We start from the raw sequence: 228,189 nt of genomic DNA, 5'->3' as shown, positions 1-228,189 counted from the left end.
CTCGATGTGCTACCTGCCGCTCACCTACGACCACCGCCTCGTCGACGGTGCCGACGCCGGCCGCTTCTTGACCACGATCAAGCAGCGTCTGGAGCAGGGAGCGTTCGAGGCCGACCTCGGCCTCTGATCGTCACCGGACTTCGAGCCGAACGTAGTTTCGCAGGGGCACCATTTCCAGCAGGGATGGTGCCCCTGCGCTGTGAAGGAGGCTGTTGCACATGCGAGTGGTCATCGCCGGTTCCTCCGGGCTGATTGGCACCGCTCTCGTCTCGTCTCTCCGCGGCGACGGTCACGACGTCGTTCGCCTCGTCCGCCGGTCGTCCGCGGGCCCCGACGAGTCACGCTGGGATCCGCAGAAGGACCGGATCGACACGGGGATCCTCGCGGACGCCGATGCAGTCGTGAATCTCTGCGGCGTCGGGGTCGGCGACAAACGCTGGACCGGAGCGTACAAGCAACTGATCCGGGACAGCCGCATCGCGGCCACCGACGTCCTCGCCGAGGGTGTCGCCGAGGCCGGGGTGCCCGTGTTCGTGAATGCGAGCGCAGTCGGCTACTACGGCGACACCGGCGACCGGGTCGTCGACGAGACCTCGCCCTCCGGGACGGGTTTCCTCGCGGACACCTGCCGCGACTGGGAGGCCGCGACGGCCCCCGCCGACACCTCGAAGGTCCGGACGGTTCTCCTGCGGAGCGGCATCGTCCTCTCCCCCCACGGCGGCCTGCTCGGCAGGCTGAAGACGCTGTACTCGTTCGGGCTCGGCGGCAGGCTCGGCAACGGACGCCAGTACCTGTCGTGGATCTCGTTGGAGGACGAGGTCGACGCGATCAAGTTCGTCCTCACTCGCGACGACGTCGCCGGTCCCGTGAACGTCACCGGCCCGGCGCCCGTCACCAACGCCCAGTTCAACGGCGCGGTCGCGCGGACGCTGCACCGCCCCGCGCCGTGGATCGTTCCCGGGTTCGCGCTCAGCGCGCTGGTCGGAGAGTTCGCGCAGGAAGGCATTCTGGCCGGACAGCGCGCGATACCCACGGTGCTCGAGAATGCGGGATTCCGGTTCCGGCACAACACCATCGGGGAAGCGCTCGACACCGCCCTCGTGCGGTGAACCCAGGGCGTGGCGGTGCGGCCGCCGCCCGGGCGTAACCTCTAGCGCATGAGCAGCGCGACACAATCCGCCCGTTTCAGCCCCTCCCCGATTTCCGTCGAACACCTCGGCACGATCGGGTACGTCGACGCCTGGGATCGACAGCGCGAGCTGGCGGCCGAACGCGCCGAGAACGTGGGTACCGACACGCTGCTCCTGCTCGAACACCCGGCCGTCTACACCGCGGGGCGCCGGACCGAACCCGAGGACCGTCCGACCGACGGCACTCCCGTCATCGACGTCGACCGCGGCGGGAAGATCACCTGGCACGGTCCGGGACAGCTGGTGGGCTACCCGATCGTCAAGCTGGCCGAACCGGTCGACGTCGTGCGGTACGTGCGCCGGCTCGAGCAGGCGCTGATCACCGTGTGCACCGACCTCGGCATCGACTGCGGCCGCGTCGACGGCCGCTCCGGTGTGTGGCTGCCTGCGTCCCTCGACAACGGGCAGTGGCTGCCCGAGCGCAAGGTGGCGGCCATCGGGGTGCGGGTCCAGCGGGGTGTCGCACTGCACGGCTTCTCGCTCAACTGCAATTCCGTTCTCACGGGGTTCGACGCGATCATCCCGTGCGGTATCCGCGACGCCGGGGTCACGTCGCTGTCGCGGGAACTGGGCCGCGACGTCACGGTCGAGGAGGTCACGCCCGCCGTCACGGCCGCCGTCGTCGCCGCGCTCGACGGCGAACTTCCGGTAACCGAACACGACATCGAGCGGGTCACGTTCGACTCCGCCGCCGCCGAGACGACGTCCTCCGCGCCCACCTTCACTACTGTTCAGTACGGTTGACCCCCGCTCCCCGGCCCGCCGGGTGCGACGGGCCGGGCGTACCATCGTCTCCGTGACTGTGGCCCCAGAAGGACGCAAATTGCTCCGCCTCGAGATCCGAAATGCGGAGACTCCGATCGAACGCAAACCGAACTGGATCAAGACGAGAGCGAAGATGGGCCCGGAATACTCCGAGCTCAAAAGCCTCGTCAAACGCGAGGGTTTGCACACCGTCTGCGAAGAAGCCGGCTGCCCCAACATCTACGAATGCTGGGAAGACCGCGAGGCAACCTTCCTCATCGGCGGGCAGCAATGCACCCGTCGCTGCGACTTCTGCCAGATCGACACCGGCAAACCCGACGACCTCGACCGCGACGAACCCCGCCGCGTCGCCGAATCCGTCCAGGCGATGGGACTGCGCTACTCCACCATCACCGGCGTCGCCCGCGACGACCTCCCCGACGGCGGCGCCTGGCTCTACGCCGAAACCGTCCGCCTGATCCACCAGCTCAACCCCGGCACCGGCGTCGAACTGCTCATCCCCGATTTCAACGCCAAACCCGACCAGCTCGCCGAGGTGTTCTCCACCCGCCCCGAGGTGCTCGCCCACAACGTCGAAACCGTCCCCCGCATCTTCAAGCGGATCCGGCCCGCGTTCCGCTACCAGCGCAGCCTCGACGTGATCACCGCCGCCCGCGAGGACGACCTCGTCACCAAGTCCAACCTCATCCTCGGCATGGGCGAAACCCCCGACGAGGTCACCCAGGCGTTGCACGACCTGCACGACGCCGGCTGCGACATCATCACCATCACCCAGTACCTGCGCCCCTCCCCCCGCCACCACCCCGTCGAACGGTGGGTCAAGCCCGAGGAGTTCGTCGCGCACTCCAAGACGGCCGAGGAGATCGGGTTCGCCGGCGTCATGGCCGGACCCCTCGTCCGCTCCTCCTACCGCGCCGGTCGCCTCTACGCGCAGGCGATGGCCCACCACGGCCGCGAATTGCCTGCAGGACAGGCACATCTCACCGAAAGCGGAGATGCGTCGCAGGAAGCAAGTTCCCTCATGGCGCGGCTCGCGCGCTGACCTCCACGCGTGCGCGGTGGTCGACACCGGACGGGTCATCACCGCGCACGGCCAGGGACGTATCCTGAAGAGCATGGCGAACGGCAGTAAATCCGGTAAAGCGGGCAAACCCAGTAAAGAAGCAAAGGCAGCCGCCAAGGCAGCCCGCAGGCAGGCGTCGAAGGAACGCAGAACTCAGCTCTGGCAGGCGTTCCAGATGCAGCGCAAGGAAGACAAGCTGCTGTTGCCGCTCATGCTCGGCACGCTCATCGGACTCGCGGTGGTGTTCTTCCTCGTCGGTCTGATCTGGGGCCTCCAGTGGTTCCTCCTTCCGATCGGCCTCCTCCTCGGCGTGCTCGGAGCGTTCATCATCTTCGGCCGGCGCGTCCAGAAGACGGTGTACGGCAAGGCCGAGGGCCAGGCAGGCGCGGCCGCCTGGGCGCTCGACAACATGCAGGGCTCCTGGCGGGTGACCAGCGCGATCGCGGGCACCACGCAGCTCGACGCCGTTCACCGCGTGATCGGACGACCCGGCGTCATCCTCGTCGCCGAGGGATCGCCGCAACGCGTGAAGTCGCTCCTGGCCCAGGAGAAGAAGAAGACGGCGCGCCTCGTCGGCGACACCCCGATCTACGACATCGTCATCGGCAACGACGAGGGCCAGGTCCCGCTGTCCCAGCTGCAGAAGCATCTGAACAAGCTGCCGAAGAACATCGACACCAAGCGGATGGACGCCATCGAGTCGCGGCTCGCCGCGCTCAGCAGCCGCGGTGGCGGCGCCGCCCTGCCCAAGGGTCCGATGCCCGGCGGCGCGAAGATGCGTGGCGTGCAGCGCACCATCCGTCGTCGCTAGAAGCCTGTCGCCCCACTACTCCGCCCGATGTCGAACCGACATCGGGCGGAAGACGTTCTGCGGGGTCAGCGCGTGCGGATCAGGGCGGTGCCGGTGGCCCGGTCCTGCATGCCGCGACCGTCGATGTCCGTGATGGTCCCGGGCACGACGAACACGAGCAGCGCCTGACGCACCAGAGCCCGGACGAAGCCGACCCGGGCGGGCCCGTCCACCCGCGCCACCTGCATGCCCAGGAACAGCTGCCCCGGCGTGAAGGAGAACAGCGACACCGTGGCGACACCGACGACGAACCAGACGAGCAGAGTGAAGGTCGAGAACGGACCCTCGAAGAAGTTGTCGCCGATGATCAGTGCCGCGACACCCGCCGACGACACCCAGTCGATCATCAGAGCGGCGAGGCGGCGTCCTGTGCTCGCGAGTGAACCGGGACCTTCCGCCTGCAAGCCGAGGCGCTCGCCCCGGAAGGACTGCGTCGTCTCGTCCGCGCCGTTCGGCAGTGCAGCCGAGGGTCCGGAAAGCCAAGAACCGGTGATACGTGCCATGCTGTCCAGGATAGGCGTCGCCTCTCCGAGGACCTCACACCGGAGCTTTGGGCTGTGTGCGCAGTCACAGCCGGTGCAAAAGCCCAGGAAGATTCGACGCGTAACACGGGCGAAACAAAGGGTTGACCAGCGGGCAACACCAAGTCCTTACCGTCTGGCTCGACGAATTCGCCAATATCCACTTGGCTGAAGCGACTTAAGGAGCACAAGCGTGGCGTTCACCACGGCCGAAGAGGTCATCAAGTTCATCAAGGACGAGAACGTCGAATATGTCGACATCCGGTTCAGCGACCTGCCGGGCGTGCAGCAGCACTTCTCGATCCCGGCGTCCGCGTTCAACCAGGACGTCTTCGAGGACGGCCTCGCGTTCGACGGTTCGTCCGTCCGCGGCTTCCAGTCGATCCACGAGTCGGACATGATGCTCCTCCCCGACGTCGCCACCGCCCAGATCGACCCGTTCCGCGCGGCCAAGACGCTGAACATCAACTTCTTCGTGCACGACCCGTTCACGCGTGAGTCCTACAGCCGCGACCCGCGTAACGTCGCGCGCAAGGCCGAGGAATACCTGAAGTCGACCGGCATCGCCGACACCGCCTTCTTCGGCGCCGAGGCCGAGTTCTACATCTTCGACTCGGTCCGCTACGACTCCGGCATCAACGGCGCGTTCTACGAGCTCGACTCCATCTCGGGTTCCTGGAACACCGGCAACGACGTGAACGCCGACGGCAGCCCCAACCTGGGCTACAAGGTCCGCCCCAAGGGTGGATACTTCCCCGTCGCTCCGTACGACCACTACGTCGACCTGCGCGACGAGATCTCCACCAACCTGCAGAACGCGGGCTTCGAGCTCGAGCGCGGCCACCACGAGGTCGGCACCGGCGGCCAGCAGGAGATCAACTACAAGTTCAACACGCTGCTCGCGGCCGCAGACGACCTGCAGCTGTTCAAGTACATCGTGAAGAACACCGCCTGGCAGCACGGCAAGTCGGCCACCTTCATGCCGAAGCCGCTGTTCGGCGACAACGGCTCGGGCATGCACGTCCACCAGTCGCTGTGGAAGGACGGCAAGCCGCTGTTCCACGACGAGGCCGGCTACGCAGGCCTGTCCGACATGGCGCGTCACTACATCGGCGGCATCCTGCACCACGCACCGTCGCTGCTGGCGTTCACCAACCCGACGATCAACTCGTACCACCGTCTGGTGCCGGGCTACGAAGCCCCCATCAACCTCGTGTACAGCCAGCGCAACCGCTCGGCGGCCGTGCGTATCCCGATCACCGGCAACAACCCGAAGGCCAAGCGCCTCGAGTTCCGCGCCCCCGACTCCTCGGGTAACCCCTACCTGAACTTCGCGGCGCAGATGATGGCCGGCCTGGACGGCATCAAGAACAAGATCGAGCCGCAGGCTCCCGTCGACAAGGACCTCTACGAGCTCCCGCCGGAGGAGGCCCGCAACATCCCGCAGGCACCCACCAGCCTGTCGGCCGTCATCGATCGCCTCGAGGCCGATCACGACTACCTCACCGAGGGTGGCGTGTTCACGTCCGACCTGATCGAGACGTGGATCTCGCTCAAGCGTGAGCAGGAAATCGCTCCGGTCAACCTGCGTCCGCACCCCTACGAGTTCCAGCTGTACTACGACGTGTAAGTCGTCCGCAGCCGCTGACCTGCGTCGGGGCGTTCGGTAGAGCGCCCCGGTCCGCAGTCGGCACGCAGTAGCGTCAGTCGAGCCCATCCGCGTCGCGATCACCACACCGATCGCGACGCGGGTGGGCTCTTCCGCGTCCGGCCACCGAGGGCGGCCACGGTCGTCGGACCGAACCCTCTATGTGTCGCCCTGCCGGCGCACCATCTCGGTGATCCACGCGGGCGCGAACGGAGACGTGCAGCCCGGGGACGTCGGGTAGTCCTTCAGCACCTCCAGGCGCTCACCGATATCGAGTGCGCGGGTGCGGTGCTCGGCGTGCTCGATTCCGATCTGGGCCAGGCAGTGGTTCATCGCCCACTGCAGGCGATCCGGGGCATCTTTCATTTCCGCCTCGATGACGTCGAGCAGTCCCGCGAGGTCGAGGCCCTGCGGCTTCTTCGCCACGCGGTCGGTGGTCAGCGCCCAGCCGGCACTCGCGACCACGGGATCCGGATCGGCGAACCAGGCCAGGCGCAGCTCCTCGGAGTGCGGGTTCTTCTTCACCACGTAGTTCACGAGCCAGTCGTGCACCTTGGGTGCGCGCGCCTCGCGCACCATGGCGTCCAACTCGTCACGCTCGAATGCCTTCGGGCGGCAGATCAGGATCGCCAGCAGTCGCGCCGCGGTGTCGCCCGTCTCCCAGAGCCGGCGCGCGAGTTCCTGCTGCGTCTTCAGCCGCTTCGCGAGCGCGCGCAGCTTGCCGAGGTTCACACCGTGATCGTCACCGTGCTTCTCGTTCACCTCGCGTGCCCTCGGGTCCTCGAGCTCGGCCAGCTCGGCCATCACCTCGGCCACCGTCGTCTCGGTCAGCGCCGTCTCGGCCACCTGAGCCTCCTGTTCGTCACATGGGAGATTCAGCCTACGACGGAAGCCGGACGCCGTCGTTTCGTCTGTCCCTCCCCTGCCGCGCGGTCCGGAACCGGCCCGAGCGCCGCGGGTCGCGTCGTATGATCCAGGGAACCGACCGCACGGACCGTTGCGGAACGTGCGGTCGAAGCCTGTCGGGATACTTGCTCCGTTCTCCAGCCCCTCGGGTCGAGAAGCAGGTGGTGCGGGATGTCAGTGCCCACGACGCCGTCCGGCGTGCCGGTTCCGCGCCGTGTGGTGGTCATTCTGCTGCTGGTGATTCCGCTCAGCCAGATCCCGCTCGACATCTACACCCCGGCGTTGCCGCAGATGGTGCTCGATCTGGACGCGTCCGCGGCCGTGGTGCAGAACACGGTGACGGCCTACATGCTGGGGATGAGTCTGGCGTTCATTCCGGTCGGCCTGATCGCGGATGCGGTGGGGCGCAAACGAACTCTGCTGACCTGCCTGGCGATCCTCGTCGTCACCAGCGTGGGATGCGCACTCGTGCAGAACATCACACTCCTGCTCGGTCTGAGGTTCGTGCAGGGTATCGGCGGGTGCGCGTGCCTCGTCCTCGCCTACGCGATCGCCGCCGACTGCTATCGCGGTGCGCGGCTCACGTCCGTCTCCGGTCTCCTCGGGGCCGCGTGGGGGCTGGCGCCCGTTCTCGCACCCGCCGTCGGTGGGGTACTCGTGCAGTTCATCTCGTGGCGTCTGGTGTTCGGGCTGATCGCGCTTCTCGCGGCGCTCGCCGTTCCCCTCGTCGTCGCGGGACTGCCGGAGACGCTTCCGCCGGAGCTGCGGGCACCGGTCGACGTGGGCGCCGCGGCGCGGGTGCTGGGTGCGGCCCTGCGTCACCGCATCTTCGTGGGGTTCGTGCTCGTGTTCGGGCTGATGGCGTCCGCTCAGATGGTGTTCGGTGTCGTCGCGCCCTTCCTCTACCAGCAGATTCTGGGGTTCTCCCCTGCCGCCTACGGTGCGGTGGCGCTGGTCGTGGGCGGCGCCAACCTCCTCGGCGAACTCGCCTGCAGCGCGCTGGCTGTTCGGGTCGGCACACGCCGGCTCGCGTTCGGCGCGTGGTGGGTGTTCGTGTCGGGCGCACTCGTGCTCACCGTCACGGCCGGGCTGTCCGTCGTCACCGCACCGGCCATCACGATCGGCGCCTGCCTCGCGCTCGCGGGATGCGGGGTGCTCTGCCCGCAGATGTACGGGCTGGCCCTCGGACTGTTCACCCGCAACCTCGGACTGATCGGCGGCGTCGTCACGGCGGCCTGCTATCTCGTCGTCAGTGCGGCGATGGCCGTCGCCGGAGTGTTGCCGGAGAACAGCCAGGCACCGTTGGGCTGGCTGTACCTGACCCTGGGCGCGGGAGCCGGGGTCCTGCTGCTGCTCACCACGTCGACCCGTCGGTCCCAGGGTTCCTCCGCCACCGCGCCCGCATCACGACCAGAACGGAGGTGACCTCACGTGCCGCACTCACACCCGCGCAGCCCTGCCGCGTCCCCGGTGTCGGTGATCTTCCAACGCCGGATCGACGATGCGAGTTACGCCGACTACGCACGGTGGCAGAAGCGCGCGGCGGAAGCCCTCGCGACGGTTCCGGGTTTCATCGATCAGGACATCGTGCCGCCGTCGCCGCCCGTGCAGGACGACTGGGTGGACGTGCTGCGGTTCGCCACCATCGAGGACGCCCGCGCATGGCTGGACAGCGACCTCCGGACGGAACTCGTGGCGGAGATCAAGCACGCCTTCATCGGCAACGAGGACGTCCACCTGCTCACCGGCGAGCAGACCCGGGAGCAGTCGGCGACGTCGGTGGTCATCTCCTGTCACGTCGATCCCGAGGACGAGTCGGCGTTCATGGACTGGCAGCGCAAGATCTCCGCCGCCGAGGCAGGGTTCCGGGGTTTCCGTGGGCACAAGGTCGAGAGGCCGGTGCAGGGGATCACCGAGGACTGGACGATCGTGCTGAGCTTCGACACGGAGGACAATCTCGCGTCGTGGATGGATTCACCCGAGCGGGCCGCCCTCCTGAGGGAAGGCGAGAAGTTCAACAAGAATCTCCGAATCCGCAAAGCGAGCTACGGTTTCGACTTCTGGTTCCGCGGCGCGGGCGGCGACGAGCCGCCCTCGGTGCCCGTCGCCCGAAGCAATCTACTGGCGCTGCTGGTGCTGTATCCGCTGGTGGTGATCTGGGGCCATTTCGTCAGTGCACCGTTCATCGAGGCGCACGGGGTTCCGATCGCCGTGGCCCTGTTTCTCGCGAACCTGGTCACCACCCAGATCCTCGGCTGGTGGGCGGTTCCGGCGGCGTTCAAGGTGTTCGGGTGGTGGATGGACCCGGCGATCTCCCCCCGCCGGCGGAATCTCGGTTACGCCGTGATGATCGCGCTGTTCGGGATTTCGATCGCCGTGTGCACCCTGCTGTTCATGATCCCGACCACGTAACAGACTTTCCGATTCACCTGCGCGATGTTCGGGTACATAGCACTGTGAAGGACCGAGGTCTGTTTTCACATCTGGAGAAAGGTGTTCACGGTTGGACATGCAGCAACTGTGGGACTTCGTCTCCGCCCGCAAGCAGCAACTGGTCACCGACTCGTTCCTGCACGTCAGCGCCGTCGTGCAGTCGGTGGTGATCGCCACGATCGTCGCGGTGGCGATCGGTATCCTCGTGTACCGCAGTCCGGCGGGCTCCTCGATCGCCACCGCACTCGCGAGCACGATCCTCACCATCCCGTCGTTCGCTCTGCTCGGCCTGCTGATCCCGATCCTCGGCCTCGGTGTCGCCCCCACCGTCACCGCTCTCGTGCTGTACGCGCTGCTGCCGATCATCCGGAACACCATCCTCGGACTCGCCTCCGTCGACCCCGCGGTCACCGACGCCGCCCGGGGCGTCGGAATGAGCCGCACGACGGTGCTGAGCAGGATCGAACTCCCGTTGGCCTGGCCGTCGATCCTGACGGGCATGCGGGTGAGCACGCAGATGCTGATGGGCATCCTCGCGATCGCCGCCTACGCCAAGGGTCCCGGGCTCGGCAACCTCATCTTCTCGGGACTGTCCCGCGTCGGCAGCCCGACCGCGATACCGCAGGCCCTCACGGGGACCGTTCTCATCGTGATCCTCGCCCTCGTACTCGACGGCGTCCTCGCCGTCATCGGCCGACTCACCACCTCCAGGGGGATCCGTGACTGACCTCGATACACCGCACACCAACGGAGGCACCGTCTCGGGAGTGGACATCGTCCTCGAGGACGTCGTCAAGAGCTACCCGGGCCAGGAGAAGGCGGCCGTCGACAACGTGTCGATGCGCATCCCCGCCGGGGAGATCGTGGTTCTCGTCGGCCCGTCCGGCTGCGGCAAGACCACCACCATGCGCATGATCAACCGGCTCATCGAACCGACGTCGGGGAAGATCACGATCGGCGGGAAGGACGCCCTGTCCATCGACCCGGACAAGTTGCGGCGCGGCATCGGCTACTCGATTCAGCAGGCCGGACTGTTCCCGCATCTCACGATCGCCAAGAACGTCGGTACGGTCCCCGGTCTGATCGGCTGGGACAAGAAGAAGATCGCCGACCGCACCGACGAGATGCTCGACCTCGTCGGACTCGAACCCGACCTCTACCGCGAGCGCTACCCCCGGCAGTTGTCGGGCGGTCAGCAGCAGCGGGTCGGGGTGGCGCGGGCGCTGGCCGCCGATCCCCCGGTGCTGCTCATGGACGAGCCGTTCGGCGCGGTCGACCCGATCACGCGCGGACTGCTGCAGGACGAGTTGATGCGACTGCAGTCCGATCTCGGCAAGACGATCGTCTTCGTGACGCACGATTTCAACGAGGCGGTCAAGCTGGGTGATCGGATCGCGGTGCTGGGCAACCAGTCTCACATCATGCAGTACGACACTCCGGATGCGATCCTCGCCCATCCCGCCAACGACATGGTGGCCGGGTTCATCGGCGCGGATGCGTCGCTGAAGCAGCTGACGCTCACCCGGGTGGCGGAGGTCGAACTCCTCGACTGCCCCACCGCGTACGAGGACGGCTCGGTGGACGATCTGCGGGCGGCAATCGCACCCCGCAAGATCAAGTGGGGCGTCCTCCTGGACGCGCGGGACCGACCGACCCACTGGGTGTCGTTGCGGCATCTGGCCAACGCCACCTCGCTGCGTGGCATCGGCGACCCGATCGAAGAGGTGGTGTCCACCCAGTCGACGCTGCAGGACGCCCTCGAAGCGCTCCTGGCGGAGAGCAGTGCGTCGACGATCGTCACCGGCCGGCGGGGCGAATACCGCGGCCTGATCACCATCGACACACTGGTGACGCACCTGTCCGCGATGCGTGAGGAACACGCGCACGACGACGAGGACAGCGAGCCGAAGCAGAATGGGGCGAGTGAGGGCGGGACACCGTCATGACGGCTGCCGTCGCCACGAAGCCCACCGCACCTGCCGCCCGGCGGTCGGAGCGGGCCCGGTTGCTGGTCCAGCCGGTCATCGTCGTGATCCTGGTGGTGGGTGTGCTCGCCTGGGCCTTCAACCGCGAACTCACCGCCACGCAGAAGGGCAGTCTCAACGCCGCCAACATCGCGACCCTGACGTGGCAGCACGTGCTGATCACGGTCGCGGTGGTCGCGATCGTCGTCGTCATCGCGGTTCCGCTGGGGATCCTGCTGACGCGGCCCGGGTTCACCAAGCTGGCACCGATCTTCCTCGGCATCGCCAACATCGGACAGGCCGCGCCGGCGATCGGACTGCTGGTGCTGCTGTTCCTCGCGACGGGGACCACCGGATTCTGGATCGGCGTGCTCCCCATCGCGTTCTACTCGCTCCTGCCCGTTCTCCGGAACACGATCCTGGGTCTGCAGGAGGTCAATCCCGCCGTCATCGACGCCGGGCGCGGACAGGGCATGACCGCCGGTCTCGTCCTGCGCAAGGTCGAGTTCCCGCTCGCCGTCCCGTACATCCTCGCGGGACTGCGCACGTCGCTCGTGCTCGCCGTGGGCACCGCGACACTCAGTTTCCTCGTCAGCGCCGGCGGTCTGGGGATCCTCATCGACACCGGATACAAGTTGCGCGACAACGTGACCCTGGTGGTGGGGGCCGTGCTCGCGGTCGCGCTGGCGCTGCTCGTCGACTGGTGCGGTGCCCTGGCCGAGGAGTTCCTCGGCCCGAAGGGGCTGCGCTGATGAACCACCTCCGGAAGGCGATCGCCGCGACGGCCGTGACACTGTGCGGGATCCTCGCAGCGTCCTGCGGCCTCGAATCCGGTGGCGCCCTGCCGCTGTCGGTGGAACCGGGCAGCATCCAGCCGGTACCCGAACTCGAGGACGTCAAGATCACCGTCGGTTCCAAGGATTTCACCGAGCAGGTCACCCTCGGGTACATCATCGAGTTCGCGCTCAGTGCCGCAGGCGCCGACGTGCGTGACCTCACCAACATCCAGGGGTCCAACAGCACGCGGGACGCCCAGCTGGACGGGCAGATCGACGTCACCTACGAGTACACCGGGACCGGGTGGATCAACTACCTCGGCAACGAGATCCCGATCCCCGACCCGACCGCGCAGTTCGAGGCGGTCCGCGACGAGGACCTCGACAGCAACGGGATGGTGTGGGTGGATCCTGCCCCGATGAACAACACGTATGCACTCGCGATGAGCAGGCAGACCGCCGAGGAAACCGGGATCACCACCCTGTCGGAGTATGCGGATCTGGTCAACCGCGACCCCGCCGCGGCCACGACCTGCGTCGAAACCGAATTCAACGTCCGGCAGGACGGGTTCCCGGGTATGGCCGCGAAGTACGGCTTCGACCCCGCCCGCGCGAACCGCCAGATCCTGCAGACCGGCATCATCTATCAGGCCACCGCGGACGGCACGCAATGCAAGTTCGGCGAGGTGTTCACGACGGACGGCCGCATCATCGCGCTCGATCTGGTGCTGCTGGACGACGATCGCCAGTTCTTCCCGAAGTACAACCCGGCGATCACGATGCGCAAGGATTTCGCCGAGGCGCACCCGCAGGTGGCGGAGGTGATGGCCCCGATCTCCGCGGCGCTGACCAACGAGGAGATCACCGAACTGAACCGGCGGGTCGACGTCGAGGGCGAGGAACCGGCGGACGTGGCCCGGGACTGGCTGGTGGAGAAGGGCTTCGTCACGCTGCCGTGACGGTCAGCTGCCGAGGGCGATCTTCGCGATCAGGCCTCGATGATCCGAACCCCTCAGGATCACCGATTCCACGGACTCCGCCTGCGCTCCGCTCGTGACGATGTGATCGATCGCGATCATCGGCGGGAACGGCTGCCGGTCGGCGGGATACGTGTTCTGGATTCCGGCACCCACCTGGTCGGCGGCATCGCGGTAGCGTCCGGTCACGAGGTTGCGGTACTTCACGTGGTCACGGGTGGAGTTGAAGTCGCCGCTGACGATCACGGGTCCCGAATCGGCTGGGACGGCGTCGAGAATGACTTTGATGCGGTCCATCTCGCGCGACCACAGCGACGGATCCGACGGCCACGGCGGAACCGGGTGGAACGCATACAGAGCCGTGCTCGCACCGTCCGGGAGTTCCACCCGGGCCGACAGCGCGGACAGGACGAATTCCGAGTGGTGGACCTTGTCGGTCAGCGGGTACCGGCTCCAGATCCCGGTTCCCTCGCCGCCACTGCCGGGCATGAGGAACGAGAACGGCAGCGTCGATTCGATTCCCGCGGCCACCAACCGGTCGACGGCCTCCGGTGTGAGTTCGTTGGTGGTGAGCACGTCGACGTCGTTGTCCCGGATCTGCCGGACGAGGGAGTCGGCGTCCGCGTTGCCGAGCCAGATGTTGGCCTGCATCACCGTCAGTTCCGGCCCGGACGCCGTCGCCGAACTGTTCGCCACGTACAGCGGGCCCTGCGACAGGGTGGCCACCGCGGCCACGGCCAGCGCGACCCCGAAACCGATCCAGTGCCGGGTGATTCCCAGCAACAGCACCCCGACCGCGGCGGCCGCCATCAGGTACGGCGCCGCGGACGCCAGCACGAGCAGGCGCTGGTTCTGGACGTCGAGGAACCTCAGCACGACGCCGAAGACGCCGACGAGCACCGCGAGCCACCCGAGGGCCGTCAGTGCCCGCACCCACCAGGTGGCGATCACTCCCCGAAGACTCTCTCCACCACAGCCTTGGCCCGCCGGGTCACCCGCAGGTAGTTGTCGAGGAACTCGCCGGCATCGCCGCCACCCCAACCGGCGATCTGCGCGACCGCGGACAGCACCCGGCCCGAACCGGGCAGCTGATCGGTGGCCTTGCCGCGGACGAGCACGAGGCAGTTGCGTGCCTTCGTCGCCGTGATCCACGCGTCACGCAGCAGTTCGACGTCGGACTCGCTGAGCAACTCGGCCGCGCCGATCGCGTCGAGTGTCTCGAGAGTCGACGTGTTGTGCAGCGACTCGATCTCGTGGGCGTGCCGGAGCTGGATCAGCTGCACGGTCCATTCGATGTCGGCGAGGCCGCCGCGCCCGAGCTTGGTGTGCGTCGCCGGGTCGGCGCCGCGCGGCAGCCGCTCCGAGTCGACGCGCGCCTTGATGCGCCGGATCTCGCGGACCGCCTGCTCCGACACCCCGCCCTCCGGATAGCGGGTCTTGTCGATCATGTGCAGGAAGCGCAGGCCCAGATCGGCGTCGCCCGCGACGTGATGCGCGCGCAGCAGTGCCTGGATCTCCCACGCCTGCGCCCACTGCGCGTAGTACGCCTCGTAGGACGCCAGTGTGCGCACCATCGGGCCGCTGCGACCCTCCGGCCGCAGGCCCGTGTCGACCTCGAGCGGCGGATCGGTGCTGGGCGCGCCGAGCAGGGCCCGCACCTTGTCGCCGATGCTGTTGGCCCACTTGACGGCGACCGTCTCGTCGATCCCCTCGCGCGGCTCGCACACGAAGAGCACATCCGCGTCGGAGCCGTAGCCGAGCTCACCGCCGCCGAGGCGGCCCATGCCGATCACCGTGAAGGTCGCGGGGGCGGGTGTGCCGAGTTCCTTCTCGCTCGCCTTGGTCACGGCCGCCAGGGCGGCATTGAGCACGGCCGCCCATACGGACGACAGTGCCTTGCACACGCCCGGCACGTCGAGCATGCCGAGGATGTCCGCGGAGGCGATACGGGCCAGCTCGTACCGGCGCAGAGAGCGCGCCGCCGCGATCGCGCGGGCAGGGTCGTCGTGGCGTGCCGAGGCCGTCAGGATGCCGCGGGCGACGTCCTCCGGCTTCGACTCCAGCAGTCGCGGCCCGGCAGGCGAATCCGCGAACAGGCGCACCACGTCGGGCGCCTTGATCAGCAGGTCGGGGACGTAGGCCGAGGATCCGAGTACCGTCATCAGCCGCTCGGCGACCGACGCCTCGTCACGCAGCAGCCGGAGGAACCAGGTCTGATCGGTCATCGCGTCCGACAGCCGCCGGTACGCGAGCAGGCCCGCATCGGGATCCGGTGTGTCGGCGAGCGATTCGAGGAGTGTCGGCAGCAGCAGCGCCTGAATGCGGCCCTTGCGGGACGCGCCGCTGGTGAGTGCGGTGAGGTGCCCGAGCGCGTTCTCCGGGGCGGTGTAGCCCAGCGCCGCCAACTGGCGGATGGCCGCGTCCGGGCTCAGCCGCAGCGCCTCCTTGTCGATGCGCGCCACCGATTCGAGCAGCGGCCGGTAGAACAGCTTGGCGTGCAGGCGCCGCACGCGGTGCGAGTTGCGCTTGATCTCCGCGTTGAGAACGCCGAGTGCGTCCTTGCTGCCGTCGGGCCGCATGTGCGCCGCGCGAGCCAGCCAGCGCAGCGCTTCCTCGTCGTCGGCGGGCGGGAGGGTGTGCGTGCGCCGCAGCTTCTGCAACTGCAGCCGGTGCTCGAGCAACCGCAGGAACTCGTAGGACGCAGCGAGATTCGCGGCGTCGTCGCGGCCCACGTAGCCGCGGGCGGCGAGAGCGGTCAGCGCGTCGATGGTGCTCTGGACGTGCAGCGCCTCGTCCGCACGCCCGTGCACGAGCTGCAGGAGCTGGACGGCGAACTCGACGTCGCGCAGACTGCCGCGGCCCAGTTTCAGTTCACGTTCGCGGAGTTCCGGCGGAACCATCTCCTCCACCCGGCGGCGCATCGCCTGCACCTCGGGAACGAAGTCCTCGCGCTCCGACGCGGTCCACACCATCGGGCTGAGGGCGTCGACGTACTGCTGTCCGAGCGCGGCGTCGCCGATCATCGGGCGGGCCTTGAGCAGCGCCTGGAACTCCCAGGTCTTGGCCCAGCGCTTATAGTACGCGACGTGGGACTCGAGGGTGCGGACGAGTTCCCCGCGCTTACCCTCCGGCCGCAGCGCGGCGTCCACGTCGAAGAAGGCCGAGGACCCGATGCGCATCATCTCGCCGGCGATCCGGCTGGCGATCGCGTCGGCGGGTTCGGCGACGAAGACCACGTCCACGTCGCTGACGTAGTTGAGTTCGCGGGCACCGCACTTGCCCATGGCGATGACGGCCAGGCGCACAGGGCACGGCGCGTCCGGGCACACGGCTGCGACGGCCACCGCGAGGGCAGCGTTGAGCGCGGCGTCCGCCAGGTCGGACAGCTGATGCCCGACCGTCTGGTACGGAAGTACCGGTTCGTTCTCGACAGTCGCCGCGAGATCGACGGCGGCGAGCAGCATCAGCTCGTCGCGGTACGCCTTGCGCAGCGCCGCGATGGCATCGGGTCCGGTGACCTTCGCCCGGTAGAGGTTGGCGTCCGGGTGGGCGCCCTCCTCGGGTTCGGCGCCGACCGCTGCCATCATCGTGGCGGTCGCCTCGTCCTTCGACGGGAGGCGGACGTCGCCGGCGAGGATCTTCCACGACGAGGGATCCGCGACCAGGTGGTCGCCGAACGCGCTGGACGCGCCGAACAGACCGAACAGCCGGCCGCGCAGACCCTTGTCGGTGCGGAGCGCCGCATCGAGTTCGGCCCAGCCCTCGCCGAGACCTTCCTTCAGACGCACCAGGGTGCGGAGGGCGAGATCGGCGTTCGCGGCCCGCGACAACGACCAGAGCAGTTCGATGCTGTCTTCACCGACCCAGCCCAGATCGCGGAGTTCGGACGGAGCGGTCGGCTCGACGAGACCCAGACGACCCGGACCGGGAACGGCAGAACGCGCTGCCGGAGGCTTCACCATGCTCTTGCTCACAACCCCAGATACGTCTTGAGTTCGAACGGCGTCACGTGGCTCCGGTACTCCTCCCACTCGCGACGCTTGTTGCGCAGGAAGAAGTCGAACACGTGCTCGCCGAGGGCTTCGGCCACCAACTCCGACTTCTCCATCTCGCGCAGCGCGCCGTCGAGGTTGCCGGGCAGTTCCCGGTAGCCCATGGCGCGGCGCTCGGCCGACGTCAACGCCCACACGTCGTCCTCCGCCTCCGGCGGAAGTTCGTAGCCCTTCTCGATTCCGCGCAGACCCGCGGCGAGGAGCACCGCGAACGTCAGGTACGGGTTGCAGGCCGAATCGGGGCTGCGGATCTCGACGCGACGCGACGACGCCTTGTTCGGCGTGTACATCGGAACGCGGACCAGCGCCGACCGGTTGGACGGACCCCAGGACGCGGCGGTCGGGGCCTCGCCACCGTGGATCAGCCGCTTGTAGGAGTTCACCCACTGGTTGGTGACGGCGCTGATCTCGTTGGCGTGCTCGAGGATGCCGGCAATGAACGCCTTACCGGTCTCCGACAGCTGCATCGGATCGTCCGGGTTGTGGAAGGCGTTGGTGTCGCCCTCGAACAGGCTCATGTGGGTGTGCATCGCCGAGCCCGCCTGATCGCTGAACGGCTTCGGCATGAACGTGGCGCGCACACCCTCGGCGATCGCGACCTCCTTGACGACGTAGCGGAACGTCATCACGTTGTCGGCCATCGAGAGGGCGTCCGCGTACCGCAGGTCGATCTCCTGCTGGCCGGGAGCCGCCTCGTGGTGGCTGAACTCGACGGAGATGCCCATCGACTCGAGTGCGTCGATGGCGTGCCTGCGGAAGTTGGGCGCGGAATCGTGGACGGCCTGGTCGAAGTAGCCGCCGGAGTCGGCGGGCTTCGGCGGCGTGCCGTCGATCGGCCCGTTCTCCAGGAGGAAGAACTCGATCTCGGGGTGCACGTAGCAGCTGAAGCCCAGATCGCTCGCCTTGTTCAGCTGACGACGCAGCACGTGCCGCGAATCCGCCCAGGAGGGGGAACCGTCGGGCATGGCGATGTCGCAGAACATGCGGGCGGAGTGCTGATGCCCCTTGCTCGAACTCCACGGCAGCACCTGGAACGTGGAGGCGTCCGGCTTCGCGACCGTGTCCGCCTCGGACACCCGGGAGAAGCCCTCGATCGCGGATCCGTCGAAGCCGATGCCCTCCTCGAAGGCACCTTCCAGTTCCGCGGGGGCGATCGCCACCGATTTCAGGTATCCGAGAACGTCCGTGAACCACAATCGGACGAACCGAATGTCGCGCTCTTCGAGGGTGCGAAGCACGAATTCCTTTTGGCGATCCATGTCCGCGAGAGTAAGCAAAGTTCGTTAAATCTGTGTTACTTCGTTGATTCGACCCTGCCGGATTCCGCATCGTGCCAGCGTGCGGGCACCTCGGCCGATCCCGTCACAGGCGTGCGTCAGCACGTCAGGTCCGCGGGCGGCGCGGCGAGGTCGACCAGATAGTCCGTGACGGCGTCGTCGACGCACGCCTCGCCGTCGAGAACGACGGTGTGCTGAGTGCCCCGGTACGTGACGAGCGAACCGTTCATCTGCTTCGCCAGATCCACACCCGCCTGGTACGGCGTCGCCGGGTCCTCGGTCGTCGACACGACGACGACCGGCGGGATCCCGGGCGCCGACACCGTGTGCGGCGAGCCCGTGTTCGGCGCGGGCCAGAACGCGCAGACGTCCAGCGGCGCACTGCCGGTGCCGCGTCCGTCGTCGAGGAACGGCGCCGCCTGGCGGTACCGCACGTCCGCCTCCCCGACGACCGCGCGGTCGGTGACGGGCGGGTCGTCCATGCAGCGGATGGAATTGAAGGCGTCGTTGAGATTGGAGTACGTGCCGTCGTCGGCGCGCCCCTCGTACAGATCGGCCAGCATCAGCAGCGAATCGCCCGTCCCCGTCTGCAGGCTCTCCAGGCCCCCGCGGAGCGGACCCCACAGATTCGGCGAGTACAGGGCCTGCTGGACACCGGTGATCGCATCGGTGTAGCTGAGCCCGCGCGGGTCGGTGGTCGCGGCAGGCTTGTCGATCAGCGGGTCGACGAGCGCCCGGAACCTCGCGTTCGCCTGCGCCGGGTCGGTGCCGAGCGGGCAGTCCGGCTGCTGCATGCATTCCGCGGCGAACGCATCGAACGCCGACTGGAATCCGGCCGCCTGCAGGATCACTTCCTCCGTCGGGTCCTGCTCGGGGTCGAGGGCACCGTCGAGGACCATCGCGCGCACGTTGCCCGGGAAGGTCTCCGCGTACGTCGAGCCGAGCCTGGTGCCGTACGAGTAGCCGAGGTAGTTGAGCTTCTCGTCACCGAGCACCGCCCGGATGACGTCCATGTCGCGCACCACGTCGTACGTTCCGACGTGCGCGAGGACGTCGGAACCGGTCCGCTCCGCGCACTTGTCCGCGTACTCGCGGTTCTCGGCCTCCGTCTGCGCGATGCCGGCGGGACTCATGTCGACGTCGTCGTCCTTGCGCCGGGAGTCCACCTCCGGCGGGGTCAGACAGGTCACCTGCGGCGTGGACGCGCCGACGCCGCGCGGATCGAAACCGATGACGTCGAACCGCTCCGCGATCTCGGTGCCGTCGGCGACGGACGCCAGCCCGATACCCGACGCCCCCGGCCCACCGGGGTTCACGAGCAGCGATCCGACCTTGTCGCCGGTCGCCTTCGACCGTGAGACAGCGATCTGTGCGGTGGCGCCCCCGGGGTTCGCGTAGTCGTTCGGCACGGTCACCATCGCGCACTCGAGAGTGTCGCCGAGCGGAGACCCGTCCGTGCTGTACCCCTCGCACGAACCCCACTGCACCTGCTGCGTGTAGAACTCCTCGAGCCCTGCGGGGATCGGTCCGGCCGGAGCCGCCTCGGCCGCCGACGGTTCGGCGACGGCCTCACCGGCGTCCCGTCCGCCTCCCGCACAGCCTGCGACGACAAGGACGACGGCGATGCACCCCGCGAACGCGGCAGGTACCCGAGCACTCTTCGACATAGGACGATCGTGCCAGGGGTTCCGCTCCGGCAGGCCTTCCCGCAGGTCAGAGGACAGGCGGCCGGTGTGACCTATTGCACCCGCGCGAGCCCTTCGCTCCCCCGCGGGCCGGTGGCACACTGTAGGCGTCATCACCCGCACCCGGGGACCCGTCAAGGGCCTCGAGGCCAGAAAGGGACAACGATGTCCGATAGCAAGTCGTCCGCGAGCACGTCAGAAGATCGGCTCTACGGATCAGCACCATCGCACGACGTTCCCAAGCGCAAGACCCGAACCCACCACCTGCAGGCCATGAAGGCCGAGGGTGAACGCTGGGCGATGCTCACCGCCTACGACTACTCCAGCGCCCGCATCTTCGAGGAAGCCGGGATTCCCGTTCTCCTCGTCGGCGACTCGGCCGCCAACGTCGTCTACGGATACGAGACCACCGTCCCGGTCACGATCGACGAACTCCTCCCCCTCGTTCGCGGCGTCGTCCGCGGTGCGCCGCACGCTCTCGTGGTGGCGGATCTCCCGTTCGGCAGCTACGAAAGCTCCCCGGAGCAGGCCCTCGCGTCCGCGACCCGGTTCATGAAGGAGGGGCTGGCGCACGCGGTCAAGCTCGAAGGCGGCGAGCGCGTCGCACCGCAGATCGCGGCGATCACCGCGGCAGGCATCCCCGTCATGGCGCACGTCGGGTTCACCCCGCAGAGCGTGAACTCGCTCGGCGGTTTCCGCGTGCAGGGCCGTGGCGACGCCGCCGAGCAGTTGGTCGCCGACGCGATCGCCGTGCAGGAGGCAGGCGCGTTCTCCGTCGTCATGGAGATGGTGCCCGCCGAGATCGCAGGCCAGGTCACCCGCAAGCTCACCATCCCCACCGTGGGCATCGGGGCGGGCGTCGAATGCGATGCCCAGGTCCTCGTGTGGCAGGACATGGCCGGCTACACCAGCGGCAAGACGGCGAAGTTCGTCAAGCGCTTCGGTAACGTCGGTGACGAGTTGCGTCACGCGGCCGCCGCATACGCGACCGAGGTACGCGCCGGAACGTTCCCGGCGGAAGAGCACAGCTTCTAGGTCGTCCTCGACTCACCGGGCCGGCACACATTCGAGGGGATGTTCATGGGACAGCGACACGTGCGGGGCACCGGGCGTCGCCGCCTGGCCGCGATGGCGGCCGGGACGGTGGCGGCCGCGGCGGTCGTCACGGGATGTGCCGGACCGGGCCCCGCCCCCGCGCCCGGCACCACCGCGCCGCCGGCACCGGCGACCACCGCGGTTCCCGGCACCGCCCTGGTGCCGGGTGGCGTCACCGAGGCGCAGGCCGCCCAGCTGTGCACCGACCTCGAAGGTCAGTTGCAGAGTTGGCGCACCTACACCCCGACCATCGGCAAGACCGGGTTGAACGGCCTGGTCGGCACGTGGATCGCGAGAAACAACCTCAACGCGCTCGACTTCCTGCAGGACCGGGGCCGGATCGACGTCATCACGACGGCGGCCTGCCCCGGCATCCGGCAGGAAGCGGTGACCGCGCTGGTGATCCCCGATCTGGCGTCCGGCCTGATCGGGTTCTGAGGCCGACGTGACCCAGCTGCGCACCCTGTACCCGCCGCTCGAGCCGTACCAGTTCGGGCATCTCGACGTCGGCGACGGACAGCAGATGTACTGGGAGCAGAGCGGTAACCCCGACGGGAAGCCGGTCGTGTTCCTCCACGGCGGGCCCGGGGGCGGCACCGATCCCGCGCAACGACAGTTCTTCGACCCGCAGGTGTACCGGATCGTGCTGCTCGACCAGCGCGGATGCGGACGTTCCACACCCCACGTCGCCGACGGGGCCGATCTGTCGGTCAACACCACCGACCGTCTCCTCGGCGACGTGGAGTTGCTGCGCACCCATCTCGGCATCGACCGGTGGCAGGTCTTCGGCGGGTCGTGGGGCTCCACACTGGCACTCGCGTACGCCCAGAAGCATCCCGGCCGGGTCACCGAGCTGGTGCTGCGCGGCATCTTCCTGCTGCGCCGCAGCGAGATCGACTGGTACTACAACGGCGGTGCCGGACACCTGTTCCCCGAGCTGTGGGAGGAGTTCCTGGCGCCGGTGCCGGAGTCGGAGCGCGGTGGCGACCTCGTCGAGGCCTACCACCGGCTCCTGCAGTCCGACGATCCCGACGTCGCGACGCGGGCCGCGGTCGCGTGGTCCACGTGGGAGGGCGCGACGAGTTCGCTGCTCCCCAAACCGGAACGGGTGGTGGAGACGTCCCAGCCGAGATTCGCGCTGGCCTTCGCGCGGATCGAGAACCATTACTTCCACAACCGCGGGTTCCTGGACGAGGGCCGGCTTCTCCGCGACGCCGCCGCGCTGGACGGCATTCCGGGCGTGATCGTGCAGGGTCGCTACGACGTGGTGTGCCCGGCGACCAGCGCGTGGGCGCTCCACCGGGCCTGGCCGGGTTCCCGGCTCGAGATCGTCGACGACGCGGGACACTCCGCGATGGAGCCGGGCATCGTCCATCACCTCGTCGAGGCAACGGACCGGTTCCGCGACTGACGCGCTATGCGGGGTAACCGAACTCGACGGTCCGCTTCGAGACGTCGGCGGAGACGAGCCTGACCTTCACCTGTTCGCCCTCGGCGGGGTCGCCCACGCATTTCGCCATCACGGACACCGACGGGACGAACACGTCCGCGGTGCGCTTGCCGTTTCGTGACCGCAGCACGGTCGCGTCGAACGTCTCCCCCACCCGGTCGGCGAGGACGGTTGCTTCGGTGAGGTCGATGCAGGCACGGTCGATCTTGCTCGCGAGGGAATCGGAGCCGACCATGATCTCGGGCATCGAGCCCAGGGCGTCCCGCACCCAGGACGGCACCGGCGTTCCGGCGGTGACGGCGAGGCACACCTCCGTGGAGTACCGGTCCGAGAGCCGGCGCAGCGGCGCGGTCACGTGGGCGTACGGGGCGCCGATGGCGGCATGCGCGGTCAGTTCGGGCAGGGCGCCGTCGAACGCCGCGTAGTCGGCTCCCCGCAGCAGCGACGGCGCCTCGGTCATCAGCACCAGCGTCGACGCCGAGTTCGGGTCGAGCCGCGCCAGGAGTTCACCGACCCCGACGTTCTCCGGCCAGTCGATCCCCAGCGCCGACGCCGTGCGTCGCAGCGCCTCGACCGCGTCCGGTCCGGCGGGCGGCAAGGTGCGGAGCAGCCCGACCTTCGCGTCGAGCATCATGGCCGCAGCGCACATTCCGGTGAGGAGCGAAACCTCGGCGTTCCAGTCGTCGGCCTCGGTGCGGGGCGCGAGGTCGACGCGCCAGCCGTCGCCGTCCGGCACCACTTCCTGCTCGGGGAGCCGGAGTTCGATCGCTCCGCGCGCCACCGCCGCCGCCGTGCGGAGCCGGCCGAACTCCGGCAGCGACGCGATGGACGGATGCAGTCGTCCCACCTCCGAATCGGCTTGCACACCGGCGTAGTCCAGCCGTGCCACGGAACGCACCGTCGCACGGGACACCGTGCAGGACATGGGTGTGGCCGACTCGTCGAGTTCGATCCGCCACACCACCGCCGGACGGTCCTCGTCGGGGAGGAGACTCGCGGATCCCTCCGAAAGCTCTTTCGGGTGCAGCGGCACCTTGCCGTCGGGGAGGTAGAACGTCTGCCCGCGTTTGCGGGTTTCCACGTCGAGCACTCCACCGGGCTCCACGACGGCGCCGACGTCCGCGATCGCGTAGTGCAGGACGAATCCGTCGTGTGTCCGCTCGAGGTGCAGCGCCTGATCGAGATCCAGGGAATCGGGCGGGTCGATGGTGACGAACGCCAGATCGGTGCGGTTCTCCCGCTCGGACGCGTACCGGTCGGATGCCGCCCGCGCCTGCGCGACCGCCGCGGGCGGATACCCCTCCGGCAGGTGGAATTCGGTGCGCACGGTGCCGAAATCGATTCCGCGCGCAACGAAACGACTCATCGGCACCTCACGCACACCCTCTCCGCAACGCTAGTTGTTCCACTCCTCATCTGCCCGGTCCGCCGCCTTGTTCCGCTCCGCGGCGATCTGCAGCGCCTTCTCGGCGGACGCGCGGTCGGGGTACGGCCCCATCCGGGACATCGACGATGCCGCCTTCCCCTGCGTGACCGTGCCGTCATCGACGTTGTAGTACCAGAGATGATCTTCGTCAGTCATTCCCTCAGTGTGGCACCGGTGGGACGTGTGGGGTTGTGGATCACGCTCAGACTGTTACCCTCGGAGACCTGTCCGGTGATACGGTCCCCGGCGCCGGTCAGTGCGGTGCCGATGGCTCGCCTTCCCGGCGCAGTGCCCGAACAGAGAATGGAGCGAGCATGTCAACGATCATTTTTGATCAGCTACTTCCCTACCTCGGTGCCGAAGGCGCCACCTACTGGGCCCAACTGCTGATGGTCGATCCCGTCTGACGGCTATCGATCAGTCGATACCTCGAAGCCCCCGCCGGACGTGTCCGGCGGGGGCTTTGCTGTGAAGGGGCAGGCACGCCCGCGACACATTCGTGACGTTTGTCCGAACGCTTCGCCCTGCCCCCGGGACTGGACGTCTCTAGGCTGACCTGATGGCAGTGAATCCAGCGATCGAGGGTCGTGTCTACCCACCGACCGAGCCCTACCTCGTCGGCCGCGAGAAGATCAGGGAATTCGCCCGTGCCGTCTTCGCCACCAACCCGACGTCGTTCGACGTCGACAGCGCCCGCGCCGCCGGTCACGCCGATCTCGTTGCCCCGCCCACGTTTCCCGTCATCGTGCAGGAACGTGCACTGGCGCAGCTCGTCGCGGATCCGACGTCGGGAATCGAGCCCGTCAACCTCGTGCACAGCACCGAACACGCCACGTCCGTCCGCCCGGTCGTCGCGGGCGACGAACTCTCCGCCGTGCTCACCGTCACGAACGTGACGCCACGCGGTCCGCACACACTGCTCGTCGCCGACATCGAGATCCTCGACGCCACAGGCGATCACGTGAGCACGATGACGTCGACACTGTTCGTCAGGGGGGACGAGGAATGACCGCCCCGCAACGAATCCTGCTCGGCGACACCGTCGCAAAGGCTCGATACCACGTGACCCGCGAATCCCTGGTCCGCTATGCCGGGGCGTCCGGTGACTTCAACTCCATCCACTACCGGGACGACGTCGCGGATGCCGTGGGCCTGCCCGGCGTGCTCGCGCACGGCATGCTGACGCTGGGACTGGCGACACAGTGCGTCGTCGACTGGCTCGGCGACCCGGCACGGGTCACCGGATACCGCGCCCGCTTCACCAAGCCGGTGATCGTCGCCCCGGACGAGGGCGCGGTCGTCGAGGTCGTCGCGAAAGCCGCGCACGTCGACGAGGCCGAGGGCACCGCGAGGATCGACCTGACGGTGACGTTCGACGGGCACACGGTGCTCGGCAAGTCCCAGGTCTGGATTTCACTGCGCTGAGCGCACCCGACATACTGGGCCGGTGATCGGTGTCGTGGTGACCGCGTTCGCGGTGCTCGGGCTCCTGACCGTCATTCCCGGCCCGGACATGGCGGTGGTGACCCGCGCCGGCCTGTGCGGTGGACGCGGCGCCGCGCTGCGGGCGACGTTCGGTGTGGTCGCCGGGTTGATGGTGTGGGGCGCGCTGACCGTCGTCGGGCTCGGCGCGGTGCTCGCCGCCTCGGCGGAGGCGTACACCGTCGTGAAGGTCGTCGGCGGGCTGTACCTGGTGTATCTGGGGCTCTCCACCCTGTGGCGCAGCCGGTCGCGGAAACGCGCCGCCGCGGCCGCACCTGCGCCCGTTCCATCGCCGGGATCGAGTTGGCGGGCCGGGTTCCTGACGAATCTCCTGAACCCCAAGATCGCGGTGTTCTACACCGGCCTGCTCCCCCAGCTCGTTCCGCCCGGGTGGCCGACCGCCCCGACCCTGGCGTTGCTCGTGCTCGTCCACGGGCTTCTCGGGATCGTCTGGCTCGGCGCGTACAGCCTCCTGCTGACCCGGGCGCGCACCACGCTGGAGAAACCGTCGGTGCGACGGGTCCTGGATCGGATCACCGGAACGGTCCTCTTCGGATTCGGCGCCGTCGTCGTCGCCGAGGCGCGGTAGGGCCGAGGTCAGTCCAGGGAGTCGCGGGAACCTGCCGAGCTGCCGCCGAGCAGAATCGTGCTGATCAGATTCGGGTCGTCGGTCATCGGGACGTGCCCGATGCCGGGCAGGACCAGTATCCGCGCCTGCGGGAAGAATCGGCGCACGCGTCGCGCCTGATACACCGGCAGAATCAGGTCCCGCCGCCCCCACGCCACCGTGACCGGAACCGTCGCGTCGACGACCGGCGGGAGGTCGAACGAGGCCGTCATCCCCTTGTCGACCAGGGCATTCGTGGTGAGCGAATGCGCGTCGATCACGGCGTCCTCGTACGGCACCCGGCTGGGCCGCGCAAAGAAGGCGGCAAGCGAGGGATAGCGGACGGCCTTGTATCGCAGCGCCTTCGGAGCGTTCGGCCCCAGCGCCCGGGCGATTCCACGCAGGACCCGGAACGTGTAGATGGTGCGGGCCTGATCGGCGTGGTTGACGAAGAAGCCGGCGGGCGACAGCGCCGTGGCCGAGGCGACCTCGCCCCGCGCCGCGAGAGCGAGGGACAGCCAGCCTCCGAGCGAGTTACCGGCGACGTGCGGCCGTTCGCCGGGCGGCGTCACCGAGCGGACGAACCCGCTCAGTTCGTCGAGGAGTTGATCCATCATGTCCGGGCCGTCTTCGAGTGCCGCCGATTCTCCGTGTCCCGGAAGGTCGACGGTGACCACCCGGCGATAGGGCGTCAACTGATCCAGCAGGGCGTTCCAGGCCTGCCGGCGATGCACCACCCCGTGCACGAGTATCAGAGTGGGGCCGGATCCGGCGATGTCGTGGGGCAAGTCCATGGACAGATGTTACCGCTATCACGAGTTACATTTACTGCTGCCGATAGAGGGGCCCCGTCGCCCACGGACGTGGGCGACGGGCCCCGGCATCGACCCCGATTCGGGTCAGTCGGGCCGTTGCGGGAAAGATGCTAACCGGTCTGTTTGTTACTCGCCAGTCAGGGTCGAGACCTCGCCGACCGGCGCGCAGGTGAGGCGGACGAGTTGGCGTGTAAGCCGGATCCTGTCCCCGAGCGCCGAAGCGCCGGGTGGCGACCATCCATCTGGGCACACCGTCGCCGGGTACCTCGAGCGGTTCACCCGCAGGCTCGGGCGAGCAGCCCTCGAACACCTGCGCAGCCGCACCGGAATCCCGGAGGATCCGGTGCGGCCTTCAACCTTGCTCCGGGCGGGGTTTACCTAGCCACCCCGGTCACCCGGGGTGCTGGTGCGCTCTTACCGCACCGTTTCACCCTGACCGACGCCTCACCCCGGAGGATGTGGCGCCGGCGGTCTGTTTTCTGTGGCACTGTCCCGCGAGTCACCTCGGGTTGCCGTTAACAACCGCCCTGCTCTGTGGAGTCCGGACTTTCCTCGACTCGGGGCCTGTGCACTGATGTGCTGGTTCCCTGTGCCGCGGTCGCCCGGCCAACTCGTCCGCCCGATCAGCCTACAGTTCGCGCGAACGTGTCATGCCGCCGCACTATGGTCTGATCATGACCCGATACGCCGCCCTCCTGCGCGGTATCAATGTGGGCGGCATCAACATCAAGATGGCCGACCTCCGCAACACCTTCGTCGACCTGGGATTCGAGAACGTGAAGACCGTTCTCGCGTCGGGCAACGTGCTCTTCGATTCCGACCGCGACGACGTCCCCGCACTGAAGAGTGAGATCGAAGCCGGGCTGCGTGCCGAATTCCACTACGAAGCCTGGGTTTTCGTCCTCGACCTCGACACGGTACGGAAGATCGTCGACGACTACCCGTTCGACCCCGAGCGAGAAGGCTGGCACCCGTACGTGCTGGTGACGCCCGAACCCGAGGTCCTGGACACACTTCTGAGCATCGGGGACGAGCTGGATCCGGACGTCGAACGGGTACAGGCCGGCGACGGCGTCCTGTACTGGGAAGTCGAACGGGGCATGACGCTGAAGAGCAGGTTCGGCAAGAGCACCGGCGCTCCCAAGCTCAAGGCGTTCACCACGACCCGGAATCTGCGCACGCTCCACAAGCTCCTGAAGTGACCCCTCGGTGACAGTTCTGGCGGTGGCGCTCGTCGCCGGAGTCCTCGTCTTCGCGGTCGTGCGTCCACGCAAGCTGCCCGAGATCGTCGCGGCCGCACCGGCCGCCGTCGTCGTCCTGGCCACCGGTCTGGTGACGCCGACGGCGGCCTGGGACGAAGTGTCCGAGATGGCCCCGACCGTCGGGTTCCTGGCGGCGATCCTCGTCCTTGCGCACCTCGCGGACGCCATGGGGGTGTTCACCTGGATCGCGGGCCGGTTGCGGCGCGGGGCGCGGGGGGATCCGAAGAGGCTGCTGACTCTCGTGTTCGGAGCTGCGGCGCTGACCACCGCGGTGCTGAGTCTCGATGCCACGGTGGTCCTGCTGACACCGGCGGTGATCGCCACGGCCCGCTCGCTGCGGATGGATCCGCGCCCCCATTCGTATGCCACCGCGCACCTGTCGAACACCGCGTCGACCCTGCTGCCCGTCTCCAATCTCACGAACCTCATCGCGTTCTCGGCGACCGGGTTGACCTTCCTGCATTTCACCGCCGTGATGGCGCTGCCGTGGGCAGTGGCGATCGTCGTCGAACTGGTCCTGTTCCGCGTGTTCTTCCGGCGTCACCTCGTCCGGCCCGAAGCCGAGCCGGAGCCGAAACACGATCCGCCGGCGCCTGCGGCCGCGCTGTCGATCATCGCGGCCACACTCCTGGGGTTCGCGGTGTCCGGCTTCGTCGGGGTCGCCCCGGCGTGGGTGGCCGCGGCGGGGGCGATCGTGCTGGGCGTCGTCGCCCTGCGCGACGGCCGGACCAGCATGGGCCGGATCGTGTACTCGATCGACGTGTGGTTCTGCGGGTTCGTCCTGATCCTCGGCGTCGTCGTGGCCGGGGTCGCGAACGGTCCGATCGGCGAATGGATCGGGACGCGGCTGCCCACCGACACGTCGTTCACGGCACTACTCACGATGGCCGTCGTCGCCGCGGTCGCCGCGAACCTGGTGAACAACCTCCCCGCCACGCTGCTCCTGCTGGCAGCGCTCGGACCGCACGCTCCGACCGGACTCGTGCTGGCGATGCTGCTCGGTGTGAACCTCGGCCCCAACCTCACGTACGTGGGGTCGCTGGCGATCATGCTGTGGCGGCGCGTGGCCGCGCGCGCCGGATCTCCCGCAGATCTCCGGACGTTCACGATTCTCGCGCTGGTGACCACGCCATTGACTCTGCTCGCCGCGGTCGGTGCCCTCTGGGCCTGTGAGTACTTGTTAACCGCCCGCGGTTAACAAGTACTCACAGGTGGGAGGTGTCGTTGACCAGGCGAACCGACGAGCCGCCGTCGGGATAGAACTCGGCGATGCTCAGCGACGCCAGATCCAGATGCAGCCGGTACAGCAGGGAGGGTCCCGCGTCGAGCGCCAACTGCAACAGGGTCTTGATGGGGGTCACGTGGGTGACCACCAGGATCGTGGAGCCGGCGTAGGAAGCAGTGAGGTCGTCGCGGACCTTGAGGATGCGCTCCCGCACCTCGTCGAAGCTCTCCCCCGCAGGCGGGCACACCGACGTGTCCGACAACCACTTGCGGTGCAGTTCGGGGTCGCGGTCGGCAGCCTCCCGGAACGTGAGGCCCTCCCACTCGCCGAAGTCGGTTTCGGTGAGGCCCTCGTGCACGGTGACCGGGAGCCCGAGGACCTTCGCCGCCGCCGTCGCGGTCTGCTGCGCGCGCCCCAACGGGGACGACACCACGGCCGCGATTCCGCTGTTGCCCGCGAAGCGGGCGGCCGCGCCGTTCGCCTGGGCCTGCCCGATCTCGGTGAGGGCGGGATTCCCTCGACCCGAGTACCGCCGGTCGACGGACAGCGCGGTCTGCCCGTGCCGGAGCAGCAGCATCCGGGTCGGGGCGCCCGTCGTGTCCATCCAGCCCGGCGCCGCGGGGGTGGTCTTCTCCGACTGGACGGCAGCCGGTTCCGGTTCGGCGTCGGAAATGCCGGCGGCGCCGTCCATGGCCTCGTTGGCGAGGCGGTCGGCGTGCGCGTTCTCCGCCCGCGGAATCCACGTGTAGGACACGCGATCGAACTGCCGGGCCAGTGTGGACGCCTGACGCTGCAGCGGAATCATGTCCGGGTGCTTCACCTTCCAGCGCCCGGACATCTGCTCGACCACCAGTTTGGAGTCCATCCGCACCTCCACCTCGGACGCGCCGAGTTCGGCGGCGGCGTCGAGACCGGCGATCAGGCCCCGGTACTCGGCGACGTTGTTCGTGGCGATCCCGAGGCTCTCCTTACGCTCCGCGAGTACGGTGCCGTGGTCGGCGTCGAACACCACGGCGCCGTAGCCGGCGGGTCCGGGATTGCCGCGCGAACCACCGTCGGCCTCGACGACGACCCGACCGGCACTCACAGACCCGACTCCTTGGTGCGCACCAGGATCGCGCCGCATTCGGAGCAGCGCGCGACGACGTCGGGTGCGCTCGCGGTGATGCGGGCGATCTCGCCGCGGTCGAGTTCGATGCGGCACGCTCCGCAGCGCCGCGCCTGCAGCAGTGCCGCACCGACACCGTTCTGGCTGCGCTGCTTCTCGTAGACGGCGATGAGATCGGCGGGGAACTGGTCGGCCAGCGCCGTGCGGTCGCGGATGCAGCGCTGCTCGGCGGCGTCCAGATCCGCGACGGCGTCGTCCCGGCGGCGGGCGGCGTCGATGAGGTCATCCTCGATCTGCGACAGCTGCGCGCCGGCGTGGTCGTGGTCGGATTGCGACGCTTCGCGCCGTTCCATCACCTCGAGCAATTCGTCCTCGAGCAGTCCCTGACGGCGGACGAGGCTGCCGAGTTCGTGTTCGAGTTCGGTGAGCTGCTTCGATCCGACCGTTCCGCTCTGGAGCAGCGTGCGGTCGCGGTCCTCGCGCTGACGGACGGCGTCGACCTCACCTTCGAGCTTGCGGATGTCGCGGTCGAGATCGTCGAGGACGATTTCGACGGCCACGGCCGCGTCCTTACGGGTGACGCGCTCCGCCTCGAGCCGCTCGACTTCCTGACGCTCGGGAAGCGCGGTGCGTCGGTGGGCGATCCTCGACAGCTCCGCATCGACGCCGGCGAGGTCGAGAAGCTTGGACTGCACCTGTGGTTCGACGTTCACGCGTGGTAACTCCTGCTGTCTTCTGTGAAGGGTTCTTGTGTGCAGATTGCTGGGTGTCAACCGTACCCCGGCGGATCACGGGTTTCGGCCGGACGGCGCTACGACGGCGACGCGCTGACCGACCACGGATCGGTCCGTACGGCCGACACCCGCACCTGCCATTCCGGCGTCCGGCCGAAAGCGGTGTCGAGGACGCCCTTGGCCTGGTCACACCACGGCTGCTCGCTCGCCCAGTGCGCGACGTCGATGAGGGCCGGGCCTCCGGCGCGCAGGTGCTCGTCCGCCGGGTGGTGTCGCAGATCGGCGGTGACGTAGGCGTCCACGCCGAGCCGTGCGACGGCGTCCAGGTAGGAGTCGCCCGAGCCGCCGCACACCGCGACGGTGCGGATCGTGGCGTCGGGGTCGCCCGCCGCGCGCACGCCCCACGTCGTGGCGGGGAGCGCGTCCGCCACCCGGCCGGTGAAGTCGCGCAGCGACAGCGGCTCGGAGAGCTCCCCGACCCGCCCGAGGCCGCGGGGTCCGGGGAACGTCGCCATCTCGAAGACGTCGAACGCGACCTCCTCGTACGGGTGGGCGGCGCGCATCGCGGCGAGCACCTTCTGCCGGATGCCGCGCGGGGCGATCACCTCCACCCGGCTCTCCTCGACACGTTCGAGCGCACCGACCGCACCGAGGGTGGGGTTCGCGCCGTCGGTCGGGAGGAACTGGCCCTGCCCGGTGACGGACCAGCTGCAGTCGCGGTAGTTGCCGATGTGACCGGCGCCCGCGTCGAACAGGGCGCGACGCACCGCGTCTGCGTCGCCTGCCGGGACCAGGACGACCCACTTGTCGAGGTTCTCGGTGGGCTGCGGGTCGATCGGCCCGGTGACGGTGAGTCCGAGCGCCGCTGCCAGGGCGTCGGACACGCCGGGGTCCGCGGAGTCGGCGTTGGTGTGTGCGGTGAACAGGGCGCATCCGGCCTTGATCAGCTTGTGGACGAGCGCACCCTTCGGTGTGTGAGCGCCGACGGTGTCGACGCCCCGCAGCAGCAGCGGGTGGTGGACGAGCAGAAGGTCGGCGCCGGCGTCGATCGCCTCGTCGACCACCGCGGCGGTCGGATCGACCGCGATCGTCACCGTCGCCACCGTGTCGTCGGGGTCGCCGCATACGAGGCCGACGGAGTCCCACGATTCGGCGAGGGCGGGCGGGTACGCCGCGTCCAGGGTCGCGATCACGTCGGCGAGACGCACCGGGTTCACAGGATCTCCTTCATCGTCTCGATCAGGACGTCGGCCTGCTCTCGGGGGCGCACCGCGACCCGGAGGAAGTCGGGACCGAGTCCGGGGAACGTGTCGCACCGCCGCACGGCGATGCCGCGCTCGCGTAGTTGCTTCCGCACGAGTTCGCCGTCCGGCAGTCGGAGCAGCAGGAACGGTGCGGCGGCGGGCTGGTGCACCGCGACGCCGATCGCGTTCAGCCGCCGGATCATGTCGGCCCGCCACGCGCCCAGCACGACGGCGTGCTCGCGGGCGGCGGCGACGGCGTCCGGTTCGCTGCATGCGGCGATCGCCTCCACCTGCAGGCTTCCCAGTGGCCAGTGCGCCCGCCCCACCTGCAGGCGTTCGAGAACCTCCGGGGAGCCGAGGGCGTACCCGCAGCGCAGTCCGGCCAGAGCCCACGTCTTGGTGAGGCTGCGCAGCACCAGCACGTCGGGCAGCGAACGACCGGCGAGCGACTCGGCCTCGCCCGGCACCGCGTCGGCGAACGCCTCGTCGACCACGACGATCCGCCCGGGCCGGCGCAGCCGCAGGATCTCCTCCGCCGAGTGCAGTACCGAGGTGGGATTGGTCGGGTTGCCGATCACCACCAGGTCGGCGGATCCGGGGACCGCAGCGGCGTCCAGAACGTACGGATCGTCGAGCAGCACCTGCGTGACGGGCACGTTCGCCTCCCGCAGCGCCCACTCCGGTTCCGTGAACGACGGATGGATCAGCGCCGCCTCCCGGACCCCGAGCCGCGGGAGCAGGGAGAAGCCCTCGGCCCCACCCGAGAGCAGCAGCACCTCGTCGGGCGAGCGGCCGTGCCGGGAGGCCACGGCGCTCCGGGCGGCGCGATCGGCAGCGACGGTGGGATAGGAGCCCAGGCGCGGCAACGCGTCCGCAAGCCGCAGTCGCAGCCATTCGGGGGGCCCGTCGCCCTGCACGTTCACTGCGAAATCGAGGAGACCGGGGCCCGCATCCACGTCTCCGTGGTGACGCAGGCTCTCCCGGCTACCGGCACGAATGTCCACAGCTGTCGAGCCTAAGGGACAATGGTCCGGTGACATCTCTCTCCACCTCCCCGTCCTCCGCCCCTTCTGCTCTGTCGGCTCCGATCGTGCTGTTCGATCTCGACGGCACCCTCACCGACTCCGCGCCCGGCATTCACGCCGGGTTCCGTCATGCGCTCGCGACGATCGGTCAGCCGGAACCGACCGACGAGATGATCGACGCCGTCATCGGCCCGCCGATGATCGACACGTTCCGGTCGATGGGGCTGGACGAAGACGTCGTGCAGCGAGCGATCGCCGCCTACTTCGAGCGCTACGACAACGTGGGGTGGGCGGAGAACGCCGTCTTCGACGGCATCGAGAAGGTGCTGATCGACGCCCGCGACCGCGGCAGGAGGCTCGCCGTCGCCACGTCGAAGTCCGAACGGTTCGCGATCCGCATCCTCGAGCACTTCGAACTGGCCCACTACTTCGAGTTCATCGGCGGCGCCAGCGACGACGGCAGTCGCCGCGCCAAGTCGGACGTGATCGCCCACTCCCTCCGGAACCTGGGAGTCACCGCCACCGAGGGCGCCACCCCCGACGTCCTGATGGTCGGCGACCGTGACCACGACGTCCTCGGTGCCGCGCACTGGGGCATCCCTGCGGTGTTCGTCGAGTGGGGTTACGGTTTCCCGGCCGAGGCCGAGCGCGCGCACACGACGGCGCAGACCGTCGCCCACCTCGGGAAGATGCTCGATGACGCGGCCTGACACCCCGTTGCACGTGACGTTCGTGTGCACCGGCAACATCTGCCGCTCCCCCATGGCCGAGAAGATCTTCGCCGAACACCTCCGCCGGGAAGCCCTCGACGACCGGGTGATGGTGAGCAGCGCCGGGACCCACGGCTGGCACGTCGGCCGCGAGGCCGACATCCGCACCAACGAGACCCTGAAGCTGAACGGGTACCCGACGGGCCACACGGCAGCGGAGGTCGGGCCGTTTCATCTCGGCGCCGATCTGGTGGTCGCTCTCGCGGCCAACCACGACCGTGAGCTTGCCCACATGGGCGTGCCCGACGAACGCCGACGGCTGCTGCGCAGCTTCGACCCGGATGCGGACACGTCGTCCGTCCCCGACCCCTTCTACGGCGACCTCGAGGACTTCGAGCGGGTCCGCCTGCAGATCGAGGCCGCGGTGCCCGGGCTGCTCGACTGGGTGCGCAGCCGGTAACCCACGATCAGGGTCCCCACCTGCGAGCGGCTACCGTGGAGGCGTGCGAAGGCTGAGATTTCTGTTGCGACCCGGCTGGTTGGTGTTGGCCTTGGTGGTCGCCGGATTCGCATTCATGTGTTTCTACGTGCTCGCTCCGTGGCAGCTCGGCAAGAACACGTCGACGGAGCACCGGAACCAGCTGATCGCCGACTCGGTCGACGCCGATCCCGTCCCGCTGGAGACGCTGCTGTCCGGCGTGGCGCCGAATCCGGACGACGAGTGGCGCCGCGTCACCGCGACGGGCTCCTACGTCCAGAACAGTGATCTGCTGGTCCGGTTGCGGTCCATCGAATCGCAGCCCGCGTACGAGGTCCTGACGCCGCTGCAACTGGCCGACGGTCGCACGATTCTGGTCAACCGCGGCTACGTCCGACCGGTCCAGGGAACCGAGCCGCCGCCGGTGGATCCGCCACCGGCCGGGCAGGTGACGCTCGACGGTCGCGTGCGCAAGTCCGAGGGCACCATCGCAGGCAAGGAGCCGATCGACGAGAACGGGCTCCGCCAGGTGTACTACATCGACGCGGGTCAGATCGGCGGTTTCATCGGCACCGATCTCGTCGACGCGTACGTGCAACTCGAACCCGATCAGCCCGGCGGGCTCGGGACCATCCCGCTCCCCCAACTCGACGCGGGCCCGTACCTGTCGTACGGCTTGCAGTGGCTGGCGTTCGGCATCATGGCCCCGCTCGGCCTGGCCTACTTCATCCGCGCGGAGTGGCGGGAACGCCGCAAGGAGAAGTCCGCGAAGACCTCCGACGACTCCGCTCCGGTGGCGCGGAAGAAGCCGTTCACCCGAAGCAAGCCGGTGGAATCAGCGCCGCGGACGGCGGCGGAAGCGAAGTTGGCCGACCGCTACGGCAAGGGCCGCTGACACCAGCGCCGCACCGACCTGCACCGCCGCGGACAGCCGCACCGCACGGTCGAGGTCGACCGGCCGGGGCGACGGCCCGGAGCCGAGGACGGGTCGCATCTCGACGCCGTGCGCGTACTCGGTGCGCCCGCCCAGCGAGATCCCGAGTGCGCCCGCCGCGCTGGCCTCCGCGACGCCGGCGTTGGGGCTGGGGTGCTGGGACGCGTCGCGCCGCCACGCCTCCCACGCCTCGTTCGGCGACCCACCCACCGTCGGTGCGGCCGCGGCGGACAGCGCACCCGTCAGGCGGGCGGGCAGCAGGTTGAGGACGTCGTCCCACCGCGCCGCTGCCCAGCCGAAGTTGCGGTACTTCGGCGAGCGGTAGCCGACCATCGCGTCCAGGGTGTTGGACGCCCGGTAGACGAACAGTCCGGGGATTCCGGCCACCGCGCCCCACACGAATGCCCCGACCGCCGAGTCGGACGTGTTCTCGGCCACCGACTCCAGCGTCGCCCGGGTGAGTCCGTCGACGCCGAGCACGCTGGGGTCGCGACCGCACAGCGACGGCAGCAGGGCGCGGGCGGCGGCGAGATCGTCCGCCTCCAGGTGTGCGGCCATGGTCGATCCGGTCCGTCCCAGCGACGTTCCGCCGAGCACGGCCCACGTCGCGGCGGCCGTTCCGGCCGCCTCGCCTGCCCATCCCCCGCGCCGCGCCACCCGCGTCGCGGCGACCCCCAGCCCTGCCGCTCCGCCGACGAGGACGGCCACGTGCAGGATCCCGGCCGACCGGGAGTCGCGGTACGTCGCCTTCTCCAATGCCATTGCCGTGCGGCCGAATCCGGCCACGGGATGCCACCGGACGGGATCGGCGAACACACGGTCGGCGGCGAAGCCGAGCAGCAGGCCGGCAGCACGCGCTGTCGCGGGACGGGAGGTTCGATGCACGCCGATATTTGTATCAACTAACGTTGCAGGCGATGTAAAGGAGCGTCCCATGAGTGCCGCGATCGACGAGTACCTGGCAGGCAAGGACCCGGACGCCACCGAGCGCCTACTGCAGTTCCGTGACCTCGTCCTCGCGTGCGGCGAGGTGGACGAGCGGGTCCACCGGACCGAGATCGCGTGGGCTCGTACCCGCGTCTTCGCTGCCGCGTTCATCTATTCGTCGCGGCTCGAGATCGCCCTCGACCTGCGCCGGCGCGTCCATCACCCGCAGCTACGCGAGGCGTTTCCCACCACGAAGACGGTGATCACGCACCGCTTGACGATCACCTCCGACGATCAGCTCGACGACACCCTCGCCGCGCTCCTCGCCGAGGCCTACGACACCGTGGGTCCGGGCACTCGCGCACGCTAGCTGGGGGCGCAATTGCGCACCGATTCGCCGGAAACCCGCGCAAGAGCGGGGTGCGTCTCACCACTCCGCCGGTAGCTGCGATCGACGCACCCGTCCCGGTCGGAATGTCGGATTCCTGAAACTCTGCTGAGTATCTCGCCAAGCGCCCTTTCCTGCGCCTACCATGGTAAATGCCGCCTCGTTCCCCCCATTCAGGGGCGGCGCACGGCCCCGCCCTGCTCACATCTTCGGTGCTGACTCAACACACCCACGTGGCCCGGCGGGGTTCTGCGCGTCCGCTGGAAATTCGTGTGAGGCATTGGTTTCGCCGACTGCGCCTGGGACGATCGAGAGGTGTGCAGCGACCTGACGAAGCTCGGCGACGACGAACTGCTCGCCCGGCTGGACGAGCACCGAGCCCTGCTCGGCGAGTCGATCGCGAACGACTACGGCTGCGAAACGGTCCGCGGAGTCACCAGCCGGATCACAGAATTCGAGGCCGAACTCGATCGCCGCGGCTCCGCGACCACGCGAGACGCGACCTGACGGGCTACGTGCGGGACCTGCGGCTCGTGGCGGGAGCGGACCAGAGCCCGCTCACTTCCCCGCCTTCCTCGTAGCGGTCGATCTTCACGATGCCCGCCCCGGGTTCGGTGGGCCGGTGCGTCTCGTTGACGGCCTGGAAGTCTGATTCGAAGGTCTTGTCGCTCGACGTGCCGTTGCGCAGCGTCACCTTGTACCTGGGCATGTCAGGAATATGCCACTGCAGGCGAAGCTCTGGGCGCTGAACAGGTTAACTCCACGAAACCGGTCACCGCACCGCAGCTGAACTGAAATGACACACATCTGTGTCATTTCAGTCAGAACTGCTATCTTCGGTGTTGTGCCGTCCGACACACAGCTGATCTTCGCCGACCACGTCGGCCGCTTCTACGCACGCCGGTACGGATTCCCGCCGATGGCGGGTCGGTTGCTGGGGTATCTGTTCGTCTGCGATCCGCCGCAACAGACGATCGACGAACTGGGCGAGGCGTTGCTGGCGAGCCGGAGCGCCATCACCGGAGCGGTCAAACTGCTCGAGGGCTATCGGATGGCGCGGCGGACCCGTGTCGCCGGTGAGCGGGTGGACCGGGTGAGCCTGGACCCGGCCAGTCAGCAACCGCAGAACTTCGATTCCGCCCTCCACCGGGAGCATGCGGCGCTGTTCCGGGAGGGACTGGCGTTGCTGGCCGACGCTTCACCCGAACGCCGCGCCCCGCTCGAGGAGATGGTCGCGCTTGCCGACTTCCTCAGCGAGCGACTTCCGGCTCTTCTGGACGAGTGGCACACGCATCGTGACGAACTCCGAGATCGGCACACGAGGAAACTCGATCGAGAAGAGGATGTACATCATGACTGAATCCGAACTGTCCGCCCTGCGCGAGCGTGCCGGCAACGGTGATTCGACGGCGCTCGACATTCTCATCGAGCTCGCCGGCGAGCGGGGTGACATGGACGAACTCCGGCGCCTCGCCGACAACGGCAGCTCCGACGCGGCCGACCAGCTCATCGAACTGGCCACCGAACTCGGCGACATGAACGAGCTCCGGCGCCTCGCCGACAACGGCAACATCACCGCCGCCGAGCAGCTCATGGAACTCACCGAGGAGTGAGGCGGGTGCGCGGCAGCCGAACGCGGGCAGCCGGTGAACACCGGCATCGAGAAAGCCCCGACCTGCGCGGAAACGCGGGTCGGGGCTTTGCCTGACGGTGGGCGCGGAGGGTTTCGAACCCCCGACCGCTGGTGTGTAAAACCAGAGCTCTACCACTGAGCTACACGCCCGAACATCCGGCGAGAACCTCGCCGGATGCGCATCAGGACTCTAGCGTGGCGAGCGCTTTCTCCCAAGCTCCCTGGTCACGGGCCTCTCCGGGCCCGTTCATCTCGGCGAACCGGATGACGCCTTCCTTGTCGATGACGAAGGTGCCGCGGTTCGCGAAGCCCAGCTTCTCGTTGAAGACGCCGTATTGCTGCGCGACCGCACCGTGCGGCCAGAAGTCGGCGAGCAGCGGGAAGGTGTATCCCTGCTCGGCAGACCAGATCTTGTGTGTCGGCGACGCACCGACGGAGAGCGCGAGAATCGCAGTCTCGTCGTTCTCGAACTTCGGCAGTTCGTCGCGAACCTTGCAGAGTTCACCCTGGCACGTTCCGGTGAACGCGAGGGGGTAGAACACGAGCAGGACGTTCTTCTTTCCGCGGTAATCGGAAAGCGTCACTTCCTGATTGTTCTGGTCCTTGAGGGTGAAATCGGGGGCGGTGGTGCCCACCTCGAGCGGCATGACGTGATCCTTCGGTGAGTGAACGAAAAGGTGAGGCTGTTCAGCGCTTGTTCGCGGGACGCGACTTCGGCTGAACCAGACGGCTTCCCGACCAGTCCCCGAGGTTTGCCGCCGACGTCTGGGTGAGACCCGCTGTAGGTGCGGACTCGGCGATCTCGCTGGGCTCCACGTGACCGGGCTGACCGGTCTTGGGGGTGAGGACCCACACGAATCCCTCGTCGGCCAGAGGGCCGATGGCATCCATGAGGGCGTCGACGAGGTCTCCGTCTTCGTCGCGCCACCACAGCAGCACGACGTCGATCACCTCGTCGGAATCCTCGTCCAGTAGTTCTCCACCGATGGTGTCCTCGACCGCGGCACGCAGGTCGTCGTCGGTGTCCTCGTCCCAGCCCAGTTCCTGTACCGCCATGTCGGCAGTGATCCCGAGTTTCTGAGCGTAGTTTTGGGCGTCCGCCGCGGCGACCACGGTGGGGTCCTCCTTTTGTTGACGGTGCTCGGATACCCGAACACCTGCCGGATGAAGATCAATTAGGTGAAAGCGAACATGCTCGAACGCTTTCGCGCAAGCCGACCGCGCGAATTTTTCTCAGAAAGTAGTGATGCGTGGTCATCGACCGAGCCTACGGTGCGGGAGTCACGATGTGGGGCAGGCTGCCCGAATCGAGTCGCTGAGCTCGTCTCCACGGCTGGCGAGCGTGTTCAGAATGTCTCCGCGCTGCCCGCCGTCGACGGCGGCCGCGAGTTCCCGATAGTTGTTTGCGTAATCGGTCAGCAGTCCGGTCAGCTCGGCGGGAAGAGTGGGGGTGGCGGCATTCGCCCCGTCGGCCGCCGCCCGGAGTGCCGCCGCCGCGGCGCTCGCCTTCGCGCCGGTATCCGCGGCATCGGCGTTGGCGGCGTCGATGAAGGCGTTGTAGGTGTCGATGGTGTCGCCGGCACGGTTCACGAACATCGTGCACTGCTCCACGAGCGCGTCCCGCTCGGCCGCGGCCTTCTGAGAGGACGACGCGGCGACCGATGAGGACGTCGCCTCCGCGGCGTACTCGGCGGCCTGGGAATCGTTCTGCTGCGCTGTCCCCTCGATCGCGCCGCCGCATCCGGCGATGACCGCCACACCGACGATCGCCGCGACGGCAGCACTCGCCGGCCCCCAGCGGCGCGTCGACGTGCGCATTCGTCTCCCCCATGTTTTCGACGACATCGATAAGTTCAACATTCGGCCCCGGATCTGCGCAAACGCTACCGGAGAGTAACCCGAACACAGTGTGCCGACTGCGCCGCGATGGTGAAAGATGAGGGTCGCGCCATATTCATAAAGGAGATGGGTCGGGCCTAACAAGGCCGCGATCGCATGGAGAGGACGCCACACCGCGCGTCCCACCACAATGAGGAGCAACGTTGTCAGACCTGATCCAGGGACCCGCGTCTCAACCGGATTCCGCCACACCCGGCGCCGGAGCGGCCCAACCTTCCAACCCCAGTGCGACCCCGGGTTCCGACGGCCGCGTTCGCGTCATCCGTGAGGGTGTTGCGTCTTATCTGCCGGATATCGACCCGGACGAGACCACGGAGTGGTTGGAATCGTTCGATGGACTGTTGGACCGGTCCGGACCGACCCGTGCCCGGTATCTGATGTTGCGGATGCTCGAGCGGGCCGGGGAGAAGCACGTCGCCTTGCCGGCGTTGACGTCGACCGATTATGTGAACACCATCCCGACGGAGAACGAGCCGTGGTTCCCCGGCGACGAGGAGACCGAGCGCCGGTACCGGGCGTTCATCCGGTGGAACGCGGCGGTGATGGTGACCCGTGCGCAACGGCCGGGGGTCGGGGTCGGTGGCCACATCTCGACGTATGCGTCGTCGGCCGCGCTGTACGAGGTGGGGTTCAACCACTTCTTCCGCGGCAAGGACCATCCCGGTGGTGGGGATCAGATCTTCATCCAGGGCCACGCGTCGCCGGGCATCTATGCCCGCGCCTTTTTGGAGGGGCGGATCCCGGCGGAGCGGATGGACGGGTTCCGGCAGGAGCACTCGCACGCCGATCAGGGCGGTGGGTTGCCGTCGTACCCGCACCCCCGGCTGCTGCCGGATTTCTGGGAGTTCCCGACCGTGTCGATGGGGTTGGGCCCGATGAACGCGATCTACCAGGCCCGGTTCAACCATTACCTGCACGACCGCGGCATCAAGGACACCGCCGATCAGCATGTGTGGGCGTTCCTCGGGGACGGGGAGATGGACGAACCGGAATCGCGGGGTCTGGCGCATGTGGCGGCCACCGAAGGTCTGGACAATTTGACGTTCGTGGTGAACTGCAACCTGCAGCGCCTCGACGGCCCGGTCCGCGGCAACGGCAAGATCATCCAGGAGCTGGAGTCGTTCTTCCGCGGCGCCGGCTGGAACGTGATCAAGGTGGTCTGGGGCCGCGAGTGGGACGCGTTGTTGCACGCGGACCGGGACGGTGCCCTGGTCAACCTGATGAACGTCACCCCGGACGGTGACTACCAAACGTATAAGGCCAACGACGGCGGGTACGTGCGCGAGCACTTCTTCGGGAGGGATCCGCGGACGAAGGAACTGGTCGCGAACCTGTCCGATCAGGACATCTGGAACCTCAAGCGCGGCGGGCACGACTACCGCAAGATCTACGCCGCGTACGCGGCGGCGATGGCGCACAAGGGGCAGCCGACGGTGATCCTGGCGCACACCATCAAGGGCTACACCCTGGGCAAGCACTTCGAGGGCCGCAACGCCACCCACCAGATGAAGAAACTGACCCTGGATGATCTGAAGAATTTCCGGGACCTGCAGCGCATCCCGATCTCCGACGAAGAGTTGGAGAAGGACCCGAAGATGCCGCCGTACTACCACCCCGGCACGGACGCCCCGGAAATCCAGTACATGCTCGACCGGCGGAAGGCGTTGGGTGGGTTCCTGCCGCAGCGCCGCACCAGCCCGGCGCCGTTGCCGCAGCCGGCGGACTCGACCTACGACGTGGTCCGCAAGGGCTCCGGTAAGCAGCAGGTCGCGACCACCATGGCGTTGGTGCGGATCATGAAGGAGTTGTTGCGGGACAAGGAGATCGGCAAGCGGATCGTGCCGATCATCCCGGACGAGGCCCGCACCTTCGGGATGGACTCCTGGTTCCCGTCGCTGAAGATCTACAACCGCAACGGGCAGCTGTACACCGCGGTCGACGCCGATCTGATGCTGGCCTACAAGGAGTCGGAGATCGGGCAGATCCTGCACGAGGGCATCAACGAGGCCGGCTCGACCGCCTCGTTCACCGCGGTCGGCACCTCCTATGCCACCCACGGTGAGCCGATGATCCCGCTGTACATCTTCTACTCGATGTTCGGGTTCCAACGCACCGGCGACGGCCTGTGGGCGGCGGCGGATCAGATGGCCCGCGGCTTCGTCCTCGGCGCCACCGCCGGCCGCACCACACTGACCGGCGAGGGACTCCAGCACGCCGACGGGCACTCGCTGCTGCTGGCGTCGACGAACCCGGCCGCCGTCGCCTACGACCCGGCGTTCTCCTACGAGATCGCGCACATCGTCAAGGACGGGCTGCGCCGGATGTACGGCGGCACCGAGGGGGTCGACGGGTTCGGCGGCGAGGACATCTTCTACTACATCACCCTCTACAACGAGCCCTACACCCAGCCCGCCGAGCCCGCCGACCTGAACGTCGAGGGCCTGCTCAAGGGCATGTACCTGTTCAAGAAGTCCGAGGCATCCGGCCCGAAGGCGCAGATCCTGGTCTCCGGTGTCACCATGCCCGAGGGCCTGCGCGCCCAGCAGCTGCTGGCCGACGACTGGGGTGTGGCGGCGGACGTGTGGTCGGTCACCTCCTGGGGTGAGCTGCGCCGCGAGGGCATCGAACGGGAGCAGCAGGCGCTGCGCGACCCCGGCACCGACGCCCCGCTGCCGTACGTCACGCAGGCGTTGTCCGATGCCGCCGGCCCGTTCGTGGCGGCCTCGGACTGGATGCGCGCCGTCGCCGACCAGATCCGTCAGTGGGTCCCCGGCTCGTACACCACCCTCGGCACCGACGGGTTCGGGTTCTCCGACACCCGCCCCGCCGCCCGCCGGTACTTCAACGTCGACGCCGAATCCATCGTCGTCGCCGTGCTGTCCGCCCTCGCCGGCGAAGGCACCCTCGACCGCTCCAAGGCCGTCGAGGCCGCCAACCGGTACCGCATCGACGACGTCCGCGCCGCGGCCGTCTCGTACACGGATACCGGCAGCGCGTAACGCCGACATCCTCACCCACCGCCGCCCGTGTGTCCGTCGGACAACACGGGCGGCGGTGGGCGTAGGTTCTTGACTATGGTCGAGCAGAGTCCGTTGGTCTCCCGCAGACGACAAACCCGGGATCCGTTGCCCGACGCACTGTTGCGTCGCGTCAAACAGTTCTCCGGTCGCCTCTCGACCGAGGCCGTCACGACGATGCAGGATCAACTGCCGTTCTTCGACGACCTCGACGCCGCTCAACGCTCCAACGTGCAGTTGCTGGTTCAGACGGCGGTCGTCAACTTCCTCGAGTGGCTCAAGAATCCGGACAGCGACATCCGGTTCAGCCTGGACGCGTTCCAGGTGATTCCGCAGGATCTCGCGCGCAGGCTCACCCTCAGCCAGACGGTGGACATGGTCCGCGTGGCGATGGAGTTCTTCGAGCAGTGGCTCCCGGCGCTCGCCCGCAACGACCAGCAGCTGATCGCCCTCACCGAGGCCGTCCTCCGCTACGGTCGCGAACTGGGTTTCGCGGCCGCCTCGGTGTATGCGAGTGCCGCGGAGTCCCGCGGTGCGTGGGACACCCGGCTCGAGGCACTGGTCGTCGACGCCGTGGTCCGTGGTGACACGGGCTCGGACATGTTGTCGCGGGCGGCGACTCTCAACTGGGACGCCACCGCCCCCGCCACCGTCATCGTCGGCACTCCCCCCGAGGACGAGCGGGTCTCCGTCGTCGGCACGGTGCACACCATCGCGCAGAAGCACGGCCGCGCCGCCCTCGCCGTCGTGCAGGGTTCGCGGCTCGTGATGGTCGTCAGCGGGGAGCTCCAGGAGGGGTCGGGGCACTCGAGTTTCATGACCGACCTGCTCGGCAAGTTCTCGGACGAGCCGGTGATCATCGGGCCGACCACGCCGACGCTGGGCGCGGCTCATTTCAGTGCCGTCGAGGCGCTCGCCGCGATGCAGGCGGTCGCAGGCTGGCGGGGCGCCCCTCGGCCCGTCCATGCCGCCGAGTTGCTACCCGAGCGCGCACTGCTCGGGGACAACGCCGCCGTCACCGCTCTGAACGACCATCTGGTCGCGCCGCTGGCGGCCGCCGGAGGTGTTCTCACCGACACCTTGGACGCATATCTCGACTGTGGAGGTGCGGTTGAGACTTGTGCCCGGCAGCTGTTTGTTCATCCAAATACTGTGCGGTATCGACTCAAGAGAATCGCGGAAGTCACCGGTCGCGATCCGACGAATCCGCGGGATGCGTATGTACTCAGAGTGGCTGCCACGGTGGGTCGATTGACACATTCCCATAACGAACCCATATCACGTTTAACACCAGTCACACCCTTCCCATTCGGAGAAGCAGGGCTGTAACGAACGTCTGTCCAGATTCGATGCGAGGACCCCACGTGCAATTTTGTGGGAACCCAACAAATCCGCCGACGAAGGTTCATCCGCAACGACATCTCGCAGCACGCCGTTGACGGTGTTCTCTTGAAGAGTGATTTCGTTGCTCGCCCCGGGTCAGGGCTCTCAGACTCCCGGCATGCTCATCCCTTGGTTGGAGCTGCCGGGTTCTCATGACCGTGTCGCACTGTGGTCGAAGGCTGCCGGCCTCGACCTCGTCCGCCTCGGTACCACCGCGACAGCGGAGGAGATCACCGACACGTCGGTGACTCAGCCCCTCGTCGTGGCCGCCGCACTCCTCGCCTTCGAGGAACTCGACGCGCGTGGCCTGGTTCCCGCAGACACCATCGCGGCCGGACACTCGGTCGGTGAACTCGCCGCAGCCGCGGTCGCCGGAGTCCTCTCCGCCGACGACGCCGTCGCACTCGCCGCCGTCCGCGGCGCGGAGATGGCGAAGGCCTGCGCACTCGAACCGACCGGCATGTCCGCGGTCCTCGGGGGCGACGAGACCGAGGTGCTCGCCCGCCTCGACGAACTGGGCCTCGAACCGGCCAACCGCAATGCGGCGGGCCAGATCGTCGCTGCAGGTCTGCTGTCGGCGCTCGAGGAACTCGCCGCCAACCCGCCGGAGAAGGCGCGGGTTCGCGCTCTTCCCGTCGCAGGCGCGTTCCACACCCGGTTCATGGCTCCCGCGCAGGAGGCCGTCACCGAGGCTGCGTCCAAGATCACACCGGGGGAACCCACCCGCACTCTGCTCTCCAACGCCGACGGTGCACCGGTCGCATCCGGAGCCGACGCACTGACTAAACTGGCCGCGCAGGTAACCCGACCTGTGCGTTGGGACCTGTGTACCGCAAGCCTGCGGACCGCTCAGGTCTCCGCGATCGCGGAACTTCCACCAGCCGGAACCCTCGTCGGTATCGCCAAGCGTGAAATGCGCGGCACTCCGACTCTGGCACTCAAGACCCCGGGGGATATCTCCGCACTAGCCGAACTGACAGAACTCGGCTAGTTTGCTGCGCGCACCTCGGTGCGTGCAGGGCCCGCAGGCGCGGCCGATGGGGACGTGCCTGCACAACTCCAGATACATCTACACCGAATCAGAAGGGAGCCACTCAGTGGCCGCCACCCAGGAAGACATCATCGCCGGACTCGCGGAGATCATCGAGGAGGTCACCGGTATTGAGCCGTCCGAGGTGACCATCGAAAAGTCTTTCGTCGACGACCTCGACATCGACTCCCTCTCCATGGTTGAGATCGCCGTCCAGACCGAGGACAAGTACGGCGTGAAGATCCCCGACGAGGATCTCGCCGGACTGCGCACCGTCGGTGACGCCGTGTCCTACATCCAGAAGCTCGAAGCAGAAGGTGGCGCCGACGCGGAGGCCGTGAAGGCGAAGCTCGAAGCTGCCAAGAACGACGAGGAGTGAGCTCAGCCGTGACTTCCGCCTCGACCAACGGGAAGCAGTTCCCCAACATCGTCGTCACCAGCCTCGCGGCCACGACGTCGATCGCTGGTGACGTGGATGCCACGTGGAAAGGCCTGTTGGCCGGCGAGAGCGGCATCGACACCATCCGGGAAGCCTTCGTCACGGAGAACGACCTTCCGGTGACGATCGGCGGCAAGCTCAAGGTGTCGCCCGACGAGTCGCTGTCCCGGGTCGAGATCCGCCGGATGAGCTTCGTCGAGCGGTTGGCGCTCGTCCTGGGCCGTCAGGTCTGGGAGAACGCCGGCAGCCCGGAGGTCGACAAGGATCGCCTCGGCGTCGTGATCGGCACCGGACTGGGCGGCGGCGAAGCTCTGATCGACGCCGTCGAGAAGATGAAGGCCGGCGGGTACCGCAAGGTGTCGCCGTTCGCCGTCCAGATGGTGATGCCCAACGGTCCGTCGGCCACCGTCGGACTCGAGCTCGGGGCCCGCGCCGGAGTGATCACTCCCGTGTCGGCCTGCTCCTCGGGTTCCGAGGCCATCGCCCATGCGTACCGCATGCTGGTGATGGGCGACGCGGACATCATCGTCGCCGGTGGTGTGGAGGGTTACCTCGACGCCGTGCCGATCGCGAGCTTCGCGATGATGCGCGCGCTGAGCACCCGCAACGACGATCCGAAGGCGGCTTCGCGGCCGTTCGACAAGGATCGTGACGGCTTCGTGTTCGGTGAGGCCGGAGCGATGATGGTCCTCGAAACCGAGGAGCACGCCAAGGCTCGCGGTGCCACCATCCACGCCCGTCTGCTGGGCGCGGGAATCACCTCCGACGGGTTCCACATCGTCGCTCCCGATCCTTCGGGTTCGGGCGCTGCGCGGGCCATGACGAGGGCGATCGAGACTGCTGGATTGACGAAGACGGACATCCAGCACATCAACGCGCACGCCACGGCCACTCCGATCGGTGACACGGCGGAGGCGAACGCCATCAAGGCTGCCGTCGGCAACCATGCCGCGGTGTACGCACCGAAGTCCGCGTTGGGGCACTCGATCGGCGCCGTCGGTGCGCTCGAGGCGGTGCTCACGGTCCTGAGTCTGCGGGACGGAGTCATTCCGCCCACGCTGAATCTCGAGAATCAGGATCCAGAGATCGACCTGGATGTCGTCAAGGGCGAAGCCCGTTACGGCGAGATCGATTTCGCGATCAACAACTCGTTTGGTTTCGGTGGGCACAACGTCGCGCTCGCCTTCGGCCGGGCCTGACAGCCGGTCCTGCTAGATCGCGGGTGGAGACCCCTTCTCTGAAGGGGTCTCCACCCATCGACAGCCCACCCGGGCCCGCCACAAGGAGGACGCGATGACAATCTTGGCACCCGCGACTAAGTCCGATGCGTCGATCGATCCGCGCGATCCCCTTGCGCGCCTGGAGAAGCTGTTCGACGCCGGGACCGTCGTCCCTCTGCATCCGCGTGACAAGTCCGGTGTGCTGGCCGCGTCCGGCAACATCGACGGTGTCCGCACCATCGCCTACTGCTCCGATGCCACCGTCATGGGCGGCGCCATGGGTGTCGAAGGCTGCAAGCACATCGTGACGGCGATCGACACCGCCCTCGAGGAGGACGCCCCGATCGTGGGTCTCTGGCACTCGGGTGGCGCGCGTCTCGCCGAGGGCGTCGAGGCCCTGCACGCCGTCGGACTGGTCTTCGAGGCCATGGTCCGCGCGTCCGGCCGCGTCCCACAGATTTCCGTCGTCCTCGGCTTCGCGGCCGGCGGTGCGGCGTACGGTCCCGCGCTGACCGACATCGTCATCATGGCGCCGGAGGCCCGCGTCTTCGTCACCGGCCCGGACGTGGTCCGCAGTGTCACCGGTGAGCAGGTCGACATGGTGTCACTCGGCGGTCCCGACACGCACACGAAGAAGTCGGGGGTCGCGCACATCGCCGCCCACGACGAGGGCGACGCCCTGCACCGGGCACGCCGCCTCGTGTCGATGTTCTGTGAGCAGGGCGATTTCGATCAGGCCGCGGCCGCGCACGGCGACACCGATCTCCGCGCACTCATGCCCGAGTCCGCGAAGCGCGCCTACGACGTCCGTCCGATCGTTCACGAACTTCTCGACAACGTCGAGGGCGAGTCGAGTTTCGAGGAACTGCAGGGCAATTACGCCCGCAGCATCGTCACCGGTCTCGGACGCCTCGGTGGCCGCACCGTCGGTGTCATCGCCAACAACCCGCTCCGCCTGGGTGGCTGCCTCAACTCGGAGAGCGCCGAGAAGTCGGCACGTTTCGTCCGGCTGTGCAACGCATTCGGCATCCCGCTCGTGGTGATCGTGGACGTTCCCGGCTACCTCCCCGGTGTGAGCATGGAATGGGAAGGCGTCGTGCGCCGCGGCGCCAAGCTGCTCCACGCGTTCGCCGAAGCCACCGTTCCCCGCGTGACGGTCGTGACCCGCAAGATCTACGGCGGGGCGTACATCGCCATGAACTCCCGCGCGCTCGGCGCCACCGCCGTCTACGCGTGGCCCGATGCGGAGGTCGCTGTCATGGGCGCCAAGGCCGCCGTCGGCATTCTGCACAAGCGCGCCTTGGCCGCAGCGCCGGAAGAAGAGCGTGAGGCCCTGCACGAGCGTCTGGCCGTCGAGCACGAAAGCATCGCCGGTGGCGTCGACCGTGCTGTCGCGATCGGTGTCGTGGACGAGGAGATCGACCCGGCCAAGACGCGCAGCGTCATCACCGCCGCCCTCGCTGCGGCTCCCTCCACCCGCGGCGACCACAAGAACATCCCGCTGTGATCTGAGCTCTGTTCGAGAGAAGGCCCCCGCCGTTGTGGCGGGGGCCTTTTCGCGTCCGTGAGGCGGGTGTCAGCCGACGTCCCGGCGCAGCCAGGTGACCTCGGCGCCTTCTCCGCCGCTGCGGAACGGCTCGAGCGCCTCGTCCCAGGCGGTTCCGAGTGCATAGTCCAGTTCGGCGGCGATGTCGCCCCCCGCTTGCATCAGTGCCCGCAGGCGCATCTCCCCGACGACGACATCGCCGTTCGCGCTGGTGGACCCGTGCCACAGGCCCATCCCGGGCACGTGGCTGTACCGTTCGCCGTCCACGCCCTCACTGGCGTCCTCGGTCACCTCGAAGCGCAGCATCGGCCAGGCGCGAAGCGCGTTGACCAGCCGCGAGGCGGTGCCGACAGGCCCCACCCAGCTGGTGGTCGCGCGCAGAACGCCGTTGGAGGCCGGCTGCGAGGTCCATTTCAGGTTGGCTCGGCAGTCGAGGGTCGCGGTCAACGCCCACTCGATATGGGGGCACAACGCGGCGGGCGACGAGTGGATGTAGACCACACCAGCCGTCGCGTCCGCGAACTGATTCAATGCGCGCACTCGAGCCTCCTGCTTCGACGAGGGACGTCTTCCCCAACGGCCTCAGTCGGTGTGTGCAGCACGCTCGGTTGACCAGTGTGCCTTGTGATGCCTGTGTTGCGCCAGTGATTCGAGCAATCGGTGTGTCATCGTCTACTGCGTTCCGAGAGGATACCGTCGCTCAGCTCGGTCCACAGGGGCTTGGCCCAGTCACCGAAATCCCGGTCCGTCAACGCCACGCAGGCCAGTCCGGCGGCCGGATCGACCCACAGGAAGGTACCGGCCTGCCCGAAGTGGCCGAACGTCTGCGGCGAGTTGCTCGTGCCCGTCCAGTGCGGGCTCTTGCCCGAACGGATCTCGAACCCCAGCCCCCAGTCGTTGGGCCGCTGTGAGCCGTATCCGGGCAGAATTCCGTCCAGCCCGGGAAACTGCACGGACGTGGCGTCCGTGAGCGTCTGGGGCGAAATGAGGGCCGGGCGGAACAGCTCTGCTGCGAACCGGCCGAGATCACCGGCCGACGCCTGCGCTCCGTGGCCGGCAGGCCCGACGAGCGCGGACGCGCCCATCGACAGTGGAGCGAAGACGGATTCCGCGACATAGTCGGCGAAGTCGATCGACGTCTCGGCGGTGAGGAAGTCGGCGAGCACCTCGTAGCCGGCGCTGGAGTAGATTCGCTTGCGCTCCGGCGCCGTCTGCACACGGTTCGCGTCGAATGCGAGACCCGACGCGTGCGCCAGCAGATGACGCACGGTCGAGCCCTCCGGGCCTGCGGGCTGGTCGAGTTCGACGGCCCACTCCTCGGTGGCCACCAGTACCGCGTACGCGCAGAGCAGTTTGGTCACCGAGGCCAGGGGGAAGACGCGCCGCTGGTCGCCGTACTCGCCGATCACCCCTTCGTCGCGCGACAGGACCACCGCCGCAGCGTTGTCCACGGGCCATCGGGCAATCTGATCGAGACTCTGCACCCGGTCAGCCTACGAGAGCGGCCCGCGGTCAGCTGCGGCGAGCCGTCACCAGTCGGCTTCGGTGTACCGGATGACGCCGCGAATGTTCTTGCCGTCGAGCATGTCCTGATACCCGTCGTTGACGCCTTCGAGGGTGTAGGTGCGGGTGATCATGTCGTCGAGGTTCAGCTGCCCCGACTTGTACATGGCCAGCAGGTTCGGGATCTCGACCCGGGCGTTTCCGCCGCCGAAGATGGTGCCCTTCAGGTCCTTCTGCAGCATCGAGAAGAGGAACAGGTTCAGCTTGACGTCCATGTCGGTCATCGCGCCCATGGCCGTGACGACGCACGTGCCGAACTTGCTGGTGAGCAACAGGGCTTCCTCGACGTATTCGCCGTGCATCTCCCCGACCGTGATGATCGTCTTCTGCGCCATCAATCCGTTGGTGAGCGCGATGATCGGCTCGATTGCGGCCGCGGCACTCTCGAACGCGTGGGTGGCACCGAACTTCAGCGCCTGTTCCCGCTTCCACGGCACCGGGTCGATGGCGAAGATCTGACGCGCTCCGGACGCCACCGCGCCCTGCAGTGCACTCATGCCGACGCCGCCGACACCCATGATGACGACGGATTCGCCCGGCTTCACCTCCGCCATCCGCGTCGCCGAACCCCACCCGGTGGGTACGCCGCAGCCGACGAGGGCGGCGACGTCGAAGGGAATGTCCTTGTCGATCTTCACGACCGAAGTCTCGTGCACGACCATGTAGGGCGAGAACGTCCCGAGGAGACACATCGGGATGACGTTCTCCCCGCGCGCGTGGATGCGGAAGGTGCCGTCGCTGATCGCCAGTCCGCTCAGGAGTCCCATTCCGAGGTCACAGAGATTCTGGTGTCCCGCCGAGCACGCCGGACAGCGTCCGCACGCGGGCACGAACGAGAGCACCACGTGGTCGCCGACTTCGAGATCCTTCACCTCCGGCCCCAGCTTGGTGATGACGCCGGACCCTTCGTGACCGCCCATCACCGGGAAGGACGCCATCGGCATCGAACCGGTGACGATGTGGTGGTCGGAGTGGCACATTCCGGCGGCTTCCATGCGAATCTGCACCTCGCCCGCAACCGGATCGCCGATCTCGATCTCCTCGACCGACCACGGCTCGTTCAGGCCCCACAGGATCGCACCCTTGGTCTTCATGTGACTCCCAACCCTTCATTCATGTCTGCGCATCTGCTGATGTGACGATAGACACAAACGGGCCGAATTGGAACACGTTCTACCGAATCGGGTCCGGGAATCCGAAACTGTTACCCCGACACGTCGTGGAGGTGGTGGATCGGATCGTGGACGAAGTACCTGGCCAGCGACTCCACCGTGAACGATGCGCCGTCGCTCCGCCGCCCGGTCCGCACCCGCAGTTCCGGCGCGACGGCCTCGAAGTCGTCCGCCACCGACGCGCCCGCCGCACGCAGTTCGGCGTCCACGACGGCCGGATCCTGCTCGTTGTAGCGCTCGGCGACCGCGGTCTCGTCCTGATCCCAGTTCGGGAACAGTGGATCCGTCTCATCGAGGATGAGCCGGAGCCGGACGTCGAAGATCCGGAACACGTCGCGAACGTGTGCGGCGTACTCGAGCGCCGACCACGTCTGCTCGTCCGGCCGGACCGTCACGTCGGGGCGGGTGAGGACCGGCGACCATGCCTCCGCGTTCTCCCGGACCAGACCCGGGATGTCCTCGTACCGGGTTGCCGCCGAGTCGAACCCGCAGTCGGGGCATGCCCGGTCCAGGACCCAGGTCCAGTTCTTCGTGTCGGGAGTGATCGCCATGGCGGTCATCGTAGAACGGCCACAGATCCCGCCGTGCGGATGCCGCCCACCGGTACGGTCGCGAGCATGCACGCCACCTTCCTCGGTGTTTCCACGATCCTGTTGTCCGACGGCGAGACGTCGCTGATGACGGACGGGTTCTTCTCCAGACCGCCGCTCCTGCGATCGATGCTCCGGCCGCTGCGCCCCGACGGTGCCGCCGTCGACCGGGCCCTCACGCGAACTCGCACCGACCGCCTGGCCGCCGTCCTCGTCGCGCACTCGCACTACGACCACGCGATGGACTCCCCGACGGTGGCGGAACGCACCGGCGCGGAACTCGTCGGTTCACCGTCGACGCGTCACATCGCCGAGGGTTACGGGTTCGCGATGGACCGGTTCCGGACGATCCAGGTGCGAAGTCCCCTGAGATACGGTGCATTCGAGGTGACGGCGCTGCCCGCCGAGCACAGCCCCCGGGCGAAGTTCCCGGGCACGATCGACCACGCGGTGCACCCGCCGGCATCGATCGGCGAATACGCGCAGGGCGACTGCTTCTCGTTCCACTTCGCGCACCCCGACGGCCGCGTCCTCGTCCACGCCAGTGCGAACTTCGTGCCCGGCGCACTCGACGGATACGACGCCGACACCGTCTATCTCGGCATCGGCACCCTCGGCAAGGAGTCCGACCGATTCCGCCGCGACTACTGGGACGCACTCGTGACCCGGACCGGCGCACGCCGCGTGATCCCGATCCATTGGGACAATTTCTGGAAGCCCCTGGACCGGCCGCTGACGCCGCTTCCCCGCTTCGCCGACAACGTCCGGCGGTCCGTGCGGTTCCTCACCGAGAGGGGCCTGGCCGCGGGGGTCGACGTGCAACTCCCCGTCGCCTGGGAACGCGTCGATCCGCTGGCTTAGTCCGGGCTCCGCTCGCTCAGAGCTTGTAGCCGATCGTCCGGAGCAACGCCTTGCGGTCGTCGACGTCGGCATCGGTCTCGACACCGGCGGGTGAGCGCCCGTCGATCACGCCGGCAATGCCGCGGCCGAGTTCCGTCTCGGCGACGATGATCTCGACAGGGTTGGCGGTCGCGCAGAAGATGCCGCACACCTCCGGCACCTGCTTCAGCGTGTTCAGGACGTTCACCGGGTAGCCGTCCTCCACGAACACGAAGAACGAGTGTCCCGCGCCGACCGCGACGGCGTTGCGGGTGGCCAACTCGACGAGACGGTCGTCGTTTCCGGAACAGCGCACGAGGCGAGGCCCCGACGCTTCGCAGAACGCGACACCGAACCGGAGGTGGGGGCTCACTCCCACCAGGGCCTCATGCACGTCCTCGACGGTCTTGATGAAGTGGGACTGTCCGATGATCACGTTCATGTCGTCGGGCTTGTCGATCGCCACGATCTGCAGCTCCACGATGGCCTCCTCGGGTGCCTTTCAGTCTGCCCCGCCCCGGCACGGAGAACAACGACGCGGCCCCACGCGCCCTCGACCACCCTATCGACGTGGGCCTACGACCCACTTCCCCGAGACCGAGCGGGACACCTGCCGTGAAAGAGACCACTGCGCGAGAGACGCCCGACGCGGCGCACGTCACAGCAGCCCGGACCAGTACGGCCAGAAGCGGTAGACGATCAGCCCGAGCAGTGCGAGCACCCAGACCGTGACGGGCACCAGGTGGTCGACGGTCGCCGCGGCGGCGGCCCGCTGCACCGGTGACGTCGGGCGGGCGGTGCGAAGGTTGCGGACCGTGACGTACCAGAAGAGCGGCACCGTCACCGCCCACACCACCATGCAGTACGGGCACAGGGCGCCGATGACGTAGAGGCTCTGAGCGATGAGCCAGTGCACGAACACCACCGCGGCGGCAAGACCGGCCTGCAGGGCCAGCCAGAACCACCGTGCGACGCGGGCGCCGGCCAGCAGCGCGGCGCCGGCCGCCGCGACGACGGCGAAGCCGGCGATGCCGAGCAGCGAGTTCGGGAATCCGAACACCGCGGCCTGCTCGGTGGCCATCACCGAACCGCAGTTGAGCACCGGATTGATGCTGCAGGTCGGGACGTAGCTGGAATCGGCGGCGAGCGCGAACTTCTCGACGGTGAGCACGAACGAGGCGAACAGGCCGATCAGGCCGCCGACCAGCAACAGCCACGGCAGTACCCGCTCGAGACTGCGGACGCCGGGTGCGGCCGGCCCGGACGTCTCGACGGCGTCAGGCGAGCGCGGCGTCGAGGGCATCCGTCAGATCCTGGTAGCCGGCCGGCTCGAGCCGAACGCCGTCGACGAAGAACGTGGGCGTGCCCTGCACACCCAACGCGTGCCCGTCGGCGACATCGGCGTTGATCCGGTCGAGTGTGGCGGGAGCGGTGTAGGCGGCGTCGAACGCGGCCATGTCGAGGCCGAGGTCGACGGCGAAACCGCGAAACACCTCGTCCTTCGGGGCGCGCTGCTCACCCCACTCCGCCTGGGTCTCGTACATCCGCTGATACATCTGCTCGAACCTGCCCTGTTGCGCCGCGGCCTCGACCGCCCTCGCGGCCCGTTCGGCGTTGAAATGGGAGGGCAACGGGAAGTACCGGACGACGAAACCGACCCGGTCTCCGTACTCACGGCGCAACTGCTCGATCGCCGGATACACCGCCCGGCAGGCCTCGCACTCGAAGTCGAGGAATTCCACGAATGTCACCCGGCCATCGGGAGCGGAGGCCAGCCGATGGCTGTCCGGACGCGCCGCCACCGCCGCGGCCTCGGCTCCGCCGGCGGTCGGCCGACTGTCGGCGTCGGAGCGGTTGGACAGCACCACCGCCGAAAGTCCGAGCACGAACACCACGATCAGGGCCAGTGAGAACGTGACGTTGCGGGTCATCGGGCACTCCACCCCGGGCACAGACCGGAAGCGGACGAAAGCGGCGAAGCGGACATGCGCGCCATACTAACGAGCGCTGAGATCGCCGGCCCGAGAGGGTTTCCTTCCATATCAACGATCGTTAGTATATTGATATGACTGAGGAACGCGTCGATACCTGCGACCTGCTGTGCCTGGACCTTCCGCACGCCGAGCAGATCCGTGCCACGTTGCCGCCGCTGCGGCAGGTCGAGCCGGCCGCCGCCGCCGCCCGGGCACTGAGCGATCCCACCCGGCTGACGATCGCCACCGCCCTGTACTCCGGCGGTGAACTCTGCGTCTGCGACATGGCGTGGGTGGTCGGGCAGGCACAGAACCTGGTCTCGCACCATCTGCGGCAACTCAAGATCGCCGACCTCGTCTCGTCCCGGCGGCACGGCCGGTTGGTGATGTACGCGCTGACCGACCGCGGTCACGGCTTGGTGCGCGCGGTACTCGGCGACGAACTCGCTTCGGCGACCACCGGACCAGAGAACAGTAACGACATTGCGGACGTCAGCCGTGGCTGACGCATGCTGCGGGCCTGCACCCGCGAGGCCGAACTCCGCCGGCGCGACGACATCCGATGACGGTCCGGAACGGCTGTGGCAGGTCCGCGAGCTGCAGTACGCGGCCATCGCCGCGGTCCTCCTCGGCGCCGGATGGCTCATCGGCACAGCCGGATCCGAGCGTGTGGCGACACTGCTCGCACTGCTCGCCGCCGTGGTCGCCGCGGTATCCTTCGTTCCCGGGGCGGTGCGGAATCTTCGGCACGGCCGGGTCGGGGTCGGCACCCTGATGACGATCGCCGCCATCGGCGCGGTCGCACTCGGACAGATCCCCGAAGCCGCGATGCTCGGCGTCCTGTTCTCCATCGCCGAAGGCCTCGAGCACTACGCAGTGACCCGCACCCGCCGCGGACTGCGCGCCCTGCTGTCCCTCGTGCCGCCGACCGCGTCGGTCCTGCGCGAGGGCACCGAGATCATCCTCGCCCCGGACGAACTGTCCATCGGCGACATCATGGTGCTGCGGCCCGGCGAGCGGGCAGCCACCGACGGGGTGATCCGGTCCGGACGAACCAGCCTGGACCTGTCCGCGATCACCGGCGAATCCGTCCCCGTCGAGGCCGGCCCCGGTGACGAGGTGCATGCCGGGGCGATCAACGGCGGCGGTGCCGTCGAGGTACGGGTCACCGCACTCGCCGCCGACAGCTCGCTGGCACGGATCGTGCACATCGTCGAAGAGGCCCAGGAACGCAAGGGTGCCGGACAACGGCTCGCCGACCGGGTCGCCCGCCCTCTGGTCCCGGCGATCATATTCCTCGCCGCTCTGGTCGCCGGCCTCGGGTCCCTGCTCGGCGATGCGATGCTGTGGATCGAGCGGGCCCTGGTCGTGCTCGTCGCCGCCTCCCCCTGTGCCCTGGCGATCGCCGTACCGCTGACCGTTGTCGCCGCGATCGGCGCCTCCAGCCGACACGGCGCCCTCGTCAAGGGCGGAGCCGCACTCGAGGAACTCGGGCGCATCCGAGTCGTCGCGCTCGACAAGACCGGCACCCTGACCCGCAACACCCCGCAGGTCATCGCGGTGATCACCCGAAACGGGGTATCCGAGCGCGACGCCCTCACCGCGGCCGCGGCGCTCGAAGCCCGCAGCGAACACCCCCTGGCGCGGGCCGTCCTCACCGCAGCAGGTGACGTCACCGCCGCCGAGGACGTTACCGCCGTGCCCGGTCACGGGCTGCACGGCACCGTCGACGGAATCCCGCTTCGGCTCGGCAAACCCGGATGGATCGACCCCGGTGATCTCGCCGACGACGTCGCCCACCTCCAGGGCGAAGGCGCCACCGTGGTGCTCGTCGAGCGAGACACCACCGTCGTCGCGGCCATCGCGGTCCGCGACGAACTGCGCCCCGAGGCACCCGAGGCCGTCCATCGACTCCGGCGGATGGGCATCGACGTGGCCATGCTGACCGGCGACAACCGCCACACCGCCGAGACACTCGCCGCCCAGGCCGGAATCTCCACCGTGCACGCCGAACTGCTCCCCGAAGACAAAGCAGCTCTGCTCCCCGCACTCGCCGGAGGCCGGAGAATCGCCATGGTCGGCGACGGCGTCAACGATGCCCCCGCACTCGCCACCGCCGACATCGGAATCGCGATGGGCGCCATGGGAACCGACGTCGCCATCGAAACCGCCGACGTCGCGCTCATGGGAGAGAACCTGCGCCATTTGCCCCAGGTCCTCGCGCACGCCCGCCGCGCCCGCCGCATCATGCTCCAGAACATCGGGCTGTCGCTGGCCATCATCGGTGTGCTCGTCCCGTTGGCCGCGACCGGTGTCCTCGGCCTGGCGACCGTGGTGTTCATCCACGAATTCGCCGAGGTCCTGGTCATCGTCAACGCCATCCGCGCCGCCGAGGCCGCCGCGCTACCCGGACTCACCGCAACCGGAGCGCGTCACGTGGACGTATGGATCCGTACACCACCGTTGGCGAAAGGGATCCGGAGTTGATCCGCCCGATTCTCTGACGGGTCTTGCGAACTGTCGACGAGCAGTGGCAGACACCGACTCGGCGGCGTCGGCACCGGCAGCCGATATCGGTGGGGCGGGCGGGGCTCGAACCCGCGACCAATGGATTATGAGTCCACGGCTCTAACCGACTGAGCTACCGCCCCATCGCCGCACTACTCGCGATCGCGGCGTGCCGATGTTACCGTGCGCCCGCCGTGGGCGCGTAGCCGGGACGAAGCCCGCCCTGACAGGACTTTTCGGGGTCGGCGGACCGGGGTTGTCGCATCCGCAGCCGATGCCGGGACGGACGGTGCCGATCCTCGCGTTCATCGTGGCCGGTCTACTCGTCCTCGCCGTCGCGGCGTTTGTCGTCGCTCGCGTGTGTGCGCGGTTCGACTGGCGCGACCGGCGCCGGCGCGTCGGCGACGAGTTCGTACCGTCGCCCGTACGTTTCGACGAGGGCCTCGATCGCGGCGACCACCGGCACCGACACCAGGGCGCCGACCGGGCCGAACAGCGAGGCGCCCACGATCACCGATCCGAACGCGACCGCGGGGTGGATCGAGACCGTCGCCGACGTGATGCGCGGGTGCAGCACGTAGTTCTCGATCTGCTGGTAGACGGTTCCGAACACGATCACCCACACACCGTCCATCGGCTGGGACGCGGCCGCGATGATCGCGGGGAGAGCGATCGCGAGGTAGGTGCCCAGGGTGGGGACGAACTGGGAGACGACGCCGGTCCACAGTGCCAGCGGAAGCCAGTAGGGCACGCCGATCGCCACGAGGATGATGCCGGTGGCGACCGAACTCACCGCAGCGAGGATCAGCCGCGACACCACGTATCCGCCGGCCTTCTCGACCGAGATCTCCCAGACCACCGAGATGACCCGCTGCTGCCGCGCCGGAAACCAGCTCGAGATCGTGCGGCGAAGGGCCGGCCCCTGCGCGGACATGTAGAACACGAACAGCAGCAGCGTCAGCATCTGGAACACGACGCCGAGCAGCGAGGACAACACACCCAGAACTCCCGGCGCGAATCGCTCGGCGAGGTCCCGGATGGTTTCGGGCGTGAGGTGGATCAGATCCTCACCGGTCGCGAAGTCGGTGTCGAACACACGATTGGACCAGTCGGTGACCGAGGACAACGCACCCGGCAGGGCCTTGAGGAGCTGAGCGAGTTGCTGGGCGAGCAGTGTCCCGAACAACGCCAGGAATCCGATGGCGAAGACGAACAGTGCGAACAGCACCAGTCCGGTAGCGGCGCCGCGCCGCAAACCCCGGCGCTCGAGCCAGTCGACGACCGGTTCGATGGTGATACTGAACAACCACGCGAGGAACAGCAACCCCAGAAAGCTCCGCAGGTTGACGAACAGCCAACCCGACAGCTGGTAGGCGGCGACGGCCAGCAGAACGTAGAGGATAGAGGGCAGCAGCCACCGCGGGGCGTCGCTCGTGCCGAAGCGCCCGATCGACCCTGTCCGCTCGGTTTCGCCGCCGTCCTCGCTCATCGCACACCCCGCGGTCGATTGCTGCCGATACAGCGGGAATGTACTCGCCCGGCAGGCGCACCGATCCGAATTGGCCGGGCACAGCAGAAAACCCCGCCCGGACGAACCGGACGGGGTTTCGATGCTCCCCCGGCTGGACTCGAACCAGCAACCGTCCGATTAACAGTCGGAAGCTCTGCCAATTGAGCTACAGGGGATTATTCTGCTGTGCTTCGCCGTTCCCGGCGATGCGAGAGAAACTGTAGCGCATAGCCCCACCCCAGTACCAAATCGCCTGCCTGTCGACGCATCAGGCAGGATGGGTGCAGGTCGTTGTGCGTCGGGAGGAAGCGGGAATGATGCGGTTGTTGATCGGTATCGCTGCGGGGTACGTGCTGGGTACGCGAGCAGGACGTGCGCGCTACGAACAGATCAGCCGGGCCACCAAGGCCGTGGCCACCAGCCCGGCCACGAAGAAGGTGCTGCAGATGTCGCGTCAGAAGCTGTCCGACTCCCTGAACACTCAGCCGAAGCTCGAACCCATGAAGCCGCTCGACGAGGACACGACCATCCTGGTTCCCCAGGATCAGCTCAAGAAGAAGAAGTAGCAGGCAGTAGCCGGTTCAGCCGGCCATCCCGTCCCGGTTGGTGTCGCCGATCGCCTGATCGAGCAGGCTGCGGCGGTACTGCTCCAGGGCGACGAGGTCGCCGAGCAGTGAATGGAACTCGTCCGACGCCGTCGCCGGTGAGATGCGCTGCAGCTTGGACTTCAGTTCCGCCACCTGCTCCCCCACCCACACCTCCTGCAAGCGTGCGATCACGCCGGAAATGTATCGCGGCACGGTGTCCTCTTCGGCGGGCAACGGCTCGACGGCGAGTTCCGACACGAGCGACGCCGCGGTGACGTCGTCGACACCGCGGCTGACCGCGTCGACCCACTCGCCGCCGCCGAGTCCTGCGCTGGTGCCGCCGGACGCGATCATCGACTCACGGATCACGACATAGGTGGGATGCGTGAAAGTCTCCACCGGCAGCGAGTCGAACACGGTGCCCGCGATCGCCGGGTACTGCAACGCACCCTTCAGTGCCTCGCGCTGTGCCCACAACGTCGGATCGTTCGGCCGCGGACGGGTGAGCCCGACCGGCAACTGCGGTGTGTCCTGGTCCTCGTCCCGGGCCGCCTTCTTCTTCAGCGGCGCAGGGAGCGACCCGCGGGTGGACGCCCGCTTGCGCGCCTCGTCCCGCACCCGTTGCCGGACCGCGGCGATGTCGTCCCAGCCCACCCAGCCGGACAATTGGACGGCGTAGCTGTCACGCAACGTCGCTTCCTTGATCTGGGCGACCACCGGCACGGTGCGCCGGAGCGCCTCGACCCGGCCCTCGGCGGTCTCGAGGTCGTGCTCGGTGAGAATCGACTTGACCACGAACTCGAACATCGGTGTGCGACGCGCCACCAGGTCGCGGACGGCGGCGTCACCGGACTTCTGCCGCAACTCGCACGGGTCCATGCCCTCGGGTGCCACGGCGACGAAGGTCTGCCCGGCCATCTTCTGGTCACCCTCGAACGCCTTCATCGCGGCGGCCTGGCCTGCGGCGTCCCCGTCGAACGTGTAGATGATCTCGCCGCGAAAGTAGCTGTCGTCCATCAGCAGTCGCCGCAGCATCGCGAGGTGGTCCTCACCGAAGGCGGTGCCGCAGGCGGCGACGGCGGTCTTGACCCCGGCCAGGTGCATCGCCATGACGTCGGTGTATCCCTCGACCACCACGGCCTGATGCCCCTTGGCGATGTCGCGCTTGGCGAGGTCGAGCCCGAACAGCACCTGAGACTTCTTGTACAGCATGGTTTCCGGCGTGTTGACGTACTTGCCGGGCATGGTGTCGTCGTCGAACAACTTGCGGGCACCGAACCCGATGACATCGCCGGACAGGTTCCGGATGGGCCAGAGCAGGCGCCGGTGGAAGCGGTCGATGTGACCGCGCCGCCCGGCTTTCGACAGGCCCGCGGCCTCGAGTTCCTTGACGTCGAAACCCTTGCCCAGCAGGTGCTTCGTGAGGATGTCCCAGCCGTCGGGTGCATACCCGCACCCGAACTGCTGCGCGGCCTGCGCGTCGAAGTTCCGTTCCGTCAGGTAGTCGCGGGCGGCCTGCGCGTCGGGTTCCTGCAGGCGCGCCGAGTAGAACTCCTGAGCGGCCGCGTTCGCCGCGACCAGCCTCGAGCGGGTGCCGCGGTCGCGTTGCACCGAGGTGCCGCCGCCCTCGTACGAGATGGTGTAGTTCAACCGGTCGGCGAGCTGCTCGACGGCCTCGACGAAACTGATGTGGTCGATCTTCTGGAGGAAGGAGTAGACGTCGCCGCCCTCGCCGCACCCGAAGCAGTGGTAGTGCCCGTGGTTGGGGCGAACGTGGAACGACGGCGACTTCTCGTCGTGGAACGGGCACAGCCCCTTCATGGAGTCGCCGCCCGCACGCTTGAGGGAGACGTACTCCCCCACGATGTCCTCGATCCGTGTGCGCTCGCGAATGGCCGCAACGTCACGATCAGGGATTCTGCCAGCCACGAACGACAGTCTAGGCGCTCCGCCGGAGCCCGAACTCCCCCCTCCAGGTCAGCAGTTCGACGGGGCGGGAATCCCGGCGAATCGGTCGCCGAGATAGCCGAATGCGGGGCCGGCACCGAGCATGGTGGCGGTGCCGTGGTCGGCGCCCGGGATCACGTCGAACTGCACTCGCGCACCCTGTGAGCAGTACCGGGCGACGGTGTTCTGCACCGGCCCGATCGCGACGAGGGGGTCCGCGCTGCCGTGCCAGACGAACATCGGCGTCCTCGGGACTCCCGGATACAGTTCGACGCTGTTCTCGTCCATCACCGCGCGGCCGGACGGGTCGGCGAGAATGCCGGGACCGTTGGTCAGGTCGGGCAGCGACTTCCCCGCACCGGCACCGAGGATCGAATCGGTGCACATGTTGCTCATCTGCGCCCGCAGGGCGAGTCCGTCGCCGTTGAGGCCGTCCCCGAGCGGTGAACGCGTCGGGTATTCACGCTCGAGCCCGATGGCGGCCGCGAACCCCAGCCCGAACGCCTGCGTGCGGGTGCCGCCCAGACGGTCGGCCAGTTCACCGATGTTGACCGGGGTGCCGCCCTGGGCGGCGCCCACGATGTTCAGTTCCGGGGCGTAGGTGGGTGCGAGCGCCGCAGCCCAGTTGGTCGCCATGGCGCCACCCGAGTAGCCCGCCAGCCCGATCGGACTGCCCCCGAGACCGGCCTCCGGGAGCCGCTGCGCGGCGCGGATGCCGTCGAGGACGAGCCTGCCGCCGAGTTTCGCGGCCCCGTACGCGCTGGTCGGTCCGAGGTGGTCGGGCACGGCGACGGCCCAGCCCCGCGCGAGCAGGGCGTTGAGGGCGGGCCCCTCCTGGATTCCGCCGTTGAACAGCTGATGCGACGGCGCGCACTCCAGCCCGAGCGCGTTGACGAACGGCTGATAGGACACGAGCGGCCGGTTCGCGGGAGCGCCGCGGGGTACCAGCACCGTGGTGACCGCGGCGATGGGCGCTCCGGCGGAGTTGGTCGACTTGTACTTCACCTGCCAGGCGTCGGCGGTGGGGAAACCCGTGGCGGCGACCGGTCGGCTCGCCAGCACGTCGCCGTCGGCGCGTGCCCCGACGTCGGCGGGCGCACCGTAGAACGGGTCGGGGTCCGCGAACGGGTACGCGGGCGCGGCCTGCGCCGCGGGTGGGGCAAGCAGGGCGGCACCGACCGCCACCGCCAGCGCTGCGGACGTCGAACCGATGATCTTGCGCACTGCAGACTTCATCCGGTCTCCCTGACCATTGGGGGGCGAGCTGTCTGTAGACCTATTCGTAGCACCGCGCCGGGCGGACGGGTCCGACTTCCGACTTTGTCAGCCCCAGCTCGCCTGGGCTCCCAGACTGGACTTGTCGACGCGTTCGAGCCTGCTCTCGGTGTAGGAGGCAATCTGGTCGACGACGACCCGGACCCGTGCGGGGTCGTCGGCCGCGGCGTTCCAGGCGGGAACCAGGATGGGGTCGAGACCGGCGGGTGCGGTCGCGAGCAGCCATTCGGCGACGCGGTGGACGCGGTCACGCTGGCGTGCCTGCCGCGCCCGGTGGCCGGCATCCGACATCACGTAGTTCAGGGCGAACGTCTTGAGCAGTGCCACCTCCGCCGCGACCACCGGCGGGACCACCAGGTCGGCGTCGTACCGGGCGACCGGCTTGTCGCCGTGGACGTCGCGGGTCCCGATGATCGCGGCGGTCGCGAACCGGCCGACGAGTTCGCTGGTGAGGTTCTTCAGGGCGACCGAACTGGTGAGCGTGCCGTCGTAGCTGCCCACCTCGACGACGACGGGCAGAAGACTCAACCGCGTCGCGGCCTCGACGAGTTCCTCGACGTCGAGTCCCGGGAACTCCGACGCACCGAACTCGGCGAGTGCCCGCTGATCCACCGGGTCGGCCAGCGAACGCAGATCGATGCGTCCGTCGATCACGCCGTCCTCGACGTCGTGCACGGAGTAGGCGACGTCGTCGGCCCAATCCATGACCTGCGCCTCGAGGCACTGGTGGCCGTCGGGGGCGCCCTCCCGGATCCACGCGAGCACGTCGGCGTCGTCGTCGTAGGCCCCGAACTTCGCGCCGGGGCGGGGCCGGGTCCACGGGTATTTGATCGCCGCGTCCAGCGACGCGCGGGTCAGGTTGAGCCCGGCACTGCTTCCGTCGGGGTAGAGCACCTTCGGTTCGAGGCTCGTGAGGATGCGCAGATTCTGGGCGTTGCCCTCGAACCCGCCGCAGCTTTCCGCGACCTCGTCGAGGGCCTTCTCCCCGTTGTGACCGTACGGCGGGTGACCGATGTCGTGTGCGAGGCCGGCGAGGTCGACCAGATCGGGATCGCAGCCGAGACCGTCGGCGATCCCGCGGCCGATCTGCGCCACCTCGATCGAGTGCGTCAACCGCGTCCGCGGAGTGTCACCGTCCCGGGGGCCCACCACCTGCGTCTTGTCCGCGAGTCTGCGGAGGGCAGCCGAGTGCTGGACGCGGGCGCGGTCGCGGGAGAAGACGGAGCGGTGTTGCGCGGCGGCGATCTGGCTGCCCGGGATCCCCGCCCGTTTCGGTGCCTCGCGGACCCGGCGGGCGACGTCGTGCGCGGAGTACACGTCGCCGAGTGGTGTCGTGTGTGCTGTCATCGAATGTCTACTGTCCCGCCGTGTAGGGGAAGTCGGCCGAGAAGTGGGTGAGCTGGTACCAGATCAACGCCCCTGTCTCCCGGGCGATTCCGTGCAACTGGGATTCGCGGGTGAACACGGCGGGCCCCTGCCGGGTGGGAGCCGTCCAGGCGTCGAGTCCGGCGTCGCGTGCCATCGTCCGGGTCCGCAGCGAATGCCAGGGGTCGCTGACGAGAACCGCCGAATCGATGCCCTGCTCCCCCATCGCCTCACTCACCGCCTCGATGCTGAGCAGGGTGTCGGAGCCCTCCTCGACCGCGGTGATGCTGTCGGCGGGGACGCCGCGCGAGATCAGGTAGTTCTTGCCGGACGCGGCCTCGGTGTACTCGTCGCCCTCCTGCTTGCCGCCGACCGTGATGACCTCGGGGGCCACCCCACGCTCGTACAGCTTGTACGCCTGCTCGAGCCGGGCCTCGAACACCGACGACGGGGTTCCCGAGTACTGGGCGGCGCCGAGCACGACGATCGCGTCGGCGGCGGACGTGTCGTCGATCCGCGCGACCTGCCACACCCTGACCGCGGTGCCGAGCACCAGCGCGGCGGCGAGGAGGACCACGCCGGCGATGATCCGGCGGGTCCACCGGGCCAGCGTGCCGGCGAACCCCAGGCGCGCGGGACGGCGCGGGAGGTCGTGGCGTTCACGGCTCGGTGCAGAATTCACTCCCTGATTCTGCCAGCTGTCGCCGAACTGTCCCGATGACGACTCGCCACACCCGATAGATTTGCTGCCATGCCACTCGCACCGCGCCTCGAGCAGACGCCGTCGTCCCGCCCCCGACTTCCCCGCGCTCGGCGGTTCGCCGCCCTCGGCGCCGTCTCCGCGCTCCTGACTCTCGTGGCGATCCTGTTCTCTCCTGCGATCGCCTCGGCGGACGCACCGTTCCGTCTTCCCGGTCAGATCACGGACACCGTCGGCGTGCTCGACGCCGACCAGCAGAGCGACGTCCAGGCCGCGATCGACCAGCTGTACGACGAGCACAAGGTGCGGTTGTGGGTGGTGTACGTGCCCGACTTCAACGGGCTCGGCGCCGGTCCGTGGGCGGATCAGACGGCGCAGGCCTCCTCGCTCGGCGACCGCGACGCCCTGCTCGCGGTCGCGACGGTCGACCGCGAGTACGCCCTCATCGCGCCGGACGGGCTGTCGGAGATCACCAGCGACGAGGCCGAGTCGATCCGGGTGGATGCGGTGGAACCCGCTCTGCGCGAGGAGGACTGGGCCGGGGGCGCGATCGCCGCGGCGGGCGGGCTGGGCGACGCGATGACTCCGGGCGAGGGAATGTCGGTGCGCACTCTGCTGATCGGCGGCGGTGTGGTCGTCGTGGGTGCGGGCGGGGTCGTGCTGTATTCGCGGAAGAAGAAGCACGACCGCACCCGGGCCGGGGTCGAGGCGGCGCGCAGCATCAGCCCCGAGGACACGACCGCGCTGACGGCACTCCCGCTGCCGACCCTGGACGAGCGCGCCAAGGAGGTGCTCGTCGAGACCGACGACGCGCTGCGCACGAGCCAGGAGGAACTCGAACTGGCCCGCGGCGAATTCGGCGAGCAGGCCACGGCGTCGTTCACGGCGGCGTTCGACAAGGCGAAGTCGACACTCGCGGCCGCGTTCACCGTCCGTCAGCGACTCGACGACGCGATTCCCGAGACCCCGCAACAGCAGCGGGAGATGCTCATCGACGTCATCACCTCGTGCGGGCGCGCCGACCGCGAACTCAACGAGAGGGTGCAGGAGTTCGACGGGCTCCGGGACCTGCTGATCAACGCCCCCGACCGACTCGACGCGCTCACCCGGGACATGGTCGCGCTGACCGTGCGCATCCCCGATTCCACGCAGACTCTCGCCACCCTGCAGACCGAATTTCCCGCCGCCGCACTCGCTTCCGTCGCCCACAACGTGACGATGGCGGAGGAGCGGCTCGCGTTCGCGGAACGGGCCGTGGCCGACGGCCGGGACGCGATCACGCTGCCGCCCGGAAAGCAGGGGCCGGCCGTGTCGGCGATCCGCGGAGCCGAGGGCGCCCTCGAACAGGCCCGGACGCTGCTCGACGCCGTCGACCACGCCGCGGAGGACATCCGGCACGCCATCGCCACGCTGCCGGCCGCGATCACCGACGTGGAGGCCGGGATCGCGGCCGCGGCCCAGTTCACCGAGCAGGGCGGGGACCGGCTCGCGTCGGCCCGCGCCGCGGCCGAGACAGCGCTGGCGGCGGCCCGGACCGCCGCGGACACCGACCCGCTCGGCAGCTTCACTCAGATCGTCAAGGCAGACGCGGAACTCGACGCCGTCCTCGCCGAGGCGCAGGAATCCCGGCAGCAGGCCGAGCGTGCACAGCAGCGTCTCGAGCAGGACCTCACAGCCGCCCAGTCGCAGGTCACGGCGGCGTCGGACTTCATCGGCACCCGGCGCGGCGCGGTGGGAGCGGACGCCCGGACCCGCCTCACCGAGGCGCAGCGGCACCTGGCGGGCGCACAGCAACTGCGCCCCACCGACCCCTCGCGCGCGCTTCAGCACGCTCAGGCCGCGGCCGGGCTGGCAGCCGACGCACTGCGCCTGGCGCAGAACGACGTGAGCCGCTGGGAGTCCCGCCAGCGCCCCGGGCCCGGAAGCGGTGGCGGTGGCGGGAATGCCACCGGAGCGATCCTCGGCGGCATCCTGATCGACAGCATCCTGCGCGGCGGGTTCAGCGGCGGCGGCAACTGGGGAAGCCGGGGCTCCGGCGGCGGCCGCAGCAGCGGTCCGCGGTCCTTCGGCGGGCCGAGCAGCTCCGGCCGGATCAGTGGGGGCGGCCGATTCTGACGGCTTCCCGAGTCTCGGTCGTACTCGCCTGCGTCGCGGCCACCGCCGGCGGCGTCCTGTCGAGCTGTGCAGGCGACGACCGGACCGCGGACGCACCGGCGAGCCCCCTGTCGGCGGAGGCCTACCGCAGCCGGGAGGACGACGCGGCGGGCGGCCGGATTCACGTGCGGATAGCGAACACCGGCGACGCACCCGTCGCCGTGACGTCCGTGGCGTTGGACAGTCCCGGCTTCGAGGCTGCGCCCGCGACCCGACGCGAGGTCGAACTCGGCCCCGGCAACCGGATCGACGTCGAGGCCGAATACGGCGTGGTCCGCTGCGACACGCCCCCGGAGCCGGCGTACGCCCTGATCGGTGTCGCCGATCCGAGCGTGTCACCCGTGCGGGTGCCACTCGCCGCCCCGTACGACGTCCTCGGCCGGATTCACGACGGCGACTGCGCCGCACAGGATCTGGCGCGGGCCGTACCGGTGACACTGATTCCGGCGGCGGCTCCGCCCGAGCCGACCGCGCCCCTCCCCGCACAGCTCGTCGTGAGCCGGGGAACGGCGTCGGGTGACGTCCGGGTGGACGAGATCGGCGGCAGCGTCCTGTACGCGCTGAACGGCGCGCTGCCCGCCACCATGCGGGCGGACGAGGACCGGCTGAGCGTCGACATCACGATCGATGCGGCGCGCTGCGATCCCCACGCCCTCGCGGAAGCGAAGAAGCCCTTCGTCTTTCCGCTGTGGATCGCCGTCGGCTCCTCGGCACCGGAATACTCGCGCATCCCGGTGTCCGAGGAGAACCGGCGAATCCTGACGAACTATCTGACCGTCACCTGCGGCGCGCGCAGGTGACGGTGGATCAGGAACCGATGAGGCGCTGCGCCAGGTAGCCCTCGACCTGGTCGAGCGCGACCCGCTCCTGAGCCATGGAGTCACGCTCACGGACGGTCACAGCATGGTCCTCGAGCGTGTCGAAATCCACGGTGATGCAGAACGGGGTGCCGATCTCGTCCTGACGGCGGTAGCGGCGGCCGATCGCGCCGGCGTCGTCGAACTCGACGTTCCAGTGCTGACGCAGCGTCGCCGCGAGATCCTTCGCCTTCGGCGTCAGGTCCGCGTTACGCGACAGCGGCAGGACCGCGGCCTTCACCGGGGCGAGACGACGGTCCAGACGCAGCACGGTCCGCTTGTCGACGCCGCCCTTCGCGTTCGGCGCCTCGTCCTCGGTGTACGCGTCGACGAGGAACGCCATCAGCGAACGCGTGAGACCGGCCGCCGGCTCGATGACGTACGGCGTGTACCGCTCACCGGTGGCCTGGTCGTAGTAGTTGAGGTCGGTGCCCGAGTGCTTCGAGTGGGTCGACAGGTCGAAGTCGGTGCGGTTGGCCACACCCTCGAGCTCGCCCCACTCGCTGCCCTGGAAGTGGAAGCGGTACTCGATGTCGACGGTGCGCTTGGAGTAGTGCGACAGCTTGTCCTGTGCGTGCTCGTACAGGCGCAGGTTGTCCTTGTTGATGCCGAGCCCGGTGTACCAGTCCATGCGGTAGTCGATCCAGTATTGGTGCCACTCCTCGTCCTCGCCGGGCTTGACGAAGAATTCCATCTCCATCTGCTCGAACTCGCGGGTGCGGAAGATGAAGTTTCCGGGCGTGATCTCGTTGCGGAAGCTCTTGCCGATCTGGCCGATGCCGAACGGCGGCTTCTTGCGCGACGTGGTGAGGACATTCGCGAAGTTCACGAAGATGCCCTGCGCGGTCTCCGGGCGAAGGTAATGCATGCCCTCTTCGCTCTCGACCGGGCCGAGGTACGTCTTGAGCATCATGTTGAAGTCGCGGGGCTCGGTCCACTGACCGACCGTGCCGCAGTCGGGGCAGCCGACGACGTCCATCGGGACGTCGTCCGGGTTGTCGAGGCCCTTCTTCTCCGCGTACGCCTCCTGCAGGTGGTCCTGCCGGTGGCGCTTGTGACAGTTGAGGCACTCGACCAGCGGGTCGTTGAACACGCCGACGTGACCGGACGCCACCCACACCTCGCGCGGCAGGATGACCGAGGAGTCGAGGCCGACGACGTCCTCGCGGCTGGTGACCATGTTGCGCCACCACTGCTTCTTGATGTTCTCCTTGAGCTCGACGCCCAAGGGGCCGTAATCCCAGGCCGACTTCGTGCCTCCGTAGATCTCACCGCACGGGTAGACCAGGCCACGACGCTTGGCGAGATTGACGACGGTTTCGACTTTGGACTTCGGTGCCACTCGGGTGCTCTCCATCTGGGTAATAGATGCATGGTTCACGTGCGCTTTTCGGAGCCCAGCCTATCTGCCCGATCGCAGTCGGTTCACCCACCCGGTTGACATGCGTATTCGTGCATATCAAAATGGAATCGATTTGCAATAAGGTGAGGGTGATCCTCCCGGGGCCGACGGCCTCGCGGCCACGGTCCCGTCCATTGTCCGGCACACCGAAGGAGATCACTGGTGAGCGTCATCGATCCCGGGGATCTGCATCCGTTCGAGGCGGCGGCGCCCGCTCCCGTGCCGTCGAAGGAGACCCTTGCGGCGGCCGGCGACATCCTGCGCGCCCTCGCAGCCCCCGTCCGGATCGCGATCGTCCTCCAACTCCGCGAATCGGAACGGTGCGTGCACGAACTCGTCGGCGCACTCGGAGTGACGCAGCCACTGATCAGCCAGCATCTTCGCGTACTCAAGGCTGCGGGTGTCGTGCGCGGCGAACGCACCGGACGTGAGGTCCTCTACCGCCTGGTGGACGACCACCTCGCCCACATCGTCGTGGACGCCGTCGCGCACGCCGAGGAAGGATAGAAGCCTTGACCCAGAACACCGGCCAGCGCAAGCCCGTCGTCGTGGGAGTACGCGCGACCAAGCAGCGCAGCGCCATCTCCGCGCTCCTCGACGACATCGAGGAGTTCCGGTCGGCGCAGGAACTGCACGACGAACTCCGCAAGCGCGGCGAAGGCATCGGGCTGACCACCGTCTACCGCACCCTGCAGACGCTCGCCGACGCCGGAACGGTCGACGTCCTGCGCACCGACACCGGCGAATCCGTGTACCGGCGCTGCTCGTCCGGACATCACCATCACCTCGTCTGCCGTGCCTGCGGCTACACCGTCGAGGTCGAGGGGCCCACTGTCGAGCAGTGGTCGCAGTCGATCGCCGACGCCCACGCCTTCTCCGACGTCAGCCACACCATCGAGATCTTCGGCCTCTGCAAGGACTGCACCGCGACGCAGTGAGCGTCAGGGGATCAGGCCCTGCCGGGCGGTGTCCGCGCCGCTCAGCACGAGAAGCAGCATCGTGGTCAATGCCTCGTCCGCGAGCCCGGCGGCGGGGAACGTGTAGCGCAGGATGACGTCCGCGAGCCGGCCGTGACCGAACACCGCGATCGAACCGAACTGCAGTGCGCTGTTCCGTTCCGCGACCTTCTTGTGCAGCGACGCGCTGACCGGACGATCCCAGGCCAGCACGCACGTCATCGACAGCACATCGAGACCCTCGGTGAGAGTCATCGCACTGATCGAGCACAGCGCCCCGGCATACTCGAAGCTCAGCGAGCCGTCGTCCGCCCGGGCGACGGTGGCGAAGTGCTCGAGCGCGTCCGCCGCCCGCCCGAGCAGCGCGGGCGCCCCGTCGACGGTCATTTCACCCCACCGAACCGACGGTCACGCGACGCGTACTCGACACACGCCGCCCACAGGTCCCTGCGGTCGAAATCGGGAAACAGCTTCTCCTGGTACACCATCTCGGCGTAGGCCGACTGCCAGATCAGGAAGTTGGACGTGCGCTGCTCGCCGGACGGCCGGAGGAACAGGTCGACGTCCGGCATGTCCGGCTCGTCGAGGTACCGGGCCACGGTCGCCTCGGTGATCTTCTCCGGGTCGAGCTGTCCCGCCGCGACCCGCCTGCCGATCTCCTTCGCCGCGTCCGCGATCTCCGCGCGCCCGCCGTAGTTGACGCACATGGTCAGGTTCATGACAGTGTTGTGCTTCGTGAGCTCCTCGGCGATTTCGAGTTCCTTGATGACGCTGCGCCACAGCTTGGGCCGGCGTCCCGCCCACCGCACGCGCACCCCCATCTCGTGCATCTCGTCGCGGCGACGCCGGATCACGTCGCGGTTGAACCCCATCAGGAAGCGGACCTCCTCGGGGCTGCGCTTCCAGTTCTCGGTGGAGAACGCGTACGCCGACAACCATTCGACGCCCATCTCGATGCACCCGCAGACGGCGTCCATCAACACGGCTTCGCCGCGTTCGTGGCCCGCGGTCCGGGGCAGCCCCCGCTCCTGCGCCCAACGGCCGTTGCCGTCCATCACCAGCGCGATGTGCCGGGGCACGAGTTCGGGTTGCAGGCCCGGCGGGCGGGCGCCCGAGGGGTGCGGGTCCGGCGGCCGGATCTGGCGCTCGGCCCCGGAACTATGCGGGGCTCGAGGTTCGCGTCGTCGAATCACGGTCCCCATCCTGCCTGACCGAATCCTCAACCCCTACCGCCGCATGCGGCCGTGCGCGTTCGATCAGCGGGAGGGTGCGGAGTTGCCGTTCGAGGTGCCACTGCAGATGCGCCGCGACGAGACCACTGGCCTGCCCCCGCAACGACTCGGGCACCTGCTCCGTGCTCGCCCAGTCGCCGCGGATCAGCGCATCCATCAGGTCGAGGACACCCGGCGACGGGGTGGCGGCGCCCGGCGGCCGGCAATGGACGCACACCGCTCCCCCGGCGGCCACGTGGAATGCCCGGTGCGGTCCGGGTGCGCTGCACCGCGCGCAGTCGTCGAGGGCGGGGGCCCACCCCGCAAAACCCATGGCCCGCAACAGGAAGGCGTCGAGGATCAGCTCGCAGGGGCGGTGGTGCTCGGCGACGGCCCGCAGCGCTCCCACCGTCAGGCGATGCAGTTGCGGCGCCGGGGCCCGTTCCTCACCGGCGAGACGTTCGGCGGTCTCGAGGATCGCGCACGCCGTGGTGTACCGGGAGTAGTCGTCGACGATGTCGGTCGCGAACGCGTCGACCGTCTGGACCTGGGTGACGATGTCGAGGTTGCGGCCCGGGTAGAGCTGCACGTCGATGTGCGCGAACGGCTCGAGCCGGGCACCGAACTTGGACTTCGTGCGGCGCACCCCCTTGGCGACCGCGCGCACCAGACCGTGCTGCCGGGTGAGGAGTGTGACGATACGGTCGGCCTCGCCCAGCTTGTGCTGGCGCAGGACCACCGCATTGTCTCGATACAACCTCACCGGTCCAGTCTCCCACGTCGAGGCGACCGCATTCCGCAGGCCGAGCCGCGCGCGACGGTCAGGGCTCGGTGCGCCCGTCGCGCACGGCGTCGACGACGTCGCGGACTCCGTCGATGACGAGTTGCGGCTGCTCGATGTTGATGTTGTGGCCACTGTTCGTGTTCGTGACATGCGTGGCACCCGGGACGAGTTGCGCCAGATCCGCCTGCGCCTTCGGCTGCACGGCGTCGAGGGCCGGGCCGTAGCCGGGATCGATGTCGGCGGGGAGGCTTCCGTTCGCAATGCCCTCCGCGATCTGTGGCGCCACCGAGCGGTCGGCGGAGAGGACGACGAGCGGCTGGGGCCGGATCGGTTCGGCGGCGCGGATCTCGTCGAAGCTGCGGACGAAGTCGACACGCTCGAGGTCCGGGTACTCGTCGAGACTGTCCTGCTGCGGGGTGTTGAGCCGCAGGAACTCCTCGAACTGCTCCGGGGGCAGTAGGGTCTGCAACTCCTCCGACTGCGCGTCGATCAGCACCATGCCCGCCACCTCGTCGGGATGGGTGCCGGCGAAGAGTCTCGCGATCTGACCGCCGTAGGAGTGGGCGGCCAGCACGTAGGGGCCGGGGCCGGCCTCGCCCGTGGCGCCCAGCAGCGACTGGAGGTCGGCGACCGCGTCCGTGGTGGTGATCGGCTGCGGAACCGGGTCGCTGCGGCTCAATGCGTCCCCGCCCAACACGACCCCCGGCCGGTCGTACGAGCAGACTCGGGTGAACTCGCCGACTCCGTCGAAGGCCGAGGTGGCGGCCGGGTCGGCCGTCGTCGTCCACTGATCGGCACCGAACCGGAGACCGGACACGAACACGACGGTCGGTGTGCCTGTGCCCGCACACTCGAGATAGATGTTCCGGCCCCCGCCGATGTCGACGGTGCCGGCGAAATTCTCGCTCGTGTTGCCGTCGTCGCTCGCTCCGCACGCGGCAACGAGCACCACGACCCCCAGAGTGGGGAGCCATCCCGACAACCGCGGCCACATCGGCACGACGCACCTCGAAACCCGTCCGGAAACGCAGATCGCTTCCGGGTGATCCGTACCCCGCTCTCCCCGGATCAAACCCCGGACGCCGCCCGGCGTCAGCTGAAACGCTGCTCGAGGTGCACCGTCACCTCCACTCCGGCACCGTCCTTACCGATCAGCGTGCACAATGCGATCTTCAGGGGAAGCCAGTGCGGACCTTCACCCGAGGGCATCAGGGTGGCATTGAACGGGTGGCCGTCGATCGTTCCGCCGACCTTCACCGGCCGCCTCGTTCCGAGAAGTTCGGCGGAGTCCGGCACGGTCACGTACGTCGCGAACGCCCCCTCCTTCTGGATCGGCGCCGTGAAGGTGTGCGCGAGTGGTTGCGGGGTCTTCGGTGCGGGCATGCGTGGCTCCTCCGGTCGAGTGTGAGGCTGCGGTCGAAGGTAGGACTCCCGGAGCAGGCCGGAATCATCGGTCGTGAGCCAGCGGGCCTTCCGACCGCCCGAACGCCGCGAAGGGTAGCCTAACTCGAACGGTCCTCGACGAACGGAACACTCCAGTGGCAGCGCACGCCCCCTCGCCGGAGCACACGATCACCGACCTCGACGAACTCGAGCAGGTCCTGGGCGTTCCCCACCCCTCCATCGTCACCAAGCACACCGATCACACGATGCCGCTCATCCGGCGCTTCATCTCCGAGGCGCGGTTCTTCGTCCTCGCCACCGCCGACGCGAACGGTCACTGCGACTGCTCGCCGCGCGGAGACATCACGCCGAAGACGATGTTCCTCGACGACCGGACGCTGGTGATCCCGGACCGGCCGGGCAATCGGCGGGCGGATTCGTACCGCAACATCCTCGAGAATCCGCACGTGGGCATCCTGTTCGTCGTACCCGGGATCGACGAGGTGGTGCGCGTCAACGGAACTGCCACCTTGACCGTCGATCCCGAACTGCTGCAGTCGATGTCGATCAACGGCAAACCCGCCAACCTCGGTGTGGTGGTCCGGATCGACGAGGTCTACACCCACTGCGCCCGGGCCATCCTCCGGTCACGCATGTGGGACGCGGAGTCCTGGCCGGATCCGGACGAGATCCCGTCGCTGCGGGAAATGCACGCCGAGCAGCACGAGTTGGACCACGACCCGGACGCGCCTCGCCGGCAGGAGTACTACCGCACCCTGCTCTACTGAGCGGGCGCCGGGTCAGCTCACCGCAGCCGTTCGGACACCAGAGGCACGACGGTGTCGAGTGCGTACCGCAACGACAGCACCGAGTTCGTGGAGTACGCCTTGGCGACACTCTGATCGTCGAACACGAGGGACCGTCCGTCGCGCACTGCCGGGATCGCCTGGAACAGCGGCCGGTTCGTGACGTCGGCGGCCGGCCTGCCGACCGGGAAGACGACCACCATGTCGGCGTCCATCACTCCGAGATTCTCCTCCGACACCGGGACGGAGAACTTCACCGCGGGCTGCGCGTCCACCGCCGGATTGCTGACGAAGCCGAGTTTCTTCATGAACTGGAGGCGCTCGGTGTCGGCGGTGTAGGCGCCCCATCCCGCCCCCGAGAACGCGCCGACGGTGATCGTCTTCCCCGCGAACTCGGGATGGGCCGCGGCCGCTTCCGCGAATCGCCGGTCGATGTCGGCGAGCAGAGCTTCCCCCTGCTCCGGCACGCCGAATGCGGTCGCGACCATCGACACCTGATCCTCGATCGGAGTCTTGTAGTTGTCGGCGCCCTCCGGCAGCGCAATCGTCGGAGCTATCTGCGACAGGTGGTCGTAGCGTTCCTTGTCGCCGGCGCTCTTCGTGTCGAGGATGACGTCCGGTTCGAGCGCCGCGATCTGCTCGTACGACGGTTCGAGGGTTCCGATGATCGCAGGCGCGGTGGTGTACATCCCGTCCGCCCACGGCCCGACGCCGTCGCCGCCGAACGCGACCCAGTCGCTCGCCCCGACGGGTTCGACACCGAGCGCCAGCGCGGTTTCGGCGTCGCCCCAGCCGAGGGCGACCACGCGCTCGGGCTTGGACTCGACGGTGACGTCACCGAATTTCGTGGCGACGACTGCCGGGAACGCGGCATCGCCTGAGCCTGCCGACGCCTCGCGCTCGCCCTCGCCGCCGCTCCCGCAGCCGGCCAACACCAGGGCCAGCAGTGACACTGAGACGAGACTCCTCATTCGCATAAGGCAAGGCTAACCAATGCCCGATGCGGTGCGGCTTCCGGCCCCACTGCTCGCGACCTCACACCTGGAACCGGTACCCCATCCCGGCCTCGGTGATGAGGTGTCGCGGATGGGACGGGTCGTCCTCGAGCTTGCGCCGCAGCTGCGCCAGATACACCCGCAGGTAGTGGGTCTCGGTGGCGTAGGCCGGGCCCCACACCTCCCGCAGCAGTTCCTTCTGCCCCACCAGCTTGCCCTTGTTCCGCACGAGCATCTCGAGCATCCCCCATTCGGTCGGCGTCAGGTGCACCTCGGCCCCCGCCCGCCGCACCGTCTTCGCCGCCAGATCGACCGTGAACGAATCCGTCTCCACCACAGGTTCACTCGTGTCGACAGCCGTCGTCGCCCGGCGGGCGGCCGCACGCACCCGGGCAAGGAACTCGTCCATCCCGAACGGTTTGGTGACGTAGTCGTCGGCGCCGGCGTCGAGGGCTTCCACCTTGTCCGCGGAGTCCGTCCGCGCCGACAGCACGATCACCGGTGCGGGGCACCACCCGCGGAGGCCGGCGAGCACCTCGGTGCCGTCCATGTCGGGTAGCCCGAGGTCGAGCACGATCACGTCCGGCGGTCGCTCGGCCGCGGCGCGTAGAGCGGCGGCCCCGGACGCGGCCGTCACCACGTCGTATCCACGCACACTCAGATTGATCCGCAGGGCGCGGAGAATCTGCGGTTCGTCGTCGACCACGAGAACTCTCGTCATGGATGCTCCCCTCCCGCCCCGGCCAGTTCCACCACCATCGTCAGACCACCGCCGGGGGTGTCGGTGGCGCTGATGGTCCCGCCCATCGCGTCGACGAATCCGCGGACGACGGAGAGCCCGAGCCCAACTCCGGTGGTCGTGTCGCGGTCCCCCAGCCGCTGGAACGGTGCGAACATCTCGTCTGCTCGCCCACGCGGAATTCCCGGCCCCGTGTCGGCGACGGTGACGACGGCGCGGTCTCCCACCGCCGCGGCAGCGACCCGGATCACGGAGTCCTCACCGTAACGGAGTGCGTTGTCGATCAGATTCGCGAGCACCCGCTCGAGCAGGCCCGAATCCGCCATCGCCGTGACAGTTCCGACGTCGACCTCCACCCTTTCCCGGGCCCGGGTCCCGGTCCGGCCGCCGATTCCCAGACCCACCAGCGCCCGGTGCACCACCTCGTCGAGGTACACCGGTCGCAGCGTCGGGGTCACCACTCCCGCCGCGAGCCGGGACGAATCGAGCAGGTTGCCGACGAGGGAGGTCAGGACGTCGGCCGATTCCTCGATGGTCGCGAGCAATTCGGCGGTGTCTTCCGGGGAGAAGTCGACGTCGTCGCTGCGCAGACTCGACGCGGCGGCCTTGACGGCGGCCAGCGGGGTCCGGAGGTCGTGGCTGACGGCGGACAGCAGCGACCGCCGCAACCGGTCGGCCTCGGCCAGTGCCTGCGCCTGCCCCGCCTCCTGCGCGAGCTCGGCCTGGCGGATCATGCCCACCGCCTGGTTGGCGACGGCGAGCAGCACCCGACGGTCCCGGGCGTGCAGTTCGCTGCCGCGCAGGGCGAGCGCGTATTCCCCTTCCCCCACCTCGCAGACGGTGTCGGCGTCGTCCACGCTCACCGGCGGGTGCGGCCCGACGGACCCCACCGGGCCGCGGTCCCGGTGCAGCACACTGACCGAATCCTGGCCGTACGTCTCGCGCACCTTCTCGAGCAGGGTGTCGAGGTCGGCTCCGCGCAGCACCGATCCGGCGAACAGTGCCAGCAACTCGGCTTCCTGCGACGCCCGGCGGGCCTCCCGGGCACGCTTCGCGGCGGCGTCGACCAGGACCGCGACCGCGACGGCCACCACGAGCAGCACGACGGTGGTGATGAAGTTGTCCGGCTCGGCGATGGTGAAGCTCCGCACCGGCGGCGTGAAGAAGTAGTTGAGGAACAGACCCGAGATCAGCGCGGAGAACGCCGCGGGGGCGACACCCCCGAGCAGCGAGACGAGCAGCACCACGATGAAGAACAGGGCCCCCTCGCCGACCAATCCGAGCCAACGGTCGACGGCGCTCATCACCACGGTGGCGATCGACGGTACGAGGACCGCGGCGATCCAGGCGATCGCCGTGCGCGAACGGGACCCCACCGGCGACAACCGCCTCAGGCGGTGGGATTCGCCGTGCGTCACCATGTGCACGTCGATCGACCCGGACTGGTGCAGCACGCTCGCACCGATGCCCTCGTCGAAGATCCGCGCCCACCGTGAGCGTCTCGACGTGCCCAGCACCAGTTGCGTGGCGTTCGCGGTCCGGGCGAAGTCGAGCAGCGTCGTCGGGACGTCGTCGCCGACGACGCTGTGCAAGCTCGCCCCGATGCTCGCGGCGAGCGTGCGCACCTTGCCCATTTCCGGAGCCGAGACACCCGCGAGGCCGTCGCCGCGCACCACGTGAACGACGATCAGCTCGGCGCTGGATCTCGACGCGATCCGGCCGGCGCGACGGACCAGCGTCTCAGATTCCGGCCCGCCCGTCACCGCGACCACCACCCGTTCCCGGGCCTCCCAGGTGTCGGTGATCTTGTTCTCCGCACGATATTTCGCCAGGGCGGCATCCACCTGGTCGGCCACCCACAGCAGGGCGAGTTCGCGCAGTGCGGTGAGGTTCCCCTTCCGGAAATAGTTGCTCAGCGCCGCGTCGACTTTGTCCGCGGCGTAGATGTTGCCGTGGGACAGCCTGCGGCGCAGAGCCTCCGGCGTGATGTCGACCAGTTCGACCTGGGTGGCGGCGCGCACCACCTCGTCGGGAACCGTTTCCTGCTGCACCACGCCGGTGATCCGCTGGACCACGTCGTTGAGGCTTTCGAGGTGCTGGACATTCAGCGTCGAGAGGACGTCGATCCCCGCGGCGAGGAGTATCTCCACGTCCTGCCAGCGTTTCTCGTGGACGCTGCCCGGCGTGTTCGTGTGCGCGAGTTCGTCGACGAGGACCAATGCAGGCCTGCGGGCGAGCACCGCATCGACGTCGAGTTCCCGGCCGAGCGTGCCCCGGTAGGCGATCAGCTTGGGCGGAATCAGTTCGAGGTCGCCGAGCTGCGCCGCGGTGCGGTCGCGGCCGTGGGTCTCCACCACGGCCGCGACCACGTCGCACCCCCGCTCCCGGCGGCGGTGCGCCTCACCGAGCATCGCGAACGTCTTGCCGACGCCCGGTGCGGCACCGAGGTAGATGCGCAATTCACCGCGTCGGTGTTCGACGTCCCGGCGCTCGACGTCCGGTTTGGGACCACTCACCTCGCCATCATCCACCAGCGGCCGGGGCGGTGCACTCAGGTGCGGTCAGGCCGAGGGCCAGGTTCAGTTCGAGGACGTTCACCCGGTCCTCACCGAGGAAACCGAGTTGCCTTCCCTCGGTGTTCTCGTCGACCAGTTGCCGGACCCGGGTCTCGCTGAGGCCGTTCTCCGCCGCCACCCTCGGCACCTGCAACGCCGCATACGCGGGGCTGATGTGCGGGTCGATGCCCGAGCCGGATCCGGTGACCGCGTCGGCCGGAACGTCCCCGGCGTCCACCCCTTCCCGGGTGGCGATCGCCGCCCGCCGGTCGGCGATGAACGTCGCCAGGATCTCGCTGCTCGGCCCCTGGTTGGTGGGCAGGGCGGTGGCGGGGTCGCCCGGCGCGAACGGATCCTGTTCGGCCACCGACCCGGTGACGCGGTTGTGGAAGAACGGATCCGGCTCCCCCGCCGGCACCTGCGGGTCGACACCGACCCACCGGCTCCCGACGACGCACCCGGTGGTGTCGCGCACCGGAGACCCCTCGGCCGCTCCGGAGCCGATCCTGCTCACCCCCCACACGGCGGCGGGATAGAGCACACCGAGGATTGCTGTGAGTGCGAGCAGGACGAGTAGTCCGGCCCAGGTCTGCCGCAACAGACCGATGAGAAATCGCATGCGGGATCACCCAATTCCGGGAACGAGACGAACGACGAGGTCGATGAGCCAGATACCGGCGAACGGCGTGATCACGCCGCCGAGGCCGTAGATCAGGAGGTTGCGGCCCAGCAGCGTGGACGCCGACGACGGACGGTAGCGAACACCTTTCAGCGACAACGGGATCAGCGCGACGATCACGACGGCGTTGAAGATCACCGCCGACAGGATGGCCGATTCCGGGGTGGCCAGCCGCATGATGTTCAGCGTGTCCAGCTGCGGGTAGATGCCGCTGAACAGGGCGGGGAGAATCGCGAAGTACTTGGCCAGGTCGTTGGCGAGCGAGAACGTGGTGAGCGCACCGCGCGTGATGAGCAGCTGCTTGCCGATCTCCACCACCTCGATGAGCTTGGTGGGGTCCGAATCGAGATCCACCATGTTCCCGGCTTCCTTCGCCGCCGACGTGCCGGTGTTCATCGCCACCCCGACATCCGCCTGGGCCAGCGCCGGGGCGTCGTTGGTGCCGTCCCCGGTCATCGCGACGAGCCGGCCGCCCTCCTGTTCCTTCCGGATCAGCGCGAGCTTGTCCTCGGGTGTCGCCTCGGCCATGAAATCGTCGACTCCGGCCTCGGCCGCGATGGCCTTCGCCGTCAACGGGTTGTCGCCGGTGATCATCACCGTGCGAATCCCCATGGCCCGCAGTTCCGCGAATCTCTCGGCGATGCCCGGCTTCACCACGTCCGACAGCGCGATCACGCCGAGCACCGTCGCTGCGTCTCCGTTGACGGCGGCGACCACCAACGGCGTTCCCCCGGCCTGCGCGATCTGGTTCACACTGTCGGTGACGGCGGACGCCGCGTGCCCGCCGAGCGCCTGCACCCAGGTCAGCACGGCGTCGCTCGCGCCCTTGCGGATCCGGGCGCCGTCGATGTCGAGTCCGCTCATCCGGGTCTGCGCCGTGAACGGCACGAACTCCGCCGCTCGCTCCGCCTCGGACGGTGCCGGGTCCAACCCGAAGTCCCGGGCGCACAGGTCCACGATGCTGCGCCCCTCGGGGGTGCCGTCGGCGAGACTGGACAACCGTGCGGCCGTGGCCAACTCGATCGCGGAAACCCCCGGTGCGGGATGCACGGCCGTGGCCTGCCGGTTGCCGAACGTGATGGTGCCGGTCTTGTCCATCAGCAGTGTGTCGATGTCGCCCGCGGCCTCCACCGCCCGCCCCGACATCGCCAGGACGTTCCGCTGCACCAGCCGATCCATCCCGGCGATGCCGATGGCCGACAGCAGCGCCCCGATCGTGGTGGGGATCAGGCACACCAGCAGCGCGATCAGCTTGATCGGATCCTGCTCCTGGCCCGCATACAGACCCATCGGACCGATCGCGACGACAGCCAGCAGGAAGATGATCGTCAGCGACGCCAACAGGATGTTCAGCGCGATTTCGTTCGGCGTCTTCTGCCGCGCCGCCCCCTCCACGAGGGCGATCATCCGGTCCACGAACGACTGTCCGGGGGCCGCGGTGATACGCACGACGATCCGGTCGGACAGCACGGTCGTGCCACCGGTGACGGCGCACCGGTCGCCGCCGGATTCGCGGACGACGGGCGCCGACTCGCCGGTGATGGCCGATTCGTCCACGGTCGCAATGCCGTCGACGACGTCGCCGTCGCCGGGTATCACCTCCCCCGCCTCGACGACGACCCGGTCACCGACGGTCAGGTCGGTACCCGCCACCGACTCCACCCGGCCACTCGCCGTGATCCGGTGGGCGACCGTGTCCTGCTTCACCTTCCGCAGGCTCGCCGCCTGGGCCTTGCCCCGCCCCTCCGCGACCGACTCGGCCAGATTCGCGAACAGCACGGTGAACCACAGCCAGGCGACGACAGCCCAGGAGAACACCGACGGGTCGGTGACGGCCATGACGGTGGTGACGACGGAGCCGACGAACACCACGAACATCACCGGGTTGCGGGCGAGGTGCCGGGGGTCGAGTTTGCGCACGGCGCCCGGTAGCGCCGTCACCAGCTGGGCGGGGCTGAAGATTCCCGCCTTCACGGGCGCCGGGTCGTGGCCGGCCTCGGGCGCCGTGGCCGCCTCGTTCTCCGGACGACTGGTCACGTTCACACTCACTGCAGAGCCTCCGCGATCGGTCCCAGCGCGAGGGCCGGGAAGAATGTCAACGCCGCGACGAGCACGACGGTGCCGGTGAGGAGCCCGGTGAACATCGGGCCCGCCGTCGGCAGGGTTCCGGCGCCTGCGGCCGTCTTCTTCTGCGACGCCAGGGATCCGGCGAGCGCGAGGACGAAGATGATCGGCAGGAACCGGCCGAACAGCATGCACAGGCCGAGAGCGGTCTGGAACCAGTCGCTCGTCACCGTCAGCCCGCCGAACGCACTGCCGTTGTTGTTCGAGGCCGACGCGAACGCGTACAGCACTTCCGAGAATCCGTGGATGGATCCGGGACTTCCGGGGTCGCCGCTGTTGCCCTGGTAACCGGTGGTCGAGGACAGGATCACGGTGATTCCGGTCCCGATCAGGACGAGTGCCGGCATCACCAGCACGGACAGGGCGGCGAGCGTGATCTCCCGCTGCCGCAGCTTCTTGCCGAGGTATTCGGGTGTGCGGCCGACGAGGAGTCCGCCGACGAAGACGGCGATCAGGGCGAGGACGAGAATTCCGTAGAGCCCGGTGCCGACACCGCCGGGTGCGATCTCCCCGAGCAGCATGTTGAGCAGGACGGCTCCGCCGCCGAGGGGCGAGAGGCTGTCGTGCGCCGAATTCACCGCGCCCGTGGATGTTCCGGTGGTGCTCACGGCGAACAGTGCCGTACCAGGGATTCCGAAACGAACCTCCTTGCCCTCCATCATCGCGCCCGCGGCGGTGGCGGCGACACCGCGCCGACCGGACTCCGCGGCGAGCGTGACCGCGAGGAGCGATCCCCACAGGATGCCCATCACGGCGAGCAGGGTCAGACCCTGGCGGTGCCCGGACACCATGCTCGCTCGGTCGTGAGGGTCGCCGACCATGGTGCCGAACGTGCGGGTGAGGGCGACCGGGATCAGCAGGATCGCGAGGATCTCGACGATGTTGCTGACCGGTGTCGGGTTCTCGAACGGGTGCGCCGAATTGGCGGCGAGGATCCCGCCGCCGTTGGTGCCGAGTTCCTTGATCGCTTCCTGCGAGGCGACGGGCGCCAGTGCGTTGGTGACGGAGTTGCCGTCCAGACCGGTGGACGCGAAACCCGGATGGAAGGACTGGATCACGCCCTGGCTCAGCAGGATCAGTGCGATGACGAAGGAGAACGGCAGCAGAATCCGCAGGCTGCCCCGGGTGAGGTCCACCCAGAAGTTGCCGATCTCACCGCCGCGCGACACCCGGACGAACCCCCGGATCAGCGCCACTGCGACGGCCATGCCCACCGCGGCGGACACGAAGTTCTGCACGGCGAGCCCGACCGGCTGGGTCAGGTTGCTCATCGTGGTCTCGGGCGCGTACGACTGCCAGTTGGTGTTCGTCACGAACGACACGGCCGTGTTGAACGCCACCGCGGGACTGACCCCGGAGAGGTCCCCGGACAGCGGCAGCACTCCCTGGATGCGCTGCAGGGCGTAGAGGAAGAACACACTCGCCGCGGAGAATCCCAGCACGCTGCCCGCGTAGCCGTACCAGGTCTGCTCGGTGTGGGGGTTGATGCGGCACAGGCGGTACAGGACGGATTCGACCCGCAGGTGACGGCGTGATTCGTACACGCGCGCCATGTAGTCGCCCACCGGCACGTACGCGACCGCGAGCACCGCGAGGACGAAGACGACCTGCAGTCCGGCCGCCAGGGCAGGCGTCATCAGAACCGCTCCGGGTCGATGAGCGCGATCAGGAGGTACACGACGAGTGCGGCGGCGATCGCGACGAGCGCGACCGCGAGTATTCCGGCGCCCGTCATTTCACGCGTCCGGACTGCAGGGCACGGAGAACGAGCGCGCAACAGGCGAATCCGCCGAGCACGAGCGCGACGTAGGCCACATCGGCCATGTGAGGATCCCTCTTCGTACTGATCCTGCGGTTCAGCGCAGGCATGACACCCCACGGTTGCGGGGTGTCATGCCAGCATCACGCCGGATCTCGGCGGAAGAGGCGGCGCTGACGAAGCGCTTACGGGACTCCCACGGCTCTTGACGCTTTCCTTACGCGGTCCGGGTCAGCCGGGACACGGACGCGGGCACCGGTGTGCCGCTCGCCACCCACGGCGCCGGGACGGGCGCACCGGCGACCGACCGCACCGGGACCACCCCGGCCCAGGCGCTGCTGGTTTCGGTGGGTTCGCCCGGCGGTGCGTCCCGCACCTTGACGGTCCACTGGCCCGGCGTGATCGGGAGGGCGAGGGCCAGTGTCGCGGCGAGTTCCTTGCGCCGGTGCCCCCGGACCTCCGTGCTGCGGCCGGGGATCAGCACGTCCGACAGCGCGTTCAGGGCGTCGGCGGATTCGTCTTCGCCGAGGGTGACGAGGTTGCCCCGCACCACTGCCGAACGGTAGTTGGCGGACGAGTCGAACAGGGTGTCCGCGACGACGATTCCGTCGAGCATCGCGACGCACAGCACCGCAGGCGCGCCGGCCGCCACCTGTCGCAGTGCACCGGCCCCGGTGGAGCCGTGCAGCAGGATCCTGTCGCCGTCGCGGGCGTAGAGCATCGGCACGGCCCACGGCAGGCCGTCGACGACGGTTGCGAGGGTGCCCATCGGCGCGGCGTCGAGGACGGCGTCGAGTTGCGCTCGTTCGGTGCGGGCACGGTCCGGGTATCTCATGATCTTGTCCACGACACCATCCTCACCCCCATGTGGATCAGATTCCAGATCCACAATCACCGTTATCGGCAGACCAGTATTGTCGGGACCATGCCCCGGATCAGCCCCGAACTACACCTGACGTTGCGGCTCCCCGAGACCGACGCGCCACTTCGGCACCGCATCGCGGAGTCGATCCTCGACGAGATCCGCGTGGGGCGCCTCCGGCCCGGCGACCCACTGCCCTCCACGCGGGCGCTGGCCGAACACCTGACGGTCGCGCGGGCGTCGGTGGTCGACGCCTACGACGAACTCTGCTCGTCCGGATACGCGAACGCCCGCGCCGGGTCCGGCACGCGGATCGCACCGGGCGCCGACGTGGCGGCCCGAGCACACGTCGCCTCGCACACGACCACCCGATCCTCGGAGCGGGCCTCCTCCGCCGCCCCCGAGAAGCCCGCGGCGGTGTGGGATCTCACTCCGGGTCATCCCGATCCCGCCCTGATCTCCACCGTGGACTGGCGCCGGGCGTGGCGGTCGGCCGCCGCCGCTGCCGTGACGTCGGACGTCCCGGGTCCCGACGCGCACCCGGAGTTGCGACGGTCCCTCGCGGAGCATCTCCGCCGCACCCGGGGGATCGCGGCGCGCCCCGACGAACTGGTGATCGTCCCCGGAGTGGGCGCCGCGCTCCGCACCCTCGTCGCAGCAGCAGGACTCGGCGGCCGGGACGTGGTGTTCGAGGAACCCGGCTACAGCCGGGCCCGAACCGTCCTCGACGGTTCGGGCGTGCGCACCCGCTGCGTGACCGTGGACGGCGACGGCCTCGACCCCGCGCTGCTGCGTGCGACCGACGCCGCGGCCTACTGCACGCCCGCCCATCAGTATCCGATGGGAGCCCGGATGCCGGTGGGCCGCAGGGCCGGGCTCGTGGCCGACGCCGCGGCCGCCGGGACGGTGATCATCGAGGACGACTACGACGGCGAGTTCCGCTACGACGTGTCGGCGCTGCCCGCCCTGCGCAGCATCGACCGCGGGCCGGAATGCGTGGCGTACGTGGGTACCGCGTCGAAGATCCTCACTCCCTCGATTCGGGTGGCGTGGGTGATCGCGCCTCCGGCGCTCCGGCCCCGACTCGTCCGGGCCCTCGACGCGAGCGGTGAAGCGTGTTGCGCGATCACCGCCCTCGCGCTGGCGCATTTCATCGACTCGGGTGCGCTGTCCCGGCACCTCGCCCGCGCCTCCCGCACCTACTCGGCCCGCCGGGCGGCCTTCGTCGCCGCACTGCAGCAGCAACTGTCCGCGGTCGACACGGACGGTGTCGGGCTGGCCGGCATCGAGGCCGGCCTCCACGTGGTCCTGACGCTGCCCGGTTCCGTCGACGACGTCGCCGTGTCCGCCGAGCTGCGGGACCACGGTGTGACGGTTCCGAGCCTCGCCGATTACCGCACCACGCCGGGCGGACCGAGGGGGCTGGTCTGCGGGTACGCCCGGCTCCCCGAGTCGCAGGCTCGCGGGGCGGCCGAGGCGATCGGGAGGGTGGTCCGGCGACATCTCGGCTGATACTGTTCGTTCGAACGAACAGCACCGGGGAGGGGCACCATGAGCGCGGGACAATTGGACGATCGACGGCAGCGCGACAACGACGGGGATCGGTCCCCGGGACTCGTCGAGCAGGCGCAGGCGCTGGCCTCCGGCGCCACCACCTCGGTCGCGGCCACCCGCGCCGCCCTCGACCGCATCGACGCGAGCCAGCCGACGCTCAACGCGTTCAAGGTGATCCGCCGGACAAAGGCACTGGCCGAAGCCGCCGAGGCAGACCGCCGGATCGCCGCCGGTGAGCGCCTGCCGCTGCTCGGGGTCCCGATCGCCGTGAAAGACGACGTCGACGTGGCCGGCGAGCCGACCGCGTTCGGGTGCCCGGGCGACTTCCCGCCCGCGGTGCGCGACTCCGAGCTGGTGCGCCGGCTGCGGGCCGCCGGCGCCGTCGTCGTGGGCAAGACCAACAGCCCCGAGCTCGGACAGTGGCCGCTCACCGGCGGACCCGCGTTCGGATACACCCGCAATCCCTGGAACGGTGACCACACCCCCGGAGGGTCGTCCGGCGGCGCCGCGGCGGCCGTGTCCGCCGGTGTGGTGTCCGCGGCGATCGGTTCGGACGGCGCCGGGTCCATCCGCATCCCCGCCGCCTGGACCAACCTCGTCGGGATCAAGCCTCAACGCGGCCGAATCTCCACCTGGCCTGCAGCCGAGGCGTTCTACGGCCTCACCGTCAACGGCCCGCTGGCCCGCACGGTCGCCGACGCGGCCCTGCTCCTCGACGTCGCATCCGGACCGCACGAGGGCGACCTGCACACACCCGCACCGGTCACAGTCAGCGACGCCGTCGGCCGCGACCCCGGACCGCTGCGCATCGCACTGTCCCTGCGCATCCCGTTCACCGCGACCCCCACGACGCTGCATCCCGAGGTCCGCCGGGGCGTCGCACGGATCGCCGAGGCGCTGCGCAAGCTCGGGCATCGCGTCGTGGTGGACGACCCCGACTACGGAATCATGTTCGGGCTCGGCTTCCTCCCGCGGTCGATGGTCGGTATCGACGACTGGATGCGGAAGGTCCCGGACCCGTCACTCGTCGACCCCCGCACGAAGGGCAACGCCCGGACCGGCCGACTGTTGCGCGGGACACCGCTACGTGCCGCTCGCGCCGCCGAGCCGAGGATGCAGCGACGGGTCGGCGCGATCTTCGACAAGTGTGACCTCGTCCTCGCCCCGACCACCGCGACTCCCCCACCGAGGGTCGACGGGATCGACGGCATCAGCTCGTGGGCCACCGACAAGGTGATCACCGCGGTCTGCCCGTACGCGTGGCCGTGGAACGTGCTGGGCTGGCCCAGCGTGAACGTGCCGGCCGGGTTCACGTCCGGTAACCTGCCGACCGGAGCCCAGCTGATGGGACACGACGGTGCCGAGCCACTGCTGGTGTCGGTCGCGGCCCAGCTCGAGTCGGTGCTGCGGTGGGATCTGGAACGTCCCGAGAAATGGTGGTGACCGATGGCTTCGACGGACGTTCGTGACCGCATCCTCGCGGCGGCGCTGCACATCGTCGGCACGGAAGGCATTCCCGGCGTGACCAATCGGCGGATCGCCGCGCAGGCCGGCGTGTCGCTCGGCTCCATCACATACCACTTCCCCACGCAGACCGACCTGTTGCGTGCCGCGCTGTCCGGGTTCGTGACGGAGGAGACGCAGCGCCTGTCGGAGCTGGCGGAGGGGTACCGGGACAAGGGGCTGAGCCTCGAGGACGCCGCGGCGCTCACCGGGAAGGTCGCGAAGGATCTGGCGTTCTCCGCCGAGCGGATCGCCCCGTTCGAGCTGTACATCCAGGCGGGACGCGACCACGAGCTGCGTCAGGCCGCCGCCGAATGTTTCGCCGCGTACGACGATTTGACGGTGACGATCCTCACCGCCCTCGGTGTCCCGGACGCGGCGGCCGTCGCCCCGACCATCGTCGCGACCATCGCCGGCCTGCAGCTCAGGAGGCTCGCGACCGGAAGCGACGGCGATCACGACTTCGCGACGTCGGTGCTCCTTCTCCTCAGGGCCGCCGGCCCCGTGCGTGGTTGACGAGTCTCAGGACTCGTCAACCACGCACGGGCGGCGCAGCCGCCTAGAACCCCAGGCGACCCAGCTGCTTCGGGTCGCGCTGCCAGTCCTTGGCCACCTTGACGTGCAGTTCGAGGAAGATCTTGGTGCCGAGCAACTTCTCGATCTGCAGCCGGGCCTTGGTCCCCACCTCGCGGAGGCGGGCGCCGCCCTTGCCGATCACGATGCCCTTCTGGGAGGGGCGTTCGACGTAGAGCAGGGCGTGGACGTCGAGCAGTTCACCCTGCTTCTCGGTGCGTCCCTCGCGGGGGATGATCTCCTCGATGACCACGGCCAGGGAGTGCGGCAGTTCGTCGCCGAGCCCCTCGAGTGCGGCCTCGCGAATGAGTTCGGCCATCAGCGTCTCTTCGGGTTCGTCGGTGAGCTCGCCGTCCGGGTAGAACGCCGGGCCCTCCTCCATCTTCGACGCGAGGACGTCGACGAGCACCTCCACCTGCTCACCGGAGGCGGCGGACACCGGCACGACATCCGTCTCCGGGCCGAGGAGCTTGGACACGGCCAGCAACTGCTGCCCGACCATGTCCTTGCTGACCTTGTCGATCTTCGTGACGATGCCGACGAGCGTGGTCTTCGGCGCGATCTGGCGGACCTGCTGTACGATCCACCGGTCGCCGGGGCCGATCTTCTCGTCCGCCGGGATGCACAGGCAGATCACGTCGACCTCGGAGTAGGTGTCGCGCACGAGGTCGTTGAGGCGTTGGCCGAGGAGCGTCCGGGGGCGGTGCAGACCCGGGGTGTCGACGAGGATCAGCTGCGCGTGGTCGCGGTGCACGATTCCGCGGATGGTGTGGCGGGTGGTCTGCGGACGCGAGGACGTGATCGCGATCTTGCTGCCCACCAGGGCATTGGTCAGCGTGGACTTGCCCGTGTTGGGCCGTCCGACGAAACAGACGAATCCGGAACGGAATTCGGTTTTACTCATGTTGCTCCTCGATCACGGATCCATCGGTTCGCGCGAAGACGACGGCCGCCTGCGCACTGACTTCGTGTAGGGCGGCGATGCCCGGGTCGTCCGGATTGCCGCCGATCACGACTGCGGCCTCGAAACCCTCGGCGCCACTCGACACCGCCGCCGCGACGGCCGCCTGCAGCGCGGTCAGCGACAGCGCCGTCAGCGCGACCGCCCCCGCCGAGTAGGTGCGGCCGTCGAGATCGCGGACGGCGGCGCCCTGGCCACTTCCGGTGCGGCCGAACGCTCCTCGCGCGAGCACGACCAGCTTGGCGTCTTCCTCGCCCAATTCAGTCATCGTGATCCTCCCGGTCGCCGTCGCCGTCCTCGTCCTCGTCGATCGGGGCGCGTTGCACGAAGACCGTGCTGATCCGCACCCGCCCGCGTACGTCGGGTGAGCCCTCGCCGCGGAGGACGAGACCGTGCGAGACGACCTCCGATCCCGGGAGCGGGACCCTGCCGAGTTCGTAACCGATGAGCCCGCCGACCGTTTCGACCTCGTCGTTCTCCACCTCGATGCCGAACAGTTCGCCGAGATCCTCGATGGGCAGTCGCGCGGAGACCCGGTACATGCCGTCGCCGAGATCCTCGACGGGCGGTGTCTCGTCCTGGTCGTATTCGTCGGCGATCTCTCCGACGATCTCCTCGATGACGTCCTCGATGGTGACGAGGCCGGCGATTCCGCCGTATTCGTCCACCAGGACGGCCATGTGGTTGCGATCGCGCTGCATCTCGGCGAGCAGGCTGTCGAGAGGCTTGGAATCGGGCACGAACACGGCGGGCCGCATCACGTCGCCGACGCGGACGCTGCGTCCGCCGTCGCGCGAGTGGTAGGTCTCCTGCACGAGATCCTTGAGGTACACCACCCCGAGCACGTCGTCGACGTTCTCCCCGATCACGGGGATCCGCGAATGTCCGCTGCGGACAGCCAGCGACGTCGCCTGCCCGGCACTCTTGTCGTTCTCGATCCACACCATCTCGGTGCGCGGCACCATCACCTCGCGGGCGGACGTGTCGCCGAGTTCGAACACCGACTGGATCATCCGGCGTTCCTCGTCGGCCACCACGCCGCGTTCCTGCGCCATGTCGACGAGTTCACGCAGTTCGATCTCGGAGGCGAAGGGGCCGTTGCGAAATCCCTTACCCGGGGTGATGGCGTTACCGATCAGGATCAGGAGGCGACTGATCGGGCCGAGCAGGGTTCCGATGACCTGCAGGGGAAACGACGTGATCAACGCGATCGAATAGGCGTGCTGGCGACCGAGCGTCCGGGGGCCGACCCCGATCACCACGTAGTCGACGAGCACCATGATGATCGCGGTGAACGTGAGCGCCCACACGGGCTCGAGGAGATCGGACAGGCCACCGACGAGCACCACCGTCGCCGTGATCTCGCACAGGATGCGCAGCAGCACCATGAGATTCACGTAGCGGGGACGATCCGACAGGATGCGGAGCACACGGGTGGCGCCGGGACGATCCTCCTTCGCCATCTCCTCGACGCGCGCGGACGAGATCGTGTTGAGTGCGGAATCGACGGCGGCGAAGACACCACCGAGCGGGACGAGGACGATCGCGAGAACGATCAGCGCGATGGCGCTACTCACAGAAGACCCTTCACGTGGCGGTTACTGATCCGGTGAGTCGAAGAAGCCGGCCTTGCCGAGCAGCTTCTGATCCCGGGCAGCGAGTGCGGCGTCGCGTTCGGCCCTGCGCAGATCCTCGTACCAATCCTCGAGCAACTGGTTCTGCAGTCCGAACATCTCCTTCTCCTCCTCCGGTTCGGCGTGGTCGTAGCCGAGGAGGTGGAGCACACCGTGCACGGTGAGCAGAGCGAGTTCGTGTGCGAGCGGGTGACCGGCCTTCTCGGCCTGGTCCGCGGCGAAGGACGGGCACAGCACGATGTCACCGAGCATCGACGGTCCGGGCTCGGGCGAGTCCGGGCGACCGCCGGGCTCGAGCTCGTCCATCGGGAACGACATCACGTCGGTGGGACCGGGCAGGTCCATCCACCGCATGTGGAGGTCGGCCATGGTGGCCGAGTCCACGAGGACCATCGACAACTCGGCCGCGGGGTGCACGTCCATCCTCGCGATCACGAAGCGGGCGACGCTGATCAGCTCCTCTTCGGAGACGTCCATGCCCGATTCGTTCGAGACTTCGATGCTCATGTGTGTCGCTTCCTCCTGGTTCCGGCGACACTCACCCTACCGTCGTGGAGAACGCGAGTGCGCCGCTCTACGCTGTGCGCGGTTCCCGAGCTCGACCTTGCCGTCCCGGTCCGCCTCGAAACGCTCGTACGCGTCGACGATGTCGGACACCAGCCGGTGCCGGACCACGTCGCTGCTGTTGAGTTCGGCGAAGTAGATGTCGTCGATGTCACCGAGGATCTCGGTGGCCGCGCGGAGTCCGGACCGGGCACCGCCCGGCAGGTCCACCTGCGTGACGTCGCCGGTGACGACGACCTTGGAGCCGAAGCCCAGCCGGGTGAGGAACATCTTCATCTGCTCGGCGGTGGTGTTCTGCGCCTCGTCGAGGATGATGAACGCGTCGTTGAGCGTGCGGCCACGCATGTATGCCAGTGGCGCCACCTCGATGACACCCGACTGCATCAACTTCGGGATGGCCTCGGGGTCCATCATGTCGTGGAGTGCGTCGTGCAGCGGGCGCAGGTACGGATCGATCTTCTCGTGCAGCGTGCCGGGCAGAAATCCGAGCCGCTCCCCCGCCTCGACCGCGGGCCGGGTGAGGATGATCCGCGACACCTGCTTGGTCTGCAGGGCCTGCACCGCCTTCGCCATGGCGAGGTAGGTCTTGCCGGTACCGGCGGGCCCGATGCCGAACACGATGGTGTTGGCGTCGATCGCGTCGACGTACCGCTTCTGGTTCAGCGTCTTCGGCCGGATCGTCTTGCCGCGCCGCGACAGGATGTCGAGGGTCAGGACCTCGGCGGGCGATTCGCTCAGCCCCTGCGTGAGCATGCCGACCGTGCGACGCACCGCGTCGGGGGTCAGTGGTTGCCCGCGACCGACGATGGAGCCCAGTTCCGCGATGACCCGCTCGGCGAGGGCGACGTCGCCGGGCCGTCCCGTCAGCGTGACGGCGTTGCCGCGTACATGGATGTCTGCGTCCAGGACCCGTTCGAGAGCGCGCAGATTCTCATCGGAGGAACCGAGGAGAGGCGGGACCGTTTCGGGTGGGAGATCGATACTCGAACGCACGGTGCGTTCCGCCGGACGCGTGGCGCCGAACGTCTCGCCGTTCTGGTCTTGTTCGCTCACGTGAGGAATATGGCCTTCTTCCCGGTTCCTGGTCGGTCACGACGGTCGTCGTGATGAGGGAAGTCTATCGCTCGCAGGTCACAGCGCCCACCCGATTACGCGACGCCGTCACGACTTCGGGACATCCGGATGCTCGCGCAACCAGTGCCGCGCCTCGTCCACGACGCGGGCCCCGTCGGCCGGTGTCAGCCCGAGCACCGCGAGGTACGCGACCGCGAACGACTCCCCCGAATCCTGCACTTCGCCGGAATTCGCCTGGTCCAGCAGGGTCATCGTCATCGATTCCGCGAGCGCCACGAGCACCGTCGGCGACAGGTACGACGAGAACACCCCGGACCGCTGCCCGTGGTCGACGACCCGCACGTCCCGGTCGCGCACCACCCCGAGGAGGTCGTGGATGCGCTGCTCGCCGAGTTCGCGGCGGGCGAACGACAACAGCATGCGGAACCGGTCGCCGATCGGCCACGTCCGCAGCGCCATCACCGCGACCGCGAGGTCGGGGCGGTCCGGTTGCTGCGCCTCGTCTCCCATCGCGGCCACCAGGGCGGCGGAGGCCTCGTCCGCGATGCCCTCGACGAGCGCTTCCCGGCTGGGGAAATGCGCGTAGACGGTGCGGCGCACGACCCCGGCGCTGCGGGCGACGTCGTCCATGCTCGCGTCCGGGTCCGCGATGAAGGCGGTGACTGCCGCGTCGAGGATCCGCGCACGGTTGGCGCGTGCGTGACTTCGGCGGGTCTTCCCGGGATCTCCGGGCGACTTCGTCGGGACCGACACGGGCGGAACTCCCTCGCTGGTTGGTGTGACCTACGCCAATCTTACTTGCACACTCGTGTGCAAGTAGATAACTTACACATCAGTGTGCAACTAACTGCCCAGGTCCGATCGAGCACTACCCGAGGAGCGTCGCCATGACCACCGTGATGAACACACCGGTCTCCCGGATGGACGGGCCGTACCCCCGGCGCTGGGCCGCGCTCGGCGTGCTGTGCCTGAGCCTGCTGATCGTCGTGATGGCGAACACCGCCCTGATCGTCGCGGCCCCCGACATGACCCGCGACCTCGCCCTGAGCAGCTCCGACCTGCAGTGGGTGATCGACGGATACACCGTCCCCTACGCCGCGCTGATGCTGCTGTTCGGCGTGATCGGCGACAAGTACAGCCGGCGCGGGGCGCTGCTCGCGGGACTGCTCGTGTTCGGCGGCGGCGCCGTCGTCGGCAGCCTCGCCGACACCACCACGGCCGTCGTCACCGCGCGCATGATCATGGGCGTCGGAGCGGCAATCATCATGCCCGCCACACTCTCTCTCCTCGTGGCGACGTTCCCGCGTGCGGAACGGGCCCGGGCCATCGCCGCATGGGCGGCGACGTCCGGTCTCGCCATCGCCCTCGGCCCGCTGCTCGCCGGCTGGCTGCTGGAGGGCCACTCGTGGAGTGCCACCTTCCTCATCAACGTGCCGATCGCCGCCGTCGCGGCGGTCGCGGCGCTGATGCTCGTCCCGCCGTCCAAGGCCGACGCACGCGGTCCGATCGACTGGCTGGGCGGGCTGCTGTCGGTGGTGACCATCGGATCGCTCGTGTACGCGATCATCGACGGATTCCACTTCGGCTGGGGCGCAGGCGCTGTCGGCGCGGCCGTCACCGCGGCCGTGGGTCTCGGACTGTTCGTCGCGTGGGAGCTCCGTCATTCGCAGCCGCTGCTCGACGTCCGCAGGCTGGGCGGGCGCGAGGTGGGCGGTTCCACCCTGGCCGTGCTGCTGCTATTCCTCGCAGCGTTCGGGTCGATCTACTACGTGTCGCAGGAATTCCAGTTCGTCCTGGGGCTGAGCCCCCTCGCCACGGGCGTCCACCTGCTGCCGCTCGCCGCTGCGGTGTCGGTCGGGTCGGTGCTCAGCGGGCGCGTCCACCCGAGGCTCGGCACCCGGGTCACCGTCGTCGCCGGCATGGTGATCGCGGCCGCGGGTGTGCTGCTGATGACGACCGTCGACGGTGGTTCGGGGTACCTCGATTTCCTCGTCCCGCTGGTCCTGCTCGGTATCGGAATCGGTCTGAGCGTGTCCCCCGCCACGGACGCCATCATGGGCAACTTCCCCGAGAGCGACCTCGGCGCCGCAGGCGGTCTCAACGACACCGCGATCGAACTGGGCGGATCGCTCGGGATCGCGATTCTCGGCTCGGTCCTCGCGTCGGCGTACAAGGACGACATCGCCGGCTTCCTCGGCACGCTGCCCGTCGGTCAGCTGTCCGGCGAGCAGGCCGCGCAGGCCGCGCAGGCCGTGGCCGTCGCGGGAGACTCGGTCGGCGGGGCGTCGGTGGTGGCAGGGGAACTGAGCGCCGACCCGCTGTTCGCGTCACAGTCCCAGGCACTGCTGGACGCCGCGGGCACGGCGTTCGGGCATGCCATCGCCCAGGCCAGCCTGGCCGGAGGAGTCGCACTGGGAGTCGGGGCCGTGATCGTGGCCCTCGTTCTTCCGGGCCGCCAGACGACATCCGAAACCGAGGGCCGCAGTTCAGAACTCGCCGGCGTCGGACAGTAGGGCGTCCCGCGAGATCTTCCAGCAGTCGGTCTCGGGATTCAGGAACGCGTAGTGGTCTTCGCCCTCGACGACATGCAGCGCGACCGGGTCCCCGGCCGCCCGCGCGGCCTCGCTGTACCGCACACTCACCTTCGCCGGAACCTGCGCGTCCTCCGTGCCGTGCACGCACACCACCGGCACCCCGGTGGGGATGCGGTGCAGTGGGGACGCGGCGCGGTACCGATCCGGGTCTTCGTCGAAGGGGACGCCGAGCAGATCCTCGATGTAGCCGATCCGCCGGCCACGCTCCCCCGCGGACGCGAGATCCAGGGCGCCCGCCTGGGACACGACCCGCTCCGGCCGGACCGTCGTCCGCTTCTCCCCGGCGAGCCACACTGCGAGCTGTCCACCGGCCGAGTGGCCGGCGACCCGGACCTTCGACAGGTCGAACGGGACGGGCGACTGCTCGGCGACCGGCCCGGCGATCGCGTCGAGCGCGGCGAGAACGTCGGCGGACATCTCGTCCCACCCGCCGCCCGCACCGAGCCTGCGGTATTCGATGTTCCAGACGGCGACCCCGTGGCGGGCCAGGTCGACCGCGAAGCTCGTGCCCAGGTTCAGGTGATACTTACCGCTCCAGAAGCCGCCGTGGACGACCATCACCACCGGGACCTCGGCGGCCACGGGCTCCTCGGGCGGGTAGAAGTGCCCGAACTGCTGCGGTTCGGGTCCGTAGGCGATGCGAATGCGGTCCACGGACAGTCAGGCTAGCGGGGCCGCGCCCCAGCGGTCCGTGAGGACTCCGATGGCGCCCAGAGCGACGGCGGCGGCGGTCGAGGTCCGCAGAACGTGCGGGCCGAGCAGCACCGGGACGGCGCCGGCGTCCGTCAGCGCGGCGATCTCCTCCTCGGAGATACCGCCCTCCGGACCGACGACGAGCACGATCTCGGCCGCCGAACGCAGCGGCAGCTCGGCGAGGCCCTGGGTGGCCGCCTCGTGCAGCACGGCGACGACGCCGCCCCGGCCGACCACCTCACGGACGAGGGCGAGCATTCCCGCGGTGCGGTGCAGTTCCGACACGTCGGGGACGATCGCCCGCCGGGACTGCTTGGCGGCGGCGAGCGCCGCGCTACGCCAGCGAGCGACACCCTTCGCGACCTTGGGGCCCTCCCACCGCGCCACGCATCGCGACGACTGCCACGGCACGATCGCGTCGACGCCGGCCTCGGTGGCCAGCTCGACCGCCAGCTCGGACCGCTCCGCCTTCGGGAGCGCTTGCACCACAGTCACACTCGGGGACGGTGCCGACACCTGACTACGCTCGTGAACGGTGAGTTCGAGCCGGTCCTTCCCGGCCGCCGTCACCTCGGTGTCGGCGAGACCACCCTGGCCGTCGGCCAGCACGATCCTCTCCCCGACACCGATCCGGCGCACCGTCGCGGCATGCCTGCCCTCCGGACCGTCCAGGACCGCGGTGCTCCCCACCTCGGGCAGCGGGTCGAGGAAGAAGACCGTCGCCGCCACGGTCAGCGACCGCTGAACGCTTCACGCAGGCGTGAGAACAATCCGCCGCTGTGCTGCGACTGGGTGGAGACGACCTCGGCGACGTCGCGGTCGCGGAGGTCCTTGAGTTCGCGGAGAAGCTTCGTCTCCTTGTGGTCGAGACGCGACGGAACCACGACCTCGAGGTGCGCGTGCACGTCGCCGCGGATGCCGGAACGCAGCTTCGGCATGCCGTGCCCGCGCAGGACCGTCACCGATCCCGGCTGGGTTCCCGGCTCGATGGTGATCTCCTTGGGCCCGTCGATGATCGTGTCGATCGTCACGGTGGTGCCGAGGGCGGCGTCGATCATCGGAACCCGGATCGTGCAGTGCAGGTCTTCGCCGTCGCGCACGAACACCTCGTGTGCCTGCTCGACCACCTCGACGTACAGGTCACCTGCCGGTCCGCCACCGGGGCCGACCTCGCCCTGCGCGGCGAGCCGGATCCGCATTCCGCCTGCGACGCCCGCGGGCACCTTGACCGTGATGTCGCGGCGGGCGCGCACCCGGCCGTCGCCGCCACACTTGTGGCAGGGGTCGGGGATCGTCTCGCCGGCGCCGCGGCAGGTGGGGCACGGCCGTGACGTCATGACCTGGCCGAGGAACGAACGCTGCACCGACTGGACCTCGCCCGCACCGCCACAGGTCTCACAGCGCACCGGCTTGGAATCGCCGTTGGTGCCCGCACCGGTGCAGCTGTCGCACAGAATCGCCGTCTCGACGGTGACCTGCTTGCTCACGCCGGTCGCGCATTCCGCCAACGTCAGCCTGGTGCGCAGGAGGGAATCGGCGCCCGGCTGGACGCGGCCGCGCGGCCCGCGGCCTGCACCGCCTCCGCCGCCGAAGAACGCTTCGAACACGTCGCCGAGGCCGCCACCGAAACCACCGCCGAAGCCGGCACCGCCTCCGCCGCCACCCGAGGAGAGGGGGTCGCCGCCGAGGTCGACGATGCGACGCTTCTCCGGATCCGACAGCACCTCGTAGGCCGTCGAGATGTCCCGGAACCGGGCCTGCGCCGCCTCGTCGGGGTTCACGTCGGGATGCAGTTCCCTCGCAAGCTTGCGGTACGCGCGCTTGAGCTCCTGATCGGTCGCCTTCTGATCGACGCCGAGCGTTGCGTAGTAATCCCGTGCCACGTTGAGTCTCTCGTCCTTCTCTACTTCGTTATCTCGCTACCGGTACGTGTGCTCGCCCACGGCGGCGCTGTCGCCGGGGCCGGCCGTCACCGCTCGGCGAGCACCTGGCCGATGTATCTCGCAACGGCTGCCACCGACGCGATTGTTCCCGGATAGTCCATTCGGGTGGGTCCGAGCACGCCCATTCCGCCGAGCACGGTGCCTGCCGCACCGTAGCCGGTCGAGATGACGGAGGTGCCGCGCATCTGCTCCACCTGGGTTTCCTCGCCGATCCGCACCGTCACGGTGCCCGCGTCCTGCGTGGCGGCGAGCAGCTTGAGCACCACTACCTGCTCCTCGAGCGCCTCGAGGACCGCACGCAGCGAACCGGGGAATCCGCTGATTCCCGAGAAGTCGGCGGCGTTGCGGGTCAGGTTCGCGGTGCCGCCGAGAACCAGCCGCTCCTCGGGATGCTCGACGAGCGTTTCCACCAGCACGGTGGCCGATCGGATCACGGCATCGCGCAGATCCTCCGGGGCCTCGTCGGCGAGTTCCGAGACGGCGATGGACGCCGCCGCCAGCCGCTTACCGTCGAGCGCGCCCCCGAGCAGTCCGCGCAGCCGCGCCAGGTCCTGGTCGTCGAGCACGTCGCCGAGTTCGACGATGCGCTGATCCACTCGGCCCGAATCGGTGATGAGCACGAGCAGCAGACGGGCCGGTGTCAGCGCGACCACCTCGAGGTGCCGGACCGACGACGCCGAGAGTGTGGGATATTGCACAACCGCGACCTGGCGTGTGAGTTGCGCGAGCAGGCGCACACCGCGCCGGAGAACGTCGTCGAGGTCGACCCCGGACTCGAGGAAATCGAGGATCGCGCGCCGCTCCGCCGTCGACAGCGGCTTCACGTCGGCGATGCGGTCGACGAATTGCCGGTAGCCCTTGTCCGTGGGAACGCGGCCGGAACTCGTGTGCGGCTGGGCGATGTAGCCCTCGCTCTCGAGGAACGCCATGTCGTTGCGGACCGTCGCACTGGAAACACCCAGGTTGTGCCGCTCGACCAGCGCCTTCGATCCCACCGGCTCCTGGGTCGAGACGTAGTCGGCGACGATGGCGCGGAGAACCTCGAACCGTCTGTCGTCCGTACTCGACATCGCCGTCCACCTCCAGTTCTCGATCATCACGAGCAGCGGCGTCACCGAACCTTCGTTCGGATCGGCCGCCACATCCCCTGAGCTACGTGCAGTTGCACGTGCATCTCGGCTCGGTCCAGTCTAATCGTCGCGCCGCCGATACCGGTTCAGGCCTTACTGTGGTGACCGGAGACGGGCAGAGGAAACGACCACGGGCGGATGACGAGGCGATGATTTTCAAAGGTGTCATGGACGGCAAGCCGTACCCGGACCACGGGTTGTCGCTGCGCGACTGGTCCAAGATCCCACCCCGGCAGGTGCGGCTCGACGAGATCGTCACCACGACCAAGGTTCTCGAGCTCGACCGGCTGCTGTCGGAGGACTCGACGTTCTACGGCGACCTGTTCCCGCACGCGGTCCAGTGGCACGGGGTGCTCTACCTCGAAGACGGCCTGCACCGGGCCGTGCGCTCGGCTCTGCGGAACCGCGTCGTGCTGCACGCCCGCGTCTTCGACTACGACGAGATGCCCGGCATCGTCACGGCCTGACCGCTAGCGCAGCACCGTCCGGACCACGGCGTCGGCGAGGAGCCGCCCACGGTCGGTCAGCACCAGGTGCTCGCCCTCGCGCACCAGCAGTCCGTCGGCCACCACCGTCTCGGCCGCGCGCTGCTCCGCGGCATCCAGTTCCGCCACCGGAAGTCCCGTCCGCAGCCGCGCAGTGAGCATCACCCGCTCGACGTGGACGTCCTCCGTGGTCAGCTGCTCGCTTCCACCGACAGGCAGGCTTCCGGCCGCCAGCTGGTCCGCGTAGCGCGCCGGATGCTTGACGTTCCACCAGCGCACACCGCCGACGTGGCTGTGCGCGCCCGGCCCGGCGCCCCACCAGTCCCCGCCGTCCCAGTACCCCAGGTTGTGCCGGCAGCGTGATTCCCCCGTCGCGGCGTCAGCCGATGCCCAGTTGGAGACCTCGTACCAGGTCAGGCCCGCGTCGGCGAGCCGAGCGTCGATGCGCTCGTATCGCGACGCCAGGACGTCGTCGTCGGGCGCGGGCAGTTCGCCGCGGCGCACCTTCCTCGCCAGCGCGGTGCCGTCCTCGACGATCAGCGCGTAGGCGGACACGTGGTCCACCCCGGCGGACAGCACCGCGTCCAGCGAGAGGTCGAGGTCGGCGTCGCGCTCCCCCGGAGTTCCGTAGATGAGGTCGAGATTGACGTGCTCGAACCCGGCGGCCCGCGCCTCCTGCGCCGCCGCCACGGCACGTCCCGGTGTGTGGGTGCGGTCGAGCACCTTCAGGACGTGCTGCGCCGCCGACTGCATGCCCAGCGAGATTCTCGTGAATCCACCCGCACGCAACTGCTCGAAGAACTCCGGCGACGTGGACTCGGGGTTCGATTCGGTGGTCACTTCGGCGCCCTTCGCGAGCCCGAAACTCGAGCGGACCGCACTGAGGACGTCCGACAGTCCGTCGCCTCCGAGGAGTGACGGCGTGCCGCCGCCGACGAAGACGGTGTCGACGTCCGGGGCGCCCGTCATCTGCGCGGCGAGGTCGAGTTCGCGGCGCAACCCCTCCATCCACGACTGCGGCGACGCCGACGTCCCCAGCTCACCTGCCGTGTACGTGTTGAAATCGCAGTATCCGCAGCGTGTGGCGCAGAAAGGCACGTGCACGTAGATCCCGAACGGGCGGGTCCCCACACCTGCCAGCGCACTCCCGGGCAGCGCGAATGCCGCCGCCTCGTCGCGACCGACCGTGGTGGTGCTCGTTCCGTTCACCCTTCCAGTGTCCATGGTCGGCGGCCTTCGCTCCCCACCCGACCGTCGCGGGCCCCTCCTCGTGATATTTCCCGCAAAAATGGTGGAAATCGGTGCCCGGCTCTGCGTGAGCGATCTGACGTGGCACAATGGTCGGCATGACCGGACCCGGAGTGCGACTTGTGGCGCGTCGTCACGTCGATCTCAAGCGTGTCTGCAGCTGTTGTTGTCTGCCCTGTATCGCGCAGTAATTCAGCCTGTCAGCCCGTTCATCATTCTTCTCGACTTCCGGCCGGATTCGAATGCCCCGAGCGAGGACCAGCCCTCCTCCTCGGCCTCAGCCGGTGCATCTTGAGATTCAGGAGTGCTCCATGACGTCGACCACCGACGCCTCCCCCGCTGCCGTCGACGCAGCACCCGCGCGTACGCGCACGGCGAAGCCGGCCCGGCGACGTGCCGAAGGCCAGTGGGCCCTCGGTTACCGCGAGCCCCTCAATGCCAACGAGCAGGCCAAGAAGGACGACAACCCGCTCAACGTCCGGGCCCGCATCGAGAACATCTACTCGAAGCAGGGTTTCGACAGCATCGACAAGGGCGACCTGCGTGGCCGTATGCGCTGGTGGGGTCTCTACACCCAGCGCGAGCAGGGTTACGACGGCACGTTCACCGGTGACGAGAACATCGACCTGCTCGAGGCCAAGTACTTCATGATGCGGGTCCGCTGCGACGCCGGCGCCCTGAACGTCGAGCAGCTCCGCACCATCGCCGGGATCTCCACCGAGTTCGCGCGCGACACCGCCGACCTCTCCGACCGCGAGAACGTCCAGTACCACTGGATCGAGGTCGAGAACGTCCCGGAGATCTGGAAGCGCCTCGAAGGTGTCGGCCTCAAGACCACCGAGGCGTGCGGTGACTGCCCCCGCGTCGTCCTGGGTTCACCGCTGGCAGGCGAGTCGCTGACCGAGGTCCTCGACCCGACTCCCGCGATCGACGAGATCGTCCGCCGCTACATCGGCAAGCCCGAGTACTCGAACCTGCCGCGCAAGTTCAAGACCGCGATCTCCGGTCAGCAGGACGTGGTGCACGAGATCAACGATGTCGCGTTCATCGGGGTCAACCACCCCGAACACGGTCCCGGCCTCGACCTGTGGGTCGGCGGCGGACTGTCCACCAACCCGATGATGGCGCAGCGGGTCGGTGTCTGGGTGCCGCTCGACGAGGTTCCCGACGTGTGGGAGGCCGTCGTGTCGATCTTCCGCGACTACGGCTACCGCCGGCTGCGGAACAAGGCCCGCCTGAAGTTCCTGATCAAGGACTGGGGCATCGAGAGGTTCCGCGAGGTCCTCGAAACCGAGTACCTGAAGCGCAAGCTCATCGACGGCCCCGCGCCGGAGAAGCCCACCCGCCCGATCGACCACGTCGGTGTGCAGAAGACCCGCAACGGTCTCAATGCCGTCGGCGTCGCCCCCATCGCCGGCCGCGTGTCGGGCACGATCCTGGCCAAGGTCGCGGACGCCGCGGAGCGCGCCGGAAGCGACAAGATCCGCTTCACGCCGTACCAGAAGCTGATCATTCTCGACGTCGCCGACGACAAGCTCGAACAGCTGATCGCCGACCTGGACGAGGTGGGCCTGCCCGCGCGTCCGTCGCACTGGCGCAAGAACCTGATGGCGTGCTCGGGCATCGAGTTCTGCAAGCTGTCGTTCGCGGAGACGCGGAAGCGCTCGCAGGTTCTCGTCCCCGAACTCGAGCAGCGGCTCGCCGACATCAACGCGCAGCTCGACGTGCCGATCACGATCAACATCAACGGCTGCCCGAACTCCTGCGCCCGCTCGCAGATCGCCGACATCGGGTTCAAGGGGATGCTCGTCGACGACGGCGAGGGCAACCAGGTGGAGGGCTTCCAGGTCCACCTCGGTGGCAGCCTCGGATTCGATTCGGCCTTCGGCCGGAAGCTCCGCCAGCACAAGGTCACCAGCCTCGAACTCGGTGACTACATCGATCGCGTCGTCCGCCACTTCGTGAAGCACCGCAACGAGGGTGAACGCTTCGCGGAATGGGTCGTCCGCGCAGACGAAGGAGACTTGCGTTGAATCTCGCCACAGCCACCCAGGACGACCTTCGCCTCCTTGCCGCGCAGGGCGCGGCAAGCCTCGAGGGTGCCTCCGCGCACGAACTGCTGCGGTGGACGGAAGAGACATTCGGAAGCGACTACATCGTCGCCTCGAACATGCAGGACGGCGTTCTGGTGCACCTCGCCGCCCAGGTCCATCCCGGCGTGGACGTGCTGTTCCTCGACACCGGTTACCACTTCGCGGAAACCATCGGCACCCGCGACGCCGTCGAGCAGGTGTACGGCGTCAACATGATCAACGCGCGGGCCGAGGCGAGCGTCGCCGAGCAGGACGCGGCGGAGGGCAAGGATCTGTTCGCCCGTGAACCCAACCGGTGCTGCGCACTGCGGAAGGTCGCCCCGCTGAAGAAGACCCTGTCCGGCTACAAGGCGTGGGTCACCGGTATCCGGCGAGTCGAGGCGCCCACCCGCGCCAATGCCCCCCTGATCTCGTTCGACGACGCGTTCGGCCTGGTGAAGATCAATCCGATCGCCGCGTGGTCCGACGAAGACATGCAGTCCTACATCGACGAGCACTCGATTCTGGTGAATCCGCTCGTCGACGAGGGCTATCCGTCCATCGGGTGCGCTCCGTGCACCAGCAAGCCAGCCCCCGGCAGCGATCCGCGCAGCGGCCGCTGGGCCGGTCAGGCCAAGACAGAATGCGGGTTGCACGCCTCATGACCATCGACATCTCCACTTCCCTCGCCGAATCCGCCCTCCGGCCGCAGTTGGACGGGGCGCAGTTCGACACGCTCGACGCGCTCGAGTCGGAAGCCATCCACATCTTCCGCGAGGTCGCGGGCGAGTTCGAACGCCCGGTGATCCTGTTCTCCGGCGGCAAGGACTCCACGGTGCTGCTGCACCTGGCGATCAAGGCGTTCTGGCCCGCACCGCTGCCGTTCGCGCTGCTGCACGTCGACACCGGACACAACCTGCAGGAAGTCCTCGACTTCCGCGATCACGTCGTGTCCAAGTACAACCTGCGCCTGCACGTGGCGAAGGTCGAGGACTACCTGGCCGACGGCCGGCTCACCGAGCGCCCCGACGGGATCCGCAACCCCCTCCAGACCGTTCCGCTGCTCGACGCCATCGCCGAGAACCGTTTCGACGCCGTCTTCGGTGGCGCTCGACGCGACGAGGAGCGGGCCCGGGCCAAGGAGCGCATCTTCTCGCTGCGCAACAGTTTCGGCCAGTGGGACCCGAAGAAGCAGCGCCCCGAACTGTGGAACCTGTACAACGGCAAGCACTCCCCCGGTGAGCAGGTCCGCGTCTTCCCGCTCAGCAACTTCACCGAACTCGACATCTGGCGGTACATCGCCCGTGACAACGTCGAACTGGCCAGCATCTACTACGCGCACCAGCGCGAGGTGTACCAGCGCGACGGCATGTGGATGACGCCCGGCGTGTGGGGCGGACCGTCCGAGGGTGAGGACCTGCAGACGCTGTCGGTGCGGTACCGCACCGTCGGCGACGGGTCCACCACGGGCGCAGTTCTTTCCGAGGCCGGCGACAACGAGGCGATTCTCGCCGAGGTCGCAGCGTCCCGGCTGACCGAGCGCGGCGCAACCCGCGGCGACGACCGAGTTTCCGAAGCGGCCATGGAAGACCGCAAGCGAGAGGGCTATTTCTGATCATGAGCGACCTCCACGTGCGTAGCCCGCGAAGCACGCAGTTGCTTCGGCTTGCCACCGCCGGCAGTGTGGACGACGGCAAGTCGACCCTCGTCGGCCGTCTGTTGTACGACACGAAATCGGTTCTCGCCGACCAGATCGACGCCGTCACCCGGGCATCGGTCGACAAGGGGCTGTCCACCCCCGACCTGTCCCTGCTGGTCGACGGCCTGCGCGCGGAACGTGAACAGGGCATCACGATCGACGTGGCGTACCGGTACTTCGCGACCCCCCGCCGCTCCTTCGTCCTCGCCGACACTCCCGGGCACGTGCAGTACACCCGGAACACGGTGTCGGGCGCGTCCACCGCGCAGATGGTGATCCTGCTGGTCGATGCCCGCAAGGGTGTCATTTCCCAGACGCGCAAGCACGCCGCCGTTCTCGCGCTGCTCGGCGTCCCCAAGCTGGTGCTGGCCGTCAACAAGATCGACCTCGTCGAGGATCCGGCGACCGTGTTCGCGAACATTTCGGCGGAGTTCAACTCGCTGACCAGTTCGCTCGGCTGGGCGTCCGAGGACGTCGTCGAGATCCCGGTGTCGGCCCTGCACGGCGACAACGTCGCGGTGCGTTCGGAGAACACCCCGTACTACGACGGCCCCACGCTCATCGAGCACCTCGAGTCGGTGCCCGTCGACGCCGAACCCCACCGGGTCGGTCTCCGCTTCCCCGTCCAGTACGTGATCCGTCCGCGAACGGCGGAGTTCCCGGACTACCGCGGGTACGCCGGACAGGTCGCCGCGGGTGAGGTGACCCCGGGCGACGAGGTCGTGATCCTGCCGTCGGGTGTCCGCACCACGGTCACCCGCATCGACACCGCGGACGGCGAACTCGACAGCGCCCACGCCGGCCGCAGCGTCACTCTCGTGCTGGCCGATGACGTCGACGTCTCCCGCGGCGACGTCATCGCCTCCCCCGCCGACGCCCCGGAGCCGCTCGGCGAGTTCGACGCGACGGTCTGCTGGCTGGCCGAGAAGCCGCTGCGTCCCGGCGCGCGCCTGCTGCTCAAGCACGGCACCCGCACCACGCAGGCCATCGTCGGCACGCTCGTCGAGCGCTTCAACGAGCAGGAGCTCACCTCGGAGCCCAGCCCGGAGTCGTTGGAACTCAACGAGATCGGCAAGATCTCGGTGCGTGTCGCCGAGCCGATCGTCGCGGACGACTACACCGTGAACCGCCACACCGGCAGCTTCCTGCTGATCGATCCGGCCGGCGGCAACACGCTCGCGGCCGGCCTCGTCGGAGATGCCATCGCAGCGGTGGAGCTCGGCGAGCGCGTCTAGTGCGATGACCCCGCTGATCGCTGTCGCCCACGGCAGTCGCGACCCCCGCAGTGCGCGGGTGGTGGCGGCTGCCGTGTCGGCGCTCCGGGCGAAGCAACCGGACCTCGACGTCCGCCTGTGTTTCCTCGACCTCAACGCACCGTCCGTGGACCAGGTGATCGACGCGGTCGCCGCCGAGGGGCATTCCTCCGCCGTCGTGGTTCCGATGCTGCTGGGCAGCGCGTTCCACGCACGCGTCGACCTTCCGGCACTCCTCGACGCCGCCCGCCTCCGCCACCCCCACCTGCACGTCCGGCAGGCCGACGTACTCGGTCACGATGCGCGGCTGGTCGAGGCCGTCCGTGACCGTATCGGCGAGGCCGGCGGTTCCGCCGGCGAGTCCGGTCTCGGGGTCGTCCTCGCCGCGGTCGGCTCCTCCGACCCGGCCGCGAACGACCGCACCCGCGAGCTGGCCGGATCGGTCGTCGCGGGCACCCGTTGGTCGGGAGCGGTGACGTGTTTCGCGACGTCGGCGGAACCGACGGTGCAGCAGGCGATCTCGACGCTGCGGCAGGCTGGGGCCGAGCGCATCGTGATCGCACCGTGGTTCCTGGCTCCGGGACTGCTCACGGACCGGTTGAGCCGTGCGGCGGAATCGTGCGGACCCGGCCTCACCTACGCGGCCACCATCGGACCGCACCCCCGGCTGCTCGACGTCATGCTCGACCGGTACTCGCAGACCCACAGCGAGCTGCAGCGGTACCGGGCACTGTCGGCCTGAGCGCGTCGATCACCGCACGCCCGGCGTCCGGGTTCCCGACCGCTATCCGGGCGTCACCGTTGGGGTAGGTGCGCGCGTGGATGCCGGCGCGGGCCAATGCGTCACCGACCGCCTCTCCGGGGATGTACAGGAAGTTGGCGTGACTGCGCGGGACCGGAATTCCCGCCGCCCTCACCGAGCGCCACAGTTCGTCACGTTCGGCGACGATGGCGGCCACCCGGGCACGCAACTGGCCCTCGGCGGCGTACGACGCCGTGACCGCGGGAACGGCGGCGCCGCCCATCCCGAACGGCAGTTGCAGCGTTCGAATCGTCCGCGCCAGAGCCGCATTCGCGAAGCCGAATCCGATACGCAACCCGGCCAGACCGTACGCCTTGGAGAACGTTCGCAGGAACACGACGTTCGGATGTTCGGCGATGATGCGATGCACGTCCAGGGCCAGTCGGCGGTCGACGAACTCCACGTAGGCCTCGTCGAGGACGACGACCACCCGTTTCGGCACACGCCGGAGGAACTCCGCCAGCTCGGCGGTGCCGACGAGGGTTCCGGTGGGATTGTGCGGGCGGCAGACGACGACGAGCCGGGTGCGGTCGTCGATCGCGGCCGCCATCGCGGCCAGATCCTGCCCGCCGTCCGGGAGAATCGGGATCGGCACCGCGTCGAGTGCCGCGATGCGCGCCATGATCGGGTACCCGTCGAACGTCGGGGCGGTGAACACGATCCGCTGCCCCGGCCCGGCGACGGAGCGCATGATCTGCAGTGCGACGCCGGTCGCACCGGCGCCCACCACCACCTGATCGGCGTCGAGCCCTTCGTGATCCGCGATGACCTCGATCAGCCGGTCGGGCAGGAACTCCGGATACCGATGTGCCCGGCGCATCACACCGTCGAGCGCGTCGAGCACGGAGGGCAACGGGGCGAACGGGTTCTCGCTCAGCGCGAGATCGAATCTCACACCGGGTCCCGCGAGGGTCGGGGTGGTCATCTCACACCCCCGCCGGGGCGGCGCCCCATCGGATCGCCCCGGCCCCGGCGAAGTCGCCGGCATGGGCGAACGCGGACATCATCACCAGCGAGCCGTTGGGGATGCGGCCTGCCCGGTTCTCGATGTCGAGGGTGACGGGGATCGCGGCGCCGAACAGGTTCCCGCATTCGTCGAACGTGTCGGGGTGTCGTTCCGCCGGGAGCTCGAGTGCGTCCCGCCAGTTGCGGAGAAACAGCCGGTTGGGCTGGTTGGTGACCAGGGTGTCGATCTCGTCGGTGGTGATGCCGATCTGCTTGCACACCGCGAGTGCCACCTCGGGGACGAGCCGGTTCCCGCGGGCGAAGACCTTCGCGATCCTCGATTCGGTGAACCCGATGTGCAGTTGGCCGGTTCCCGCCTCCCAGTACTTGCGAGGCGGATCGACGGCGGCCGTCATGTCCCCGGCGAACTCGGGGTAGGTCCGGCATTCGAGCCCGAGCACCGGCGCGGCCTCCGACTTCACGAGCAGGCACGCGCCCGCGCCGTCACCGGGCACCGCCGACTGTGCCAGCGCGCGCACGTTCGATTGCGTGAAGATCTGGCCCGCACTGTTCTGCACCGACACGATCAGGGCGGTCGACGCGTCACCGGTCTGCATGATCTGACGTGCCAGTTTGATCATGTACACGAACGACGCGCAGCCGCCGTTGTGCAGGTCCACCACCCAGTCCGGGGTGATTCCCATCCGGCGCGCGAGTTCCCCGCCGGTGCCCAGGATGGGGACGTCGGGCAGCTGGGTGTGGGTGATGAGAATGTCCACGTTGGACACGAGTTCGGCGCCGTTCCGCTCGACCAGTGGGGCGATCGCACGTTCCGCCATGTCGACGGCGTTCTCGTCGCTCGCGATGTGGTGGCGGAATTTCGGCGCCCGGAACATGATGTTCTCGGCGAGCCGATCGGACGCGGCGAATTGGGCGAAATAGTCTGCTCCCACACGGTTCTCGGGCAGGTAGCCGGCAATGTCGATCAGGCTGACGGTGTCCATGTCTCACTCACTCATCCAGGTCGGGGTCACGGGCAGGTCGTTCGCCCACCGGTATTCGCAGATCGCCTTGAGATTGCTCATCTCGAGTTGGTGTCCGGCGGCGAACATGTCCCAGAAGTCGCCCACCCACGGAACCCGGTCCGCGGGAGCGGTCTCGGGGTAGGGATTGTCGTCGTAGAACGGATGGTGGCAATTGGTCCACAGCACGACCGATCCGTCGACGTCCAGGACCGTACGCGCGTCCACCACGCGCATCAGATACACCATCCACAGGTGTTTGCCCTGGTCCCAGGCACAGTGATAATCGACGGTCATCGCGGCCGGGTGTGCCACGGTGCGCGTGTAGATCTCGGTCGTGTCGCCCAGGCGGTCGTACGCGAGCCACAGCCCGGGTTCACCGGCCGGGGTGAATCCCCGGAGGCTGTACGTCCATTCCTCGAGGCTGCGCGTGTCGGAGAGGTACCGGAACACCTCGTCCGGCGGGCAGTCGATGTATTCGTTGACAGTGCAGTACTTTCCGAACACCTGGTCGTGCGGATACACGGACCTCAGCATGTCCATGATGATCGGTGTCGTCGCCTGACGGTCGGAGGTCTCGATGCGGACGAGGCCGGGCAGGTCGGCGGGAAGGTCGGGCAGCGGGGCGATCTCTCGAGCGGTCATCGGCGGGCTCCTTCTCGGGATTCGGATCTCTCGGTCGGGCGTCGTGCGGGCAGGAACGGCAGGAACGGCGGCAACTCGTCGGCGTCGCAGGCGACTTCGATGACAGCGGGCCCCGCCGAGTCGGCCGTGGCCCGGAGCGAGTCGGCCAGGCCGGCGTGCGTGTCGACCGTGTGGGACGGCAAGCCGGGAAACAGTGCGCCGACTCCCGCCGCGATGTGTGCGGGACGAAACCGGCTGTAGGTGTAGGTGCCCTCGAAGTACACCTGCTCGCGGGTCAGGCACATCGCGTGGGCGTTGTTGTTGAACACGACGAACGTGACCGGCACGTCGTACTCGACCGCCGTGTGGATCTCGAGCCCGTGCGCGTAGAACGCACCGTCGCCGGCGATCACGAACGTGCGGCGGCCGCGCGAGAAGGCGGAACCGATCGCGGCGCCGAACGTGTAGCCCATCCCGCCCATGCCGAGCGCCACCACGAACCGGCCTCCGGCGGTAACCGGAAGGTGATGCACCACAGCGGCACCCGTGTTTCCTGCGTCCGCGAACACATCGGCGCCCGCGGGCATCACCGCGGCGAGCGCCTTCACCGCGTCCGTGTAGCGCAGACCCGACGTGCCGGACGGCGGCACGTCGATCGGGGTCGGATCACACTGCGCGACGGGCGGACGCGTCGCCGCCGGTCCGATCTCGGCGACGAGCCCACACAGTGTCGCCCGCAGATCCCGCGTCGACACGTGATGGGTCTGCAGATACGGCGTCGCCGAACCGACGCTGTACACCAGCGTCTTCTCGAGCACCGCATCGAGACCTCCCCGTGCCATCACCGGCAGTCGCGTGCCGACGAGCAGGCAGACGTCGGAATCCTGCAGTGCGTCCACGACATCCGGATTCCCCATCGCGCCGGTGACCCCGAGTCGCCCGGGCGCCGCAGGATCGAGCACGTCCCTCGCGTCGGGCGTGACGGCCACCCGGGCACCGAGCACGTGGGCGAGTTCCGCGAGTTCCGTTCGCGCGCCGGCTCGCGCGACCTCGTCGCCGGCGATGACAGTGATGCGGCCGTAGTCGTCGCGCAGCGCTTCGGCGAGCCGCGTGAGGTCCGTCGTGGTGGTGCGGGGTGTGGTCGTGACCGATCGGCGCGGTTCCGGGAACTCGCCGATCGCCTGCTGAACGTCCTTCGGCAGCAGGAGAACCGCCGGTCCGCCGCGGCGCGCGGCGGCGAGCGCCTCGGCGAGCTGGCGTTCGAGGTCGAGCGGCGAGTCGACGCGCGCGCAGTACACGGATACCTCACCGAACAACCGGGACGCATCGATCGACCCCGCCAGTCCACTCGTGTCCTGGAATGCGCCCATCCCTTCCAGCGTCGTCGGCGGTTGCCCGACCAATGCCAGGATCGGCACACGGGACGCGAATGCCTCACCGAGACCGGCGATCACATTGAGCGCACCCCCGCCCGACGTCGCGGCGACCACACCGATCCGGTTCGACGTCCTGGCATACCCGTCGGCCATCGTCGTCGCCGAGAACTCGTGTTTGGCGACGACGCCCTCGACGTCGCGGGAGCGGTGCAGCGCGTCGTACAGATCCTCGATGTTCGCGCCTCCCACACCGAAGACGTGCTCGATACCCTCTGCGGCCAGCGCCGCGACGATGTAGTCGGCGACGCGCATGTTCCGACCGGTTTTCCGTGGCTCGTGATCCGTGAGATTCATCGGCAGACCCCCGTGTCGTGGATCGGACGGGGCGACCTGCGGTCACCCACTGGATATACACACGAACCACGGACCGGTCGGGTTCACCGGTGGCAGAACATTTTTCCGGAAACGTTCGTGACGAACGAAACACGGCGGTGAAGCGTGCAGCGGGTACGAAAACCGACCCGACTCCCTGGCGGCCCGCTCACAACGCCGTGGTCAGCAGTACCTGGTGGTCGTCGTCGGATCGGACGTCGATGCTCGCGATCGCGTCGACGGGCAGGCTGGTGGTGGCTGTGGGCCGCACCGTCCTGCCTGCCTCACCGGTCCAGGTGGCCAGTGTGGTCACGACTCCGGAACGATCGGTGACGGTCAGCGCGTACCCCTCGGTGTCGGCGCCGTAGCGACCGTCGCCGGGCCACGTGTCCTCGTAGGAGCACTCGACGAAGATGACCGTGCCCCAGGACGTCGACGCGATGGACGCGCTCGCCGTGATCGTCGTCGGGACCACGGGTGTGAACACCGCCTCGGTGGTGTTCGCGGGATTCGGGACGGGCATGGCCGTGACCGGGGCGGACGGGGTCCGGTCCTGCGTGACCAGCACCCCGACGGGGACGGCGACGGCGACCACGGCGGCCGCCGCGGCGAGGGCCGTTGCCGCTCGCCGGTAGCGTCTGCGCCGCTGCACCGTGCCGACCAACTGGGTCAGCACACGCGGTGCGGGCGTCTCCTCGTCCTCGGACGCATCGGTCCCGGACAGCGTGCCGAACGCCTCTTCCGGCGTGATCAGGGCCAGCAACCCGGGCATGCCCGCCAATTCGGACACGGCCTGCGAGCACCGCGCGCAATGGGCGAGGTGGGCCTCGTACTCGCGCCGATCGCTCGGGGACATCGCACCGAGCACGTAAGCGGCGTCCCAGCGGACGTAGGGATCCTCGTGCGACTCGAAGTCGTCGAACGTCATCGGGTCACCCCCATTTCCTGCAGAGCCAATCGAAGGGCCCGCAATCCGTAATGCATGCGGGATTTCACCGTTCCCTCCGGTATTCCGAGTTCGTCGGCGATCTGGTGGGTGGACATTCCCCGGTAGTAACCGAGAACGAGGACCGCACGATGGTCGGGGCTGAGCCGGGCCAGCGCATCACCCATCATCCAGGCGTCGAGTGCGCCGTCCGAGCTGTCCGGTGCGGCGCGCTCGGGTGTGGAGCTCATCCCGACCTCACGCTGGGAGCGTGCGCTGCGGTGCTCGTCGAACACGAGGTTCCGGGCGACCGTGAACAGCCACGCCCGCGCCGACGACTCCGACTGGTCGAGCACGTTCGGATGCTTCCAGGCTCGCAGCAGTACCTCCTGCACGATGTCCTCGGCGCGGGCGCGGTCGCCGGTCAGCCGCAGGGCATACCGCCACACTGCGGGGGCATGCTCTTCGTACAGGGCGTGCATCAGCTCGGTCTGGGCATCCGCCATCGGTCACCACCTCCCAGCAGTACACACGGTTCACCCGCGCCTCCGGTTCACCGTGCCACCGAAACACGGGAAAACCCCAGGTGAACCGGGTCGCAACGGCCGAAAACCCTTGGCCCGTACTTTAGGAGGTGTTCAGGGCCACGGCGGCGTGGACGAGCGCCTGGAACGCCTTCTCGTCGATCGTGTCGCCCTCGTGGAGATCGATGGCACGCCGGGTGTTGCCTTCGAGACCGGAGTTGAAGAGGCCGGACGGGTCGTCCAGCGACGCACCCTTGGCGAACGTCACCTTCACCGCATTCTTGTACGTCTCACCGGTGCAGATCATTCCGGCGTGCGACCATACCGGCACCCCTCTCCACTTCCACTCCTCGACGACGTCGGGGTCGGCCTTCGTGACGAGGGCGCGGATCCGGGCGAGCGTGTCGCCCCGCCAGTCACCCAGCTCCTCGATGCGCGCATCTATCAACTGCGAGGGAGTGTCGCCTCCGCCTCCCTCTTCCGAGCCGCTCGTCCGCTTCTTCATGGTGGCCTGCTCCTTCTGGCTGTCGTCGCTCGCGGGTCACTCGAGTATCCCGCGGGCCACGTCGATCGCATCGAGAACGCGGCGGGATCGGCTGCCGACCGATTTACCTCTGGCGCGTCGCTGCCGACCTGGACCAAACTGGAATGGAGGTGAGGAGCACCCCCATGAGCACAGCACGGATTCGACGCGGCATCGTGGCAGGCATCGACGGATCGGACGGCGCGCTGGAGGCGGCGGCGTGGGCTGCATCCGCCGCGAGGCGCTTCGAGGAGCCGCTGCGCCTCGTCCACGTGGTACCCAAGCATCCGAATTCCGCGGACGGTCATCCCGAGGGCGATGAGTTCCTCGACGCCGCCGAGCGCATCGTCCTGGACGGGCAGCAGGACCTGGAGGTGGAGCGCAGTACCCACCCCGGTCCGCCCGCCCACGCGTTGGTGGAACTGTCCAAGACAGCCCGGATGCTGGTTCTCGGGCCCGCGGCCACGAGCGAGATGAAATCGGTGGTTGCCGGTTCCGATGTCGTGCGCGTGTCGAATCGAGCCGAATGCCCGGTCGTCGTCTGGCGCGGCATCCAGGGCCACGAGGTCAGCGAAACCCGCCCCGTCGTGGTCGGTGTGGACGGCAGCGAACTGAGCGACATGGCGGTGGCCCACGCGTTCGAGTTCGCGGCGTTCTTCGGCGCTCCCCTCGTCGCGGTGCACACGTGGGCCGAGCACTCCACCCTCGGTGCGTGGTACTCGGAGGAACGACGCTTCACCGATTGGTCCGATCTGGTCCAGCACGAGGAGGCCTGGCTCGCCGAGAGCCTCGCCGGGTGGCACGAGAAGTACCCCGATGTCGAGGTCACGCGCTGCCTCGAGCGTGGTGGGCCGATGAAGGTGCTGCTCGAATACTCGTTCGGCGCGCAGCTGATCGCCGTCGGCAGCCACGGGCGAAATCCGTTCACCGCGTCGATCGTGGGCTCGACGAGCCAGAGCCTCATCCACCACGCCCGGTGCCCGGTGCTCATCTGCCGAAAAGGCTGAACACGGCAGCGTCCGTTTCACTCTTTCGATCAGCCTGATTCATATTCACCCGTCGCGGCGCCATTCCCCGGGCGAGGAGTGAACCGAGTTCGCTCGCCAGAAAACTGTCTCTACCTGCCGAATTACGAGCATCACGTCGCCGATATCGACGACTCACACGAAGCAGAAAATGCCAAGTGTTTCAATCACGATAATTGGATTTCGTCCCGATTTCGGCACCGAATTTCGCGTTTATAGTTTCCGGCATGTCGGAGCCACGCTCATATCTCGTCTGTGCGTCACAGCGCAGCGGCAGCACCCTGCTCGTCGAATCCCTTCGCGCCACGACCGTGGCCGGCAACCCCGAGGAGTTCTTCCAGTACCTGCCGTCCACCAGTCGTTCGCCGCAGCCGCGGCAGTGGTTCGAGGGCGTCACCGACGAGGCGGTGCTCTCACTGCTCGCCCCGCTCGAACCGGGGACCGCCGACACCCGCAGCGCGGAGCAGTGGCGCGATCAACTGCTCAGCCTCGGTCGCACCCCCAACGGGGTGTGGGGCGGAAAACTGATGTGGAACCAGGTGCCGCTCGTCCTCGACCGCGCCGCCGGACTTGCGGACCGGTCCGGCAACGACCTGCGGTCCGCCCTCGACGACCTCCTGGGCCGCGACCTCGCCTTCATCCACGTCTACCGGCGTGACGTCGTCGCGCAGGCGGTGTCGATGTGGCGGGCGGTGCAAACTCAGGTGTGGCGCGACGACGCCACCCCGCCCGCCCCGCACGACGGCGCCGAGTACCACGCGGGCGGCATCGCACACCTCGTCCGCATTCTGCGCGATCAAGATGAGCAGTGGCGCAACTGGTTCGAGGTCGAGGGACTCGACCACATCGACATCGGTTTCGACGATCTCGTGGCGGCGCCGCAGGCGACGGCGGCGAAGGTGCTCGTCGAACTCGGCCTCGACGCCGATCTCGCTCCCCCGCCCCCGCTGAAGCGGCAGAGCGACGGCCGCTCCAAGGAGTGGGTCGAGCGGTATCGGTCCGAAGCCGCCGTGAACGGACTCCCGCTGTGACCGCCGTCGGCGCCGCGGCGCCGCGTGACATCACCGTCGGCGCCGCACGGGTGGACGAACTCCGCGCGCTGGAGGCGGAGGCCGTGCACATCATCCGCGAGGTGGTCGCGGAACTCGAGCGACCGGTGCTGTTGTTCTCGGCGGGCAAGGACTCCATCGTGTTGCTGCGACTGGCGGAGAAGGCGTTCCGGCCGTCCCCGTTGCCGTTTCCCGTCCTGCACGTCGATACCGGCCACAATTTCCCCGAGGTGATCGAGTTCCGTGATCGGCGGCTCGCCGAGGACGGTCACCGGCTGATCGTCGCGTCGGTGCAGGAGTCGATCGACAAGGGTCGCGTCGCCGAATCGGGCGGTCCGGGCACGTCCCGCAACCGGTTGCAGACCCGCACCCTGCTCGACGCCCTGGAGGAGCATCGCTTCGACGCCGCGTTCGGCGGTGCGCGCCGAGACGAGGAACGGGCCCGCGCGAAGGAGCGGGTGCTCAGCTTCCGCGACGAGTTCGGGCAGTGGGATCCGCGTGCGCAGCGGCCCGAGCCGTGGTCGCTGTACAACGGGCGGATCCGCCGTGGTGAGCAGGTTCGCGTGTTCCCGCTGAGTAATTGGACCGAACTCGACATCTGGCGCTACATCGAACTCGAGAATCTGGCGCTGCCGTCGATCTACTTCGCCCACGAGCGGCAGGTGTTCGAGCGCGACGGCATCCTGCTGGGGTTGTCCGAGTACACGCTGCCCACCGAAGACGAACTGGTGCAACGGCTCCGGGTGCGGTACCGCACGGTCGGGGACCTGACCATCACCGGTGCCGTGCGTTCCGACGCCGACGACGTCGCCGGCGTGATCGAGGAGATCGCCGCGGCCACGGTCTCCGAGCGCGGCGAGACCCGGGCCGACGACCGAACTTCCGTTGCCGCGATGGAAGACCGCAAGCGCGAGGGGTACTTCTGATGACCACCACCAGCCGGCCCCGTCAGTTGCTGCGGCTCGCCACCGCGGGCAGCGTCGACGACGGCAAGAGCACCCTGATCGGACGGCTCCTCCACGACACCGGCAGCCTGCCCACCGACCATCTCGAGGCGGTGACGAACACCGACGGCGAGGCGGACCTCGCCGCCCTGTCCGACGGGCTGCGCGCCGAACGCGAACAGGGCATCACGATCGATGTGGCGTACCGGTTCTTCTCCACCGCCACCCGCAGTTTCGTGCTCGCGGACACGCCGGGGCACGAACGGTACACCCGCAACATGTTCACCGGTGCGTCGAACGCCCACGTGGCCGTGCTGCTCGTGGACGCCCGCGCCGGGGTGCTCCGGCAGACCCGCCGCCACGCGCGGATCGCCGACCTTCTCGGCGTGCCGCACCTGGTCGCCGTGGTCAACAAGATCGATCTCGTCGACTTCGACGAGACCCGGTTCAAGGAAGTCGAATCCGAACTCGGGCTGCTCGCGCAGCGCCTCGGCGGCCGCGACCTCACGGTGATCCCGGTGTCCGCCACCCGCGGCGACAACGTCGTCACGCGGTCGGATTCGACACCCTGGTACGACGGGCCCACGATCCTCGAGTATCTCGAGGAGGTGGAACTCGCCGCGCCGTCCGCCGTCGCGTCCGAACTGCGACTGCCGATCCAGTGGGTGGCGCGTCCCACGGACGACCGGCGACGCCGCTACACCGGCCGGCTGTCCGCCGGCACCCTGTCCGTCGGCGACGAGGTGGTGGTCCTGCCTGCGGGTTCCCGCAGCACGGTCACCACCCTCGACACCCTCGATCCGAACCGGTCCGTCGCAGTGGCCCCGCTGTCGGTGTCGTTCGAACTCGCGGACGACCTCGACGTCGCCCGCGGCGACCTCGTCGTGAGCGCCGCCGCCGCGACCGCACCCGCCCCGGCCCGCGAGATCGACGCGACCGTGTGCTGGCTGAGCGAGACACCGCTGCGGGCAGGCGACCGGGTGGCGCTCAAGCACACCAGCCGCACCGTGCGCGCGACGGTTCAGGAATTGCACACCCGGCTCGACCCGGAAACCCTCGAAGAACACGACTCCCCCAGCGAACTCGCCCTCAACGACATCGGCCGGATCACGCTCCGGACGAGCACGGTGGTGCTCCCCGACCCGTACGCCACCAATCGCGATGCCGGCGCGTTCATCCTCATCGACGAGCAGAGCAACGACACCGTCGGTGCCGGCACCGTCAGCGAAGCCCGGGAAGTCGTGCCCGGCGAGCAGACCCGGCACGACATCAAGTGGCACCCGTCGTCGCTGGAACGGGATCGGCGCTGGTCCGCGACCGGGCAGCGCGGCGCCACCATCTGGCTCACCGGGCTGCCGGCGTCCGGCAAGTCGACGGTGGCGGTCGCGCTCGAACGGACCCTCGTCGACGCCGGACGGACCGCCTACCTGCTGGACGGCGACAACGTGCGGCACGGCATCTCGGACGACCTCGGATTCTCCCCCGGCGACCGAGCCGAGAACATCCGCCGCGTCGGGCACCTCACCCGGTTGTTCGCGGACGCCGGGGTGGTCGCCATCGCGTCGATGGTGTCGCCGCTGCGCTCGGACCGCGCGATCGCGCGGGCGCTCAACGAGGCCGCGGGACTGCCGTTTCTCGAGATCCACGTGAGCACGCCGGTCGACGAGTGCGAACGGCGGGACCCCAAGGGGCTCTACGCCAGGGCGCGGGCAGGCGAACTCCGCGGCCTCACCGGGATCGACGCGCCGTACGAGGCCCCCGAGAACCCGGATCTCGCGTTCGACACCACCGGCGCCGATCTCGACGACCTCGTCGCGCGGATTCTCGCCGAACTCGCCCGGCACGAGACGCTACTGGCCTAACCTGCGACGAGCCGGCGGAGTGCGTCGTGGAGCGCGACCCGGTCGTCGAACACACGCCGGCGCGGTCCGTACGCCTGAACCCGGTCGTGCCCACGGCCCGCGACCACCACGACGTCGCCCGGTGCGGCGAGGGTGACGGCGGCGACGATCGCCTCGGCGCGGTCGGGAAGGACGAGCACTTCGGCGTCGCCACCACTGCGTGCTCCCCGCGCCACGTCCTCGCGCAGGCTGTGCGCGTCGTCGGAGTACGGACTCTCGTCGGTGACGATGACCGTGTCGGCGAAACGGGCTGCGGTCGCGCCGAGCGGGACCCGCTTACCGGGGTCGCGCTCACCGGTCGCCCCGACGACGGCGATGACCCGGCCTCGTGTCAGCGAGCGGAGGTACGGAAACAGGCGTCGCTGTCCGGCCGTGTTGTGCATGTAGTCGACGAATGCGAGGAACGGCTGGCCCGCGTGCACCGCCTCCAGGCGTCCGGGCACGGTGTCGAGGTTCTCGATCCCGGCGACCGCCGCGTCGAGGTCCACGCCGCGAGCCGCGAGGGCGGCGAGCGCCGCGAGTGCGTTGTCCACCTGATGCACTCCGAGTAGCCGGAGCCGCACCGGTGTCCGTGCCCCGGCGCCGTGGAGCGTGAACGACGTGCCGCCCTCGTCCGCGTGCACGGCGGACGCGTGGACGTCGGCCGCCGTGCACCTCGACGAGAACGTCACACGGGGCACGGTGACCGTGGCGGCGAGGCGGCGTCCGAACTCGTCGTCGATGCCGATGGCTGCCGCGGCGCAGTGCCCCGGTTCGAACAATCTGGCCTTCGCCGCGAAATACGCGTCCATGTCGGGGTGAAAGTCCAGATGGTCGCGGGCGAGGTTGGTGAACACCCCCACCCGGAAGGACGTTCCGTCGATGCGGTGCAGAGCGAGGCCGTGGCTCGACACCTCCATCGCGACGGCGCCGGTCCGGTGCTCGGCGAACGCGGCGAGTGTCTGCTGGAGTTCGCACGCCTCGGGAGTCGTCCGGGTCGCGGTGCGTGACCCGTTCGGTCCCCGGACGGTGATCCCCGTCATCATGCCGGTGGCGACACCTGCGGCACGCAGTCCCGCGTCCAGCAGATACGCGGTGCTGGTCTTCCCGTTCGTCCCGGTCACGCCGTAGACGTCGAGCGACTCGGACGGATTGCCGTAGACCCACGCCGCCAGCGGACCGAGGAGAAGCCGCGGATCGTCGACGACGATCGTCGGCAGGACGTCCGACTCGCGGTCGCTGAGCATCGCGACAGCGCCACGCGACGCGGCCTCGACCGCGAACTCGATCCCGTGTCGGTGCCGGCCCGGCAACGCCGCGTACACGTCGCCGGCCCGGACGAGACGAGAGTCCTGGCTGATCCCCGTCACCGCTGCCTCGCCGGACCCGGACAGAGTCGCCGAGCGGCCGAGGCGGTGCACCATCTCGCGCAGCAGCTTCGGCGGGGTGCACCGCGGGCAGTCGACGCTCACGCTTCCAGTGCACCACTGCCGCGCAGGTCGCGAGGACGGAACCGTCATCATCCGCCGGCAACCCGGCGGCTACGTCGCGACGCCGCCCCTCGGCTCGTCCAGGATTCCGCGTTCCGAACTGTAGGCCGAACGCACGTCCGGCACCCGGCCGAGAGTGGCCAGATATTCCTCCATGGCCTTCCGGGCGTACGCGGTTCCCTCCTCCTCGCTCGGGATCGAGTCGCCGGTCGCCCGTCGCCACGTCGCGAGTTGCAGCGCCAACTCGGCCTGTGTCCCGGCGAAGTCCTCGGTGTCGGCCAGGTTGTCTCGCTCGTCGGGATCGGCGGCCAGGTCGTAGAGCTCCCGACTCGGACGCGGCCGGAGATGCTCGGTGCCCAATGCAGCACCGGAGAGGCTGTTCTCGATGTCGAGGGGCAGATCGAGCTTGGGCCGAGGTGCGTAGTTCTCGATGTAGCTGAACTGCTTGGTGCGCACCGCGCGAATGGGATCGAAACTGTCGTGGAAGGTCTTCTCCGTGAACAGGACGTCGCGCGCCGTCGACTCGGACCGGCCCAGCAGTTGCCCGGCGTGGGAGACACCCTCCACGGCCGCGGGGACAGGGACGCCGAGTAGATCGAGAAGGGTGGGAACCAGATCCACCCCGCTGAACAGGTCGTCGTAGACGCGGGGCGCCGCCCGCAGCCTCCGCGGTGGGCGGACGATCGCCGCAATTCCCGTGCCCGGCGCATACAGTGTCGACTTCGCACCGGGGAACGCCTCGCCGTGATCGGTGAGGAACACGACCCACGTGCTGTCGTCGAGCCCCTCGTCGTCCAGCGTCTGCAGCAACCGGCCGACGGCCGCATCGGCCACCTCGATCGACCCGTGGAATCCGGCGAGATCCTCGCGGACCTGCGGCCGGTCGGGCAGGTACGACGGAACGTCGAAACCCTCCCGGTCGGCGGGCGCATACCTGTCGACCGGGTACGGGCGGTGGGTCTCGAAGAACCCCGCGGTCAGCAGGAACGGCTGCGGAGGGAACCGCGCCAGCCACCGCGACGCACGGTCGGTGACGTATTCGCAGTACGAGTTCGTCACGTCGTACTCGTGGAAGCCGAGCCGCTTGGGATACGCGGTCTCGTGCTGCATCCCGAACAGAGCCGTGTACCAGCCCGCCTCCGCCAACAGGGACGGCAGCGTGCGGACGTCGTCGTGGTACTGCCAGCCGTGGTGTGCGAGGCCGATCAGTCCGTTGCTGTGCGGGTACCGGCCCGAGAACAGGGCGCCACGCGAGGGCGAGCACAGCGGCGCCGCCGCATGCGCGTCGGTCAGCAGCACACCCTCCGCGGCGAGCCGGTCCAGGTTCGGACTCCGCACCCCGGACGCGCCGTAACACCCGAGGTGACGGCCCAGATCGTGCCAGTGCACGATCAGAACGTTGTCACGGACGGGATTCACCGGGGTCGCCACAGTCGCCTCCTACATCGGCGGGGAGTTACAGGGAGACCGGAACTTCGGCCTCCGGGAGTTCGGGAGCCCGCGTGGCCCGCGCGTACACGGTCTCGCCTTCCTGCAGGCCGAGTGCTGCGCTGTCGCCGCGGGTCACCTGCGCGGAGAAGGGTTCACCGGTCGCCTCGTTCCGCAGATCCACCCGCACCTCGAACCCCAGGTGCACCACGCGCTCGACGGTGGCCCGCGTGACGCCGAGCGACTCGGCCGTGCCGGCCTCCTGGGCGAGGGCCAGGTCGGGGTCGCGGCCGAGACGGATGTCGTGCGGTCGGACCAGCTGACCGTTGAGCTTGGCCACCGACCCGAGGAACGACATCACGAAGTCGTTGTGGGGACGGTCGTAGAGGTCCTCCGGTTCGCCGATCTGCTCGATCCGGCCCTTGTTGAGGACGGCGATCCGGTCGGCGACGTCGAGGGCCTCCTCCTGGTCGTGGGTGACCAGCACGGTGGTCACGTGCACCTCGTCGTGCAACCGGCGCAGCCAGGTGCGCAGGTCCGTGCGGACCTTCGCGTCGAGCGCGCCGAACGGCTCGTCGAGGAGAAGCACCTTCGGGTCCACGGCCAGGGCCCGCGCGAGCGCCATCCGCTGACGCTGACCGCCGGACAGCTGCGCCGGATACCGGTGCTGGAAGCCGTCGAGGCCGACGATCTCGAGAAGCTCGTTGACCTTCTTGTCGATCTCCGGCTTGGGCCGCTTCCGGATCTTCAGACCGAAGGCGACGTTGTCGCGCACCGTCATGTGCTTGAACGCCGCGTAGTGCTGGAACACGAAGCCGATGTCCCGCTTCTGCGGGGAGATGTCGGTGACGTCGTTCCCGCCGATCACGACGGTGCCGGAGTCGAGGGACTCCAGACCGGCGATGGATCGGAGCAGCGTCGACTTGCCCGAACCACTGGGCCCGAGGAGCGCGGTCAGCGAACCCGAGGGGATGTGGATGGAGACGTCGTCGAGAGCAGCAAAGGACCCGTAGTTCTTCCGGGCGCCGGTCACGGTAATCATGTGGTGCTCCTCTTGCGGTCGAGCAGAGTCATCAGAAGCAGGGTGATCAGCGCAATGCCCATCAGCAGGGTGGCTGCGGAGTACGCCCCGAACGTGTTGTGGTCGTCGATGTAGCGCGAGTGAACGAGCAGGGTCAGGGTCTGGGATACACCGGGGAAGCCCGACGACACCATGATCACCGCTCCGAACTCGCCCAGCGAACGGGCGACGGTCAGGACCACACCGTAGGTGAGGCCCCAGCGGATGGCGGGCAGTGTGATCAGCCAGAACGTTTGCCAGCGGCTCGCACCGAGCGTCGCGGCGGCCTGTTCCTGCTCCTCGCCGATCTCGTGCAGGACGGGCTCGACCTCCCGCACGACGAACGGCAACGTCACGAAGAGGGTGGCGATGACCATGCCGGGAAGCCCGAAGATCACCTTGAACCCCAGCGATTCGAGCCCGCCGAACCAGCCGTTGGCACCCCACAGCAGGATCAGCGACACGCCGACCACGATGGGCGAGACGGCGAACGGAAGGTCGACCACCGCCTGCACCAGACCGCGGCCGGGGAAGCGGCCCCGGACGAGCGCGAGGGCCGTGACGATCCCGAATACCACGTTCACGGGGACGACGATCGCCACGATCAGCAGGGACAGGTTGAGCGCGGAGATCGCGGCCGGTGTGCTGATCGACTGGACGAAGGCGCCGATCCCGTTCTCGAACGTGCGGAACAGGATGATGACGATCGGCACCACCAGCAGGCCGAACAGATAGAGCAGCGCGACCGCGCGCAGGGTGATCCGGGTGGACCCAGAGAGCTTCATTCCGCCTGCTCCTCACGACGCTGCCCCCGGCTGGCGAAGACCCGGAGGGCGAACAACGTCACGAACGCGATGGCCAGGAGAGCCACCGACACGGCCGCCGCTGCGGCCGGCCTGTCGATTTCGATCTGCTGTTGAATGTACTGGGAAGCGACCTGGGTCTCTCGGGGAATGTTTCCGCCGATCAGGACGACGGATCCGTACTCACCGATCGCGCGGGCGAACGCGAGCCCCGCGCCGCTGATGATGGCCGGGGTCAGCGTCGGCAGCACGACTCTCCGGAAGATCGTCACGTTGTCCGCGCCGAGTGAAGCCGCGGCCTCCTCGACTTCCCTGTCCACCTCGATGAGCACCGGCTGCACCGAGCGGACGACGAACGGCAGCGTCACGAATGCCAGTGCCACGATCAGACCGGGCTGCGTCGCGTTGAGGTGGACGCCGATCGGACTCTCCGGGCCGTACAGTGACAGCAGCACGATGCTGGCCACGATGGTCGGCAACGCGAACGGCAGGTCGATCAGCGCGTTGACGGCCCGCTTGCCGGGAAATTCGTCACGCACCAGAACCCACGCGATGAGCGTGCCCATGATCACGTTGATCACGGCCACCACGACCGACACCACGACGGTGACGCGCAGGGACGCCACCGCCACGGGCGAGGTGATCGCGTCCACGAAGCCGCCGATTCCGTCGCCGAACGAGGCGACGGTGAGCGCGGCGAGTGGCAGGACCACGATGATGCTCAGCCAGAGCGTCGCGATGCCGATGCCGAGCGGTCCCACCGCACCGGTGACCCGGGCGATCTTCTTGCGCGTGGGCGGAACGGGCGGAGACGGCACCGTGGTGCCGCGTCCGCCCGTCGCCGTCGTCGTGTCGCTCATGTCGGTCTTACCTGGTTGCGTTGTCGTAGATCACCGCGATGGACCCGGTGTCCTTGGCGAACACCTCGGAGTCGACCTTGGACCAGCCGCCGAGATCGGCGATGGTCCACAGCTTGGCCGGCTCCGGGAACTTGTCCGAGAACTCCGCGGCCACCGCGGGATCGACCGGGCGGAATCCGGCCTCACCCCACAGCTTCTGGCCCTCGGTGGTGTACAGGAAGTCCTTGAACGCGTTGGCCTTCTCCAGGTTCTTGCTGTTCGACAGCACCGCGACCGGGTTCTCGATCTTGAACGTGGTCGGCGGGGTCACGTGCTCGACGGGGTCACCGTTACCCTCGATGAACAGCGCCTCGTTCTCGTAGCTGAGCAGCACGTCGCCGGTGCCCTGCAGGAACGCCTCCGACGCCTCGCGTCCCGACTTCGGCTGAATCTTCACGTGGTCGTTCACCAGCGACGTGATGTAGGCGAGACCGGCGGCCGGGTCCTGGCCGCCGTTGCTCTTCGCCGCGTACGGTGCGAGCAGGTTCCACTTCGCGGATCCGGAGCTGAACGGGTTCGGGGTCACGACCTCGACGTCGGGGCGCAACAGGTCGTCCCAGTCGCGGATGTTCTTCGGGTTGCCCTCGCGCACGACGATGGTGACCACCGAACCGAACGGAATCCCGTCGTAGGCGTCCTGGTTCCAGCTCTTGTCCACCAGACCGGCGTCGACGAGGCGGGTGATGTCGGGTTCGACGGAGAAGTTGACGAAGTCTGCCTCGGCGCCGTCCTTGACCTTGCGGGACTGGTCACCGGAGGCACCGTAGGACGGCTGGAAGGCCACGCCCTTGCCCTCGTCGGTGGCGTTGAACGCGGGGATCAGCTTGTCGAATCCCGGCTTCGGCACGGCGTACGCGTACAGGTTGATGGTGCCTGCGCTGCCGTCGGCACCGGCCGAGTCGGCGCCGGCGGTGTCGCTGGCGCCGCCGCTGCACGCGGTCAGCGCCACAGCTCCGAGCGTCACGAGGGCCGTGAGAAGACTACGAGAACGGCGTTTCATGGGAGAAACCTTCCTGGGGATCTGTCACAGAGGGGTGGTGCGAACAACGTGGGAGGTGGTGCGTGGGGAGGAACGCAGGGATCGCCCGAGCGGGAAATCAGGAATGCGAACGAAAATCAGCAGCGCGAGACCGGTCGAGCGGTGCGTGGTGTCACCCGCGCGCGGTTCTGTGTGCGAGGAGAAATCAACAACAGTCGATGTCGGCGACTGCGAGCATGCCGACAGCGATCAACGCCAATTCATGGCGGACCTGGTGTACAGCGGCTTCAGACACGCCGTGGACTGTAGCAGAGGCTGAACCAACGGCCCACATCGAACGGGATCTACCGGGTGACCAGCCAGGCGACGACGACGAGGACGAGCAGCGCGAGCAGCGCGAGTGTGACGCGTGAGCGCGGCATCAGGGTTCCTCCACCTTCGAGACGTCCCGCCTGAGCAGGACGAAGACTGCGGCCAGGCCACGATCGAGCAGCCACGCCAGTCCTCGGCACACCGGCACCATCACCAGCAGCACGAGGGCGACCTGCGGAACGAACGGGAGCCCGGCGATCCACAGCTCGAAGCCGTCCCACCAACTCGCCATCCGGTCCACCGTGCCACCCTATCGTTCGCCGGCCCGTGGCCGGCGCACAGGTGGACGCCGCGGCGGCGACGGCCGATGATGATCAGATGGTGTCTCTCGATGCGCACTCGGACGACCAGCCCCGCTCCGCCGCGCATCGCCACCGTCGCGCGTTTCCGCCGATCGACGATTACGCATTCCTGTCGGACTGCGAGACCACCTGCCTGATCGCCCGGAACGGGGCGGTCGAGTGGATGTGCATCCCCCGGCCCGACTCCCCCAGCGTCTTCGGCGCCATCCTCGACCGCAGCGCGGGCCACTTCCGGATCGCACCGTACGGGCAGAACGTGCCCGCCGCCCGCCGCTACCTCCCGGGAGGACTGATCGTCGAAACGACGTGGCAGACCGAGACGGGGTGGCTCATCGTCCGCGACGCACTCGTGCTCGGCCCGTGGCACAACGTGGAGCAGCGGTCCCGCTCCCATCGCCGCACCCCCACTGACTGGGATGCCGAACACGTCCTGCTGCGGACCGTCAAATGCGTGAACGGCACCGTGGATCTCGAGATGAGCTGCGAGCCCGCGTTCGACTACCACCGCGGCGACGCGGTGTGGGAGTACACGGGCAAGGTGTACGAGGAAGCCACCGCCACCTGCAAGTCGAGTGGTGCGGGCGACCACCCCACACTCCGGCTGACCAGCAACATGAAGCTCGGGCTGGAAGGGCGCGAGGCCCGGGCCCGGACCCGGATGGTCGAGGACGACAACGTGTTCGTCGCACTGTCCTGGACGCACATGCCTGCGCCGCAGACCTACGACGAGGCTGCCGAGAAGATGTGGCAGACGGCGAAGTTCTGGCGGGAATGGATCACGACCGGCCGCTTCCCCGACCACAAGTGGCGTGGCTACCTGCAGCGCAGCGCCCTGGCGCTGAAGGGGTTGGCGTACGCCCCCACCGGCGCGCTGCTCGCCGCGTCGACCACGTCGCTTCCGGAAACCCCCGGGGGTGAACGAAATTGGGACTACCGCTACGCATGGGTGCGCGATTCGACGTTCGCCCTGTGGGGGCTGTACAGCCTCGGACTCGACCGGGAGGCCGACGATTTCTTCGCGTTCCTCTACGACGTGTCCAGTGCCGACGACGGCAAGTACCGGCCGCTGCAGGTGATGTACGGCGTCGGCGGCGAGCGGACCCTCGTCGAGGAGGAGCTGCCGCACCTGTCCGGCCACGACGGCGCGCGTCCGGTGCGGATCGGAAACGGTGCGTACGACCAGGACCAGCACGACATCTGGGGAACGATCCTCGATTCCGTGTACCTGCACGTGCGATCGCGCGAGCGGGTGCCGGAGACGCTGTGGCCGATGCTCAAACGTCAGGTCGAGGAGGCGATCGAGCACTGGCAGCTCCCCGACCGCGGCATCTGGGAGGTGCGCGGCGAGCCGCAGCACTTCACGTCGTCGAAGATCATGTGCTGGGTCGCCCTCGACCGGGGCGCGAAACTCGCCGAGCAGCAGGGCGAGGCGAGTTACGCGGACAGGTGGGCCGACCTCGCCGACGAGATCAAGGCCGACATTCTCGAGCACGGCGTCGACGCACGCGGAGTCCTCACCCAGCGGTACGGCAGCGACGAGCTCGACGCCTCACTCCTCCTCGCTCCGCTCTTGCGGTTCCTGCCCTCGGACGACCCGCGCATCCGCGCCACCGTGCTCGCCATCGCGGACGAGCTGACCGAGGGCGGGCTGGTACTGCGTTACCGGGTGGAGACCACGGACGACGGGCTCACGGGCAAGGAGGGCACGTTCACGATCTGTTCGTTCTGGCTCGTGTCGGCGCTCGTGGAGATCGGCGAACTCGACCGCGCGAAGCGCCTGTGCGAGCGGCTCCTCGGGTTCGCGAGCCCCCTCGAGCTGTACGCGGAGGAGATCGATCCCGAGTCGGGGCGGCACCTGGGCAACTTCCCGCAGGCGTTCACGCATCTGGCGTTGATCAACGCGGTCGTTCACGTCATCCGCGCCGAGGAGGCCGCGGCGAGCGGCTTCCACCCTGCCCACTACACGGCGTGATCAGGCGCCGACCGCCTCCAGTTGCGGCGTGATCCGGCCCAGCGAGTACTGCAGGGACAGGCTCGACGGGGTGTTGAACCCGACCACCGTGGCGTAGTCCTCGACGGCGAGACCACCCGGCTGCACGGACGGCAGCTGGGCGAATCCGGGCAACCGCATCAGATCGTCGCGGGTGCCGCCGTTGGGCAGCATCACCACGAGGTCGGCGTTCAGGGCGTCCACCCGCTCCGGGCTCAGGGTGAGGCGGCCGCCGGTGGCCCCCGCTTCTTCCACCAGCGTCGGCGGCAATGTCAGCCCCAGCCTCCGGAACACCGCGCTCGCGCCGTCGTCGGGATCCGCGACGACGACGAGTTGTCCGGTGGCGAAGACGAACTGGGACAGCACCGCCGTCTTGCCGGACAGTGCGGGGAGCCGGTCGGCCAGGCCGTCGACGGTCCCGTTGGTGTTCGCGATGATCTCGGCCGCGCGGTCCTCCTCACCGAGGATCCGGCCGAGGACCTCGACCTGCGACTCCCACGGGTCGACCTGCACGTCGCCCAGCGCGGCGACCGTCGGCGCGATCTTGCTGATCCGGTCGAAGTCCTCCTGGTCGGCGACGGCGAACGAGCCGAGAATCAGATCGGGCGCGAAGCCGGCGATCTGCTCTTCCGGCAGCGACGCACCCACCTGCGTCATGCTCGCGCGGTCGAGTTCCACGGCCGAGTCGTCGACCTCCGACTCCCAGGGGTACAGGCCGCGCTCGTCGCCCATCGCGCCCGCGGACAGATACGCGACGGGTTGGACACCGAACTCGAGGAGGGCGTCGACCCACTGGCTGCTGGTGGCGACGGGTTACTCCGCGAAACGGTGCAGCAACCGCTCCGCGTCGGCCGCGATCCGCCGCACCACGGCACCCGCAGGCCGCTCCGACGTGACGAGGCCCGCCGCCTCCCCGGCGTACACGACACCGAGGTCGGGGTTCGCGGGGTCGTAGGCGGTGGCGAGTTCGGCGTCGGGGGCTCCCGCGCCGTGCCAGCGCGACGTGAACTCGTTGCTCAGGGCCCGTCCACCCCAGCGGGCCGGCCACGGCTGGCTGCGCGCCTGGTCGAACACCGACGTGTACACGGTGTCGGCGCTGCCCGCCGCGATCAGCTTGTCACGGGCGTACTCCGGTCCGATGGTCTCGGGGCTGGCCAGCAGCGCGGTCCCGATCATCGCGCCCTCCGCGCCGGCGGCGAGCACGGCGGCGAGACCGCGACCGGTCGCGATGCCGCCCGCGGCGAGCACGGGCAGCGCGGTGGCCTCCAGAATCTCCTGCAGCAGCGGCAACGTCCCGATCCGCCCGGTGTGGCCGCCCGCCTCACCGCCCTGGGCGATGACGAAGTCGACTCCCGCCGCCTCCACGACCCGCAGATCGTCGATCGTGTTGACCTGCGACACCACCAGCGCCCCGGTGGCGTGGACCCGCTCCACGTACGGGGCGGGATCACCGAACGACAGCGACACGACCCGCGGGTTCTCCGCCAGCGCGGCGTCGAGCAGCGCGTCGTCGTCGTCGAGCGCCCAGGTCATCAACCCGATCCCGAATGCGTCGCCGCCGATGCTCCGCGCGACCGCCGTCTCCTTCGCCACCCACTCCGGGGTGGCGTAGCGCGCGGCGCCGAGCAGGCCGAGCCCACCCGCCTTCGACACCTCCCCGACGAGGGTCCCGCCTGCCCGTCCGCCCATCGGGGCGCCGAAGATCGGCACCTCGATTCCCAGTGTCCGGGTGAGCCAGGTTTCGAGGGCCACGTGCCGCACCTACCTTCTTTCGATCAGACGTCGACGGAGGAGAACAACCGAGCGGTCGCGGTGCCTACTTCTTCGGCTTGTCCCCCACCGATTCGGACGACAACGCCGCCACGAAGGCCTCTTGCGGAACCTCGACCCGGCCGATGGTCTTCATCCGCTTCTTGCCTTCCTTCTGCTTCTCGAGCAGCTTGCGTTTACGGCTGATGTCACCGCCGTAGCACTTGGCGAGCACGTCCTTGCGGATCGCGCGGATGTTCTCACGCGAGATGATCTTCGAGCCGATCGCCGCCTGGATCGGCACCTCGAACTGCTGACGGGGGATCAGCTCACGCAGCTTCGATGTCATCCGGCCGCCGTACGCGCCTGCCGCGGAGCGGTGCACGATCGACGAGAACGCGTCGACCGCCTCACCCTGCAGCAGGATGTCCACCTTCACCAGGTCGGCCTGCTGCTCGCCGGACTCCTCGTAGTCGAGGCTGGCGTAGCCCTTGGTCCGCGACTTCAGGGCGTCGAAGAAGTCGAACATGATCTCGCCCATGGGCATCTCGTAGCGCAGTTCGACGCGGGTCTCGGACAGGTAGTCCATGCCGCCGAGTTCACCGCGCCGGTTCTGGCAGAGCTCCATGATCGCGCCGATGAACTCGCTCGGCGCGATGACGGTGCACTTCACCATCGGCTCGTAGACCTCGCGGATCTTGCCCTCCGGCCAGTACGACGGGTTGGTGACGACGTGCTCGGAACCGTCCTCCATCACCACCCGGTACACCACGTTCGGCGACGTCGAGATCAGTTCGAGTCCGAACTCGCGCTCGAGGCGGTCGCGGGTGATCTCCATGTGCAGGAGTCCGAGGAATCCGCAGCGGAACCCGAACCCGAGCGCCACCGACGTCTCCGGCTCGTAGGCCAGGGCGGCGTCGTTGAGACGCAACTTGTCGAGGGCGTCGCGCAGCACGGGGTAGTCCGAACCGTCGAGCGGGTAGAGGCCGGAGTAGACCATCGGCTTGGGGTCGCGGTATCCGACGAGGGGTTCCGTCGCACCGCCGCGCGCGGCGGTGACCGTGTCGCCGACTCGCGACTGCCGGACGTCCTTCACACCGGTGATGAGGTACCCCACCTCGCCGACGCCGAGTCCGATGCTCGCCTTCGGCTCGGGCGAGATGATGCCGACCTCGATCAGGTCGTGGGTGGTGCCCGTCGACATCATGGTGATCTTCTCGCGCGGCGAGATCCGGCCGTCGACGACGCGCACGTAGGTGACGACTCCGCGGTAGGCGTCGTACACGGAGTCGAAGATCATCGCACGGGCCGGACCGTCCGGGTCGCCGACAGGAGCGGGGATCTGCCGCACGACCTCGTCGAGCAGTTCCTTCACCCCCATGCCCGTCTTGCCGGACACGCGCAGCACGTCACCCGGTTCGCATCCGGTGATGTGCGCGATCTCCTCGGCGTACCGGTCGGGGTCGGCGGCGGGCAGGTCGATCTTGTTGAGCACCGGGATGATGGTGAGGTCCTTCTCCATCGCCAGGTACAGGTTGGCGAGAGTCTGGGCCTCGATGCCCTGGGCGGCATCCACCAGCAGGACCGCACCCTCGCAGGCCTCGAGTGCGCGGGAGACCTCGTACGTGAAGTCGACGTGCCCGGGGGTGTCGATGAGGTGGATGACGAACTCCTCGTCGCCGACCTTCCACGGGAGCCGGACGTTCTGCGCCTTGATCGTGATGCCGCGCTCGCGCTCGATGTCCATGCGGTCGAGGTACTGGGCACGCATCTGCCGCTCCTCGACCACACCGGTGAGCTGAAGCATGCGGTCGGCCAGCGTCGACTTGCCGTGATCGATGTGCGCGATGATGCAGAAATTCCGGATCCGGGCAGGATCCGTGAACGTCTTGTCGGCGAAGCTGCTGATGGGGGACCCCTTACCTGGACCGGCACCGGCCCGGTTCCGGGCCACTGTCACCTGTCAGGATATCCAAGTCACCGCGTTGCGGCTGCTGCGGCATACACGCACTAAGCTCGGCGGCCATGGCGAGCACGTGGAGCAGCATCGGGAAGACGTTGGGCCGACTTGCACGGGACAAGGGCCCGCAGCTTCTCCGGCAGCTGCAGAAGTCCGGCGCGCTGGACCGCGCGGCCGGTGTCCTGACCGGGTCGACGGCCGCCGCGCCGAAGCCGGCCCCGGGTCGTCCGGTCACCGCGAACTCCGCCCCGACAGCCCATCGGGCACGGAGGGTCGAGTACTCCCCCGACCTGGACGGTCGCGCGGATCCCGGTGAAATCGTCTGGACGTGGGTGGCGTACGAGGAGGATCCGAGCCAGGGCAAGGATCGGCCCGTGCTCGTCGTCGGACGCGACGGCGACACCCTGCTGGGTTTGATGCTGTCCTCGCAGAGCAAGCACGACGGCGACCGGGACTGGATCGCGGTCGGCTCGGGGGCGTGGGATGCGGAGGGCCGTCCCAGCTGGATCCGCCTGGACCGGGTGCTGGACGTGCCGGAGGCGGGGATCCGCCGCGAGGGCGCTGTCATGGCCCGGGACAAGTTCGAGATCGTGGCGCGGCGTCTGCGGGCGGACTTCAGCTGGCAGTGAGGGGTCACCCGCCCAGATCTTCGGCGATGATCTCGGCGATCGCGGTCATCGCGAGCGCGTTGGGATGAGCCGGTTCGGCGGGTGACTGCGGCAGGAGGCCCTCGAACCACCGTTGCCCCGCCGGCGCGCAGGCGTCGTGTCCACCGTCCACGGCGGCCTGCGCGATGTCGACGTAGTGCACGCCGTACCTGGCCGCGGCCTCGACGTAGATCTCGTTGAACCGTGCGAAGTATCGCTCGAGCCAGACCGCGTCGGGGTCGGACACGGGCATGTTCGGCCAGCAGCCGTGTCGTCCGACGGAACCGCCGTGCCCGATCAGGTAGACCTCGGCATGCGGTGCCTTCGCGACGATCGCGGCGACCACGGCGTCGACCTGGGGCGCCATCGTCGCGATCCCCTCGACCGTGAGTTGCTCCGCCCGCGGGTTGTCGCGGCAACCGGCATCCGCGCCGGGCACAAGGGCGCCGCAGCGCACCGACACGGGCAGATGATTGGAACCGCCCCCGCCGATGCTGAGCGTCACGACGTCGGTGTCCGGGCGGAGCGCGTCGATCTGCGGCGGAGCGAAATGCGTCCCCACGAACTGCGGGGTGCTGATCACGTGGGCGGGTGTCGCGGCGGAGCAGGTGACGTCGGTGACGGTAGCCGCGCCGATCAGGTGCGCCAGCTTCGCCGGGTAGTTCAGGTCCGGTGAGCGCAGGCACAGGTCGCGGTGCTCGGAGAATTCGATGAGCGGCCCGGCCGCGCGGGAGTCACCGAGAGCCACGTATGTCGGTCCCGGCCGCGGTGCGTCCTCGGCGGTCGCGGTCGCGGGAGCCGCCCCGGTGAGCGCGAGAACGACGCACGCGAGACATGCGGCTCGCAGGCCCCCGCTCGTCGGTGCTCAGCTCTGCAGTCGGTCGTACCGGCCGAACAGCGACCGGTAGACCAGCGCACCGACCGCGCCACCGATCAATGGGAACACGATGAACAACCACAGCTGGGCGAGCGCACCGTTCTGGTAGGGCGCGACGGCGAGGCTGCGGGCCGGGTTGACGGAGGTGTTGTCGATCGGGATCGCCACGAGGTGGATCACGGCGAGCGTGAAACCGATGGAGACGCCGGCGAGGGGGACGTCGGAGATCTGGTCGGTGGATGCGAGGACCACGAACACGAGCAGCGCGGTGAGCAGGACTTCGATGATCATCGCCGCACCGATGCCGTAGCCGTTCTCGATGACCCCGCCGAGCGGTCCCTTGATGGCGGACGGACTGTGGGCGCCCCAGCCGTTGGCGCCGAGACCGTCGTCCGCCCGGTTGTACGAGGGCAGGCTCTGCGCGATCGCGTAGATCACCACTCCGGCGACGAGTCCGCCGATGACCTGGGCGACGACGTACAACCCCGCCTTCACGACGGACAACCGGCCGAGAGCGAGGTGTCCGACCGTGACGGCCGGATTGACGTGGCAGCCCGAGATGGGGCCGATGGCGTAGACGAGGAAGAGCAGGGTCAGTCCGAATGCCAGTGCCACACCGAGGTTCCCGACCTTGGCTCCGGCGAATACCGCCGTACCCACCGCCGCGAAGACCAGTACGAACGTACCGACCGCCTCTGCTACGTATTTCTTGAGATCCGAGATCGGTTCGACTTCTACGTATTCCTGTGCGGTTGGAGACATGAACCCACCTTCGTCGAAATGGATCGTTAGTCCTGCTTTCCACAGATAGATCTGGCTGGCACTTTACGCCAGGCGTGTGATCTCCACGACGACTTCGAGATCTGTCGCCCGGCCCCCGGAGAAGATGCCCTTGAGCGGCGGAACGTCCGCGTAGTCCCGTCCGATACCCACCGACACGTGCTGTTCGTTCACCGCGACGGCATTGGTGGGGTCGTAACCCCACCACGCTCCGGTCCACGCCTCGACCCACGCGTGACTCTCCCCCGCCACCGTGTCGTCCACCGCCGCATCGGGTTTCGGATGCAGATAGCCGGACACGTAGCGACTCGGAATTCCCATGCTGCGCAGAAGGACCAGTGTCAGGTGCGCGTAGTCCTGGCATACGCCCTGCCGTTCGGCCCAGGCGTCGACCGCGGACGTGTGGACGCCCGTCGTCCCCGGAACGTAATCCATCTCCCGATGCACCCAGTCCGCCGCCGCGACAACGGCTTCGTCGGGGGTGCGGCCCTTGCGGAGATCGCGGGCGATGGTGTCGAGCTTGCGGCTGCGCGGCACGAACGTGGTGTTGCTCAGCTGTTCGTTGAACCGGTCGGTGAGCGGAGGGCTGGCCAGCTCGTCCCAGTCCACCTTCTCCTCCGGCTCCCAGAACGGTTCGGTCTCGACCACGGACAGCCCGGTGACCTCGAGTTCCTTGTGCGGCGCATGGAGATCGAATGCGGTGACGGCGGTGCCCCAGTAGTCGGTGTAGCGGTACGACCGCGTCGCCGGCGTCGTCTCCACGCGGTTCAGGATCACCGTCTGCCTGCTGTCACCGCGCGGGGTCAGTCGCGCCTCGTTGTACGAGGACGTGACCGGTGCGTCGTAGGCATACCCGGTGGTGTGCACGACTCTCATACGCCAGCTCACAGCTCTCCCTCCACGACGGCTTCGCCGCCGACAGCCCGTGCATCGGTCCACGCCACCCACGGCGCGGCGTGAAAATACTGCAGCGCGATGGCTTCTCCGAGCTCGCGGCAGGTTTCCTGCAACCCCGCGAGCCGATCCTGGAGATCCTCGAGGAGCACGCCGGGCGGCAGGAACTCGAGTTCGCTCCGGGCCCTGCCGAGGAGACGCTGCGCCTCGGCCCTGTGTCCGACGCGGCTGTCGGGCTGGTGATCGAGCTCGGCGAGGCACAACTCCGCCTGCCGGATGGCGTGGAACACCGACCGCGGAAACAGCCGGTCCAGCAGGATGAACTCGACCACCCGGTTGGCGTCCAGCGCGCCGCGGTACGTGCGCAGGTAGGTGTCGTGGGCTCCCGCGGAGCGCAGCACCGTCACCCACGCCGGCGAGGACGGGCGGTCGCCCGCACGGGACAACAGCATCCGCGCGAGCATGTCGACGCGTTCGATCGAGCGGCCGAGCAGCAGGAAGCGGTATCCGTCGTCGCGGCTCATCGTCGAATCGGCCAGACCCGCGAACATCGCCGCGCGTTCCTCCACGTACCGGAAGAACTCGTGCGGCCCGAGACGCTTGGACGCCCGCTCGCGTTCGGCGAGACCGTTGTACGTGGTGTTGAGGCACTCCCACATCTCGCTGGACGTGACCTCCCTGGCACCCCGCGCGTTCTCGCGGGCGCTGGCGAGGGAGTCGATGATCGAGCCCACCTGGTTGCGGCTGAACGCCACCAGTTCGGTCACGGACCGGACGTCGAGCTGCGTGTCGGGCGCTTCGATGCCGAGCACCCGCAGCAGCAACCGGGACGTGCGGTCGGGGTCCACCGAGGCGTCGTCGAGCAGTTGGTGCACGGCGACGTCGAGAATGCGGGCCATGTCGTCGGCCCGTTCGACGTACCGACCGATCCAGTACAGCGATTCCGCGTTCCTCGCCAGCATCAGCGATCACCTCCCTGGCCCTGTTGTTGCTGCTGTTGCTGTTGTTGCTGCAGTTGAGTGGTGCTGAGTTCGGGTCCCTGCTCGGCCTCGGCGGACTGCGCCGGCTCGGCCACGAGCTCCTCACCCGCGAGTTCCCGCTCCTCGTCGGAGCTCCTGCTCGCGAGCACCCACGTGTCCTTGCTGCCGCCGCCCTGGCTGGAGTTCACGACGAGCGACCCCTCGGGCAGGGCCACCCGGGTGAGCCCACCCGGCAGCACCCACACGTCGTCACCGTCGTTGACCGCGAAGGGCCGCAGATCGACGTGCCGGGGAACCAGTTCGTCCCCGACCTTGGTCGGCACCGTGGACAGCTGGACGACGGGCTGCGCGATCCACCCGCGCGGGTCCGCCTTGATCTTCCGGGCGATCGTGTTCAGTTCCTTGGGTGATGCGTCGGGACCGAAGACGATGCCGTAGCCGCCGGAACCCTCCACCGGTTTGATCACCAGTTCGTCGACCCGGTCCAGGACCTCCTCGCACTCCTCGTCGAGCCAGCACCGGAACGTGTCGACGTTCGCGAGCAACGGCTTCTCGCCGAGGTAGTAGTCGATGATCTGCGGGACGTAGGTGTAGACGAGTTTGTCGTCACCGACCCCGTTCCCGACAGCACTCGAGATGACGACGTTGCCCGCCCGTGCCGCGTTCAGGACGCCGGCCACCCCGAGCACGGAGTCCGGGCGGAAGTGCATGGGGTCGAGGTAGTCGTCGTCGATGCGGCGGTAGATGACGTCGACCTGCCGTTCACCCTCGGTCGTGCGCATGTAGACCATGTTGTCGCGGCAGAACAGGTCGCGGCCCTCGACCAGTTCGACACCCATCTGGCGCGCGAGCAGCGAATGCTCGAAGTACGCGGAATTGGCGACACCGGGTGTCAGCACCACGACGGTCGGGTCGGCCTCGTTGAGGGCCGCCGAAGCGCGCAACGCGCGAAGGAGATGGGAGGCGTAGTCGCCGACGGACCGCACGCGGTGCGACATGAACAGGTCGGGGAACACCCGCGCCATCGTGCGGCGGTTCTCCATGACGTAGGACACCCCCGACGGCGAACGCAGGTTGTCCTCGAGCACGCGGAACACCCCGTTCTCGTCGCGGACGAGGTCGATTCCTGCGACGTGGATCCGCACCCCGTTCGGCGGAACGATTCCCGAGGCCTCACGTTGGAAGTGCTCGCACGAGGTGACCAACCGCTTCGGCAGCACGTGGTCACGCAGGATGCGCTGTTCCCCGTAGACGTCGTCGAGGAACATCTCGAGCGCCTGGACGCGCTGCTTGATGCCCTTCTCGAGACGCGTCCACTCGGCAGCGGCGATGACCCGAGGAACGAGATCGAGCGGGAAGGGACGTTCCTGACCGGACAGCGAGAACGTCACGCCCTGGTCGATGAACGCCCTGCCGAGGGCCTCGGATCGGGCGGCGAGGTCGGCTCGGTCCGCGGGCTCGAGCGCCTTGAAGACGCCCTTGTACGGCGGGCGGACGGTGCCGTCGCGGTCGAACATCTCGTCGAACGCCAGCCCGTAGCGCCCGATGTCGGTGTACCCGTCGAACACGTGGGCGGGTTCGACGGGCTTGCGCGGCCGGGCGGTCACCCGCGTCCGCGGCTGGGTTCCCGATGCCTTCGCACCCGCCTGCGTGCTTCCCCCCGATTTTCGGACGGGGGCTTTCGAGGTTGCCGACGATTTCGTTACTGTTGACGACTTCGATGCTGGGGGCGTCATCCCAGACATGCTGCTACATGCACACCCGTTCAGCAGCGCAGCCGCAGGATTTGTCGGCGCGTCCGGGTGCCGGTTTGAGATCGGACACCGATCACTGGTAATCTCGCCTGTCGGTGCATATGTGTGCGCCCAGAGCTTTCTCGACCGTAACCAGCTTAAGACGACAGGATTTTACGCGTGGCCAACATCAAGTCCCAGGTGAAGCGGATCCGTACCAACGAGGCGGCCCGACTCCGTAACCAGTCGGTGAAGTCCTCGCTGCGCACGGCGATCCGCTCGTTCCGCGAGGCTGCGGCGGCCGGTGACAAGGACAAGGCCAACGAGCTCCTCGTCGCCACCAGCCGCAAGCTCGACAAGGCAGCCAGCAAGGGCGTCATTCACGCCAACCAGGCTGCCAACAAGAAGTCTGCTCTCGCGCAGGCTATCAACAAGATCTGACGGTTCTTCCGTCGTAGGCTCTCCAACAGCCGCTCGATCCCCGGATCGAGCGGCTGTTGTCGTGTCCCCGTCAGATCTGGCGTAGCCGGGAGACGCGTCCCACGGCACTTTCGACGGCGTAGTCCGCGTCGGCCGCCGCACCTTTGACGTCGGCGTTCAGGGACGCCACGATGCGCAGCGCCTCCCCCACCGACGTGGGTGTCCAACCCTTCGCCAGGGCCTGCGCCTTCTTGATCTTCCACGGCGGCATGCCCAGTTCCGACGCCATCCGGAACGGGTCTCCCCGCCCGGCCGGTGCCACTCTGGCGATCGAGTGCACCGCGTCGGCCAGCGCGTCCGCCAGCAGCACGTGCGGAACGCCGCGCAGCATCGCCCAGCGCAGCGCCTCGATCGCACCGGCGGTGTCGCCGGCGACGGCCTTGTCCGCGACGTCGAATCCGCTCACCTCGGCCTTGCCCGAGTAGTAGCGCTGCACGGCGGCGACGTCGATCTTTCCGCCGGTGTCTGCGGTGAGCTGCGAGCACGCGGCGGCCAGTTCGCGCAGATTCGAACCGACTCCCTCGAACACGCTCTGCACCACTTCCGGCGACACCCGGACGCCGAGGGTGCGAAACTCGCCGCGGATGAACCCGATGAGGTCGCCGGACTTCAGTTTGGCGCACGGGTGCACCACGGCTCCGAGTTTCTCCAGCGCACCGGTCATCGCTTTCGCACGTCCGCCGCCCGAGTGCAGAACCACCAGGACGACGCCCGGAGGTGGGTCGCCGGCCGCGTCGAGGATCAGTGCCACCGAGTCCTTACCCGCCTCGGCCGCGGCTTCCAGAACCACGACGCGGTCCTCGGCGAACAGGGAGGGGCTGAGCAGTTCGGCGAGTTCGGCCGCGCCGGCATCGCCCGCCCTCAACCGGTTGACCGGAAGCTCCGCGCCCGCGGCCACGTCCGCGCTCGCACGGACCTGGCTGATGACCTGCGACACCGCGCGTTCGACGAGGAACTCCTCGTCACCGAGGACGAGATGGAGCTGTTCGAGCTGAGTTGGAGTGCTCACGCGAAGATCGTGCCACGTGTGGCGGACACGTTCGCCGACACCCCGGAGCCGAGACCGCGCAGACCGAACAGGCGATAGCCGCGCAGCGGTCGCGTCGGCGGTGGACACTCGATCATATGACCGCGGAAACCGAGGTGGACGGCGTCACCCGCGAGGACTACGCGCACATGATCGACCTCGACGACGATCGCGCGGCAGGGCAACGGTACGAGCTGAGTTTCCGGTACACCTGCCGCGACGGGCTACTCCTCCGATGGTCGGTGCACGTGGTGGCCCGCTGTTCGGCCTCCGGACACGCCGAGACGCTGTTCGCCGGTGGTCGATCCGTTCTCGAACCCGCATCGCCCTCGTGTCGCGACGTCGCGGCGGCCGGCTCCGACGACGACTTCGAGACCGCGTGCGACTTCTACGAACACCGCTGGCGGTCCCTGCTCGACCCGGCGGGCGGCAGCGTGCGAGGTGACACCGAGCAGCGTCACCTGTCGGACGCGCTCACCCTGTACGGGCGTACGTGGCGCAGTGCCGCCGGCCGCGCGATCGCCGACCGGCTCGCGTCGTTCGCGCATGTCACGGTGCTCGCCCTGGGAACCGACCCCGCCTTCCACGTCATGCGCCGCACCGCGGCCCACTACCCCGACCCGGTCGTCCTCGCCGTCTACCAACCCGCCGGACAGCGCATCGATCTCAGCCTCGTCGACACCGCGACCGTGGAGGCGTTGATCGACGACCCCGGACCGCTGCGCACCGGACCGGACACCAGCGCCGGCGCTCTGCTCACGGGTGTCCGATCCGCCGGACTGCTGCATCCCGGCTACATCGGCTCCACCACCGCCGGCGTCACCGAGCTGACTCCGCCACCCCCGGTCAGCTGACCACTTCGCACGTCAGGAGGTCGACCACCGCCGCCAGCGTGCCGACGCGGGCGAACTCGGCCCGTTGCCGCTCGGCGCCCGTGCCCTCCCGCAACACGGTGTCGAGCCCCGACTCGAGGAACGCCCGATCACTCGCGCCGAGCCCCGGGGCCACGCACTCGTTCAGCAATTCCAGCTGCCGGCGGATCGGCAGCGACCGATCGGTGGCCGGGCTCGTGCATTCCCCGTCGAGTCCGTCACGGGCCGCACGCCACAACTGCGCTCGCAGCAGCTCGGCGCGCAGCCACGGCACGGTGAGGCCGTTCTCCAGCGACCGCAGCGCCCACCCGACGAGCCCCTTCACGACCACCGCGTAGAGCGCCGCGTGCGCCGCGGTCATGGCGACGTCCGCGATCCGGACCTCGATGGTCGGTTGCTTGTCGGAGAGCCGTACGTGCCAGTAGATCATTCCCCGATCCATGGCGGCACCGGTCCCGATCATGGCGCCGACCGTCGCCTCGTACTCGTCCGCGGAGTCGAAGTGGGGCGGCGGTCCCGCCGACGGCCACCGCGACCACATGATGTGCCGCCAACTGTGATACGCGGTGTCGTGCCCACTGTGGAACGGCGAGTTCGCGGCGAGCGCGAGCAGCACGGGCAGCCAACTGCGAACCAGGTTGCTCACCCGCACACCGACGTCGCGGCTCGGGATCCCCACGTGCACGTGACAGCCGCACGTGGTCACCGTGTCCACGATCGACCCGAAGTGGCGGGCCATCTCCTCGTACCGCGGGCTCGGGGTGATCGCCGGCGGCAATCCCTCGACGATCAAGGACGTCCCGCTGGGCAGCAGCAACAGGTCGCGGCCCGCGGCGGCCTTCGCCAGCCGGCGGCGCAGGCTGCGCAGCTCCTCGTGCAGTTCCTCCCCGGTGTGGCACACACCGGTCGCCGTCTCGATCTGGCATCGGGCGAGTTCACGCTGGAGCCCGTGAATGTCGTGGCCGGCCTCCGCCACCACGTCGGGTCCCGCGGCGGAAAGGTGACCGGACTCGTCGACGAGGAAGAACTCCTCCTCGACTCCCACACTGAGGTCGCGACCCGATTCCGTTGCTGCAGGGCTCATTCAGCAGGTATCCCCCGTTACGCGGATACGAAACCGGACCCCCGCCGCTCAGGTGAAGCCGATGACCTCCTCACCCCAGGCCCGGCGGAGTTCCCGGTCCGGATCGGCGACGATCGCGTCGGACTTGCCGATCAGCAGGGTCGTGCGATCCGCCTCGTCGTACGGCGGCCAGCCGACCTCGGCTCCCGTTCCGTCCGGGGTGCCCTCGGTGGCGAACGACAGCCACCGTCGCTGGATCCGCTCCGACACGTGCCCGGCGGTTCGGTGCCCACCGAGCTTGAACGTGGGGTCGTGCGGGACGACACCGAAGTTCCCGAAGACGTATGGCACCTCGGTGCCGTGGGTGGCGCCGATCCGCGCGGCGCGCAGGAACGGTGTCGCGTAGTCGAAGCGGTACAACCAGGTCGGGGCGACGCGGCTGTGCGCCTCCGCGATCCACAGCGTCGGCATCCGGAACGCGGCGTCCCGCGAGATCTCCATGGCCGAGCGTTTCTTCGGGTAGTCGGGATACGCGGCCGCCACCTCCTGCTCCTCGTCTGCAGGCAGGTCGGGATGGTCGGCGGCGATCGCCACGAACATCTGATGCACGGCGTCCGGGGTGATCGGCATCAGGGGCGACTTCATCAGCCGGAACATGGACGCCTCGTCCTTGTTCGTCCCGATCAGCAGCGGGATTCGATGCGCGAGGCCTGTGCGGAACGCCGCGACGGGATAGTGCGGCACCACGTCGCCGTCGACCGTCGGGGCAACCGCCAGGGTGCCCGGGACCCGCGCGGGCACCTGCTGGACGAGTTCGACGCAGGCCTTCGTCAGCACGTCGACGGGCAGGTCGCGGAGTCGGCCCGCGTCGGCGGGCGCGATGTCGAGCAACTCGAGGAACGACTCGGCGATGCTCGCGGCGCGATCACGGCCGTATACGGACGTCGCGGGCGAACTCTCGGCGATCGCGCGATGGAACAGTCCCTCTGCCGGTGGGGACGTCATCAGCGTGGTGACCGCACCGCCACCGGCGGACTCCCCGAACAGGGTCACGTCTTTCGGGTCGCCGCCGAATGCGGCGATGTTGTCGCGGACCCAGGTCAGTGCCGCGATCTGATCGCGCAGGCCCAGGTTCGTGTCGAACGGATGCTCCTCGGTCGAGAACGAGGAGAAGTCCAGGAACCCCAGCGCACCGAGCCGGTAATTGAAGGTGACCACCACGACGTCGCCGCGTTCGACCAGATGCGTCGGATCGAACATGCGCTGTCCGGACGAACCGAGGTAATACGCCCCGCCGTGGATCCACACCATCACCGGCCGCGGTCGCCGGGCATCCGACGCGGGGGCGAAGACGTTCACGGTGAGGCAGTCCTCGTCGAGGGTCAGACCGGGATCGATGGGCAGCGGGCCGTGCTCGTTCTGCGGTGCGATCGGGCCGAACCGGGAACAGTCGCGCACCCCGCTGAACGGTTCGGGCGCGCGCGGGGAGCGGAGCCGCCACTCGCCGACCGGCGGTGCTGCATAGGGAATGCCCTTCCACGACCGGACGCCGTCGAGGCGGACGCCCCGCAGCGTTCCCTGGCCGATGGTCACCTGTGGGTCCTCGGTGCGCGAAACCATGACGTCATCTTCGCCCGGGGCCACCGTCCCCGGAGTCCGATCGGGAATTCCTGCGGCCCGGACCTGCGGCGACCTCCCTCTCTGGCAGACTGAATCGGTGAGCCGGGCACATGCCCGCACGCTGGAGGAACCGATGCGAGACACAATGCCCGATACGACGCGCTCGCAGGCTGTCGGCAGGTCGGCCGCGACGTTCGCGACCCTCGCCGATCTTCTCTACGCAGGCCAGGATTACGGGCACGTCCACCAGGCCATCTGCGACGCCGCGCCACTACTCGTCGAGGGCTGCGACCACGCGAGCCTGATGCTCCGGGAGGGATCCCGCTACGTGACGGTCGCGGCCAGCGACGACGTGGCCGCCCGCGTCGACGAGTTCGAGCGCGTCGAGAACGAGGGACCGTGCGTCGATGCCATCGTCAGCGACACGCCTCAGTTCGAGACGGACCTCTCCACGTCGTCGCAGTGGCCGCGGCTGTCGGCGCGGGTGCTGGCCCACACGCCGGTGCGCGGTGCGGCCGGATTCCGCCTCGTCATCCTCGGGCGCAAGGTCGGCGCCCTCAATTTGTTCTCCGACACGGCGGGAGCGCTGAACACCACGTCCGTCGATCAGGGCATCATGCTCGCATCGTTCGCGGCGGTGGCGTTGGCGGCCGTCCACGAGCACGCCGAGGCCGAGACACTGCGGGCAGGCCTGGCCAGCAATCGTGAAATCGGGAAGGCCGTGGGTCTGCTGATGGCGTTCCACAACATCCCCGAGACTCAGGCGATGGAGATTCTCCGCACCACCTCGCAGGACATGAATCTCAAGCTCGCGACGGTGGCGCAGGAGATCGTCGCTCACCATCACCGGAAGGTGACCTGACCGCCGTCAGTCCACCTCCGGTGCATCGGGGTTACCCGCAATGCCGAGCATGGACAGGAGCATGCGGCAGTCTTCGGCGTCCAATGACTGGGCAGCGACGACCCGCTGCGCTCTCCACACCTGCCCGGCGTCGAGTTCGTCGTCCACATCGAGATCTGTCCGCTCCGATTCCGACATTCGCCCTCCAATGCGGGTGCGTTCCAAGACCGTTCACCTCAGGCATCTGCCACCGGATGGTAGTCGGTGTTTCGGTGTCGCATACGCACATCGGGAATCGAAGTCGAAACGATACAGAACGCGTTCCGCACCCGCCGCCCCGAGCGTGCCGAGCGGTGCGCCGGGGAGTCGAAAGTTACAGCAGCACAGCCGATGTCAGGCCGTTGTCAGCGCCCGCAGCGGCTCACTCAACTCGGTGGCGAAGAACTCGAAGAACCCGTCCACGTCCGGCCCCGCGTTGATCAGCGCCAGATGATCGAACCCTGCGTCGACGAACGTGCGTGCCACCTCCAGGTGCCGCCGGACGTCCGGCCCGCAGGCCATGGCGTCGCGGACGTCCTCGGTGCGGATCGACGACGACGCCGCCTCGAAGTTGATCGGATTCGGCAGTTCGGCTTGAACCTTCCATCCGGTCAACCCGAACCGGAACAACAGGTGCGCCGACTCGGCCGCGGATTCCTCGTCACGCGCCCACGAGAGGGGCACCTCCCCGTACTTGGGTCCCGACCCACCGGCCCCGGTGTAGGCCTTCACGAGGTCCGGGTCCGCTTCGGTGGCGAAGAGTCCGTCGCCGAGTTCCGCGGCGATACGGACCGCTTCCGTGCCGCCCGCCGCGACGGCGATCGTGGGCGGCACGTCGGGGAGATCGAAGACGCGTGCGTCGTCCACGGTGAGGTGTTTGCCCTCGTACGAGTGGTAGCCGCCCGACCACAGCAGACGGATGATGTCGATCGCCTCACGGAGCATCTGGTGCCGGATGGTGACCGACGGCCAACCGCCACCGACGACATGTTCGTTCAGCCGTTCCCCCGAACCGAGTCCCAGGGTGAACCGGCCCTCGCTGAGGACGGCGGTCGTGGCCGCGGCCTGCGCGATGATCACGGGGTGATATCGGACGAACGGGCAGGTGACGCCGGTCGCCAGGGCGATCCGGTCGGTCCGTGCAGCAGCGGCCGCGAGCATCGACCAAACGAATCCCGAGTGACCGTGACTGTAGAGCCAGGGGTGATAGTGATCGCTCACCTCGACGAAGTCGAAGCCGGCCCGTTCGGCCTCCACCGCCTGCCGCACGATCTCCCGCGGATCGAACGTCTCGGCCATCAGCTTGAACCCCACCTGCATGTCGTCGTCCCTTTCCTCGACTTCTGCGAAGGTTTCCCGGATTCGGGCGCGATCACACAAGGCGCCCCAGCGACGACGGCCAGACCGGCGCCCACAGCACCAGCGCACCTATCGCGATTCCCGCCAGCACCAGCCGGGGTCCGCGTCTGCGCAGCGTCACACCGAGCGCCACCACGGCACCGAGGACGATCGCCGCACCGGCGGGCCCGGAGGGCACCGGTATCGAGGCTCCGGGAATCCGCGCACCTCGCTCGGCCACGGTGACGAGCCACCACAGCGGCCACTGGGTCACGCGCACCACCACTTCCGCGACGGGAACACTGACCCCCGCGATCAGCGCGGTGATCGCTCCGGCCACGGTGATCACACCGACCACGGGGGCGACCAGGATGTTCGCGCAGATGGACACCAGGCTCACCGTCCCGGCCATCGCGGCCACGATCGGAGCGGTGACGGCGAAGGCGGCGACGGACACCGCCACCGTCTCGGCCACCGCCCGCGGCCAGCCGCGGCGCACCAGCACGTCGACCCCCACCGGCGCGATCACGATCAACCCGGCAGTGGCGGTCGCCGAGAGTACGAAGCCGAAGTCCACCGCCAATTCCGGTGACCACGCCAGCAGGGCGATGACCCCGGCCGCGAGCGCGGGCATCGCCTGTTTCCGCCGTCCGGTCACGAGCGCCAGCAGAGCGACCGAGCCCATCGCCGCGGCGCGCAGCACGCTGGGCGACGGTCGCGCGATCACCACGAATGCGATCAGCGCCGCGGCGGCCAGCGCCGCACCCGCGCGGGGACCGAGTCCCACTCCGCGGACCACGAGCAGGACGGCTCCCAGCAGGATGCTGACGTTCGCCCCGGATACCGCCGTGAGATGCGTCAGTCCGGTCGCGGTGAAGTCGTCCTTCACCTCCCGGGGCAGCGCCGAGGTGTCGCCGATCACCAGCCCCGGCAACAGTCCTGCCTCGTCGGCGGGCAGAACGGCGGCGGCCGCGACGAACCGCGCACGCAGGGCGCCGGCCCACCGCTGATGCGGGGGCGCGGGACCGACGGCCGCGGGCGGTCCGGACACCCGGACCGTGGCCAGGCTCAGGTCCCGGTGCCGCGGAGGGCCCACCTGCCCGCGCAGGACCACGTCCTGCCCCGGCAGTAGTCCGAGCCACCCCGCCGCCGGGGCGAGGACGACCACCGCACCGCCCGAGTGGATCGTCTCGGTGGCCCGGCGGATCTCGACGACGTCCGCGTTCACGAGGACGTGCCGTCCGAAGCCGGCGATCTCCCGGGGATCGTCGGCAAGGGTGACGACGAGCGTCACCCAGGCCTCGTTCCGGCCGAGTTCGGTCATCGGGTGCCGTTCCACGGCCTGAACCCGCCAGGCCGTCCCCGCAGCGCAGCAGGACCCGAACAGCAGGACCGCCAGCACCCCGGCCGTCCACCGTCCCGGTCCCCGCAGGGCGCACCCCGCGGCGAGGAGAACTGCCGCTACCGACAGGGTTGCCACGAGAACCCACGCCGCCCGGGAGCCGCCGTGGATACCGATCAGCGTTGCCGCCCAGCACATCCCGGCGAACGGAAGAAGCCGGAGGTCGAGGAGCCGCGGTTCGTCGTCGGGCATCACAGGGTGACCTGGCCGCGCAGCTTCTCCAGCCGCACCGGCCCGATCCCGTCCACCTCCCCCAGTTGCGAGATGTCGGTGAACGTGCCGTTGGTCGTGCGCCACGCGACGATCGCCGCCGCCGTGACGGGCCCGACACCGGGAAGTGCGTCGAGTTCCGTCTCGGTCGCCGTGTTGAGGTTCACGAGCCCTCCGCCCGGGGCGGCCGCTGCGCCTGCGGTCCCCGGCGATCCCGCGGAGGCTCCGCCCACAGCGCTCGGCGGCGCCTGGGTGGTCGCGGCACCCACGAGAACCTGATCGCCGTCCGAAAGTCGTTGAGCCAGATTCAATCCGAGGGTGTCACCGCCGTCGCGCACTCCCCCGGCAGCGGCGAGAGCGTCCGCGACCCGGGACCCCGCTGGCAGCCGGACGAGACCGGCCGACGCCACCAGTCCCACGACGCTGACGACGATCTCCTCCGCCGGGGCGGGTGCCGACGCCGCCGCGTCGGGACTCGTCGGTGCCGGAGTCAGAGAATGCACTCCGGCAGCGGGTAACGACGGAACCGCCTGTGCCTCCGGCCGATCGGTGCGCACTCCCAGCACGGTGGCGGTCGCGACGACGATTCCCACCACGATCAGCACCAACGCCCCGGAACGCCCGGGATCGAATCGTGCGTCCCGCCACCGGTCCGGCAGCGAGAATCCACCCCGGCGGCGTTCGGCGGACCACGTCGTGTCGCCGTCGAGGACGGTCCCGCTCGGCTCGGCCAGCCACTCCGGCGCCGCCGGTGTGTCGGGCGGGACCGCATCGCGTTCCCCCGACGTCAGGAACGCGAGCCGGGTCCGGCCCCTGGAACGTTCTTCCCTGATCCCCATGGACGCGACGGTAGAGTGCGCCGCCCACCGAATTGCCGCGACGCCCCGACTTCCGAACCGGCCTGTGGATCAGTGCGAAGTTGTGGATGAATCGTGGTCTTCGTGGTGCAGGGCGGGTTCCGGGCACAGCACGATGCCGATGGCGCCCGCCCCGACGTGGGCACCGATCACCGAGCTGAAATCGGTGACGACGAGATCGCTGACCTGCGGAATCCGGTCCTTCAGGTGCTGTGCCACCGCTTCGGCGCGCTGCCGGGCGTGCATGTGATGCACAGCGACGGCCGTCCTGTCCAGACCTGCCAGCTCCACCGCGGCGTCGACCATCCTGGCCATCGCCTTGGTCGAGGTGCGCGTCTTCTCCTTCAGAACCAGCCGGCCGTCCACGAGATGCAGCACCGGCTTCATCGCCAGTGCGGTGCCGAGCAGTGCGGCGGCGGTGCCGATACGGCCTCCGCGACGCAATTGATCGAGCCTGTCCACGACGATCAGGCACCGCCCGCGGCTCGCGACGTCGACCGCCCGCCGGTACGCCGTCTCGAGGTCCGCACCGTCCTTCGCGGCCCGCGCGGCCTCGAGGACCGGGTAGCCCAATCCCATTCCGGCGGACTGGGAGTCGACGATCCGCACCCGGCCGTCGAATTCCTGCGCCGCCTGGCGGCCCGCCTCCCACGTGCCGGACAGCTGCCGGGAGATGTGTACCGCGAGAACGCCTGCGCCCTCACTCAGCTCCAGCGCTGCCGCGTACGCCTCGGACAGCTCGCTCGGCGACGCGCCCGACGTGGTGACACCGGCAAGATCCTCGGGGAGCTCGTCGATTCCCTCCCGGAAATCCTGACCGCCGCTGAGGACATGGAGCGGGACCACCTGGATCCCGTACTGCTCGACGAGTTCGGGCAGGATCGAGGCCGAAGAATCGGTGACGACGACGACGGGCATCGGACTACTCGGCTCCGCTCGACACCGGGTCGGCCGGAACCGCGCCCTCGGCGGAGTCCGGAACGACTCCCGCGGCGCGAAGCGCGGTCAGCATCGCCGCGGCCACCTCGGTGTGTCCGTCCCAGCCCCAGTGGATGCCGTCCGGATTGCCCTGATCGCTGAAGACGTTGGCGCGCACCGCCTCCGCGAGGTCGACGATGGGCACGTTCTTCTCCTCCGACCATGCGGTGATGGCGGCAACGGCACCGGGGCGACCCGCGTGCACCTTGCCGTAGGCCTCGCTTCGATGCACGGACGGCAGGGTTCCGATGACGGGCAACTCGGGGCGCATGTACTCGAGCGCCGCCCGGGAGCTCTCCAGGTACTCGACACTCAGCCGCGGGGGCAGCGCCACGGGCCACCCCAGCGGAGACAGCCTGGGCTGAAGCCACTGGTAGCCGGCCCGCACGACGCGGCGCAGCGCGGGTGGGCGGACGTAGCGCAGTTGTTCCCGCAGCGCCGTCGGGAGCGGGGACGGAAGGGAGTCCATGCCGCCGACAGCGAACACGACGGCACCGGCGCGGGGAACCGCCGACCACACACGTGGGTCCTGGGTCAGCGCCCACCACACGTCGCGGCTGGTCCAGCCGATCCGCGCCACCAACTCGACATCCCAACCGAGTTGACGTGCAACGATATTGGGCCAGATGTCGGGATGGTCGGATGGGAGACCGCCCTTGGGTCCGTAGTACGACAGCGAATCGGCGAGCACGAGCAGGACGGGGCGCGCCCCGGAACCGGCATCCACGTCAGAGGACGTCACTGGCCACACTCGCAGAAGCGTTCCACACGTCGAGGCGCCAGTGGAGCGAATCGGGGTTTCCGTACGCACTCAGCTGCACCCAGCTGGTGTTCCCCAGCCCGCCCAGCACCGGCCAGCGGTCGACGGGCAGATCCAGCAGCGCGGCGGTCAGCGCGGCGATCAAACCGCCGTGCGCGACCAGGACCACCGGTTTCTCCGCCCAGTCCTCGTGCTTCTCGACGAGTTCGGCAACCACCGGCTTGCTGCGGCGGGCGACGTCGATACGGCTCTCCCCGCCGGGCGGCGCCCACGTCGCGTCGCCGCGCCACGTGGCGCGGGCGCCGGGCGCGCGCGCGTCGACGTCGAGGTGCGTCAGCCCCTGCCAGTCACCGAGATGCGTCTCGCGGAGGCGCTCGTCGATCTGCACCGGCAGACCGGCGTTGTCGCCGACCTCCACTGCGGTGTCGTAGGCCCGCCGCAGGTCGGAGGACACGATGGAGATCGGTCTGCGACCGACGAGCGCGGTGGCGGCGGCGCGGGCCTGCGACCGCCCCAGCTCCGACAGTTCGGTGTCGAGCTGACCCTGCATGCGGTTGTCGGCGTTGTACTCGGTCTGCCCGTGGCGGAGCAGGATCAGACGTCGCGGGGCACGGGGGGCATCCGTCACAGCTCGGACTCCTCCGCCTCGGCGGCAGTGCCCGCACCGTTCGCGTCGGCCGGGCCGTGCTGCCCGAGACCCTCGACGGGCACGGTCGGGCAGTCCTTCCACAGCCGGTCGAGTGCGTAGAAGTTGCGCTCCTCGTTGTGCTGGACGTGGATCACGACGTCCACGAAATCGAGCAGTGCCCAACGGCCTTCGCGGGTGCCCTCGCGTCGCACCGGCTTGTGACCTGCCTCACGCAGCCGATCCTCGATGTTCTCGACGATCGCGTTGACCTGTCGCTCGTTGGGGGCGGAGGCGATGACGAAGCAGTCGGTGATGACCAGCTGCTCGGAAACATCGAGCACCACCACATCGGAGGCCAGCTTCTCGTCGGCAGCCACTGCCGCGATGCGTGCCATCTCGATGGCTTCGGTCGTTGCGCTCACGCGATGTTCTCCCAGTTCGTTCGAAAAGTGCTGACTAGCTCTTGGTCTTGTCCGGGGCCGGTTCGGACATCGTCGTCGCGCCGTCGAGGCGCTCGGAGTCCGGTGGCCGGTACAGGTTCCGTTTGGAGATGTACTGGACCACACCGTCCGGCACGAGGTACCACACAGGACGGTGTCGACTGGCCCGCCGCCGACATTCCGTCGAGGAGATCGCCAGAGCCGGGATCTCGATCAGCGTGACCGCGTCCTCCGGCAATGCGTCCAGGTGACCGGCCAGATGTTCGGTGTTGAGATCGAATCCCGGGCGCGACACCCCGACGAACTTCGCCAGCGAGAACAGTTCCTCCCAGTCCTGCCAGGACAGGATACTCGCCAGGGCGTCCGCACCGGTAATGAAGTACAGCTCGGCGTCCGGGTGGTAGCTGCGCAGATCACGCAGAGTGTCGACGGTGTAGGTGACCTTCTCCCGGTCGACGTCCACCCGGCTGACGGAGAAACGCGGATTCGACGCGGTGGCGATGACCGTCATCAGGTACCTGTCCTCGGCCGGGCTGACGCCCTTCCCCTGCTTCTGCCAGGGCCTGCCGGTGGGCACGAAGACGACCTCGTCGAGGCTGAATCGATCCGCCACCTCGCTGGCCGCCACGAGGTGACCGTGATGAATGGGGTCGAAGGTGCCGCCCATGACTCCCAGGCGGCGCCGACGCGCGCCCGCTGCTCCCTGTTCCACGAGTGACGAGCTTACGTGCTCACACCGGCAGCAACCCGGCGACCACCGACGCCAGCTGCTGAGCGGATCGGCATTCGTGCATGCTGATGACCTCGTTGTACACCTTGGCCGCCGAATCGCCCGTTCCCCACTGCCCACGGGGCTCCGGGTTCAGCCAGTGCGCGTGTTTCGCCACCGACACGAGCCGGGCCAGGGCCTCCAGATTCGGGTCGCGGTAGTTGTTGCGACCGTCGCCGAGCACCAGCAGCGACGTCCGCGACGTGATGCTCTGGGTGAACCGCTCGGCGAACACCCCGAACGCGTTGCCGTAGTCGGAGTGCCCGTCGTAACCGACGAGGTCGGCTTCCCGGATCATCCGCGACATGGCGCTGCCGAGGTCCGCTCCCGCGTCGAAGAAGCGGGTGACCTCGTCGGTGGTGTCGATGAACGCGAACACCCGCACCCGGGAGAACTGTTCGCGCAGCGCGTGGACGAGCAGCAGGGTGAAGTGGCTGAAACCGGCAACCGAACCCGACACGTCACACATCACGACGAGTTCGGGCCGCGCCCGCCGCGGTTTGCGCTGGACGAGGTCGATGGGCACTCCGCCGGTGGACATCGACTTGCGCAGGGTCCGGCGCAGGTCGATCGAGCCGGCCCGGTTGCGGCTGCGCCGCACGGCCAGGCGGCTGGCGAGCAGCCGGGCCAGCGGGGTCACGTTGCGTTTGAGCGCCGTCAGTTCGGCGTCGGACGCGCGCAGGAAGTCGACTTCCTCGGCCAGCCGGGGCACGCCGTACGACGCCACCCGTTCCTTGCCGAGGTTCTCCGCCGACCGCCGCCGCGTCTCCTTCTCGATCATCTTCCGGAAGTCGGCGATCCGCTGGGCGGCGGTGCGCTTGGCCACCTCGGATTCGTAGCTTTCCGTCGTCCGGGCGTCGGCGTCCTGCTGATTGCCCAGGAGTCCGTCGAGGATTTTCTTCAGCAGGGTTTCCGGCGCGACGTCCCGCAGCGCCTGGTACGCCGAGAACGACGGTCCGTTCGCCGACTGATACTGCCCGAGTTCCTCGACCATCTGCGCGGTCAGGAGCTCGGTGAGCTCGATCGCCTCCGGCGACCCGTCGGTGAGGAGTTCGACGATCAGCTCGCGCAGCGCCTCGTAGTCGATCTCGCCCTTCGCGTTCCGCGGCAGACTCGTGTCGATCGCCCCGTCCGCCCGGCTTCCGACCGCCGCCGGGAACCAGAGTTCGAACAACGCGTCGAAGGTTGGCCGGTGGGTGGGCCGCCGCAGCAGCGCGCACGCGAGCCCCTCGCGCAGCGATTCGCGGTCGAGCAGATCGAGGACCGACATCACCCGACCGGCGTCGACCGTCTCGGACGGTCCGACCGTGATGCCGCGCCGCCGCAACGCCTCGACGAAGTCGACGAGATGCCCCGGCAGCCCGTGCGGCGCCGCGGGACCGCCCGGCTTCGACCGGGACGCGAGTGGACCACCAGCAGCCATGGGGAAGTCCTTCAGTTCAGTCGCAGCTCGGCAGCGGCCCGTAGCTGGTCGGATTGGTGTTTGAGGACGACACCCATCGTGGCGCGCACGGCGTCGTCGTCGAGGGTGTCGAGCCCGAGCGCGAGGAGTGTGCGACCCCAGTCGATGGTTTCGGCGACCGACGGCAGCTTCTTCAGCTGCATGCCGCGCAGCACGCGGATGGTCCTGACCAGCTGCTCGGCCACTGCCTCGGGCAGCTCCGGCACCCGGCTCGCGAGGATCCGCCGCTCGAGCTCGGCGTCGGGGAAGTCGAGATGCAGGAACAGGCAGCGGCGCTTGAGTGCCTCGGACAGTTCGCGGGTGGCGTTCGAGGTGAGGACGACGAACGGCTTGCGCGTGGCCGTGATGGTGCCCAGTTCGGGGACGGTGACCGCGAAATCGCTGAGCACCTCGAGGAGCAGGCCTTCGATCTCGACGTCGGCCTTGTCGGTCTCGTCGATCAGCAGCACCGTCGGGTCCTCGCGCCGGATCGCGGTCAGCAGCGGCCGCGACAGCAGGAACTCCTCCGAGAAGACGTCCGCCTTGGTGGAGTCCCAGCTGTGGTCGCTGCCCGCCTGGATGCGCAGGATCTGCTTCGCGTGGTTCCACTCGTACAGCGCGCGTGCCTCGTCGACGCCCTCGTAGCACTGCAACCGCACCAGCTCGGCGCCGGTGGTCTCGGCGACGGCGCGGGCGAGTTCGGTCTTGCCGACGCCGGCGGGACCCTCGATGAGCAGGGGTTTTCCGAGCCTGTCGGCGAGGAACACCGCGGTCGCGGTGCCCTTGTCGGACAGGTAACCGGTTTCGGCGAGCCGAGCGATGACGTCGTCGACGCTCGCGAAGAACGGCGTCGTGGTGGGCAGTGCGCGATCCACGCTCGCTCCTTTCAGAAGTGACGGGCAGAGGGGGCCGGAGGGAAAGGGGGTGGGCGAAACGTCTAGACCGGGCGGGTGTGCCCGTCACCCCAGACGATCCACTTGGTGGACGTCAGTTCGGGGAGTCCCATCGGGCCGCGTGCGTGCAGCTTCTGCGTGGAGATCCCGATCTCGGCGCCGAATCCGAACTGCTCACCGTCGGTGAAGGCGGTGGACGCGTTGACCATGACGGCGGCGGCGTCGACCCGGGCGGTGAACTCGCGGGCAGCCGCGAGGTCGGAGGTCACGATGGCCTCGGTGTGACCGGTTCCGTAGCGGTCGATGTGCTCGACCGCGGCGTTCAGATCGTCGACGACCTTGAGGGCCACATCCAGGGTGAGGTACTCCTCCGACCAGTCCGACTCGGTCGCGGGTACCAGACCCGGCAGATCCCCGTGGACCGTCACGCTGTGCGTCTGCAGGGCCTGCAGCAGCTTCGGCACCGCCGTCTCGGCGATCGCGGCGTCGATCAGCACCGTCTCCGCGGTGTTGCAGACACTCGGTCGCCGCGTCTTGGAGTTGAGCAGGATCCGTTCGGCCATCTCCAGGTCGGCCGCCGAGTGGACGTAGACGTGGCAGTTGCCGACGCCCGTCTCGATGGTCGGGACGGTCGCGTCACGCACCACGGCGTCGATCAGGCCGGCGCCGCCGCGGGGAATGACGACGTCCACCAGCCCGCGGGCCTGGATGAGGTGCGTCACGCTGGAGCGGTCGTCGCTCGGCAGTAACTGCACCGCGTCCTCCGGCAGCTGCTGCGCCGCCAGCGACGCCCGCAACGCCGCGACCAGCGCCGCGTTCGACTTCGCCGCGGACGAGGAGCCGCGCAGCAGGGCCGCGTTGCCCGACTTGAGTGCCAGCCCGAACGCGTCGACGGTGACGTTGGGGCGGGCCTCGTACACCATGCCCACCACGCCGAGCGGTACCCGCAGCTGACGGAGTTCGAGACCGTTGGGGAGGGTCGAGCCGCGCACCACTTCACCGACCGGGTCGGGCAGACCGGCCACCTGACGCAGTCCGGACGCGATTCCCTCGATCCGCTCCGGGGTCAGCCGCAGCCGGTCGAGCAGGGAGTCCTCGGTGCCCGACGCCCTGGCCGTCTCGATGTCGGCCGCGTTGGCGGCGAGGATGTCGGCCGAGGCGGCGAGCACGGCATCGGCCGCCGCATGGAGTGCCGCGTCCTTCTGCGCAGTGGTGAGCAGCGCGAGGACCCGCGACGCGGTGCGGGCGCGACGGGCCGCTGCGTGGACGGCTTCACGGGTATCCACCGCGGCACCGGCCGACGAGGTGGAAGTCACTGCAGTCATGAAGACAGCCTATATACAGGGGCCTGTACACCGCGGAGCGGGAACGACCGGGAATGATTTGGTCCCCCGCGCAGGTTGCGACTGGTCGAGACCATCAGAGGCAGGAGTGCTGTAGTGAGCGTGTTGTTCGAACCGATCACCTTCCGTGGAGTCACCGTCCCCAATCGGGTGTGGATGGCGCCGATGTGCCAGTACTCGGCCGACGTGACGGGCAGTGGTGTGGGGGTGCCCAACGACTGGCACCGGACGCACCTCGTGACGCGTGCCATCGGCGGTGCCGGGCTGATCCTCACCGAGGCGACGGCCGTCAGCCCCGAGGGCCGCATCAGCGCCGCCGACCTCGGCATCTGGAACGACACCCAGACCGAAGCCTTCGCGGAGATCAACGCACAGCTCGAGTACTTCGGCGCGGTCCCGGGCATCCAACTCGGTCACGCCGGGCGCAAGGGATCCGCGCACGTCCCGTGGCGCGGGGGCGGGAGCCTCGACGGCGACGATCGGCTGTCCTGGCAGACGGTGGCGCCGAGCGCGATCGGTTTCGGCGACCACACCCCGCCCGCCGCGGCGACGACCGCCGACATCCGGAAGGTGGTCGCCGATTTCGCCGCCGCCGCCGAGCGGGCGTCGCGGGCCGGTTTCAAGGTGGTGGAAATCCATGCGGCACACGGCTACCTGCTGCATCAGTTCCTCTCCCCGGTCAGCAACCACCGCACAGACGAGTACGGCGGCAGCTTCGCGGGCCGCATTCGCCTCCTGCTCGAGGTCGTCGACGCGGTGCGCGGGGTCTGGCCGGCCGAGTTGCCCGTCTTCGTCCGCGTCTCGGCGACCGACTGGCTGTCCGAGGAGCCCGGCCTCGACACGGACAGCTGGACGCCGGATCAGACCGTGTCCCTCGTGCAGGCCCTCGCCGACCTCGGCGTCGATCTCGTCGACGTCTCCAGCGGCGGCGTCGCGTCCGCCCGGATCCCGGTGGGACCCGGCTACCAGGTCCCGTTCGCCCGTCGCATCCAGAACGAGACCACGGTCCCGGCCGCCGCCGTCGGGCTCATCACCGAGCCGGAGCAGGCCGAGCGGATCGTGGAGACGGGTGAAGCCGTCGCCGTGTTCCTCGGACGCGAACTGCTGCGCGACCCGTACTGGCCGCGAAAAGCCGCACTCGCCTTGAATGCCCAGGTGACGCCGCAGATTCCGGCGCAATACGCGCGGGCGTACTGAGGCTCGGGCCGACAACCCCCCGTATCCTTTGCTACGGTAATCGCTCTTACAGCTGGTAGTCCCGCACCCCGGACGGTGGGGCGGGACCGAGCCACGAGCCAGAGCCGATCGGCGGGGGCCGCATCGCGCCGAAGGGCCGTGGGTTGCCGAACCCGACCAGCAATCGCCGTGCGGGCGACGAAAAGATGCGTGCATCAGGTACGTGCCCCGCGCGGGTGATAACTGCGCTGGGGAGCGCACGACATGACTGCACCAGATCACTCGATCACGTCGGCCGAGGTGGCCGAATCACCTGATGTCACGGTCACCGACGAGGCCTCCGTCAAACGAGCCGTCAAGGCCACCATGCTCGGTAACGCCATGGAGTGGTTCGACTTCGGCGTGTACGCCTACCTCGCGACCACCATCGGCAAGGTGTTCTTTCCCGAGGCCAGCGGTACCGCACAGCTGCTGTCGACGTTCGCGATCTTCGCCGCGGCGTTCATCGTCCGTCCCCTCGGTGGACTGTTCTTCGGTCCGCTCGGTGACCGGATCGGTCGCAAGAAGGTGCTCGCCACCACGATCATCCTGATGGCGGGCAGCACATTCGCCATCGGCCTCATCCCGAGTTACGGATCCATCGGGCTCGCGGCACCGATTCTGCTGGTGCTGTTCCGGCTCGTGCAGGGATTCTCGACGGGCGGCGAGTACAGCGGCGCCAGCACGTTCGTCGCCGAGTACGCGCCGGACAAGCGCCGCGGCTTCTTCTCGAGCTTCCTCGAATTCGGAACCCTCGCCGGGTATGTCGCGGCCGCGGGCCTGGTCACCATCATCAGCACCGTGGTCAGCGCCGACGCTCTGGTGGACTGGGCGTGGCGAATTCCGTTCCTGCTCGCAGGCCCGCTGGGCCTGATCGGCCTCTACTTGCGGTTGCGACTCGAGGAGACGCCCGCGTTCCAGCAGATGGAGCAGGCCGAAGAACGTTCGCTCGCAGAAGAATCCACGGGACGCAAGCTGCGCGAAACCCTGGTGGAGAACTGGCGGCCGCTGGTGCTGTGCGTCATCCTGGTCGCCACGTACAACATCGCGCACTACGGCCTGCTCAGCTACATGCCGACGTACCTGTCGAACACGCTCGGCTACGACGAGTCGCACGGACTCGTCCTCATGATCATCGTGATGCTCATCATGATGGTGTGCATCAGCTTCGTCGGAAAGCTTTCCGACCGGGTCGGTCGGAAACCGTTGCTGCTGGCCGGTTTCGTCGGGTTCTTTGCGCTGTCGCTGCCCGCGTACCTGTTGATCGGTGTCGGCCACTACTTCACCGTCTTCCTCGGCCTCGCGATGCTCGGCGGCCTCCTGCTGCTGTTCGTCGGCGTCTTCCCGTCGGTCCTTCCCGCGCTGTTCCCCACCGGAATCCGCTACGGCGGGCTGGCGATCGGTTACAACCTCGCGGTGTCGATCTTCGGTGGCACCACCCCCCTCGTCCTCACGGCGTTGCAGGATGCGACGGGCAGTGACCTCGTCGCGCCGATGTACATGATGGTCGCGGCCGTCATCGGCGGTATCGCGGTTCTGCTCATCTCCGAGACCGCCCGGAAGCCGTTGGAGGGTTCGCCGCCCGCCGTGGCCACGGACGCCGAGGCCCGCCGCATCCTGAAGCGTCTCCGCCGCACCAAGGGCGAGGCATCCGCGACACCCGCACAGGAGACGGCGGCCGCCGACGCGGGTTAGTCTCGGAAGATGTCCGCTCCCAGGGTCGCCGTGGTCGGCAGCGTCAACATGGACCTACTGACGGCGGCCGAGCGGTTACCCGCGCCGGGGGAGACGATCCTGGGCAGCGCCTTTGCCGCCACCCCCGGCGGCAAGGGTGCCAACCAGGCGATCGCCGCGGCGCGGGCCGGTGGCGCCGTGACGTTCGTCGGCGCCGTCGGCTCCGACGTGTTCGCTCTCGACCTGCGACAGGCCCTCGTGGACGCCGAGGTCGACACGCGGTACCTGCGCGAAGTGGACGGGCCGAGCGGAATCGCGGCGATCACCGTCGACGCCGCCGGCGAGAACAGCATCGTCGTGGTTCCGGGCGCCAACAGCACCGTGGTGGACCTGACGCCCGCCGAACTCGCGGCCGTCGCGGACGCCGACGTCCTGCTCTGCCAACTCGAGATACCCCTGGGCACCGTGCTGGCCGCGGCGGCGCACGCCGCAGCACACGGCACCGTCGTGATGTTGAATCCGTCACCGGCGCAGACACTTCCGCCCGAACTCGTGGAGCTGGTCGACGTACTCCTCGTCAACCAGACCGAGGCCGCGCAACTCGGCGCCGAGGTCACCGGCATCATCTCCCACGTCGTGACCACGCTGGGATCGTCGGGCGCGGACTACGCGGGCGGCGACGGCACCGCGCTCCACGCCGACTCCCCCGAGGTCGAGGTGGTCGACACGACCGGGGCGGGCGACGCGTTCGCCGGCGCCCTGGCCGTCTCGTGGCGGCGCGGGCCGGCGGCCGCCGTCCCGTTCGCGTGCACGGCGGGCGCGCTCGCCACCACCCGCCGCGGCGCCTCCACGTCATCGCCCACCCTCGCCGAGATCGAGGCGGCGCTGCCCGGCTGAGCGAGCTCCTGCCGTCGCCCGAATCCTCCGTGTCACCCGTGTCGTGCACCATGGGGGCATGACGACCGCCACCGAACCCGCACTCCGTGACGAGGCCGAACGGCTGCTCCGCGAGCTGGCAGGCGAGCACGCCACCCTCCGCGACGACCAGTGGACGGCGATCGAGGCGCTCGTGGTGGGCCGCAGACGGGCGCTGGTCGTCCAGCGGACGGGCTGGGGCAAGTCGGCGGTCTACTTCATCGCGGCAAAGCTCCTGCGGGCGCACGGGCACGGCCCCACGGTCATCGTGTCGCCGCTCCTGGCACTCATGCGGAACCAGGTGGCCTCCGCCGAGCGGGCAGGCGTGCGCGCCGCCACCATCAATTCCGGCAACGTCACCGAATGGGACGACATCCACGCCCGGGTCGCGGACAACGAACTCGACGTTCTGCTGGTCAGCCCCGAGCGTCTCAACAATCCCGACTTCCGCGACCAGGTCCTGCCCTCCCTCGCAGCCGACGCGGGTCTCGTCGTGGTCGACGAGGCGCACTGCGTGTCGGACTGGGGTCACGACTTCCGTCCCGACTACCGGCGGATCCGCACGTTGATCGCCGAACTCGGCGAGGGCATCCCCGTACTGGCCACCACGGCCACGGCGAACGACCGCGTCGTCTCCGACGTCTCGACGCAGCTCGGGGTGGGTGGCGCCGAAACCCTCGTCCTCCGCGGCGGCCTCGAACGCGAGTCGCTGCACCTGTCGGTCGTGCAGATTCCGGAGGCCACCGCCCGGGCCGCGTGGCTCGCCCAGAAGCTCGACAGCCTGCCCGGCTCGGGCATCATCTACGCGCTCACCGTGTCGGCGGCGCGGGATCTGGCGAGCCTGCTGTCCGAGCAGGGCCACACGGTCGCCGCCTACACGGGGCAAACCGACGCCGCCGAGCGCGAGACCCTCGAGCAGGACCTGCTCGGCAACCGCGTCAAGGCCCTCGTGGCGACGTCCGCGCTCGGCATGGGGTTCGACAAGCCCGACCTGGGGTTCGTCGTGCACCTCGGTGCGCCGTCGTCCCCCATCTCCTACTACCAGCAGGTCGGGCGTGCCGGACGGTCCACCGACCGCGCCGAGGTCATCCTGCTGCCCGGCTCCGAGGACAAGCAGATCTGGAGCTATTTCGCCTCAGTGGCGTTCCCCCGGGAGCACGTCGTGCGCCGGGTCATCGAGGTCCTCGACACCGACCGGCCGCAGTCCACGCAGGCGCTCGAGCCGCTGGTGGAGCTGGGTCGCACCCGGCTGGAGATGGTCCTGAAAGTCCTCGACGTGGACGGTGCGGTACGCCGGGTGCGCGGCGGCTGGGTGGGCACCGGGGAGCCCTGGACGTACGACGCGGACCGCTACGAGCGCCTGGAGCGGGCCCGCGAATCCGAGCAGCAGGCGATGATCGACTACCAGCGGATCACCACGTGCCGGATGGCGTTCCTGCGCGAGCAGCTCGACGATCCGGGTCTGGCGGCGGGAACCTCGGAGTGCGGCCGGTGCGACAACTGCACCGGAGTGCGCCACGACGCGACCGTGGACGCCGAGGCGGTGCAACAGACCAGGACGCGCCTCGAGCGGCCAGGCGTGGATCTCGCGCCCCGTAAACAGTGGCCCACGGGCCTCGCGAAGCTCGGCGTGACGCTGTCCGGGAAGATCGCGGACGGCCCCGAACCGGGGCGCGTCCTGGGCCGGCTGTCCGACCTGGGCTGGGGTCAGCGGCTGCGGTCCCTGCTCGACGAACCGGACGGACCTGCCCCCGACGCCGTCCTGAAGGCCTGCATCCAGGTGCTGGCCTCCTGGGACTGGGCCGAGCGTCCCACCGCCGTCATGGCGGTCGAATCCGCCACCCATCCCCTTCTGTCGGCGTCGATCGCGGGGCAGCTCGCCGCTGTCGGACGACTCTCCGACCTGGGAGTTCTGCGGCTGCGACCGGAGCATCCGCCGGTGTCCGCGGCCAATTCCGCGTACCGGGTGGCCGGGCTCGTCGACGCCTGGGAGGTTCCCGACCTTCGCGACGCATCCGGACCCGTGCTGCTCGTCGACACCCTCACGGACACCGGTTGGACCCTCACGATGGCCGCCAGGACGCTCCGCGCGGCGGGTGCCGCGTCGGTCCTTCCCTTCGCGCTCGCGAGTCTCAAATAGGCGAAGTGTGTCGCTTGCGGTTCACCCAAAAGTTACATAATGTGATGAGCATCACTTTGCACGTCTCACCTGCAAAGCTCCGCCGCCTGAACTGTCCAATTTCGCGAGGCACGTGAAATCGAAGGGGATGGTTGTTAGGTTCGAATTTCCAATGACGCCTGTTCAGAAGAGTGCCATCCCGACCACCGCGCCGGACGCGGTGTTGTTCAGAAGTCCAGAGATCACTGACGGAGTCCGGCTCTGGGAGATCGCCAGGAACACGGAAGTGCTCGATCTCAATTCGAGCTACGCATACCTGTTGTGGTGTAGAGATTTCAGCCGCTCGTCGGTCGTCGCAGTCGTCGACGAGCGCGTCGTGGGATTCGTATCGGGCTTCATCCGCCCCGAATCCCCAGCGACGCTGTTCGTCTGGCAAGTTGCCGTAGACGCAGACCAGCGCGGCAAGGGAATTGCAGGTCGCATGCTGAGCGCGCTGCTCGATCGACTTGCACCCGAAGGGATTACCCATCTCGAGACGACGATCAGCCCCGACAACGAGGCCTCGATCGCGCTGTTCACAGCATTGGCGCGTCGCCGAGATACGGCGATCAACAAGCAAGAACTGTTCTCCCCTAATGATTTTCCCGATGGACACGAAGCCGAAGATCTGTACACGATCGGCTAAGAGCATGCCCCGGAGGAATGCAGCAACATGACTAACTTCGATACGAACATCTTCGACAACCTCGAATCCGAGGTTCGCAGCTACAGCCGTGGCTGGCCCGCCGTCTTCGAGTCGGCGTCCGGATCGTGGATCCGCGACGAGAACGGCCGCGACTACCTCGACTTCTTCGCCGGTGCCGGTTCGCTGAACTACGGCCACAACAACCCGGTCCTGAAGTCGGCGCTCGTCGACTACATCGTCAGCGACGGCATCACGCACGGTCTCGACATGTCGACCGTGGCCAAACGCGACCTGCTCCAGACCTTCCAGGACAAGATCCTGAAACCGCGAGGTCTCGACTACAAGGTCCAGTTCCCCGGCCCCACCGGAACCAACACGGTCGAGGCCGCACTGAAACTGGCGCGCAAGGTGACGGGTCGTTCGTCGATCATCAACTTCACCAACGCTTTCCACGGAATGACGCTCGGCGCCCTGTCGGTCACCGGTAACTCGATGAAGCGCGCCGGCGCCGGAATCCCACTGGTGCACGCCACCCCGATGCCGTTCGACAACTACTTCGACGGCGTCACCGAGGACTTCCACTGGTTCCGCCGCGTGCTCGACGACTCGGGCAGTGGCCTGAACCGTCCGGCCGCCGTGATCGTCGAGACCGTGCAGGGTGAGGGCGGCGTCAACGTCGCCCGTGCCGAGTGGCTGCGCGCCCTCGCGGACCTGTGCGCCGAGCGCGAGATCCTGCTGATCGTCGACGACGTCCAGATGGGCTGCGGGCGCACCGGGCCGTTCTTCTCCTTCGAGGTCGCCGGCATCACCCCGGACATCGTCTGCCTGTCGAAGTCGATCAGCGGCTACGGTCTCCCGATGGCGCTGACGCTGTTCAAGCGTGAGCTCGACGTGTGGGGCCCGGGCGAGCACAACGGCACGTTCCGTGGCAACAACCCGGCATTCGTGACGTCGAAGGTGGCCCTGGACCACTACTGGTCCGACGACACCCTCCACAAGTCGACGCTGACCAAGGGCGAGAAGATCCACCAGGCGTTCACCGATCTGGCGAACCAGTTCGAGGGCTCCGTTTCCACCCGCGGTCGCGGCCTCGTCCAGGGTCTCGTGTTCGACGAGCCGGAGAACGCGGGCAAGGTCTGCAAACTCGCCTTCGACGAGGGCCTGCTCGCGGAGACCTCCGGACCGTCCGACGAGGTGGTCAAGCTCCTTCCGGCGCTCACCATCACCGACGAGGAACTCGACCACGGACTCGCCATTCTCGCCGACGCCACCGGCAAGGTTTGCAGCTAGAGAGAGGACTGACACTCACATGATCGTTCGTACCACCGCAGAAATCACCGACACCGAGCGCGACATCACCAGCGAGGACGGAAACTGGCGCAGCAAGCGCATCATCCTCGGCGGCGACAAAGTGGGTTTCTCGTTCCACGAGACCACGATCAAAGCGGGCTCGGTCAACGAGTTCCACTACGCCAACCACGTCGAGGCCGTCTGGCTCGTCGAGGGAACCGGCAAATTGATCGACCTCGACAACGACAAGGTCTACGAACTCGGCCCCGGTTCGATGTACCTGCTCAACGGTCACGAGCGTCACCGTGTCGAGCCCGACACCGAAATGCGCATGCTGTGTGTGTTCAACCCGCCCGTCACCGGCCGTGAGGTCCACGACGAGAACGGTGTCTACCCCTTGGTCGAGGTTCCCGCGTAAGTTCGACCCCATGGCCGACGACGCTGCTGTTCCAGCTATAGCCATCGGACCCGCCCCGGACCCGCTCCTCGAGGATGCGGTGCGCCGGGGCGGTGCCCGTGTGGCCCCCCTCGAGTCCGCGGACGCTCTGGTCTGGACCACGGGTCCGATCGGGTTCCCGGACCCGCTTCCCGAGAACATCCGCTGGGTGCAGTTGAACTCCGCGGGTGTCGAGGAGTGGTTCGCCGCGAAGGTGATCAGACCCGACACCACCGTTCTGTGGACGTCGGCGGCGGGCGCGTTCGCCGCCACCGTCGCCGAGCACGCGCTGACTCTGCTGCTGGCCGGGGTGCGGGCACTCCCGGAGCACCTGGAGGCGAAGACGTGGCGCCAGCAGGAGTTCTTCTCGAAGATCGGCACCCTGCGGGGCACCACGGTCGCCATCGTGGGTGCCGGCGGCATCGGCCGGGCGCTGATCCCGATGCTCGCGGGCGTCGGGGCCGACGTCATCGCGGTGAACCGCTCCGGCAGCCCCGTTCCGGGCGCGATCGAAACGCTCCCCACCACCCGTCTGGGCGAGGTGTGGGCCCGCGCGGACCACTTCGTGCTCGGGGCTCCCGCGACCGACGCCACGCACCATCTGGTCGGGGCGGCGGAGTTCGCACAGATGAAGCCGACGGCGTGGGTGATCAACGTCGCGCGCGGTTCGCTCGTCCACACCAATGCTCTGGTGAAAGCGCTGCGGGACAACACGATCGGCGGAGCGGGACTCGACGTCACCGATCCCGAGCCGCTTCCCGACGGCCACCCGCTGTGGGATCTGCCCAACGTGATCATCACCCCCCACGATTCCAACCCGCCTGCGGTCCGCCCCCCGGCGTTCGCGGAGCACGTGGCGCTGAACGTCACCCGCTTCGTCGCCGGTGAGAATCTCACCGCTCTGATCGATCCTGTCGTCGGGTACTGAACCGGCGCTACCCTGGAGTGCGTGTTCGCCCGACTGATCGACGTACTCGGTGGCCGGCGTCTGTGTGTGATCACGGGCGCCGGCATCTCGACGGACTCCGGGATCCCCGATTACCGGGGTCCGGATTCGCCACCGCGCAATCCCATGACGTACCAGCAGTTCACCGGTGACCCCGATTTCCGCCGCCACTACTGGGCGCGGAACCACCTCGGCTGGCGGCACATGGACGCCGCCCGGCCCAACACCGGCCACCGCGCTCTGGCGGGGCTCGAACGCGCCGGTGCCGTGCGTGCCGTCATCACCCAGAACGTCGATCTACTGCACACCAAGGCGGGCAGTCGCCGGGTGATCGACCTGCACGGCACGTACGCCCAGGTCCGGTGCCTGACGTGCGACGCCCTGATCTCACGGGCCACGCTCGCCGACCGGCTCGAGCGTGCGAACCCGGGATTCGCCGAAACCGTCGCTGCCGCACAGGGAGTGGAGATCGCACCGGACGCCGACGCGGTGATTACCAGCACCGAGCATTTCCGGATGGTCGACTGCGAGACGTGCGGCGGCCTGCTCAAACCCGACATCGTGTACTTCGGAGAATCCGTCCCGAAGCCGAGGGTCGCCGCCGCCTACGACGTGGTCGACGAGGCCGAGGCGCTCCTCGTGGCCGGCTCGTCGCTCACCGTCATGTCGGGACTGCGGTTCGTCCGCCGCGCCGCCAAACGCGGAATCCCCATCGTCATCGTCAACAGGGGGACGACACGCGGCGACGAGTTCGCCACCCTCACCCTCCACGCCGGCTGCTCCGACGCACTCACCGCACTGCTCGACGCGTCCTCCGCACTGCCTGCGTAACCCTCAGAGCGGCACCAGATCGTCCGCGTGGACGACGGGGCGCTGCATCTCCGCGGGCAGTTCCTGGGTCGACTTGCCCAGGATGTCGCTGATCTCGGCGGAGTCGTATGCCACCACTCCCCTGGCGACGGGACGCTCGTCGGGGCCGAGGAGCGACACGACGTCGCCGCCGTAGAACCGCCCCGATACCGCACTGATCCCCGCGGGCAGCAACGACCGCCGCTTGGTGACGACGGCACGCACAGCGCCCTCGTCGATGTGCAGGATCCCCTGCTCGTCCGCGGCGTGGCGTACCCAGAACTTGCGCGCCGACAACCGGGACGGCCGGGCCGCGAACGCCGTCCCCACCCCGGCGTCCCGCAGCGCTGCCCCGGCATCCGAGGCGGCGGCGAGCAGCACGGGCACGCCGGCATCGGCCGCGAGGCGCGCTGCCGACAGCTTGGACGCCATCCCGCCGGTGCCGAGAGCGCCGCCCGAGCCCGCGACCACCCCGTCGAGATCCTCGGGGCTGTTCACCTCGGGAATCAGCGTGGCGTTGCCCTTACGGGGGTCGCCGTCGTACAGCCCGTCGACATCGGACAGCAGGACCAGCGCGTCGGCGCCGACCAGGTGCGCGACGAGTGCCGCGAGCCGGTCGTTGTCACCGAATCGCAACTCCGCCGTGGCCACCGTGTCGTTCTCGTTGACGACCGCGACCGCGTGCAGCGCGCGCAGGCGGTCGAGGGTGCGTTGCGCGTTGCGATGCTGCGCGCGGCGCGCGATGTCGTCTGCGGTGAGCAGCACCTGCCCGACGGTGCGCCCGTACCGGGCGAACGACGTGCCCCAGGCGTGGGCCAGCGCCAGCTGGCCCACGCTCGCGGCGGCCTGCTTCGTCGCCAGGTCCCGTGGCCGCTTGGTCAACCCCAGCGGGGCCAGACCCGCGCCCACGGCCCCGGACGACACGACGACCACGTCGGAACCGGCACGCATCCGTGCCTCGATCGCGTCGGCCAGCGCGTCGAGTCGACCGACGTCGAGCCCGCCGACCAGGCTGGTCAGCGCGGACGATCCGATCTTCACGACGATGCTGCCGGCCGACGCGATCGTGCGCCGGGTGGCGCTCACTGGTCTTCGGGGTCGAGGCCTTCGAGACCGCGACGGACCCTGGAAGCGTGCTTGCGTTCGGTGGCGCCGATCCGCTCCACCTGGTCCAGACGCGGGTCGGTGCCGCGCCCGGTGCGGGTGAGATCGACACCGGCGGGTGTCTGGGGCTCCCAGTCGAAGCTCACGTTGCCGATCGTGACGGACGCGCCCGGCTCCGCACCCTGCTTGACGAGTTCGGTTTCCACCCCGAGCCGCGCGAGGCGGTCGGCGAGGTAGCCCACGGCCTCGTCGTTGTCGAACTGCGTCTGCCGCACCCAGCGCTCCGGCCGCGTGCCGCGGACGATGAACCCACCGGGAATCTCGGGATCGGCGACGACGCTGAAGCTGTTCTCGTTTGCGATCACCGGGCGGATCACCTGACGCTTCGGCTCGGCCTTCGGGTGCGCCTCACGGTAGTCCGCAACCAGCTTCGCCAGTGCGAACGTCAACGGGCGCAATCCCTCTCGGCTCACGGCCGAAATCGTGAAGATCGGCCATCCGCGAGCCTCGAGGTCGGGGGTCACCATCTCGGCCAGCTCCGCGGCCTCCGGCACGTCCGCCTTGTTCAGGATCACGATGCGGGGACGGTCCGCGAGGTCACCGAGCCCCGTGTCCCCGGACAACGCGCCCTTGTACGCCGCGAGTTCGGCCTCGAGCGCGTCGATGTCGGAGATCGGATCGCGGCCCGGGTCGAGCGTCGCGCAGTCGACGACGTGGGCCAGCACGGCGCACCGCTCGAGGTGGCGCAGGAAGTCCAGACCCAGTCCGCGGCCGTCGCTCGCGCCGGGGATCAACCCGGGCACGTCGGCCACCGTGAACGTGGTGTCGCCGCTCGACACCACGCCGAGGTTCGGCACGAGCGTCGTGAACGGGTAGTCGGCGATCTTCGGCTTCGCCGCCGACAGCACCGACACGAGCGAGGACTTGCCCGCAGACGGAAATCCGACCAGCCCGACATCGGCCACGGACTTCAGTTCGAGGACCAGTTCCCGCTCGACGCCGTCCTCACCGAGGAGGGCGAAGCCCGGCGCCTTGCGCGCCTTCGACGACAGGGCCGCGTTGCCGAGTCCGCCGCGGCCACCCTGGGCGGCCTCGAAGCGGGTGCCGACACCGATGAGGTCGGCGAGGATACGGCCGTCCTTGTCGAGGACGACGGTGCCGTCGGGGACCTTCAGGATCAGGTCGTCGCCCTGGGCGCCGTCACGGTTGCTCCCCATCCCCTGCTTGCCGTTGGTGGCCTTCGCGTGGGGGTGGAAATGGAAGTCGAGGAGGGTGTGGACGTTGCCGTCCACCTCGAGCACGACGTCACCGCCACGCCCGCCGTTGCCGCCGTCCGGGCCACCGAGCGGTTTGAACTTCTCCCGGTGTACGGAGGCGCAGCCATTGCCGCCTTTTCCGGCGCTGACGTGCAGCACGACGCGGTCAATGAATCGGGACATGACTGCCGGATCCTTCCTCAGTCAATTGTGTTGATCTCACTCTTGAAAAAAACAATAGGGGCGGACCGGGTATCACGACCCAGGTCCGCCCCTATTGGGAGCGTGAAACGTCCCTCACGGGACGATGCATACTCGCGGCAGGACTAGGCCTCTGCCGCCGCCGGAACGATGTTCACGGTCTTGCGTCCACGCTTGGTGCCGAACTCGACGGCACCGGCAGAGAGCGCGAAGAGCGTGTCGTCGCCGCCACGACCGACGTTGACGCCGGGGTGGAAGTGGGTTCCGCGCTGACGCACCAGGATCTCGCCGGCGCTGACGGACTGGCCGCCGAAACGCTTCACGCCGAGTCGCTGAGCATTTGAATCGCGACCGTTACGGGAGCTGGATGCACCCTTCTTATGTGCCATGTTCTTGACCCTCCTCGGGTGAAATCAGCTCTGAAGCTCTAGCTACTTGATGCCGGTGACCTTGAGGACCGTCAGCTTCTGCCTGTGGCCCTGACGCTTGTGGTAGCCGGTCTTGTTCTTGAACTTGTGGATCCGGATCTTCGGGCCCTTGGTGTGCTCGACGACCTCACCCGTGACCGAGATCTTGGCCAGCTTGTCGGCGTCGGTCGTCAGATCGGATCCGTCGACGACGAGAACGGGAGCAAGCGAGACAGCAGTGCCGGGCTCACCCTCGATCTTCTCGACCTTGACGAGGTCACCAACAGCGACCTTGTACTGCTTTCCGCCGGTCTTGACGATCGCGTACGTTGCCATCGGAGGGCTACCCCTTGCTTCTTCGAACTTGCTCGCGCCACAGTGTGCGCGACTGGTCTGGTGTGACGGCTAGCTCGGTCGAGATCGCGCAGCCTTCACAAGTGAGGGCACAGCTGACCTTCATCGCCGAGTAGCGACTGGTCAAGGTTACAGGAAGGCAACCGTTCCGTACAAACCGGCGTCGATTGCCTTCCCGAGGTCCCTCGTCAGTTGTCGGCGTCCACCGGCGGGCCGGCGGGACGTGCCGCGGCCCGGCGACGACGCGGCCTGCGCGGCGCTGCCTGCGAATCCGCGCCGTCGGGCGAGGACGCCGGCGGTCCGCTCACGGCCGAAGCCGACATGGCCGGTTCGGGCTCCGGTGCGTGCTCCGCGCCGGACTCCGATGTCGGAATCACGAATACCGTCCCGGCGCTCGGGGTTTCGGACACCGGCGCTGCCGCTGCCCTCGACACCCGCCGGCTCCGGCGCCGCGGCGGGGCCACCGGCTCCGGTTCGGGCTCGCGCTCCACGACGGGTTCCGGGGTCTCGGCGACCGGAGCCGCTTCGGCCGGCGCAGCTTCGACGACCGGCGCTTCGGCGACGGCTTCTTCGGCCACCGCTTGTTCGACGACAGCCTCCTCGACGACAGCGTCCTCCGCCTCGGGAGCCACGACCGCTTCCGCAGCCACCGCTGCCGGGGCCTCCGCCACGGCTTCCTCGATCCCGGGCAGGTCCGCCGCCGGCGTCTCCGCCGTGTCGGCGACCGCCCGCTCCGGCTCGGGAACCGCCGCGGCGGCCTGCTCCGCCGCGTGCCCGCTGTGTGCGTGCGCGGCCTCCTCCTCGTGATGGTGGTGTGCCATCGCGAGGGCGACCGGGTGGGCCCGCTTGACGGTGGCATCCACCGTCGGGGTCTCCTCGTGCACAGGAGGCTGCGAGGTCTCCCCGCCGGACGACTTGTCGCGTCCCCGCTTCTTGCGGGAGCCACCGGAATCGCCGCCGCGGGACGACGCGCGCGCACCGTTGTCCTCGGAGGTCTTCACCTCGATCGGCTCGGCGTGAACGATGATGCCCCGGCCGTGGCAGTGCTCACACGTCGTCGAGAACGCCTCGACCAGCCCGGTGCCCAGCTTCTTCCGCGTCATCTGGACCAGGCCCAGCGACGTGACCTCGGACACCTGGTGGCGGGTGCGATCCCGGCCCAGTGCCTCGGTCAGGCGTCGCAGCACGAGATCGCGATTCGATTCGAGCACCATGTCGATGAAGTCGACGACGATCATCCCGCCGATGTCGCGCAGGCGCATCTGCCGGACGATCTCCTCGGCCGCCTCGAGGTTGTTCCGGGTGACGGTCTCCTCGAGGTTTCCGCCGGCACCGGTGAACTTGCCGGTGTTGACATCGACCACGGTCATGGCCTCGGTGCGGTCGATGACGAGCGTGCCGCCGGACGGCAACCAGACCTTGCGGTCGAGCGCCTTCGCCAGCTGCTCGTCGATGCGGTGCGCCTCGAAGACGTCGACACTGTTGTCCGACGTGTGCTGCTCGAGCCTCGGCATGAGGTCGGGAGCCACCGACTTGATGTACGACTCGACCGTCGACCAGGCCTTCCCTCCCTCGATCACGAGCTTGGAGAAGTCCTCGTTGAACAGGTCGCGGATGACCTTCACGAGAAGGTCGGGCTCCTCGTACAGGGCCTGCGGGTTACCGGACTTGCCGGATTCCGCCTTCGCGGCCTGAGCCTCGATTCCGGCCCACTGATCCTGCAGACGCTTCACGTCGCGGGCGAGTTCTTCTTCGCTCACGCCCTCCGACGCGGTCCGGATGATGACTCCGGCATCCGAGGGCACGATGTCGCGCAGGATGTCCTTGAGGCGCTTGCGCTCCGTGTCGGGCAGTTTGCGGCTGATACCGGTGGACGTGCCGCCCGGCACGTACACGAGGAAGCGGCCCGCGAGGCTGATCTGCGTGGTCAGCCGCGCACCCTTGTGCCCGACCGGGTCCTTGCTGACCTGGACCAGCACCTGGTCGCCCGGCTTGAGCGCCTGCTCGATCTTGCGGGAATTGCCACCGAGGCCGGCGGCCTCCCAGTTGACCTCACCGGCATACAGGACGCCGTTGCGGCCGCGGCCGATGTCGATGAACGCGGCTTCCATGCTGGGCAGAACGTTCTGGACGCGTCCGAGGTACACGTTGCCGACCATCGAGGCCGACGCCGACGTGGTCACGAAGTGTTCGACGAGGACGCCGTCCTCGAGCACGGCGACCTGCGTCGTCGCGTGCGGTTGCCCGGTGGCGATGCGGTCGCGCACCACCATCACGCGGTCGACGGCCTCGCGGCGGGCCAGGAACTCCGATTCCGTGAGTATCGGCGGACGGCGGCGGCCGGCGTCGCGGCCGTCGCGGCGACGCTGACGCTTCGCCTCGAGCCGCGTCGAACCCGTGATGCCCTGGACCTCGTCCTTCGAGCGGCTCTTGTTGCGAGGTTCCCGCTCGTGGACGACGGTGTTCGGCGGATCGTCCTCGGACGTGGCCTCGCCCGAGCCCTCGACACCGGACTTGCGACGGCGACGACGACGGCGGCGACGGCTCGACCCGTCGGAGTCGCCCTCACCGGCCTCTTCGTCACCGGACTCCGCTTCGGCCTGCTCGGCCTCCGCGGGCTTGTCCTCGGAATCCTTCTTCGGCTTCTCTTCGGGCTCCCGAGTCGGCGCCTCGGCGACCTTGTCCTCGTGCGCGGACTCCTCGGCCTCGGCACCCTCGGTGTCGGTGTCGGTGTCCTGCTCGTTCTGCTGTTCGCCCCGTCCGCGACCACGGCCGCGACGGCCGCGGCGGCGACGGCGCGGCTGATCGCCGTCGACGTCGGACTCGTCCGACTCGGTGTCGGCGGTTCCGGTGTCCGTGGCCTTCGCGGGCTCGGTCACGTCCTCGCGCGATTCGGCGGCGGCCTGGCGCGGTTCGGCGGCGGCCTGGCGCGATTCGGCGACGGGCGGCTGCTCGGTGGTGGGTTCCGGTGTCCCGGCATCCCGGCGACTGCGCCGGCGACGCGGCGGGGTCTCGACCGCCGCGAGGTCGGGCTGCAGGAAGAGCGGGACCTGCGAGACGGCGGGCGGGGTCTCCGCGGCGGGCTCGGCGGCGGGCGCCTCGACCTGGTACGACGCGGTGGTGAACAGGTCTCGTCCGAGGTCGCGCTCGGAAACCGCGGCCTCCTCGGCGACGGGCTCCTGGGCGGGAGCTTCCTGGGCCGGGGCTTTCTCGGCAGGAGCTTCCTCGGTGGGAACCTCCGGAGCCGCGGTCTGCTCGGCCGCCGCTTCCTCGACGTCCGCGGCCGCGACCGGTTCCGGCGCGACCTCGACCGGTTCAGCGGCAGGGGTCTCCGCGACCGGTTCGGCCGCGGCGGGTGACTCGGTGGGAGCGTTCTGCGCAGCGGTGAAGGCCGCGTGCACGCGCTCGGCAATGTCGCGTTGCAGGCTGGACTGCGCGCTGCGCAGTTCCGTTCCGAGGGCCGCAGCCTCGGCGATTACCTGCTTGCTCGTCACGCCCAGCATCTTCGCGAGGGCGTGTACGCGAATCTTCTCCGGAAGAGCGGGAACCGTGCTCCCGGCGGTGGCCGTGTCGTTCGGCTCTGAATTTGTGGGCGGCGCTTGATCGGCCACGTAGTCTCCTCAGCCCCCGGGCGCGTCCACTCCCGTGTCTGGGGGTGTCACGCGGCCACGCGAGGGCGCAGTATGTGTACTCGCGCCCCAGATGTGAGCGCGAGATTGTCTGGTCTCGCTCCACACAGCGCGTGCAGTGTCCGTTTTCACTGCACACCCATGTAGTGCCTTACGGATGGCCGTGATCCACGGCGCGAGCGCCTGATCATCCAGCGTGCCGAAACGCCCAGGTATTTCCTGTTGACGCAGGGGCAGCGATGAAGGGCATCGAGCCGTGGTGTCATCCGGTCGAAGCCACGTGGTGCACAAATTGCGGTCCGACCACCCTCAGTATCCCACACGTGTGCCGCAGTCCGTGCCAGCGGCGCACGTATCGGTCTGGAACATGTTCCGCACGCGATGGCGCCGCCGGCCCGGAGGGCAGGTCGGTGGGTCGAGGGGTGGGTGAAGAGGTGGTGTCAGTTGGCGGCGAGGTGCGGGAACCAGAGGGCGATCTCGCGCTCGGCGGACTCGACCGAGTCGGAGCCGTGAACCAGGTTCTCCTGGGCTTCGAGCCCGTAATCGCCGCGAATCGTGCCCGGAACCGCCTTCTCCACCGGGTCGGTGCCACCGGCGAGCTGACGGAACGCGGCAATCGCTCGGGGACCTTCGAGCACTGCGGCAACGAGCGGGCCGCCCGTGATGAACTCCAGCAGGCCGGGGTAGAACGGGCGGCCTTCGTGCTCGGCATAGTGGGCGGCTGCGATATCGCCGGGAGCGGTGCGCAGGTCGAGCGCGGAGATCGTCAGACCTTTCCGCTCGATACGACCGAGGATTTCTCCTACATATCCGCGGGCAACGGCATCGGGCTTGATCAGTACAAGGGTGCGCTCAGTCACGGCGCACAGCCTAAATGGTCAGCCTCGCTGCCCCGGCAGCAGGCCCCGCTCCATTCGCTGACGGACGTTCCGGCGGAAGTAGAGGAGGTATCCCCACAGGATGGCGAAGACCACGCCGACCGAACCGATCGACACGTGGACGAAGAACCCGAGCAGGAGCCCCACCTGCAACAACAGGTTGTACTTCATCGCCCAGGGACGGCCCTGCAGGCCCGCCCCGAGAATCATGAGCACCGCGAGCCCCACGAGGTAGGTTCCGGACCACCAGGTGAGCCCCCCACCGACAGTCGCGACGACCGGCAGGGCGAGAAGCACCACGATGGCTTCCAGGATCAGGGATCCCGCGACCACCCCGCGGAATCCCTTCCACGGGTCCTTGGTCGGCGGCCCGAACTCCGGTTCCGAAGCACTCGAGTCTGGCTCGCTCACGCTGGATCCTTTCCGAAGAGGGTGCGGGCCGCGCCGGCGGTCACCACGGATCCGGTGACCACGACGCCGGCCCCCGATACTGCTTCACCGGGCTCGGCGACCTCCTCGGCCAGTCCGATGGCCGTTTCCAGCGCGTCCGCGAGTGTGGGTGCCACGACGACGCGTTCGTCGCCGAACTTGGCGACCGCGAGATTGGCGAGATCGTCGACGTCCATGGCCCGCGCCGAACCGTTGTTCGTCACGACGAGCTCGTCGAACACCGGTTCCAGCGCCGACAGGATGCCGTCGACGTCCTTGTCCCCCATCACGCTGACGACGCCGACGAGCTTGCGGAAGTCGAACTCCGCGGTCAGCGCGGCGGCGAGCGCACGAGCCCCGTCCGGGTTGTGGGCGGCGTCGAGGAAGACGGTCGGGGCGCTGCGTACGCGTTCGAGGCGTCCCGGGTTGACCACCGAGGCGAATGCCTCCCGGATGGCCTCCTGGTCGAGCTGGCGTTCCGGGCCCGCACCGAAGAACGCCTCCACGGCCGCGAGCGCGAGCGACGCGTTGCGCGCCTGGTGCTCCCCGTGCAGGGGCAGGAAGATGTCGGTGTAGACCCCGCCGAGTCCCTGCAACTCGAGCTGCTGGCCGCCGACGGCAATCTGCCGGGCGAGCACCGTGAACTCGGAGCCCTCCCGCGCGACCGCGGCATCCACCTCGACGGCCCGGCGGAGCAGCACCTCCATCACTTCCGGTGTCTGTTCGGCGAGGATCGCGACGGCGTCGCGGGGCACGAGCGCGTCCTCGCGGCCCTTCTTGATGATGCCGGCCTTCTCCTCGGCGATCCCGGCGAGGTCGTCGCCGAGATACTCGGCGTGATCGAGGCTGATCGGGGTGATCACCGCGATCTCGCCGTCGATGACATTGGTTGCGTCCCAACGCCCGCCGAGACCCACCTCGACGACGGCGACGTCGACGGGGGCTTCCGCGAACGCGGCGTAGGCCATCGCGGTGAGCACCTCGAACTTGCTCATCGCGGGGCCGCCGGCCGCCTGCGACTGCTGGTCGATCATCTGCACGTACGGTTCGATCTCCCGGTACGTGTCGACGTACCGGCGGGGCGACACCGGGCGCCCGTCGATGCTGATGCGCTCGGTGGCGAGCTGCAGGTGCGGGCTGGTGGTGCGGCCGGTGCGCCGGTGCAGCGCCGTGAGCAGCGCGTCGATCATTCGCGTCACCGACGTCTTGCCGTTGGTGCCGGTGACGTGGATGGCGGGATAGCCGTGCTGCGGCGAACCGAGCACGTCCATCAGGGCCGCGATCCGGGTGAGGGACGGCTCGATCTTCGTCTCGGGCCACCGCTTGTCGAGTTCCGCCTCGACCAGTGTCAGTTCCGCGAGGTCGACAGGACTGACTTCCTCCGGCGTGAAGTCGGGCGAGGTCACGCGCCTTCCAGCTCCTTCAATCGCTTGGTGATGCGTTCGATTTCTTCCGTCGCGATCTGCTGACGCGTACGGATCTTGTCCTTGACGGCGTCGGGGGCCTTGGCCAGGAACGCCTCGTTGGACAGCTTGGCAGTGGTTCCGGCGAGTTCCTTCTGCGCGGCCGCGAGGTCCTTCTCCAGCCGGGCCTTCTCGGCGCCGAGGTCGACGTTGCCGGACGTGTCGAGGTCGACGGTGACGGTGGCCTTGCTCAACCGCACCTCCACCGACGCGGACACCGCGAAACCGTCCTCCGGGTCGGTCAGACGCGCCAGCGACGTGACCGCGGCGAGCTGCGTGTCCAGATCGGCCTCGGCGATGCCGCTGATCCGTGCGGGCACTCGCTGCGAGGGCTTGAGCCCCTGATCGCTGCGGAACCGGCGCACCTCGGTCACCAGTCGCTGCATGTCCTCGACGCGCTGCGCCGCAACCACATCCGCGGCGGCCGCGCTCGACTGCGGCCAGTCCGCCACGACGACGGATTCACGCTCGGTGAGCGCCTTCCACAGCGTCTCGGTGACGAACGGGATCACCGGGTGGAGCAGGCGCAACAGGGCGTCGAGGACATTGCCGAGCACGGCCCTCGTGTTCGCCGCGACCGTGTCGTTCTCGGCGAACTGCACCTTGGCCAGCTCGAGGTACCAGTCGCAGACCTCGTCCCACGCGAAGTGGAACAGTGCCTCGCACGCCTTGCTGAACTCGTACCGGTCGAATGCGGCGTCGACCTCCCCGCGCACCTGCTCGAGGCGGTCGAGGATCCACCGGTCCGCGTCGGTCAGCTCGCCGCGTGCGGGCAGCGGTGCCGGCGCGGCTCCGTTCATGAGGGCGAACTTCGTCGCGTTGAACAGCTTGGTCGCGAAGTTCCGCGAGGACTGCGCGTGGTCCTCGCCGACGGACAGGTCGCTGCCGGGGTTGGCGCCGCGGGCCAGCGTGAAGCGGAGCGCATCGGCGCCGAAGCGGTCGACCCAGTCGAGCGGGTCGATGCCGTTGCCACGCGACTTCGACATCTTCTTGCCGAACTGGTCGCGGACGAGGCCGTGCAGGAACACGTCCTCGAACGGCATCTGCGGTCCGGACTTGCCGCCAGCGATGGCGTCGTCTTCCGACACATACGTGCCGAACATCATCATCCGCGCCACCCAGAAGAACAGGATGTCGTAACCGGTGACGAGAACACTTGTGGGATAGAACTTCTCGAGCTCGGGCGTCTTCTCGGGCCAGCCCATGGTCGAGAACGGCCACAACCCGGAGGAGAACCAGGTGTCGAGGACGTCGGGATCCTGCACCCAGCCCTCGGGCGCGGTCTCGTCCGGTCCGAAGCACGCGACCTCACCGTCGGGGCCGTACCAGATCGGGATCCGGTGACCCCACCACAGCTGACGCGAGATGCACCAGTCGTGCATGTCGTCGACCCAGGCGAACCATCGCGGCTCCTGGCTGGCCGGGTGGATGACCGTGTCACCGTTGCGCACCGCGTCACCGGCCGCCTTGGCGAGGGATTCGACCTTCACCCACCACTGCAGCGACAGGCGCGGCTCGATGGACTCACCGGTGCGCTCGGAATGTCCGACGCTGTGCAGGTAGGGCCGCTTCTCCGCGACCACACGCCCCTGCTCGGCGAGCGCCTCGCGCACCTTGACGCGCGCCTCGAAGCGGTCGAGCCCGTCGAATTGCGTTCCCGTGTCGGCGATCTTGCCGGTCTTGTCCATGATGGTCGGCATCGGCAGGTTGTGCCGCAGACCCATCTCGAAGTCGTTGGGGTCGTGCGCAGGCGTGATCTTGACGGCGCCGGTGCCGAACTCGGGATCGACGTACTCGTCCGCGACGATCGGGATGTCGCGCCCGGTGAAAGGGTGCTCGAGCGTCGTCCCGATCAGGTGCTTGTAGCGCTCGTCGTCGGGGTGGACGGCCACGGCGGTGTCGCCGAGCATCGTCTCGACACGGGTGGTGGCGACCACGACGTGCGGCTCGTCGTCGTTCAGGGAGCCGTACCGCAGCGAGACCAGCTCACCCTCGACGTCCTCGAACTTCACCTCGATGTCGGAGATCGCCGTCTGCAGCACGGGCGACCAGTTGACGAGACGCTCGGCCCGGTAGATCAGCCCGTCGTCGTACATGCGCTTGAAGATCGTCTGGACGGCGCGGGACAGCCCGTCGTCCATGGTGAACCGGTCGCGACTCCAGTCGACGCTGTCACCGATGCGGCGCATCTGGCCGCCGATGGTGCCACCGGACTCGCGCTTCCAGTCCCACACCTTGTCGATGAACAGCTCGCGGCCGAAGTCTTCCTTCGTCTTGCCGTCGACGGCGAGCTGCTTCTCGACCACGGTCTGCGTCGCGATGCCCGCGTGGTCCATGCCGGGCAGCCACAGCACCTCGTAGCCCTGCATCCGCTTGCGGCGGCTCAGCGCGTCCATCAACGTGTGGTCGAGAGCGTGACCCATGTGCAGGCTGCCGGTCACGTTGGGCGGCGGCAGGACGATGGAGTAGCCCGGCTTGTCGCTGTGCGGGTCCGCGCGGAAGTAACCGGCGTCTACCCAGCCCTGATACAGATCGTCCTCGACGGAACTGGGGTCCCAGCTCTTCGGGAGGGCATCGGCACGGTTCTGGCGATTTTCTGGAGCTGCACTGGTCACCCGTCGAGTCTAATGAACGCACGGATGACCGACGACGGGGCTACCGGGCCGCCTCGCTACTGGTCGCTGAACAGCGCGCGGTGCACCTCGGTGGCGGTGCGATGCTCGGGGTCGACGGGACGCAGCGCCTCGCTGGCGTCCTCGCCGCCTGCCTGGGATCCTGCGGTGCTGTGCAGCTCGGAGAAGAGCTGCACGTGGTGGTCGTTCAAGGGATTCCTCCGGTTCGTCTGCCGCATCCAGTGCGGCAACCACTCGAGAGTGTCGAGTATGCATCGAAAACGCCGCCGATCGGCGGCGACACGGCGACGGGCGCGCCGGTGGTGTTCCCACACACGCCGGCAGAAGGCTCAGCCGGCCCGCTGTGCCACCACACAGGCGAGGTACAGCGTCATGCCCAGGCCCGGTTCGTCCAGCGGGCGACCGAGGAGCCGGGCGATCTTGTCGAGTCGATTGGCGAGGGTATTGCGGTGGACGTGCAGCCGCTTCGCCGCCCGGCTGGAGTTGAACCCGCACTCCCCCCAGGCGATCAGCGTCGCCTGCAGGTGCGGCCAGTCGCTGTCGGTGGTCAACGCGCCGAGCACGGCCCGTGACAGTCTGTCACGGGTTTCCGCGGGTATCACCGAGACGGCCTGATGGAGGCGGAACCGGTCGATGTCGTGGACCTGCCCGCGTGGGTCGAGTACCGCGCCGAGCCGGAGCGCGTCGTACGCGTCCTGGGACGAGAGATTGAGCTGCTCGACCCCGTGCGCGATCGAGCCGATCCCCACGCGGGTGTCCCATCCCCGTTCGCGGACCTGGGACACATACTTCCGGCACCGGTCCGCCAAAGCAGCGTCCGCCGCGGGTGTCGGTGCGGTCACCACGGTGGTGACCGCGACGACCTGCCGGGCGAGCGGTGCGACCAGATCGGTCGCGGAGTCGAAGGCCTCCTGCACCGCGCGCAGCACCCTGTGGGACATGGGCTGCCCCGGGGCGGCGACGTCGTCGGTATGACTGTCGTAGCCGATCAGCACCATGACCCGGGGAAGGCGCAGGTCGTATCCCAGACCCCGTGCCCGCCGCACGATCTGGGCCTCGGTGAACGCGGAGCGATGCCAATCACAGATGTCGCGGAGCAGTTCTTCCGTCGCCCGCTCGTAGGTCAGCCGGGTACCGATCCGCGAGGCCTCCTGCATCAGGATTTCGGTCTGCCGCTTGACCACGAGCCCGAATTGCTCGACCTGCTCGGGTGAGCCGGACAACCCGATCGTGCCCACCACGTCACCGTCGATGACGAGCGGAATGGTCACGCCGGGCAGACTGCCGACGAGGTCGCGGACGTCCGCGGCGGAGTGCGCGATCATGCGCCGTGCACGGATCACCTCGATCGATGCCTCGTGAAATTGGCCGATGCGACGCTCGTCCCCGCTGCCGACCACCGTGCCGGACGCATCCGTGATGAGCACGTTGAACCCGATGACGTCGGTGATCTCGTTCGCGATCCGTTGCGCAAGAGCCTCACTCAGCATGGACGGCCTTCCGAATCTCTGCGTGGCGTTGTGCATGTCGCACAATCAAGGATCGATTTCAGTGTAGATCAAGGTCAGCTTGCCTAGTGACGACGGTCACAGACCGTTCCTACGATGGGTTCATCCCAACTAGGAGTTCACATGGCAATCCTCGACTGGATACTTCTCGGTGCCTACTTCCTGCTACTCGTCCTGATCGGCGTCCAGACCATGCGACGCGTCAAGTCGCCGGACGATTTCGCCGTGGCGGGCAACCGAATCATCTGGCCGGTCTTCTTCGGCAGCCTGGCCGCAGCCTTCCTCGGCGGCGGAGCATCGCTCGGCGTCGCCGGCGCCGCCATGCGCGACGGATACGTGTACATGTTCGCGTTCTGCGCGTTCGGCGTTCAGACGGTGCTCGTCGGCTACTTCGTCGCGCCCAGACTCAAGAACTACATCGGCGCCCACACCCTCGGCGACATCATGGAGGCCCACTACGGCCGGCCGGCACGACTGGTGACCGGCATACTGTCCGTCGTCCTGTGCGCCGGCATCCTCGGCGCCCAGGCCCTGGCCATCGGTACCGTCGTCAACGCCACCCTCGACGTGCCCACCGTGCCCGCGGTGATCATCGGTATGGGAGTGGTCGTGCTCTACTCCTCGTTCGGCGGGGCCTGGGCGGTGATCCAGACGGACCTGTTGCAGTTCGTCTTCCTGGGAGTCCTCCTGCCGGTCGCGCTCCTCATCGGACTCGACGCCGTCGGCGGACCGTCGGCTCTCCTGGACAGTGTTCCCGCCGAGCACCTTTCGTTCATGGGTGACTACTCCCCCGCACAGTTCCTCACGCTCTTCGCGGCACTACTGCTCGGCGAGACGCTGGTCCCGCCGTACGCGCAGCGGACGTTCTCCACCCCCGACTCGCGGCACGCCCGTAAGGGCTACGCACTGGCCGGGTTCTTCTCGTTCTTCTTCTTCTTCACCTCGGCGTCTCTCGGGTTGATCGCACTCGTCCTGTACCCGGACATCGAAAGCGATCAGGCGCTTCCGACGGTGGTGATGAACCTGATGCCGGTCGGCGTTCTCGGACTGGTGGTGGCGGCACTGATGGCAGTCGTGATGTCGACGGCCAGTTCCTACCTCAATTCCACCGCCGTCGTCCTCACCAAGGACATCTATCAGCCACTCAGCCCCACCGAATTGCCACCGTCGAGGCGGCTGACCATCGAGCGGGCCACCAGTGTCGTCGTCGGCGCCGGGGCGACCATCTTCGCCCTCAGCGTTCCGTCCATCGTCGACGCCCTCCTCTACAGCTACACACTGTGGGCTCCGACGATCATCGTTCCACTGTTCGGCGCCGTGCTGTTCGGCGTGCGGTCCGCTCCGGCGGCGCTGTCGGCGATCACGGCGGGCGCGATCGTCACCGCGGTGTGGCAGTGGGGCCTCGACGCTCCGTTCGGACTGGACGGGCTGGTGCCTGGCGTCGTCGCCAACCTGCTCGTCTTCGTGACGGTCGCCATGGCCACCGCGGCCCGTTATCCGCGCCGGCAGCAGCCTGCCGTCCGCGTCACCGAAGGAGAATTCGCATGATTCCCGTCCTCCTCTATTTCGGGGTACCCGCCGCCGTCATCGCCGTCACCCTCTGGGTCGGCTTCCTCGGCTGGCGCTTCTACGTCAAGGAAGTGCTGCGCGGCGACAGCGACACCGCCGAGGCCGGCGAGCGCGACCATGGGTGACATCGTGGATGTGCCCGGCGTGACCACAGGCACCAGCCCGTACCCGTCGGCGCGCAGGGTCGGGGACCTCGTATTCGTCTCCGGCCAGGTCTCGTTCGACGACACCGGCCACGTCGTCGGCACCGACGTGGTGGAGCAGACACGGCACTCCCTCACACGACTCGACCGGGTCCTCGCCGCGGCAGGCGCCACCTTGCACGACATCGCCTCGGCCACGGTGTATCTCGCGAACGCCGGCGACGCCCCACGCTTCAACGAGGAATGGATGCGCTGGTTCGCCGCAGAGCACCGCCCGGCCAGGGCGACCGTGGTCGCGGACCTGCTGGACCCGCAGCTGCTCGTGGAGATACAGGCCATTGCCGTCACGGGCCGGGGCTCGACCGAAGGAAAGGAAACGGAATGAAGGTGGCAGTACTCGGAGCAGGGGCCGTCGGCGTGGCGACCGCCCATGCTCTCGCCGAACGTGGACACGAGGTGCATGTATACGACCGGCGCAGCGACGTCGCGTCCGACACCAGCGCGAGCACCGCCGGACTGATCGCGCCCGGCCACTCCTACGCGTGGGCGTCGCCGTCGGCTCCCACCATGCTGTTCCGTTCGTTGCTCGGCGCGTCGACCTCGATCCGCGTCCGCCCCCGGGCGGACGTCGAACTCGCCCGGTGGGGAGTGCGATTCCTCCGCGAGTGCACGGCCTCCCGGGCACGGTCGAACACTCTCGCGAAGCTCCGACTTGCCCGGTACAGCCAGCAACTGATGGACGAACTCGCGGCCCGCGAGAACCTCGAGTACTGCCAGACACGGAACGGCGTGCTGTACCTGTACCGGGACGAAGCGGAACTCGAACGAGCGCAGATCAACTCGCAGCTGCTCCGCGACCACGGACAGCGGCAGGACGTGCTGGGCCCCGAGGAGATCGCGGCCGCCGAGCCCGCCCTCCGGCACGGGACGGCCACGTTCGCCGGCGCGATCCACGACCGCACCGACGGCACCGGCGACCCGCACCGATTCTCGGTGGGGCTGGCCGAGGAATGCCGACGGCTGGGGGTCCGGTTCCACCTGGGCACGTCCGTCGTCCGCCTCGAGACCGACGGCGCGGCCATCACCTCAGCCGTCACCGATCAGGGTGAAGTCCGCGCGGATGCCTTCGTCCTCGCCGCCGGTGCCGCGAGCGCTCTCGTCGCGCGGAGTATCGGTCTGCGACTGCCCGTCTACCCGGCCAAGGGATACACGCTGACCGCGACCGTCAAGGATCCCGACCGCGCGCCGGTGGTGGGCGGCATCGACGAGAAGACGCTCGTCGCCTGGTCGCGGTTCGGTGACGAACTGAGAATGTCGGCCACCGCGGAGTTCGTCGGGTACGACCGCAGTCACTCCCCCGCCGACTACGCGGGAATCGTGGACGCGGGGAACGAACTGTTCCCCGGCGCCGTGGACTGGGACACGGCCAGATACCGGACGGGCCTTCGCCCGATGACGCCCGACGGCCCGCCGATGATCGGGCTGGGACGCCACGACAATCTGTACTTCAACACCGGTCACGGTCACGTCGGCTGGACCATGGCGGTCGGCTCGGCCCGCGTCCTCGCGGATCTGGTGGACGAACGACGACCGGACATCGACCCGACTCCGTACTCCCCGATTTCGTCCCGTCGGCATCCGAGCGCACGAGACGCGTAACGAAGCGCACCGGCTCGACGACTATCCAGGCGTGCCTCCGGAAACAGCGGCGCACCGACCTCGCTGACCGCAACCCCCGACTGCGGTCAGCGAGGTCGTCACACCAGTGCGACAGAGGCGTATGGCTAGCCGCTTTCGGCGTCGCGCTTGGCGAACGCGAGTTGCATTTCCCAGCCTTCGACATTGCCTTCGTAGGCGGCCGCGCGGCGCTCGGCATTCGGGTACAGGGCGGCGAATCCGGTCTCGACGACGCGGAGGAGTGTGCCGCCGTCCCGCTCCGACAGGAAGAACTCGACCAGGGTGGACGTGCCCTCCACGAGCGGCTGCGCGGGATCGTCTCCTCCGCGGAACGAGACGTAGTGCGGTGCGTCGGACGTGACGGGAAGTATCGGGAAGCGCCCGTACGGGGGAAAGTCCACGACGAAGACGTCGCCTTCACGTGTGGTGGTCGTCTTGCCCGGCTCGCCGTCGCCGATGAACCAGCCGGGTTCACTCACCAGCCGGAACACCCGCTCGATGGGGGCGTCGATCTGGATCTCGCGCTCGATCCTGTCCTGGGATGCGTCCGGAACGCTCATGATCATCCTCACCTCTCGACAATGTGCTACCCCACGGTTGCACATTGACCTCTCGTTGCGCAACCTTCAGGTTGCACTCACGGGGTGAAGGACGGGAAGACGCGTCCGGGCGCCCGCCCGCCGCCGGAAGCGGTGGGGCGGGCACCCGGGGAACGTGTCAGCTGAAGTGCGCCAGCAGGGCGTCGCGCTGACGGTCGCCGAGACCACGGAGGCGGCGCGTCGGAGCGATCTCCAGGTTGGCCATGATCTCCTGGGCCTTCACCTTGCCGATCTTCGGCAGGGCTTCCAGAATGGCGCTGACCTTGGTCTTTCCGATGATGTCGTCGACATCGGCCTTGGAAAGGACCTGCTTGAGGGTGATGTCACCGGACTTGAGCTTGTCCTTGAGCTCTGCGCGTGCCTTACGAGCGGCGGCGGCCTTCTCGAGAGCTGCTGCCCGCTGTTCGTCAGTGAGCTGGGGAAGTGCCACGATGTCTCCTTCATTCGGGGTACGTATCGAACACCGTAGCGAGAGAACCGCTACTTCACCGCATCCATCGGACGTGTCGCGCATCCTGTCCGATTCGACGGGCCCCGGCTCACCGCTCCGACGGCGCGAAAAATGCCACGACGCGGGCGGTGTGCTGTGTCATGCTCGACGTGTTCCGATCGGTTCACACGTCGAGTTCAGGAAGGAAGTAGCGATGCGCGCACTGCCCACATCCCACGCAGCCCGCTTGCAGCGGTCACGTACGGGTGCCGCCTCCTCCTTCCCCGCCGGCCGGCAGGGCGAACGCGGGATCATGCCCGCCCCGAAGACCCACCGCTCCGCCCGACACGCCTGACTCGACTGACGTCGCCCGGCGTGCCCCCTCCGCCGCGAACCGACGACAGAACCGAGATCTCCCGTGAGGCACTTCTCCCGCAACCCACCCGGCAGCACCCTCGACGCCCGCAGCTGGTCACGCGCGGATGTGCTGGTCCTCAATGTGACGTACGAGGCCCTCTGCGAGATTCCCGCGGAGCGCGCCGTCGTGCTGATCAGCGTCGGCGCGGCCGAGACGGTCGCGGATCGGGAGCCTCCGTTCCCGATTCGCTCGCAACACGTCGAGATCAGGCTGCCGCGGACCATTCGTCTGCTGCGCTACGTCTACGTCCAGCACTCCGTGCTGGTGACCGACAGCAGCCGCGCGACGTTCGCGGGCGTGTTCCGGCGCGACCGCAATCGTTGCGGCTACTGCGCCGAGCCGGTCGCGACGACCATCGACCACGTGCTGCCGAGGAGCCGCGGCGGACCGAACACGTGGGCCAACCTCGTGGCCTGCTGCGTCCCCTGCAACCAGAGGAAGGCCGACCGCACACCGGAGGAGGCGGGAATGCCGCTCCTCTGGGAGCCGAAGGCGCCCCGGCACATCGAAAAGGCGCAGCGGCAGATCTGGAGGGATCTCGCGGCGGTCTAGCCGCGAGACCTCCGCACCCGCCTTACCGACCGACCTTCTCCCGGGAGGGGAGATTACCGATGACCGACGTCCTGGACACATCCCTGTCCACTCTGCTGCCCGCCTCCGACGATCCGGCGGGCTGGGTGAACGCCGCGTGCCGCGCAGACCCCGAGCCGGACCGGTGGTTCCCGTTTCCGACAGAGGATTTCGCGTACGCGCGCGACGTCTGTCATCACTGCGCACTGCGGACGCGCTGCGAGCTGTTCGCCAGGGCCACCGGTCAGACCGGTGTGTGGGGTGGCAAGGAATTCGATCGGGGGCGCGAGAACCGGACGTGAATCCGCCCCGCGCGGCCCCGGCTACCGGCCCAGGATCTCGGGCAGCGCGACGTCCTCGCCCCGCACGTGCTCGGAGAGGAACGACAGCACCACCTGGTACCAGACCTTCGCGTTCTGCGGGGTGAGGATCCAGTGGTTCTCGTCCGGGAAGTAGAGAAAGCGGTGTTCGGTGCGACCGTCGTCGTCCGCGGGCAACCCCGACTCGGACAGCAGCTCGAACCACAGGCGCAACCCGTCGCCGATCGGGACGCGAAAGTCCTTGTCTCCGTGAATGACCAGCATCGGAGTCACGATGTCCGCGACGTACAGGTGCGGTGAGTTCTCCACCGCCATCTCGGGCGTCATCTCCCGCTGCCAGTACCAGGCGGCGTCGGTGGTCGGACCGAACTGGTCCAGCGCCCACAGGCTCGCGTGGGTGACGATCGCCTTGAACCGGTCGGTGTGTCCGGCGATCCAGTTGGCCATGTAGCCGCCGAACGATCCACCCATCGCCGCGGTGCGCTTCTCGTCGATCTCCGGCAGCGCCACCGCGGCGTCGGTGACCGCCATGAGATCGGTGAACGGTGCCTTGCCCCACTTACCCCAGCCCCGCTCCACGAACTCCTGCCCGTAGCCGGTCGACAACGCCGGGTCCGGCAGCAGCACGGCGTACCCCCGCGCCACGAGCAGCCACGGGTTCCATCGCCACGACCAGGTGTTCCACGAACCGAGGGGGCCGCCGTGCACCCACAGCGCGAGAGGCACCGGCGCGTGGGCGGAGGCGCCGGTCGGCACCGCGAGCCACGCGCGCACCGCCGCGCCGTCGGCGGCGACGGTCTCGACCTCCGTCAGCGTGCCCGGCAGCTCGGGGAGGTCGGCGGGCGCCTTCAGCAGTGACACCGCGCCGGTGGTGATGTCGATGCGCACCGGGTGCGGCGGCGCCGCGTACGACGCCCGCAGCGCGAACACCGTCGACCCGTCGGGCGCCACCTGCAGGTCGGTGTACGCGCAGTCGTCGGTCGTCACCCGAGTGGGGTCCGCACCGTCACGGAGGACGAAGATCGGCGCGCGCCCACGGTCGTCGGCGGTGACGAGGAGCCCCGAACCGTCGGACAGCCAGACCACGGACGTGGCCCACCGGTCCCACTCCGGCGCCACCTCCGTGACGGTGCCCGTGTCGAAGCTGTAGCGGTGCAGCGTGAAGCGAGGCGCGGAGTCGGGTGTCGCATGTGATTCCCGGGTGAACACGAAATGCCGTCCGTCCGGGGAGATCACCGGGTCCGACAGATCGGCGTCGGCGTCGTCGACGAGGACCGTGCGCGCCCCCGTCTCGGTGTCGACGCGCACCAGGATGTTCCGTATCGACGCCAGCGGACCGGGAACCGTCCACGACGTCACGACGAAGGCGCCGTCGTCGCTCAGCGCGTAGTTCGCCTCCCGTAGCGCGGGACCCGGCATCGGGGTGAGGTCGGTCAGCTCCGGCTCCTGCCCGTTCTCCGCGAGCGCGTCCAGTGGGGCGGACAGGAGGTGGGGCACGTCGGGACCGAGATCGTGGTCCCAGTACCGAATCGGGTAGCCCGTGTGCAGGATCGCCGAGACCTTCTTCTCCTTGCGCTCGGCGCGCACCCGCTCGTCGTCCGCGGACTCGCCCGAACTCCCCAGAACCCCGGTGGTGACGACGAAACGCGACGCGCACCGTGCGGCGCGGACCCCGGTGATGCCGCCGCCGCGGCGCGCGACGACCACCGCCTCGCCGCCCCGCGCGGGCAGTCGCCACAGGTCGTCCGGAAGGTCGTCCTCGTCCTGCGTCGGACGGGAGGACGTGAAGAGGAGATCGCCGTCGCTGGTGAACGTCGGGTTGGACTCCCCGCTGCGGCCACGGGTGAGCCGGCGTGCCGCGAACTCACCGGTGGGATCGATCTCCCACAGTGCGGTGACGTACTTCGTCGCCTTCTCGTCGAGCGTCGACTGCGCGACGACGAGCCTTCTCCCGTCCGCGGAAAGCGCGAGGCCGCCGATGCGGCCGAGCGCGAGGTAGTCGTCGAGGTCGTCGAAAGGAGTTCCGGCGTGGAGTTCAGGAATCGCGGTCACGAGTCGTTGGTATCACGAACCGGGCTCACACCGTCGGACATCCGCGTCTCAGGCGAGCAGGGGCGCGACCCGCGGCGGGATCTCGTTCAACGCGTACGGCAGGCTCAACACGGTGCTCCACGCCATCGCCTCGGCGGCGGCGTCCTCGAGTGTGATCGTGCGTCCGGCCTTCACCACGTCGAGTTCCTGATAGATCGGCGTCTTGTCGAGTTCCGCGCGCAGCTTGTCGCCGTAGCCACCGCCCGCGTACCAGACGAGGAGGTCGACGTTCGCGAGCGACAGCTGCTCCGTGCTGATCTCGGCGAAATTGCCGGTGATCTGCTCCGTGACAGGGGGGTTGACGAAGCCGAGTTCGGTGAAGAAGCGGACCTTCGGGTCCTCCGGACCGTACACGCCGAACTGCCCCGGGCCCTTGAGCGCGCCGACGAGGACGGTCTTTCCCGCGAACGCCGGGTTGGCGGCCCGGACGTCGTCGAACTGCGTCTCGACGGAGGACACCAGCTCGGCAGCCTTGTCCTTCTTGCCGAGCGCGTCGCCGAGAATCCTCGTCTGGTCCTGCCACGGAACGCCGTAGTCGGCGAAGTCCGCGGGCTGCGCCACGGTCGGCGCGATGGCGCTCAGCTTGTCGTACTGGGCCTGGGTGAGACCGGAGTAGGTGCCGACCACCAGGTCCGGGGCAATGGCCGCGACCTTCTCGAAGTCGATGTTGGTCGACGCCGTCCCCACGATCTCGGGCTGCGCGTCGCCGAGGAGGTCCTGCGCCCACGGCCACACGCCGTAGGGGTAATCGCCGTACCAGTCGAACGTGCCTGCCAGTGGGCCGCCGAGCGCGAGGATCGTGTCCTGGTCGTTGTAGCCCACACTGACGATGCGCTGCGGGTCGGTCGGCACCTGGGTCTCGCCGTACTTGTGGGCGATGACGGGGCCCGACGGCTCACTGCCGTTGCCGGAGCCGTCGCCGTCCGAGCTGCTGCAGGCCGCGGCGAACGCGAGCAGCGCTCCCCCGGTGCCCACGAGGAATCCGCGTCGGCTCAGGCCGATCCTCTGTTGACCCACGTTCATGCGGCGACCCTCTCGTCTACCAGGTACTACGATCCACTTAGGTAAGGCTTGCCGAGCTTAGCCTAAGGGGTCGCGCGGACGGGTTCCCGCCACATCGCCCACAGCGTCGGCCCGCCGTCCGGGATCCGGATCTCGCCGGTGACGTCGAAGCCGAACCGCTCGTAGTAGGAAATGTTGTCTTCCTTGCTCGACTCCAGATACGCCGGGAGCCCCTCGGCATCACACCGGTCCAGCCGCGACCGCAACAGCGCCTTCCCGTAACCGCCGCCCCGCCCCGCGCTCGACGTCCCGATCGTCGCCAGATACCAGTGCACGGGATCGACCGGGTGTGCGTCCTCGACGGTTCCGCTCACCGCGGCCCCGACGCCCAGCCTCGAGCCGAACGCGCGGACCAGTCCCGGCAGGCTGAGGAGCGACGACAGTGTCGACTGCTTCCAGCCGCCGGGCGGATCCCACATGGCGGCCCCGCGGACCACGCCGTCGCCGTCCTCGGCCAGTTCGGCTCCGCCCCCGGCGAGATGGTGATGGCGGATCTCGACCGCGAACAGTCTCGGCAGGCCGCGCCGCCTGCGCTCGGGGTCCGGCCACATCCACACCATCACGGGGTCGTCGAAGAACGCGTCGGCCAGGACGCGCGACAATTCGGGGATATCGGATCCGGTCGCCGCTCGCACGCTCACACCCATGTCCAGAGGGTACGGGCCCATCGCGCGGGCGCGCCGGAACGACTGGCCGTCGCGCCCGGTTCGGGGCCACTATGGACTCATGCCCCGACCCTCGCACGCACGCAGACCGAGTGAATCCGGCGGCAGGTGATGGGCCGCGTCACCGCGCGACGCCCGGTCGTCCGCATCACCGAGCACGGAACGACACGCAGACCCGATTCGCTGGCCGTCGAAGAGCCCCTCGAGATCCGGGTCGGCGGCCGTTCCCTGTCGGTGACGATGCGCACCCCGGGCGACGACATCGACCTGGTGCACGGATTCCTGCTGACCGAAGGCGTCATCGAGAACCGCGACGACGTGTCCGTCGTCCGCTACTGCGACGGCGTCGACGAGAGCGGGGCCAACACGTACAACGTGCTCAATGTGGTTCTGGCCGAGGGCGTCCCGGCACCGGGTGGACCGGAACGCCGATTCGTCACCTCGTCGGCATGCGGGGTGTGCGGCAAGGCGTCGCTGGACCAGGTCCGGACACGGTCACGATTCCCCTTGTCCGGCAACGACTTGTCGGTGACCGCGGCCACGCTGTCGTCGATGCCTGCCACCCTGCGGGCGGGTCAGCGCATCTTCGATTCGACGGGTGGACTGCACGCCGCGGGCCTGTTCACCCCCGACGGCGCACTCGTCGCGTTGCGGGAGGACGTCGGCAGACACAACGCCGTCGACAAGGTGCTGGGGTGGGCGCTGACGCAGGACCGGGTGCCGCTGTCGGGCAGCGTTCTGCTCGTCAGCGGGCGCGCATCCTTCGAACTGGTGCAGAAGTCCGTGATGGCGGGGGTACCGATGCTCGGCGCGGTGTCGGCGCCGTCCTCGCTGGCCGTCGACCTGGCACTGGAATCCGGCACGACGCTCGTCGGCTTCCTCCGTGGGGAGTCGATGAACGTCTATGCCGGAGCCCAGCGCGTGAAGATCGGGGCCTGAGCGGGCTTTCTAGACGGTGGCGTCGACGAGGAGCTTCGCGCCGGTGGCTGCCTGGACGTCCTCGACGCTGTGGCCGGGCGCGGTCTCGACGAGCCGCAGACCGTCGGGGGTGACGTCGATGACGGCGAGATCGGTGACGATCTTCTGCACGCAGCGCTTGCCGGTGTACGGCAGCGTGCACTCCTCGAGGATCTTGTGCTCACCCTTCTTGGTGACGTGATCCATCATCACGATGACCTTGCCTGCGCCGTGGACGAGGTCCATCGCGCCGCCCATGCCCTTGACCATGGCGCCCGGGACCATCCAGTTGGACAGGTCGCCGTGGCTGCTGACCTGCATGGCGCCGAGAACGGCCACGTCGACGCTGCCGCCGCGGATCATCGAGAAGGAGTCGGAGGAGGAGAAGAACGCGCCGCCGGAGACCACGGTGATGGTCTCCTTGCCCGCGTTGATCAGTTCGGGATCGACCTCGTCGTCGGTCGGGTACGGCCCGACGCCGAGGATGCCGTTCTCCGAGTGCAGGATGACGTCCTTGCCGGCCGGGATGTGACCGGGGATCAGGGTGGGCATGCCGATGCCGAGGTTCACATACTGCCCGTCCTCCAGCTCGGCCGCGACCCGGGCCGCCATCTCGTCACGCGTCCAGCTCATGCCCGCACCGTCCTGTTCTCGATTCCCGTTTCCTGCTTGCCGACCTCGACCACACGCTGGACGAAGATGCCGGGGGTGTGCACCTCGGCGGGATCGATCTCGCCGGGCTCGACGAGGTATTCGACCTGCGCGATGGTGATGCGACCGGCGCCTGCGGCGTCCGGGTTGAAGTTGCGGGCCGTCTCCCGGTACACGAGGTTGCCGAGGCGGTCACCCTTCCATGCGTGAACCAGCGCGAAGTCGGTGCGGATGGCGCGCTCGAGGACGAAGGCCTCGCCGTCGAACTCGCGCGTCTCCTTGGGCTTGCTCGCCACCGCGATGCCGCCCTGACCGTCGTAGCGGATCGGCAGACCGCCGTCGGCGACCTGCGTCCCGACACCGGCGGGGGTGTAGAAGGCGGGGATGCCCGCTCCCCCGGCGCGCATCCGCTCGGCCAGCGTGCCCTGCGGAGTGAGCTCGACCTCGAGCTCCCCACTGAGGTACTGCCGCGCGAATTCCTTGTTGGCGCCGACGTACGAGCTGATCGTGCGCCGGATCCGGTGCTGCTCGAGGAGCAGACCCAGACCGAAACCGTCGGTGCCGCAGTTGTTGCTGACCGTCTCGAGGTCGGTCGCACCCTGTGCGAGGAGGGCGTCGATGAGGACCGAGGGGATACCGACGAGGCCGAAGCCGCCCACCGCGAGGGACGCTCCGTCGGGGACATCGGCAACGGCCTCGGCCGCCGTTGCGAAGACTTTGTTGACCATGTGACCCAGGCTACCGCAAAATGTTCGAGTAGTGAACACCCATCCACATTGCGAACAAATTGCGCCCCGCCTGTTGGCCCCATCACAGAACGCGACTACTATGTGCGAATAGCGGCCGACTGTTCACATCGAGAACGTGAGGATCTTTTTCCATGCTGCATCTGCCAGCCCACCACCACGCCGGGCACGAAGCGAATGCCCCGCTGCTGTTCCCCGAGTACAAGACGACTCGGCTGCGCAGCCCCAAGAACGACCTGATCCTGGTCCCGCAGCGACTCGGCGAGATCACCGGTCCGGTCTTCGGCGACGCCGACATCGCCAAGGGTGAGAACGACATGACCCACGCCAACGGCGGCGAGGCCCAGGGACAGCGCATCATCGTCCACGGCCGCCTCCTCGACAGCGCGGGCAAGCCCATCCCCGACACCCTCATCGAGGTGTGGCAGGCCAACGCCGGAGGCCGCTACCGCCACAAGATGGACTCCTGGCCGGCCCCGCTCGACCCCCACTTCAACGGTGTCGCCCGCTGCCTCACCGACAAGCAGGGCCACTACGAGTTCACGACCATCAAGCCCGGCGCCTACCCGTGGGGCAACCACCACAACGCGTGGCGGCCCGCGCACATCCACTTCTCCCTGTTCGGTCAGGCGTTCACCCAGCGACTGGTCACGCAGATGTACTTCCCGGACGATCCGTTCTTCTTCCAGGACCCGATCTACAACTCCGTGCCCGAAGCGGCCCGCGAGCGGATGATCAGCACGTTCGACTACGACCACACCCGCGACAACTGGGCCGTCGGATTCAAGTTCGACATCGTTCTGCGCGGTCAGGACGCCACCCCGTTCGAGGACCCGGAGGGCCACTGATGATCGACACCCAGAACCCCGACGCCCCGCGCTACCCGGTTTTCGCCAAGAGCCAGGACGAGGTGCCGTTCGGCGTCACCCCGTCCCAGACCGTCGGCCCGTACGTCCACATCGGCCTGTTCCCCACGTGGGAGAACAGCGGCGACGCCGTCCCCGAGGATGCGCCGGGACGAATCGACGTGTCCTTCAACGTCATCGACGGAGCCGGTCAGCCCATCGGTGACGCGATGATCGAAACCTGGCAGGCAGATGCGGCGGGGCGGTTCAACAGCCCCACCGATCCCCGCGGCGCCGCCGAGGCGACCCCCGCCGGCTTCCGCAGCCTCGCCCGCGTGTTCGCCGACGAGAGCGGCACGATCGTGGTGCACACGGTCAAGCCGGGTGCCCTTCCCGCCGAGGACGGCGCCGTCGAGGCCCCGCACATCAACGTCGGACTGTTCGCCCGCGGCATGCTCGAGCGGCTGTACACGCGGCTCTACTTCCCCGAGGACACGGATGCGCACGCGTCGGACCCCGTGCTGTCCGCCGTCCCGGAGGCCGACCGCCCCAAGCTGATCGCGGAGAAGACGGACCGCGGATACCACCTGACGATCCACGTGCAGAACACGGACGGACGGGAAACCCCGTTCTTCGCCCTGTAATCGGTCCCAACGCAGAAAGGTGTCGCGCGTGAACTCTCCGGAGCCTTCCCGGGGTACCCTGTTCGATCCGACGTTCGGTGCCGGCGAGTTGTCGGCGCTGCTCTCGGACCGGGCGTGGGTCACCGCGATGGTCGAGGTCGAGGGGGCCCTGGCCCGGGCGGAGGCGAAGTGCGACGTCATCCCCGCCGCGTCCGCCGACGCCATCTCGTCGGTGTTCGCGCGCGTCGTCGCCGAGGGCTCCGTGGATGTGGACTCCCTCGGCGAGGCGGCCGCAGCGGGGGGTAATCCCGTGATCCCGCTGGTGAAACTGCTCCGCGGCGAGGTCGCGGCCGCCGATCTCGGGGTGCCCGGAAGCCACGTGCACAAGGGCGCCACGAGTCAGGACATCCTCGACACCGCCCTGATGCTGCTGTGCCGCCGGTCGGGTGCGCACATCCTGGCGTCCCTCGACGAGGCGGTGGTGTGCGCCGAGGCGCTCGCACGGGCCCAGCGCGGCACCCCGATCGCCGGTCGCACACTCGGCCAGCAGGCCCTCCCCACCACGTTCGGCGTGCTCGCCGCCGGGTGGATGACGGCGTTGCACAGGGCTTCCCGTGCACTGTTCGACGCCCTCGACGGACTTCCCGTGCAACTGGGAGGCGCGGCCGGCACGTCCGCTGCGCTCTACCCGCACGGCCTCGACGTCGCCGACGTGCTCGCCGACGAACTCGCGCTGGCACGTCAGGACGTGCCCTGGCACACCGATCGCACCCGCATCGCGCTGCTCGCGTCGGCGCTCGGAACGGCTGCGGGCGCGGTGGCGAAGATCGCCACCGACCTCGTGTTCCTGTCGTCCACCGAGGTCGGCGAGGTCAGCGAAGGGTCACCCGGCGGTTCGTCGGCCATGCCGCACAAGCGCAATCCGGTGGCCGCGATCGCGGCCCGCGCCGCGGCCCGCCGCACCCCGGGACTCGTCGCGACGATCCTCGGCTCGATGGATCACGAGCAGCAGCGCGCCGCGGGTGCCTGGCACGCCGAGTGGGAAACGCTCACGGACCTGTTGCGCCTCACCGGCGGGGCCGTCGCGCGCATCGCCGACTCGCTCGGCGGGCTGAACGTCCACCCCGACGCGATGGCCCGCAACCTCGACATCACCGGTGGCCTGCTCCTCGCGGAACGCGTCACCGGCGCCCTGTCCGCCCGCACCGACAACGCGCGCGACCTCGTCACCGCCGCGTGCGAGACCGGACACCCCCTAGACGAGGATCCAGGGCTCCTCGAATACCTGCAGGCGGACGAGATCCGCGCCCTGCTCGACCCCGCCGGATACCTCGGCCACGCCCACGACATCGTCGACCGCGCACTGGAGACAGTGGCCCGCGGCCGGGAAGGAACGCGATGACAGTCGCACTCGCACACGAAATCTCCGGACCCCGGAACGGCACAGCGGACGCCCCCGTCGTGGTCCTGCTCGGATCGCTCGGCTCCAACCGGTCCATGTGGGACCCGCAGATCGCGGCGCTGTCCGACGAATGCCGGGTCGTCGCCGTCGATCAGCGCGGCCACGGCGAATCGCCCGCACCGGACGGCCCGTACTCCGTCCGCGACCTGTCCGAGGACGTCCTCGCCCTGCTCGACTCGCTCGGAGTCGACGCCGCCCACTTCGTCGGACTGTCCATGGGCGGGGCGATCGCCCAGTGGCTCGGCGCGCACGCCCCGCGCCGGGTGCTGTCGCTGTCGCTGCTGTGCACCGCCGCGAAATTCGGTGAACCGCAGGGATGGACCGAGCGGGCCGCCGCGTCGCGCACCGACGGCCCGGAGTCGCTCGCGGATGCCGTCGTCGCACGGTGGTTCAGTGAGGGGCTCGCCAAGCGTGATCCGGAATTCGTCCGGCACTACCGCGAGATGATCGCGTCGACGTCCCCCGAGGGATACGCCGCGTGCTGCGACGCCCTCGCCGACTGGGATTTCACCGCCGACCTGTCCCGCATCAGCGCACCGACACTGGTGATCGCGGGTGAGGAGGACCCGTCCACCCCGCCGTCGGTCATGCAGGTCCTCGCGGACGGCATCACCGGTGCCCGGTTCGAGGTGCTCTCCCCTGCCGCCCACGTCGCGAACCTCGAGCAGGCAGGCGCCGTCACGGCGCTGCTGCGCGAACACATCGCCGGCGGCGGGTACGCGCGCGGACGTCGCGCCGCGCACGCACAGGGAATGACGGTGCGCCGCGCGATACTCGGCGACGCGCACGTGGACCGGTCCGTGGCGGGAACCACCGATTTCACGGCACCGTTCCAGGACTTCATCACCCGCACCGCGTGGGGCGACATCTGGTCGCGCCCCGGACTGGACCACGAATTGCGGCGGCTGCTCACGATCGCCGTGCTCACCGCGGTCGGCAACGAGCACGAACTCGACATGCACATCCGGGCCGCACTCCGCGCGGGTGTCGACGCCGACACCATCGGCGAGGTGCTCCTCCACACCTCCGTCTACGCCGGAGTGCCCAACAGCAATCTCGGGTTCGCACTCGGCAAACAGGCCCTCGCCGACCTGTCCTCCACCGAGACAGAGGCCACGGAGGAGAATTCGCAGACATGACCGCTACCGAACCGACGGAGAAGATCCTCCCGTCCCCCGACTACGTGCAGTCGCTGGCCCGGGGCCTCGCCGTGATCCGCTGCTTCGACGACCGGAATCAGCGGCGCACGCTCAGTGACGTCGCCCGCGCCACCGACCTGACCCGCGCCACCGCCCGCCGATTTCTGCTCACCCTCGTCGAACTCGGCTACGTGGCGACGGACGGTTCCGCGTTCTGGCTCACCCCGCGGGTTCTCGAACTCGGATACAGCTACCTGTCGAGCCTGTCGCTGCCGGAGGTCGCGCAGCCGCACCTCGAGAGGCTGAGCCACCAGGTCCACGAGTCGTCGTCGGTGTCGATCCTCGACGGTGCCGACATCGTCTACGTCGCCCGGGTGCCCGTCAGCCGGATCATGACGGTGGGCATCACCATCGGAACGCGGCTCCCCGCGTACGCCACGTCGATGGGCCGGGTCCTGCTCGCGGGACTTCCCGACGACGAACTCGACACGTACCTCGAAAAGCTCGACATCGAGCGGCTCACCGAACGCACGATCACGGCCCGCGACGAGCTGAAAGCTGCGATCCTCGCGGTCCGCGCGGACGGCATCTGTGTTCTCGACCAGGAACTCGAAGCAGGCCTGCGGTCGATGGCCGCCCCGATCCGCAACGCCTCCGGGCTGACCGTCGCCGCGGTGAACATCTCCACTCCGGCCGCGCGATACAGCCTCGAGGATCTGCATTCCGATCTCATCCCGTCGCTGCGGGTCACCGCAACCGACATCGAACAGGACCTCGCCACCGTCAATCGCTGACGCTGTGACCGAGGAATCTTCATGAAAGGTCTTTCCATGCGTGACGTCGTCATCTGCGAGCCCCTGCGAACGCCGGTCGGGCGCTTCGGCGGAGTGTTCAAAGACATCACCCCGCAGAGCCTCGCGGCCACCGTCATCACGGCTCTCGTCGAACGCACCGGCATCGAGGGCAGCCAGATCGACGACGTCATCCTGGGCCAGGCGTCCCCGGGCGGGGAAGCCCCGGCCATCGGCCGGATCGCGGCCCTCGATGCCGGACTCGGCATCGACGTCCCCGGCATGCAGGTGGATCGCCGCTGCGGATCCGGTCTGCAAGCGGTCATCACCGCCGTGCTGCAGGTGGCGTCCGGCGGCAACGACCTCGTCCTCGCCGGTGGCGCCGAATCCATGAGCCAGGCCGAGTTCTACACCAACCCGAACATCCGCTGGGGCGTCAAGGGCGAAGGCGTGCAACTCGCCGACCGGCTCGCCCGCGCCCGCGTCACCGCCGGCGGGGCGAACTTCCCCGTGCCCGGCGGCATGATCGAGACCGCCGAGAACCTCCGCGCCGAATTCGACATCAGCCGTGAAGACCAGGACGCGCTCGCCGTGCAGTCGCACCAGCGTGCCGTCGCCGCGCAGGAATCGGGACGCTTCGCCGAGGAGATCGTCGGAGTGACGGTGCCGCAACGCAAGTCGGACCCGCTCGTCGTCGACAGGGACGAGCACCCGCGCGCCGACACCACGGTGGAGTCGCTGTCGAAGCTCCGCGCCATCCGCTCCAAGATCGACTCCGCCTCCACCGTCACCGCCGGCAACGCGAGCGGGCAGAACGACGGCGCCGCCGTGTGCATCGTGACGACCGCCGAGAAGGCGAAGGAACTGGGGCTGAAGCCCCTCGCCCGCATGGCGTCCTGGGCCGTGGCCGGCGTCCCGCCGCGCACCATGGGCATCGGCCCGGTGCCCGCCACGGAGAAGGCCCTCGGTCAGGTCGGACTGTCGCTGTCCGACATGGGTGTCATCGAACTGAACGAGGCCTTCGCCGCGCAGACCCTCGCCGTCCTCCGCAGCTGGGACCTCGACCCCACCGACGAACGCCTCAACCCCAACGGATCCGGCATCTCCCTCGGACACCCCGTCGGCGCCACCGGTGGCCGCATTCTCGCCACCCTCCTGCGGGAGATGGACCGTCGCGAATCCCGCTACGGGCTCGAGACCATGTGCATCGGCGGCGGCCAGGGACTGGCTGCGGTGTTCGAGCGGGTCTGACGCAGCGCCCTCGGCGCACGCATCGGCGGGCGGGCTTCGTGCCTGCTCGCCGATGTTCGTTCCGGGCCGAGGATGGACGTCCCCGGCTGCGTCACGAAAGCAGCCGGGCTCGTCACAACCGGTGCAATTCGACGTCGCCGAGTTCTCCGTCGTTGGCGGTGGCGGTCATGTACGTGCAGTGCGGCTGGCGTCGTCGATCCGTCGGCGATCCCGGGTTCAGCAGTCGCAGACCGGTTTCCGTGGTGGTGTCCCAGGGAATGTGGCTGTGCCCGAAGATCAGGACGTCGGTGTCCGGGTAGGCCGCCGACATCCGCGTCTCCCTGCCTGCGGAGGCCCCGGTCTCGTGAACGACGGTGATGCGCACACTGGCCAGCGTGACGTCCGCCCGCTCGGGCATCAGGGCGCGCAGTTCATCGCCGTCGTTGTTGCCCCAGCACGCCACGAGTCGCGACGATCGCGCCTTCAGCGCCTCGAATGTGGGGAGATCGACCCAGTCGCCGGCGTGGATCACGACGTCGGCGCGGTCGACCTCGTCCCACACCCGCGCGGGCAGGTCTCTCGCCCGTTTCGGGACATGGGTGTCGGCCAGCAGCAATAACCTCACCGTGACAGTCTGCGCCAAATCCGCACCCTTTCTCTGCATCCGCACCCGTTTTCATGCGAAAAGTGGTGCAGGGGCAGAAAAGGGGTGCGGGTGCAGAAATGGGTGGGAGTAAGTGCTTACGCGCCCGCGAGCGCGGCGGCGTCCTCCGCCTGCAACAGCAGACCCATGTGCTCACGCATCCGCTGCGCGTCCGGCTCGAGGCCGGTGAAGATCCGGAACGAGTCGACGGCCTGACCGATGGTCATGCCGATTCCGCTGAGGGTCCGGGCACCGATCTCGCGGGCGCGGCGGAGGAGTTCGGTTTCGGCGGGACGGTAGACGACGTCCGCGACCCACAGGTCGGGGCGCAGCAGTGCGGCGTCGAGTGCCATGCCGGGGTGAGCCGCCATGCCGATCGGCGTCGCGTGGATCAGGCCCTGGGCCGCTCCGACCGCTGCGGGAACGGCGGAGAGGTCGCCGGCAGCGATTTCCCGGTCCGGGAACAGTGCGGCGAGCGAGTCGCGCAGATCCTTCGAGCGCGCGGCATCGGCGTCGATGATCGTGAAGTGTCCGACACCCCGGGTGAGCGCGGCGTAGGCGACGGCCGCGCCGGCGCCGCCGGCACCGAGCTGCACGACGCGGTTCATCGGCGCACCTTCGAGTCCCTCGTCCATGTTGCGCGCGAATCCGGACCAGTCGGTGTTGTGGCCGATCAGACGACCGCCGTCGATGTGGACCGTGTTGACCGCGCCGAGCTTGCGGGCGTCGTCGGACAGGTCGTCCAGCAGCGGAATGACGGCCTGCTTGCAGGGGTGCGTGATGTTGAGCCCGTTGAACCCGAGGAGCTTGGCGGCCGAAAGGAGCTGCGGCAGTCCCTCGACGCCCATGCCCAGCGTGTCGAGGTCGAGGATCCGGTACACGTACCCGACGCCCTGCGCGCGACCCTCGGCCTCGTGGAGCGGCGGGGTCAGCGATTTCGAGATCCCGGTGCCGATCAGACCGCACAGGTATGACGGGCCGGCGGTGGGGGAATCGAGGTCACGAGAGGTCATGGCGATCACTTCCGGGAGAGGGCGAGAACTAATTAACTATCTAGTGAGTTATGTCACGGTAGCATACCTCCATACCGCACGGAAGACAGCACAGGCAGGAGTTTCAGGGATGACACGAAGCGAGACGACGGGCGCGACCTCCGAGAAGGAGACGGTCAAACGGACCCGCAATCCCGAGAAGACCCGGGAGAACATCCTGCGGGTGGCGATGACGGAATTCGCCGACAAGGGATTGACCGGGGCCCGCATCGACGAAATCGCGGCGAAGACCGCTACCACGAAGCGGATGCTCTACTACTACTTCGGCGACAAGGAGGGGTTGTACCGGGCAGTCCTGCAGCGGGCCTACGAGGAGATCCGCTACGAGGAGTCCCAGCTCGACGTCGACCACCTCGAGCCGACCGAGGCGATCCGGGCGCTCGCCGAGCTGACGTTCGACCATCACGAGGCTCACCCCGACTTCATCCGTCTCGTCGCGATCGAGAACACGAATCGTGGCGCCAACCTCGTCCGGGCCGAGGGGCTCCCCGAGACGCAGGCCCCGGCGATTCGCACGCTCGAGCGGATCCTCCAGCGAGGACAGGAGGCGGGCCTCTTCCGCACCGACACGACGGCGCTCGACATCCACATGCTCATCAGCTCGTACTGCGTCTTCCGGGTGGCGAATCGGTACACGTTCAAGGCGCTGTTCGACTGGGATCTCACCGGCGCGGAGAACCGCCCTCACCTGCGCGCGATGATCGGCGACGTCGTCCTGGCCTACCTGCAGCAGCCCGGGAAAGTATGAACTAACCATTTCGACCATTATTGACTCGAGGCTGTGACCTGGGTTACCTTGCTTCTACGACCCACGAACACCTGCTCGTCCGAGCCGCCAGTGTTCACATTCCTCGCTCCCCAGGAGTATCGATGACCATCGACTACGGCACCGGCGCCTCCGGTCGAAACGGTGACGGCAAAGGCCGCTCCTCCGTCGACCCCAACGCTGATCCCACCAACGCGAAGAAGGCCGCGAAGGCCGCCTTCTTCGGCAGCCTGCTCGAGTACTACGACTTCTACATCTTCGCCTCGGCTGCTGCGCTGGTGTTCCCGCACGTGTTCTTCGAGGGATCGAAGAACCCGCTGCTGCTGTCGCTGGCGACGTTCGGCATCTCCTACATCGCGCGTCCGATCGGCGCCGTCTTCGTCGGACACTTCGGCGACCGGGCCGGACGCAAGAAGGTGATGATGTTCTGCCTGGTGCTCATGGGCGTCGTCACGTTCCTGATCGGCTGTCTGCCGTCGTCCGAGCAGGCCGGGATGGTCGGACCGGTGCTACTGGTGCTGCTGCGCATCTGCCAGGGCGTCTCCGCGGCCGGCGAGCAGTCGGGTGCGGGCTCACTCACCCTCGAGCACTCCCCCGCCCACCGTCGCGGCTTCTTCTGCAGTTGGACGCTCACCGGCACCCAGGCCGGCTTCATCGTCGCGAGCCTCGCGTTCATCCCCGTCGCGGCGCTGCCCGACGAGACCCTCTACAGCTGGGGCTGGCGCGTCCCGTTCTGGTGCAGCCTCCTCGTCCTCGTCGTCGCCTACATCGTGCGTCGCAAGCTCGAAGAGCCCGAGATCTTCATCGCCAACAAGGAAGCGCTGGACGAGGCGCCCGCACCGCTCCCCGTCGTCGACCTCTTCCGCACGCACTGGCGTGACGTTCTCCGCGTGGTCTTCTGCGCCTTCATCGCCGTCGTCAGCACCGTGTTCTCCGTGTTCGGCCTCGCCTACGCCACCACCCCCGAGATCGGGATGAGCCGCACCACCATGCTGTGGGTCGCGATCGCCGCCAACACGGTGGCCCTGGTCTCGCAGCCGCTGCTCGGCATGCTGTCCGACCGGATCGGCCGCAAGCCGGTGTTCATCGGTGGCGCGATCGGTTCGGCCGCCGGAATCTTCCTGTACTTCGCCGCGATCGGCACCGGCAACGTGGCGATGATCTTCCTCGCAGGCATCCTGCTGATGGGTGGCGTCTACGCCGGGACCAACGCCATCTGGCCGGCGTTCTACGCCGAGATGTTCTCGTCGCGGGTTCGCTACTCCGGCATGGCGATCGGCACGCAGCTCGGTTTCGCTCTCGCCGGATTCGCACCGACCATCGCCCAGGCACTGCGCGGCGCCGACCCCAAGAACTGGGTGCCGGTGGCGATCTTCACCGCCGTCTGCGCGCTCATCGCCGCGGCGTCTGCCTCCACGGCCAAGGAGAACTCCCGCACTCCGCTGCTCGACCTCGACAAGGAGGACGTCGCGCTCACGAAGGCGAAGGCGAACGCGAAGGTCTGATCCGCTCGGAAACGAACGATGCGCCCGGCACGTGTGCCGGGCGCATCGTCGTGTCGGTGCCTAACGCCGCAGTTCGTGGGTGAGTGCTTCGAGTTCGTCGCCGCCGGCCATTTGCTGGGTGAGTTCTTCGAGGCTGATCTCGTCGAAGGTGCAGTCCAGTTTCTGGCGTCCGCGGTTGAGGAGGACGAAGTGGTCGCCGACCATGTAGGCGTGGTGCGGGTTGTGGGTGATGAACACGACCCCGAAGCCCTGTTCCTTGGCGGCGGAGATGTAGCGCAGCACCATCCCGGACTGCTTGACACCCAGGGCGGCGGTGGGCTCGTCGAGGATCAGGACGCGGGCGCCGAAGAAGATCGCCCGGGCGATCGCCACACACTGGCGTTGCCCACCGGACAGCGAGCCGATGGGGGCGTCGACGTCGGGCAGTTCGATGCCCATCTTCGACAACTCCGACATCGTGGTGGCGCGCATCCCGTTCGCGTCGAGGGACTTCAGCGGTCCCTTCCGCAGTTCCTGACCGAGGAAGAAGTTGCGCCACACCGGCATCAGCGACACCACCGCCAGGTCCTGGTAGACGGTGGCGATGCCCTTGGACAGGGCTTCCTTCGGGGAGCCGAAGGTGAGGGCCTCGCCGTCGACGAGCAACTCGCCCTCACTCTGCTGGTGCAGCCCGGCGATGATCTTGATCAGGGTGGACTTGCCGGCCCCGTTGTCGCCGAGGACACCGGTGACCTCCCCGGCCCGCACCCGCAGGTTGATGTCCTGCAGGGCGATGATGTTGCCGTACTGCTTGCCGACGTGTTTGAGCTCGATCAGCGGGATCTTGCCGCCGTCCCCGGGTTCGGTATCGACGGGCATCTGTTCGATGGTACTCATGCGGTCACCTCTTGGCGGCGTAGTTGCGGAAGGCATTGTTGGCGATGACCGCGAACAGCAGCATCGCGCCGAGGAAGAACTTGAACCAGTCCGGGTTCCAGCCGGCGTAGACGATGCCCTGGTTCGTCATGCCGAAGATGAACGCGCCGATCGCGGCGCCGATCGCGGTGCCGTAACCGCCGGTGAGCAGGCAGCCGCCGATGACCGCGGCGATGATGTAGAGGAACTCGTTGCCGATGCCCTGCCCGGACTGGACGGTGTTGAACGAGAACAGCAGGTGCATGCCGACGAACCAGGCGGCGAACCCGACGGTCATGAACAACCCGATCTTGACCTTGGTGACCGGCACACCGATGGCGCGGGCGGAGTCCTGGTTGCCGCCGACGGCGAAGATCCAGTTCCCGATCCGGGTCTTGAACAGCACCCAGGTGGCGATCGCGGTGAACAGCAGCCACCACACCACGGTGATCCGCACCGACACCCCGCCGACCTCGAAGGAGGACGCGAACACCTTCTTCGCCGAGTCGAACCCGGCCATGTCGGACACGCTGGGGGTGGCGACCTGCCCGGTGATCAGTTTGGTGACCGCCAGGTTGATGCCGGTGAGCATCAGGAACGAGCTCAGCGTGATCAGGAAGCTGGGGATCTTCGTCTTCATCACCAGGTACCCGTTGAAGAACCCGACCGCCAGCGACACCACCAGGGCGAGGGCGGCGCCGGCCCACAGGTTCAGGTGCAGGTTGTAGGCGATCATCGACGCCGCCAGGGAACTGGTGGTGACCGCGACGCCGGCGGAGAGGTCGAATTCGCCGCCGATCATCAACAGCGCCACCGCGCACGCCATGATCCCGATCGTGGAGGAGGCGTAGAGCACCGTGGCCAACGCTTCGGGGCTGCGGAACGGGGGTGCGACGACCATGAAGAAGACGAAGATGGCGATCGCCCCGAACAGGGACCCGATCTCCGGGCGGACCAGCAGACGCTGCAGGCGTTTCTGCTCCTTCACCCTCTCGTCGTGGACGACCTTGTGACTGGCAAGGTCCAGATCTTGCTGTGTGGACATGATTTCCTCTCCGCGCCGGTGGATCTCAGCGTTGTGCGGTGCCGGCCGGTCCTGCGACCGGGTCGATGGTGACGGTGATGGTGTGTGCGTGAGATGGACCCACCGGGGTCCGGATCGTGTGCCCTGCCATGTGATCGACCGCCGATCAGCGGGTGCCGGCCTTGGCGTACTCGGCGACCTTGTCGATGTTGGTCTTGTCGATGAACGACGGCCCGGTCAGCGTCGGCCCGCCGCCGCCGATGACGTTGCCGTTGTTCAGGTACAGCCACAGCGAATCGATGGCGAGGTAGCCCTGCAGGTACGGCTGCTGGTCGATGGCCCACTGCACGCTGCCGTCGGAGATGGCGTCGACGAGTGCCGCGTTGGTGTCGAACGTGTAGACCTTGGCCGGGCTGCCCGCGTTACCGACCGATTGCACGGCGGTGAGGGCGATCGGGGCGCCGAGCGTGAGCACACCGTCGATGGACGGGTCCTGCTGGAGCTTGGCGGCGATCGTCGAGTTTACCGACGGCATGTCCTCACCGTTCACGTTGAGTGTCTCGAACGTGCCGCGGAAGGTCTGCTTGGCGCCGGCGCAACGGGATTCGAGCTGGATCTGGCCCTGTTGCTGGATGACGCAGATGACGTGCTTGGCGCCGTCGTCGTTGAGCCGGTTCCCCGCGGCCTGCCCGGCGATGGTCTCGTCCTGCCCGAAGTACTGGTTGACCCCCATGTCCTTCCAGGCGCCGTATCCGGCGTTGAACGCGGAGATCGGGATGCCCGCGTCCTGTGCGCTCTTGACGGCGGGGGCCATCGCCTCGGGGGTGGCGAGGGTGAGCGCGAGGCCGTCGACCTTGGAGTCGATTGCCGTCTGCACGAGGTTGGCCTGGTTGGGGGCCTGCGGATCGGAGGAGTACTTCAGTTCGACGTTGTCCTTGTCGGCGGCATCTTGCGCGCCCGTGCGGATCAGGTCCCAGAAGGTGTCGCCCGGTGCCGCGTGCGTGACCATCGCGATCGTGATGCGCGGGGTGTCGGCGGTGCCCGCGCCGATCCCGGACCCGCTGCTGTCCGGCTTGCCTCCGGTGCTCGAGCACGCCGCGAGGCTCATCACCAGGGCACTCGCGCAGGCCAGTACCGCCACACGACGCCGGTTGGGGAAGTTCATCTGCTTTTCCTCTCGGGGGGACGAACGGCCCGGTGACGTCTTGGCCGTGTGCCTTAGATGTAATACGCGTCACACCCGAAAGTCAATAGTTTGTCTGGACATTAGGACCACATATCAAATGCGCTGACAGAGGTGTCCCCGGGGTCGCCCCGTACGTCGATCGGATTCGTGGACGGATGAAGGCGCGCTCAGCGCGTGACCGCTGCCCCGGCGTCGCGCGGCAGACGCAGCGTGTCAATCACCGTGCACAGCATCAGCAGGCCCAAAAGGACGAAGGTCCAGGAATATTCGGACCCGAACCCGTGCTCGGACGACGTCGCCAACGGCGTGAACGCGGTGAGAGCGAGCGCTGCGACCGCGATCCCGAGACCGGCCGCCAGTTCCTGCACGGCGGCGTTGAGAGTGTTCGCGTGCGTGAGGTCGGCACGGTCGACGTCGGAGAACGCGAGACTGTTGTACGCGGTGAATCCGACCGAGCGCAGGGCTCCGCTCACGAACAGGACCCCGGCGATGACCGGCATCGGGGTCGACGAACTCAGGGCGGCGAGCAGCCCGAAGCAGCCGACGGACAGCAGGGCGTTGACCAGCAGGATCGGCCTGATCCCGAAGCGTCGCATCAGCGGCGTCGTACAGGGTTTGACGGCGATGTTCCCGGCGAACAGCGCCGCGACGAGCAGACCCGCGAGGAACGGCGTCCAGCCGAAACCGAGTTGGAACTGCAGCGGCAGCAGGAACGGCACTGCCGTGACGATCAGGCGGTAGAGCGAACCGCCGGTGACGGTGGTTCGTAGTGTCCGGACGCGCAGCACGCGGAAGTCGACGAGCGGATGCGGAGTGCGGGCGAGATGGAGCACCGAGGCCGCCAGCAGGACGACCGCGACCGCTCCCCCGATCGCGACCCGGCGCCAGTCGGTGCCCGTCACGCGGATGCTCTCCAGCGCGATCAGGGCTGCCGCGATTCCCGTTCCGACCCCGAGGAGGCCACGCCAGTCCAGCCTGCTCGTCGACCGCGAACCTGCCCCGTGAACCAGCTTCAGGGACAGCAGGATTCCGACGACGCCGATGGGAATGTTGATGACGAAGATCCATCGCCACGAGCCGACGGTGGCGATCGCACCGCCGAGCAGGGGCGCGATCACGGGCGCCGCGAGCGCGGGCCAGGTGAGCAGAGCTATCGCGCGGACGAGGTCGCTCTTCGTGCTCGACCGCAGCACCGCGAGCCGCCCGACCGGAACCATCATGGCGCCGCCGACTCCCTGCAGCACCCGCATCGCGACGAGCATCGGCAACGACACGCTCACCGCGCACCCGATGGACGCCAGCGTGAACACGGCGATGGCGGCCACGAACACGCGGCGGGTCCCGAACCGGTCGGCCACCCACCCGCTCGCGGGGATGAGGACGGCGACCGTCACCAGGTAGGCGGAGATCGCGATGTTGACGTCGACCGCGTCGACACCGAAGGACTCGGCGATCAGCGGGACGGCCGGCGCGATGATGGTGGCGTCGAGAATCTCCATGAAGAGGGCACCTGCCACCAGCAGGGCCATTCCACGGGGGAACGACGTCGCGCGCGCGGTTCTAGCGATCGACAACGGTCGTGTCGAAGTAGTACCGCGACGCGCGGTAGCAGTGGCTGCCGAACTCGACGGCGCTTCCCGAATCGTCGAACGCGGTCCGGTTCATCGTCAGCAGCGGCGCCCCGGTCTTCTCGTCGAGCAGCGACGCCTCCGCCTTGCTCGCCGCTTTCGCGCCGATGCGTTGCCGCGCGAGACGGATGTGCACGCCGCGGGCCCGGAGTGCGTGGTAGAGGCCGTGCGCCTCCAGTTCCTCGGGGTCCGGCGCGAGGTCCACCGGAATGTGGTTGGTCATCAGCGCCAGCGGTTCGCCGTTGGTGCTGCGGAGGCGCCGGATGGACGCGACCTCGGCGCCGGGCTGCAGATTGAGTTCGGCGGCGACGTCTTCGGCCGGCACGGATACCTGGTAGTCGAGGAGCTTGGTGGTCGGGCTCTGTCCCGCCCGCGCGAGGTCGTCGAAGAGGCTCGTGAGTTCGACCGGCCGGTGCACGGCACTCTGCACCACCTGCGTTCCGACCCCGCGTTTGCGGACGAGCAGTCCCTTGTCGACGAGTTCCTGGATGGCACGGCGCGTGGTGGGACGGGACAGGTTCAGCCGCTTGGCGAGCGCCAGTTCGTTCTCGAAACGGTCACCGGGGGCGAGTTCCCCGCCGATGATCGCGTTCTCGATCGTCTGCGCGAGCTGGAAATACAGCGGAACCGGGCTCGATCTGTCGAGCTCGACTGCGAGTGGTGCACCCACGGACAACTCCGATCCTCGTACGCGGGGCGACGTCCGCCGTCGCCGGCCTTTCCGGCAGTGTATGCGAACACTAACACCAGATTGACTTCAAGTAATAATGTCAGGACAAAGTCTTGACAGGAGCCGGTGATGTGGAGCACAGTTTCAACCAGACCTCGGCGCCCTGCGCAGACCACCCACAACGACCTATTCGGGAGTCAGCCTTGACCACCATCCAGACGCACACCACCGGGAACGGATTGGACGTCCTCGCCATCGGGCGCTGCGGTGTGGACATCTACCCATTGCAGACCGGAGTCGGCCTCGAGCACGTCGAGACGTTCGGCAAGTTCCTCGGCGGAAGCGCGGCCAACGTCACCGTCGCCGCCGCCCGCCTCGGCTGCCGCAGCGCCCTCATCTCGGGTGTCGGCAACGATCCGTTCGGGCGCTTCGTCCGCACCGCACTCACCGATCTCGGCGTCGACAACCGCTACGTCGGCATCGACACCGAGCACCCGACTCCCGTCACATTCTGTGAGATCTTCCCGCCGGACGACTTTCCGCTGTACTTCTACCGCAAGCCCGTCGCCCCGGATCTGCAGGTGAAGCCCGCGGACCTCGATCTCGACGCCGTCCGCGACGCGAAGCTCTACTGGTCGACGGTCACCGGGCTGTCCGAAGAGCCGAGCCGCAGCGCGCATTTCGCGGCCTGGGAGGCCCGCGGACGCCGCACCCACACCGTCCTCGACCTCGACTACCGCCCGATGTTCTGGTCCTCTCCTGCCGAGGCCACCGCTCAGGTGCAGCGGGCCCTGCAGCACGTCACCGTCGCGGTCGGCAACCGGGAGGAGTGCGAGATCGCGGTCGGCGAGACCAACGCGCACAAGGCCGCGGACGCCCTGCTCGACCTCGGCGTCGAACTCGCGATCGTCAAGCAGGGTCCCAAGGGCGTGCTCGGCAAGACCCGCACCCAGTCCATCACGGTGCCGCCCAACGAGGTCGACGTCGTCAACGGGCTCGGTGCCGGCGACAGCTTCGGCGGGACGCTGTGCCACGGCCTGCTCGCCGGGTGGCCTCTCGAGAAGATCCTGCGCTACGCCAACGCCGCGGGGGCGATCGTCGCCTCCCGGCTCGAATGCTCCACCGCGATGCCGACGGCCGACGAGGTCCGTGAGCTCGCCGATTCCACCGCTTCGGAGGCTGTCAATGTCTGAAACTCTCGCTCACCGCGCAGTCTGCTCGTCCTACGCCGACGTCACCGAGGTCCGCGCGAGCGACCCGGCCGCCATCGACCGCGCCTGGGCGACCCGGATCGCCCGGCCCACCGTGCGTGGTAACGGCCGGCTCATGATCGTCGCCGCCGACCACCCCGCCCGCGGCGCACTCTCGGTCGGCGACCGACCGACCGCGATGAACAGTCGCACCGACCTCCTCGACCGCCTCCGCACCGCCCTGCGCAACCCGGGTGTGGACGGTGTGCTCGCCACCGCCGACATCCTCGACGATCTGGTGCTGCTCGGTGCGCTCGACGACAAGGTGGTCATCTCGTCGATGAACCGCGGCGGCCTGGCCGGCGCCAGTTTCGAACTCGACGACCGGATGACCGGCTACACCGCGGCCGGCACCGCGAAGGCCGGCATGAACGGCGGAAAGATGCTGTGCCGCATCGATCTCGACGATCCCGGCACGCTCTCCACCCTCACCGCGTGCGCCCAGGCGGTCGATGCGCTGGCCGAGGCCGGACTGATGGCCATGGTGGAACCGTTCCTGTCGCGGCGGGTCGACGGCAAGGTCAAGAACGATCTCAGCGCCGACGCCGTGATCAAGTCGATCCACATCAGCCAGGGCCTCGGTTCCACGTCCGCCTACACCTGGATGAAGCTTCCGGTGGTCGAGGAGATGGAACGCGTCATGGACGCGACGACGCTTCCGACGCTGCTGCTCGGCGGAGACCCGCAGACGGCCCCCGAGGAGACGTTCGCGAGCTGGGCCAAGGCCCTCGCGCTGCCGTCGGTCCGCGGCCTGATCGTCGGACGCACCCTGCTGTACCCGCGGGACGAGGACGTCGCCGCCGCGGTCGACACCGCCGTATCCCTCGTTCACTGACGCACGCCGGAGAGGCCCACGATGAACAGCAAGTACTACGTGCCGGTCGGTTCCGCGGCCACCGGACCGTTCGACCTCGAGGTCACCCCCGAATCGGCGGGCTGGACCGAATCGAGTCTTCGGGTGCTCACCCTGACCCCCGGCGGGTCGGCCGAACTCGCGTCCGGTGACGACGAGATCATCGTCGTGCCACTTGCCGGGTCCGCGGCGGTGTCGAGCGAGGGCACCGAGTTCGCGCTCACCGGACGGCGATCCGTATTCGACGGACCGAGCGACTTCGCCTACGTGGGCCGGGATTCGGCGTACACGGTGGCGAGCGCGACCGGTGGACGATTCGCCCTGTGCGGCGCCCGCGCCCGGCAGAAGTTCCCGTTCCGGTACGTCCCGGCTGCGGACATCTCCGTCGAACTGCGCGGCGCGGGCAACTGCAGCCGCCAGGTGCACAACTTCGGCACCGCCGACCGCTTCGAGGCCGATTCGATCATCGCGTGCGAGGTCGTCACTCCCGGCGGCAACTGGTCGTCGTACCCGAGCCACAAGCACGACGAGAACAGCGACGTCGAGTCGCAGCTCGAGGAGATCTACTACTTCGAGATCGCCGAAGCCAATGCCACCGCAGTGGATTTCGGCGGAACCGGATTCGGCTACCATCGCGTGTACGGCACTCCCGAGCGGCCCATCGAGGTGCTCGAGGAAGTGCGCTCCGGCGACGTGGTCCTCGTTCCGCACGGCTACCACGGACCGTCGATCGCGGCCCCCGGACATCACATGTACTACCTGAACGTCATGGCCGGGCCCGGCGACGACCGCGTCTGGAACATCTGCGACGACCCGGCCCACACCTGGCTGCGCGGCAGCTGGGACCACCAGACCGTCGATCCCCGCCTCCCCCTCCACGCACCGTCCGAAGGAGCATGACCGTGGTGTCCACCGCGCCGATGTCGGCGAGCAAGAACCCCGACGCCGAAGGCACCGTCCACCTCACGGTGGCTCAGGCAACCATCCGATTCCTCGCCAACCAGTACGTCGAGCGGGACGGCGAACGCACCAAGTTCTTCGCCGGCTGCTTCGGCATCTTCGGCCACGGCAACGTCGCCGGACTCGGTCAGGCACTCCTGCAGGCCGAGATCGACGCCGTCGACGCCGGCACCGAACCCGAACTGCCGTACGTCCTCGGCCGTAACGAGCAGGCGATGGTGCACAGTGCGGTCGCGTACGCCCGCCAGAAGGACCGCCTGCAGACGTGGGCGGTGTCGGCCAGCGTCGGCCCCGGCTCGACCAACATGCTGACCGGCGCGGCCCTCGCCACCATCAACCGGCTCCCCGTCCTGCTCCTGCCTGCCGACACGTTCGCCACCCGCGCGAGCGCACCGGTGCTGCAGGAACTCGAACTACCGTCCAGCGGTGACGTCACCGTCAACGACGCATTCAAACCGCTGTCGCGCTACTTCGACCGCGTGTGGCGGCCGGAGCAGTTGCCGTCGGCGCTGCTCGGCGCGATGCGCGTGCTGACCGACCCCGTCGAGACGGGTGCGGCCACCGTCGCCATCCCGCAGGACGTGCAGGCGGAGGCCTTCGACTGGCCGGAGTCGCTGTTCGCCGAGCGCACGTGGCACGTGGCCCGGCCGCTCCCCGAGAAGTCGGTGATCGCTCGGGCCGCGGACGTGATCCGGTCGGCGAAGAAACCGCTGATCGTCGCCGGTGGTGGCCTGATCTACTCGGGCGCCACCGACACACTGGCCTCCTTCGCCGAGGCGACCGGGATTCCGGTCGGCCAGAGTCAGGCCGGCAAGGGCGCACTGCCCTACGACCACCCGCAGTCGGTCGGCGCGATCGGCTCGACCGGGACCACCGCGGCCAACGCACTCGCCACCGAGGCCGACGTGATCATCGGCATCGGCACCCGCTACAGCGACTTCACCACCGCGTCGCGCACCGCGTTCAACAACCCCGACGTGCGGTTCGTCAACATCAACGTCGCGTCGATCGACTCGGTGAAGCAGGGCGGCGTCAGCGTCGTCGCGGACGCCCGCGAGGCGCTCGAGGCGCTCACCGCGGCACTGGGCGACTACCAGGTTTCCGGCGAGTACCGCTCGCGCACAGCCGAACTCGCAGCACACTGGGAGTCCACGGTCGACTCGGTCTACAGGATCGACGACGATTCGCTCGGCTTGAACCAGAACCAGGTCATCGGTCTCGCCAACACACTGTCGGATCCGCGCGACGTCGTCGTGTGCGCCGCCGGCTCCATGCCCGGTGATCTGCACAAGCTGTGGCGCACCCGCGACCCCAAGGGCTACCACGTCGAATACGGTTTCTCCTGCATGGGCTACGAGGTCGCCGGCGGCATCGGCGCCAAGATGGCCTGCCCCGACCGCGACGTGTTCATCATGGTCGGCGACGGCTCGTACCTGATGATGGCCACCGAACTCGTCACGGCCGTGCAGGAGAACGTCAAGGTCATCGTGGTCCTCGTGCAGAATCACGGCTTCGCGTCCATCGGGTCACTGTCGGAGTCGCTCGGCTCCCAGCGGTTCGGCACCGACTACCGCTACCGGGGCGACTCCGGCCGGCTCGACGGCGACATCCTGCCCGTCGACCTGGCGGCCAACGCCGCGAGCCTCGGCGCCGACGTGATCCGCGCGAACACGGCCGCCGAGTTCGCCGACGCCGTCAAGGTGGCGAAGGCCGGCGACAACACCACCGTCATCCACGTCGAAACGGACCCGCGGATCGCCGCCCCGGACAGCGAATCCTGGTGGGACGTCCCGGTCAGCGAGACCAGCACCCTCGACTCCACCCGGACCGCCTACGAGACGTACGCGCAGTGGAAGAAGATCCAGCGCCCGTTCCTGCGCCCGTCCGGCAACTAACTCTCCCCCGTACAACTTTCGAAAGGATTTCCCGATGAGCGTCATCCGCGTCGGATCCGCCCCCGACTCCTGGGGCGTCTGGTTCCCGGAAGACCCGCAGCAGACCCCGTACGGGCGGTTCCTCGACGAGGTCTCGGCGTCCGGCTACGAGTGGATCGAGCTCGGGCCGTACGGCTACCTGCCGACCGATCCGCAGCAGCTCCGTGACGAACTCGCGGCCCACAATCTGAAACTGTCGGCAGGCACCGTGTTCGAGCACCTGCACCAGGACGACTCCTGGGATGCCGTGTGGACCCAGATCGAGGACGTCGCGAAGCTGACCGCCGCCGCCGGCGGCAAGCACGTGGTCGTCATCCCGGAAATGTGGCGTGACCCGAGCAGCGGCGAGGTGCTCGAGGACCGCACTCTCACTGCAGCGCAGTGGAAGAAGAAGACCGGCGGCATGAACGAGCTGGGCAAGAAGATGTTCGAGCAGTACGGCGTGAAGGCGCAGTACCACCCGCACGCCGACAGCCACGTCGACACCGAGGAGAACGTGTACCGCTTCCTCGACGGCACCGACAGCGAGTACGTGAACCTGTGCCTCGACACCGGTCACATCAGCTACTGCGGCGGCGACAACCTCGCGATCATCGAGCGTGCTCCCGAGCGGATCGGCTACCTGCACCTCAAGCAGGTCGATCCCGAGGTCCGTGCCAAGGTCGAGGCGGAGGACCTGCCGTTCGGCGAGGCCGTCAAGCTCGGCGCGATGATCGAGCCGCCGCTCGGCATCCCCGACCTGCCTCCCCTGCTCGCCGCGATCGAGAAGCTCGACATCGACGTGTTCGCGATCGTCGAGCAGGATCTCTACCCCTGCGCCGTGGACGTTCCGCTGCCGATCGCCCAGCGCACCCGTAAGTACCTGGGGTCCTGCGGGATCCCGTCCGTCAAGTTCGCCTAACCGACCACGTCAGGAGCTAGTCAGCTATGTCCGGAAGCAACGACCTGCGGATCGCCGTCCTGGGTGTCGGAATGATGGGCGCCGACCACGTCGCACGCATCACCGAGCGCATCAAGGGCGCGACCGTCGCCGTCGTCAACGACTATTTCACCGAGAAGGCCGAGCAGATCGCGGCCGGGATCCCCGGATGCCGGGTGATCGGCGACCCGCTCGACGCGATCGCCGATCCGGACGTCGACGCCGTCGTCCTGGCCACCCCCGGGCCGACGCACGAGAAGCAGCTTCTCGCCTGCCTCGAGCACGGCAAGCCGGTGATGTGTGAGAAGCCGCTGACCACCGACGTCGCCACGTCTCTCGAGATCGTCAAGCGGGAAGCCGAGCTCGGTAAGAAGTTGATCCAGGTCGGCTTCATGCGACGGTTCGACCACGAGTACGAGCAGCTGAAGTCGCTCATCGACGACGGCACTTTCGGGCAGGTTCTCCTCGCCCACTGCGTGCACCGGAACCCCGCTGTGCCCCCGAGCTTCGACAGCTCGATGATCGTCAAGGACTCGCTGGTCCACGAGGTGGACGTGACCCGATTCCTGTTCGACGAGGAGATCACGTCCGTGCAGATCCTCCGCCCCCCCGCGAATCCGGGTGCGCCCGAGGGTCTGCAGGATCCTCAGATCGCGTTCTTCACCACCGAGTCCGGTCGTCACGTGGACGTCGAGGTCTTCGTGACCACCGGTGTCGCGTACGAGGTGCGTACCGAGATCGTCGCCGAGAAGGGTTCGGCGTTCATCGGTCTCGATGTCGGGCTCGTCCGAAAGTTCGGCACCGGCGCGGGCAACGGCCGCTCGGGCGCAGGTATGTCGGGCGGGGAGATCACCCCCTCGTTCAAGGAGCGCTTCGGCCAGGCGTACGACGTCGAGATCCAGCGCTGGGTGAACGCCGCCCGCACGGGCGCGGAGACCGGCACCTACATCGACGGGCCCGGTGCGTGGGACGGCTACGCAGCCGCTGCCGTGTGCGCCGCCGGCGTGCAGTCGCTCGAGACCGGCGAGCGCGTGGCCGTCGACATGGTCGACCGTTCCTCCATTCCGGGAGCGTGAACACGATGAAGATTGCACTCGATCCCACACCCTTCCACCACGACTACGCGCTTCTCGAATTGCCGGCGGTGGTCGCGGAACTCGGCTTCGAACACCTGCAGCTCACCCCGCATCGCGACATGATCCCGTTCTTCAACCACCCGAAGGCCGACGACGAGCTGGTCCGGCAGTTCCGCAAGGCCTGCAGCGACGCGGGCGTCGGAATCGCCTCAGTGTTGCCGGTTCTGCGGTGGTCCGGCCCGGACGAGGACGCCCGCGAGGCGGCGGTGCGGTACTGGAAGCGCGCCATTCAGATCACCGTCGACCTCGGTGTGAGCGTGATGAACACCGAGTTCAGCGGCCGCCCGGAGAAGGCCGAGGAATCGGAGCGCGCCTTCTACCGGTCGATGGAGGAACTCGTCCCCATCATCGAGCGTGAAGGCATCGACGTTCGCATCGATCCGCACCCCGACGATTTCGTGGAGAACGGTCTGGACGCCATCCGGATGATCCGCGGCATCAACTCGAAGAACTTCGGACTGGTGTACGTCGCGTGCCACAGCTATCACATGGGCGCCGGCATGCTCGAGATCATGCGGGCCGCCGGCGACATGCTGCGGCTCGTCCACGTCGCGGACACGATGGATCACCACCGCTCGCACGGACTGCGGTACATCACCAACCCGCCCGGCAACCCGGTGCGTGTCCACCAGCACCTCAAGATCGGTGACGGCGACCTCGACTGGGACGAGTTCTTCGGCGGGCTCGGCGAACTCGGTTTCTACGACAAACCCGACACGGTGATGGTGTCCAGCGTTTTCGCCGAAGACGAGAACGCTCACGACGTCTCCCGCTACCAACTGAAGACCATGAAGGATTACATCGCGCGCACGCGGTGAAAGGACAACACATGAGCACCAACATCACTCGCGAGATCGCACACTGGTCCGACGGCAAGGGATTCGCCGGTACGAGCGGCAACACGGCCCCGGTCACCAACCCGGCCACTGGTGCCGTGACCGGTCAGGTCGCCCTGGCCAGTGTCGAGGACGCCCGCGTCGTCATCGACGCCGCAGCGGCCGCGTTCCCCGCCTGGCGCGACACCTCCCTCACCAAGCGTTCCTCCATCGTGTTCAAGTTCCGGGAACTGCTCAACGCCCGCAAGGGCGAGTTGGCGGAGATCATCACCGCCGAGCACGGCAAGGTCGTCTCCGACGCACTCGGTGAGGTCTCCCGCGGCCAGGAAGTCGTCGAATTCGCCTGCGGCATGCCCCACCTGCTCAAGGGCGGCATGACCGAAAACGCCTCCACCAACATCGACGTCTCCTCCATCCGCCAACCCGTCGGCCCGGTCGGGATCATCTCCCCGTTCAACTTCCCCGCCATGGTCCCGATGTGGTTCTTCCCCATCGCCATCGCCGCCGGCAACACCGTCGTGTTGAAGCCGTCGGAGAAGGACCCGACCGCCGCGATCTGGATGGCCGAACTCTGGGCCGAAGCCGGACTGCCCGCCGGGGTGTTCAACGTCCTGCAGGGCGACAAGACCGCCGTCGACGAACTCCTCACCAACCCCGCCATCAAGGCCATCAGCTTCGTCGGCTCCACCCCCATCGCCCAGTACGTGTACGCCACCGGCACCGCCCACGGCAAACGCGTCCAGGCACTCGGCGGGGCGAAGAACCACGCCATCGTCCTGCCGGACGCCGACCTCGACCTCGCCGCCGACGCCATGGTCAACGCCGGCTTCGGCTCCGCCGGCGAACGCTGCATGGCCATCTCCGCCCTGGTCGCGGTCGGGGACATCGCCGACGAACTGGTGTCCAAGATCAAAGAGCGCACCGACACGTTGAAGATCGGCGACGGCACCCAGGACTCCGACATGGGTCCGCTGGTGACGAAGGTGCACCGCGACAAGGTCGCCTCCTACATCGACGCCGGCGAACAGGACGGCGCCACCATCGTCGTGGACGGGCGCACCGTGCAGGCGAATGGCGGTGCGGACGGGTTCTGGCTCGGACCGACCCTGATCGACCACGTCACCACGGACATGAGTGTGTACACCGACGAAATCTTCGGACCCGTCCTGTCCGTGATCCGGGTCGAGTCCTACGACGAGGCCCTGGAACTGGTGAACTCCAGCCAGTTCGGCAACGGCACCGCGATCTTCACCAACGACGGCGGCGCCGCGCGCCGGTTCCAGAACGAGGTCGAGGTCGGCATGGTCGGCATCAACGTTCCCATCCCCGTCCCGATGGCCTACTACTCCTTCGGGGGCTGGAAGAACTCGCTGTTCGGCGACAGCCACGCGCACGGCACCGAAGGTGTGCACTTCTTCACCCGCGGCAAGGTCGTCACCAGCCGCTGGCTCGACCCCAGCCACGGCGGCATCAATCTCGGCTTCCCCCAGAACGCATAGGTACTGGTTCTCCGCGCCGGACCGTCCGCGGTCCGGCGCGGAGTCCGTTCGATCGAAAGGAACTTCATGAGCGACACCTCTCTCGCCCGCCGTCATCGGGTCGTGGTCATCGGATCGGGATTCGGCGGCCTCTTCGCCACCAAGGCCCTGAAACGGACGGACGTCGACGTCACTCTGATCGATCGCACGACACACCACCTGTTCCAGCCGTTGCTGTATCAGGTGGCGACGGGAATCCTGTCCGAGGGTGAGATCGCGCCCGCGACGCGACTCGTCCTCGAAGACCAGCAGAACGCGTCCGTCCTGATCGGCGGAGTCGAAACGATCGACGTCGCCGACCGGACCGTCACCTCCACCCACCGCGGCCGCACGACGGTCACGGAGTACGACAGCCTCGTCGTCTCGGCGGGGGCCCGCCAATCCTATTTCGGCAACGACCATTTCGCCGAGCACGCACCCGGAATGAAGACGATCGACGACGCCCTCGAGTTGCGCGGCCGCATCCTGGGCGCCTTCGAAAGCGCCGAGGTGAGCACCGATCCCGCCGAGCGGGCGCGACTCCTGACGTTCGTCGTGGTCGGCGCCGGGCCCACCGGTGTCGAGATGGCAGGCGAGATCGCCCAGCTCGCGCACCGCACTCTCGCCGGCGCCTACCGCACCATCGATCCCCGTGACGCGCGGATCATCCTGCTCGACGCGGCGCCCACCGTGCTCCCGCCTTTCGACGAGAAACTGCGTCGAGCTGCCGCCGACACGCTGGAGAATCTCGGAGTCGAGATCCAGCTCGGCGCGATGGTGACCGACGTCGACGACGACGGACTCACCGTCCGCGACCAGGACGGAATCGAGCGGCGGATCGAGGCCGCCTGCAAGATCTGGTCTGCCGGTGTCGCTGCCAGTCCGCTGGGCAGGCAACTGGCCGAACAGACCGGCGCCGCCACCGATCGCGCGGGCCGTGTCCTCGTCGAACCCGACCTCACGCTGCCCGGCCACAGCAACGTCTTCGTCGTCGGGGACATGATGAATCGCGACGGACTTCCCGGTGTCGCGCAGGTCGCGATCCAGGGCGGCCGCTACGCCGCGCAGCTGATCGCCGCGGAGGTGCGGGCCCACCGGAAGGGTCGCGACAAGCCCGAACGCGTCCCGTTCCGCTACACGGACAAGGGCAGCATGGCCATGATCTCCCGCTTCCACGCGGTCGCGAAGGTCGGTCGCCTCAAACTGACCGGGCTGCTCGCCTGGCTGCTCTGGCTCCTGATCCACCTGGTCTACATCGTCGGATTCAAGAGCCGGCTCGCGACCGCCATGTCCTGGACATGGTCGTTCCTCGGAAGAACCCGCGGACACCTGGCGGTCACGGAGCAACAGGTGGTCGCGAGGACGGCCATCAACCGGCTCGATGCCTGGGAGGATTCCCGGGCGGTACCCGAGGCGGCGACGGCCTCCGCACGGTGAGTACCGTCGCCTCCGTGCCTGCTTCCGCTCTCACCGTCGGCATCGACGTCGGTGGTACCAGTATCCGGGCCTGCGTCGTCGACGAAACCGGTGAGGTTCTCGACTCCGTCCAGGCACCCACCCCGCAGTCGGCGAAGGCCCTCGAGGACGCGCTCGACCGTGCCGTCCGCGAGCTCGCGTCCCGTCATCGGATCGCCGCCGTCGGTCTCGCCGTGGCCGGATTCATCACCTCCGACCTCACCACGGTGCGTTTCGCCCCGCACCTGCCGTGGAAGAACGTGCCGGTGGCGAACGACCTGAGCGACCGGCTCGGGCTGCCGGTGGTCCTCGAACACGACGCGAACGCGGCGGCGTGGGCGGAGCACCGGTTCGGTGCGGCCGCCGGTGGTCGCAATGTCGTGATGGTCGCGATCGGCACCGGCATCGGTGCGGCGCTGCTCATCGACGGCACGCTCTACCGCGGCAGTTTCGGCGTTGCTCCCGAACTGGGCCACCTCCAGGTGGTCCCGGGCGGCAGACCGTGCGCCTGCGGTAAACGGGGGTGCTGGGAACGGTATTGCAGCGGAACCGCGCTCGTCGACACGGCCATCGAGCTCCTCGCCGCCGACCCGACGAGTTCGACGGTGCTCGCGCGCGAGGTGGCGAGCGACCCGGGATCGCTCACCGGCCGCCGTATCGCGAGCGCCGCGCGGGACGGCGACCCGCTCGCCGTCCGCACCATGGAGGAGTTCGCGCGGTGGCTCGGCGTCGGACTCGCCATGGTCGGTGACGTCTACGACCCCGATCTCGTCGTCGTCTCCGGGGGTGTCAGCGGCTCGGCCCCGCTGTTCCTCGATCACGCGCGGGACGTCTACGCCTCTCTCGCAACCGGTTCCGGACACCGTCCCCTCGCCCGCATCCGCGAAACCCAACTCGGCGAATCGGCCCAGCGGATCGGAGCCGCGACGATGGCCAGGGACGCGTTGCTGAACGGAGCTCCGCTCCCCGTGCGTGGTTGACGAGTCTCTGGACTCGTCGAGCACTCACCGGCCAGTCTTGGATTCGGCCGCGACCGATCGGAAGCATCGAACTGCGTGCGTGCCTCGGTGAGGAAGAGTTACCGGTCCTCGCTGCCATCTGGAAAGGCGCGGTCCAGGCGACGCACCACTTCATCACCGATGAGGACGTCACATATTACGATCAGCGCATCGTGGTTGACTATCTCCCTGCTCTCGATCTCACAGTGGCAGTACGGGAAGGCTTCGCCGCCGGATTCTCCGGACTCGAAAACGGGAAGATGGAAGTGCTGTTCGTCGACGACGTGCACCGAGGCCGCGGTGTAGGTTCAGCGCTGTTGCGCGATGCCATCAACCGTTTTCCCGGTCTGCTACTGGACGTCAATGTGCGGAACCGGCAAGCGTTGGCATTCTACGAGGCACACGGATTCGTCATTACCGGACGATCCGATACGGATGCAGACGGCCGCCCCTTCCCGCTACTCCACCTGGCGCACATCACACCTTCGCGCTAGCCGTCCGCAAGATTCTCCGATACTTGTCGGTGGCCCCCGGTAGGATCGAAGATACGTTCGATACCGGGGGGTTGTAGACTATGGGGGACAACAGTTCCAGCGCGGCCGCACTCGACGCGACACCGCCAGGGATAGTGGCGATCGAGGCGTTGCGCGTCGGCAAATCGGTGCTGGCGCAGGCTCAGTACCGCCAAGTTGTGGCGGTGACCGAGTTCTACGACCTGTGCTGCGACGAGGACGAGCGCCGCGGCATCAACCCGGCCCACTCCGGTTCCCATACGGCGGTGGAGGTGTCGGTCGCACTGGGAATGAACGAACCGGTGGTGACCGCCTGGATCGACCTCGGACTCGATCTGCGCCACCGATTGCACGGCACCCGAGTCGCATTCGCGGCCGGGCGGATCGACCTGGATCAGGCGCGAGTCATCGCCGCCATGCTCGCCGGCGTCAGCGACTCGAAGTTGGAGCAACTCGAAACCGCGATCCTCGACAGTCGCTCCCTGCCACCGTCCAAACTGCGAGCCCGCGCTCGTCGGCTGATCGCCCGTCACGACCCCGACAGCATCGCCCACCGCACCACACTCGCGGTCGCCGATCGCGACGTATGGATCCGCCCCGCGGAGAACGGTATGGCCTACCTCGACGGACACCTTCCCGCAGCCGACGCCCACACCCTCGCGATGCGGTTGCGGGAGATGTCGATCCACGACGTATGTGCCGACGACCCGCGGACTCTCCCCCAGCGGCGAGCCGACGCTCTCACTGCCCTCGCCGATAGCACCGGGCACCTCACGTGCCACTGCGGTCGGGAACAGTGCCCGGCCCGTGTCGCCACCGCGCGGACACGGCGGGCACCTCTCATTCAGGTCGTCGTCAACGCCTCGACTCTCCTCGGACTCGACGACCTTCCCGCCCACCTCGAGGGATACGGGCCGATCTGTGCGGACTCCGCCCGTACATTGGCCGCCGACGGTGTCTTCCAGCGCGTCCACACGCTGGCCATCGAAGGCGACGCAGGTGGGCACGTCCTCGAGATCAGTCCCGTTCAGAAGACTCACGGCATACCCGTGACCTACATCCGGAACACAGCAACCAGACCCGAACTCACCTACGCACCAGGGACGGCTCTCGGCCGCCGGATCAGGGCCCGCGACGGCAACTGCCGCTTCCCCAACTGCCAGGTCTCGGCACGACTCTGCGACATCGACCATACGACGCCGTTCGACCACGAGGACCCTGCGACTGGTGGTCTCACGGTCGAGTCGAATCTCGCGTGCCTGTGCCGACGTCACCACCGGCTGAAAACCGACGGCTCCTGGACCGTCCGCCAGACCGGGGCAGGGAACGTCGAGTGGACCACGCCGCGCGGCGACATCATCCGAACCGAACCCGAAGGGGCAGCAATCGAACTCGCCCACAACCACATCCGAGGGGTGCAGCGCTCCCGTGCCCTCCGACTGCTCACCGAGCGCTCCCACGACCAGCAGGACGAGGTGTATCTGAACGAACTGCAGGGGAGACGAGGACGGAACTCGGCGCCGCGGCCGGATGTGCCATGTAGGCCGGGCAACCCAGAACTGGAGGAGCGCCTGCCTTTCTGACCCTCGTTCAGGCAGCCACACACCACCACGCACCGGCACCACCACCCGAAGGCGGCGGCGCCGGTGCCTGAGATCCAGCGATCAGTGGGTGGCGACGGCAGCGGTGCTTCCCGCAGCCGACGCGTCGGGCTTGCCTGCGCCGAGGCGGTCCTCCAACTCTTCGAGGCTGCGCCCCTTGGTCTCCGGGACGAAGCGGTACACGAAGTACACCGAAACCAGGTTGACGAGGACGAACAGGCCGAAGGTTCCGGTGGATCCGAGGACGGAGTTCAGGATCGGGAAGACGAACGAGATCAAGGCGTTCGTCGTCCAGAGCACGAAGACCGCGATGCCCATGGCGAACCCGCGGATGGCCATCGGGAAGATCTCCGAGAGCAGCAACCACACGCAGGTTCCGATGAAGCACTGCACGAAGGCGACGAACACCATCATTGCGGCGAGGATGATGTAGCTGCGGCCGGTGGACGAGGGCAGCAGGAATACCAGTGACAGCGCGGCCTGCGAGGATGCCACACCGATGAATCCGGTCAGCAGCATCTTGCGACGATTCACGAAGCCCAGCAGGATGATTCCGACAATTGTCATGACCACCGACGTGACACCGACGGCGATGGTGGCAACCAGGGATGCACTGACACCCAACCCGCTCTGCTCCAGGATCGTCGGGGCGTAGTAGTTGACCGTGTTGATACCCGTTGCCTGCTGGACGATGGCCAGACCGCAGCCGATCCAGAGGATCCGGCGCATCCAGGGATAGTCGCGCAGATAGTGGACGGCGCCACTGACCTTCGAGTTCCGGTCGCGTGCGGCGTGGACGCTGATGCTGGCGTACTCGACTGCGGCCTCCGACTCGCTGCGGCTCAATTCGAGCGTGCTGCGGGTTTCGGCGAGCCGGCCCTTCGACGCGTACCACCGCGGCGAATCCGGGAGCGCGAGCATGCCGAGCAGCAGGAGTACCGCGGGCACCGAGGCGATGGCCAGCATGTACCGCCACACCGTCGGATCCTCGATGAGGTGATCGAGTAGCGCGTTGATCGAGAAGGCGAGCATCTGACCGGTGACGATCATCAGTTCGTTGATGGTGACCATCCGACCGCGGCGCTCGACCGGCGCCATCTCGGCCAGGTAGAGCGGGCAGGTGACGGCGGCGGCGCCCACACCGAGCCCGAGGACGATCCTGGCCAGCACCATGATCTCCACGTTGGGGGCCATCGCACACCCGAGGGCGCCGACGAGAAACAGACCCGCACAGACGAGGAGCGTGCGTTTGCGGCCGAGAGCGTCCGACAACCGGCCTCCGAGTAGCGCACCGACGGCGGCACCCGGGAAGAGCAGCGAGCTCACGACGGTTGCTTCGCCGACGGCGCTGAGGTTCAGCTCGTCTTTCATGTAGAGCAGCGCACCGGAGATCACACCGGTGTCGTAGCCGAACAGCAGGCCCCCGAGCGTGGAGATGACGGTGAGCTTGGTCAGGAAGCGTTTGTGACTGCGCTCGTTACGCGCAGCGCCGCCGCTTCCGCGGGCACTGGCAGCCGAGTGGGTTGTCGACATCAGGTGTTGGCCTTTCTGGGGAATGCTCACGCATCGCGACACGGAAGATCGGTTCACGTGTGTCGATATCGCCCGAGTGCGCTCGGCTCGGTGCAGCCGACGGGGGCGTTCTCTCCTGGACTGAAGCGCTTCACTAACGCGCTTCAGTTACCTACTATGATGTGAATCACAGAGGGTGTCAAGGGCAGATGACGCGATGCGTGAAAATGTCCCTGACGACGCGACCGAGGGAGATCGAGATGCTCGACGACCGAGCCACCGCGCACGACGGTGCGGAACGGCTACCCGCCGGCCTGCACCGACGCCCCACGATGGCCGATGTCGCGGCTCGGGCCGGGGTGTCGCGCACCCTCGTGTCACTGATCTTCAGCAACAAACCCGGCGCCTCCGACGAGACGCGGGAACGCGTCCTCCAGGCCGCGGACGACCTCGGCTACCGGCTCGACCGGGCCGCCCGCATGCTCGCCCGTGGGCGCAGTCGCACCCTCGGCGTGCTCATCGACGTCCACCAGACCTTCCAGGCCGACCTGATCGGAACCATCTACGCGGAGGCCGAGGCCGCCGGATACGAGGTCCTGCTCTCCGCGAGCGCACCCACCCGGGACGAACACAAGGCGATCGAAGCGCTTCTCAGCCACCGGTGCGAAGGCCTGATCCTGCTCGGTCCGCTGTCCGAGGCCGACTATCTGCGGACGCTCGCGGACCGTGCCGTCGTCACCGTCGTCGGCCGCGCACTCCCCCACACCGCCGTCGACACCGTGCGGACCGCGGACGCCAAGGGCATCCGGCAGTCCGTCGACCACCTCGTCGAACTGGGACATCGTGAGATCGTGCACGTCGACGGCGGCGCGGACCCGGGGTCACCCGAGCGGCGTCGCGCGTACCTCGCGGCGATGCGCAAGCACCACCTCTCCGACCACATTCGCGTCATTCCCGGTCAGCACAGCGAAGAGGCAGGTGTCGCCGCCGCGAACACTCTGCTGGCCGAGGACCGCCTGCCGACCGCCGTGCTCGCCGGCAACGACCGCTGCGCCATCGGTCTCATGGACGTGTTCACCCGCGCCCACGTCGACGTGCCCGGCGACATCTCGATCGTCGGGTACGACGACAGCCACCTTGCCCAGTTGTCGCAGATCGACCTCACCACCGTGCGGCAGGACACGGAGGGTCTGGCGCGGCACGCCGTGAGGTTCGCCATCGACCGCCTCGAGAACGAAGACCTCGACCCGCAGGATTTCGTGATCGACCCCCACCTGGTGGTGCGCGGGACGACCGGTCCGGCCCGGTCGTAGCCGAATCCCGCCGGCACCCGATTCAGCGCAGAGGCAACGGACTCACTGCGTGATGCTCCTCAGGTATTCGACGCTCCGGACGACGTCGCGCACGGGGCCTTCGTCCTCCGGTTCCAACGCGAGAATGGTGTCCTGTTCGAGGACGTACCAGCCGTCGTAACCCTGATTCTGCAGCCGCGCGACCACCCCGGCGATATCGACGTCTCCGGTGCCCAGTGGCGTGTACATCCCCTGTGCGACGGCCTCGGTGTAGGTGAGTTCGCCCGCCCGGACCCGCCCGAGGAGCGCCGCATCGACGTCCTTCAGGTGCGCGTGGGCGATCCGCTCGGGTGCCGTGGTGACGAGGTCGAGGGGGTCGGTGCCGCCGATCAGCAGGTGTCCGGTGTCCAGGCACAGCGGGATCGACGAGCCGTCCAGGATGCGGTCCACCTCGGCGCGGTTCTCGATCATGGTCCCCACGTGGGGATGGATCACCGCCCGGATCCCTCGGTCGGCAGCGGCCGACGACAGGCGGTCGAGGTTGCGTAGCAACGTCTTCCATCCCGAGTCGTCGAGTTCCGGTCGCGAATCGTAACCGACGGATCCCGTCACCGCCGCCAGGACCAGCACCTCCGACCCCGACACGACGAGTGAGTCGACCGCCCCGCCGATGGCAGCGACCGCGTCGTGATCCGGATCGTGGAGCAGCACCGGGACGAATCCCCCGACCGCCGTCAGGTCGTACCGGGCGAGGGCGTCCGTCAGCTCGAGCGGATCCGAGGGGAGGAATCCGTCCGGACCGAGTTCGGTGGCAGCGAGGCCGGCGTCACGCATCTCGGTGAGCACCCGGTCGGGGGCGAGTTGGTGACCCCAGCCCTCCACCTCACACACTCCCCACGAAATGGGCGCGCCTGCAAGTCGAATCGTCATCGTCGTGTTTCATCCCATCGCACCGCACGGTGCTGTTGTAGTGGCAGTGTGGCCGCCTCGGCAATCCCGCTCACGGCTGCCGCCGGGTGGTCTGCGTGGACAGACGTTCCGCGAGCACCGCCGGATCGGCGTTCTCCCGCAACGCTTCCCACACCGTGTCCACCTGAGTGGCCGGCGCGAGACTGTGCACCGGCTGATCGTGGTCGAGGTTGGTCGGGAACGGGTAGCACTCGGCCGTCGCGACGACGGCATTGCGGAGGGTGCGCTCGCTCGCCCCGGCACTCTGCAGCGCCAGCAGGGCCGGATACACTGCGTTCGCCATGGCCTCCCGGTCCAGCACCTCCATCGCCCGGCCGAACGGCGACGAGATCTGCAGCAGATTGGCCATCCGCCGGATCGCGTCCGAACGGTTGTGGCCCGCGCCGTGGTAGAGGGCTGGGTTGAAGAACACCGCGTCGCCCTTCCGCAGCGGCAGCTGAACATGACTGTCGCGGAAGAACTCGACGAACTCCGGCCGGGAGAACGCCAGGTAGCCCGCCTCGAACAGTTGCGAGTACGGCAGATACAGGGTGGGTCCGCTCTCGACGGGCATGTCGCAGTGCGCCACCGCACCCTGCAGTGTCAATGCGCCCGACATCCGGTGCAGGTGCGCGGGATACTCGGTCAGCTCGTGCCGGGGCACGATGCCGAGGTGGTAATCCCGATGCGGCACCTGCGCGGCACCACCGGGGTTGACCACGTTGACCTGCGACGTCACCTGATACAGCGGTCCAAGCCAACTCTGGCAGATCAGCGCGAGAATGTCGTTGGCGTAGTACTCGGCGAACACGTCCGGGGCGCCGAGAGCCAGCTTCTGCGCGGCGTTCCAGATGCGGTCGTTGGCGCCCGCCTTGCCGAAGTGGTCACCCACCACACCACCCGCCGCGTGCTGCTGCGCGATGAGGACGTCGAACTGTTCCGTGGCACGATCCAGGACCGCGAGATCGCTGAAGGCGTTCTGGAACACCACGATTCCGGGACCGTCGGTGAGCGCGCGCCCGAGTTCGGTCTGTACGGCGCGGCGGGACTGCGCGTCGTCGAGGTGGGGAATCAGCGTGTCGCTGCGGTACAGCAGGACGTTCTGTTCCACCGAGTGAGCGAACGGGTAGTCGGCGAGGTTCGTCGAGCGGTCCACGGAGGCACGAAACGCGTCGAGGTCGCAGTCGGAGTCGCGGATCCACTCACGCCGGCCGGTCGGCGGAGGAGTCGTGATGGTCATGGAAATAGTCTCGCTGTGTTGTGAGCGGCAAACAACAGCAGATATCCATCATTTTCACCTCAGGAGGCGGCCGTGAAGCACCGCTACAAGGTCCGTGAGGCCAGCTCGGCGACATGCCGTCCGCAGTCCTGATCACTCTGAGCAGCAATGTCTTCCGCGGCGAGCAGGAACGGGAGATGGGGTTCCGCGCCGCACTGCGAAGTTCGGCACCGACCGTGCGGCGATCGACATCGCGGAGGGCGACATCCTCGACGGAATCCGGGGTATGCGCCTAGGGTGTGTCTCCCAATGATTTGTGGTGTTGTGCTGCAGACTCTTCGGTGTGGCAGACGTTGTTGATCGGTTTGAGGTGTTGACGGACAAGCAGTGGGAGTTGCTCGCGCTGCTGTTGCCCAGTTCCGATGGGCTCCGGGGGCGGAAGTTCCGGAACAATCGTGTGGTGGTCGAGGGGATGCTGTATCGACTGCGGACCGGGTTGCCCTGGCGAGATCTCCCGTCGCATTTCGGGCCGTGGAAGACGGTGTGGAAGCGACATCGCCGATACGCCGGAGACGGAACCTGGGATCGGGTGCTGACGGCTCTGGTCGCGATGGCCGACGCCGGCGGGAACCTGGACTGGGCGGTATCGGTCGATTCCACAGTGGTCCGTGTCCATCAGCACGGTGCGAACGCCGCCCGCCACACAGGGGGATCTACCGAATTACACGAACCTGCGTGACGAGCCTGCCGATCACGGCATCGGCCGGTCGAGGGGCGGGTTGACCAGCAAGGCGCACCTGGCGTGCGACGGTCACGGGCGCCCGCTGTCGGTGCTGGTCGGCCCAGGCCAAGCCGGTGACAGTCCGATGTTCGCCCACGTGCTGGAGGGCATCTGCGTGCCGCGGCTCGCGGGCGGAGCGCACCGCACGCGCCCCGTCGAGGTCCGGGCCGACAAGGCGTACTCATCACGGGCAAACCGGGAACTGCTGCGCAGCAGAGGCATCAAGGCGGTGATCCCCGAGAAGACCGATCAGGCAGCGAACCGGGTGAACAAGGGCCGCGCAGGCGGGCGGCCACCGAACTTCGACCCGGAGTCCTACAAGGGGCGCAACGTGGTCGAACGGGCCTTCAACAAGGCGAAACAGTGGCGTGCGGTGGCCACTCGCTACGACAAACTCGCCCTCACCTACCGCGCCGGATTCCTGCTCGCCGGCATCGTCGAGTGGCTCAAGTTATTGGGAGACATGCCCTAGCCCTGCCCCTGGGGGACGGGCACTCCGCGCGATTGGAACCAGCCCGCCGGATCCATCTTGGTTCCGTTGACCGCCCACACCTCGTAGTGCAGGTGCGGTCCGGTCGACTGACCCCGGTTGCCCATGGTGGCGATCTGGTCGCCGGCCCGGACCTGCTGCCCGACCGACACCAGTGACGTGTCGATGTGGCCGTACACGCCGGTGGTGCCGTCGTCCTGCTGGATGCGGACCCACAGCCCGAATCCCGAGGCCGGACCGGTCTCGATCACGGTGCCGTTGGTGACAGCCTTGATCGGGGTGCCGATGGAGTTGGCGATGTCGATGCCGTTGTGGTTGGTGCCCCAACGCGGACCGAAGCCCGAGGTGAAGGTGCCGTCGGCCGGGACCAGGACGGCGGGTCGACGTGCCGCTTCCTCGGCCGCAGCCTTGCGTGCAGCCTGTTCGGCGGCCTCGCGAACCAGCCGTTCGACCTCGGCCTTCTCGAACGCCACCCGCTGAATCTCGCGCTCGGCGGCGCGCTGGAGTTGCTCGGTGTAGTCGACGGGTACCGGGCGCGTGACCTGCAGGAACTGGGGCGGCGTCGAGAGTGACACGCCCGTCTCGGTCGACGCCTGCGCGACCTCACCGGTGGCCGCGGAGGCGATGCCCCCGGAGGCGAGAAGAGCAGCGGCCGCCAGCGAGGTCGCGACGACCCGCCTGCGGGAGATCTTCGTCGAACGGAGGCGCCGGGCGCGCCGGGCTTGCGAGACGGTGTTCGGGTGTAGAGCCAAAACCACATTCCTCTGTCGAGTTCGTGATCGATAACGAAACGGTCACGGTTTCGACACAGGTTAGTACGCATCCGGAACAAACCGGCGAGTCGCATTGACACACCCGGGTCAGACTGTCGGCAATTCCGACATTTCTCGACCTCTCCAGTCACATGCACCCCATGAGCGCACATCGACGACAGGGGTCACGCTCCAGAAGTGGCCGACGTCACGGCGCCCGGGGTCGTGACCGCGGGCGCCGTGACCTTTCAGCCGGCTGCCCGCAACTGGGCTGCCAGACGCATCGCAGAGTTCGCGTCGCCGTATCCCTCGTAACCGCCGACGCGTTGCACCACCTCGAAGAAGAGGTCGGCGCCCACCGTCTGGGTGAACAGGTGGAAGAACTCGCCATGGGCATCGCGGTCGTACATGATGCCCGACCCGCTCATCCGGTCCAGGAGTTCGCGGGAGAGCCCGAAGCGGGCCTCGAGGTCGTCGTAATAGTTCGGCGAGATCACGAGGGGCTCGAACCCATTGGACTGCATGGTCGCGGCGGCGGTGAAAATGTCCGTGCACGAGAACGCGACGTGGCTGATGCCGCCGCGCCGGGCCGCGGCGATGTGGGAGTTGCCCGACACCGCACCCGGAACCATGTTCAGGGAAATACGCAACGGACGGTCGATGCCGTCGGCACCCGTCTGGTCCATCGTCAGCGCCTGACTGCGCATCATTCCGACCGCGTCGGTGACGTCGAGGCCCTCGTGCGGCGCCATCGCGAACACCGAACGGAGCAGCAGCATGATGCCGTCCCAGTTGTCGGACGGCACGGCGAGCGCCACGTGATCGACCCCGGTGAACACGGGCACCTCGTCCTGCCAGCGCGACTCCGTCGGATACAGATCGAACGCCGACTGCCACGACGCGGCACTGCCCGGACCGCGCAGATCCAGCGACGTCGCATCGGTGATCTTCAGACGCACCACATCCGATTCGGGGGCCGTGTCGACACCGGGCAACAGGACCTCGTGCACCGGGACCTCGAGCGCCGCAGCCCGCTCACCCCAGGCGTCGGGATCGCTCGACCGGATACCGATCTGGGTGAGCACCGGCAGGTGCGCCGGAAGACCCGGAGCGGTCCACACAGTGCCCGCGGTAGCGTCGACCACGATGGTCATCCGGCCGTGCCGCCACAACTGGAGGTCGTGGCTGCGGTGCCGGCCCACCAGACGGAATCCGATGTGCTGCAGCGCCTGTCGAAGGTCGGAATCCTTGCCGGGACCGGCCGCGAGCCGCAGCGACACGATTCCTTCGAGGGGTGCGCGCGGCGGCGGCTCGAACAGGGCCAGACCGCGTCCGGTGTCCTCGCCGTGCTCGGCCTGCACGCGTGCGACCTCCTCCTGGAGGTAGAGCAGCGAGCGGTGAGCGTCGGCGGCCGTGCGGCCCGTGGACGACTGCCGGAACGTGTCGTTGAAGATCTCGAGCGACCACGGTCCGGTGTATCCGGCCGCCTGGACGTGCGCGCCGAACGTCGCGAGATCGAAGTTTCCCTGGCCCGGGAAGTTCCGGTGGTGCCTGCTCCACTGCAGGATGTCCATCGACATGCGGGGCGCGTCGGCGAGTTGGAGGAAGAAGATCTTCTCCCCCGGGATGTCGCGGATGCCGGACGGGTCGTCGCCGCGGGAGAGGATGTGGAAGCTGTCGAGGCAGGTGCCGAGGGCAGGATGGTCGGCGTCCTGCACGATCTTCCACGCGTGCCGGTACGTGTTGACGTGCGTCCCCCACGCCAGCGCCTCGTAGGCGATGCGGAGTCCCCGGCTGTGCGCCCGCTCGGCGAGAGTGTGGAGTTGCTCGGTCAGGCGGGCGTCGTCCCGCACCGCCTCGGGCAACGGCGAGGAGCACACCAGCAGGGTGTCGCAGCCGAGCTGCTCCATGATGTCGAACTTGCGCTCGGCTCGGATCAGGTTACGCGCGAATGTCGTGTCGTCCACGGAATCCAGATCGCGGAACGGCTGATACAGATCGAGAGTGAGTCCGAGATCCGCTGCGCGGGAAGCCAGCTCACGCGGCGACCACGGCGAGCTCACGAAATCGGGTTCGAACACCTCGAACCCGTCGAACCCGGCTGCCGCGATCGCGGTGACCTTCTCCTCCAGCGATCCGCTCAGGGACACGGTGGCAACGCTCGTACGAACCTGTCGTCCCATGACGGCGTCAGCCCTTGTTGCAGATGAAGTCGACGGCCAGCGCATAGCCGAGGATGCCGAGTCCGGCGATCACACCGGTCGCGACTCCGGACACGTACGAGTGGTGCCGGAATTCCTCGCGGGCGTGGACGTTGCTGATGTGCACCTCGACGAGGGGCACCTCGAGCGTCACCAGGGCGTCGCGCAGCGCCACCGACGTATGCGTGAAACCACCGGGGTTGATCACGACGCCCGACGCCG

General features: G+C 68.4%; 224 protein-coding genes, 3 tRNA genes, 1 other RNA gene and 1 pseudogene (2 of these 229 cut by a window edge). 101 read left to right on the top strand and 128 right to left on the bottom strand.

Going from position 1 to position 228,189, the window contains the following annotated elements:
• From sucB to WKC72_RS17270, 5 genes are all read left to right on the top strand, one after another.
• Positions 1–127, top strand: the 3' end of a protein-coding gene (gene sucB, locus WKC72_RS17290) for a 2-oxoglutarate dehydrogenase, E2 component, dihydrolipoamide succinyltransferase (RefSeq protein WP_112299522.1). Its footprint begins 1,613 nt before the window's first position; the window shows 127 of its 1,740 coding nt (coding positions 1,614–1,740); its start codon lies off the left edge, out of view; its stop codon occupies positions 125–127.
• A 91-nt stretch (positions 128–218) separates the two neighbouring features.
• Positions 219–1,109, top strand: a complete 891-nt coding sequence (locus WKC72_RS17285) for a TIGR01777 family oxidoreductase (protein WP_370183591.1) — start codon at positions 219–221, stop codon at positions 1,107–1,109.
• A gap of 48 nt (positions 1,110–1,157) precedes the next feature.
• A complete protein-coding gene (lipB, locus tag WKC72_RS17280) occupies positions 1,158–1,934 on the top strand; it encodes a lipoyl(octanoyl) transferase LipB (protein ID WP_037226581.1) in 777 nt (258 codons plus the stop codon).
• 52 nt (positions 1,935–1,986) lie between these two features.
• Positions 1,987–2,997: a lipoyl synthase gene (gene lipA, locus WKC72_RS17275; protein ID WP_370183587.1), complete on the top strand. Its 1,011-nt coding sequence runs from the start codon at positions 1,987–1,989 to the stop codon at positions 2,995–2,997.
• A gap of 73 nt (positions 2,998–3,070) precedes the next feature.
• On the top strand, positions 3,071–3,829 hold the full coding sequence (locus tag WKC72_RS17270; RefSeq protein ID WP_037226684.1) for a DUF4191 domain-containing protein: 759 nt from the start codon (positions 3,071–3,073) through the stop codon (positions 3,827–3,829).
• A gap of 65 nt (positions 3,830–3,894) precedes the next feature.
• Here the strand turns inward: WKC72_RS17270 and WKC72_RS17265 are convergent, their stop codons facing one another.
• A complete protein-coding gene (locus WKC72_RS17265; RefSeq protein WP_037226578.1) occupies positions 3,895–4,371 on the bottom strand; it encodes an RDD family protein in 477 nt (158 codons plus the stop codon).
• 211 nt (positions 4,372–4,582) lie between these two features.
• On the opposite strand from WKC72_RS17265, the gene glnA (WKC72_RS17260) reads away from it, so the two are divergent.
• Positions 4,583–6,019, top strand: a complete 1,437-nt coding sequence (glnA, locus tag WKC72_RS17260) for a type I glutamate--ammonia ligase (RefSeq protein WP_005247755.1) — start codon at positions 4,583–4,585, stop codon at positions 6,017–6,019.
• Between the two features lie 177 nt (positions 6,020–6,196).
• Here the strand turns inward: glnA (WKC72_RS17260) and WKC72_RS17255 are convergent, their stop codons facing one another.
• Positions 6,197–6,883 carry a DNA alkylation repair protein gene (locus WKC72_RS17255; RefSeq protein WP_370183582.1) on the bottom strand — a complete coding sequence of 229 codons (687 nt, stop codon included), beginning with the start codon at positions 6,881–6,883 and terminating at the stop codon, positions 6,197–6,199.
• A 231-nt stretch (positions 6,884–7,114) separates the two neighbouring features.
• On the opposite strand from WKC72_RS17255, the gene WKC72_RS17250 reads away from it, so the two are divergent.
• The 6 genes from WKC72_RS17250 to WKC72_RS17225 all read left to right on the top strand — a co-directional run bounded on the left by WKC72_RS17250 (position 7,115) and on the right by WKC72_RS17225 (position 13,075).
• Positions 7,115–8,368 carry a multidrug effflux MFS transporter gene (locus WKC72_RS17250; RefSeq protein ID WP_037226574.1) on the top strand — a complete coding sequence of 418 codons (1,254 nt, stop codon included), beginning with the start codon at positions 7,115–7,117 and terminating at the stop codon, positions 8,366–8,368.
• A gap of 6 nt (positions 8,369–8,374) precedes the next feature.
• Positions 8,375–9,355, top strand: coding sequence for an antibiotic biosynthesis monooxygenase (locus WKC72_RS17245; protein ID WP_370183579.1), 981 nt, complete (start codon positions 8,375–8,377; stop codon positions 9,353–9,355).
• Between the two features lie 97 nt (positions 9,356–9,452).
• Positions 9,453–10,103, top strand: coding sequence for an ABC transporter permease (locus WKC72_RS17240; protein WP_005254252.1), 651 nt, complete (start codon positions 9,453–9,455; stop codon positions 10,101–10,103).
• A complete protein-coding gene (locus WKC72_RS17235) occupies positions 10,096–11,322 on the top strand; it encodes an ABC transporter ATP-binding protein (RefSeq protein WP_037226571.1) in 1,227 nt (408 codons plus the stop codon). Before WKC72_RS17240 ends, WKC72_RS17235 begins: the two co-directional genes overlap by 8 nt.
• Entirely contained in the window at positions 11,319–12,092 is a 774-nt protein-coding gene (locus WKC72_RS17230) for an ABC transporter permease (RefSeq protein ID WP_037226569.1), read from the top strand. The genes WKC72_RS17235 and WKC72_RS17230 overlap by 4 nt, the downstream gene beginning before the upstream one ends.
• The gene (locus tag WKC72_RS17225) at positions 12,092–13,075 is read left to right on the top strand and encodes a glycine betaine ABC transporter substrate-binding protein (RefSeq protein ID WP_037226567.1); all 984 of its coding nucleotides are present in this window, start codon (positions 12,092–12,094) and stop codon (positions 13,073–13,075) included. Before WKC72_RS17230 ends, WKC72_RS17225 begins: the two co-directional genes overlap by 1 nt.
• Positions 13,076–13,078: 3 nt before the next feature.
• Here WKC72_RS17225 and WKC72_RS17220 read toward each other — a convergent pair whose 3' ends face one another.
• The 4 genes from WKC72_RS17220 to WKC72_RS17205 form a co-directional block, all read right to left on the bottom strand.
• Positions 13,079–14,044: an endonuclease/exonuclease/phosphatase family protein gene (locus WKC72_RS17220; RefSeq protein ID WP_370183574.1), complete on the bottom strand. Its 966-nt coding sequence runs from the start codon at positions 14,042–14,044 to the stop codon at positions 13,079–13,081.
• Positions 14,041–17,055: a bifunctional [glutamine synthetase] adenylyltransferase/[glutamine synthetase]-adenylyl-L-tyrosine phosphorylase gene (locus tag WKC72_RS17215; RefSeq protein ID WP_112299531.1), complete on the bottom strand. Its 3,015-nt coding sequence runs from the start codon at positions 17,053–17,055 to the stop codon at positions 14,041–14,043. Before WKC72_RS17215 ends, WKC72_RS17220 begins: the two co-directional genes overlap by 4 nt.
• Positions 17,056–17,063: 8 nt before the next feature.
• Positions 17,064–18,404: a type I glutamate--ammonia ligase gene (gene glnA / locus WKC72_RS17210; protein WP_005247775.1), complete on the bottom strand. Its 1,341-nt coding sequence runs from the start codon at positions 18,402–18,404 to the stop codon at positions 17,064–17,066.
• A gap of 116 nt (positions 18,405–18,520) precedes the next feature.
• Positions 18,521–20,089: an alpha/beta hydrolase gene (locus WKC72_RS17205; RefSeq protein ID WP_370183571.1), complete on the bottom strand. Its 1,569-nt coding sequence runs from the start codon at positions 20,087–20,089 to the stop codon at positions 18,521–18,523.
• 183 nt (positions 20,090–20,272) lie between these two features.
• Here WKC72_RS17205 and panB point away from each other — a divergent pair, with 183 nt between their 5' ends.
• From panB to pip, 3 genes are read left to right on the top strand one after another with little or no spacing between them, the layout of a single operon-like run.
• Positions 20,273–21,142 (top strand): 3-methyl-2-oxobutanoate hydroxymethyltransferase, encoded by an 870-nt coding sequence (gene panB, locus WKC72_RS17200; RefSeq protein WP_037226563.1) that lies wholly within the window; start codon positions 20,273–20,275, stop codon positions 21,140–21,142.
• A 39-nt stretch (positions 21,143–21,181) separates the two neighbouring features.
• Positions 21,182–21,640, top strand: coding sequence for a hypothetical protein (locus tag WKC72_RS17195; RefSeq protein ID WP_268790123.1), 459 nt, complete (start codon positions 21,182–21,184; stop codon positions 21,638–21,640).
• Between the two features lie 7 nt (positions 21,641–21,647).
• Entirely contained in the window at positions 21,648–22,613 is a 966-nt protein-coding gene (gene pip, locus WKC72_RS17190) for a prolyl aminopeptidase (RefSeq protein ID WP_128641937.1), read from the top strand.
• Positions 22,614–22,617: 4 nt separating this feature from the next.
• Here pip and WKC72_RS17185 read toward each other — a convergent pair whose 3' ends face one another.
• Entirely contained in the window at positions 22,618–24,018 is a 1,401-nt protein-coding gene (locus tag WKC72_RS17185; RefSeq protein WP_112299530.1) for an RNB domain-containing ribonuclease, read from the bottom strand.
• A gap of 30 nt (positions 24,019–24,048) precedes the next feature.
• Positions 24,049–24,234: a hypothetical protein gene (locus WKC72_RS17180; protein WP_009473817.1), complete on the bottom strand. Its 186-nt coding sequence runs from the start codon at positions 24,232–24,234 to the stop codon at positions 24,049–24,051.
• Between the two features lie 403 nt (positions 24,235–24,637).
• Here WKC72_RS17180 and WKC72_RS17175 point away from each other — a divergent pair, with 403 nt between their 5' ends.
• Genes WKC72_RS17175 through WKC72_RS17165 form a run of 3 tightly spaced genes read left to right on the top strand, consistent with a single transcriptional unit; the run spans position 24,638 to position 26,149 of the window.
• A complete protein-coding gene (locus WKC72_RS17175; RefSeq protein WP_370183567.1) occupies positions 24,638–25,087 on the top strand; it encodes a MaoC family dehydratase N-terminal domain-containing protein in 450 nt (149 codons plus the stop codon).
• Complete coding sequence (locus WKC72_RS17170; protein ID WP_037226558.1) at positions 25,084–25,503, top strand: MaoC/PaaZ C-terminal domain-containing protein; 420 nt, start codon at positions 25,084–25,086, stop codon at positions 25,501–25,503. The genes WKC72_RS17175 and WKC72_RS17170 overlap by 4 nt, the downstream gene beginning before the upstream one ends.
• Before the next feature lie 22 nt (positions 25,504–25,525).
• The gene (locus WKC72_RS17165) at positions 25,526–26,149 is read left to right on the top strand and encodes a LysE family translocator (protein ID WP_037226557.1); all 624 of its coding nucleotides are present in this window, start codon (positions 25,526–25,528) and stop codon (positions 26,147–26,149) included.
• 8 nt (positions 26,150–26,157) lie between these two features.
• Here the strand turns inward: WKC72_RS17165 and WKC72_RS17160 are convergent, their stop codons facing one another.
• Both WKC72_RS17160 and rnpB read right to left on the bottom strand, forming a co-directional pair.
• A complete protein-coding gene (locus WKC72_RS17160) occupies positions 26,158–26,961 on the bottom strand; it encodes an alpha/beta fold hydrolase (protein WP_370183563.1) in 804 nt (267 codons plus the stop codon).
• A 196-nt stretch (positions 26,962–27,157) separates the two neighbouring features.
• An RNA gene (rnpB, locus tag WKC72_RS17155) (RNase P RNA component class A) lies at positions 27,158–27,596 on the bottom strand.
• Between the two features lie 60 nt (positions 27,597–27,656).
• Between rnpB and WKC72_RS17150 the strand changes: the two genes are divergently transcribed.
• Both WKC72_RS17150 and WKC72_RS17145 read left to right on the top strand, forming a co-directional pair.
• Entirely contained in the window at positions 27,657–28,184 is a 528-nt protein-coding gene (locus tag WKC72_RS17150) for a DUF1697 domain-containing protein (protein WP_037226681.1), read from the top strand.
• Between the two features lie 7 nt (positions 28,185–28,191).
• Entirely contained in the window at positions 28,192–29,442 is a 1,251-nt protein-coding gene (locus WKC72_RS17145; RefSeq protein ID WP_370183559.1) for an SLC13 family permease, read from the top strand.
• Positions 29,443–29,449: 7 nt separating this feature from the next.
• On the opposite strand, the gene WKC72_RS17140 is transcribed toward WKC72_RS17145, so the two are convergent.
• The 4 genes from WKC72_RS17140 to cobC form a co-directional block, all read right to left on the bottom strand.
• Positions 29,450–30,556, bottom strand: a complete 1,107-nt coding sequence (locus tag WKC72_RS17140) for a bifunctional RNase H/acid phosphatase (protein ID WP_112299511.1) — start codon at positions 30,554–30,556, stop codon at positions 29,450–29,452.
• Entirely contained in the window at positions 30,553–31,290 is a 738-nt protein-coding gene (locus WKC72_RS17135) for a zinc ribbon domain-containing protein (RefSeq protein ID WP_037226550.1), read from the bottom strand. Before WKC72_RS17135 ends, WKC72_RS17140 begins: the two co-directional genes overlap by 4 nt.
• A 98-nt stretch (positions 31,291–31,388) precedes the next feature.
• A complete protein-coding gene (locus WKC72_RS17130; RefSeq protein ID WP_112299510.1) occupies positions 31,389–32,528 on the bottom strand; it encodes a Nif3-like dinuclear metal center hexameric protein in 1,140 nt (379 codons plus the stop codon).
• Complete coding sequence (cobC, locus tag WKC72_RS17125) at positions 32,525–33,559, bottom strand: Rv2231c family pyridoxal phosphate-dependent protein CobC (RefSeq protein ID WP_112299509.1); 1,035 nt, start codon at positions 33,557–33,559, stop codon at positions 32,525–32,527. Before cobC ends, WKC72_RS17130 begins: the two co-directional genes overlap by 4 nt.
• 29 nt (positions 33,560–33,588) lie before the next feature.
• On the opposite strand from cobC, the gene WKC72_RS17120 reads away from it, so the two are divergent.
• Genes WKC72_RS17120 through WKC72_RS17110 form a run of 3 tightly spaced genes read left to right on the top strand, consistent with a single transcriptional unit; the run spans position 33,589 to position 35,663 of the window.
• Positions 33,589–34,290 (top strand): HAD-IA family hydrolase, encoded by a 702-nt coding sequence (locus tag WKC72_RS17120; RefSeq protein WP_370183554.1) that lies wholly within the window; start codon positions 33,589–33,591, stop codon positions 34,288–34,290.
• Entirely contained in the window at positions 34,277–34,750 is a 474-nt protein-coding gene (locus tag WKC72_RS17115; RefSeq protein WP_112299508.1) for a low molecular weight protein-tyrosine-phosphatase, read from the top strand. Before WKC72_RS17120 ends, WKC72_RS17115 begins: the two co-directional genes overlap by 14 nt.
• A gap of 43 nt (positions 34,751–34,793) precedes the next feature.
• On the top strand, positions 34,794–35,663 hold the full coding sequence (locus tag WKC72_RS17110) for an SURF1 family protein (RefSeq protein ID WP_174233790.1): 870 nt from the start codon (positions 34,794–34,796) through the stop codon (positions 35,661–35,663).
• Here WKC72_RS17110 and WKC72_RS17105 read toward each other — a convergent pair.
• The gene (locus tag WKC72_RS17105) at positions 35,604–36,587 is read right to left on the bottom strand and encodes a cobalamin biosynthesis protein (RefSeq protein WP_112299506.1); all 984 of its coding nucleotides are present in this window, start codon (positions 36,585–36,587) and stop codon (positions 35,604–35,606) included. The genes WKC72_RS17110 and WKC72_RS17105 overlap by 60 nt on opposite strands.
• A 49-nt stretch (positions 36,588–36,636) precedes the next feature.
• On the opposite strand from WKC72_RS17105, the gene WKC72_RS17100 reads away from it, so the two are divergent.
• Both WKC72_RS17100 and WKC72_RS17095 read left to right on the top strand, forming a co-directional pair.
• A complete protein-coding gene (locus tag WKC72_RS17100; protein ID WP_112299505.1) occupies positions 36,637–36,999 on the top strand; it encodes a DUF5655 domain-containing protein in 363 nt (120 codons plus the stop codon).
• Positions 37,000–37,332: 333 nt separating this feature from the next.
• Positions 37,333–37,524, top strand: a complete 192-nt coding sequence (locus tag WKC72_RS17095; protein ID WP_112299504.1) for a hypothetical protein — start codon at positions 37,333–37,335, stop codon at positions 37,522–37,524.
• A gap of 4 nt (positions 37,525–37,528) precedes the next feature.
• On the opposite strand, the gene WKC72_RS17090 is transcribed toward WKC72_RS17095, so the two are convergent.
• Entirely contained in the window at positions 37,529–37,726 is a 198-nt protein-coding gene (locus tag WKC72_RS17090) for a hypothetical protein (RefSeq protein WP_037226529.1), read from the bottom strand.
• Between the two features lie 135 nt (positions 37,727–37,861).
• Here WKC72_RS17090 and WKC72_RS17085 point away from each other — a divergent pair, with 135 nt between their 5' ends.
• A complete protein-coding gene (locus tag WKC72_RS17085; RefSeq protein WP_112299503.1) occupies positions 37,862–38,377 on the top strand; it encodes a GbsR/MarR family transcriptional regulator in 516 nt (171 codons plus the stop codon).
• Positions 38,370–38,630 carry a hypothetical protein gene (locus WKC72_RS17080; protein ID WP_037226679.1) on the top strand — a complete coding sequence of 87 codons (261 nt, stop codon included), beginning with the start codon at positions 38,370–38,372 and terminating at the stop codon, positions 38,628–38,630. Before WKC72_RS17085 ends, WKC72_RS17080 begins: the two co-directional genes overlap by 8 nt.
• A 98-nt stretch (positions 38,631–38,728) precedes the next feature.
• Here WKC72_RS17080 and WKC72_RS17075 read toward each other — a convergent pair.
• The 4 genes from WKC72_RS17075 to WKC72_RS17060 form a co-directional block, all read right to left on the bottom strand.
• Positions 38,729–38,800: transfer RNA gene (locus WKC72_RS17075), tRNA-Val, on the bottom strand.
• Positions 38,801–38,832: 32 nt separating this feature from the next.
• Positions 38,833–39,297: a peroxiredoxin gene (locus tag WKC72_RS17070; protein ID WP_005247827.1), complete on the bottom strand. Its 465-nt coding sequence runs from the start codon at positions 39,295–39,297 to the stop codon at positions 38,833–38,835.
• A 40-nt stretch (positions 39,298–39,337) separates the two neighbouring features.
• Positions 39,338–39,763: a DUF3052 domain-containing protein gene (locus WKC72_RS17065; protein ID WP_005247829.1), complete on the bottom strand. Its 426-nt coding sequence runs from the start codon at positions 39,761–39,763 to the stop codon at positions 39,338–39,340.
• Positions 39,764–39,931: 168 nt separating this feature from the next.
• Positions 39,932–40,468 carry a hypothetical protein gene (locus WKC72_RS17060; protein ID WP_037226527.1) on the bottom strand — a complete coding sequence of 179 codons (537 nt, stop codon included), beginning with the start codon at positions 40,466–40,468 and terminating at the stop codon, positions 39,932–39,934.
• Between the two features lie 224 nt (positions 40,469–40,692).
• Here WKC72_RS17060 and aceE point away from each other — a divergent pair, with 224 nt between their 5' ends.
• The 6 genes from aceE (at position 40,693) to WKC72_RS17030 (ending at position 49,145) form a co-directional block, all read left to right on the top strand.
• Entirely contained in the window at positions 40,693–43,548 is a 2,856-nt protein-coding gene (gene aceE / locus WKC72_RS17055; protein WP_112299502.1) for a pyruvate dehydrogenase (acetyl-transferring), homodimeric type, read from the top strand.
• A 75-nt stretch (positions 43,549–43,623) separates the two neighbouring features.
• A complete protein-coding gene (locus tag WKC72_RS17050) occupies positions 43,624–44,895 on the top strand; it encodes a CdaR family transcriptional regulator (protein ID WP_005261202.1) in 1,272 nt (423 codons plus the stop codon).
• Positions 44,896–45,022: 127 nt separating this feature from the next.
• Entirely contained in the window at positions 45,023–45,940 is a 918-nt protein-coding gene (locus WKC72_RS17045) for an ACP S-malonyltransferase (protein ID WP_037226523.1), read from the top strand.
• Between the two features lie 106 nt (positions 45,941–46,046).
• Positions 46,047–46,358 carry a meromycolate extension acyl carrier protein AcpM gene (gene acpM / locus WKC72_RS17040; protein WP_005247839.1) on the top strand — a complete coding sequence of 104 codons (312 nt, stop codon included), beginning with the start codon at positions 46,047–46,049 and terminating at the stop codon, positions 46,356–46,358.
• Positions 46,359–46,366: 8 nt separating this feature from the next.
• On the top strand, positions 46,367–47,617 hold the full coding sequence (locus WKC72_RS17035; RefSeq protein ID WP_005247840.1) for a KasA/KasB family beta-ketoacyl-ACP synthase: 1,251 nt from the start codon (positions 46,367–46,369) through the stop codon (positions 47,615–47,617).
• A gap of 94 nt (positions 47,618–47,711) precedes the next feature.
• Positions 47,712–49,145, top strand: coding sequence for an acyl-CoA carboxylase subunit beta (locus WKC72_RS17030; RefSeq protein WP_112299501.1), 1,434 nt, complete (start codon positions 47,712–47,714; stop codon positions 49,143–49,145).
• Between the two features lie 69 nt (positions 49,146–49,214).
• Here WKC72_RS17030 and WKC72_RS17025 read toward each other — a convergent pair whose 3' ends face one another.
• From WKC72_RS17025 to WKC72_RS17010, 4 genes are all read right to left on the bottom strand, one after another.
• Complete coding sequence (locus WKC72_RS17025; RefSeq protein WP_005247843.1) at positions 49,215–49,724, bottom strand: DUF3145 domain-containing protein; 510 nt, start codon at positions 49,722–49,724, stop codon at positions 49,215–49,217.
• 125 nt (positions 49,725–49,849) lie between these two features.
• A complete protein-coding gene (locus tag WKC72_RS17020) occupies positions 49,850–50,668 on the bottom strand; it encodes a serine hydrolase domain-containing protein (RefSeq protein WP_370183544.1) in 819 nt (272 codons plus the stop codon).
• A 45-nt stretch (positions 50,669–50,713) separates the two neighbouring features.
• Positions 50,714–51,841 (bottom strand): NDMA-dependent alcohol dehydrogenase, encoded by a 1,128-nt coding sequence (locus tag WKC72_RS17015; RefSeq protein WP_005247847.1) that lies wholly within the window; start codon positions 51,839–51,841, stop codon positions 50,714–50,716.
• A 110-nt stretch (positions 51,842–51,951) separates the two neighbouring features.
• Entirely contained in the window at positions 51,952–52,470 is a 519-nt protein-coding gene (locus WKC72_RS17010; protein ID WP_268790116.1) for a DinB family protein, read from the bottom strand.
• 66 nt (positions 52,471–52,536) lie between these two features.
• Here WKC72_RS17010 and WKC72_RS17005 point away from each other — a divergent pair, with 66 nt between their 5' ends.
• Positions 52,537–53,370, top strand: coding sequence for an MBL fold metallo-hydrolase (locus WKC72_RS17005; protein ID WP_370183541.1), 834 nt, complete (start codon positions 52,537–52,539; stop codon positions 53,368–53,370).
• Between the two features lie 16 nt (positions 53,371–53,386).
• On the opposite strand, the gene WKC72_RS17000 is transcribed toward WKC72_RS17005, so the two are convergent.
• The 3 genes from WKC72_RS17000 to WKC72_RS16990 all read right to left on the bottom strand — a co-directional run bounded on the left by WKC72_RS17000 (position 53,387) and on the right by WKC72_RS16990 (position 55,319).
• Positions 53,387–53,869 carry an adenosine-specific kinase gene (locus tag WKC72_RS17000; RefSeq protein WP_268790113.1) on the bottom strand — a complete coding sequence of 161 codons (483 nt, stop codon included), beginning with the start codon at positions 53,867–53,869 and terminating at the stop codon, positions 53,387–53,389.
• 177 nt (positions 53,870–54,046) lie between these two features.
• Positions 54,047–54,691, bottom strand: a complete 645-nt coding sequence (locus WKC72_RS16995; RefSeq protein ID WP_268790112.1) for a vitamin K epoxide reductase family protein — start codon at positions 54,689–54,691, stop codon at positions 54,047–54,049.
• A complete protein-coding gene (locus tag WKC72_RS16990) occupies positions 54,666–55,319 on the bottom strand; it encodes a DsbA family protein (protein WP_370183538.1) in 654 nt (217 codons plus the stop codon). The genes WKC72_RS16995 and WKC72_RS16990 overlap by 26 nt, the downstream gene beginning before the upstream one ends.
• 134 nt (positions 55,320–55,453) lie before the next feature.
• On the opposite strand from WKC72_RS16990, the gene WKC72_RS16985 reads away from it, so the two are divergent.
• Together WKC72_RS16985 and WKC72_RS16980 are read left to right on the top strand one after the other, a co-directional pair.
• On the top strand, positions 55,454–55,867 hold the full coding sequence (locus WKC72_RS16985; protein ID WP_037226509.1) for a metalloregulator ArsR/SmtB family transcription factor: 414 nt from the start codon (positions 55,454–55,456) through the stop codon (positions 55,865–55,867).
• Positions 55,860–57,848 carry a heavy metal translocating P-type ATPase gene (locus WKC72_RS16980; RefSeq protein ID WP_370183536.1) on the top strand — a complete coding sequence of 663 codons (1,989 nt, stop codon included), beginning with the start codon at positions 55,860–55,862 and terminating at the stop codon, positions 57,846–57,848. The genes WKC72_RS16985 and WKC72_RS16980 overlap by 8 nt, the downstream gene beginning before the upstream one ends.
• 90 nt (positions 57,849–57,938) lie before the next feature.
• Here the strand turns inward: WKC72_RS16980 and WKC72_RS16975 are convergent.
• The 3 genes from WKC72_RS16975 to WKC72_RS16965 form a co-directional block, all read right to left on the bottom strand.
• A tRNA-Ile gene (locus WKC72_RS16975) sits at positions 57,939–58,012 on the bottom strand.
• Positions 58,013–58,188: 176 nt separating this feature from the next.
• A complete protein-coding gene (locus tag WKC72_RS16970; protein ID WP_370183533.1) occupies positions 58,189–59,358 on the bottom strand; it encodes an AI-2E family transporter in 1,170 nt (389 codons plus the stop codon).
• A 124-nt stretch (positions 59,359–59,482) separates the two neighbouring features.
• Positions 59,483–59,555: transfer RNA gene (locus WKC72_RS16965), tRNA-Asn, on the bottom strand.
• Between the two features lie 138 nt (positions 59,556–59,693).
• Here WKC72_RS16965 and WKC72_RS16960 point away from each other — a divergent pair.
• Entirely contained in the window at positions 59,694–59,945 is a 252-nt protein-coding gene (locus WKC72_RS16960) for a hypothetical protein (RefSeq protein ID WP_370183530.1), read from the top strand.
• 15 nt (positions 59,946–59,960) lie between these two features.
• Here WKC72_RS16960 and dnaG read toward each other — a convergent pair whose 3' ends face one another.
• The 4 genes from dnaG to WKC72_RS16940 form a co-directional block, all read right to left on the bottom strand.
• Positions 59,961–61,895: a DNA primase gene (gene dnaG, locus WKC72_RS16955; RefSeq protein WP_283333663.1), complete on the bottom strand. Its 1,935-nt coding sequence runs from the start codon at positions 61,893–61,895 to the stop codon at positions 59,961–59,963.
• 48 nt (positions 61,896–61,943) lie between these two features.
• Positions 61,944–63,149: a lipase family protein gene (locus tag WKC72_RS16950; protein WP_037226502.1), complete on the bottom strand. Its 1,206-nt coding sequence runs from the start codon at positions 63,147–63,149 to the stop codon at positions 61,944–61,946.
• A gap of 87 nt (positions 63,150–63,236) precedes the next feature.
• Positions 63,237–64,535 carry a deoxyguanosinetriphosphate triphosphohydrolase gene (locus WKC72_RS16945; protein ID WP_005261214.1) on the bottom strand — a complete coding sequence of 433 codons (1,299 nt, stop codon included), beginning with the start codon at positions 64,533–64,535 and terminating at the stop codon, positions 63,237–63,239.
• Between the two features lie 7 nt (positions 64,536–64,542).
• Positions 64,543–65,235 (bottom strand): YdcF family protein, encoded by a 693-nt coding sequence (locus WKC72_RS16940; protein WP_005247872.1) that lies wholly within the window; start codon positions 65,233–65,235, stop codon positions 64,543–64,545.
• Positions 65,236–65,304: 69 nt separating this feature from the next.
• Here WKC72_RS16940 and WKC72_RS16935 point away from each other — a divergent pair, with 69 nt between their 5' ends.
• Complete coding sequence (locus tag WKC72_RS16935) at positions 65,305–67,368, top strand: TPM domain-containing protein (protein ID WP_370183524.1); 2,064 nt, start codon at positions 65,305–65,307, stop codon at positions 67,366–67,368.
• A 164-nt stretch (positions 67,369–67,532) separates the two neighbouring features.
• Positions 67,533–68,207, top strand: coding sequence for a hypothetical protein (locus tag WKC72_RS16930; protein ID WP_370183522.1), 675 nt, complete (start codon positions 67,533–67,535; stop codon positions 68,205–68,207).
• Between the two features lie 7 nt (positions 68,208–68,214).
• On the opposite strand, the gene WKC72_RS16925 is transcribed toward WKC72_RS16930, so the two are convergent.
• Entirely contained in the window at positions 68,215–69,606 is a 1,392-nt protein-coding gene (locus WKC72_RS16925; RefSeq protein ID WP_005247885.1) for a glycine--tRNA ligase, read from the bottom strand.
• Between the two features lie 222 nt (positions 69,607–69,828).
• Here WKC72_RS16925 and WKC72_RS16920 point away from each other — a divergent pair, with 222 nt between their 5' ends.
• Complete coding sequence (locus WKC72_RS16920) at positions 69,829–70,173, top strand: helix-turn-helix transcriptional regulator (RefSeq protein WP_016879990.1); 345 nt, start codon at positions 69,829–69,831, stop codon at positions 70,171–70,173.
• Between the two features lie 5 nt (positions 70,174–70,178).
• On the top strand, positions 70,179–70,604 hold the full coding sequence (locus WKC72_RS16915; RefSeq protein WP_037226499.1) for a Fur family transcriptional regulator: 426 nt from the start codon (positions 70,179–70,181) through the stop codon (positions 70,602–70,604).
• 3 nt (positions 70,605–70,607) lie between these two features.
• On the opposite strand, the gene WKC72_RS16910 is transcribed toward WKC72_RS16915, so the two are convergent.
• The 5 genes from WKC72_RS16910 to WKC72_RS16890 all read right to left on the bottom strand — a co-directional run bounded on the left by WKC72_RS16910 (position 70,608) and on the right by WKC72_RS16890 (position 74,000).
• The gene (locus tag WKC72_RS16910) at positions 70,608–71,009 is read right to left on the bottom strand and encodes a hypothetical protein (RefSeq protein ID WP_037226498.1); all 402 of its coding nucleotides are present in this window, start codon (positions 71,007–71,009) and stop codon (positions 70,608–70,610) included.
• Positions 71,006–71,815 carry an isoprenyl transferase gene (locus tag WKC72_RS16905; protein WP_037226677.1) on the bottom strand — a complete coding sequence of 270 codons (810 nt, stop codon included), beginning with the start codon at positions 71,813–71,815 and terminating at the stop codon, positions 71,006–71,008. Before WKC72_RS16905 ends, WKC72_RS16910 begins: the two co-directional genes overlap by 4 nt.
• Positions 71,781–72,596, bottom strand: coding sequence for a DNA repair protein RecO (gene recO / locus WKC72_RS16900; RefSeq protein ID WP_037226495.1), 816 nt, complete (start codon positions 72,594–72,596; stop codon positions 71,781–71,783). The genes WKC72_RS16905 and recO overlap by 35 nt, the downstream gene beginning before the upstream one ends.
• Positions 72,597–72,654: 58 nt before the next feature.
• Positions 72,655–73,611: an alpha/beta fold hydrolase gene (locus tag WKC72_RS16895; protein ID WP_370184380.1), complete on the bottom strand. Its 957-nt coding sequence runs from the start codon at positions 73,609–73,611 to the stop codon at positions 72,655–72,657.
• Positions 73,612–73,709: 98 nt separating this feature from the next.
• Complete coding sequence (locus tag WKC72_RS16890) at positions 73,710–74,000, bottom strand: DUF1905 domain-containing protein (protein WP_370183518.1); 291 nt, start codon at positions 73,998–74,000, stop codon at positions 73,710–73,712.
• A gap of 155 nt (positions 74,001–74,155) precedes the next feature.
• On the opposite strand from WKC72_RS16890, the gene WKC72_RS16885 reads away from it, so the two are divergent.
• Positions 74,156–74,788 carry a pyridoxamine 5'-phosphate oxidase family protein gene (locus tag WKC72_RS16885; protein WP_370183516.1) on the top strand — a complete coding sequence of 211 codons (633 nt, stop codon included), beginning with the start codon at positions 74,156–74,158 and terminating at the stop codon, positions 74,786–74,788.
• A 17-nt stretch (positions 74,789–74,805) separates the two neighbouring features.
• Here WKC72_RS16885 and WKC72_RS16880 read toward each other — a convergent pair whose 3' ends face one another.
• From WKC72_RS16880 to WKC72_RS16845, 8 genes are all read right to left on the bottom strand, one after another.
• Positions 74,806–75,783, bottom strand: a complete 978-nt coding sequence (locus tag WKC72_RS16880; RefSeq protein ID WP_370183513.1) for an ABC transporter substrate-binding protein — start codon at positions 75,781–75,783, stop codon at positions 74,806–74,808.
• Positions 75,784–75,841: 58 nt separating this feature from the next.
• On the bottom strand, positions 75,842–76,522 hold the full coding sequence (locus WKC72_RS16875) for a response regulator (RefSeq protein ID WP_005247902.1): 681 nt from the start codon (positions 76,520–76,522) through the stop codon (positions 75,842–75,844).
• On the bottom strand, positions 76,519–79,056 hold the full coding sequence (locus tag WKC72_RS16870) for a DUF4118 domain-containing protein (RefSeq protein ID WP_370183509.1): 2,538 nt from the start codon (positions 79,054–79,056) through the stop codon (positions 76,519–76,521). Before WKC72_RS16870 ends, WKC72_RS16875 begins: the two co-directional genes overlap by 4 nt.
• 7 nt (positions 79,057–79,063) lie before the next feature.
• Positions 79,064–79,714, bottom strand: a complete 651-nt coding sequence (locus WKC72_RS16865; protein WP_370183508.1) for a potassium-transporting ATPase subunit C — start codon at positions 79,712–79,714, stop codon at positions 79,064–79,066.
• A 6-nt stretch (positions 79,715–79,720) separates the two neighbouring features.
• On the bottom strand, positions 79,721–81,823 hold the full coding sequence (kdpB, locus tag WKC72_RS16860) for a potassium-transporting ATPase subunit KdpB (protein ID WP_370183505.1): 2,103 nt from the start codon (positions 81,821–81,823) through the stop codon (positions 79,721–79,723).
• On the bottom strand, positions 81,820–83,535 hold the full coding sequence (gene kdpA, locus WKC72_RS16855) for a potassium-transporting ATPase subunit KdpA (RefSeq protein WP_370183502.1): 1,716 nt from the start codon (positions 83,533–83,535) through the stop codon (positions 81,820–81,822). The genes kdpB and kdpA overlap by 4 nt, the downstream gene beginning before the upstream one ends.
• Positions 83,535–83,633, bottom strand: a complete 99-nt coding sequence (locus WKC72_RS16850) for a potassium-transporting ATPase subunit F (protein ID WP_005561976.1) — start codon at positions 83,631–83,633, stop codon at positions 83,535–83,537. The genes kdpA and WKC72_RS16850 overlap by 1 nt, the downstream gene beginning before the upstream one ends.
• Before the next feature lie 241 nt (positions 83,634–83,874).
• On the bottom strand, positions 83,875–84,504 hold the full coding sequence (locus tag WKC72_RS16845) for a pyridoxamine 5'-phosphate oxidase family protein (RefSeq protein ID WP_011594318.1): 630 nt from the start codon (positions 84,502–84,504) through the stop codon (positions 83,875–83,877).
• Positions 84,505–84,522: 18 nt separating this feature from the next.
• On the opposite strand from WKC72_RS16845, the gene WKC72_RS16840 reads away from it, so the two are divergent.
• The 3 genes from WKC72_RS16840 to WKC72_RS16830 are packed head-to-tail and all read left to right on the top strand — an operon-like array spanning position 84,523 to position 88,092.
• Positions 84,523–86,031: a PLP-dependent aminotransferase family protein gene (locus tag WKC72_RS16840; protein WP_370183498.1), complete on the top strand. Its 1,509-nt coding sequence runs from the start codon at positions 84,523–84,525 to the stop codon at positions 86,029–86,031.
• Between the two features lie 39 nt (positions 86,032–86,070).
• On the top strand, positions 86,071–87,516 hold the full coding sequence (locus WKC72_RS16835; protein WP_370183496.1) for an amidase: 1,446 nt from the start codon (positions 86,071–86,073) through the stop codon (positions 87,514–87,516).
• A 3-nt stretch (positions 87,517–87,519) separates the two neighbouring features.
• Entirely contained in the window at positions 87,520–88,092 is a 573-nt protein-coding gene (locus tag WKC72_RS16830) for a TetR/AcrR family transcriptional regulator (protein WP_268790098.1), read from the top strand.
• A gap of 43 nt (positions 88,093–88,135) precedes the next feature.
• Here WKC72_RS16830 and era read toward each other — a convergent pair whose 3' ends face one another.
• The 6 genes from era to WKC72_RS16800 all read right to left on the bottom strand — a co-directional run bounded on the left by era (position 88,136) and on the right by WKC72_RS16800 (position 93,135).
• The gene (era, locus tag WKC72_RS16825) at positions 88,136–89,053 is read right to left on the bottom strand and encodes a GTPase Era (RefSeq protein WP_005247923.1); all 918 of its coding nucleotides are present in this window, start codon (positions 89,051–89,053) and stop codon (positions 88,136–88,138) included.
• On the bottom strand, positions 89,046–89,378 hold the full coding sequence (locus tag WKC72_RS16820; protein WP_037226472.1) for a hypothetical protein: 333 nt from the start codon (positions 89,376–89,378) through the stop codon (positions 89,046–89,048). Before WKC72_RS16820 ends, era begins: the two co-directional genes overlap by 8 nt.
• Positions 89,371–90,687, bottom strand: coding sequence for a hemolysin family protein (locus WKC72_RS16815; RefSeq protein ID WP_370183491.1), 1,317 nt, complete (start codon positions 90,685–90,687; stop codon positions 89,371–89,373). The genes WKC72_RS16820 and WKC72_RS16815 overlap by 8 nt, the downstream gene beginning before the upstream one ends.
• 21 nt (positions 90,688–90,708) lie before the next feature.
• On the bottom strand, positions 90,709–91,251 hold the full coding sequence (ybeY, locus tag WKC72_RS16810; RefSeq protein ID WP_112299477.1) for an rRNA maturation RNase YbeY: 543 nt from the start codon (positions 91,249–91,251) through the stop codon (positions 90,709–90,711).
• A 36-nt stretch (positions 91,252–91,287) separates the two neighbouring features.
• On the bottom strand, positions 91,288–92,361 hold the full coding sequence (locus WKC72_RS16805; protein ID WP_005247930.1) for a PhoH family protein: 1,074 nt from the start codon (positions 92,359–92,361) through the stop codon (positions 91,288–91,290).
• Positions 92,362–92,469: 108 nt separating this feature from the next.
• Positions 92,470–93,135: a TetR/AcrR family transcriptional regulator gene (locus tag WKC72_RS16800; protein WP_037226464.1), complete on the bottom strand. Its 666-nt coding sequence runs from the start codon at positions 93,133–93,135 to the stop codon at positions 92,470–92,472.
• 134 nt (positions 93,136–93,269) lie between these two features.
• On the opposite strand from WKC72_RS16800, the gene WKC72_RS16795 reads away from it, so the two are divergent.
• Positions 93,270–94,895 (top strand): MFS transporter, encoded by a 1,626-nt coding sequence (locus WKC72_RS16795; protein WP_370183486.1) that lies wholly within the window; start codon positions 93,270–93,272, stop codon positions 94,893–94,895.
• Here WKC72_RS16795 and WKC72_RS16790 read toward each other — a convergent pair.
• The 4 genes from WKC72_RS16790 to hrcA form a co-directional block, all read right to left on the bottom strand.
• Positions 94,869–95,630, bottom strand: a complete 762-nt coding sequence (locus WKC72_RS16790) for a S9 family peptidase (protein WP_268790095.1) — start codon at positions 95,628–95,630, stop codon at positions 94,869–94,871. The two genes, WKC72_RS16795 and WKC72_RS16790, sit on opposite strands and share 27 nt — an antisense overlap.
• A 6-nt stretch (positions 95,631–95,636) precedes the next feature.
• Positions 95,637–96,398 (bottom strand): 16S rRNA (uracil(1498)-N(3))-methyltransferase, encoded by a 762-nt coding sequence (locus WKC72_RS16785; RefSeq protein ID WP_370183484.1) that lies wholly within the window; start codon positions 96,396–96,398, stop codon positions 95,637–95,639.
• A 2-nt stretch (positions 96,399–96,400) separates the two neighbouring features.
• A complete protein-coding gene (dnaJ, locus tag WKC72_RS16780; protein WP_005247937.1) occupies positions 96,401–97,552 on the bottom strand; it encodes a molecular chaperone DnaJ in 1,152 nt (383 codons plus the stop codon).
• An 86-nt stretch (positions 97,553–97,638) separates the two neighbouring features.
• Positions 97,639–98,682 (bottom strand): heat-inducible transcriptional repressor HrcA, encoded by a 1,044-nt coding sequence (hrcA, locus tag WKC72_RS16775; protein WP_005247940.1) that lies wholly within the window; start codon positions 98,680–98,682, stop codon positions 97,639–97,641.
• Between the two features lie 209 nt (positions 98,683–98,891).
• Between hrcA and WKC72_RS16770 the strand changes: the two genes are divergently transcribed.
• Positions 98,892–99,209, top strand: coding sequence for a type II toxin-antitoxin system VapB family antitoxin (locus WKC72_RS16770; protein ID WP_005261240.1), 318 nt, complete (start codon positions 98,892–98,894; stop codon positions 99,207–99,209).
• Positions 99,210–99,212: 3 nt separating this feature from the next.
• Here the strand turns inward: WKC72_RS16770 and hemW are convergent, their stop codons facing one another.
• Positions 99,213–100,436, bottom strand: coding sequence for a radical SAM family heme chaperone HemW (gene hemW, locus WKC72_RS16765; protein ID WP_370183482.1), 1,224 nt, complete (start codon positions 100,434–100,436; stop codon positions 99,213–99,215).
• 128 nt (positions 100,437–100,564) lie between these two features.
• Between hemW and WKC72_RS16760 the strand changes: the two genes are divergently transcribed.
• The 6 genes from WKC72_RS16760 to WKC72_RS16735 all read left to right on the top strand — a co-directional run bounded on the left by WKC72_RS16760 (position 100,565) and on the right by WKC72_RS16735 (position 106,241).
• On the top strand, positions 100,565–100,666 hold the full coding sequence (locus WKC72_RS16760) for an Ms4527A family Cys-rich leader peptide (protein ID WP_368681006.1): 102 nt from the start codon (positions 100,565–100,567) through the stop codon (positions 100,664–100,666).
• 120 nt (positions 100,667–100,786) lie between these two features.
• Positions 100,787–102,508, top strand: a complete 1,722-nt coding sequence (locus WKC72_RS16755; RefSeq protein WP_037226452.1) for a nitrite/sulfite reductase — start codon at positions 100,787–100,789, stop codon at positions 102,506–102,508.
• Complete coding sequence (locus tag WKC72_RS16750; protein ID WP_370183479.1) at positions 102,472–103,212, top strand: phosphoadenylyl-sulfate reductase; 741 nt, start codon at positions 102,472–102,474, stop codon at positions 103,210–103,212. The genes WKC72_RS16755 and WKC72_RS16750 overlap by 37 nt, the downstream gene beginning before the upstream one ends.
• Positions 103,209–104,162 (top strand): sulfate adenylyltransferase subunit CysD, encoded by a 954-nt coding sequence (gene cysD / locus WKC72_RS16745; RefSeq protein WP_037226447.1) that lies wholly within the window; start codon positions 103,209–103,211, stop codon positions 104,160–104,162. Before WKC72_RS16750 ends, cysD (WKC72_RS16745) begins: the two co-directional genes overlap by 4 nt.
• 2 nt (positions 104,163–104,164) lie before the next feature.
• Complete coding sequence (locus WKC72_RS16740) at positions 104,165–105,481, top strand: sulfate adenylyltransferase subunit 1 (protein WP_007299491.1); 1,317 nt, start codon at positions 104,165–104,167, stop codon at positions 105,479–105,481.
• Positions 105,482–105,485: 4 nt separating this feature from the next.
• A complete protein-coding gene (locus WKC72_RS16735; RefSeq protein ID WP_037226444.1) occupies positions 105,486–106,241 on the top strand; it encodes a sirohydrochlorin chelatase in 756 nt (251 codons plus the stop codon).
• Here WKC72_RS16735 and WKC72_RS16730 read toward each other — a convergent pair.
• From WKC72_RS16730 to WKC72_RS16700, 7 genes are all read right to left on the bottom strand, one after another.
• Positions 106,177–107,226, bottom strand: coding sequence for an aminotransferase class I/II-fold pyridoxal phosphate-dependent enzyme (locus tag WKC72_RS16730; protein WP_037226442.1), 1,050 nt, complete (start codon positions 107,224–107,226; stop codon positions 106,177–106,179). The genes WKC72_RS16735 and WKC72_RS16730 overlap by 65 nt on opposite strands.
• A gap of 1 nt (position 107,227) precedes the next feature.
• Positions 107,228–108,250: a 3-oxoacyl-ACP synthase III family protein gene (locus tag WKC72_RS16725; protein ID WP_037226438.1), complete on the bottom strand. Its 1,023-nt coding sequence runs from the start codon at positions 108,248–108,250 to the stop codon at positions 107,228–107,230.
• A gap of 3 nt (positions 108,251–108,253) precedes the next feature.
• Entirely contained in the window at positions 108,254–108,913 is a 660-nt protein-coding gene (locus WKC72_RS16720; RefSeq protein WP_112299468.1) for an SRPBCC family protein, read from the bottom strand.
• Positions 108,910–110,622, bottom strand: coding sequence for a thiamine pyrophosphate-binding protein (locus tag WKC72_RS16715; protein ID WP_370183473.1), 1,713 nt, complete (start codon positions 110,620–110,622; stop codon positions 108,910–108,912). The genes WKC72_RS16720 and WKC72_RS16715 overlap by 4 nt, the downstream gene beginning before the upstream one ends.
• Before the next feature lie 187 nt (positions 110,623–110,809).
• Positions 110,810–111,568, bottom strand: coding sequence for an anti-sigma factor (locus tag WKC72_RS16710; RefSeq protein ID WP_128641916.1), 759 nt, complete (start codon positions 111,566–111,568; stop codon positions 110,810–110,812).
• A complete protein-coding gene (locus tag WKC72_RS16705) occupies positions 111,565–112,071 on the bottom strand; it encodes a sigma-70 family RNA polymerase sigma factor (RefSeq protein WP_037226414.1) in 507 nt (168 codons plus the stop codon). Before WKC72_RS16705 ends, WKC72_RS16710 begins: the two co-directional genes overlap by 4 nt.
• A gap of 121 nt (positions 112,072–112,192) precedes the next feature.
• On the bottom strand, positions 112,193–112,594 hold the full coding sequence (locus tag WKC72_RS16700) for a DUF1801 domain-containing protein (protein WP_370183470.1): 402 nt from the start codon (positions 112,592–112,594) through the stop codon (positions 112,193–112,195).
• Positions 112,595–112,758: 164 nt separating this feature from the next.
• Here WKC72_RS16700 and WKC72_RS16695 point away from each other — a divergent pair, with 164 nt between their 5' ends.
• From WKC72_RS16695 to cysC, 4 genes are all read left to right on the top strand, one after another.
• A complete protein-coding gene (locus tag WKC72_RS16695; RefSeq protein WP_128641914.1) occupies positions 112,759–113,619 on the top strand; it encodes a universal stress protein in 861 nt (286 codons plus the stop codon).
• A gap of 245 nt (positions 113,620–113,864) precedes the next feature.
• A complete protein-coding gene (locus tag WKC72_RS16690) occupies positions 113,865–114,668 on the top strand; it encodes a Stf0 family sulfotransferase (RefSeq protein WP_128641913.1) in 804 nt (267 codons plus the stop codon).
• Positions 114,665–115,612 carry a sulfate adenylyltransferase subunit CysD gene (gene cysD / locus WKC72_RS16685; protein ID WP_128641912.1) on the top strand — a complete coding sequence of 316 codons (948 nt, stop codon included), beginning with the start codon at positions 114,665–114,667 and terminating at the stop codon, positions 115,610–115,612. The genes WKC72_RS16690 and cysD (WKC72_RS16685) overlap by 4 nt, the downstream gene beginning before the upstream one ends.
• Positions 115,612–117,492: an adenylyl-sulfate kinase gene (gene cysC, locus WKC72_RS16680; protein ID WP_037226405.1), complete on the top strand. Its 1,881-nt coding sequence runs from the start codon at positions 115,612–115,614 to the stop codon at positions 117,490–117,492. Before cysD (WKC72_RS16685) ends, cysC begins: the two co-directional genes overlap by 1 nt.
• On the opposite strand, the gene WKC72_RS16675 is transcribed toward cysC, so the two are convergent.
• The 8 genes from WKC72_RS16675 to WKC72_RS16640 form a co-directional block, all read right to left on the bottom strand.
• On the bottom strand, positions 117,489–118,982 hold the full coding sequence (locus tag WKC72_RS16675) for a UDP-N-acetylmuramoyl-L-alanyl-D-glutamate--2,6-diaminopimelate ligase (RefSeq protein WP_037226403.1): 1,494 nt from the start codon (positions 118,980–118,982) through the stop codon (positions 117,489–117,491). The two genes, cysC and WKC72_RS16675, sit on opposite strands and share 4 nt — an antisense overlap.
• A 69-nt stretch (positions 118,983–119,051) precedes the next feature.
• Positions 119,052–120,431, bottom strand: coding sequence for a sulfatase (locus WKC72_RS16670; RefSeq protein ID WP_370183466.1), 1,380 nt, complete (start codon positions 120,429–120,431; stop codon positions 119,052–119,054).
• Between the two features lie 25 nt (positions 120,432–120,456).
• The gene (locus WKC72_RS16665) at positions 120,457–121,470 is read right to left on the bottom strand and encodes a sulfate/molybdate ABC transporter ATP-binding protein (RefSeq protein WP_037226398.1); all 1,014 of its coding nucleotides are present in this window, start codon (positions 121,468–121,470) and stop codon (positions 120,457–120,459) included.
• Positions 121,467–122,273, bottom strand: coding sequence for a sulfate ABC transporter permease subunit CysW (gene cysW, locus WKC72_RS16660; protein ID WP_005261260.1), 807 nt, complete (start codon positions 122,271–122,273; stop codon positions 121,467–121,469). The genes WKC72_RS16665 and cysW overlap by 4 nt, the downstream gene beginning before the upstream one ends.
• Complete coding sequence (gene cysT / locus WKC72_RS16655; RefSeq protein ID WP_037226396.1) at positions 122,270–123,151, bottom strand: sulfate ABC transporter permease subunit CysT; 882 nt, start codon at positions 123,149–123,151, stop codon at positions 122,270–122,272. Before cysT ends, cysW begins: the two co-directional genes overlap by 4 nt.
• A 7-nt stretch (positions 123,152–123,158) precedes the next feature.
• Positions 123,159–124,190, bottom strand: a complete 1,032-nt coding sequence (locus WKC72_RS16650) for a sulfate ABC transporter substrate-binding protein (protein WP_370183462.1) — start codon at positions 124,188–124,190, stop codon at positions 123,159–123,161.
• A gap of 184 nt (positions 124,191–124,374) precedes the next feature.
• Positions 124,375–124,503: an Ms4533A family Cys-rich leader peptide gene (locus WKC72_RS16645; protein ID WP_368681004.1), complete on the bottom strand. Its 129-nt coding sequence runs from the start codon at positions 124,501–124,503 to the stop codon at positions 124,375–124,377.
• An 87-nt stretch (positions 124,504–124,590) separates the two neighbouring features.
• Positions 124,591–124,773, bottom strand: a complete 183-nt coding sequence (locus WKC72_RS16640; RefSeq protein ID WP_005247996.1) for a hypothetical protein — start codon at positions 124,771–124,773, stop codon at positions 124,591–124,593.
• 86 nt (positions 124,774–124,859) lie between these two features.
• On the opposite strand from WKC72_RS16640, the gene WKC72_RS16635 reads away from it, so the two are divergent.
• A complete protein-coding gene (locus WKC72_RS16635) occupies positions 124,860–126,815 on the top strand; it encodes a glycoside hydrolase family 15 protein (protein ID WP_370184378.1) in 1,956 nt (651 codons plus the stop codon).
• Here WKC72_RS16635 and WKC72_RS16630 read toward each other — a convergent pair whose 3' ends face one another.
• From WKC72_RS16630 to lepA, 3 genes are all read right to left on the bottom strand, one after another.
• Positions 126,816–127,565 carry an ABC transporter substrate-binding protein gene (locus WKC72_RS16630; RefSeq protein WP_245973467.1) on the bottom strand — a complete coding sequence of 250 codons (750 nt, stop codon included), beginning with the start codon at positions 127,563–127,565 and terminating at the stop codon, positions 126,816–126,818. It lies immediately after the preceding gene.
• An 81-nt stretch (positions 127,566–127,646) separates the two neighbouring features.
• Entirely contained in the window at positions 127,647–128,585 is a 939-nt protein-coding gene (locus WKC72_RS16625; RefSeq protein WP_037226425.1) for a nitronate monooxygenase family protein, read from the bottom strand.
• Between the two features lie 64 nt (positions 128,586–128,649).
• Positions 128,650–130,542, bottom strand: a complete 1,893-nt coding sequence (lepA, locus tag WKC72_RS16620; protein WP_037226390.1) for a translation elongation factor 4 — start codon at positions 130,540–130,542, stop codon at positions 128,650–128,652.
• 65 nt (positions 130,543–130,607) lie between these two features.
• Between lepA and WKC72_RS16615 the strand changes: the two genes are divergently transcribed.
• A complete protein-coding gene (locus WKC72_RS16615) occupies positions 130,608–131,171 on the top strand; it encodes a type II toxin-antitoxin system PemK/MazF family toxin (protein ID WP_112299460.1) in 564 nt (187 codons plus the stop codon).
• Between the two features lie 4 nt (positions 131,172–131,175).
• On the opposite strand, the gene WKC72_RS16610 is transcribed toward WKC72_RS16615, so the two are convergent.
• From WKC72_RS16610 to WKC72_RS16590, 5 genes are all read right to left on the bottom strand, one after another.
• Complete coding sequence (locus tag WKC72_RS16610; RefSeq protein WP_370183456.1) at positions 131,176–131,937, bottom strand: SGNH/GDSL hydrolase family protein; 762 nt, start codon at positions 131,935–131,937, stop codon at positions 131,176–131,178.
• Positions 131,938–132,054: 117 nt separating this feature from the next.
• Positions 132,055–132,828, bottom strand: a complete 774-nt coding sequence (locus WKC72_RS16605) for an aquaporin (protein ID WP_037226384.1) — start codon at positions 132,826–132,828, stop codon at positions 132,055–132,057.
• A 63-nt stretch (positions 132,829–132,891) separates the two neighbouring features.
• Positions 132,892–133,722 carry a transglutaminase family protein gene (locus tag WKC72_RS16600; protein WP_011594353.1) on the bottom strand — a complete coding sequence of 277 codons (831 nt, stop codon included), beginning with the start codon at positions 133,720–133,722 and terminating at the stop codon, positions 132,892–132,894.
• Positions 133,723–133,730: 8 nt separating this feature from the next.
• On the bottom strand, positions 133,731–134,702 hold the full coding sequence (locus WKC72_RS16595) for an alpha-E domain-containing protein (RefSeq protein ID WP_037226382.1): 972 nt from the start codon (positions 134,700–134,702) through the stop codon (positions 133,731–133,733).
• Entirely contained in the window at positions 134,702–136,327 is a 1,626-nt protein-coding gene (locus WKC72_RS16590) for a circularly permuted type 2 ATP-grasp protein (protein WP_370183452.1), read from the bottom strand. Before WKC72_RS16590 ends, WKC72_RS16595 begins: the two co-directional genes overlap by 1 nt.
• 306 nt (positions 136,328–136,633) lie before the next feature.
• Here WKC72_RS16590 and rpsT point away from each other — a divergent pair, with 306 nt between their 5' ends.
• On the top strand, positions 136,634–136,894 hold the full coding sequence (rpsT, locus tag WKC72_RS16585) for a 30S ribosomal protein S20 (protein ID WP_005248015.1): 261 nt from the start codon (positions 136,634–136,636) through the stop codon (positions 136,892–136,894).
• 70 nt (positions 136,895–136,964) lie between these two features.
• Here the strand turns inward: rpsT and holA are convergent, their stop codons facing one another.
• Positions 136,965–137,942, bottom strand: coding sequence for a DNA polymerase III subunit delta (holA, locus tag WKC72_RS16580; protein ID WP_112299456.1), 978 nt, complete (start codon positions 137,940–137,942; stop codon positions 136,965–136,967).
• Positions 137,943–138,058: 116 nt separating this feature from the next.
• Between holA and WKC72_RS16575 the strand changes: the two genes are divergently transcribed.
• Complete coding sequence (locus WKC72_RS16575) at positions 138,059–138,814, top strand: hypothetical protein (protein WP_128641906.1); 756 nt, start codon at positions 138,059–138,061, stop codon at positions 138,812–138,814.
• On the opposite strand, the gene WKC72_RS16570 is transcribed toward WKC72_RS16575, so the two are convergent.
• Both WKC72_RS16570 and WKC72_RS16565 read right to left on the bottom strand, forming a co-directional pair.
• Complete coding sequence (locus tag WKC72_RS16570; RefSeq protein ID WP_112299454.1) at positions 138,807–139,916, bottom strand: glutamate--cysteine ligase; 1,110 nt, start codon at positions 139,914–139,916, stop codon at positions 138,807–138,809. The genes WKC72_RS16575 and WKC72_RS16570 overlap by 8 nt on opposite strands.
• Positions 139,917–139,964: 48 nt before the next feature.
• Positions 139,965–141,515 carry a carboxylesterase/lipase family protein gene (locus WKC72_RS16565; RefSeq protein WP_370183447.1) on the bottom strand — a complete coding sequence of 517 codons (1,551 nt, stop codon included), beginning with the start codon at positions 141,513–141,515 and terminating at the stop codon, positions 139,965–139,967.
• Positions 141,516–141,648: 133 nt separating this feature from the next.
• Here WKC72_RS16565 and WKC72_RS16560 point away from each other — a divergent pair, with 133 nt between their 5' ends.
• Positions 141,649–142,377 carry a GAF and ANTAR domain-containing protein gene (locus tag WKC72_RS16560; RefSeq protein WP_268790079.1) on the top strand — a complete coding sequence of 243 codons (729 nt, stop codon included), beginning with the start codon at positions 141,649–141,651 and terminating at the stop codon, positions 142,375–142,377.
• A 6-nt stretch (positions 142,378–142,383) separates the two neighbouring features.
• Here the strand turns inward: WKC72_RS16560 and WKC72_RS16555 are convergent, their stop codons facing one another.
• The 12 genes from WKC72_RS16555 to WKC72_RS16500 all read right to left on the bottom strand — a co-directional run bounded on the left by WKC72_RS16555 (position 142,384) and on the right by WKC72_RS16500 (position 153,436).
• Positions 142,384–142,554: a hypothetical protein gene (locus WKC72_RS16555; RefSeq protein ID WP_005261277.1), complete on the bottom strand. Its 171-nt coding sequence runs from the start codon at positions 142,552–142,554 to the stop codon at positions 142,384–142,386.
• Between the two features lie 195 nt (positions 142,555–142,749).
• Positions 142,750–143,715, bottom strand: a complete 966-nt coding sequence (locus WKC72_RS16550; RefSeq protein WP_370183443.1) for an LLM class F420-dependent oxidoreductase — start codon at positions 143,713–143,715, stop codon at positions 142,750–142,752.
• A 52-nt stretch (positions 143,716–143,767) separates the two neighbouring features.
• Entirely contained in the window at positions 143,768–145,327 is a 1,560-nt protein-coding gene (locus tag WKC72_RS16545; protein WP_370183440.1) for a ComEC/Rec2 family competence protein, read from the bottom strand.
• Complete coding sequence (locus WKC72_RS16540; RefSeq protein ID WP_370183439.1) at positions 145,327–146,184, bottom strand: helix-hairpin-helix domain-containing protein; 858 nt, start codon at positions 146,182–146,184, stop codon at positions 145,327–145,329. The genes WKC72_RS16545 and WKC72_RS16540 overlap by 1 nt, the downstream gene beginning before the upstream one ends.
• A gap of 69 nt (positions 146,185–146,253) precedes the next feature.
• A complete protein-coding gene (locus tag WKC72_RS16535; protein WP_037226367.1) occupies positions 146,254–147,120 on the bottom strand; it encodes a DegV family protein in 867 nt (288 codons plus the stop codon).
• 4 nt (positions 147,121–147,124) lie between these two features.
• Entirely contained in the window at positions 147,125–147,922 is a 798-nt protein-coding gene (octT, locus tag WKC72_RS16530; RefSeq protein ID WP_037226366.1) for a diglucosylglycerate octanoyltransferase, read from the bottom strand.
• Positions 147,909–148,568 carry a histidine phosphatase family protein gene (locus tag WKC72_RS16525; protein WP_037226365.1) on the bottom strand — a complete coding sequence of 220 codons (660 nt, stop codon included), beginning with the start codon at positions 148,566–148,568 and terminating at the stop codon, positions 147,909–147,911. Before WKC72_RS16525 ends, octT begins: the two co-directional genes overlap by 14 nt.
• Entirely contained in the window at positions 148,565–148,990 is a 426-nt protein-coding gene (gene rsfS, locus WKC72_RS16520) for a ribosome silencing factor (protein WP_037226364.1), read from the bottom strand. Before rsfS ends, WKC72_RS16525 begins: the two co-directional genes overlap by 4 nt.
• 34 nt (positions 148,991–149,024) lie before the next feature.
• Complete coding sequence (gene nadD / locus WKC72_RS16515) at positions 149,025–149,720, bottom strand: nicotinate-nucleotide adenylyltransferase (RefSeq protein WP_005248045.1); 696 nt, start codon at positions 149,718–149,720, stop codon at positions 149,025–149,027.
• 19 nt (positions 149,721–149,739) lie between these two features.
• Entirely contained in the window at positions 149,740–151,200 is a 1,461-nt protein-coding gene (locus WKC72_RS16510; RefSeq protein WP_037226363.1) for a VWA domain-containing protein, read from the bottom strand.
• 11 nt (positions 151,201–151,211) lie between these two features.
• Positions 151,212–152,093, bottom strand: coding sequence for a MoxR family ATPase (locus tag WKC72_RS16505; RefSeq protein ID WP_005261286.1), 882 nt, complete (start codon positions 152,091–152,093; stop codon positions 151,212–151,214).
• Positions 152,094–152,155: 62 nt separating this feature from the next.
• A complete protein-coding gene (locus tag WKC72_RS16500; RefSeq protein WP_037226362.1) occupies positions 152,156–153,436 on the bottom strand; it encodes a glutamate-5-semialdehyde dehydrogenase in 1,281 nt (426 codons plus the stop codon).
• Positions 153,437–153,550: 114 nt separating this feature from the next.
• On the opposite strand from WKC72_RS16500, the gene WKC72_RS16495 reads away from it, so the two are divergent.
• The 9 genes from WKC72_RS16495 to WKC72_RS16455 all read left to right on the top strand — a co-directional run bounded on the left by WKC72_RS16495 (position 153,551) and on the right by WKC72_RS16455 (position 163,565).
• The gene (locus WKC72_RS16495) at positions 153,551–154,651 is read left to right on the top strand and encodes an NADH:flavin oxidoreductase/NADH oxidase (RefSeq protein ID WP_370183434.1); all 1,101 of its coding nucleotides are present in this window, start codon (positions 153,551–153,553) and stop codon (positions 154,649–154,651) included.
• 243 nt (positions 154,652–154,894) lie between these two features.
• On the top strand, positions 154,895–156,364 hold the full coding sequence (locus WKC72_RS16490) for an MFS transporter (protein WP_370183431.1): 1,470 nt from the start codon (positions 154,895–154,897) through the stop codon (positions 156,362–156,364).
• Between the two features lie 9 nt (positions 156,365–156,373).
• Entirely contained in the window at positions 156,374–157,240 is an 867-nt protein-coding gene (locus WKC72_RS16485; protein WP_037226359.1) for a ribokinase, read from the top strand.
• Positions 157,241–157,298: 58 nt separating this feature from the next.
• Positions 157,299–159,398 carry an ATP-dependent DNA helicase RecQ gene (locus WKC72_RS16480; RefSeq protein ID WP_128641896.1) on the top strand — a complete coding sequence of 700 codons (2,100 nt, stop codon included), beginning with the start codon at positions 157,299–157,301 and terminating at the stop codon, positions 159,396–159,398.
• Positions 159,399–159,549: 151 nt separating this feature from the next.
• Positions 159,550–160,062 carry a diaminobutyrate acetyltransferase gene (gene ectA / locus WKC72_RS16475; protein WP_009474013.1) on the top strand — a complete coding sequence of 171 codons (513 nt, stop codon included), beginning with the start codon at positions 159,550–159,552 and terminating at the stop codon, positions 160,060–160,062.
• A gap of 27 nt (positions 160,063–160,089) precedes the next feature.
• Positions 160,090–161,352 (top strand): diaminobutyrate--2-oxoglutarate transaminase, encoded by a 1,263-nt coding sequence (ectB, locus tag WKC72_RS16470; protein ID WP_112299446.1) that lies wholly within the window; start codon positions 160,090–160,092, stop codon positions 161,350–161,352.
• Positions 161,353–161,371: 19 nt separating this feature from the next.
• On the top strand, positions 161,372–161,770 hold the full coding sequence (locus WKC72_RS16465) for an ectoine synthase (RefSeq protein WP_005261294.1): 399 nt from the start codon (positions 161,372–161,374) through the stop codon (positions 161,768–161,770).
• 10 nt (positions 161,771–161,780) lie between these two features.
• Entirely contained in the window at positions 161,781–162,716 is a 936-nt protein-coding gene (locus tag WKC72_RS16460; RefSeq protein ID WP_037226354.1) for a D-isomer specific 2-hydroxyacid dehydrogenase family protein, read from the top strand.
• Positions 162,717–162,737: 21 nt separating this feature from the next.
• Entirely contained in the window at positions 162,738–163,565 is an 828-nt protein-coding gene (locus tag WKC72_RS16455; protein ID WP_268790073.1) for an NAD-dependent protein deacetylase, read from the top strand.
• A gap of 3 nt (positions 163,566–163,568) precedes the next feature.
• On the opposite strand, the gene proB is transcribed toward WKC72_RS16455, so the two are convergent.
• The 11 genes from proB to WKC72_RS16400 all read right to left on the bottom strand — a co-directional run bounded on the left by proB (position 163,569) and on the right by WKC72_RS16400 (position 177,427).
• Positions 163,569–164,669, bottom strand: coding sequence for a glutamate 5-kinase (gene proB, locus WKC72_RS16450; RefSeq protein WP_112299443.1), 1,101 nt, complete (start codon positions 164,667–164,669; stop codon positions 163,569–163,571).
• Positions 164,666–166,126 (bottom strand): GTPase ObgE, encoded by a 1,461-nt coding sequence (gene obgE, locus WKC72_RS16445; RefSeq protein WP_037226351.1) that lies wholly within the window; start codon positions 166,124–166,126, stop codon positions 164,666–164,668. The genes proB and obgE overlap by 4 nt, the downstream gene beginning before the upstream one ends.
• A gap of 143 nt (positions 166,127–166,269) precedes the next feature.
• Positions 166,270–166,533, bottom strand: coding sequence for a 50S ribosomal protein L27 (rpmA, locus tag WKC72_RS16440; RefSeq protein WP_005248077.1), 264 nt, complete (start codon positions 166,531–166,533; stop codon positions 166,270–166,272).
• Positions 166,534–166,575: 42 nt separating this feature from the next.
• Positions 166,576–166,887 (bottom strand): 50S ribosomal protein L21, encoded by a 312-nt coding sequence (gene rplU / locus WKC72_RS16435; RefSeq protein ID WP_005248081.1) that lies wholly within the window; start codon positions 166,885–166,887, stop codon positions 166,576–166,578.
• Positions 166,888–167,093: 206 nt separating this feature from the next.
• Positions 167,094–170,516: a translation initiation factor IF-2 N-terminal domain-containing protein gene (locus WKC72_RS16430; protein WP_370183422.1), complete on the bottom strand. Its 3,423-nt coding sequence runs from the start codon at positions 170,514–170,516 to the stop codon at positions 167,094–167,096.
• Positions 170,517–170,974: 458 nt separating this feature from the next.
• Positions 170,975–171,394 (bottom strand): nucleoside-diphosphate kinase, encoded by a 420-nt coding sequence (ndk, locus tag WKC72_RS16425; RefSeq protein WP_370183419.1) that lies wholly within the window; start codon positions 171,392–171,394, stop codon positions 170,975–170,977.
• An 18-nt stretch (positions 171,395–171,412) separates the two neighbouring features.
• A complete protein-coding gene (locus tag WKC72_RS16420) occupies positions 171,413–171,823 on the bottom strand; it encodes a DUF4233 domain-containing protein (RefSeq protein ID WP_005248087.1) in 411 nt (136 codons plus the stop codon).
• On the bottom strand, positions 171,820–173,247 hold the full coding sequence (locus WKC72_RS16415; protein WP_005261300.1) for a folylpolyglutamate synthase/dihydrofolate synthase family protein: 1,428 nt from the start codon (positions 173,245–173,247) through the stop codon (positions 171,820–171,822). The genes WKC72_RS16420 and WKC72_RS16415 overlap by 4 nt, the downstream gene beginning before the upstream one ends.
• A complete protein-coding gene (locus WKC72_RS16410; protein ID WP_370183416.1) occupies positions 173,244–175,919 on the bottom strand; it encodes a valine--tRNA ligase in 2,676 nt (891 codons plus the stop codon). Before WKC72_RS16410 ends, WKC72_RS16415 begins: the two co-directional genes overlap by 4 nt.
• A 56-nt stretch (positions 175,920–175,975) precedes the next feature.
• Positions 175,976–176,128, bottom strand: a complete 153-nt coding sequence (locus tag WKC72_RS16405; RefSeq protein WP_370183413.1) for a hypothetical protein — start codon at positions 176,126–176,128, stop codon at positions 175,976–175,978.
• A gap of 138 nt (positions 176,129–176,266) precedes the next feature.
• The gene (locus WKC72_RS16400; protein ID WP_370183411.1) at positions 176,267–177,427 is read right to left on the bottom strand and encodes a CdaR family transcriptional regulator; all 1,161 of its coding nucleotides are present in this window, start codon (positions 177,425–177,427) and stop codon (positions 176,267–176,269) included.
• Positions 177,428–177,568: 141 nt separating this feature from the next.
• On the opposite strand from WKC72_RS16400, the gene WKC72_RS16395 reads away from it, so the two are divergent.
• From WKC72_RS16395 to WKC72_RS16380, 4 genes are read left to right on the top strand one after another with little or no spacing between them, the layout of a single operon-like run.
• On the top strand, positions 177,569–178,993 hold the full coding sequence (locus WKC72_RS16395) for a sodium:solute symporter (RefSeq protein ID WP_037226343.1): 1,425 nt from the start codon (positions 177,569–177,571) through the stop codon (positions 178,991–178,993).
• The gene (locus WKC72_RS16390; protein ID WP_167344009.1) at positions 178,990–179,139 is read left to right on the top strand and encodes a hypothetical protein; all 150 of its coding nucleotides are present in this window, start codon (positions 178,990–178,992) and stop codon (positions 179,137–179,139) included. Before WKC72_RS16395 ends, WKC72_RS16390 begins: the two co-directional genes overlap by 4 nt.
• Positions 179,132–179,542, top strand: coding sequence for a RidA family protein (locus WKC72_RS16385; RefSeq protein ID WP_370183408.1), 411 nt, complete (start codon positions 179,132–179,134; stop codon positions 179,540–179,542). Before WKC72_RS16390 ends, WKC72_RS16385 begins: the two co-directional genes overlap by 8 nt.
• Positions 179,539–180,816 (top strand): D-amino acid dehydrogenase, encoded by a 1,278-nt coding sequence (locus tag WKC72_RS16380; protein WP_370183406.1) that lies wholly within the window; start codon positions 179,539–179,541, stop codon positions 180,814–180,816. The genes WKC72_RS16385 and WKC72_RS16380 overlap by 4 nt, the downstream gene beginning before the upstream one ends.
• A gap of 125 nt (positions 180,817–180,941) precedes the next feature.
• Here WKC72_RS16380 and WKC72_RS16375 read toward each other — a convergent pair whose 3' ends face one another.
• Positions 180,942–181,400 (bottom strand): SRPBCC family protein, encoded by a 459-nt coding sequence (locus WKC72_RS16375; RefSeq protein ID WP_037226341.1) that lies wholly within the window; start codon positions 181,398–181,400, stop codon positions 180,942–180,944.
• Between the two features lie 151 nt (positions 181,401–181,551).
• The gene (gene mihF, locus WKC72_RS16370) at positions 181,552–181,863 is read right to left on the bottom strand and encodes an integration host factor, actinobacterial type (RefSeq protein WP_005248100.1); all 312 of its coding nucleotides are present in this window, start codon (positions 181,861–181,863) and stop codon (positions 181,552–181,554) included.
• A 418-nt stretch (positions 181,864–182,281) separates the two neighbouring features.
• Here mihF and WKC72_RS16365 point away from each other — a divergent pair, with 418 nt between their 5' ends.
• Positions 182,282–182,833 (top strand): HNH endonuclease, encoded by a 552-nt coding sequence (locus tag WKC72_RS16365; RefSeq protein ID WP_370183403.1) that lies wholly within the window; start codon positions 182,282–182,284, stop codon positions 182,831–182,833.
• A 59-nt stretch (positions 182,834–182,892) separates the two neighbouring features.
• Positions 182,893–183,153: a WhiB family transcriptional regulator gene (locus WKC72_RS16360; RefSeq protein ID WP_370183400.1), complete on the top strand. Its 261-nt coding sequence runs from the start codon at positions 182,893–182,895 to the stop codon at positions 183,151–183,153.
• 21 nt (positions 183,154–183,174) lie between these two features.
• Here WKC72_RS16360 and WKC72_RS16355 read toward each other — a convergent pair whose 3' ends face one another.
• The 3 genes from WKC72_RS16355 to WKC72_RS16345 all read right to left on the bottom strand — a co-directional run bounded on the left by WKC72_RS16355 (position 183,175) and on the right by WKC72_RS16345 (position 186,971).
• Positions 183,175–185,223 carry a prolyl oligopeptidase family serine peptidase gene (locus WKC72_RS16355; RefSeq protein ID WP_128641889.1) on the bottom strand — a complete coding sequence of 683 codons (2,049 nt, stop codon included), beginning with the start codon at positions 185,221–185,223 and terminating at the stop codon, positions 183,175–183,177.
• A gap of 48 nt (positions 185,224–185,271) precedes the next feature.
• Positions 185,272–186,285, bottom strand: coding sequence for an iron-siderophore ABC transporter substrate-binding protein (locus WKC72_RS16350; RefSeq protein WP_037226334.1), 1,014 nt, complete (start codon positions 186,283–186,285; stop codon positions 185,272–185,274).
• Positions 186,286–186,347: 62 nt separating this feature from the next.
• Positions 186,348–186,971 (bottom strand): GNAT family N-acetyltransferase, encoded by a 624-nt coding sequence (locus tag WKC72_RS16345; RefSeq protein ID WP_037226332.1) that lies wholly within the window; start codon positions 186,969–186,971, stop codon positions 186,348–186,350.
• A gap of 129 nt (positions 186,972–187,100) precedes the next feature.
• Here WKC72_RS16345 and fdhD point away from each other — a divergent pair, with 129 nt between their 5' ends.
• Positions 187,101–187,928, top strand: coding sequence for a formate dehydrogenase accessory sulfurtransferase FdhD (gene fdhD, locus WKC72_RS16340; protein WP_112300888.1), 828 nt, complete (start codon positions 187,101–187,103; stop codon positions 187,926–187,928).
• A 9-nt stretch (positions 187,929–187,937) separates the two neighbouring features.
• On the opposite strand, the gene WKC72_RS16335 is transcribed toward fdhD, so the two are convergent.
• Both WKC72_RS16335 and WKC72_RS16330 read right to left on the bottom strand, forming a co-directional pair.
• On the bottom strand, positions 187,938–188,579 hold the full coding sequence (locus WKC72_RS16335) for a 3-oxoacid CoA-transferase subunit B (protein WP_370183396.1): 642 nt from the start codon (positions 188,577–188,579) through the stop codon (positions 187,938–187,940).
• Positions 188,576–189,325: a CoA transferase subunit A gene (locus WKC72_RS16330; RefSeq protein WP_005248111.1), complete on the bottom strand. Its 750-nt coding sequence runs from the start codon at positions 189,323–189,325 to the stop codon at positions 188,576–188,578. Before WKC72_RS16330 ends, WKC72_RS16335 begins: the two co-directional genes overlap by 4 nt.
• 152 nt (positions 189,326–189,477) lie before the next feature.
• Between WKC72_RS16330 and pcaH the strand changes: the two genes are divergently transcribed.
• Genes pcaH through WKC72_RS16300 form a run of 6 tightly spaced genes read left to right on the top strand, consistent with a single transcriptional unit; the run spans position 189,478 to position 195,454 of the window.
• Positions 189,478–190,191, top strand: coding sequence for a protocatechuate 3,4-dioxygenase subunit beta (pcaH, locus tag WKC72_RS16325; protein ID WP_370183393.1), 714 nt, complete (start codon positions 189,478–189,480; stop codon positions 190,189–190,191).
• Positions 190,191–190,832 (top strand): protocatechuate 3,4-dioxygenase subunit alpha, encoded by a 642-nt coding sequence (gene pcaG, locus WKC72_RS16320; RefSeq protein ID WP_037226322.1) that lies wholly within the window; start codon positions 190,191–190,193, stop codon positions 190,830–190,832. The genes pcaH and pcaG overlap by 1 nt, the downstream gene beginning before the upstream one ends.
• 28 nt (positions 190,833–190,860) lie before the next feature.
• Positions 190,861–192,213, top strand: coding sequence for a 3-carboxy-cis,cis-muconate cycloisomerase (gene pcaB / locus WKC72_RS16315; RefSeq protein ID WP_370183390.1), 1,353 nt, complete (start codon positions 190,861–190,863; stop codon positions 192,211–192,213).
• Positions 192,210–193,412, top strand: coding sequence for a 3-oxoadipate enol-lactonase (gene pcaD / locus WKC72_RS16310; RefSeq protein ID WP_370183389.1), 1,203 nt, complete (start codon positions 192,210–192,212; stop codon positions 193,410–193,412). Before pcaB ends, pcaD begins: the two co-directional genes overlap by 4 nt.
• On the top strand, positions 193,409–194,206 hold the full coding sequence (locus WKC72_RS16305; RefSeq protein WP_370183387.1) for an IclR family transcriptional regulator: 798 nt from the start codon (positions 193,409–193,411) through the stop codon (positions 194,204–194,206). The genes pcaD and WKC72_RS16305 overlap by 4 nt, the downstream gene beginning before the upstream one ends.
• A 36-nt stretch (positions 194,207–194,242) precedes the next feature.
• Positions 194,243–195,454 (top strand): acetyl-CoA C-acetyltransferase, encoded by a 1,212-nt coding sequence (locus WKC72_RS16300; RefSeq protein WP_112300892.1) that lies wholly within the window; start codon positions 194,243–194,245, stop codon positions 195,452–195,454.
• A 112-nt stretch (positions 195,455–195,566) separates the two neighbouring features.
• On the opposite strand, the gene WKC72_RS16295 is transcribed toward WKC72_RS16300, so the two are convergent.
• Positions 195,567–196,058, bottom strand: a complete 492-nt coding sequence (locus tag WKC72_RS16295) for a metallophosphoesterase (RefSeq protein ID WP_037241393.1) — start codon at positions 196,056–196,058, stop codon at positions 195,567–195,569.
• 116 nt (positions 196,059–196,174) lie between these two features.
• On the bottom strand, positions 196,175–197,089 hold the full coding sequence (locus tag WKC72_RS16290; RefSeq protein ID WP_037241378.1) for a shikimate dehydrogenase: 915 nt from the start codon (positions 197,087–197,089) through the stop codon (positions 196,175–196,177).
• 109 nt (positions 197,090–197,198) lie between these two features.
• Here WKC72_RS16290 and WKC72_RS16285 point away from each other — a divergent pair, with 109 nt between their 5' ends.
• Both WKC72_RS16285 and WKC72_RS16280 read left to right on the top strand, forming a co-directional pair.
• Positions 197,199–197,876: a TetR family transcriptional regulator gene (locus WKC72_RS16285; RefSeq protein WP_037241375.1), complete on the top strand. Its 678-nt coding sequence runs from the start codon at positions 197,199–197,201 to the stop codon at positions 197,874–197,876.
• A gap of 122 nt (positions 197,877–197,998) precedes the next feature.
• Positions 197,999–199,399: an MFS transporter gene (locus WKC72_RS16280; protein WP_037241372.1), complete on the top strand. Its 1,401-nt coding sequence runs from the start codon at positions 197,999–198,001 to the stop codon at positions 199,397–199,399.
• A gap of 60 nt (positions 199,400–199,459) precedes the next feature.
• On the opposite strand, the gene WKC72_RS16275 is transcribed toward WKC72_RS16280, so the two are convergent.
• From WKC72_RS16275 to WKC72_RS16255, 5 genes are all read right to left on the bottom strand, one after another.
• On the bottom strand, positions 199,460–200,275 hold the full coding sequence (locus WKC72_RS16275; RefSeq protein WP_115948502.1) for an ATP-binding cassette domain-containing protein: 816 nt from the start codon (positions 200,273–200,275) through the stop codon (positions 199,460–199,462).
• Between the two features lie 4 nt (positions 200,276–200,279).
• The gene (locus WKC72_RS16270; protein ID WP_037245954.1) at positions 200,280–201,338 is read right to left on the bottom strand and encodes an ABC transporter permease; all 1,059 of its coding nucleotides are present in this window, start codon (positions 201,336–201,338) and stop codon (positions 200,280–200,282) included.
• A gap of 145 nt (positions 201,339–201,483) precedes the next feature.
• Complete coding sequence (locus WKC72_RS16265; protein ID WP_037240788.1) at positions 201,484–202,482, bottom strand: substrate-binding domain-containing protein; 999 nt, start codon at positions 202,480–202,482, stop codon at positions 201,484–201,486.
• A 188-nt stretch (positions 202,483–202,670) separates the two neighbouring features.
• Positions 202,671–204,032, bottom strand: a complete 1,362-nt coding sequence (locus tag WKC72_RS16260) for an MFS transporter (RefSeq protein ID WP_370184377.1) — start codon at positions 204,030–204,032, stop codon at positions 202,671–202,673.
• Positions 204,033–204,063: 31 nt separating this feature from the next.
• Positions 204,064–204,801, bottom strand: a complete 738-nt coding sequence (locus WKC72_RS16255; RefSeq protein WP_009474056.1) for a GntR family transcriptional regulator — start codon at positions 204,799–204,801, stop codon at positions 204,064–204,066.
• Positions 204,802–205,004: 203 nt separating this feature from the next.
• On the opposite strand from WKC72_RS16255, the gene iolC reads away from it, so the two are divergent.
• The 12 genes from iolC (at position 205,005) to WKC72_RS16195 (ending at position 218,754) form a co-directional block, all read left to right on the top strand.
• Entirely contained in the window at positions 205,005–205,994 is a 990-nt protein-coding gene (gene iolC / locus WKC72_RS16250; protein WP_115948500.1) for a 5-dehydro-2-deoxygluconokinase, read from the top strand.
• Positions 205,987–206,886, top strand: a complete 900-nt coding sequence (locus tag WKC72_RS16245) for an aldolase (RefSeq protein ID WP_370183382.1) — start codon at positions 205,987–205,989, stop codon at positions 206,884–206,886. Before iolC ends, WKC72_RS16245 begins: the two co-directional genes overlap by 8 nt.
• A gap of 21 nt (positions 206,887–206,907) precedes the next feature.
• The gene (gene iolB / locus WKC72_RS16240) at positions 206,908–207,804 is read left to right on the top strand and encodes a 5-deoxy-glucuronate isomerase (protein WP_268790061.1); all 897 of its coding nucleotides are present in this window, start codon (positions 206,908–206,910) and stop codon (positions 207,802–207,804) included.
• Positions 207,805–207,806: 2 nt separating this feature from the next.
• Entirely contained in the window at positions 207,807–209,759 is a 1,953-nt protein-coding gene (iolD, locus tag WKC72_RS16235) for a 3D-(3,5/4)-trihydroxycyclohexane-1,2-dione acylhydrolase (decyclizing) (RefSeq protein WP_112300645.1), read from the top strand.
• 34 nt (positions 209,760–209,793) lie between these two features.
• Positions 209,794–210,699, top strand: coding sequence for a sugar phosphate isomerase/epimerase (locus tag WKC72_RS16230; protein WP_128641881.1), 906 nt, complete (start codon positions 209,794–209,796; stop codon positions 210,697–210,699).
• 26 nt (positions 210,700–210,725) lie between these two features.
• Positions 210,726–211,793, top strand: a complete 1,068-nt coding sequence (locus tag WKC72_RS16225) for a Gfo/Idh/MocA family protein (protein WP_370183378.1) — start codon at positions 210,726–210,728, stop codon at positions 211,791–211,793.
• A gap of 5 nt (positions 211,794–211,798) precedes the next feature.
• Positions 211,799–212,671, top strand: a complete 873-nt coding sequence (locus WKC72_RS16220) for a sugar phosphate isomerase/epimerase family protein (RefSeq protein ID WP_370183376.1) — start codon at positions 211,799–211,801, stop codon at positions 212,669–212,671.
• A gap of 11 nt (positions 212,672–212,682) precedes the next feature.
• Entirely contained in the window at positions 212,683–214,188 is a 1,506-nt protein-coding gene (locus WKC72_RS16215; protein ID WP_370183374.1) for a CoA-acylating methylmalonate-semialdehyde dehydrogenase, read from the top strand.
• A gap of 66 nt (positions 214,189–214,254) precedes the next feature.
• The gene (locus tag WKC72_RS16210) at positions 214,255–215,643 is read left to right on the top strand and encodes an NAD(P)/FAD-dependent oxidoreductase (protein WP_370183372.1); all 1,389 of its coding nucleotides are present in this window, start codon (positions 214,255–214,257) and stop codon (positions 215,641–215,643) included.
• Positions 215,640–216,641, top strand: a complete 1,002-nt coding sequence (locus WKC72_RS16205) for an ROK family protein (protein WP_128641877.1) — start codon at positions 215,640–215,642, stop codon at positions 216,639–216,641. The genes WKC72_RS16210 and WKC72_RS16205 overlap by 4 nt, the downstream gene beginning before the upstream one ends.
• Positions 216,638–217,153: a GNAT family N-acetyltransferase gene (locus WKC72_RS16200; RefSeq protein WP_370183370.1), complete on the top strand. Its 516-nt coding sequence runs from the start codon at positions 216,638–216,640 to the stop codon at positions 217,151–217,153. Before WKC72_RS16205 ends, WKC72_RS16200 begins: the two co-directional genes overlap by 4 nt.
• Before the next feature lie 80 nt (positions 217,154–217,233).
• Positions 217,234–218,754 (top strand): DUF222 domain-containing protein, encoded by a 1,521-nt coding sequence (locus WKC72_RS16195; protein ID WP_370183367.1) that lies wholly within the window; start codon positions 217,234–217,236, stop codon positions 218,752–218,754.
• 81 nt (positions 218,755–218,835) lie between these two features.
• Here WKC72_RS16195 and WKC72_RS16190 read toward each other — a convergent pair whose 3' ends face one another.
• Positions 218,836–220,305 carry a sugar porter family MFS transporter gene (locus WKC72_RS16190; protein ID WP_370183365.1) on the bottom strand — a complete coding sequence of 490 codons (1,470 nt, stop codon included), beginning with the start codon at positions 220,303–220,305 and terminating at the stop codon, positions 218,836–218,838.
• Positions 220,306–220,544: 239 nt separating this feature from the next.
• Between WKC72_RS16190 and WKC72_RS16185 the strand changes: the two genes are divergently transcribed.
• Positions 220,545–221,597, top strand: coding sequence for a LacI family DNA-binding transcriptional regulator (locus WKC72_RS16185; RefSeq protein WP_081792677.1), 1,053 nt, complete (start codon positions 220,545–220,547; stop codon positions 221,595–221,597).
• A gap of 42 nt (positions 221,598–221,639) precedes the next feature.
• Here the strand turns inward: WKC72_RS16185 and WKC72_RS16180 are convergent, their stop codons facing one another.
• Positions 221,640–222,506 (bottom strand): sugar phosphate isomerase/epimerase family protein, encoded by an 867-nt coding sequence (locus WKC72_RS16180; RefSeq protein ID WP_370183363.1) that lies wholly within the window; start codon positions 222,504–222,506, stop codon positions 221,640–221,642.
• 70 nt (positions 222,507–222,576) lie between these two features.
• Positions 222,577–223,764 carry a phytanoyl-CoA dioxygenase family protein gene (locus tag WKC72_RS16175; protein WP_370183361.1) on the bottom strand — a complete coding sequence of 396 codons (1,188 nt, stop codon included), beginning with the start codon at positions 223,762–223,764 and terminating at the stop codon, positions 222,577–222,579.
• Between the two features lie 104 nt (positions 223,765–223,868).
• Here WKC72_RS16175 and WKC72_RS16170 point away from each other — a divergent pair.
• A pseudogene (locus tag WKC72_RS16170) lies at positions 223,869–223,971 on the top strand (LacI family transcriptional regulator); the annotation flags it as partial.
• Between the two features lie 115 nt (positions 223,972–224,086).
• Positions 224,087–224,996 (top strand): IS5 family transposase gene (locus WKC72_RS16165; protein ID WP_268789290.1). Its coding sequence is split into 2 segments (ribosomal slippage): positions 224,087–224,443 and positions 224,445–224,996, totalling 909 coding nucleotides; the frame shifts between segments, so codons are not numbered across the junction.
• Here the strand turns inward: WKC72_RS16165 and WKC72_RS16160 are convergent.
• From WKC72_RS16160 to aroQ, 3 genes are all read right to left on the bottom strand, one after another.
• Positions 224,993–225,766 (bottom strand): M23 family metallopeptidase, encoded by a 774-nt coding sequence (locus WKC72_RS16160; protein WP_370183360.1) that lies wholly within the window; start codon positions 225,764–225,766, stop codon positions 224,993–224,995. The genes WKC72_RS16165 and WKC72_RS16160 overlap by 4 nt on opposite strands.
• Before the next feature lie 248 nt (positions 225,767–226,014).
• Complete coding sequence (locus tag WKC72_RS16155; protein WP_268790051.1) at positions 226,015–227,949, bottom strand: bifunctional sugar phosphate isomerase/epimerase/4-hydroxyphenylpyruvate dioxygenase family protein; 1,935 nt, start codon at positions 227,947–227,949, stop codon at positions 226,015–226,017.
• A 7-nt stretch (positions 227,950–227,956) separates the two neighbouring features.
• A protein-coding gene (aroQ, locus tag WKC72_RS16150) for a type II 3-dehydroquinate dehydratase (RefSeq protein WP_005248177.1) crosses the window boundary here: on the bottom strand, positions 227,957–228,189 show its 3' portion. It continues 208 nt past the right edge of the window; 233 of the gene's 441 nt are visible here — the last part of the coding sequence; its start codon lies off the right edge, out of view — the gene reads right to left on this strand; it ends in the stop codon at positions 227,957–227,959.

The sequence above is a fragment of the Rhodococcus wratislaviensis genome (assembly GCF_041228765.1).
Taxonomy (GTDB): Bacteria; Actinomycetota; Actinomycetes; order Mycobacteriales; family Mycobacteriaceae; genus Rhodococcus_F; species Rhodococcus_F wratislaviensis.
Note: the sequence above shows the minus strand (reverse complement) of the source record. Positions and strands in the feature narration are given on the sequence as shown.

What these genes read in the sequence shown, in the direction of transcription:
- WKC72_RS17285 (WP_370183591.1), top strand. Translation starts at nt 219, where the DNA reads ATGCGAGTGGTCATCGCCGGTTCCTCCGGGCTGATTGGCACCGCTCTC.
- lipB (WP_037226581.1), top strand. Translation starts at nt 1,158, where the DNA reads ATGAGCAGCGCGACACAATCCGCCCGTTTCAGCCCCTCCCCGATTTCC.
- WKC72_RS17270 (WP_037226684.1), top strand. Translation starts at nt 3,071, where the DNA reads ATGGCGAACGGCAGTAAATCCGGTAAAGCGGGCAAACCCAGTAAAGAA.
- WKC72_RS17265 (WP_037226578.1), bottom strand. Translation starts at nt 4,371, where the DNA reads ATGGCACGTATCACCGGTTCTTGGCTTTCCGGACCCTCGGCTGCACTG.
- WKC72_RS17250 (WP_037226574.1), top strand. Translation starts at nt 7,115, where the DNA reads ATGTCAGTGCCCACGACGCCGTCCGGCGTGCCGGTTCCGCGCCGTGTG.
- WKC72_RS17240 (WP_005254252.1), top strand. Translation starts at nt 9,453, where the DNA reads ATGCAGCAACTGTGGGACTTCGTCTCCGCCCGCAAGCAGCAACTGGTC.
- WKC72_RS17230 (WP_037226569.1), top strand. Translation starts at nt 11,319, where the DNA reads ATGACGGCTGCCGTCGCCACGAAGCCCACCGCACCTGCCGCCCGGCGG.
- WKC72_RS17225 (WP_037226567.1), top strand. Translation starts at nt 12,092, where the DNA reads ATGAACCACCTCCGGAAGGCGATCGCCGCGACGGCCGTGACACTGTGC.
- WKC72_RS17215 (WP_112299531.1), bottom strand. Translation starts at nt 17,055, where the DNA reads ATGGTGAAGCCTCCGGCAGCGCGTTCTGCCGTTCCCGGTCCGGGTCGT.
- glnA (WP_005247775.1), bottom strand. Translation starts at nt 18,404, where the DNA reads ATGGATCGCCAAAAGGAATTCGTGCTTCGCACCCTCGAAGAGCGCGAC.
- WKC72_RS17205 (WP_370183571.1), bottom strand. Translation starts at nt 20,089, where the DNA reads ATGTCGAAGAGTGCTCGGGTACCTGCCGCGTTCGCGGGGTGCATCGCC.
- panB (WP_037226563.1), top strand. Translation starts at nt 20,273, where the DNA reads ATGTCCGATAGCAAGTCGTCCGCGAGCACGTCAGAAGATCGGCTCTAC.
- WKC72_RS17195 (WP_268790123.1), top strand. Translation starts at nt 21,182, where the DNA reads ATGTTCATGGGACAGCGACACGTGCGGGGCACCGGGCGTCGCCGCCTG.
- WKC72_RS17185 (WP_112299530.1), bottom strand. Translation starts at nt 24,018, where the DNA reads ATGAGTCGTTTCGTTGCGCGCGGAATCGATTTCGGCACCGTGCGCACC.
- WKC72_RS17180 (WP_009473817.1), bottom strand. Translation starts at nt 24,234, where the DNA reads ATGACTGACGAAGATCATCTCTGGTACTACAACGTCGATGACGGCACG.
- WKC72_RS17175 (WP_370183567.1), top strand. Translation starts at nt 24,638, where the DNA reads ATGGCAGTGAATCCAGCGATCGAGGGTCGTGTCTACCCACCGACCGAG.
- WKC72_RS17170 (WP_037226558.1), top strand. Translation starts at nt 25,084, where the DNA reads ATGACCGCCCCGCAACGAATCCTGCTCGGCGACACCGTCGCAAAGGCT.
- WKC72_RS17160 (WP_370183563.1), bottom strand. Translation starts at nt 26,961, where the DNA reads ATGGACTTGCCCCACGACATCGCCGGATCCGGCCCCACTCTGATACTC.
- WKC72_RS17150 (WP_037226681.1), top strand. Translation starts at nt 27,657, where the DNA reads ATGACCCGATACGCCGCCCTCCTGCGCGGTATCAATGTGGGCGGCATC.
- WKC72_RS17115 (WP_112299508.1), top strand. Translation starts at nt 34,277, where the DNA reads ATGACGCGGCCTGACACCCCGTTGCACGTGACGTTCGTGTGCACCGGC.
- WKC72_RS17100 (WP_112299505.1), top strand. Translation starts at nt 36,637, where the DNA reads ATGAGTGCCGCGATCGACGAGTACCTGGCAGGCAAGGACCCGGACGCC.
- WKC72_RS17090 (WP_037226529.1), bottom strand. Translation starts at nt 37,726, where the DNA reads ATGCCCAGGTACAAGGTGACGCTGCGCAACGGCACGTCGAGCGACAAG.
- WKC72_RS17080 (WP_037226679.1), top strand. Translation starts at nt 38,370, where the DNA reads ATGACTGAATCCGAACTGTCCGCCCTGCGCGAGCGTGCCGGCAACGGT.
- WKC72_RS17070 (WP_005247827.1), bottom strand. Translation starts at nt 39,297, where the DNA reads ATGCCGCTCGAGGTGGGCACCACCGCCCCCGATTTCACCCTCAAGGAC.
- WKC72_RS17060 (WP_037226527.1), bottom strand. Translation starts at nt 40,468, where the DNA reads ATGCGCACGTCGACGCGCCGCTGGGGGCCGGCGAGTGCTGCCGTCGCG.
- WKC72_RS17050 (WP_005261202.1), top strand. Translation starts at nt 43,624, where the DNA reads ATGGTCGAGCAGAGTCCGTTGGTCTCCCGCAGACGACAAACCCGGGAT.
- WKC72_RS17030 (WP_112299501.1), top strand. Translation starts at nt 47,712, where the DNA reads ATGACAATCTTGGCACCCGCGACTAAGTCCGATGCGTCGATCGATCCG.
- WKC72_RS17015 (WP_005247847.1), bottom strand. Translation starts at nt 51,841, where the DNA reads ATGAAGACCAAGGGTGCGATCCTGTGGGGCCTGAACGAGCCGTGGTCG.
- WKC72_RS17010 (WP_268790116.1), bottom strand. Translation starts at nt 52,470, where the DNA reads ATGGCGATCACTCCCGACACGAAGAACTGGACCTGGGTCCTGGACCGG.
- WKC72_RS17005 (WP_370183541.1), top strand. Translation starts at nt 52,537, where the DNA reads ATGCACGCCACCTTCCTCGGTGTTTCCACGATCCTGTTGTCCGACGGC.
- WKC72_RS16995 (WP_268790112.1), bottom strand. Translation starts at nt 54,691, where the DNA reads ATGCCCTCGACGCCGCGCTCGCCTGACGCCGTCGAGACGTCCGGGCCG.
- WKC72_RS16990 (WP_370183538.1), bottom strand. Translation starts at nt 55,319, where the DNA reads ATGACCCGCAACGTCACGTTCTCACTGGCCCTGATCGTGGTGTTCGTG.
- WKC72_RS16985 (WP_037226509.1), top strand. Translation starts at nt 55,454, where the DNA reads ATGACTGAGGAACGCGTCGATACCTGCGACCTGCTGTGCCTGGACCTT.
- WKC72_RS16970 (WP_370183533.1), bottom strand. Translation starts at nt 59,358, where the DNA reads ATGAGCGAGGACGGCGGCGAAACCGAGCGGACAGGGTCGATCGGGCGC.
- WKC72_RS16960 (WP_370183530.1), top strand. Translation starts at nt 59,694, where the DNA reads ATGATGCGGTTGTTGATCGGTATCGCTGCGGGGTACGTGCTGGGTACG.
- WKC72_RS16950 (WP_037226502.1), bottom strand. Translation starts at nt 63,149, where the DNA reads ATGAAGTCTGCAGTGCGCAAGATCATCGGTTCGACGTCCGCAGCGCTG.
- WKC72_RS16945 (WP_005261214.1), bottom strand. Translation starts at nt 64,535, where the DNA reads ATGACAGCACACACGACACCACTCGGCGACGTGTACTCCGCGCACGAC.
- WKC72_RS16935 (WP_370183524.1), top strand. Translation starts at nt 65,305, where the DNA reads ATGCCACTCGCACCGCGCCTCGAGCAGACGCCGTCGTCCCGCCCCCGA.
- WKC72_RS16910 (WP_037226498.1), bottom strand. Translation starts at nt 71,009, where the DNA reads ATGACCGTCGACGGGGCGCCCGCGCTGCTCGGGCGGGCGGCGGACGCG.
- WKC72_RS16895 (WP_370184380.1), bottom strand. Translation starts at nt 73,611, where the DNA reads ATGTGGCCGCGGTTGTCGGGATGGCTCCCCACTCTGGGGGTCGTGGTG.
- WKC72_RS16890 (WP_370183518.1), bottom strand. Translation starts at nt 74,000, where the DNA reads ATGCCCGCACCGAAGACCCCGCAACCACTCGCGCACACCTTCACGGCG.
- WKC72_RS16880 (WP_370183513.1), bottom strand. Translation starts at nt 75,783, where the DNA reads ATGCGAATGAGGAGTCTCGTCTCAGTGTCACTGCTGGCCCTGGTGTTG.
- WKC72_RS16875 (WP_005247902.1), bottom strand. Translation starts at nt 76,522, where the DNA reads ATGACGAGAGTTCTCGTGGTCGACGACGAACCGCAGATTCTCCGCGCC.
- WKC72_RS16865 (WP_370183508.1), bottom strand. Translation starts at nt 79,714, where the DNA reads ATGCGATTTCTCATCGGTCTGTTGCGGCAGACCTGGGCCGGACTACTC.
- kdpA (WP_370183502.1), bottom strand. Translation starts at nt 83,535, where the DNA reads ATGACGCCTGCCCTGGCGGCCGGACTGCAGGTCGTCTTCGTCCTCGCG.
- WKC72_RS16850 (WP_005561976.1), bottom strand. Translation starts at nt 83,633, where the DNA reads ATGACGGGCGCCGGAATACTCGCGGTCGCGCTCGTCGCGATCGCCGCC.
- WKC72_RS16840 (WP_370183498.1), top strand. Translation starts at nt 84,523, where the DNA reads ATGTGGATCAGATTCCAGATCCACAATCACCGTTATCGGCAGACCAGT.
- WKC72_RS16835 (WP_370183496.1), top strand. Translation starts at nt 86,071, where the DNA reads ATGAGCGCGGGACAATTGGACGATCGACGGCAGCGCGACAACGACGGG.
- WKC72_RS16830 (WP_268790098.1), top strand. Translation starts at nt 87,520, where the DNA reads ATGGCTTCGACGGACGTTCGTGACCGCATCCTCGCGGCGGCGCTGCAC.
- era (WP_005247923.1), bottom strand. Translation starts at nt 89,053, where the DNA reads ATGAGTAAAACCGAATTCCGTTCCGGATTCGTCTGTTTCGTCGGACGG.
- WKC72_RS16820 (WP_037226472.1), bottom strand. Translation starts at nt 89,378, where the DNA reads ATGACTGAATTGGGCGAGGAAGACGCCAAGCTGGTCGTGCTCGCGCGA.
- ybeY (WP_112299477.1), bottom strand. Translation starts at nt 91,251, where the DNA reads ATGAGCATCGAAGTCTCGAACGAATCGGGCATGGACGTCTCCGAAGAG.
- WKC72_RS16795 (WP_370183486.1), top strand. Translation starts at nt 93,270, where the DNA reads ATGACCACCGTGATGAACACACCGGTCTCCCGGATGGACGGGCCGTAC.
- hrcA (WP_005247940.1), bottom strand. Translation starts at nt 98,682, where the DNA reads ATGTCGAGTACGGACGACAGACGGTTCGAGGTTCTCCGCGCCATCGTC.
- WKC72_RS16770 (WP_005261240.1), top strand. Translation starts at nt 98,892, where the DNA reads ATGATTTTCAAAGGTGTCATGGACGGCAAGCCGTACCCGGACCACGGG.
- WKC72_RS16760 (WP_368681006.1), top strand. Translation starts at nt 100,565, where the DNA reads ATGGTCGGCATGACCGGACCCGGAGTGCGACTTGTGGCGCGTCGTCAC.
- WKC72_RS16755 (WP_037226452.1), top strand. Translation starts at nt 100,787, where the DNA reads ATGACGTCGACCACCGACGCCTCCCCCGCTGCCGTCGACGCAGCACCC.
- WKC72_RS16750 (WP_370183479.1), top strand. Translation starts at nt 102,472, where the DNA reads ATGGGTCGTCCGCGCAGACGAAGGAGACTTGCGTTGAATCTCGCCACA.
- cysD (WP_037226447.1), top strand. Translation starts at nt 103,209, where the DNA reads ATGACCATCGACATCTCCACTTCCCTCGCCGAATCCGCCCTCCGGCCG.
- WKC72_RS16740 (WP_007299491.1), top strand. Translation starts at nt 104,165, where the DNA reads ATGAGCGACCTCCACGTGCGTAGCCCGCGAAGCACGCAGTTGCTTCGG.
- WKC72_RS16735 (WP_037226444.1), top strand. Translation starts at nt 105,486, where the DNA reads ATGACCCCGCTGATCGCTGTCGCCCACGGCAGTCGCGACCCCCGCAGT.
- WKC72_RS16730 (WP_037226442.1), bottom strand. Translation starts at nt 107,226, where the DNA reads ATGACCACCCCGACCCTCGCGGGACCCGGTGTGAGATTCGATCTCGCG.
- WKC72_RS16725 (WP_037226438.1), bottom strand. Translation starts at nt 108,250, where the DNA reads ATGGACACCGTCAGCCTGATCGACATTGCCGGCTACCTGCCCGAGAAC.
- WKC72_RS16720 (WP_112299468.1), bottom strand. Translation starts at nt 108,913, where the DNA reads ATGACCGCTCGAGAGATCGCCCCGCTGCCCGACCTTCCCGCCGACCTG.
- WKC72_RS16715 (WP_370183473.1), bottom strand. Translation starts at nt 110,622, where the DNA reads ATGAATCTCACGGATCACGAGCCACGGAAAACCGGTCGGAACATGCGC.
- WKC72_RS16710 (WP_128641916.1), bottom strand. Translation starts at nt 111,568, where the DNA reads ATGACGTTCGACGACTTCGAGTCGCACGAGGATCCCTACGTCCGCTGG.
- WKC72_RS16705 (WP_037226414.1), bottom strand. Translation starts at nt 112,071, where the DNA reads ATGGCGGATGCCCAGACCGAGCTGATGCACGCCCTGTACGAAGAGCAT.
- WKC72_RS16700 (WP_370183470.1), bottom strand. Translation starts at nt 112,594, where the DNA reads ATGAAGAAGCGGACGAGCGGCTCGGAAGAGGGAGGCGGAGGCGACACT.
- WKC72_RS16695 (WP_128641914.1), top strand. Translation starts at nt 112,759, where the DNA reads ATGAGCACAGCACGGATTCGACGCGGCATCGTGGCAGGCATCGACGGA.
- WKC72_RS16690 (WP_128641913.1), top strand. Translation starts at nt 113,865, where the DNA reads ATGTCGGAGCCACGCTCATATCTCGTCTGTGCGTCACAGCGCAGCGGC.
- cysC (WP_037226405.1), top strand. Translation starts at nt 115,612, where the DNA reads ATGACCACCACCAGCCGGCCCCGTCAGTTGCTGCGGCTCGCCACCGCG.
- WKC72_RS16665 (WP_037226398.1), bottom strand. Translation starts at nt 121,470, where the DNA reads ATGATTACCGTGACCGGCGCCCGGAAGAACTACGGGTCCTTTGCTGCT.
- cysW (WP_005261260.1), bottom strand. Translation starts at nt 122,273, where the DNA reads ATGAAGCTCTCTGGGTCCACCCGGATCACCCTGCGCGCGGTCGCGCTG.
- cysT (WP_037226396.1), bottom strand. Translation starts at nt 123,151, where the DNA reads ATGAGCGACACGACGACGGCGACGGGCGGACGCGGCACCACGGTGCCG.
- WKC72_RS16650 (WP_370183462.1), bottom strand. Translation starts at nt 124,190, where the DNA reads ATGAAACGCCGTTCTCGTAGTCTTCTCACGGCCCTCGTGACGCTCGGA.
- WKC72_RS16645 (WP_368681004.1), bottom strand. Translation starts at nt 124,503, where the DNA reads ATGTGGGCCGTTGGTTCAGCCTCTGCTACAGTCCACGGCGTGTCTGAA.
- WKC72_RS16640 (WP_005247996.1), bottom strand. Translation starts at nt 124,773, where the DNA reads ATGGCGAGTTGGTGGGACGGCTTCGAGCTGTGGATCGCCGGGCTCCCG.
- WKC72_RS16635 (WP_370184378.1), top strand. Translation starts at nt 124,860, where the DNA reads ATGGTGTCTCTCGATGCGCACTCGGACGACCAGCCCCGCTCCGCCGCG.
- WKC72_RS16630 (WP_245973467.1), bottom strand. Translation starts at nt 127,565, where the DNA reads ATGGGCGACGAGCGCGGCCTGTACCCCTGGGAGTCGGAGGTCGACGAC.
- WKC72_RS16615 (WP_112299460.1), top strand. Translation starts at nt 130,608, where the DNA reads ATGGCGAGCACGTGGAGCAGCATCGGGAAGACGTTGGGCCGACTTGCA.
- WKC72_RS16605 (WP_037226384.1), bottom strand. Translation starts at nt 132,828, where the DNA reads ATGTCTCCAACCGCACAGGAATACGTAGAAGTCGAACCGATCTCGGAT.
- WKC72_RS16600 (WP_011594353.1), bottom strand. Translation starts at nt 133,722, where the DNA reads ATGAGAGTCGTGCACACCACCGGGTATGCCTACGACGCACCGGTCACG.
- WKC72_RS16595 (WP_037226382.1), bottom strand. Translation starts at nt 134,702, where the DNA reads ATGCTGGCGAGGAACGCGGAATCGCTGTACTGGATCGGTCGGTACGTC.
- WKC72_RS16575 (WP_128641906.1), top strand. Translation starts at nt 138,059, where the DNA reads ATGACCGCGGAAACCGAGGTGGACGGCGTCACCCGCGAGGACTACGCG.
- WKC72_RS16570 (WP_112299454.1), bottom strand. Translation starts at nt 139,916, where the DNA reads ATGAGCCCTGCAGCAACGGAATCGGGTCGCGACCTCAGTGTGGGAGTC.
- WKC72_RS16565 (WP_370183447.1), bottom strand. Translation starts at nt 141,515, where the DNA reads ATGGTTTCGCGCACCGAGGACCCACAGGTGACCATCGGCCAGGGAACG.
- WKC72_RS16560 (WP_268790079.1), top strand. Translation starts at nt 141,649, where the DNA reads ATGCGAGACACAATGCCCGATACGACGCGCTCGCAGGCTGTCGGCAGG.
- WKC72_RS16555 (WP_005261277.1), bottom strand. Translation starts at nt 142,554, where the DNA reads ATGTCGGAATCGGAGCGGACAGATCTCGATGTGGACGACGAACTCGAC.
- WKC72_RS16550 (WP_370183443.1), bottom strand. Translation starts at nt 143,715, where the DNA reads ATGCAGGTGGGGTTCAAGCTGATGGCCGAGACGTTCGATCCGCGGGAG.
- WKC72_RS16545 (WP_370183440.1), bottom strand. Translation starts at nt 145,327, where the DNA reads ATGCCCGACGACGAACCGCGGCTCCTCGACCTCCGGCTTCTTCCGTTC.
- WKC72_RS16540 (WP_370183439.1), bottom strand. Translation starts at nt 146,184, where the DNA reads ATGGGGATCAGGGAAGAACGTTCCAGGGGCCGGACCCGGCTCGCGTTC.
- WKC72_RS16535 (WP_037226367.1), bottom strand. Translation starts at nt 147,120, where the DNA reads ATGCCCGTCGTCGTCGTCACCGATTCTTCGGCCTCGATCCTGCCCGAA.
- WKC72_RS16510 (WP_037226363.1), bottom strand. Translation starts at nt 151,200, where the DNA reads ATGGCTGCTGGTGGTCCACTCGCGTCCCGGTCGAAGCCGGGCGGTCCC.
- WKC72_RS16500 (WP_037226362.1), bottom strand. Translation starts at nt 153,436, where the DNA reads ATGACTGCAGTGACTTCCACCTCGTCGGCCGGTGCCGCGGTGGATACC.
- WKC72_RS16490 (WP_370183431.1), top strand. Translation starts at nt 154,895, where the DNA reads ATGACTGCACCAGATCACTCGATCACGTCGGCCGAGGTGGCCGAATCA.
- WKC72_RS16485 (WP_037226359.1), top strand. Translation starts at nt 156,374, where the DNA reads ATGTCCGCTCCCAGGGTCGCCGTGGTCGGCAGCGTCAACATGGACCTA.
- WKC72_RS16480 (WP_128641896.1), top strand. Translation starts at nt 157,299, where the DNA reads ATGACGACCGCCACCGAACCCGCACTCCGTGACGAGGCCGAACGGCTG.
- ectA (WP_009474013.1), top strand. Translation starts at nt 159,550, where the DNA reads ATGACGCCTGTTCAGAAGAGTGCCATCCCGACCACCGCGCCGGACGCG.
- ectB (WP_112299446.1), top strand. Translation starts at nt 160,090, where the DNA reads ATGACTAACTTCGATACGAACATCTTCGACAACCTCGAATCCGAGGTT.
- WKC72_RS16465 (WP_005261294.1), top strand. Translation starts at nt 161,372, where the DNA reads ATGATCGTTCGTACCACCGCAGAAATCACCGACACCGAGCGCGACATC.
- WKC72_RS16460 (WP_037226354.1), top strand. Translation starts at nt 161,781, where the DNA reads ATGGCCGACGACGCTGCTGTTCCAGCTATAGCCATCGGACCCGCCCCG.
- obgE (WP_037226351.1), bottom strand. Translation starts at nt 166,126, where the DNA reads ATGTCCCGATTCATTGACCGCGTCGTGCTGCACGTCAGCGCCGGAAAA.
- rpmA (WP_005248077.1), bottom strand. Translation starts at nt 166,533, where the DNA reads ATGGCACATAAGAAGGGTGCATCCAGCTCCCGTAACGGTCGCGATTCA.
- rplU (WP_005248081.1), bottom strand. Translation starts at nt 166,887, where the DNA reads ATGGCAACGTACGCGATCGTCAAGACCGGCGGAAAGCAGTACAAGGTC.
- WKC72_RS16400 (WP_370183411.1), bottom strand. Translation starts at nt 177,427, where the DNA reads ATGCTGAGTGAGGCTCTTGCGCAACGGATCGCGAACGAGATCACCGAC.
- WKC72_RS16395 (WP_037226343.1), top strand. Translation starts at nt 177,569, where the DNA reads ATGGCAATCCTCGACTGGATACTTCTCGGTGCCTACTTCCTGCTACTC.
- WKC72_RS16390 (WP_167344009.1), top strand. Translation starts at nt 178,990, where the DNA reads ATGATTCCCGTCCTCCTCTATTTCGGGGTACCCGCCGCCGTCATCGCC.
- WKC72_RS16385 (WP_370183408.1), top strand. Translation starts at nt 179,132, where the DNA reads ATGGGTGACATCGTGGATGTGCCCGGCGTGACCACAGGCACCAGCCCG.
- WKC72_RS16380 (WP_370183406.1), top strand. Translation starts at nt 179,539, where the DNA reads ATGAAGGTGGCAGTACTCGGAGCAGGGGCCGTCGGCGTGGCGACCGCC.
- WKC72_RS16375 (WP_037226341.1), bottom strand. Translation starts at nt 181,400, where the DNA reads ATGATCATGAGCGTTCCGGACGCATCCCAGGACAGGATCGAGCGCGAG.
- WKC72_RS16360 (WP_370183400.1), top strand. Translation starts at nt 182,893, where the DNA reads ATGACCGACGTCCTGGACACATCCCTGTCCACTCTGCTGCCCGCCTCC.
- WKC72_RS16350 (WP_037226334.1), bottom strand. Translation starts at nt 186,285, where the DNA reads ATGAACGTGGGTCAACAGAGGATCGGCCTGAGCCGACGCGGATTCCTC.
- WKC72_RS16345 (WP_037226332.1), bottom strand. Translation starts at nt 186,971, where the DNA reads ATGGGTGTGAGCGTGCGAGCGGCGACCGGATCCGATATCCCCGAATTG.
- fdhD (WP_112300888.1), top strand. Translation starts at nt 187,101, where the DNA reads ATGGGCCGCGTCACCGCGCGACGCCCGGTCGTCCGCATCACCGAGCAC.
- WKC72_RS16335 (WP_370183396.1), bottom strand. Translation starts at nt 188,579, where the DNA reads ATGAGCTGGACGCGTGACGAGATGGCGGCCCGGGTCGCGGCCGAGCTG.
- WKC72_RS16330 (WP_005248111.1), bottom strand. Translation starts at nt 189,325, where the DNA reads ATGGTCAACAAAGTCTTCGCAACGGCGGCCGAGGCCGTTGCCGATGTC.
- pcaH (WP_370183393.1), top strand. Translation starts at nt 189,478, where the DNA reads ATGCTGCATCTGCCAGCCCACCACCACGCCGGGCACGAAGCGAATGCC.
- pcaG (WP_037226322.1), top strand. Translation starts at nt 190,191, where the DNA reads ATGATCGACACCCAGAACCCCGACGCCCCGCGCTACCCGGTTTTCGCC.
- pcaD (WP_370183389.1), top strand. Translation starts at nt 192,210, where the DNA reads ATGACAGTCGCACTCGCACACGAAATCTCCGGACCCCGGAACGGCACA.
- WKC72_RS16305 (WP_370183387.1), top strand. Translation starts at nt 193,409, where the DNA reads ATGACCGCTACCGAACCGACGGAGAAGATCCTCCCGTCCCCCGACTAC.
- WKC72_RS16300 (WP_112300892.1), top strand. Translation starts at nt 194,243, where the DNA reads ATGCGTGACGTCGTCATCTGCGAGCCCCTGCGAACGCCGGTCGGGCGC.
- WKC72_RS16290 (WP_037241378.1), bottom strand. Translation starts at nt 197,089, where the DNA reads ATGACCTCTCGTGACCTCGATTCCCCCACCGCCGGCCCGTCATACCTG.
- WKC72_RS16285 (WP_037241375.1), top strand. Translation starts at nt 197,199, where the DNA reads ATGACACGAAGCGAGACGACGGGCGCGACCTCCGAGAAGGAGACGGTC.
- WKC72_RS16280 (WP_037241372.1), top strand. Translation starts at nt 197,999, where the DNA reads ATGACCATCGACTACGGCACCGGCGCCTCCGGTCGAAACGGTGACGGC.
- WKC72_RS16275 (WP_115948502.1), bottom strand. Translation starts at nt 200,275, where the DNA reads ATGAGTACCATCGAACAGATGCCCGTCGATACCGAACCCGGGGACGGC.
- WKC72_RS16270 (WP_037245954.1), bottom strand. Translation starts at nt 201,338, where the DNA reads ATGTCCACACAGCAAGATCTGGACCTTGCCAGTCACAAGGTCGTCCAC.
- WKC72_RS16265 (WP_037240788.1), bottom strand. Translation starts at nt 202,482, where the DNA reads ATGAACTTCCCCAACCGGCGTCGTGTGGCGGTACTGGCCTGCGCGAGT.
- WKC72_RS16260 (WP_370184377.1), bottom strand. Translation starts at nt 204,032, where the DNA reads ATGGCCCTGCTGGTGGCAGGTGCCCTCTTCATGGAGATTCTCGACGCC.
- WKC72_RS16245 (WP_370183382.1), top strand. Translation starts at nt 205,987, where the DNA reads ATGTCTGAAACTCTCGCTCACCGCGCAGTCTGCTCGTCCTACGCCGAC.
- iolB (WP_268790061.1), top strand. Translation starts at nt 206,908, where the DNA reads ATGAACAGCAAGTACTACGTGCCGGTCGGTTCCGCGGCCACCGGACCG.
- WKC72_RS16230 (WP_128641881.1), top strand. Translation starts at nt 209,794, where the DNA reads ATGAGCGTCATCCGCGTCGGATCCGCCCCCGACTCCTGGGGCGTCTGG.
- WKC72_RS16225 (WP_370183378.1), top strand. Translation starts at nt 210,726, where the DNA reads ATGTCCGGAAGCAACGACCTGCGGATCGCCGTCCTGGGTGTCGGAATG.
- WKC72_RS16220 (WP_370183376.1), top strand. Translation starts at nt 211,799, where the DNA reads ATGAAGATTGCACTCGATCCCACACCCTTCCACCACGACTACGCGCTT.
- WKC72_RS16215 (WP_370183374.1), top strand. Translation starts at nt 212,683, where the DNA reads ATGAGCACCAACATCACTCGCGAGATCGCACACTGGTCCGACGGCAAG.
- WKC72_RS16210 (WP_370183372.1), top strand. Translation starts at nt 214,255, where the DNA reads ATGAGCGACACCTCTCTCGCCCGCCGTCATCGGGTCGTGGTCATCGGA.
- WKC72_RS16195 (WP_370183367.1), top strand. Translation starts at nt 217,234, where the DNA reads ATGGGGGACAACAGTTCCAGCGCGGCCGCACTCGACGCGACACCGCCA.
- WKC72_RS16190 (WP_370183365.1), bottom strand. Translation starts at nt 220,305, where the DNA reads ATGTCGACAACCCACTCGGCTGCCAGTGCCCGCGGAAGCGGCGGCGCT.
- WKC72_RS16185 (WP_081792677.1), top strand. Translation starts at nt 220,545, where the DNA reads ATGCTCGACGACCGAGCCACCGCGCACGACGGTGCGGAACGGCTACCC.
- WKC72_RS16180 (WP_370183363.1), bottom strand. Translation starts at nt 222,506, where the DNA reads ATGACGATTCGACTTGCAGGCGCGCCCATTTCGTGGGGAGTGTGTGAG.
- WKC72_RS16175 (WP_370183361.1), bottom strand. Translation starts at nt 223,764, where the DNA reads ATGACCATCACGACTCCTCCGCCGACCGGCCGGCGTGAGTGGATCCGC.
- WKC72_RS16155 (WP_268790051.1), bottom strand. Translation starts at nt 227,949, where the DNA reads ATGGGACGACAGGTTCGTACGAGCGTTGCCACCGTGTCCCTGAGCGGA.